We start from the raw sequence: 220,067 nt of genomic DNA, 5'->3' as shown, positions 1-220,067 counted from the left end.
TCGGGGCGCACCGCCAAGAAGCTCTACTGGGCGCTGGTGGTCGGCGTGCCGCGGATCGAGGATGGCTGGATCGACCTGCCGATCGCCAAACAGCCGGGCACCGGCGGCGAGAAGATGCAGGTCGACGAGGCCGAGGGCCAGCCGGCGCGCACCCGCTACCGGGTGATCGAACAGGCAGGCAACCGCGCCGCCTGGGTCGAGCTGCAGCCGCATACCGGGCGCACGCACCAGCTGCGCGTGCACATGGCGGCGATCGGTCACCCGATCGTCGGCGACGGCAAATATGGCATGCAGGAATCCTTCCTGACCGGCGGGATCAGCCGCAAGATGCACCTGCACGCGCGGCGTATCCGCATCGATCATCCCGATGGCGGCAAGCTGGACGTGACCGCCGAACTGCCGCGCCACATTGCAGAATCGATGGCAACGCTGGGCTTCGACCTGTCGCTGGGCGACCAGCTCCCGATGGAGGACGCCCCACCCCCCAGCCGCGAGCAGCAGAAGATCTGGGCCAAGCAGCACGCCAAGACGGTGCGCAAGGAACGCAAGGGCGAACGGCGCGGGCGCGGCGGCGCAGCCTCGACCAGCTCCCGCAGCGGCCCCGCCGGGAAGCCCGCGGGCGGCAGCCGCAAGCCGGGTAGCGCGAGCCGGCCGACGGGCGGCAGGCCCAGCGGCGGCAAGCCCGGCGGCCGACCCGGGGGCTCGGGCGGCGGGCGCGGCGGACAGGGCTGATGCATCCCAACGCGGCCTTTCGCTGGGAAGACCGCGATGCGATGCGCGCCTTCGTCCGCGAGTCGGGCTTCGGCACGCTGTTCCTCGGCACGCCCGACGGGCCGCGCGCGGTTCAGGTGCCGGTGGTGTGGCTGGACGACACGACGCTGGGCATCCATGTCGCGCGGGGCAATGCGGTCACCCGGCACCTGGACGGCGCCACCGCGCTGTTCACCGTGCTGGGCCCCGACGCCTATATCAGCCCCGACTGGTACGACACCGGCCCCGACGAGGTGCCGACCTGGAACTATGTCGCGGTCGAGCTGGAAGGCCGCATGGCGCGGATGGACCGTGACGCGCTGATCGCGCAGGTCGATGCGCTGAGCCACGAGTTCGAGGCAAGGCTGGCGCCCAAGCCCGAATGGACCCGCGCCAAGACCGACCCGAAGCGGATCGACGCGATGCTGAACGCGATCGTCGGCTTCCGCATGGAGGTGCTGGACTGGCGCGGCACCCGCAAGCTGGGCCAGAACAAGCGCGAAGCCGCCCGCCTGGCCGCCGCCGATGCGCTGGCGGTACAAGGCGGCACGGCGATGGCGCAGCGGATGCGTGACGCGGGTTGAGGGGCGGTCCTGCCTTGGCTCTGCCAGTCCCCCTGGGAGGTGGCAGCAACCTTTCGCAAACGCGCGTCGAAGCGCAGGTGGTGAAGCCGAACGGCGCCTTCGCCAGACTTTCTCGCCGGAGATCGGTCCGTTCCGGCGAAAGATGTTTAGCGCCCGATTGATCCGCGGCAGCTCCCTCGCCAGACACGGAACGACCGAGGGGATACATGCTTCAATATTCTATCGCCGCCACGATCGCGATCACCGCGCTATCCACACCTTCTTCCGCCCAGGAACGAGTTGGCAACTGGGGAGTCGTGAAAGGAAGTAACGGATGCGCGCTGATAAACGGTCGGTCCGAAACGGGACTGACGATTCTGGGCGTCAATCGTGCTTCCGATCTCGGTTTTATCAGCGTGATGGACGATCGGTTTGCGTCCATTCGCGAGGGTCAGTACTATGAAGTGACGGTGACCTTCAGAAGCCGCACGGGCGAGATCGCCTGGTCCTTGCCAAACATCACCGCCACTGGCCTCAGAAAGGAAGGCTCGAACGGCGAAGCCGGCGTGGTTGGATTTGCCATCTATGTCGGCGGTGACGAATTATACGAGGCAATTTCCGCAAGTTCGAACATCGCGATCGAGCGTCAAGGCAAATCGGTCCTCAGGCTAGACTATCGCGACGGCCCGGCGCTCGCCGCCTTCCTGAGATCGTGCAGGCAAGAATAGGGAGCCGCCAGATGAAGATAACACAAGAGCCCAAGCTTGACCGCGGCGTCGCGCCCCAGCGCTGCGCCGCGCTCGATGCTACGGGCATTCACCTCTAGCCTCGTCGCGGATTTCATTTGTCGGCTGAGCGCACCTCGCGAAGTCGATCCGTTTCGGCGACGACCGCTATGGCCGTGGATTGATCCTGAAGAAGAACCGGGCCAGACACGGAACAGAAGGGGGACGTATGTTGGCATTTGTGATCGCTGCGGCGATAGCTGCGGCCGCGCGCGTTGGAGTGGAAGTGCAGACGCCAACGGTTCCGGGCTGGACGCTGACCTTCGACGAAGTATGCATGGCTAAACAGGTCTATGGCCCTGGGGCGATGATTGTCTTTGTCTATGAGCCCAAGGGCAAAATTGCCGGCCTTACCGTCGTCGATGCGAAGTTCGCGTCGATTGTCGAAGGGCGCGAATATCGTCTCTCGGTCGACTTTCTCCACGGATCGAATGCCCAGACCCAGCGCTGGCGTGACGTGCCGGCGATTGGCACCAGGATCAAGAGCAAGCCGGCATTCATGATTATGTCCCCCGGCGACAAGATGCTGGACGCTCTCTCCGGTAGCCTGGGCCTCGTGATCCAGCGCAATGGCAAGATGGCGCTGATGCACGCCTATGCGGGAAGTGAGGAGGTCGCGGGCTTTCTGCGGCGTTGCCCCCAAATCTATGGCGGAGGCTCAAGGTGAGGTGCACGACGCCGTCGCGCCACAGCGCCAGGGTCCGCGCTGTTTCAACAGTGATCGTCGCGATGGTGAGCTTCGCGCAGACTGCGTGCGCTCAACAAGCCCAACAGAATCATCAGGTCGAGCAGGAACCGCTCGACACGGGGGCCTGGGAGTTGCGCACGTCTCGGGACGGATGCTGGGCAACGCTGACCAACGAGGATGGCGCGACGCTGGAAATGTCGTGGAAGCAGGGCCGATCCTGGCTTGCGGTCATGGTACGTGACGCCAAGTTCAAGTCGATCGTCGACGGGCAGACCTATCAGGTCGAACAGCGGTTTCGACCTGCCGGCGAGACTGAAGACATTCGCACCTCACTGGAGGTGGACGGAGCGATCAAGGACGGCGAGCCGGGCTTTGTCCTGGTGACCAATGCCGAGCCCTATCTGGGCGCCATCGCGATGGCCGACAGACTGGCCTATTATCGCAACGATCGGCTGCTTGCCGCCTTCGATCTGAAGCGAAATCCGAATCTCGCTCCGGCGTTCGACATGTGCCAGCAAATCTATGAGCCCTGATCGCGGACCGGTTTCCAGCTCCTGCTGCCTCACAGGCCGGCTGGCGCCCATGTCGCGAGTGGCCCGAAGGTCCTGTACCCAAGCGAAAAGGAAACCGTCATGCTGATCGCCGCACTTGTTTCGACAGTGCTCGCGGTGTCGGGGCCCATGCAGAAGGGCAGTTTCGGCAATTGGAGCGTCGGTCCCGCGGACGGCGCCTGTATCCTCGCCACGTCCTTCGGCGAAGGCGGCGATTTCGCGATTTTCCATGACGCGAAGAAGGGGACGGTGCTGGTGCTGGTGGCGGACCCGGTCTTCCGGTCGATCGTCGATCGCAAGAGTTACCCGCTCACCATCAACCTCTTCCGGGGCAACACGCGCGATCCCGAATGGGGAAGCATCACCGGTCACGGCGTAGTGAACGACGGCCATCGCGGTTTCGCCTTTCGCGCCGATGCGGCGTTTCTGGACAGCCTGGTAAAGGCGTCACGGCTGCAATTCACCCGCGGCACGACTAGCGTTGCCGATATTCCGCTCGACAAGGATATCAAGCCTGCCGTCGCGTATCTCGAGCGCTGTGCAAGGATCCGGGCGGGTCTGCCGGGCGGCCCCTTGGACTGACGCGCCCGCCCTCAGTCCAAGGGACCTCGTTGCCGCGACCATGACCCCGGCCTAAAGCCCGCGCATGAATCGGCTCGCGATCTTCGACTGCGACGGCACGCTTGCGGACAGCCAGGTCAATATCTGCCGCGCGATGGAGGAATGTTTCGTCGGCGCCCGGCTGGAGCCGCCGCCGCGCGCGGCGATCCGGCGGATCGTGGGGCTCAGCCTGGTGCCGGCGATCGCGCTGTTGCTGCCCGAGGGCGAGGCGGCGCTGCACGAGGCGATGGCGGAGGATTACAAGCGCGCCTTTCGAGCGATGCGGCAGGACGGGCGGCTCGACCCCGAACCGCTGTTCGACGGCATCGCCGAGGCGATCGACGCGCTGGACGCGGCCGGCTGGCTGCTGGGCGTGGCGACCGGCAAGTCCGATCGGGGCCTGAACCTGCTGCTCGCCCACCACGGAATCGACCGGCGCTTCGTGACGCTGCAGACCGCCGACCGCCACCCGTCCAAGCCGCATCCCTCGATGATCGAGGCGGCAATGGCCGAGGCGGGCGCTTCGCCGGAGACGACGGTGATGATCGGCGACACCAGTTTCGACATGGCGATGGGCCGCGCCGCCGGCACGCACGCCCTGGGTGTTGCATGGGGCTACCACACCGCGCATGATCTGGTCGAGGCGGGCGCGCATCACGTCGTCGAGTCCGCGCACGCCCTGCCGGGGCATCTGGAGGCGTTATGACCATGACCGAAGCCGACGCGCTGGCGCGCAAGCGTTACTATCTGATCGCAGGGGTGAATCTGCTGGGTGCGGCCGGTGCCTTTTTCGGGCTGGTGCTGGCGGGCCGATCGACCGACTGGTACGGCCAGGTGCTTGGCGGCGCGATCGTGCTGTCGGCATTGTACGTCATGGCGGTCGTGCCCCGCGCGATGGCCCGCAGATGGAAGAGTCCTCCCGAGGCATGAAGCGGTTCTGGAAGCAGGTCGATATCGACAATCGCGGCATCGCGCTGGACGGGCGCCCGGTGCGGACACCCGGCCGGACCCCGCTGGTGCTGCCGACCGAGACCCTGGCCGAGGCCGTGGCCGAGGAATGGCGCGCGGTGGGCGAGACGATCGACCCGCGCGCGATGCCGCTGACCGGACTTTCGAACGCCGCGATCGACCGGATCGCCCCTGATCGCGAGCGCTTCGCCGCCGGCCTCGCCGCCTATGGCGAGAGCGACCTGCTCTATTACCGCGCCGACATGCCCGAGCCGCTGGTCGAACGCCAGATCGCGCACTGGGACCCGCTGCTCGACTGGGCGCGCGGCCGCTATGACGTGCATTTCGAGACCGCGACGGGCGTCATGCACAAGGCCCAGCCCGAAGCGACGGTTGCGCGCCTGTCCGACGCGGTCGCCGCACTCGACCCCTTCCGCCTCGCCGGCCTGTCTCCCCTCGTCACCGTCAGCGGATCGCTGGTCGCGGCCCTCGCCCTGCTGGAAGGCGCTGCCGACCCCGAAACGATATGGACCGCGGCGCAAGTCGACGAGGCGTGGCAGGCCGAGATGTGGGGCGAGGACGAACTTTTGACGAAGGCGCGCGATGCGAAGCGCTCCGACTTCGATGCGGGCGTGCGGTTCCTGAGCCTGCTCGGCTGAATCCGGCCCTCACCCGGCAGACGCGTTGAACCGAGCGCTCACCGCAGCCGCCAGCGCTCGAGTTGTTCCAGCACATCCGCCGCGATCTGCTCGGCGGTGAAGCCGGTCAGGTTGCGGTAGCGGGTGCCGTCGCCGGCCTGACCTGCCATCATCCAACTGAGGCTGCGGCGGCCCTCGGGCGCATCCAGCGCGGTATAGGCGGGCAAGGGACGCGAGCGCGGCGCCAGGCGATAGACGAAGGGCTGAGCCTCGCCGAGGCGGATCGTCAGCGTCGCACCGTCGTCGTCGCGGTCGACGCTCGCATTGGTCAGCCCCTCCTCGCGCATCGCGTCATGGACCGACTGGAGCGCCGGCACGCCGAAGCGCTCGATCTGTTTGGCGATATCGGCGCGGGTGGCGGGCACCAGCAGCCGCTTGATCCGCTCGGCGATCGACGGCCCCTCCTCCTGCGACAGGGTCTCGCCTTCCAGATCGGCCTTGGTCTGGCGCAGCAGCCCATAGGCGAGCAGCAGCATGATGAAGCAGAAGGGCAAGGCCGCCAGCAGGGTCGCGGCCTGAAGCGCGCCCAGCCCGCCCGCCAGCAACAGCGCGGTGGCAGTCACCGCCAGCAGGATGCACCAGTAGATGCGCTGCCAGCGCGGCGTATCCTCTTTCCCACCCGAGGCAAGCGTATCGATCACGAGCGCGCCCGAATCCGCCGAGGTGACGAAGAACACGCCGACGAGCAGGATGGCCAGTGCCGAGGTAAAGCCGGCGCCGGGCAGATAGGCGAGGAACTTGAACAGCGCGGTCGACAGGTCGGCCTGCACCGCGCGGGCGATGTCGCCCGCGGCCACGCCCAGGTCGAGCGAGATCGCGGTGTTGCCGAACACCGTCATCCACAGAAAGGTGAAGGCAGTCGGCACGAACAGAACGCCGATCACGAACTCGCGCACCGTACGCCCGCGCGAGATGCGGGCGATGAACATGCCGACGAAGGGCGACCAGGCGATCCACCAGGCCCAGTAGAACAAGGTCCAGTTGGCCATCCACGCCCGCGGTTCATAGGCGTAGAGGGTGAAGGTGCGCTTCACGAAATGATCGAGATACAGTCCGAAATTCTGGATCAGCGCGCGCAGCAGGAACAGCGTGGGGCCCGAGAACAGGACGAACAGCATCAGTAGGATGGCGAGGACCAGGTTCAGCTCGGACAGACGACGAATGCCGCGATCGGCGCCGCTGAGCACCGACAGGGTCGCCGCGCCCATCACCACGGCGATCACGATCACCTTCAGCGTGTTGGTGTCGGCGAGGCCGTAGTTCCAGGCGAGTCCGGCGGTCATCTGCGACACGCCGAAGCCGAGCGAGGTGGCGACGCCGAACACCGTGCCGCAGATCGCGAAAATGTCGATCGCATCGCCCAGCGGGCCGTTGATCCGCTTGCCCAGGATCGGCGACAGGCCCGACCGCATCGTCAGCGGCAATCCCTTGCGATAGGTGAAATAGGCGAGGCTGAGCCCGACCAGCGCATAGATCGCCCAGGCGTGGACGCCATAATGGTGGAAGGTGATCGCCATCGCCTCGCGCGCAGCCAGGATGGTGCCGCTCTCGACGTCGGGCGGCGAGATATAATGCTGGATCGGCTCGGCCACCGCGAAATACATCAGCCCGATGCCCATTCCCGCGGCGAACAGCATCGCCAGCCACGACACATAGGGGAAATCGGGCTCGGCATCGTCGGGGCCCAGCTTCAGCTTGCCCGCCGGGCCGAAGCCAAGGATCAGCACGATGACCAGGAACGCCGCGACCGAGGCGACGTAGAACCAGCCGAACGTGTCGATCGTCCAGCTCTGCGCCGCGTGGAACGCGACATCCGCCGTGCCCGGCATGGCGATCGTGCCGATCATCAACAGGGCGACGACCGCCGAGGCGCCCCAGAACACCCGCGGCTTCATGCTGCTCTTGATCATGCTGCGTCGGGCTCCGGGCGGGTTGGCGGCGGTGAGAAACGCCGGACCCCGCCCAGCGGTTTCATGCCGCTGGCGTATCGACCTTGGCAACTACCGGCTTCGGCAGCGCCCAGGCGAGCACCGCCCCCGCCGCGATCCACGACGCGACGTCGCTGATCCACAGATAGATGAAATATCCCAGTGGCATATGGTTGAAGACCGGCTGACCGAGATCCGAATAGGCCGTCGCCGCGATCGCGATCACCGCGACCAGCTTCAGCCGGCCAGCAAAACTCAGCTGGTGAGCCACCATCCGCAGTGCGATGCCCGCGATCAGCGTGCAGACGATCGCGAGCACCAGCCCGCCGATCAGCGCGCCGCCGTCGGGATTGGCGAAGCCGCTGGTGTTGAAGAACACCATCGCGGTCGGCCCCTGACCGTAAAGCTGGGTGCCGAGCGGTGTGCCGGGCCAAGGAATCGGATAGGCGCCGGTTCCCGTCGGGCCGAGATGCTGGCTGAGCGCCGCCTGCAGCGCCTGGGTCGTCGCGTCGCTGGAGCCTTTCAGCGCCAGCCAGCTGAGCGGGGTTCCCCAGAAGACGAAGCCGACGAGCCACATTGCGACGCCGCCGAGCACACTGCCGAGAATGAGTCTGGGCATGGAATACCTCCCTGTTGGCCGGCCGCGCCGGCCCGAGAGGTTATTTGTTGAGCCCGCGAATGAATCCGATCAAGCCCGTCTGTCGCGACCGCTTGAGCCGTTCGGCCTTCAGGATGGTGTGGACGCAGTCGAAACATTCTTCGACATCGTCATTGACCAGGACATAGTCATAGCCGTCCCAGTGGCTGACCTCGGCATTGGCGCGGGCCATGCGGCGGTCGATCACCTCGATCGAGTCGGTGCCGCGATTGGTCAGCCGCTCGTGCAGGATCTTCATCGACGGAGGCAGGATGAAGACCCGCACAACGTCGCCGCCCATCAGCTGGAACAGCTGCTGCGCGCCCTGCCAGTCGATGTCGAACAGAACGTCGCGGCCCGAGCGCAGCATCGCGTCGACCGGCGCCTTGGGCGTGCCATAGCGCTGGTCGAACACATGCGCCCATTCCAGGAACTCGCGATTGTCGACCATCGACTTGAACGTGTCGGTGTCGGTGAAGTGATAATCCACCCCATCCTTCTCACCCGGGCGGATCGCGCGGGTGGTGTAGGACACCGACATGTCGAGATCGTCATCGGCCGCCAGCAGCTTGCGCGCGATGGTCGACTTGCCCGCGCCAGAAGGCGACGACAGGACGAACAATACGCCACGTCGACGGAAACCATGCGGATCTTCGGGGTGCTCGGCCATGCGCGCTAGTGGCGGAGGAGTCGGTCGCGCGTCAAGCGCGGCGACTCCCCTATTGCCACATCAGCGGTAGCGCGCACTCCGCTTGCGGCCCGACACCAGCCGCCAGAGTCCGATCACGCCCAGCATGACCCAACCGAGCGGCCCCATGCGGGTCACGACCCGCTGAGCCGTGGCGCCAAGGATGGCGCCCTTCACACTGCCGCCGCCGCCACGTCGCGCCATGCGGCTGCCGATCACGGCGCCCAGAATATTGCGGAGCATCTCGTCCCTCCAGATTGTCTTGGAGGATCAACGGCATATAGGCCGCTGCGGTTCCGCGGGTCACGCGTCGCACGGCGAGCATCGCCCCGACTTGCCCTCATTCCGCCGGCTGAACCGCCTCATCGCCGCCGAAGCGGCTCGTCAGGTAGCGCACGAGCAGATAGCCGCCGCCGATCACCGCGGCCGCCGGGATCACGCGCTTGGCGGTTTCGTACACCGCGACGCCCGCGATCGCGCCGAGCGTTCCGCCCTCGCCGTCACGCTGGTCGATCCTGCTGCCGATCCAGCCTGCGATTGCCTTGCCGATCATGATAGTCTCCGCTTGGATGTCGCGGGATAAATCGCGGGAGCGCGCGCGAAGTTCCCCTGCATGCCGTTTGGCCGCCATGGTGGCAGTTTGCCGTGCCTCAATCATGTGGCCGAGGGGAAGCCTCACGTAGGGGCTTGTTGCGCTTCAATATAAAGCCCCGCGCGGTTGATACTGGCGCTTCGGCCGGCGCAGCCCTGTATGCAGCAGCAAGTTTCTTGCCAATGCTCATGAGGCGGGGTATCTATTTCTTTGTGAACTGGCTCCGGCGACTCTCTAGCTTCTTGACGTTTGGGGCGATATTTTGCGCCACATTCGTTATAAGTGGCTGGCAGATGGGCCATATGTCAAACTGGACATATGCAGCAGCAATTTCCTTCACCATACTGATGCTGGGATCGCACCTCGTTGACCGCTACCTGATCGCGCAGTTTTGGGAGCGGGTTGAGCGACTGGAGCACGCATCCGGAAATTCACCAGAACGCTGACGGGTTTTTCCCGGACGGGGCCGCAAGCTGAAGACACGTAGCCGACTTCCGGCATAGCGCTTCAGCGCAGACGCGAGCGCTGGCGCGCCAGTGACCACGCCCTCTCAGCCATACGGCGGCCGCACTGCAGGCGTCGGCACCTTAACTGGCATAACGGTTATGCAAAGGCCGTCCGCCGGTTCCCCAAAGCGAAACCGGCGGCCGGCGCTTGCCTTACTTCCCGACCATCGTCTCCGGACGAACCAGCCGGTCGAAGGTCGGCTCGTCGACCAGGCCGAGCTCAAGCCCGGCTTCCTTCAGCGTCTGGCCCTTCTCATGGGCGTATTTCGCGATTTTGGCGGCATTGTCATAGCCGATCTCGGGCGCCAGCGCGGTGACGAGCATCAGCGAGCGGTCGACCAGGTCCTTGATCTGGCGTTCGTTCGCCTTCAGCCCGTCGACGGTACGGTCGGCGAAGCTGATCATGCCGGTCGACATCAGGTCTATCGAGCGCAGCACGTTCGAGCCGATCAGCGGCTTGAACACGTTCAGCTCCATATGGCCCTGCATGCCGCCGACGGTGACCGCGACATGGTTGCCGATCACCTGGCCGGCGACCATCGTCAGCATCTCGCACTGGGTCGGGTTGACCTTGCCCGGCATGATCGAGCTGCCCGGCTCGTTCGCGGGCAGTTCCAGCTCGCCCAGGCCCGAACGCGGGCCCGAACCCAGCAGGCGGATATCGTTGGCGATCTTGGTCAGCGACACGGCCAGCGTGTTCAGCGTGCCCGACAGGTTGACCAGCTGGTCCTTGGTGCCCAGCGATTCGAACTTGTTCGGTGCAGTGACGAAGGGCAGGCCGGTGATGTTCGCGATCTCGGCCGCAACATCCTCGGCATAGTTGGGCGGCGAGTTCAGCCCGGTGCCGACCGCGGTGCCGCCCAGCGCCAGCTTGAAGATGTCGAGATCGAGCACGCTGGCGAAGCGCGCGCGCGCCGAGGCGAGCATCGCGGCATAGCCCGAGAATTCCTGGCCCAGCGTCAGCGGGGTCGCATCCTGGAGATGGGTGCGGCCGATCTTGACGATATGATCCCAGCCCTTGGCCTTGGCATCCAGCGCGGCGAACAGCCGGTCGAGCGCCGGATAGAGCTTCAGCGTGACACCGCGCGCCGCCGCGATATGCAGCGCGGTGGGGAAGCTGTCGTTCGACGACTGCGCCATGTTGACGTGGTCGTTCGGGTGGACGGGCGACTTGCCGCCGCGCTTGCCGGTCAGGATCTCGTTGGCGCGCCCGGCGATCACCTCGTTGACGTTCATGTTCGTCTGGGTGCCCGAGCCGGTCTGCCAGATGACCAACGGGAACTGGTCGTCCAGCTTGCCGTCGATCACTTCCTGCGCGACCTGGTCGATGACCTTGGCGATCTCGGGATCGAGGCCGTGCTTGACGTTCACCCGCGCCGCAGCCTGCTTCACGATCGCCTGGGCGTGGACGATGCCGATCGGCATGCGCTCCTGCGCGCCGAACGGGAAATTCTCGATAGAACGCTGGGTCTGCGCCGCCCAATAGGCGTCGGCAGGCACTTCGATCGCGCCGATCGAGTCGGTTTCGGTACGGGTCTCGGTCACATCATCCTCCGCGGGAACAGTCGCAGGCGCTCTAGAACCGCAGGGCGCCTTTCGCCAACCCCGCTTTTGCTGCCGGATATCGTCTCGAATGTTACGTTTTGTGAACGGATATTGTCGCCCCCGCCGCTGACCGCCATCTCGCCGAGGCCGGCGATGTGCCGGCGACGTCACCGGCCAATATAGGCCGGGACAGCCGCAGGAGACGTAAGAATGGCCAATCTGTTTGTGGCCGGGCTCGCGCTCGGCATGATCGCGGTGCCGCCCATGGCCGGGCAGTTCGAACACCGTGTCCGCATCGACCATGCCAGCGGGCCGGTCGACGCCCATTACCGCTCGACCGTGAAGGTCGCGACGAAGCAGGTCGGTACCGCGTCCGGTCCCGGCAAGATGTCGACGCTTGCCTGTACCTGGCGCGCCGACGTCACCGTGGAGCGCGAGGCGCGCAATGCCTCGGGCTCGGTCATGCGCCGCTCGATCGAGCGCGACGGCGTGATCGAAGGCCGCCGCGCCGGCTGGTGCAGCACGCACCGCGATTCGATCGACGCAGAGGTCGCCCGGCACGGCGAAACGCTGCGCGGGCATCTGGTCGAAGTTGCCCGGGACGACCATAAGGTCCTCAACGGGGAACTGGACGGATTGCCGAGGTCGACAGGTTGATGAATCGAAGTGTGTTTGCAGTGCTGGCAGGGATCGTGGCGGGTGCCGCGGCCCTGCCGGCCCATGCCCAGTTGGTGACGGGCGGGGTCGAAATCACGAATGACGAAAGCCGCCGCGGCCTGAGCTGGAGCGAGGGTCGCGTGTCGACCTCCGCCGATGCCGCGGTCGACGTGATCGGTATCGTCGACGGGTCCGCGCGCCTCACGATGCTGCGCGGATCGGACCGGCATGGCGGTGCCGACGGGGTGCTCGACCTGGAGGCCGGCACCGGCCTGGGCGCCGGCCCGGTACGGTTCCGCGTCCACGGCACCGGCCATGTGTTCGTCAATGCGGTCGAGCGAATGGACTATCTGGAGCTGGGCGGCAGCGGCAGCTTCACGCTGGGCCCGGTCGAGGTCGATGCCGGGCTGATCTACGCCCCTGACCAGGCGTCGATCGGCGGCGACAATCTCTATCTGAACATGGGCGCGCGGGCGGGTATTCCGACCACCCCGCTGACCGTGTCGGCACGCGTCGGCCGCACCAGCGGCAGCACCGACGACCCCCGCCTCGCCGCCCGGCTGCGTCCGGCGGGCAATTATGCCGATTGGCGGCTGGGCGTCGAATATGTCGCCGCGCCGCTGACGCTGGGGGTCGATTATGTCGGCACCGATATCGACCGGTCGCAGGCGATCGCCTCGCCTTATTCGGACTTCCGCCACACCGGCGACCGCCTGATCGCACGGGCGCGGATCTCGTTCTAGATCAGGGGCTTCCCTCGCGGGAAGGGAGGGAAGCCGATAGCGGGATGTGTCAGTCTCCTTCTCCCCCTGTGGGAGAAGAGTGTCGGGTCGGTCATGCCCCCGGCATGACCTGAACAGCGCGGGGCGCTGTCCACCCGGCACTGGGCCCGAGTGGGAAGGATGAGGGGCATCTACGAAAATAGTAAAGCGGGCGCCTGAAACATCCCCCTCACCCTTCCGCAGCCTGCGGCTGCTCCTTCCCTCTCCCACAGGGGGAGAGGGAATTGAGGAAGAACCCTATCTGAAGCAAAAATCCGCGGCCTGCCGCACCGCCCGCCTCACTTCTTGCGCTTGAAGTCCACCGCGACGACGTTCGATCCGTCCTCGACCGGGGTGACGGTCGGGCCGTCATTCTCGGCCTCGTCATGCGGGTCGGGACCCTCGGGGCCTTCCTGCGCCTGGAAGCGAAGTTCGAAATGTACCGCGGGATCCTGGAAGCCGGTGATCGCCGAGAAGGGGATCGTCAGCGTCGAGGGCACCTGATTGAAGCTCAGCCCGACCGAGAATTTCTGGTCGTCGACGCGCAGGTCCCAGAAGCGATGCTGGAGGACGATCGTCATCTCGTCCGGGAATCGCTCGATCAGCCGCTGCGGGATGTCGACGCCGGGCGCGTGCGTGCGGAAGGTGATGTAGAAATGGTGGCTGCCGGGCAACGCCTGGGTCTGGGCGACGGTGCCGAGCACGCGCCCCACCACCGCGCGCAGGGCTTCCTGCACGATCTCGTCATAGGGAATCAGGCTGTCGGGCACGCTACCAGTCATGCCCCTTGGGTAGCGGCTCGATTTGACGGGTCAAGCGAAGCATGCACGTGCCAAGGATAGGTTGATTTGCTTCGACGCCCGGCGGCGCTATGGGGGCGCCATGCGTACCGCCACGATCAGCCGCAAGACGAGCGAAACCTCGATCGCCGTGACCGTCAATCTGGACGGCAGCGGCGAGTATCGCATCTCCACCGGGATCGGCTTTTTCGACCATATGCTCGAGCAATTGAGCCGCCATTCGCTGATCGACCTGGACGTCAAGACGGTCGGCGACCTGCATATCGACCAGCATCATACGGTCGAGGATACCGGGCTGGCGATCGGCGAGGCGGTTGCCCGCGCGCTGGGCGACAAGAAGGGTATTCGCCGCTACGCCGACGCGCTCTCGCCGATGGACGAGACGCTGACGCGCGTCGCAATCGACATTTCGGGCCGCCCTTATCTGGTGTGGAAGACCGAGTTCACCCAGAAGAAGCTGGGCGAGATGGACACCGAGATGGTCGAGCACTGGTTCCACAGCTTCGCGCAGAGCGCCGGCATCACGCTGCATGTCGAGACGTTGTACGGCACCAACAACCATCATATCGCCGAGGCGGCGTTCAAGGGACTGGCCCGCGCGCTGCGCCAGGCGGTCGAGATCGACCCGCGCAAGGCGGATGCGATCCCGAGCACCAAGGGAATATTGTGATGATCGTCGCGATCCTGACCTATACCGTTCCCCTGGCCGAGGTGGACGCGCACCGGCCTGCGCATATCGACTGGCTGAAGGAACAATATGCCGCGGGCGTCATGCTCGCCTCGGGCCGGCAGACCCCGCCCCAGGGCGGCGTGCTGATGCTGGCAGGCACGCGCGCGGAGGCCGAGGCGCTGCTGGCGCAGGATCCGTTCGCAATCCACGGCGTCGCCCATTACCAGCTCGTCGAGTTCGCCCCGACCATGACCGCGCCCGGGCTGGAAGCGCTCGCGCGGTGAGCGTCGCGCTGATCGATTACGGCGCGGGCAATCTTCGGTCGGTCCACAACGCGCTGAACGCGGCGGGTGCCGCGCGTGTCGAGGTGACCGCCGATCCCGAGGCCGTGCTGCGCGCCGACCGGATCGTGCTGCCCGGCGTCGGTGCCTATGGCGCGTGCGCCGCGGGGCTGCGCGCGATCCCCGGCATGGTCGAGGCGCTGGACCAGCGCGTGCGGCGCGACGCGGTACCATTTCTGGGGGTGTGCGTCGGCATGCAGCTGATGGCCGATCGCGGCGAGGAGATGGGCACGCATGCCGGCCTCGGCTGGATCGCCGGCACCGTCCGCGCCCTGCCCGCATCGCCGCAGCTGCGCGTGCCGCATATGGGCTGGAACGATGTGGTGCCGACCCGGCCCCATCCGCTGATCGAGCCGGGCGAGGCCTATTTCCTGCACAGCTTCGCGTTCGACGGCGAGGATGTGCTGGCGACGACCGACCATGGCGGCCCTGTGACCGCCGCGATCGGCCGCGACACCTGTCTGGGCGTCCAGTTTCACCCCGAAAAAAGCCAGCGCTACGGCCTCGCGCTGATCGAAAGGTTCCTCGCATGGCGTCCGTGACTTCTCAGATCCTCCCCGGCACGGAGCGCGAGGATGGATTGCTCCCAGCAATCCAAGATCGTGCCGGTGGCACGATCGACCACGCGCTGGGGACCGACGCGAAGCGGCGGTGGAGGGGGCCCCCCACAAACGCTTCGCCTGCCTCGGGCCCCCTCCACCATCCTGCGGATGGTCCCCCTCCCCGTTCCGGGGAGGATCTGGCATGAGCCTGATCGTCTTCCCCGCAATCGACCTCAAGGGCGGGCAGGTCGTCCGGCTGGCCGAGGGCGATATGGACCGCGCGACCGTCTATGGCGACGATCCCGCGGCACAGGCGGCAGCGTTCATGGCGGCGGGTGCGCAGTGGCTGCACGTCGTCGACCTGGACGGCGCCTTTGCCGGAGAGTCGGTCAACGGGGCCGCGGTGGCGGGCATTCTCCAGGCGTTTGCCGGCAAGGTCCAGCTGGGCGGCGGCATCCGCTCGGCCGAGTCGGTGTCGCATTGGCTCGATCTGGGCGTCGAACGGGTCGTGATCGGCACCGCGGCGCTGGAGAATCCCGACCTGGTCCGCCAGGCGGCGCGCGACAATCCCGGGCGGATCGTGGTCGCGGTCGATGCGCGCGACGGCATGGTCGCGACGCGCGGCTGGGCCGATGTCTCCGACGTGTCGGTGGTCGAGCTGGCGAAGCGGTTCGAGGATGCCGGCGTTGCCGCCCTCCTGTTTACCGATGTCGGTCGCGACGGGCTGCTCAAGGGCTGCAATGTCGAGGCGACGGTGGCACTGGCGCGCGCGGTATCGATCCCGGTCATCGCCAGCGGCGGCGTCACCGACCTGGGCGACATCCACGCGCTGCGCGCTCACGTTGCCGACGGCATCGAAGGCGTGATCACCGGCCGCGCGCTGTACGACGGCCGCCTGGCGCTGGGCGAGGCACTGGAAGCCGCCGCATGATGGCAGCCAACAAAATCCTCCCCGGAACGGGGAGGGGGACCATCCGCAGGATGGTGGAGGGGGCCCGAGGCAAGCGAGCCGTTCGTGGAGGGCCCCCTCCACCGTCGCTTCGCGCCGGTCCCCCTCCCCGTTCCGGGGAGGAATTATGACCGTTCGCGCGCGCGTCATCCCCTGCCTCGACGTTGCCGGGGGGCGGGTCGTGAAGGGGGTGAACTTTGTCGACCTCAAGGACGCCGGCGATCCGGTCGAACAGGCGCGCGCCTATGACGCCGCCGGCGCGGACGAACTCTGCTTCCTCGACATCGGCGCCAGCCACGAAGGCCGCGACACGATCGTCGACGTGGTGCGGCGCACCGCCGAGGTGTGCTTCATGCCGCTGACCGTCGGCGGCGGCGTGCGCAGCGTCGGGGATGCGCGCACGCTGTTGCTGGCCGGCGCGGACAAGGTCGCGGTCAATTCTGCGGCGGTCGCCCGGCCGGAAGTCGTTGCCGAGATCGCCGACCGGATGGGCAGCCAGTGCGTCGTCGCCTCGGTCGATGCCCGCCGGGTCGAGGGGGGCTGGGAAGTCTTCACCCATGGCGGCCGCCGCGCGACCGGGATCGACGCGGTCGAGCATGCGCTGAACCTCGCGCGGCTGGGCGCGGGCGAGCTGCTCGTCACCTCGATGGACCGCGACGGCACGCGCGACGGTTATGACCTCGAGCTGATCCGCACCATCGCCGACCAGGTGACGGTTCCGGTGGTCGCCTCGGGCGGCGTCGGCGGATTGCAGCACCTCGTCGAGGGCATTCGCGACGGCCATGCCTCGGCGGTGCTGGCGGCCTCGATCTTCCACTTTGGCGAAGCGAGCATCGCCGACGCGCATGCCGCACTGGCGGCTGCAGGGATTGCGGTTCGCAGCTGAGCCGTCAGGTCGACGCGCAGGATTGACTTGCGCGTCGCCCTCGGACAGCCGGGGGCAATGGACATGCTCGACCGCCTCGAACAGGTGATCCGCGACCGCCGCCAGGGCGATCCGGCCACTTCCTATGTCGCCAAGCTGACCGCACGCGCGACGGCTATGACCTCGATCTGATCCGCACCATCGCCGATCAGGTTACGGTGCCTGTGGTCGCATCGGGCGGCGTCGGCGGGCTGCAGCATCTGGTCGAGGGCATTCGCGACGGCCATGCCTCGGCGGTGCTGGCGGCCTCGATCTTCCATTTCGGCGAAGCGAGCATCGCCGACGCGCATGCCGCACTGGCGGCGGCGGGGATCGCGGTTCGCAGCTAAGCCTGAGGCTGACGCACAGGATTGACTTGGGCGCCGCCCTCGGACAGCCGGGGGACATGGACATGCTCGACCGCCTCGAACAGGTGATCCGCGACCGCCGCGAGGGCGATCCGGCCACTTCCTATGTCGCCAAGCTGACCGCACGCGGCCGCGCCAAGATCGCGCAAAAGGTCGGCGAGGAGGCGACCGAGACGGTGATCGCCGCGATCCGCGACGACCGCGCCGAGCTGACCGGCGAGGCGGCCGACCTGATCTTTCACCTGCTGGTGCTGCTGGCCGATGCCGGGGTGACGCTGGACGAGGTACGCGCCGAGCTTGCGCGTCGCGAGGGCGTGTCGGGGATCGACGAGAAGGCGGCGCGGCCGCGCGTCTAGCCGGACTGCCCCTACACAATGCTGCAAATGCCCCCTTCCCCGGAGCTCCGAGGGAGGAGAGAACTACCGGCTCCCCTCCCTGGAAGGAGGCAATCGCATTTGCATTTTGCGAGCGGGTGAATCGGCAATTTCCGTGTTCCGGCGAAGGCCGGAACGCAGTTGGAAAGCCTCCCGGCTTTGGAGAAACTCGCCTTCGCTACAACTGGGTTCCGGCCTTCGCCGGAACACAATGCGCTCATCCGATCAAATGCGATAACCCCTGCTTCCAGGGAGGGGATGTCGCTCCATGCCCCTTCCCACCTCCAACGCCGCTGCGCTAAGCCTCCAGAAAAGGAGCCGCCATGCCGATCGACGCCACCCTCCCCTATGATCCGGACAATATCTTCGCGAAGATCCTGCGCGACGAGATCCCGTCGAAGCGGGTCTATGAAGACGAGTTCGCGATCGCCTTCCACGACATCAATCCGCAGGCGCCGCAGCACATCCTGGTGATCCCGCGCGGGCCCTATGTCTCGTGGGACGATTTTTCGGCGCGGGGCAGCGATGCCGAGATTGCCGGCTTCGTCCGCGCGGTCGGCGCGGTGGCGCGTGAGGCGGGAATGGTCGAGCCGGGCTATCGGCTGCTTGCCAATGTCGGCGTGGACGGCGGACAGGAAGTGCCACATCTTCACGTGCATGTGTTCGCGGGCCGGAGGCTGGGGCCGATGCTGGCCCGCTAACGGCCGAAAACCGCGGCGAACTGCGGTTACACGCGTTACAAAATCGTTGCGCCTCCCCGATTTGCGACTAGGCTCCCGGCCTTCAACCAAACGGGGCGGCGCCCGAGCGCCGCGAAGGGGACCCTTTCATGATCTTCGGGCGCGTAAAGCCACTCGATGCCATCCTGGCCACAGCCGAAAAGAAATCGCTTCATCGATCACTGGGCGCGTTCCAGCTGACCATGCTGGGCGTAGGCGCGGTCATCGGTACCGGCATCTTCGTTCTCACCGCCGAGGCCGCGCAGAAGGCGGGCCCGGGCATGATGATCTCGTTCATCATCGCCGGCCTGGTCTGCGCCTTCGCCGCGCTCTGCTATGCCGAGATGGCGTCGATGGTCCCGGTTTCGGGCTCCGCCTATACCTATAGCTATGCGGTCATGGGTGAGCTGATCGCCTGGATGGTGGGATGGGCTCTCATCCTCGAATATGCCGTCGCCGCGGGCGCGGTGTCGGTCGGGTGGTCCGGCTATGTCGTCGGCCTGATCGAACACACGTTCGCGATCGACATCCCCGACACATTGGTGCTCGGGCCGTTCGACGGCGGGCTGATCAACCTGCCGGCGATGGCGATCGCGGGCCTGGTCACCTGGCTGCTGGTCATCGGCACCAAGGAGAGCGCCACCATCAACGCCATCCTGGTGGCAGTGAAGGTAACCGCGCTCACACTGTTCATCGTGCTGGCGATCCCGGTGATGAACAGCGAGCAATTCTCGCCCTTCGCCCCGACCGGCTTCGTCGGCATCTCGATGGCGGCAGCGTCGATCTTCTTCGCCTATGTCGGTTTCGACGCGGTCTCGACCGCGGCCGAGGAAACCAAGAACCCGCAGCGCAACATGCCGATCGGCCTGATCGGCAGCCTGGCGATCTGCACCGTCTTCTACATCCTGGTCGCCGCCGGCGTCATCGGCGCCCCCGGCCTGTCGAGCCAGCCGGTCGTGAGCGCAGCGGGTGCGGTGCTCGAACCCGGCAGCCGCGAGCTTGCCGCCCAGTGCGCCGCGCGCGCGGCAGAGGGCTTCAAGGACGTGGTCTGCTCGAAGGAAGCGCTGGCGTTCACCCTGCGTGAAATCGGCTGGCCGCAGATCGGCAACCTGCTCGGCCTGGCGGCCGGCCTGGCGCTGCCTTCGGTCATCCTGATGATGATGTTCGGCCAGACCCGCATCTTCTTCGTGATGAGCCGCGACGGCCTGCTCCCGCAGTCCTTCTCGAAGATCCACCCGAAGTTCAACACGCCGCACGTGATCACGATCATCACCGGCGTCGCGGTGGCATTGTTCGCCGCCTTCTTCCCGGTGGGTCAGTTGGCCAATATCTCGAACTCGGGCACGCTGTTCGCCTTCGCCGCGGTGGCGATCGCGGTGATGGTGATCCGCCGCCAGGATCCGACCCGTCACCGCCCATTCCGCACCCCTGCGGTGTTCGTGACGGCCCCGATCGCGATCGTCGGCTGCATCTATCTGTTCGTCAGCCTGGATCACAAGAGCATCATCCTGTTCCTGATCTGGGCGGCGATCGGCCTGCTGGTTTATTTCGGCTACAGCCGCAATCGCAGCCATGTCGGCCGCGGGATCGTCGACGTGCCGGAAACGGACGCAGACACCCCGCCCCAGCCGGTCCCGCCGCTGCCGGGCGCACCGACCCCAGGCGGCAAGCAGGCCTAAGGTCCGCACCGTCCGCAAGGGCAACACGAAGAGGCCGGGGTTCACGCCCCGGCCTTTTTCGTTGGAGACTGGTCCAAGCCCCCGCTACTTGCCGTCCCGTCAAGAACTTATTGACGGAACGCTCGTCAATGTAGTATTGACGATTCGTCAAGAATATATTGACGGGGATCAGCATGAATATCGAGCTGCAGCAGGACATCAGACACAAGACGTCGGCACTGGTTCTAGACTGGGCGGCGCACCGTCAACCGCCGTTCACCGGCGAGACGGCGGAAGGGTTCACCGAAGCCATCACCGTCGCCCATCTGGTCGCCGATGAAGCCAAGCTCAGTCTACACCGCTGGATCGATGCAGCGCGCAGGACCGGCATCAGCTGGGCAGAGATCGGAAATGCGCTCGGCATCTCCAAACAGGCAGCACAGCAGCGCTTCAGCGTTGGCGGAACTGGCGCGGCGTTGCTCCAACCGGGCGGGGCACTCATATTCCGTCGCGCCAGATACAGCGCTGTAGGCGAGATGAATATTCTTCGCGAAGAAGGGCTAAGAGGTAGCGAGTTGATTGCAACCGAGAACAACGCGCTCGTCTTTCGGCCGACGAGCGAAATCTGGGAATATCGCAGGCGGATTGGCTTCGGATCGATGCGCAAGGCGATGGTGTCCGAAGGGTGGACACTCGTCTCGACCTGGCCTCCGCTCTCCTACTTCAAGCGACGGGTCGTGGCGGTATAGTGGGAGTCGCGCCTCGGCTCTTCTCGTCGGGGCACCATGCCGACCGGTCCCGACCGATACGAGGCCTGGCAGCCGCCCAACCGAGGGACGTTTCGCCGCCGCGGCGTAACCCCCGCTTCACCGATTAAGGGAACGTCGCCGGCGGAAATCTCGTGCACGGCGAGGCGTTGGGACCGTGAAAAGCAACCGCCAGGGCCCTACCCGATCACGCTGCACCGCTACGAAGTCTTCGCCGACTATTTCCAATTCTATCTGCGCGATGCCGAGGTGCAGGCCGATCCGCCGACCGACTATGTCGAGGCCGACCTGGTGCTGATGGTCAAGGCAGTGCCACATCTGCTGGTGATCCAGCCCGTCCGTAACATGGATGTGCCGGTCGAGATCGAGGTGCTGGACCCGTTACCGAAGCGGATCGAGGAAGGCTGGGACCAGATCGTCGAGGCCAGCCTGGAACTGCCCTCCGGCCGGCTGGAGGTGATGGAATGCGCCACCGGGTCGGTCGACACGATCGACCTCCCGCCCGACACCTATCGCCTACGCGTGCATTTCGGCGGGCTCGATACGCTGAGCGAGGATGGGCTGGACGGCGACGATCGCTACCGCATCGCGCTCTGGCCGGCTCCGGCAGCGCCCATCAAATGCCTGATGCGGCGCAATCGCTGAATCGATTCGTTCAGCTCTGTGCCGCCAGATAGGCGCGGCACATCCGCTTCACCTCCCCACGCAGCAGGTCGATTGCGCCCGGGTCCAGGTTGCGCTCGAACGCATTGCGGATCGTTCCGAAGATCACCGTCACCAGGGTGAGCGCGACGCCGGGCATGTCGCGTGCTTCCAGATCGGGCGCGCTCGCCAGCATCGCCGCGGTCGCGGCATCCACCCGCCCGGCAAAGGCGTCGATCAACGCTTCATTGTCCAGTTCGACCGCGGTCCGGTACAGCGCCCGAGTCACGTCCGCCCGTTCGGTCTTGGCGGCCCAGTAAGTATCGATCAGCGCATCGAGCATCACTGCCACCGGCGCACCCTGGCGCGCTTGGCAAAGCGCCTCGATCCGGTCGGCCAGCGCCTCCAGATAGCGGGCGTTCAGTGCATAGAGCAGCGCCTGCTTGTGCGGGAAATACTGGTACATGCTGCCGACCGACACGCCGGCGCGCTGCGCGACGCGGGTGGTAGTCAGCCGCTGCGGACCATCCGCCACCAAAAGCTGAATGGTCGCCTCGAAAATCGCCTCCAGCGTCGCCGCCGCGCGCGCCTGACGCGGGGTTTTCCGGGGTTTCAGATGGCGCGGCGCGAGGTCGGACATAAGCGAATTCCCGAACTGAAGGATGCTTCATATCTTTGGCGACATCGTCCGAAAAGTGAAGGAGATCCTCATGTCCAACGACACCCGCATTGCCCTCGTCACCGGCGCCAACAAGGGGATCGGCCGCGAGATCGCCCGTCAGCTCGGCCAGGCCGGCATCCACGTCCTGTGCGGCGCGCGCGACGCGGATCGCGGCCGCGCCGCGGCCGACGCACTGGCCGCCGACGGCCTGTCGGTCGAGCCGGTAGAGATCGACCTGACCGCCCCGGCGACCATTGCCGCCGCGGCGGAGACGATTGCCGTCCGGCACGACCGGCTCGACATCCTGGTCAACAATGCCGGCATCGTCGATCCGCAAGACGGTCCGCCCAGCGCCGCGGCCCCGGAGGCGGTCCGCCATATCCTGGAGACCAACTTCATCGGCACGCTGGCGGTGACGCAAGCGATGCTCCCCCTGCTGCGCCGCTCCACCGCCGGCCGGATCGTCAATCTGTCGAGCGCGCTCGGCTCGCTGACGCTGAATGGCGATCCGGCCTCGCCCTATTACTCGGCGCGGCTCATCGGCTACAACGCGTCCAAGGCGGCGCTCAACATGCTCACGGTCCAGCTGGCCGAGGAACTGCGCGGGACGGGCATTGTCGTCAATTCGGTCAGCCCGGGCTATGTCCAGACCGATCTGACCGGCCATAACGGTTTCATGACACCCGAACAGGGCGCCCGGCTGCCCGTGGCATACGCGCTCGGCGGCGCGGAGAGCGGACGCTTTGTCGAGCCGGACGGTGTCACGCCCTGGTGACCATGGCGGCGACGGTGATCGTCTTGCAATCGCTCTTCCGCTGCAGGACACGCTCGGTAGGAGACTGACGACCTGATCGACAGAAGCCGGGCCGGTCCCTGATCCAGGAGGAACACATGCTGTCACCCGTCGCCCTCACCGCCGCGTTCGATCGGGTGACCGACTATTGGTCCCCCAAGGTAATCGGCCGGGTCAACGACCAGCTGCTCAAGGTCGCAAAGCTGAAGGGCGAATTCGTCTGGCACGCGCATCACGGCCAGGACGAGCTGTTCTACATCGTCCGCGGGTCGCTCCGCATCGAGTTCGAGGACGGTCCGGTCGATCTGAACCAGGGCGATTTCCTTACCGTGCCAAGCGGCGTGCGACACAATCCGGTCGCCGCCGAGGAATGCTGGGTGCTGCTGATCGAGCCGGAATCGACCAAGCATACCGGCGACGAGGTGACGCCGCTCACCCGCAGTCTCAACGAGCAACTCAGCTAGGGCCGGGCAAGTGGCTTCTGCCCGTGCTCCGCGCGGCAGCGGCCGGCGCCGCCGCGCTTGGCATTTCCCTCGCGCCTTCAGCCGCCGATGATGCGCAGCGACCTGCTGTTCGGCGAAACGGAAAGCGGCGGCTGCGTTCGTCTTGCGCTCCCGGCTGTTGCGGACGGGCCTTGGACGCTGCAACCAGCGGGAGAGCGGTCTTGGGTGAGACAATGATGGCTGCGCTGGTGTTCGGTATCCTCATCGCTGCGATGGTGATCGACAATCTAGGCGCTGTTGACAAAGTTAGGCAACCACCTGCGGATAGCGGCAAGATTGAGGAAACTGGCGAACGACAGCGCGGTTTTGTCGTAGCGGGTGGCGATGCGGCGTTGATACTTGAGGTGGCCGAACATGCGCTCGATGCGGTTACGGTCTCGGTATCGACGGAAGTCGCAGGCGATGTGTTCGCGCCGGTTGGCCTTTGGCGGGATGATCGGCAGGATGCCGCGCATCAACAGGTTCGCCCGGACCGCATCGCCGTCATACCCTTTATCGGCCAGCAGCGCCTTGGGCTTGTCGACAGGCAACGCCATGAGGTCATCGACAGCGCTATAATCCGATGCCTCCCCGCCAGTCAGGATGAAGCCAAGAGGGCGTCCCTGATTGTCACAACGGGCGTGGACTTTGCACGTAAAGCCGCCGCGTGATCGACCAAAAGCCTCCTTATGAGTCCCCCTTTAGCGCCCGCTGCCGAAACATGGCCGCGAACCGTGGTGCTGTCGATCATGTGCTGCCAGTCGTCGGTCAGCCCGAACTCGACCAGCGTGGCCAGCATCGCATCCCAGACGCCTTGTTCCGCCCAACGCCGGAACCGCACATAGACCGAGTTCCACTTGCCGTAGCGCTCGTGCATGTCGCGCCAGGGGCAGCCAACCCGCAACACATGCAGCATCCCGTTTAGAAATCGCCGATTGTCATGGGCAGGGCGCGCCTTTCGGCCTCGCTCGGACGGCAGCAGCCCTTCGAGCACCGACCATTCCTCGTCCGTCAGATCGCCACGCGCCATCGCCGCCCCCTGCAAAGAGCAGCCTTGAATCAGAGATCAGGTCGTTTGGGAATCCACTTTGTCAACACGACCTAAGCGTTCGGCTCGTGATCCGGCTGCTCGTTAAGCTGGCGGATCGTCTGCCTCCATACCGGCCGGGCGGGCGCTACCGCTCCCAATTGGATCCCGAGAAATACGCTTCGCTTCGAAGGCCCCTAAAGCGCAGCTGAGTCAAAGTTGCCAAGCGGTCGGCCCGCGCGGCTGGCGCGTTCGTGCCTTACATGCGCTTGGCGCGACGGGAGCTCAGCGCGAGCTTGGCGATCAACTCGTCGGGGATCGGCCTGTCAGCCGAAAAGGTCACCCCGGTCTTGGTCGCCTTGAGCTTCAACGACGCGATCTCGTCGGCATGCTCGGCAATCGCGCGTGGATCGACGTAAAGCCCCGCATTGTCTGCTGAATGCGGCATAGCCGGCGACGATCGCGCCCTCGACCCGCAAGCCGGGCATATCATGGCTGATGACTTCCTCGGCGTCGGGCAGTGCATGCGCCAGCTGCGCGCGCAGCTTGCCCAGCAGGGCCCGGAACTGCTCCGGCGCCGCGGCGATATAGGCATCATGGTCCGTTAACTTTGTCATAACGACAGCATGGTGTTTCGGACGCCTCGGGGCAATGACGCGAACGTCGTTTGCGGTTATACTGTACAGCATTATGATCGAGTCATGATGAGAACCGCCTTCAGAGCATTCCTCTGGTCGATCATCTTTCTGACGATTGCTGCGCCGGTGGGCTATGTAGTGGCGCCCGGCTGGGCACGCACCAATGCGCCCGTTGCTCAGCCGCTTTCCTCGGGCGGCCTGCTGATCAACCTCTACGCCGCCGGGGACTTTCAGACGAGTCGTGGAAGGTGGCCGATCACCTACTCCACCATCTATTCCGACGTCGGACCGATAAGAGGTTACATTCGCGGTCGCACTGACGGTTCTCGCGCTTACGACTACCGGATCACCCTGACATCACGAGACGGTGTTACGACACAGGTCGGATGCAATCCCGCCCGTGACGATGTCTGTGTATTTCGCGCCGATCTCGGCAGGAGCGACCTGACAAAAGGACTGACCGTGTCGGTCAGCGACGCCGGGACCAGCAAGACGGTGGTGCAGCCACACACCATCATGTTCACCCGCAAGTCCAGCTATTCGCTCGCGCTCTGGGACACGCTGATGGGCGTTTGAACAGGGCGCCTTTCTGTGCCGACTGCCGAGTCAAGCGGGCCCGCATAGCGCCAAAGATCGGGAGACACCACGCTCCTGGAGCAAGCGGCATCGCCTCCCGCGATCCCTCTCTGCGCCTCCGCGTCTCTGCGCGAACCAATTTCCCGGCATCCTCGGCGACACGCTTGAACCCGCCCCACCCCTCGGCCAGTCTCGCGCGATGAGCCTGCGCCACGCCCATGATTTCATCGCCCGTGCGGCAAGCGATCCCACGCTCGCCGCCGCGATCGAGGGGTTCGGGTTCGATGTGACGCTGGACGACATCGCGGCCATTGCCGCGACGCGCGGCCTCGATTGCACGCCCGACGAGATCCGCCGCGCGCATCGCCAGTCGCGTGCACTGGCGGCCGTCGCGCGGGGTCAGGCGCGCCCGGGCTGAAGCGGGAAGGGTTCGGGGGCAGGCAGCTTCGCCTCCAGCGCGGCGGCGAGCGCCATGTAATTGCCCTCCTCGACCAGGAAGTTGCGAAAGAAGCTTTCGGGCTTGTTGAGGAAGATCGGCAGGACGAAGCGGCGCAGCCGGTCGAGGTCGCGCCCGATCTCGCGGTGGACGCGGCGCGAATGGTCGAGGCCGTCGGGATCGGTCGAGGTGCCCGCCAGCTTCTCGGCGATCACCGCCGCCGCGATCGCGCCGCTGGCCAGCGCGAAGCGGATGCCCTCGCCCAGGATCGGCTCGACCAGGCTGGCGGCATCGCCGACCAGGCAGGCGCGCCGGGTCGAGATCGGCACCGGGCCGTCATAGATCGGGATCGGATGGCCGCGGCGTACCTCGCCGCGCACCGCGCCGGGCGGCAGTGCCTGTTCCAGATAGGTGTCGAGCAGCCCCGGCAGTCCGGTGGCGCGGGTCCAGCTGCCGACGCCGCACGACAGATAGCCTTTCTTGGGGAAGATCCAGCCATAGCCGCCGGGCACCACGCCGAAGTTGAAGCTCATCCGCTTCCCCTCCAGCGCCCAGGCTTCCTCGCTCGGCTCGATATGCGCATCGATCGCCAGCGCCGGGCGCGTCCGCCGGCCCAGCCCCAGCGCCGCCGCGGTCCGCCCCGCCGCACCGTCGCCGCCGACCAGGTAGCGCGCGCGCACCGTCTCGCCGCCGCGCAGCGTCACGGTCACGCCGTCCGCCTCCTCGGTCACCGCCTCGACGCCGCAATCGTCACGCAGCTCGATGTTCGATCCGCCCGCCGCCAGCGCGCGTTCGAGGATGTGGAGATCGAACGTCCGCCGGTCGATCATCCAGGCGCCATAGCCAAAGTCGCGCTCGACCACCGTGCCGAAGTCGAGCTGCCACAGCGACTGGTCGACATGCGCCTCGACCAGATGGCTGAAGTCCCAGCCGAGCAGTGCCTTGACCGGGCCGACGGTCAGCGCGCCGCCGCACGCCTTGTCGCGCGGCAGCTTGCGCTTCTCGATCACGAGCAGCTTCGCGCCCGCCTCGGCCAGGCGCAGCGCGGCCAGCGCGCCGCCCGGTCCCGTTCCCACCACGATCGCGTCAAGCATGGCCGCTCCCCTGCAGCATCGGCGCGAGCGCCAGATAGGCCTTGGCCGGGAGCATGCGCCCGCCGGCCAGGTTCAGTTTCACATGATTGACGAAGCCCGCAAGGTGCGACGCACCGCCGCGCGCCAGATCGGCGGCGATCATCGCATCGGGCCAATCGGCGCGGGCGTCGATCGGCGTGATCGTCACCGGCCACTCGGTGAGCGCGGCGACCCGTGGCACTTCGGCCAGCCCCGCCACGACCAGCCGATCGAGCAGCGCCGCACGGGCGGCAGCGCCGGCCGCGGTCTGGGCGGGGATCACTTCGATCCCGCATTCGGGCACCGGTCCAGGCGCGAAGCCCAGCACCAGCCGCGTCGCGTCACAGTGCAATTCGGGCCAGGCAAGCAGGTCGAGCAACCGTGCCGGGTCGCCGGGCCAGCCGATCTCGCGCAGCAGCTGCGCCACCGGCCCCGGCGCGACGTCGCGGATCATGCAGCGCAGCTGCGCGTCGCGCGACAGCATCGCGCCGACCAGCCGCCCGCCGGTCATCCCCAGCGCCTCCGCCCGGTCCAGCGTGTCGATCAGCCGCGACCAGGCCTCGGCAGCATGGGGCGCAACGGCCATGACGAAGCGCTCGCCGGCATCGCGGTCTGCCAGCGCGCCGCGATCGAACGCGGCGAAGACCGCCGGCGCGGCGATCCAGCCATCGGGGCCGTCGTCATGTTCCAGCCCGATCTCGACGATCGACGGCTCGGTTGCCCAGCTTGCGGCAAACCCGGCCAGCCGCGCCCAGGCGGGATCGGCACCTGCCAGCGCCGCACGCTGCCGGGCGAGCGCGCTAAGCGCAGCCGTGCCGCCATGCGCGGCGAAGAAATGCTGCGACACATCGATCGCGCGATCGTCACCGGCGAGCCGGCATTCGAAATAGAGCTGCACCCCCGGTGCCAGCCAATCGGCCGCTCGCCGCAACGCACCTGCCCCCGCCTCGTCGAGCAGCGCCAGCGGAAAATGGGCGATGGCAAGCTCGATCAGCTGCGCGGCAAAGCGGCTCATGCGAACAGGCGCGGGATCAGCGCCGCCGCGACCTGGGGCAGCGCGTCGAGCCGGTCCGGCAGGGTCAGCGTGCGCACCGGCACGCGCATCGCCACGCCCGCCAGCCAGGCAAGCTCGCGCCGCCGCCCCTCGCGTCCCGGCGCCAGCATGCCGTGCAGATTCGCCGCAAGCTCGGCCAGCCGCTCGGCCACCGGCATCTCCGCGATCGCCGGTTCGGACAGGGCCGGGTCTCGCGGCAGCACGCGGTAGATGGCGTCGAGCCGCACCGGGCGATCCTCGAACAGCGCCGGATCATGGACGCCAACCTTGGCCATCTCGGTCGTGGTCGGGAACAAGATGCCAGTATCGCCGCTCAGCCCGAGCTGTTCCGCGCTGTCGGGCCACAGGCGCAGCCGCGCGCGGCCTGGCTGCACCATCAGCGCATCGCCGTCGCGGGCCAGCGCGACCATGTCGTCGGTGACCAGCCGGCATCCCTGGCGCACCAGCGCCCAGGCGAGGCTCGACTTGCCGACGCCCGACGCCCCCATCAGCGCGATGGCCCGGTCGCCATGCGCCAGCGCGGTGGCATGGAGGCAGGTACAGCCCGCCAGCCGCATCGCCCGGCCCAGGATCGGCCCCTCGATCAGATTGGCGACCTCGGCCGCGTCGGGATGGATCGTCTCGACGACGATTTCGGCGCCGTCCTCGCGGATCGCGACATCGGCGACGTTACCGCGATAGTCATAGCGGATCCGGTGCCAGCGGCGGTCGGCGGAGCGGTAATAGTGAATCGTCGCCCAGTCGGGCACGACCTCGCTGGAATGGTCGTCCAGCCACGCGTCTGCCAGCGCGGCGGCAATGCCGCGCGTCACGCGAATCTCGGGCGCCCCGATCGGCGCCACTTCCGGCAGTCCGGTCAGCGGCAGCTCGCTGGCAATCCCGGCAACGCCGAGGCGATAATGGTTCATGGTGCCGATAAAACAACGGCCGGCGGGGCCCGTTCCGGGCGCCGCGCCGGCCGATTCGCGCATCGTGCGCGGGATGACGGGTTCAGCTGGTATAGGTGCCCGGGCCGTCCGAATCGTTCACCGACTGGCCGAAATTGGCGGTCTTGGTCATGCCGCGGATCGTGCCATGCTCGGTAAGAACCGGCTTGCGATACGGAGCCTTGGTCGCCGTAATCTTGGTCATTCACAATCCCCTGTTGCCGGTCTCGCCTCTGGGCTGCCCTTCAACAACTATCGTTAAGTCGTTTTACTTGCTCGATCAAGCGCCTCAAGCGCGCCAGACTGTCCCGCCCGGCCCCAGGTCCGCGCCCAGCCAGGCGGCAAGGCCGGCGGGGAGCATGACCTGCGACGAATAACGATGCGGCGGCAACGTCTCGAGCGAGGCCAGAATCGCGGCCAGCCGCAGCCGATCGACATAGCCGTCCAGCACATCAGCCTGCGCCAGCGGCTCCAGCCACGGCTCCAGCCCGCGCCGCGCCGCCTCCCAGCTGCCGTTGACGCCGAACACCGTCTTGGGACGCGCGACGATCTCGGGAGGCAACAGCCCCTGCGCGCGGCGGCGCAGAATCGCCTTGTCGAACTGCCACGGCATCGGCGGCACCCGCATCGCCGCCTCGATCAACCGAACGTCGAACATCGGCTGGCGCACGCGCAGCTTCAGGCCGGTCGATTCGGGATGCGCCGCGACCAGCAGCTCGGTCCAGAAGGGGTGGTTGGCCATCCCCTCGCGCGGATCGCCAAGCTGGCTGGCGCACAGGTCGCGCCACCGCTCTTCCATGTGTTCCTCGGCGATCAGGCCGGGATCGATCATTCCCGCGATCGGCCGTGTCCCGGAGGCGCGCAGCCGCGCCAGCACCGACTTGAACGGCGGGCGGCGGCGATGATGGTGCCAGAAGCGGATCGTCTCGCGCATCAATCGGGCATAGCGCCGCTGCCGCGCCAGCGTGACCCAGTGCGTCACGCCGCCACCGACGATCGCGTCGCCGCCCATGCCGAGCAGGAGCACGCGGATGTCGCGATCCACCAGTTCCTCGCCGACCAGGTGGAACGAGCTGGTCCGCAACTCCATCCGCGGCTCGGGCGGCGCGCGGAACACGCCGCGCGGCGGGTCGGTATAGATGCGCTCGACCGATACCGGGTTGAACGGGATACCGAGATGCTCGGCACAGCGCTGCGCCAGCGGCCGCTCGCGATCGGGCATCAGCCAGTCGCTGCCATAGGACCAGGCATGGATCTCGCTGCGCCCCGCCCCTTCGCGCTTGGCCGCCGCGGCGATCATCGTCGAATCCATGCCACCCGACAGGGTCGTGGCGACACGCGGGCTGCGCAGCCGGTCGCGCACGGCGGCATCGAACACCGCGCCGAACCCCTCGGTCAGATCGTCGGGTGACAGCCGTTCGGCCTCGGCAAAATCGGCCTCGGGCAGTTGCCAGTAACGGCGCAGGCGTATCGCGCCCTCCTCGACCGTCATGCAATGCGCGGGGGGCAGCCGACGGATCGCGCGGTAGCTGCCCTCGTCACGGTCCAGCGCATAGCCGAGCAGCAGATAGTCGCCGATCGCACGACGATTGAGCGACCGGTCGAGCCCCGGATGCGCCAGCAGAGCCGGCACCGCATTGGCGAACAGGAAGGTCTCACCGACCCGGGCATAATAGAAGGGAACCGACCCGAACTGGTCGCGCGCGCAGAATAGCCGCCGCGTGCGCGTATCCGAGATCGCGAAGGCGAAGTCGCCGATCAGCCGCTCGACGCACGCCTCGCCCCAGACGTGCCAGGCGTGGAGGATCAGGTGGCTGTCGGGCGCGTCCAGCCGTGCCTCGCGCCCCGCGGCGCGCAGTGCCTCGATCAGCGCCTCCCGTCCGTCGATGCGGGCGTCCGCCACAAGATGCACCGCGCCGTCGAAGCTGAGCGGCTGGCGGTCGGCGACTTCCTCCTCGGTCGTCGCCAGCAGCGCATGCGCCAGGAACACGCCCGCGCCCTGCCAGCTGTCGCGGCGATCGGGGCCCATGCGCGCAATAGCCGCCGCCATCTTCTGCGACAGCGCGGGGTCGATCGGCGCGCCACGCGCCGCGACAAGGCCGGTAAAGCCAGTCATGCGGTCAGATTGGACAGATGCCAGAGCGGGCGATAGTCGGAGGTGAGCGTCGGCGCCTCGTTGACCGCTCGCCCCTCCAGCTCGACCCAGGCATGGGCATCGAAGGGCTGCGCCACCCCCACGCCCAGCACCAGATCGGCCGCCACCCGGCGGCGGCGCAGCACGGCCGCCAACAACAGCGCGCGCGGCAGGCAGCGGGGGCCCGCCGGCATCGTCTCGCCCACCCGCGCGATCATCCGCGCCTGACGCTGCGCCAGTTCCACCGGTAGCACGCTGACCTCGCGCGCCCGCGGCAGCCGATCGGCCAGCGTCCAGGCGACGCGCGCCGCCCGGCGCAGGCCCAGCAGCCGGATCAGCAGCGCCGATCCCGCCAGCGCGACCGCGACCGGCGTGGCGCGCGCGGCATCGACCAGCGCGGCCATGAGGCGATCAGTAGGAGAGGGTCACGAGGCCGCGGGCATCGAGGTCCTCGACCAGTTCGACCAGGTCGGCGCGGATCGTCTCGACCGGGGCATCATATTCGCCGGCCAGCGTCTCCGCCGCCGCCGCGACGCTGCTCGCCTCGCCCAGCACTTCCCACATGCGCGTGCCGATCTCGTCCAGCCCATAATAGGTTTCGGTGTTCAGATTCAGCAGCGCCGAATTGCCCGTGACTTCCTGGAACAGGATATGTTCGGGCACTTCGATCCGCGCCGCCAGGATCGTTTCTTCCTCGACTGCCATTGATGCCCCCTTCGACAAGTGATTAAGGGAGCTATAGAAACTCGGCACCGGTCGGGCAACCGGCGCAGCGGAGGGGCAGGATGGATACAGGCATGGGACAGGAACCGGCGACCGCGGGCGACCGGCTGGACCTGTGCATGGTCATCCCGCCGTTCGACCAGATCAAGATTCCACTGCTGGGCCCGGCGCTGCTGGCGGCGGCAGTTCGCCAGCGCGGCATCGGCGTGCGTACCGTCTTCGGCAGCATCATGCTGGCGGCGCGCGTCGGCTATGAACCGTACAAGGGCGTCGCGCGCTACTATCTCGATTCGATCATCGGCGAACGGGTGTTCCGCGACCAGGCCTGGCCGGCGGACATGGTCCCCACGCTGCCGCCCCTGCCCCCGATCCACGGCAAGGCCGCCGAGATCGTCGACCATATCCTGCCCCAGGTCGCGCCGTTCATGGACGAGTTCCTGGCGGCGGTGCTAGTGTACCGCCCGCGGATCGTCGCCATCGCCAACACCTTCGAACAGGTCATGGCGAGTGCCGCGATCGCCCGCCGGGTGAAGGAAGCCGCGCCTGACACGCTGGTGGTGATGGGCGGCGCCAACATCGCGATGCCGATGGGCGCTGCCTATGCCTCGGTCTTTCCCTGGGTCGATCATTTCTTCGCCGGCGAGGCGGACAGCGAATTCCCCGACTTCTGCGAACGCTATCTGCGCACCGGCGAGCGGCCCGAGGCGCGGGTGATCGAATGCGGGCCGAACGACAATATCGGCGAGATGCCGGTGCCCGAATTCGACGATTTCCTGACCGCGCTGGAGGCGGAGAAGGCGGCGGGCCGGCTGCCGCCGCATTTGCCCGAGGGGCTGCCGCTGGAAAGCTCGCGCGGCTGCTGGTGGGGCATGAAGAACCACTGCACCTTTTGCGGCCTGAACGGCACCGGCATGGATTTCCGCACCAAGGCGCCCGACCGGATGCTGGACGAGATCCGCGAGCTGATCGACCGCTACGACCCGCCCTATCTCTCGTTCACCGACAACATCATGCCGCTGTCCTATTTCAAGACGGTGCTGCCCGAACTGGCCAGCTGGGAGAAGAAGCCCGGCCTGTTCTACGAGGTGAAGGCGAACCTCAAATACGACCAGCTCGAGCTGATGGCGCGCGCCGGGCTGGTGCAGATCCAGCCGGGCATCGAATCGCTGTCGACCAATGTCCTCAAGCTGATGCGCAAGGGCATTTCGGGCATTCAGAATCTCAGCCTGCTGCGCGATGCGACCTCGCTCGACCTCTATGTCCTGTGGAACCTGCTCTACGGCTTCCCGGGCGAGGAAGTGTCCGACTATGCGCCGCTCGCCGACCTGTTCGCGCGGATCGAGCATTTCCGCCCGCCCGGCTATTGCGTTCCGATCGTCATCGACCGGTTCAGCCCGCACCACGGTGACCCCGAAGGCTTCGGCATCGGCTCGTACAAGCCCTATGACGGCTTCGCCGCGCTGTTCCCCGACGGATCGCCGCTGATGGAGCTCGGCTATCATTTCGTCGGCCAGCACAGCACCGCCTTCATGTCCGACGGCGAGTCGCTGGAACGGCTGCACGATGCCTATGACCGCTGGACCGAGGCCTGGACCCGGCGCCCGCCGATCGTCTCGGCGCTGGCGATGGGGCCTGGCGCGCCGGTGGTGATCGCCGACACCCGCCGCATCGCCAAGGCGCGGATGACCCCGCTGACGCCCGACCAGGACGCGGCGCTGCGCTATTTCGAAACGCCGCGGAAGGTCGGCCAGGCCGATCCCGACCGGGCGACCCACCTGCCCACGCTGCTCGAACGCGACTTCATCGTCGAGCATGAGGGCTTCCACATCAGCATCGTGACGCGACCGCCGGCCAATGCGGCGCGACGTACGAACAGCAACTGGGTTCCGGTCGCGGCATGAGCAGCGAGGAGAAGGTCCAGCCGCGCGTGGGCTGCGGCGCGGCCATCCTGCGCGACGGGCAGTTGCTGCTGGTCCGCCGCCTGCGCCCGCCCGAGGCGGACCATTGGGGCCTGCCGGGCGGCAAGGTCGATCCGTTCGAAACGGTGCCCGAAGCGGTCGAACGCGAGATTGCCGAGGAACTCGGCATCACGATCCGCGCCGACCGGCTGCTGTGCGTGGTCGACCTGATCGACCGTCAGGCGGGCTTCCACTGGGTGTCGCCAGTGTACCGCGTCGACACGTTTGAGGGTGAGCCAAGGGTTCTCGAGCCGCAGGCACTCGGCGGCATGGGCTGGTTCGCCCTCGACGCCCTGCCCCAGCCGCTCACCGCCTCGGTGCGCGCCGCGGCGGCGGCGATCGGCGAAACATAAGCCAGATCAGCATCGTGACGCGGCCGCCGGCCAACATGGCCCGGCGCGCCAACAGCAAATGGGTTCCGGTCGCGGCATGAGCAGCGAGGAGCAAGTCCAGCCCCGCGTCGGCTGCGGCGCGGCCATCCTGCGCGACGGGCAGTTGCTGCTGGTCCGCCGCCTGCGCCCGCCCGAGGCGGACCATTGGGGCCTGCCGGGCGGCAAGGTCGATCCGTTCGAAACGGTGCCCGAAGCGGTCGAACGCGAGATTGCCGAGGAACTCGGCATCACGATCCGCGCCGACCGGCTGCTGTGCGTGGTCGACCTGATCGACCGTCAGGCGGGCTTCCACTGGGTGTCGCCAGTGTACCGCGTCGACACGTTCGAGGGTGAGCCAAGGGTTCTCGAGCTGCAGGCACTCGGCGGCATGGGCTGGTTCGCCCTCGACGCCCTGCCCCAGCCGCTCACCGCCTCGGTGCGCGCCGCGGCGGCGGCGATCGGCGAAACATAAGCCAGTCGATACAGGCGAGCGAAGCGAAAGCGTCTTGTGGACCGTCTATTACTGCGGCGGTGCGGGTTCGACACTGATTGCGATTAGCACCATGTCAGAACCACAGTAATTCTCGATCCGCTGTCCCAACGTGCTGTCGCTGAAGTACGCATCAGCCCTCATCAGTCTTCCGATTACCCGTACCCGTTTCCCCTCAAACCGACGCGCTGCAGAACGGAAGTCAGCAACCCGGGCGAAAGTGCCGCTCGTACAGGTCTGATCCAGTGTCCGGCCAATATCCTCCTTACGAGGATACAACAGAAATTCACCTCTGAAACTGATCCAGCCGATCAGCGCATCTCCAGTATAGGGTGTTGATGCGGGTGAATGTCGGGCACCTGCGCAACCGCAGAACAGGAGCGCCGACCCCAGTATAATTGCGAGTTTCTTCACCGACATATGACCCCCATTCCCACAGCCACATCACCGCCTCCGCGATTCAGCAAGATCTTGAACGCAGCCGGGTTGAAGCGCTCACCCCAGACTCCATCGAGCAATTCGATATCTAGTTGGAGACCTGGCCGAACGACCCATACGCCAACGCTTGATATTCCATAATTGGGGATCCCAAGCCGCTTTGGCGTAACTCCGTCTCTTGTTCCAGGATACGGAAAATGCTGGCTGCCTGCCCCCGCGCGATCTTGATGGGTATGGATTACAGCATCGTAGCCGGGATCGGGCGCCCGAGCGGGGACATATTCGTCATACTCCGTTCTATCGGGACATCGGCGAGTACCCACAAATTTTGTCGGAACATGGTCGAAACGACCATCTGGATAGTGGAAGAACATTTGCTCAGTAGGCCGATTATATCGGAGCCTAACGCCTGCAAGTTGGCCGGCACAGCTTCCATTTACAACATCTACATCCAAGCGCGTCCGAGCCATGGCAATGCCTACGATAGAATAAATGATTCTTATCAAACGCCTAAATCGTAACTCCGCTCCACAATTACTCGGTATTGGATTAATAACTTTTCTTGGCGTTGATGATCGGTGACCGTATCTCGGACAAGGATGCGCGACCTGATGATTGAACGCAAAGTCGAAACCCGCATTCCCATTTGCGCGACTCAATCAACCCGACCTGTGAGTTTTCACCATACTTTGATCAGGCGCAACGGGTTGATCCCGCGCTGTCGAGACTGGGCAGGAATCACCTGCCCAGCCGGTCGATCAGCCAGTGCGCGACCAGGGCGTCGAGCGCGGGCGACATGAAGCTGGTCTTGCCGTCCTTGTCCGGGCGGCCCAGCCCGTGATCGGCGCCCGGTACACCGACCACCAGCGCGTCGGGATTGTCCCGCAACAGGTTCTGCGCATCGATCAGGTGGGCTGCGGGCGCCAGGATCGGGTCGTCCGAGCCGAGCACGATCAGGATCGGGACGCGGATCTTGGCCAGCGCCTCGCCGGTGCCGGCCTGGTACATCGACAGCAGCAGCGGCGTGTCGATCACCGCGATCGCGCCCTGCGCCTGCTCGGGCGCAAACCCGCCGCCGACGAATGCCGCGACCAGCTTCTCGCGCAGCGCCGCCACCTCGGCGTCCGGTGCCCCACGGGCGCGGGCGTCCATCCACTGCGCGGCCGCGCCGGCGATGGCATCGATCGCGGGGGGCGCCATGCCGCCGCGCGACAGGCTGGCGCGCAGCCCGTCGATGAACATCTTGCCCTTCGGCCCGACCGGTCCGGACAGCATCACCACCCCGGCGATCTTAGGATCGCGCAGCGCGATCTCGGGCGCGGCGGCGGCGCCGTGGCTCATCCCCATCAGCATGATCCGGTCGCCATCGACCTCGGGCCGGCCGCGCAGCCAGGCGATCGCCGCCTCGGCATCGCGCTCGGTCAGCGGCAGCCGCTCGTCATAGCTGCCGGTCGACTGGCCGAGCCCGCGCTTGTCATAGATCAGCACGCCCACCCCTGCGGCGAGCAGCCGGTTGCGGATCCCGTCGAAGCCGCCGCGGGTCCAGCGACCATGCCCCTGCAGCACGACCATCACTGGCACCCGCGACGTGCCGCGCTGCGGCGGCAATTCTAGCGTGCCCGCGATGGTCACGCCGGGCTCCGACCGGAAACTGGCCTCGACCGCGACCCGGTCGGGCGAGCGGGCGTTCGCGACCGGGACGCCAAGCATGATCGAGAGGAGCGCCAGAAGCCGCAGTGCCATACCGGTCATCATCACCCTCCCCGAGCCATTTGCCCGAGGATCGCCGATCGACTGACCCCACGTCAATCGCCACGCACATCCTGTACGACCGTAAAACAAGGGGGCCGGGGCTTTCGCCCCGCCCCCCTTTGGTCGCCCAGAACTTTCCTGCGCTCAGCCGAGCGTGCGTTCGACCAGCGCCTTGAGGTCCGCTTCGGGACGGGCGCCATAATGCTGGATGATTTCGGCCGCGCAGATCGCGCCCAGGCGCAGCGACGCCTCGACGTCGAGACCCTTGGCCTGGCCGTGGAGGAAGCCCGCGGCGAACAGGTCGCCGGCACCGGTGGTGTCGACGACCTTCTCGATCGGCTCGGCCGGAACCGCGAAGCGCTCGCCGCCGGCTAGCGCGATCGCGCCCTGTTCCGAACGGGTCACGACCAGCAGCGGCACCTTGCCCGAGATCGACGCGATCGCATCCTCGAAGTCGCCGCAGTCGCACAATGCGAGCAGCTCGCTCTCGTTGGCGAAGAGGATGTCGATCAGCCCGTGGGCGATCAGCTGGCGGAAGTCGTCGCCGTGGCGCGAGATGCAGAACACGTCGGACAGGGTGAAGGCGACCTTGCGGCCCGCCTCGCGAGCGACGTCGATCGCCTTGCGCATCGCGGCGCGCGGCTCTTCGGGATCCCACAGATAGCCTTCGAGATACAGGATCGCGCCCGAACGGATCAGGTCGAGATCGAGCGCCGATGCCGGCAGGAACTGCGACGCGCCCAGGAAGGTGTTCATCGTGCGCTGGCCGTCCGGCGTCACGAAGATCAGGCAGCGCGCGGTGGTCGGCTCGCCCGAGCGGACCGCGGTGCCGAACTCGACGCCCGCCGCCCGGATGTCGTGCGCGAACACCTGGCCCAGCTGGTCGTCGGCGACCTGGCCGATAAAGCCGGCCTTGCCGCCCATCGCGGCGATGCCGGCGACGGTGTTGGCGGCCGAGCCGCCCGAGATTTCGCGGCCCGGGCCCATCTTGGCATAGAGCGCGTCTGCGTCGGCGGGCGAGAAGACCAGCTGCATCGAGCCCTTGGTCATGCCCTCGGCGACGATGAACTCGTCATCGGCCTGGGAGAGGATGTCGACGATGGCATTGCCGATCGCGACGACGTCATAGGTGGGCTGGCTCACGGAAGCTCCAAATCAGTTGCGTCGCCCCACTAGGGACAGGCAAAGGGAATCGCAATGATCCACGCCCTGGTCCTTTCCTTCGGACAATTGCTCGATCCCCGGGTCGTCCGCGTGTTTCTCAAGTCGATCGCGCTGACGCTGGTGCTGTTCGCGCTGCTGGGGGTCGGACTGTGGTGGGGGCTGCACGCGGCCGCGGAGCGCTGGGGCAGCTGGCTGGCGACCAGCACGGTCACCGCGGCGCTGGCCGATGTGCTGGCGGTGCTGATCCTGGTGTTCGCCTGGTGGCTGGCGTTTCGCGCGATCGCCATCGCGGTGATCGGGATCTTCGCCGACGAAGTGGTCGAGGCGGTCGAAGCGAAACACTATCCCGCCGCCCATGCCAGCGCGCGCGCGGTGCCGCTGGGCCGATCGGTGGCGATGGGCGTGCGGTCGATCCTGCGCCTGATCGGCATCAACCTGCTGCTCATGCCGCTCTATATCCTGTTGCTGGTGACCGGGGTGGGCACCGCGATCGCCTTCTTCCTGGTCAATAGCTGGCTGCTGGGGCGAGACCTGGGCGACATGGTCGCCGCGCGCCATGTGCCGTACGACCAGCTGCCGGCCTGGCGCAGCCGCACGCGCACCCGTCGCTTCGCGCTGGGCGCGGTGGGAACCGGCGTCATGCTGGTGCCGTTGCTCAACCTGATTGGACCGATCCTGGGCGCCGCGATGGCGACCCATGCCTATCATCTGGGGAAGAATGCATGAAAGCGAGCCTGCGCCTGTTCACCGCGGTGCTGACGCTGGCGGCACTGTCCGCCTGCGTCCCCGCGTCCGACAAGCCGGTCCGCGTCGCCCGCCCCGGTCCGCCGCCCCCGCCCCCACCGCCCAGCGCCATGGCCGCCGGGCTAGGCAAGGTGATGGGCCAGACCGGGCCGCGGCTGATCGCGACACTCGGCAAGCCGAGCATCGACTTTACCGAAGGCACCGGGCGCAAGCTGCAGTTCGCCGGCCCGATCTGCGTCCTCGACGCCTATCTCTATCCCCGCGGCCGCGGCGAGCCCGTGGTCACTCATGTCGACGCCCGCCAGCGCGACGGCAAGCCGATCGACCAGGCGAGCTGCGTGGCGGCTTTGTCGAAGCGGTAGAGGCAGGGGTCGGCTTGCGGTCGCTTCCCTGCGGGCGGGGGGCCTAGCCCGAGCGCAGCAACCCCACCGCCGCGTCGCGTTCGAACAGATACAGCGCCACCCGCGCTGCCTGGCCGCGCTCGCCCTTCAGGCCGCCGTCGCGGTCGATCAGAAGCCGCGCGTCGCCATGCGCCGAGGCGATCAGTTCCGCCATCATCTCGGGCGTCGCCAGGCGGAACTGCATCTCGCCCGACTGGCGCGTGCCGAGCAGTTCGCCCGCGCCGCGCAGGCGCAGATCCTCCTCGGCGATGCGGAAGCCGTCATTGCTCTCGCGCATCAGCGCCAGCCGCGCACGCGACGTCTCACTCAGCGTATTGCCGCGCAGCAGGACGCAGACCGACCGCCCCCCGCCCCGCCCGACGCGGCCGCGCAGCTGGTGGAGCTGGGCGAGGCCGAACCGGTCGGCATGCTCGATCACGATCAGCGTCGCATTGGGCACGTCGACGCCGACCTCGATCACCGTCGTCGCGACGAGCACGCCGAGTTCGCCCGACGAGAAGCGCGCCATCACCGCGTCCTTTTCCGGCCCCTTCATCCGGCCATGGACCAGCCCGACCCGGTCGCCGAAGCGCTGGCGCAGCGTCTCCGCCCGCGCCTCCGCGGCGGCCATGTCGCTCTTCTCGCTCTCCTCGACCAGAGGGCAGACCCAATAGGCCTGACCGCCGTTCGACAAATGCCGCGCCAACCCGTCGACCACCTCCCCCAGCCGGTCCTCGGAAATGACGCGCGTCTCGATCGGCTGGCGGCCGGGCGGCATCTCGTCGAGCCGGCTGACGTCCATCTCGCCATAATTGGCCAGTGTCAGCGTGCGCGGGATCGGCGTCGCGGTCATCACCAGCAGGTGCGGCGGCTGGTCCGCCTTGGCCTGGAGCATCATCCGCTGGGCAACGCCGAAGCGATGCTGTTCGTCGACGACAACCAGGCCGAGATCGCGGTAGCTGACCGCATCCTGGAAGATCGCATGGGTGCCGATCAGGATGTCGATCGACCCGTCGGCAAGGCCCATCAGCGTCGCCTCGCGCGCCTTGCCCTTGTCGCGGCCGGTCAGGATCGCGACGTTGACGCCGATGCCCGTCAGCAGCCGGCTGAGCGTCTCGTAATGCTGGCGCGCCAGGATCTCGGTCGGCGCCAGCAGCGCGCCCTGCGCCCCCGATTCGACCGCGATCAGCAGCGCCATCACCGCCACCAAAGTCTTGCCCGCGCCGACATCGCCCTGAAGCAGGCGGAGCATCGGCCGTTGCTGTTCCATGTCGCCCTCGATCTCGCGGATCGTGCGCGACTGGGCGCCGGTCGGGGCATAGGGAAGCTTGAGCGCGTCGCGCAGCCGGCCGTCGCCCTTCAGCGGCCGGCCGCGCTTCGCCCGGGCCTCGCCCCGGACCAGCAGCAGGGCCAGCTGGGTCGCGAACACCTCGTCATAGGCAAGTCGCTCGCGCGCCTTGGCATCGGCCGGGTCCGCATGGATCCGCTCCAGCGCGGCGCGCCAGTCGGGCCAGTCGTGCCGCGCCTTCAGGCTCGGTTCGATCCATTCGGGCAGTTCGGGCGCACGCTGAATCGCCTGCTCGGCGAAATTGGCCAGTCGGCGCGAGGTGATCCCTTCGGAACAGGGATAGATCGCCTCGCGCATCGCCAGCCCCTCCGCCTCTTCGGGCGGCAGGGCATGGTCGGGGTGGACGATCTGCAGTTCCTGGCCATAGGTCTCGAGCTTGCCCGAGACCCAGCGCGGCTCGTTCAGCGGCAACAGCTTCTTCACCCAGCCCGATCCGCCGCCGAAATAGACCAGGGTCACGTAATTGCCGTGCGCGTCGACCGCATGGACCCGCGCCGGCGCCCGCGCACTGCCGCCCATCTTGTAGCTGACCGGGGTCAGTCGGATCGCGATGACCCGCCCGGCATCGGCCGCCATCAGCTCGTCGCGCGGCAGCCGGTCGACCCAGCCGGTCGGCAGGTGGAAGGCGACATCGACCACCCGCGCCAGGCCCAGCCGGTCGAGCGGCTTGGCAAGCTGGGGACCGATGCCCTTCAGCGAGGTGACTTCGGCAAACAGGGGATTGAGGAGATCGGGCCGCATCGTCCCGACAGGTAGGCGAAGCGGGGCCCTTGCGAAAGCCGGCTGCACTGGCGTTTCGCCTTCTGTTCCCCTATCTGCACCGGTGAACCCAGCCGACCGCGCCCCGATGCGCCGCCGGCCAATCGTCGTTGAGGACCATGGACCGCGAAACCCGCCTGAAACGTCTCCGCTTCCGCGCCTGGCACCGCGGCGTGAAGGAAGCCGACCTGATGATCGGCGGCTTTTTCGACGCGCATCACGCCGGGTGGAACGATGCCGAGATCGACCTGTTCGAGACGCTGCTGGAGGAACAGGATGTCGACATCATGGCCTGGGCAATGGGCACCCAGCCCGTCCCGCCGGAATATCAGGGCGCGATCATGCAGGCGCTGAAGACGCTGAACTACGTGCCGATTGCGGAGTGATTTTTCCTCCCCCGGATGCTGCGCATCGCGGTCCCCCTCCCCCGGAGCCGCAGGCTCCTGGGGAGGAGATGAAGGCGAAATCCGCCCCCCTCATCGAGGCGTGAAGAAAGACCCAGATGCCCGACCTGAAGACGATCCTCTCCGCCTCCACCCCGCTGACCCTGGCGGGTGCGCCTGCCGGGTTCGTGCCCTGGATGCTGGCGGATCTCGCGCGCGCCGGGGGCACTGCCGTCCTCATCGCGTCGGACGAGGCGGCGATGCGCGCCGTGGCGTCGACGGCGCCCTTCTTCGCGCCCGAGCTCGAGGTCGTCACCTATCCGGCCTGGGACTGCCTGCCCTATGACCGCGCCAGCCCGACGCTGCGCGTCATGTCCGAGCGGCTGGCGGCGCTCCAGGCGCTGCAGATCAGGGCAAAGGGTCCGCGGCTGCTGGTCACCACGGTCAACGCCGCGACGCAGCGCGCGCTCACCCGGTTCCGCATCCGCCAGCTCGTCGCCCGGCTCGCGCCCGGCGAACGCATCTCGCTCGACAAGCTGGCGACGCTGCTCACCGGCAACGGCTATATCCGGGTCGACACGGTCAACGATCATGGCGAGTTCGCGGTGCGCGGCGGGCTGGTCGACCTGTTCCCCTCGGGCGCCGAACAGGCGCTGCGGCTCGACTTTTTCGGCGACGAGATCGAGAGCGTCCGCACCTTCGATCCCGCCGACCAGCGCACCACCGGCCGGGTCGACGGCTTCACCCTGCTGCCCGCCAGCGAGGCGCTGCTCGACGAAGAGACGATCAAGCGCTTCCGCACCCGCTATCGCGAGAAGTTCGGCGCCACCGCGACCGGCGATCCGCTGTACCAGGCGATCAGCGACGGGCGCCGGCTGGCGGGCATGGAACATTGGCTGCCGCTGTTCGAGGAGCGGCTGGAGACGCTGTTCGACCATCTGCCCGACGACGCGGTGATCGTCGCCGAGTCGGGCGTCCCCGCCGCCGCCGAACAGCGGTTTGAGGGTATCGCCGATTATCAGGCCAATCGCCTGCGCGCCCAGTCGAGCGACCCGGGCAGCTATCGCCCGCTCGATCCCGACGCGCTGTACCTCACGCCGGCGCAGTGGGCCGCCGCCCAGGCCGACGCCGCGGTCCATACCGCCACCGCCTTCCACGAGCCCGAGTCGAAGACCGTGCTCGATTTCCAGGTCGACGGCCCGCGCGATTTCACGCCCGAGAGGACCGCCGGCACCAATGTCTATGAGGCGGTGGTCGATCACCTCGCCCGGCTGCGCAAGGACAAGCGCGCGCCGGTCCTCGCCAGCTATTCGAACGGCGCGCGCGACCGGTTGAAGGGGCTGCTGGAAGATCACGGCCTGATCGGCGCACGGCCGGCGGACAGCTGGCAAGAGGCGCTGGGCATTGCCGACAAGGGCATCGCGCTGATCGTGCTGCCGCTCGACCATGGCTTCACCGCGCCCGACGTCGCGGTGCTGACCGAACAGGACATGCTCGGCGATCGGCTGATCCGCCGGTCGAAGCGGCGCAAGAATACCGACGCCTTCCTCCAGGAACTGGCGACGCTGTCGCCCGGCGACCTGGTCGTCCATGTCGATCACGGCATCGGGCGGTACGAGGGGCTGACGCAGATCCCGGTGCAGAAGGCGCCGCACGATTGCGTCGCGCTGACCTATTCGGGCGGCGACAAGCTCTACGTTCCGGTCGAGAATCTCGAAGTCCTCAGCCGCTACGGCTCGGGCGAGGAAGGCGCGTCGCTCGACAAACTGGGCGGAGAGGCGTGGCAGCGGCGCAAGTCGCGGATGAAGGAGCGGATCCGCGAGATTGCGGGCGAGCTGATCGCGACCGCCGCCAAGCGCGCGCTGCGTCCCGCCGAAGTCGCCGAGCCCGATCATGGCGGCTATCCCGCCTTCGTCGATCGCTTCCCCTATGAGGAAACCGACGATCAGGATCGCGCGATCGGCGACGTGCTCGGCGATCTCGCCGCCGGCCGGCCGATGGACCGGCTGGTGGTCGGCGATGTCGGCTTCGGCAAGACCGAGGTCGCGCTGCGCGCGGCCTTCGTCGCGGCAATGGCGGGGATGCAGGTCGCGGTGGTGTGTCCCACCACCCTGCTCGCGCGCCAGCATTACCAGAATTTCAAGGCGCGCTTCGAAGGCTTCCCGATCGAGATCGGCCGCCTGTCGCGCCTCGTTCCCGCCGCCGAAGCGAAGGCGACCAGGGAGGGCCTGGCAAGCGGCCAGATCGACGTGATCGTCGGCACCCATGCCGTCCTGTCGAAGAGCATCGAGTTCAAGCGACTGGGCCTGGTCGTCGTCGACGAGGAACAGCGGTTCGGCGTGACGCACAAGGAGCGGCTGAAGGCGCTGAAGGCCGATGTCCATGTGCTGACGCTGACCGCCACGCCGATCCCGCGCACGCTGCAGATGGCGATGTCGGGGCTGCGCGAGCTGTCGGTGATCCAGACCCCGCCGGTCGATCGCCTGGCGGTACGGACCTATGTCATGCCCTGGGATCCGGTGGTGCTGCGCGAGGCGCTGCTGCGCGAACATTATCGCGGCGGACAGACCTATTTCGTCACCCCGCGCATCGCCGACCTCCCCGAGATCGAGGAATTCCTGAGCAAGGAAGTCCCCGAGGTCCGCTATGTCGTCGCGCACGGCCAGATGGCCCCGACCGAGGTCGAGGAGCGCATGTCCGCCTTCTACGACAAGAAGTTCGAGGTGCTGGTCTCGACCACCATCGTCGAGAGCGGGCTCGACATCCCCAGCGCCAACACGATGATCGTCAACCGCGCCGACAAGTTCGGCCTGGCACAGCTCTATCAGCTGCGCGGCCGGGTCGGCCGGGCCAAGACGCGCGCCTATGCCTATATGACCACCCCGGCGCAGCGGCTGATGACCGAGGCTGCCGACAAGAGGCTGAAGGTGCTGTCGGATCTCGAATCGCTGGGGGCGGGCTTCCAGCTGGCCAGCCACGATCTCGACATTCGCGGCGCCGGCAACATGCTGGGCGACGAGCAGTCCGGGCACATCAAGGAAGTCGGCTTCGAACTCTACCAGTCGATGCTGGAGGAAGCGATCCTCGACGCACGCGCCGGCGGCCTGCGCGACGAGCGGCCGCGCGACCTGAGCCCGCAGATCACCGTCGATGCGCCGATCATGATCCCCGAGGATTATGTCCCCGATCTCGACCTGCGCATGGGCCTGTATCGCCGCCTGAACGAGGTGGAGGACAAGGCCGGGATCGAGAGCTTCGCGGTCGAGCTGATCGACCGGTTCGGCAAGCTGCCCGAGGCGACCGACAATCTGATCCAGCTGATGGAGGCCAAGCTGAACGCCAAGGCCGCCTGCATCGCCAAGCTGGACGTCGGGCCGAAGGGCGCGCTGGTCAGCTTCCACAACGACAAGTTCCCCAATATCGAGGGGCTGCTGGCCTATGTCGACAAGCTGGACGGTACCGCACGGCTGCGCCCCGACATGAAGCTGGTCATTACCCGCGCCTGGGCAACGCCCAAGGCGCGGCTGAACGGCGCGCTGCAGCTGTCGCGCGGACTGGCGCGGGCGGCGGGATAACGGAGTGCGACCCGTGAGGATTGCGGCGGCGCCATAGCGGGTTTAGGAAACACGGTATGGAAGTGGCAAGTCTGGAGCGGCGGCGCCGCCTCATGGATATGCTCGGCCAGCTGGCGCAGGTCGACTCGATCGATGCGCTGGTGATGGCGCTTCGCGGGTCGGCGCGCGCGATGGGCAATGCCGACGGGATCACCGTCGTGCGCCGCGTCGGCAATCGCGTGGCCTATGTCGCCGAGGACGCAGCCTCGCCTTTATGGACCGGACACGACTTTCCCATCGAGAGCTGTATTTCCGGTATCGCGATGACCGAGAATCGCCCGATCATCATCGGCGACATCTACGCCGACGATCGCGTGCCGATCGAGGCCTATCGCTCGACTTTCGTGAAGAGCATGGCGATGTTCCCGATCGGCGTCGGCGAGCCGCGCATGGCGATGGGCGCCTATTGGTCCAGTGCCGGGCCGATCGATCCCGAGGCGATCGCATTGCTGGGCAATCTGGCCCGCGCCGCCAGCCCGGTGTTCGACCGCGTCGAGCGCAACCAGATGGGCGCGGCCGGCTGATCCGCCGGGTCGATCGCGTTCAGCGGACCGGTGCGTCCAGTTCGGCTTCCTGCTCCTCGGCCAGTTCCTCGGCGGTGAAGCTTTCGCGCGTCATCACGAAGCCGCCGCTATTGTAGCGGTCGATCTGCCAGCGCCCGCTCACTTCGGTCCCATCGCCGTCGATCATGCCCGAATAGAATACGGCGTGGTCGAAGCCGCCGCTGCCGTCATATTGCTTGACGAAGCCCACCGCCGCGCCATCGCGCGTGCCTGAAACAGACGCCCGCCGGATGTCGACGATGCCATTGGGGTCCCGCTCGCTGACGCTGCCATCGACCGCACCGCCCTGCTCGTTCAGCAACGCGATGAAGCCGTTGTCCTCGTACGTCCCGGTGTAGCGGCCGTACCAGACACCGGTCAGGTCGCGCTTGTCGCTCACGAGCTGTGGTCCGCGACGATCCGCCAGTCGCTGCCCTCGCGGCGGAACACGAGGCTGGTCATGCCGGTCAGCTTCTTGCCCGCGCCGTCGACCAGCGTCCACCGCGCGATCAGCAGCGCATGGTCGCTGCCCAGCATCCGGAAGTCGTCGAAGCTGAAGGACAGGCGGCTTGCCTTTGCCCCGCGCTTTGGCCCGAACTGGTCGACATAGCTCGCCAGATAGCGCTTGCGCACATCCGCCTTGCCGCGGGCGATTCCCTTTTCGGTAGTGAAGCTGGTTGCCGGATCGTCCGAATAGATCGCCAGGAACCGGTCGATATCGCCGGCGTCCCATCCCGCCGCGCTGTCCGCCATCGCGATCTCGATCGCGGCGCGAGGCCCAAGCGCACCCTGCTGTGCCGCAGCCGGCATCGCCAGCATCAGCGCAATCATCCAGACCAGCCAGCGAGCCATTCCGATTTCCTTCCCCCTGTCACGCATTGGCAGCACCCCCGACCAGCCGCACCAGCGCCTGGCTGTCGATCGGCCCCGAGCAAAGATAGCCCTGGAAATACTGGCAGCCTTCCTTCGCCAGCAGATCGAGCTGCTCCGCTGTTTCCACCCCTTCGGCGATCACGCTGAGCCCCAGCGAGCGCGCCATGTCGATCACGCCGCGCACCACGATCCGGTCGCGTGCCGTGCCGGCGATGTCCAGGCTCAACCGCTTGTCGATCTTGAGATAGTCGAGCGGGAGCGCCTTGAGATAGGCGAGGCTCGAATAGCCGGTGCCGAAATCGTCGATCGCGACCCGGCAGCCGGCGGTGCGCAGCCGCGACAGCAAGCGCGACGCCTCGCCCAGATCGGCCATGATCCCGCTCTCGGTGATCTCGATCGTCAGCCGCGCGGGCGGGAATCCGCTCATGTCGACGCGGCCCAGCAGCGCATCGGCAAAGCCGGGTCGCGCGAGATCGGAAGCGCTGACATTGATCGACAACCGGGTGCGCGACAGGTTGAGCGGCCAGCGCGCGGCTTCATCCAGCGCGCTGCGCTGCAGATGGTCGCTGACCGCGCTGGTCAGTCCCGCATGCTCGGCGGCGGCGAACAGCTGCTCGGCACCCACCTCGCCCAGCTCGCGGCTGCGCCAGCGCGCCAGCGCCTCGACGCCAACGATCGCGCCCGTGGCGATCGATACTTGCGGCTGGAACAGCACGCCGATCTCGCTGCGGTCGATCGCCCGGCGCAGCGCGGCGGCCAGCTCGTCGAGCGGCTGTCCGGCCAGCACATGCGAGGCGCCGCCATCGACCAAGGTCTCGCTGGCGCGCCGCAGCAGACGGGCGGCGGTATCGCCCTCGCCGCTGGCGGCATGGGCCATCCGCGTGCCCAGCGCCAGGAATGCGCCATCGACCACGAACGGGCGGGCAAGCGCGGCCTCGATCCGGCGCGCAGCCGCGTCCAGTCGGTCGGCATCGGCGTCGTCGCTGGCGACGAGGAATTCCGCGCCGCCCAGTCGTGCGACGACGACATTGCGGCCCAGCATTTCGCGCGCGACGTCCGACAGGCGGCGCGAGACCGCGCGCAGCACCGCGTCGCCCGCCGCGCGCCCATAGGCAGTGTTCACCGTCTCGAACCGGGTCAACCCGATCAGCAGGACCGCAACCGATCCGCCTTCGGCCAGCCGGCGGTCGATCCAGCGCCGCGCGCCGGGGCCGTCGCGCGTCCCGCTCAGCGCCTCGCGCACCACCACCCCGGCATCGGGAAGTTCGCCCAGCCGCTCGACCAGCCCGCTCAGCCGACCGGTTACGGGATCGCGCTGGAGGTGCTGGACCACCCGGCTCCCGTCCTTGAGGGCATGGGCGAAGGCAGTGCTGGGCGTCGCGGCGTCAAGCCGGCGCAGCGCCGCCCGGCCGAGCGCGCGGTCGCGCGGGTCAATCATCCGCAGCAGCGCGCGCAGCCGCGGAGTCTCCTCCACCCCAAGCAGCGCGGCCAGCGCCGGCGTCAGCAGCAGCGAGCGCCGGTCGCCATCCTGCTGCCAGCCCAGCAGCTCGGCCGCTTCGCCGGTACCGCCGACTCCGCCGGCCAGCCGCTCGACATGGCGCAGCGCAAAGCGGATCGCCTGGGAAATCGCCGCGGTCGACATCGGGCTGCTGAGGAAATGAGTCGCGCCGGCGTCGTAGAACTGGCGCATATGGACGGTGTCGCTCTGCGACACGAGGATCAGCATCGCCGCGCCATTGGTCTCGACGACATGGCCCAGCGCCTTGGCCGCGATGAGGCCGTCGCTCAGCGCGCCGCGCGCGTCGATCACCGCCACCGCAGCGCCGCTGGTCAGGAACCGGCTCTCCACCCCTTCGGCACGCCGGGCGGCGACGATCCGCCAGCCGACACCGGCCGCGGCGGCCGCGAGCTCGTCCCGCTGATTGAACGAGAGCACGAATACAGGTGCATCGGCGGGGGGAGTCGCGGGATCGATATCGTTCACACGGGGCGTTCTAGCCTGATCGGATTGGACTTGTCTCTCCCAACCGCCTAACTCCGGCAAGATGAGTTGCGCATCCGCCCTGATCGACCGTCACGGCCGTGCGATCCGCTATCTGCGCATCTCGGTCACCGATCGCTGCGATCTTCGTTGCCGCTATTGCATGGCGGAGGAGATGCAGTTCCTTCCGCGCGCCGCCGTGCTGAGCCTGGAAGAGATCGCGATCATCGCCGAGCGGTTCATCGCCGGCGGGGTCACCAAGATTCGCCTGACCGGCGGCGAGCCGCTGGTCCGCCGCGACATGATCGAGCTGGTTCGCCGGCTGGGCGCGCGGATCGGCGACGGGCTGGACGAACTGACCCTCACGACCAATGGCACGCGCCTGGCGCAGCATGCCCAGGCGCTGGCCGAGGCCGGCGTGCGGCGGGTGAATGTCAGCATCGACAGCCGCGATCCCGACACCTTCCGCCACATCACCCGACACGGCGACGTGTCGCAGGTGCTGGCGGGGATTGCGGCGGCACAGGCGGCCGGGCTGCGCGTGAAGCTCAACATGGTCGCGCTCAAGGGGCTGAACGATGCCGAGTTCGCGCCGATGCTCGCCTGGGCGGTCGAGCGCGACATGGACCTGACGCTGATCGAGACGATGCCGCTCGGCCAGATCGACGAGGATCGCGCCGACCGTTTCGTTCCGCTGGGCACGGTGCTGGCGCAGCTTCAGGCGGAGTTCCCGCTGGTGCGCGATTCGCACGATTCGGGCGGCCCTGCACGCTATTGGCGGGTCGAGGGCACCGGCACACGGCTGGGCCTGATCTCGCCGCTAACCGCCAATTTCTGCGCCACCTGCAACCGGGTCCGGCTGTCGACCGACGGCAAGCTGCACATGTGCCTGGGGCATGAGGATTCGGTAGACCTCAAGGCAGCGCTGCGCGAGGGCGGGCTTGCCGAGGTCGATGCGCGCATCGCCGAGGCGCTGGGCGCCAAGCCCGAACGACATGACTTCCGCATCGAACGCGGCGCCGCCCCCGCCGTCTCCCGCCATATGAGCGTCACCGGCGGATGACGCGCTGCGCCCTGGTCACATCGCCGACTCCCCCCGCCCAGGCGGCCCAGGAAGAACTGCGCGCCGCCTATGACTGGGTTCCGGTCGAGGACGCCGAGACGATCGTCGCGCTGGGCGGTGATGGCTTCATGCTCCAGACGCTGCACCAGATGCTCGAGTCGCACCGGATCGTGCCGGTGTTCGGCATGAATCTGGGCACGATCGGCTTCCTGATGAACGAATGGCGGCTGGACGGACTGCACGACCGTCTGGCCCGCGCCAAGCCGTTCAAGGTCACCCCGCTGCGGATGAGCGCGACCACCATCCATGGCGAGCGGTTCGAGCTGCCCGCGATCAACGAGGTCTCGTTTCTGCGCGAGACCCGCCAGACCGCAAAGCTGGAAGTGACGGTCAACGACCGCGTCGTGCTGCCCGAACTGGTGTGCGACGGCCTGCTGGTCGCGACGCCGGCCGGTTCGACCGCCTACAACCTGTCGGTCCAGGGGCCGATCCTGCCGCTGGGATCGGGGATGCTGGCAATGACTCCGATCAGCCCGTTCCGCCCGCGACGCTGGAGCGGCGCGATCCTGCCCGAAAAGGCGCGAATCGGCGTCCGCGTGCTGGAGGCGGACAAGCGCCCGGTCAGCGCCGTCGGCGACCAGCGCGAAGTGCGCGAGGTCGCCCATGTCGAGATCGCGATCGACCCGGTCCGCGACCTGACGCTGTTGTTCGACCCCGAACATGCCCTCGACGATCGCATCACCATGGAACAATTCGTCGCTTGAGCGACTTGCATCCCTCGAAAGCAGCGCTATAGAGCGCCCTCCGGCTATTCCCTGATAGCTCAGCGGTAGAGCTCTCGACTGTTAATCGAGCGGCCGTAGGTTCGAATCCTACTCAGGGAGCCAGCCGGCGAAATGCGCAGGTGCCAGGCGGCACGCATCGTTCCCTGATAGCTCAGCGGTAGAGCTCTCGACTGTTAATCGAGCGGCCGTAGGTTCGAATCCTACTCAGGGAGCCAGCCCTTCCCGTCACCCCGGACCATAGCCGGGGACGACCTTCAGGAGCCTCCATGCGCCAGACCTCGACCCGTCTCACCATCGCTACCCGCGGCCAGGGGCTGCACGAGATCACCCGCGAGGTGGTTCGCTGGACCGATGCGCAAGGCATGGATGAGGGACTGCTGACGGTCTTCTGCCGCCACACCTCGGCGTCGCTGCTGATCCAGGAAAATGCCGCGCCGGAAGTGCGCATCGATCTGGAGGCCTGGGTCGCGCGGCTGGCGCCCGAGGGACCGCACTATGCCCATGACGACGAGGGGCCGGACGACATGCCGGCGCATCTGCGCGCGGTGCTGACCGGCGTCCAGCTCTCGGTGCCGCTGATTGGCGGCGCACTGATGCTCGGGACGTGGCAGGGCATCTATCTGTTCGAGCATCGCCACCGCCCGCATCGGCGGGAGGTGGCCCTGCATCTGTTGGGCGAGTAAGCGGCCCGCCCTATGGCGCGGCGCCGCGTCAGGCGCCTTGCGAGGCGGATGTCCCGGCCGGCGGACGCGTGGCATGCATCGCCGCGCGTAGCTGTTTGCGGATGCCCGATCCCGCCAGGTGAAGGTCCACCCCGGCATGTTTCTCGGCTACCAGGATCTTGCGGATATCGGTCAGGGTGCGGCACCTGCCCTGATGGGCAAGCTCGAAGGCGCGTTCAACGGTTCCCATCGCGCCGCTCAAATCCACAATGTCGGCGAAGTACGGCCAGCCATGGCCGCCGCGCGCCGCTCATATTCTTCGGCAAGGCGAAAATGCGCCAGTGCGGCGGTGTTGTCCTCGCAGCAATTGCCCACGTCACGCTCGCGCTGCGCGCGTCGCATGTAATAGGCCAGGTCTTCTCGATCAGACATAAGGGCCTCCGAAAAAGCCCGCCCCGCGCCTGATGTTCTACGCAATCCTACGTAGCGATGATCTAACACTTGTAAGCTTGGCGATCGGCTCATCGCAATAATCGGGGTCCGAGCGCGAAGAAAGCTGACCTATATCAATAAATTAGGGCGTACACGCAATTCCCCTCCCAGGAAGGGGAGAGCGGCGGCCGCTTCTTCAACCCGCGCGCATCGGGGCCAGCGGGGTGACGTTGAGCTGGATGTAGACCGGGTCGAAATCGGCATATTCGGTCAGCCGGTCCCAGCTGAGGATCTCGACCACGCCGCGCTTCAGCCGCACCAGATCGTTCGCTTCGAGCACGCGCAACGTGCGGTTCACATGCACCGCGGTCAGCCCCAGCATGTCGGCCAGATGATGCTGCGTCGCCGGAAAGTCGAACGACATGCGCTCGGCCACCTCGCCGAGGCGGTAGCGATAGGCCATCTCGCAATAGAGATGCGCCAGCCGCACACTGGCGCTCCGGCGCCCGACATTCACCACCCATTCGGACAGGATCGCCGCGTCGATCACGCATTCGCGCCATAGCGCCTGGGCGATCGCCGGATAGCGTGCCGCGAGGTCGCGAATCGCCCCGTGCGGAATCTTCACCACCGTCGTCGTCGTCAGCGCCTGAAGCGCCGATGTTGCCGACGGCGAGACGACCGAATGGAGATCGGCCATGTCGCCCGGGATATGCAGCGCGGTGATCTGGCGATTGCCCTCGCGCCCCTGGCCGAAGCGACCCGCCAGCCCGTGGACGATCAGGCAGGCATTATCGACATGCTCGCCCAGCTCGACGAAATCCATATGCGCCGGAATCTGCTCAGCCCGCACCGGCAGCGACAGGATGGCATCCTGCTCCTCCGCGGTCAGCACCGACCGCCGTCGGACCTTTTCAAGAAACTGACCGAGGGAGTTGTGGGATCGCGTCATCGTCGCTCGTCTGGCGTGTCAGGCTCTGGTCGCTCATTCGACAATCCGACGCGCAAAAATATAACCAATGATAATAACGAGGATAACACTCGTTTGTTTCTGTGCCACGTCCGGTCGACCTCGCAAATATTCACGAAATCGGTCCCGACCGGCAACCTATCGCCATCCGCTGCATTGAGGCGCGATGCCCCGATATTTCTTCGACCTTCTCGATGAGATCGTGGCGATCGACGACGAAGGCGCCGACCTGCCCGATCTCGAAGCCGCCCTCGCCCGCGCGCGCGAGGAAGTTCGGATCCTGGCCGGCGAGTCGGTCATCATCCATGGACAGCTGGTGCTGGGCGACTGCCTGCGCGTGCGCGACGAAAGCGGGACGACGCTCGCCACCTTGTGCTTCGGCGATGTCATCCGCATCCGCGACAAGCGCTGACGCTAGAGCCGAGTGAAGGCGAAGCGGTCGCGGATATGCTCGTTGAAATAGACGCCTTTCGACCGCGCCTCGCGCATCCCGCTGGCAAGCCGCTCGGGCACGTCATGATAGCGATAGTGGCGACCGCTGACGAAGCGGATATCGAGCGCCTGCTGGCCCTCGTCATAGCTCCAGTCGCGGATAACGCTCGACGGCATCGGCGACCAACGCCTTGCCGCCGCCCGCGTTGCCTGCGATGTTGACGCGATGAGCGATCTCGACGGCTTCATCGCCGGCCTGCCCAAGGCCGAGCTCCATATCCATATCGAGGGCAGCCTGGAGCCAGAACAGATGTTCGAATTCGCTCGGCGCAACGACGTCGCGATCCCCTTCGCCTCGGTCGAGGAAGTGCGGGCGGCCTATCAATTCTCGAACCTTCAGGACTTTCTCGACATCTATTATGCGGGCGCCGACGTGCTGCGCACCGAGGCCGATTTCCGCGACCTGGCGCTTGCCTATTTCGACCGGGCGGCGGCGGACGGCGTCGTCCATGCCGAGATCTTCTTCGATCCCCAGACGCATACCCATCGCGGCGTTCCGTTCGGCGTGGTCGCCAATGGCCTGCTGGCCGGCATGGACGAGGCACAGCGCAAGCACGGCCTGACCTCGAAGCTGATCCTGTGCTTCCTGCGCCATCTCGACGAGGCGGACGCCTTCCGCACGCTGGAACAGGCGCAACCCTGGCTCGACCGGATCGACGGCGTGGGCCTCGATTCGTCCGAGATGGGCCACCCGCCCGCCAAGTTCGAACGGGTCTTCGCCGCAGCAGGCGCGATGGGGCTGAAGCGCGTCGCCCATGCCGGAGAGGAAGGGCCGCCCGCCTATGTGCATGAGGCGCTCGACCTGCTGCAGGTCGACCGGCTCGACCATGGCAATCGCGCGCTGGAGGATCCGGCGCTGGTCGCGCGGCTTGCGCGCCGCGGCATGACCCTGACCGTTTGCCCGCTGTCGAACGTCAAGCTGTGCAACGTTGCCTCGGTCGACGTCCATCCGATCGACCGGATGCTGAAGCTCGGCCTGCGCGCCACCGTCAATTCGGACGATCCGGCTTATTTCGGCGGCTATATCGGCGAGAATTACCGCGCGATCGCGCAAGGCCGCGGGCTGGACCGCGACCAGCTTGCCACGCTGGCGCGCAACAGCTTTCTCGGCTCCTTCCTCGACGACGATGCGGTTGCGGAGCACCTGGCGCGGCTGGACGCCTATCTCGAGGCGGCATGATGGACATCGTCTTCACCCCCTTCACCCATGCCGAGATGGTCGCGGGGATCCAGGCGATCGCCGACACCGCCGACGCACAGGAATGGCGCCCGTCGCTGCTGGTCGGCGTGGGACGCGGCGGGCTGACGCCGGCAGTCTATCTGTCGCACCGCATGGGGCTTCAGCTCGTGTCGATCGACCACAGCGCCAAGATCGCGCAGTTCGGCGACGAGCTGGTGTCGGTGCTCGCCCGGCGCTCGCGCGACGGCGACCGGCTGTTGTTCGTCGAGGACATCAACGATAGCGGCCGCACGATCGGCGAGATCCGCAGCGCGCTGGCGTCGCACGGCGCCGATCTCGCCCTGGTCCGCTTCGCCGTGCTGCTCGACAATATCCGCTCGGCGCAGCGGGTCGACTATCGCTTCCGCGAGATCGACCGGGCGGTGACCAAGGACTGGTTCGTGTTCCCCTGGGAAGCGATGGCGCCGGATTCGGCGCTGGCGGCGGACGCGATGGAGGTGCCCGCGCGCATCGCGTGAGACTTTCGTTCAGCAACGGTCAATCGCTGATGTGCAACGGTTCGGCGTGAGGGCCGCTGGAAACAAAGACAGGTCGGCGCGTTCGAGCCGAAGAGGATCGGAGAAAGATAAGATGTCCGGGAAAATCGTGAAACACCCGCGAGTTAGGGCGCTGACCGCGCTCCTGGCCGCCGGGATCGCCGTCGCCGCCTGCGCGACTCCGACCCCGTATCAGCCTGCCACCGGTTCGGGAGCCTATCGCACCGGCTTCTCGGACCAGCAGGTCGAGAATGACCGCTTCATGGTCCGCTTCGCCGGCAACAGCCTGACCAGCCGCGAGACGGTCGAGCGCTATCTGTTGTTCCGCGCCGCCGAATTGACGCTCCAGAACGGCTTCGACAATTTCACCCTCGTCACCCGCGATACCGAGACGCGGACGACCACGACGGTCGATCGCAGCTGGGGTGCAGGCCCGTGGGGCGGCTGGCGTCCCTATTGGCGCTGGTATCGCCCGCGCTTCGGCTGGCGCGCCTGGGATCCGTGGTTCGACGATCCCTTCATGAACGATTTCGACGTCCGCACGATCAATCAATATGAAGCGACCGCCGAGATCATCGTCGGCCGCGGACCGAAGCCGGACAATGTCCGCTCGTTCAACGCCCGCGAGGTGGTCGAGCGGCTGGGCCCCACGATCGAATACCCCAAGACGCGCAACTGAGCGCGCGCCCAAGGGTCGCACAGGAAAGGGCGGCGGTGCTATCGCACCGCCGCCCTTTTTCCTTGCCTCGGCTGCCGGGGCGGGGGGCGGGTACCCGATACCGGGTGCCCGCCTCCCCTGCCCTCAGGCGCCGGTCGCGCCGGTCAGCGCACCGTGGCAATGCTTGTACTTGCGGCCCGACCCGCACGGGCACGGCGCGTTGCGGCTGACGCGGCCTTCCCATTCCGACGGATCCATCCCGCCCAGATCCTCCATCTGCGGCTGCGGAATGCCGAGTGGCGGCAGGCCCGAACCGATCAGCCCTGCACTGGCCGCATCCCAGTCTGCACTATTGTCCTCGCCGGTCAGCGGATCGATGTGGCTGGTCAGGAAATCGGGCAGTTCGGGCAGCGCCGGCGGCGCCTGGAAGGTGAACTGGGCATAGGCCAGCGTGCGCGTCACATCCTCGCGGATGTTGCTCAGCATCCGCTCGAACATCGCGAACGCTTCCTGCTTATACTCGTTGAGCGGCGTCTTCTGAGCGTAGGCGCGCAGGTGGACGACCTGGCGCAGCGCGTCGAGCAGCGCCAGATGCTCCTTCCAGTGATGGTCGAGATTCTGCAGCAGGATCGACTTCTCGATCTGCGCCCAAGTCTCGGGTTCCAGATCGGCCGACTTGTCCGCGACCAGCTTGGCGGCAGCCTCCTGGATGCGCTCCTCGACGATCTCGGGCTCGATGCCTTCCTCGCGCGCCCATTCCTCGATCGGCAGCTCGAGGTTCAGCACGTCGGCGACCCGCTGGGTCATGCCGGCAATGTCCCACTGCTCGGGATAGCTTTCCGGCGGGCAGGCATCGGCGACGATCGAATTGACCGTCTCGGTCCGCATGTCCTCGACCACGTCGCCGACCGTGTCGGCGTCCATGATGTCGGCGCGCTGCTCGTAGATGACCTTGCGCTGATCGTTCATGACGTCGTCATATTCGACGACCTGCTTGCGGATGTCGTAGTTGCGCGCCTCGACCTTCTTCTGCGCGGTCTCGATCGCCTTGGTCAGCCACTTAGACCCGATCGCCTCGCCATCCTCGATGTTCGAGCGCATCATGCGCGAGAACAAGGTGTTCGACCCGAAGATGCGCAGCAGGTCGTCGTCCAGGCTCAGGTAGAAACGGCTGAGGCCCGGATCGCCCTGGCGGCCCGAGCGGCCGCGCAGCTGGTTGTCGATGCGGCGGCTCTCATGCCGCTCGGTGCCCAGCACGAACAGGCCGCCGGCGGCCTTGACCTGCTCCTTCTCGGCCGCGACCTCGGCCTTGATCTTCTCGATCGCGGCGTCGCGCTCCGGCCCCTCGGGCATGTCGGCCAGTTCGGCCTCGACGCGGAATTCCCAGTTGCCGCCCAGCTGGATGTCGGTGCCGCGACCGGCCATGTTCGTCGCGATGGTCACCGCGCCCAGCCGGCCCGCCTGCGCCACGATATGCGCCTCCATCTCGTGGAAGCGGGCGTTCAGCACCTCGTGCGGGACCTTTTCTTCCTTCAGGAAGGCCGACAGCTTCTCCGACTTCTCGATCGAGACGGTACCGACCAGCACCGGCTGCCCCTTGGCCGAATGCTCGCGGATGCGCTTGGCGATCGCGCGGAACTTCTCTTCGGTCGTCTTGTAGAACTCGTCCTCCTCGTCGATCCGCTGCACCGGCAGGTTCGTCGGGATGGTGACGACGTTCATCTTGTAGATGTCGAAGAATTCGGGCGCTTCGGTCGAGGCGGTACCGGTCATGCCGCCCAGCTTGGGATACATGCGGAAATAATTCTGGAAGGTGATCGAGGCGAGCGTCTGGTTCTCCGGCTCGATCGCCACACCTTCCTTGGCCTCGACCGCCTGGTGCAGGCCGTCCGACCAGCGGCGGCCATCCATCATGCGGCCGGTAAACTCGTCGATGATGACGACCTTGCCGTCCTTGACGATATAGTCGATGTCGCGCTTGAACATCACGTTCGCGCGCAGCGACTGGTTCAGGTGGTGGACCACCTGGGTGTTCTCGAAATCATAGAGATTCTCGCCGATCAGCAGGCCCGCGGCCTCCAGCAGGCGCTCCGCACGCTCGGTGCCGTCCTCGGTCAGGACGATGCTGCGCTGCTTCTCGTCCTTCTCGTAATCGTCGGGCGTCAGCTGCTTCACGATCGCATCGACGCCCATGTACAGCTCGGACTTGTCGTCGGTCGGGCCCGAGATGATCAGCGGGGTGCGGGCTTCGTCGATCAGGATCGAGTCCACCTCGTCGACGATCGCGAAATTATACGGCCGCTGCACCATCGATGCGCGGTCGTACTTCATATTGTCGCGCAGATAGTCGAAGCCGAACTCGTTGTTCGTGCCGTAAGTGATGTCCGCGGCATATGCGGCGCGACGCTCCTCGTCCGACAGGTTCGGCACGATCACGCCGACGCTCAGGCCCAGGAAGCGATAGACCTGGCCCATCCACTCTGCGTCGCGGCTGGCCAGATAGTCGTTCACCGTCACGACGTGCACGCCCTTGCCGGGCAGCGCGTTGAGATAGGTGGCGAGCGTCGCGACCAGGGTCTTGCCCTCGCCGGTGCGCATCTCGGTGATCTCGCCGCGGTGGAGGACGATGCCGCCGATCATCTGCACATCATAGTGACGCTGGCCGAGCGCGCGGCGGGCCGCCTCGCGTACGGTGGCGAACGCCTCTGGCAGCAGCGAGTCGAGCGTCTCGCCCTTCTCCAGCAACTCACGGAACTTGACCGTCTGGTTGGCCAGCTCCTGATCGGACAATGCCTGCAGCGTCGGCTCGAACGCATTGATCTTGGCGACGATGGGGTGGAGCGAACGGACGTAACGCTCGTTCGAGGAGCCGAAAAGGGACTTGGCAAAGGCGCCGAACATCGAAATTCCTGTCGTATATGGGTTCTGGGCAGGCGGACCCGAAACGACCGGCCTGCGAAAAGGGTGCCGTCACCGGCACGCGAAGGGAAAAAGGCCCGCGCGCGGCGCAGGCCCGGACCTTATTCGAGGCGACGCTCGAAAATCTGTTCCACCGCGCGCAGCGGTGCGGCAGCGACGCGCGGCCAGCGGGTCGGCGCAGGGCGCGATGCGCGCGCCGGAAGTACCGATGCATGGACGACCTGCCGCGCCGGCTGGACCGCCGCCTGAGCGGCCTGAGCTGCGCGCATGACCGCGACTCCCTGCACCTGCTGCGCAGTGCCGGCCTGCGTCCCGGACGATCCGGTCAGGCTGGCGAAGAACGCAGTCAGGAGAAGGAGAAGTTCCAAACCGATAGGGCCCCAGATGCGCGCACGAACGCGCAGGAACTGGCGACATAGTGTCTGCAGGCCCGTTCGCCAATCCGGAATCTATGCTTTCCGCCCTGACCGACCGTGGCTGGCGGCTGCCTGTCCTCAGGTGATGATTTCGCCGGGACGCGGTTTGAACGGCTCGGGCTGGGTCGGCCTGGGTTTGGCGGCCGGCGCGTCGAGACGCTGGCGCAGAACGATCCGGGTCAGCGTGACCTGCCGGCCCTGCGCACCTGCGCCGGCACCTGCGCTTGCGCCATAATCCAGGCTCGGATCGCATCCGCCGTCCAGCATGTGGAAGCTGTCCGTTCCCTTGTTCTCCTCGATCGTGCAGCGGGTGATCTCGCCCGCGGGATCGACGGTGTAGCGGATGCGCGAGGTGAACAGGACGTCGCGCCCGGCCGTGTCGCCCATGTCGATCGCCTGACCGCCATCGATCGTGTGGAGCTCGCGCACCTCGATCGCGGCGGGCTGCGCCCCGCCGAGCAGCGCGGTCCGCCCCTCGGGAACCAGGAAGCGCACCGCCAGGCAATAATCGGCCTGGGTCGCCGGGCCCGACGCCTGCATCGAACAGCTCGGCACCGCGCCCGAGGGAGCGACCACCATCCGCGTCGCCCGCGCCCAGCTGCCGAGCATGGCCGGCGCGCTGGGCATCCGCCAGGTGAACTTGCTCTGCCACACCGATGCGACCTTGCGCCCGCGCACCGCGGCGGGGGTGAAGCGTGCGCGCTGCTTCAGCAAGCCGCAGCTCTGCGCGTCCAGCAGCGCCCAGCCGCTCGATGCAGTGACCTCGCACCCCGTCACGCCGCCGCTTTCGTCGACCGCCAGCCGCACGGCGGAAGTGCCCTGCATGTTGGCGCGGCGCGCTGCCGCCGGATAGTCGGCGGGCGTCACCCAGGTCGCCGGATCGTCGACCGGTCGCGGAGCCGGGTCGGTCGCCGCCCCGGCGGCAGTTGCCGCATGAACCGCCAGTGCCAGCATCATCGTCGCCATCGCTCGTCCTTCGCCTGATACTCGCCGTCGCCCCCCTGCCCGCGCCATTTTCGCAAAGCCGCGCGCGCGATGCAACGCCCCCGAAAATGCCGATCGCCGCGCCCGGCAGGAACCGGACGCGGCGACCTGAAGACCCTGCCGTCAGGCGAGGCTTAGAGCTTGAAGCGCGCGCCCAGCAGGATGGTGCGGCCGAAATGATTATACTCGTAATTCCGGTTGGCATCGACGTCGGTGTAGCGATCGCGATACGCGTCGGTCAGGTTGTTGCCTTCCACCGACAGCTCGATCTGCGGCGTCAGCTTGTACCGGATCGACGCATCGACATTGGTGATCGAGTTATAGCCTTCGAAGACGTTACCAGTGCCGCTGTTCGCGTCGACATAAGGTCCGCGATAGCTGACCGAGACGCGCGCCGAGAACTTGCTGTCCTCGTAATAGACCGTGCCGTTGAAGGCTCGCTTCGACAGGCCGAACAATGTGCTGTCGCGCGTCACATTGATCAGCGGACCGAAGGCGCAGGCCGCCGCGGGGTTGGTCGCCGACGGCACGCACGGCGTCACCGCCGGCCCCTGGGTCGTGTAGGTCGCGCTGGAGTCGACAAAGGTCGCGTTGGCGATGATGCCCAGGTTGCTGAGGAAGCCCGGCAGGAACTTCAGCGGCGCCTGAAGCGCGATTTCCGCGCCCTCCAGCGATGCGCCGGTCCCGTTGACCGTGGTCGTGATCGTCCAGATTGGCAGCGCCAGCTGGCCCTGATTGAGGAAGGCGGGCGACGAGGTGTTCAGCACCGACGCCGGCAGCCCGGTCTCCAGGAAAGTCGCCTCGGTCCGGGTCGACGCGACCGGGAAGCTGGCGATATCCTTCTTGAACAGAGCGACCGAGAACAGCGACTGCGGCGCGAAATACCATTCGACGGCGAAGTCATAGGCAGTCGCGCGGAACGGATCGAGGTTCGGGTTGCCGAAGTTGATCCGGTAGTTGAACCCATCGGCCGAACCGCCCGGGGTCAGGTTGCCGAGCGACGGACGCGTCATCACATCGGCGACGGCGGCGCGGATGATGATGTTGTCGGTCGGGAACAGCGCGAGGTTCACGGCAGGCAGCCAGTCCTCATAGTCACGCTTGAAGGTGACGGTCGCAGCACCGTTGATGCCCGTCGACTCCTGATCGGTCCGGGCATAGCGGACGCCCGCGTTCAGGGCATAACGCAGGCCGAGCAGCTCGCCCTTGGCGTCGAACTGGAGATAGCCGCCCTTCACTTCCTCGACGACGTTGCGGTTGTTGCCAACGTCCAGCGCCAGCGCGCGGTCATAGAGTTTGGTGAATGCGGTCGCCGCCTCGAGGTTCGGAACCAGCCACTGGTTGGTGTTGCCCGACGGCTGGCCGGCATCGCCCAGCGTGAACAGCTCGGACAGCGCCGGTGTAACCTGGAAGCCATAGATCGCATTCGGGCCGAAGGCAGAGCTGGCCGAGCAGGTGATCTGGCGCAGCACCAGGTCGAGCCCGCCATTGCCGCATACCGCGGTGTCGCGCTGATAGGCCTTGGTATCGAAACCGAAGCGACGATAGACGCCGCCGACCTTGACGGTGAAGCCTTCGGTCACGTCCCATTCGGTGCGCAGGTTGACCGTGGTGAAGTCGTTGGTGACGGTCGACGGACGGTCGCGGATTTCGGCGAGCTGGAAGTTCGACGGATCGGTAACGCTGGTCCCGAACTGCAGCAGCGGGCTGCGGCTGTTGGTATAGTCGAACTTGAACCCCTGGGCATCGCGATCGTCGAACACGACCGTGGTCTCGACCGGGATGTCCGCGGTCGACTTGGAATAGCCGCCCGCCAGGGTGAAGCGGAACTTGTCGCCCAGATCCTGATCCCAGGACCCGCCGATCTGGTAGAATTCGGTGTGCGATTCACGCCAGTAATGCTCGGTACGGACCCAGGCGTCGTTCAGCGTTGCCGACACCATGTTGTTGTTCGAGTCATAGACGGGGTTGATGACGTTGACCGACCGCTCGTTCGACCGCAGCAGGACTTCGCCCCACTTCTCCTCGCGGATTTCGCTGAAACGCGAGTAGAGCGCGTCGACCGACAGCTTGGTCGCATCGCTCGGCGCCCACTGGACGCTGCCGGTCAGGCCCAGTCGCTCGCGATCGTGGCGAACCTCGCCGTAGCGTGGGATGCGCGGGTGGAAGGACAGCGCCGCCTTGTCGCATGCGGCACTCGGGCGGTAGTTGCCACCGGTGTTCGCCACCGGATTGCCGCCGCTATTGGCGGAATAGAAGCAGGGCGTTCCGTCGACCGAATCGAACCGAGCCTGCGCCCAGCGGACCGTATTGTTGCCCAGCTCGAGATTGTCGGTCTTCTGATAGGCGGCCGACACCGCGACGCCGAAGGTGCCGTCCGGCGACTTCCACGACAACAGGCCGGCCGCGCGCGGGCCCCAGTTCTTCGACAGGTCGTTGTAGCTCGCCTGACCCGAAGCGACGAGCGTCAGGCCGTACTTGCCTGCCAGCGGATTGCCGGTGTTGAGGTCGACGACCGCGCCCAGCGAGCCTTCGTCGAGCGACGCCTCGGCGGTCTTGTGGACGACGATGGAGCTGAACAGCTCGGATGCGAACACGTTGAAGTCGAACGCGCGGTCGCGGTTGGCGCTGGCCCCGTCGGTGGAGGTCGCGACGGTTTCCAGCCCGTTCAGGCGGACGCGGGTGAACTGCGCACCCAGGCCGCGAACGGTGATCGCGCGGCCTTCGCCTGCGTCGCGCTGGATCGAGATGCCGGGAATGCGCTGAAGCGACTCGGCGAGGTTCTGGTCGGGAAACTTGGCAATGTCCTCGGCGACGATCGCATCGACCGACGACACCGAGTCGCGCTTCACATTGAGCGCGGCGTCGAGCGAGGCGCGGAAACCGGTAACGACGATCTCTTCGCCGGCCTCCTGCTCGGTGACGGGAGCTTCCGCATCCTGCGCATGGGCCGCGGTCGCGATCGCCAGCGTGGACGCGGCAGCCGTCAGCGCCAGAACGGTGCGCAGCTGCGGACGAAATACGAGACGCATCAAGAAACCTCCCCTTCGAACGGCCCGTGGGGCCTGTGCCATGCGACCGCCCCATATGACTTGGGGTCGATCTCCGATGTCCCGCAGGCGGGTTACCGGTGTCATGCGGAATTGGAACCAAAACCGAGTGCTGTCAAGGCGCGCCGATCCCCGGTCTTCGGGGGATTACGAGCGTGTGGCTTTGGCGCATCGCTTGGCCGGAACGCTCAAGATCGTCTCTCTCCTCGCTGCAGGGGACAATAGGTTATGGGGTAAAGCCGGGAAGCCCTGCAGCGCCTCCCACCATCTGGAAATCACAAAATATAATTTCCAATCAGCATCTTAAACCATTTTCACCACAAGGTTTGCGGGGTCGCCGCGGCTCCGCTATTGCCAATGACACCGGTCCCCCATACACAGCCGGCATGGGTAAAGAAGAACCGGGGGTTGGAGAGGCGCTGAAGATCGCGCAGGCTTTCGTGGCTGCGCGTCGGGATGCTCAAGGGCTGCCCGAATATCCCGGCGCCGTTCCCGAGACGCTCGCACAGGGCTATGCCGTGCAGCACAATGCCATCACGCTGTGGGGCGAGCCGGTCGCCGGCTGGAAGGTTGGGCGCATCCCGCCTCCGGCAGACGCCCGCCTGGGCGCCAACCGACTCGTCGGCGCGATCTTCCCGGGCGCGATAGTACCTGCCGAGCCGGTTCAGGCGATGCCGATCTTCGCCGAGGGTTTCGGTGCGGCCGAGGCCGAGTTCCTGCTGCGCATCGGCAGCGCGCCCGATCCGTCCAAGACCAGCTTCACGATCGAGGAAGCGATGGCGCATATCGATGCGGTCCATGTCGGGATCGAGATTGCCAGCTCGCCCTTCCCCGGCATCAACGCGCTGGGACCGACGGTCACCGTGACCGATTTCGGCAATAATAACGGCCTGATCATCGGCGCCCCGGTTCCGGACTGGCAGAGCCGCGCGTTCGAGGACTGGACGATCCGCCTCGACATCGACGGCGTCGAACAGGGGCGTGCCAAGGCACGCGACATGCTCGACGGTCCGTTCGGCGCCGCCGCCTTCCTGTTCGGCTGGGCCGCCGCCAACGACGTCGCGCTGACGCCGGACCAGTGGATCTCGTCGGGCGCGGTCACCGGCGTGCACCAGATCGGCGTGGGCCAGGCGAGCACAGCCTGGTTCGGTGACGATCTCCAGCTGTCGTGCACCATCGTCGCGGCGACGCCGACGCGCTGACCCCGGCGGGGGGAGCGGAGCCCTTGCATTGCGCGGACCTGCATGCGACCGCGCGGACATGAGCAGCACCCGTTCCCCCCTCGCCCCCGCCGGCTTTCCCGCCCTTCCCCCGATCGCCGGGGTCACCCCACGCGTCTCGCGCGCGCGCTACAAGAGCTGGGATCGCTGCGACCTCACCTTCGTGACGCTGGCGCCAGGAACCTCGGTCGCGGGCGTGCTGACCAAGAGCCGCTGCCCCTCGCCCGAGGTCGAATGGTGCCGCGACGCGATTCCCCTTGGCCAGGCGCGTGCGCTGGTGGTCAATGCCGGCAACTCCAACGCCTTTACCGGCAATCGCGGTCGCGCCGCGGTCGAGGCGATCGCCGCGCGCGTCGCCGGGCATCTCGGCTGTCTGCCGTCCGACGTGATGGTCGCCTCGACCGGCGTGATCGGCGTGCCACTGCCGATCGACAAGGCGGAGGCGGGTCTCGATGCCGCCTTCACCGCCGAACCCTGTAGCTGGGAAGCCGCCGCGGCCACCATCATGACGACCGATACCTTCGCCAAGGCGGCGGTGTCCGATGTGGTGATCGACGGCAAGCGCGTCAGTCTGGTCGGCATCATCAAGGGATCGGGCATGATCGCGCCCGACATGGCGACGATGCTCGGCTTCATCTTCACCGACGCCGCGGTCGATCCGGTGTTCCTGCAAAAGGCGCTGAGCGAGGCGAATCGGCGCAGCTTCTCGTGCATCACCGTCGATGGCGATACCTCGACCAGCGACACGATCCTCGCCTTCGCCACCGGCCAGTCGGGCACCAGCCGGATCGAGAATGAGGACAGCCCCGGCGCCGACGCCTTCCGCTCCGCGCTGGACGATCTGTGCACCCGCCTGGCGCAACTGGTCGTGCGCGACGGAGAGGGCGCGTCGAAGTTCATCACCATCGACGTCGAGGGCGCCGAATCGGACGACAGCGCGCACCGCATCGCCATGTCGATCGCAAACTCGCCGCTGGTGAAGACCGCCATCGCCGGCGAGGACGCCAATTGGGGCCGGGTCGTGATGGCGGTGGGCAAGGCAGGCGAACCCGCCGAACGCGACCGGCTGTCGATTCGCTTCGGCCCGACCCAGGTCGCGGTCAACGGCCTGGCGGTCGAGGGTTATGACGAGGCGCCGGTGTCGGCGCATCTGAAGGGCCAGGAGATCGAGATCGGCGTCGACCTCGGCCTGGGCGAAGGTCGCGCCACGGTTTGGACCTGCGACCTGACCCATGGCTATATCGAGATCAACGCCGACTATCGCAGCTGATCGCGGCGAACTGACTTCATTAATTCGACAAGCCGGACCGGTGGCCAGATCGGCCCCGTTCCGGCTTTACGTCATCGGACCGATTACAGCCCGCGCTCGATCCAGGCCTTGATCTGGCTCTTGGGCATTGCGCCCGGCTGGGTCTGGGCGACCGCGCCGTCCTTGAACAGGATCAGCGTCGGGAAGCCGCGCACGCCATATTTGGTGGCGACGTCCAGATGTTCGTCGGCGTCGATCTTCACGATCGAGACGCGGTCGGACATCTCGTCGGCCAGTTCCTCGAGTGCCGGGGCGATCATCTTGCACGGGCCGCACCAGGTGGTGAAGAAATCGACGACGACCGGCTTGTCTGAATTCAGGACGTCGGCCTCGAATGCGGCCTCGCTGGTGACCTTGGTACCCATAAAATCTCCTATTGCAGTCCGGTATCTATGAATGCTGCGCCGCCGGCTCAAGCGCGCGAGGTCAAGCTTTGCTCCGTCCCCTGCAAGCGCGGCTTGTGTTGTTCCAACAGTTCGGGCGGCAGGACATGCAGCACCGGCCCCGCCGTGTAGAGCAACGCCGCCTCGATCGTGCGACCGGGGAAGATGACGCCCAGCGCCGCGGCATAGGCCGACATCTGGCGCAGGTGATAGGCGGGAACGTCGGCGAGCGTCGCGGGCGCACGGCGGCCCGTCTTGAAATCGACGATGCGGACGCGGTCGGGCGTCACGACCAGCCGATCGACCGTGCCCGACACGACGACGGTGTCCACCACCGCGGCGACCGGTGCCTCGGCCAGCGCATCGGGCCCGAACAGCTCGGCGAATCGCGCATCCTCGGTCACGGCCAGCGCGCTTCGCACCAGCTCGGCGCGCGCCGCAGGATCGGTAACGCCGCCCGCACGCGCCAGCCATCGCTCCGCCGCCTCGACCCGCTCGCTGGCGGGGATCGCAGGAAGCCGCTCGAACAGCGCATGGAGCAGCCGCCCGCGCTCGGCGGCGGCGCGCATCGCCGGGTTGGGCGGCGGGTCGGCCACCAGATCGTCGCCCAGCGACGACGGCGCCAGTGGCCGCGGCGGCCGCGCTTCCTCGGGCGCGGGCCGGGTCGCCCAGTCGGGTAGCGCCGGCCGCACGGCCGCAGCCGCCTCCCCCTCGCCCGCCGGTCGCGCGGGTCCGGTCGCGCGGACGCCGCGAAACTCGCGCTCGCCCTCACCCTCGATGCCCAGCGCCGAGAAGGCACGCGCGGATGCTGCGTACCAGCTATGCTCGGGCGGCACGCCCTTGGCCATCGGCCCCAGCGCGCCCGCGATCACCAGCCGCTCCTCGGCGCGCGTGGCGGCGACGTAGAACAGCCGCCAATGCTCCTGCAATTCGCGCGCATCGACCCGCGCGATCGCGTCCTGCAGCGGCCCACCGCGTTCCTCGGCGCGCGGGCGGAAGATCGGGATCGGCGCGCTTTCGTGATCGCCGAACTGCCACAGCAGGAAATCGCGCGGCGACTTGGTCGGATCGACCGTCGCATCGGCAAGGATGACCAGCGGCGCCTGAAGCCCTTTCGCGCCGTGCGCGGTCATCACCCGGACCGCGCCATGCGCCTGCTCGGCCTCGCGCTTGATCTCGACATCGCCGCGATCGAACCAGTCGAGGAAGCGTTGCAGCGACGGCGTGGCGACACTCTCGAAATTGAGCGCCGCGTTCAGCAGCTCGTCGATCGGATCGCGCGCTTCCTCGCCCAGCCGCTTCAGCAGCTTGCGCCTGCCCTGCATGGGGCCGGAGAGGATTTCCTCGAGGAATCGATAGGGCGTCGCCAGATCGGCGCGGCGTAGCAGGTCCTGCAGCGGCGCCAGCCGCTCGTCGGACTGGGTCGCGCGCAGGTGCCGCCACAGCCCGCCGCGCTCGCGCACCGCGGCCTGCATCAGCTCCTCCTGGCTCCAGCCGATCAGCGGCGAAACGAGCAGCGAGGCGAGCGACAGATCGTCCTCAGGCTGGAGCGCGAAGCGGATCGCCGCGAGCAGGTCCTGCACCGCCAGCGGGGCGTTGAGCCGCAGCCGGTCGACGCCCGCCACCGGCACACCCTCGGCATAGAGCCGCGCGACGATCAGCGATGCGAGCTCGCCGCGGCGCTTGACGAGGATCATCACATCCTCGGGCCTCAGCGTGCGCCCCTTGCTCTCCAGCATCAGCGTCCCGACCCAGGACTTGATCGCGCGGGCGATCTGCCGAGCGAGCGCGCGGGTGGCGTCGTCGACCCAGCCCTCCTCGCCCTCGGCGTCGCTCGTCCCCTCCTGCGTGGCCGGCCACAGGGTCACGGTGCCGGGACCGCTGACCTTGCTGGCATGGCGCTCGATCAGGCTATGCTCGCCCAGCGCATCGCCGGGCAGCGCCTCGATCGCGGCATCGACGAATTCGAGCACCGGCCAGGTCGAGCGGAAGCTGGAGGTCAGCGACAGCGTGTCCAGCGGCTGGGCGAACGGTCCCTCGGCGGGATCGTATCGATCGGGGTCCAGCGCAGCCTCGGCCAGCCGCTCGAATCTTCGGTGCGCCAGCGCGAAGAAGAAGGGATCGGTGCCCTGAAAGCCGAAGATCGCCTGCTTGTAGTCGCCGACGGTGAACAGCGTGCGCACGCCCTCGCCGCGCGTCGTCTCGCCGGCGAAGAACTCGTCCGCCATCGCCGCGACGATCGTCCACTGCTTCCAGTTGGTATCCTGCGCCTCATCGATCAGGACATGTTCGGTCACCTGGTCGAGCTTGAAGCGGACCCAGTCGCCCATGCCGGGCTGGCCCAGCAGCTCGACCGTCAGGCGGATCAGGTCGTCGAAATCGACTGCGCCCGCGCGGCGCTTCGCCTCCGAATAGCGCCGGGCATAGAGCCGCCCCGCCGAGAGCCCCCGCGCGAGGATATCGGCATAGCCCGCCCGCGCGCGCATCGAGACCAGATCGGCACAGGCATCTCCGAGCGCCAGCGCCATATCTTCATAATCAGGGTCGGCATCGGCCAGCTTCGCCGACACCTTTTTCGGCTCGCCCTTCTGGGTGCGGAACAGCCCGACCAGCGCGCCCAGCGTCGCCACGCGCTCGGCGGGCGAGGCGTCGAGCCAGGCTTGGGCCACCGCCGCCTGCGCCAGGCCGGTCGCGGTGCCCCAGGCGCGATTGGCATCGGCGATGCGGCCGAGCGAGGCGGTGTCGAACTCGGAGTCCGAGCACCACTCGGCCAGATGCGCCTCGATGTCCCCGTCTGGCAGCCCCAGCGTCCGGCGCAGCCACGGGCCGATCTCGGTCGGCAGTCGGTCGAGCGCGTCGCCCGAGCGGGCGCACATCCTGAGGAAATTCTCCGCCCCGCCCTCGCCCAGCCTGAGGCTCAGCGCGCCGACATCGGCGACCAGCGCTTCAGGCGCATCGACCAGCATCTCCGCCAGCGCCTCGCGCGCCAGCGCCGATTCCTCGCGGTCGTCGAGCGGGCGGAAACCGGGCACCAGCCCCGCCTCGACCGGGAAGGCGGCGAGCAGACTCTGGCAGAAGCTGTGGATCGTCTGGATGCGGATCCCGCCACCGGGCGCGTCGAGCACCTTGGCGAACAGCCGGCGCGCCGCGGCACGCTGTTCGGGTCCGGACCGCTCGCCCAGCGCCTCCAGATCGTCGAACAGCTCGTCATCGGTCGCACGCACCCAGCGGGCAAGCCGCCCGGTGATCCGCGCTGCCATCTCCGCCGCGCCCGCCTTGGTGAAGGTCAGGCACAGGATCGCACCCGGATCGGTCCCGCGCAGCAACAGGCGGAACACGCGCGCGGCCAGCACCTGCGTCTTGCCCGTGCCGGCCGAGGCGGACAGCCAGATATGCCGCCGCGGATCGCTCGCGGCGCTCTGGTCGCCGGTGAGCGGCGGCAGCTTGCGGAGATCAGCGGACATGGTGAGCTTCCGGAGCGTGGTGCGCACATCCCCTCTCCTCCCCAGGAGCCTGCGGCTCCGGGGGAGGGGGACCGCGCCCGTAGGGCGTGGTGGAGGGGGCTCCAACAGCTGTGGCGGCCCCCCTCCACCATGCTTCGCATGGCCCCCCTCCGCCGGATGCGCAGCATCCGCGGGAGGAAAAGGAAAGCGACGCCTTTTGGGGCGCCCAGCCCTCAATCACGGCCATACCATTCGTCGAGCCGCATCAGCTGGTCATAGTCCGCGTATGGCGCATATTCCGGGACCTTCTTCGCGGTGAACGGCTCGTCGCCGGTCAGCCAGGCAGCAGCGGCGCCGGCGAAATTGTCGGCGGCGATCGCGACGAAGTCGGCGGTGGGGATGCGGTCGCGCTTGCCCTCGGGATCGACCGGCGTCGCGATGCGGCCGAAGCTGCCCTGATATTTGGCGAGCGACCAATATTCGAAGCAGCTCGCCTTGCCCGAAATCCCCTCGAACCCGCCGCGCTCGGCGATCAGGCCGAGCAGGCCGAGCTGCAGGCTGTAGCCCGCGCGGACCGCCTTGGCGCTGGGCGGCTGGCCGGTCTTGTAGTCGACGATGCCCAGCGTGCCGTCGGACATCCGGTCGACCCGGTCGAAGGTGCCGCTGAGCCGCACCCCGGCAATGTCGATCGTGCCGCGCTGCTCGACCGCCAGCACGCGGCGTCCCGCCTCGGCCTTGGCGGCGATTTCGCCCGCGATCCAGTGGATCGCCTCCATCAGCCGCGGCTGCCACAGCGCGCGCATCATCGGGTGGGTACGCTCGTCGGCCAGCATCGCCTCGGCGCGCGGACGCAGCCGGGCGGGGTCGCACTGATCCTGCCTGAACCATTGTTCGAGCACCGCATGGACCGCGGTCCCGCGCCACGCGGCACTGGGATCGGCATCGACCGTGTCGAGCGGCATCAGCCGCAGCATGCGCCGGGCGTAGAAGGCATAGGGATCGGCCTTCAGGCGGTCGACCTCGGTCACGCTGATCGCCTTGGGCCGCTGCGACGCGGGCGGCGCCGGCTCGGGCCTGCGCGCCGGCTCGGGCGCGCCGGGATCGTCGAGCGCTCGCAGCCAGCCGGCGATGTCGGTCGCGCGGTCGATCTGGTCGCCGACCAGCGCCAGGATGCGCAGCCAGAATCGCGAGGCGATCGTCGGCGCCGAGGCGTCGCGGCGCGCGCGGGTCAGCAGCACCTGCGGCGCGCCCAGCGCTCCGGCAAGGTCGTGCGCCGACAGGCCGATCCGCCGCTCCAGCCCCGGCAGTTCGAGGTCCGCGCGGATCCGCGGTGCCAGCCATGGATCGGGCGCGGGAAGGCCCGGCCAGACGCCCTCGTTCAGCCCGGCAAGGATCATCAGGTCGGCGGTCTGCAGCCGCGCCTCGATCAGGCCGAGGATCGACAGCCGCGGATGGCCGCCCTGGGGCGGGCGCACTGCCTCCTCGTCCATCAGCGTGCGCAGCATCGGCGCCAGGCTGGCGGGATCGGCACGCGGGGGGCCGGCGGCGGCCTCACGCTCGAGCGCGTCGAACAGGCTGGCGGCGGCGCGGCCCTCGGCGCGACCCCATAAAGTATCGCCGCCCAGCGCCTGTGCCGCCTCACGCAGTGCGGACAGCAGCGCCGCCACCGGCTGCGGCCCGGCAGCAAAGACGCGCTCCAGCGGCTCCAGCACTGCCCTAGCCTCGGGCCACCAGCGCGCGGCGGCGGCGCGGACGGTGCCGTCGCGCCCGTCCTGCTCGGCGAGATAGCGGTCGACCCCGTCCAGCCCGGGCGCCGGCCGCGGGCCGCGCAGGGCGAGGTCCAGCGCGCGCACGCCCTCCAGCCAGGGCAGCCGGTCGTCGGGGCGGACCAGCGGATGCTTGAGCAGGCCGAGCAAAGGCAGCGGCGCAAAGCCCTGCGCCGCCGCCTCAGCAAGCGCCAATAGCAGCGTGCCGGGCGGCAGCACGGAGAGCGGCTGCCCCGCCGAATCGTCGACATTGATGCCCCAGCGCGCGCAATGCGCGGCGACGCGGCGCGCGAGCGCGCGGTCGGGCGTCACCAGCGCGGCGGTCCGCCCCGGCGTCTCCAGCACCTCGCGCAGGGCAAGCGCGATCGCCTGCGCCTCCTCCGCCGGTGTCGCGACTTCGAGCAGGCGGACGCCGTCGAGCCTGCGGTCGCCCTTGGCCAGCGCGGTCCATTGATGGGTCAGCTCGGGCGGTTGCATCGCCGAGGCGATGGCGCGCGACCGGGCAGGCGCGGCGTCATGCTCGCTGCGCCCGCGCCAGTCGTCGAACTCGGCACGCCGCACGCGCATCCGGTCGAGCAGCAGCTTGAGATGGAATTGCGGGTGCGTCTCGATCGATCGCCGACGCCGTCCCGTGATCGGGTCGGCAGGAAACGGCCCGAGCGACTCCCATTCCTCCTCGCCGATCGCGGTGGCGAGGCCGGGCAGCACGACCATGCCGTGCGGCAGTTCGGCGACGGTCCGCATCAGCCGGGCGATGGCGGGCGCGGCGGTGGTGATGCCCGCAGCACAGACGAACCCGGTCGGCGGGCGATCACGCCAGCGCTTCGCCACCCGGTCGATCAACTGCGTCCGGCGCGCGGCAAGGTCGATCAGGCCGAGCCGTTCGAGTTCCTGGGGCCAGCGCGCCAGCACCATTTCGAACAGCCGCAGCGAGCGTTCCCAGTGCGCGGTCAGATCGCCGACATCGAGCTCGCGCAGCCGGCGCGGCTCGACTTCCTCGATCAGCAGCTGGTCGAGCGTGCGGGCCAGATCGCCGGCCAGCCGCACCGCCTCCGCGGCATCGATCCCCGGCTGCGACTCGCCGATCAGCCGGGCGAGGATCATGCGCCGCTGGAGTGGATCGACCGCGCGCGGCACCGGCGCGCTGTCGTCGGCAAGGTCGAACACCGCCTCGTCCAGCTCGGGATCGCCGACCGCGACCAGCCGCGGCAGCAGCAGCCCGCCCTCGCTGGCACGAACGAAGGCGTCGGAAATGGCGCGCTTGGCGCGGTTGTTGGGCAGCAGCACCAGCCCGCGCGCCAGCTTCATCGGATCGCCGCCGAAGCGCCGGATCAGCCCGGCCGCCAGCGCGTCGGCAAAGGCGCGGTGCGGCGGGATGGTGAAGAGATGAAGGCGCTGCGACATGGGACCCGCCGGACGATGCCACGCGATTGGCCTCGCGTCATCCGACCTTGCCGGAAATGCTGTGGACGGCCGCCGTCAGGCGACCGCCATCACCGCCTCGGTCTCGCCGATCGCCTCGGGCGTACCGACCTCGAACCACAGGCCCTGATGCACCACGCCCCAGGCCCGCCCCGCCTCGATCGCGCGGTTCCAGAACAGGTTGGTCGAGAACGGCCCCTCCGGCCAGTCGCGCAGCACGCGCGGCGAGAGAATTTGTACGCCCGTATAGACGAACGGCGCCAGCCGGCCCGGCTTGCGCCGATCGACGATGCGCCCGCGCGGGTCGAGGCGGAAATCGCCCTGCCCGGCATGGCCGTTGGCGCGCGACAGCGGCACCATCAGCAGCAGCGCATCCATCCGGTCATCGTCCCAGGCGGCGGCGAGCTGGCGGATCGCGTCGATCGGGCCGTCGACCCACAGATTGTCGCTGTTGACGCACAGGAACGGCCTGTCGCCCAGCAGCTCGCGTGCCTTGACCAGCCCACCGCCGGTCTCGAGCAACTGCTCCCGCTCGTCGGAGATCAGCACCTCCATGTCCTTCACCCGCGCCTTCAGATGCGCCTCGACCTGTTCGGCCAGGTAATGGACGTTGACGACCGCGCGCTTCACCCCGGCGCCGCGGAGGTGATCGAAGACATGGTCGATCATCGCCCGGCCGCCGACCTGGACCAGCGGCTTGGGACGCGTCGCGGTCAACGGACGCATCCGCTTGCCGAGACCCGCGGCCATGACCATCGCCGTCTCCGGAACCGCGACCGGCGGCTGCGGGCGGATCGCCAGGGTCTTCTTGCCCTTCACCGGCTCGCTGCTCATGCGCCGAGGATCGCCATCGGATCGCCGCGCTTTTCGGCGGGGATATTGGCGTCGAACCAGTCGGCCACCGGCCTCAGCGCCGGATGCGCCAGGTCGCGCTCGAGATAGCGCCACACGCGCGGGCACAGCCCGGCATAGCGCGGCTTGCCGTCGCGCTGCCACAGCCGGGTGAAGATGCCGACGATCTTGGCGTTCCGCTGCGCGCCCAGCACGTGATAGGCGATGTCGAACGCATCGCCCACGCCGGTGTGGCGCCGATAATAATCGAGCATCTGGGTCTCGAGCACCGGATCGACGTCGCGCCGCGCATCCTGCAGCAGCGAGACCAGGTCATAGGCCGGATGGCCGGCGAGCGCGTCCTGGAAATCGAGCAGTCCCAAGGTCTCGCTGCCCTCGATCAGCATGATGTTCTCGGCATGATAGTCGCGCAGCACCGTGACCGGCGCATGACCGTCGAGCAGCGGCGCCAGCACCGCATCCCAGGCATCGACATAGCCTTGCGGATCGACCTCGAGCCCCAGCGCCGGGCAGTACCATTCGGTCAGCAGCCCGACCTCGCGCTGATATTCCTTCAGATCATAGGGGCGGACATCGGCCGCGTCATGCTGGCTAAGGCGGACCAGCAGGTCGATCGCCGCCTCGTACAGGCGCAGCTCGCTTTCGGGTGCGGCGTCGACCGTCTCGCGCATCCGGGCGTCGCCGAAATCCTGGAGCAGCACCAGGCCCTCTGCCAGGTCCTCGTGCAGGATCTCGGGGGCGGCGAAGCCGCGATCGGTCAGCCAGCGCGCGATGTTGATGAACGGCCGTGGGTCCTCGTGCGGCGGCGGCGCGTCCATCAGGATCGCCGAGCGCTCATGCTCGACCACGCGGAAATAGCGGCGGAACGAGGCGTCGCCGGCAAGCGGCAGGATCTGCGCCTCGCCCCATCCGGCGTCGACGAGAAAGGCAGGCGCCGCGGCGGGCGGATTCATGTCAGGGGCCATCGCGACCCCCAAGCCGCCGGCACCCGCGCTGTCAAGCGGCGCGCGCCGTCCGCAGCCACATCCACGGTGAGCCACAGCGCATCGCGCCACCAGCTATCGGGCAACCGCTCCGGCCATTCGACGATCAGCAGCGAGTCCGCCCGGGCATCGTCGAGTCCCAGCTCCTCCGCCTCGGACGGATCCTCGATCCGATAGAGGTCGACATGCAGCACCGGCAGCCGGACCTCGGGCGGGTCATAGGGCTGGACGATCGCGAAGCTGGGTGACGGTGCCTCTTCCTGAAGCCCCAATTCGGACAGCAGCCCGCGGGCGATGCTGGTCTTGCCGGCGCCAAGCTGCCCCGACAGGGCGATCACGTCACCGGCCTGAACGACCGCCGCCAGCCGCCGCCCCAGGTCGAGCGAGGCGTCGAGATCGGGCAGGATCATGCCTCGGGCTCGCTGTCGCCCTGGCTGAGCCGCGCGATCACCGCGAGCGCCAGGCACACGCCGGCAAAGCCGAGCAGCGGCATGGCGGCGGCGCGCACCAGCCCGCTGACCAGCAGCATCGCGCCGACCGCGGAGAACAGGCCCCAGAGCAGGTTCATCTTGAGCGCCATGCGCGACCGGCGCCGCGACCAGGATTCCCAGAAAAAGGCCAATGTCGCGAGCGTGAACAGTCCGCCGACAAACAGGTGCAGCCCCGGCGGTCCCAGGCCGAGCAGCCCGAGGACCGCCGCAAAGCCCCCGACGCGCAGCGAAATCTCGGCCGGCGACAATTCGCTACGAGGCGGACCGGCACTCATTTGCGCGGCAACTCGACAGTCACAAGCGTTCCCTCTCCCGGTTCGGACAATAGTGCGATCTTGCCGCCATGCGCCTCGACGAACTGCTTGGCCAGCGGCAGGCCGAGGCGCAGGGCGCGCTCGCCATTCCGCGAAATGCCCGAATGGGCGAAGCGATCGAATGCCCGCGCCTGCGCCTCGGCGGTCATGCCCGGACCGTCGTCGGACACGATGATCCGCGAGACGCGCTCATTGCCGTCGAGATGCAGCAGCACCCTGCCCTCTTCCGGCGTGCCGCCGATGGCGTGGCGCAGCAGATGCTCGATCACCTGGCGGATGCGGCGCGGATCGCCAACGATGTTGCCCGAGCTGTCGGTCAGTTCCACCGCCAGGTCGATCCGCCTGGCGTCGGCCGCGGGCGCGACGAGCTCGACCGCCTCGCGCGCGACCGCCGCCATTTCGACCGGCTCGCGCTGGAGCGGGGTGCCTTCGCGTCCCGTCAGGTCGAGCACATCGTCGACCAGCGTGCCCAGCCGGTCGACCGATTCGAGGATCGCCGCGACATAATCCTGGCCATTGGCGCTGAGCTGCCCGGCAAAGCCGCCCTGCAGCATCTCGGTAAAGCCCTTGATCGAGGTCAGTGGGGTGCGCAGCTCATAGCTCATATTGGCGACGAACGCGGTCTTGACCCGGTCGGCCGCCTCCAGCGCCTCGTTGCGGTCACGCAGCGCGCGCTCGACGCGGTGGCGGTCGCTGGTGTCGAGCATCGTCAACAGCGCATTGCCGTCGGGCAGCGGCACTGCGGTGACATCGAACCAGCGGCCATCGGCGAGTTGCAGCGTGCTTCCCCGCTGCTGACGGTCGCGCGCGGCGGAGCGGATCAGGTCGCCGATGACCTCCGCCTGTTGCGGCCGCACCAACCGTGGCGCGATGACCTTGGCGATGGTCGCGATCTGCGGTCGCCCGTCGAAAATCCCCTCCTCGTCCCACAAGGCGCTGAACTTGCGGTTCCACAATTGCAGCCGGCCCTTGCCGAATACGGCAACCGCCTCCGACAGGCTGTCGAGCGTCGCGGTCCGGACCGCCTGCATCTCGCCATGCTCGCGCTGCAACTCGAGCTGCTGGGTGCGGTCCTCGAATACCAGGATCAGCCCCCCCTCGGGCAGCGGCTGGGCGACGACGCGCAGGTGGATCGATCCGACCGTCCAGGTCTCCTCCACCGCGTCGGGCGCGGTGAACCAGTCGCGGCGCTCCGCCTTCCATGCGGGGAAGTCGCGCATCTCCGGCAGGCGCTTGGCCTCGCGCATCCGTTCGAGCACGCGGTCGAACTCGGGGCGGTCGGCCAGCCATTCGGGCTTCATCGCGAACATGCGGCGGAAGGGCTGGTTGACGAACACCAGGCTGTGGTCGGGCGCGAACTGGGCGACCGCGGCGCTCATCCGGTCGAGCATCGCGCGCTGTGCCGCGCTGAACCGCTTCAGGCCACCACGCAGCTGTTCGAGCTCCTCGATATCGAGGGCGAAGCCGGCGACGCCGCCGGTCGGAAGCGGCACATCGTGGAGGCGCAGCATGCGGCGGGCGCCGCCCATCGTGGCGGGCATTGCCGCGATCTGCGGTTCCCCGGTGTCGCGGGCGATGGCGGCATTGGCGAGCGGGCCACCGAGCCCGCCGCCCTCGACCAGCTCCAGCCCGCGCTCGACCGCATCCTCGGCATCCGCCGCCTCGACCGCGTTGACGTAAGCGGTGTTGACCATCAGCAGCCGCAGATCGGGGCCGCGATACCACATCGGCATCGGCGCCGCCTCGATCAGCCCGGTGAGCGCATCGAACGCAGCGCGCAGGCGGCTGCCATCGCGCTGCAGGCGGCTGATCTCCTCCTGGCTTTCGGTGGTGTCGAGAAACCACAGCACCACGCCGCCCGGCGCGCCGACCGCATCGGCGGCACGGTCGCCGATCACGAGCAGCGCGCGCTCCGATCCGCGCGCGCGCACCGACAGGCTGAAGGGCCGAGCCGCCTTCTGCGCCGCGGTGATCTGATCGTTGAGCGCGGCGGCGTCATCGGCCTCCAGCGCGTCGGACACATCGCTGATGTCGGCGGGCACGTCCGCCCGGCCCAGCCAGTCGGCCAACCGCCGCGGCAGCTCGACCCGACCATCGGCACGCACGATCATCGCCTGAGCGGGCGAGGAGGACACCATCGCCGATAGGCGCCGGTTCTGCTCGTGAATCTCCCGCCCCTGCGCCCGCGCCCTCAAGCCAGCGGCGAGCGCGACGACGGCGCCCAGCACCAGCAACGCAAGCGCAGCCCCGGCAATCACCGCCGAGGAGGTCGAAATCTCGATCATGGAAGCCGCCGCCGGATCATGCGGCTTCCCTTATGCCAGCCGCATGGAAAACGGGAAGCGGGGGCAAAGAAAAAGCCTTCGCAGGCGCGCAATGCCGATCAACATCGTCCGCTGCCGGATCGCGAAACGCGAGAAAACCGGGTGAGGCGCCTAGTTGTGCGGGGGCGCGTCGTAACTGTTCGCCACGTCGCCGAGTGCTTCCCTCAAAGGTTCCAGCCATGGTTCGTAGTTGCGCCATGTATCGAAACCGTGCCGATTGACCGGCTGACGGACCTGTTCCGAACTCGGGGTATGGACGGCGCGATCGGTTTCGTGAAAGCGCAGGCAAGCCTCGTCGAACGGCAGGCCGAGATAGTCGAGCAGGCGACGAACCTCGCCCTCCAGATCGTCGACGAGCTTTTCATGGATCACGCGATGAACCAGACCGGGCGTGGCCCGATCGAAATGCGCCATCATCCGCACATAATCGCCATAGAAGCGGCCGATATGGTTCAGATCATAGGCGAAGTTGATCCCCCAATTATAATGCTGGGCGAAGTTAGCGAAGCCATTGGCCATCGGGTGCCGGCGCACATCGACGATCCTGGCATTGGGCAGGATGAGGTGGATCAGGCCGGTGAACACCCAGTTGCTCGGCATCTTGTCGGTAAAGAAGGGCCGATCGGTGCGACGATGGCGGCGGGTCGCGTCGATATAGTGCCGCCCAAGGTCCCGTAATTTCGAGGCACTGAGGCCGTCGATCCGGTTGAGATAGCTCCCCGCGGGCTCGCCCGGGGCGAGATCGAGCGCGATCCGCTCCAGATCGTACAGCTCCTCGGTCCCCTCGATCATCGGATGACTCGCCAGAATCTGCTCGATCAGCGTCGATCCCGAGCGGGGCATCGAGACGATGAAGATCGGGTCGGCGGCCGGATAGCCCTGGCCCGAACGGGCAGCAAAGAAATCGGGCGTGAAGCGCCGGATCGCGCTGTCGACGTTACGGGTCACCTTGCCGGGATCATGCGGCACCTGGTCCAGCCGCAGCCGATTGCCCTGCCGGTAATGATCGAACGACGCTTCATAATCCTTCAGATCGCCCAGCGCCTTTCCAAGCGCGAAATGCAAATGAAGGCGATCGTCCGAATTCTCCGCTGTCTCCAGCGCCGCGCGCATCGCGACGGTGTCTTCGCGCGTCAGCTTGACCGACTTCAGATTGGCGAGCCCCCACCAGGCGATTCCGCTCGACGGGTTGGCGGCGACCGAGTTGCGATAGGCCTGGATCGCGTCCTCGATGCGCCCCTGCGTCTTGGCAAGATGGGCGTAGTTCATCCAGCCGCGCCCATCGCCGGGATGGGCGCGCAACATCCGCCTGAAGACGGTATCGGCTTCGTCGAGGCGACGAAGCTGGACGAGCAGTCCGGCCTTGAAGGCCAGCGCCATCAGATGCTTGAGGTCGCGCGTCAGCGCGGCGTCGAGTTCGGCCAGCGCCTCATCGTGGCGGCCGGTGAGGTTGAGCAGCTTCGCCAGCGACACGCGTGCCTCGGCATAAGCCGGCGCCAGCAGGATGGCGCGGCGGTAGAGATTCTCCGCCTCCTTCACCGCCTCGCACCGCTCTGCGATCGTGCCGAGCAGCAGCGCGCCGCCCGCATCGTCGGGATTTTCACGCAGCCAAGGACGGAGAGCCTGCTCCGCCTCCTCGACCCGCCCGTCATCCAGCAGTCGCTGCGCGCCGACCATCGTCGGATGCGCCAGCGCGATGCGGATCGCGTCCAGTTCGACCTTCTCCGCCTCGGTCTCGTTCCCCATTGCGCGCAGCGCGCGCGCCAGCAGGCGGCGCGCGGCGCTGATGTCGGGATAGTGACGAACCGCCGACCGCGCCGCAGCCACGGCCCCCGCCGGATCGGATGACAGGCGGTCCCGGATGTCCTGCAGCATCAGCGCGGGATCGACGGCCCGGGACGGGATGCGGGACGGCTTCATACTCACTCCAGCCTTGAAACTGCGGACCAGGATAGCATGGCGGCCGCGACCCGCCATGCCATCGGCCCCATAAAAAACGGGCCGGATGGAGGATTCCCCATCCGGCCCGCGAGCGGCTCCGATCGGATCGATCAGAAGCTGCGCGTGACGTTCATGAAGAGCGTGCGACCCAGCAGGTCGTAATTGCTCGAGTTGAAGTAGTTGCCGACGCGGGTGAACTGCCCATCGGTGGTCGGGAACGAGCTGATCCCCGGCGGAAGCGCGTTGAACAGGTTGTTCACGCCCAGCGTGACCTGGCCCACCTTGTCCCAGCGGAACTGGACCGACGCGCCATGTTCCCAATAGGTTTCTGCGCGCAGATCGGCGACGATCACGCCCAGGAACGGTGCAGGCGACAGCTCCGGATCGACCGAACCGTTCGAGTCCTGCGGTCCGACATATTTCACGCCGTAGCGGAAGGTCACGTCGTCGGACGGAAGCGTGTAGCGCAGCTCACCGCTGGCAACCCACTTCGGACCCGCACCCGCACCCTGGACGCCCAGTGTGCCTGCATAGTCGTCGATGGGATCATCCGCGAACAGCTGGAACTTCTGGTGCATCATCCAGGTCGCCTGACCGCGTGCAACGAAGCGGCCGCCGAAGAGCTCGCTATTGTAGCGCAGATCGAAGTCGATCCCCTCGGCGCTCTGCTGAGCGACGTTGAGATAGGGATTGAGGAACGAGTCCAGGTTACCGCGCTGCGCCGAGCTGGAAGGCAGGCGCGGATCGATCAGGTCGCAATAGCGGTTGTTCGGGAAATCGTCGGCCTCATAGCACCGGCTGAGGACCAGCGATCCCAGCGTGGTGACTTCGTCGGTGACCTTCACGTTGAAATAGTCGACCGCCAGCGAGATGTCGGCGATGGACTTGGGCACGGTGAGAACGCCGCCCAGGCCCCACGAGGTCGAATGTTCGGCCTGCAGATTGCCGGCGCCGCCGCGGGTGGTGACCTGCGGACCGGAGCTTGCAATGAAGCTCGTCGCATCGGCGCCCAGGATCGGGGTCAGCGCAGCGAGGCAGTTCTTATACACGTTCGACGACGTCGGCAGGTCGCCGAAGCCGCTGCAGGGGTCGGCGCCCGGGCCATAGAAGCCGGTCTGGTCGGCGACATACTGCTCATACAGATTCGGCGCACGGAACGACGTGCCGTAATTGGCGCGGAAGCGCAGGAACGAGGTCGGCGCCCACTGACCGTTGATGTGATAGGTCGTGTCCGACCCATAGGAACGGTAGTGGGTGTAGCGCGCCGATCCGCTCAGCTCGAGGCTGTAGAAGAAGGGCTTTTCCTTCAGCAGCGGGATGTTGATTTCGCCATAGACTTCGTCGACCAAATCGCTGCCGCGCGTACGGCCTGCCGAGCTGTAGTTGTACAGATTGTTGGTCAGCGCGGTTTCCGACGGAATATCGTCGATATGGTCGTAACGATGCTCGTACCCGATTGCCGCCCGGACCGGGCCGGCGGGCAGGTTGAACAGCGTGCCGTCGACGCCGACCGAGATGGTCTGCTGGACGAACTTGGTCGTGCCCACCTGATCGTCGAACAGATAGTCGAACACGTTCGAGGGAATCCGGCCGTTCAGCAGCACCTCGGGGCTGTACATGTTGAACGGAACGCAGGTTGCCCCGGCCAGGATCGCGCCGCTGCTGCTGACGTTCGAGGCGCACGTGTAGCGGTTGCCCGCGCCTGCCTGGCCCGGGACCGCAACGGTCACTAGGCTGTCGGGCGTGCCTGCAGGTGCGAGCACCGTCTGCAGCGCGTTGTTCAGCTTGCGAACGTCGATCTGCTCGATGCTGTTGCGCGAGTCGGTTCGCGAATACTGGAAGTTCACGTCATAGCGCCAGTCACCGATGCCGGTGGAGCCGCGCAGACCCGCATTGGCGCGCATGAAGTCGACGCGCTGGCGGCTGGTCGTCGTGCGATCGGGCACGATGAACGGGGTGAAGATGTTATAGCCGGCGGCAGCAAATGAGTTCGGGAAGAACGGGCTGACCGGATAGCCGAAATCCGACACCGGCGTGCCCTCATAGCTGCCGCCGAAGATCTCATTGCTGGACGAAAGGCGCTCGTCACCGGTGTTGTAGTTGAACTGATAGGTCGAATCCTGCTCCGACTTGCGACGGGTGAACAGCGCTTCGCCGTAGATTTCGGCGTCGCCGATCATGCCCAGTTCATAGGCGCCGTTGACATAGGCGGTGTAGGTGCGAACCGGCGAGATGATGTGGTCGCGCAACTGGGTCTGGCTGGGTCCGACGCGGTCGAGGCCGTTGACCGCCAGCGGCGAGTTGATGTCACCGTTGCGGAAGGTCAGGCGGCTCGCAGGAAGACCATTGAAGCTCTGCGCGATGCCATAGCCGCTCGCGATGCCGACGCCCCCACCGGTGGTGTAGGGGAAGCACTGGAGCTGCCCGGTGGCCGGATCGCGCTGGCCGATCTCCTGGCCCTGGGCGTTGAAGAACAGGTCGCGCGGGCACGAGAATTCTTCGCGGTCCTGGACCCGCATGCCGGTGAGTTCGCGATACTCGACCGAGGCCGTGATGTGGCCGCGGTCGAACACCTTGCCGGCGGTCGCCGACAGGCGATAGCTGCGGCCGCCGCCGCCATGCTGGATCGGCTGGTCGGTGAACGCGTCGAGCGTCAGCCCGTTGAACTTGGTGTCGGTGATCACGTTGACCACGCCCGCGATCGCGTCCGAACCATAGACCGACGACGCGCCTTCGCGCAGCACTTCGATCCGCTGGACCATCGCGGTCGGCAGGGTGTTGAGGTCGGCCGCGACGAGCTGCGGCCCAACGCCGGCCGGTGCCAGACGGCGACCGTTGAGCAGGACAAGGGTACGCGACGCACTAAGGCCGCGCAGGCCGACCGTGCTGGCCGCCGGGCCGCCCTCGGAAACGAAGCCGAGGAACGAGCCGTTGATCTGCGAGGTGCCGGAGGTCACCGCCGAGCTCTGCAGGATTTCACCGGTCGAGCGTGCACCGGCGAGGACGCTGTCCTCACGGGTGATGACGTTCACCTGCGACGGCGTGTTGAAATTGTCGCGACGGATGCGCGAACCGGTCACCACGATCTCGCTGGGCTCCGACGTGGTGGTCGGCGTGTCCTGCGGCGCGACGACCGCGGGGTCGTCCTGCGTGCTGGTGACGGTCTGTGCTGCCGCCGGCAGCGCGTGCATCATCGCGATGGCCGCGACCGACGCACTGAGGGTCAGGCCGGTCCGCGACCGGCCATTCGAATGGCGCATACTGGTACTCCCCTGTTGCAATCCCTGTCAGGTCACACCGAACTATTTCTGATTTTTGTCCGATTGTGAACAGTGGATACTCCGGAACCGGACACTGGTTGCATTGCGCAATTTTTGTTCGGGAGGTGTGCTTTTCACATCACAGAAAAAGCCGCGCCTCCGTTGGGAGACGCGGCTTTTTCAGTTCCGCAACAATGGCGACGGGCGCCTCAGTAGCGGTAATGATCCGGCTTGAACGGACCCTCGACCGGCACGCCGATATAGGCGGCCTGCTTGTCGCTCAGCTTCGACAGCTTCACGCCCAGCTTTTCGAGGTGCAGCGCCGCGACCTTCTCGTCGAGGTGCTTGGGCAGGACATAGACCTTGTTGTCATACTGCTCGCCCTTGGTGAACAGCTCGATCTGCGCCAGCACCTGGTTGGTGAAGGACGACGACATCACGAACGACGGGTGGCCGGTCGCGCAGCCCAGGTTCACCAGGCGGCCCTTGGCCAGCACGATGATCTGCTTGCCGTCGGGGAACTTCACCAGGTCGGTGCCCGGCTTCACTTCGGTCCACTCGTAGTTGGACAGGGCGGCGATCTGGATCTCGCTGTCGAAGTGGCCGATGTTGCACACGATCGACATCGGCTTCATCGCCTTCATGTGATCGGCGGTGATGACGTCGGCGTTGCCGGTGGCGGTCACGAAGATGTCGGCGCGCTCGACGCCCTCTTCCATCGTGATGACCTCATAGCCTTCCATCGCCGCCTGCAGCGCGCAGATCGGGTCGACTTCGGTGACCAGCACGCGCGCGCCGCCGTTGCGCAGCGATGCGGCCGAGCCCTTGCCCACGTCGCCGAAGCCGGCGACCAGCGCGACCTTGCCGGCCAGCATCACGTCGGTGGCGCGACGGATCGCGTCGACCAGCGATTCCTTGCAACCATAGAGATTGTCGAACTTCGACTTGGTGACGCTGTCGTTGACGTTGATCGCCGGGAAGGGCAGCTCGCCCTTCTTCGCGATCTCGTACAGGCGGTGGACGCCGGTGGTGGTCTCTTCCGAGACACCCTTCAGGTTCTTGACGGTCTGGGTCAGATAGCCCGGCTTCGCGGCGATGAACGCCTTGAGCGCGCGCTGGAACTCGACTTCCTCGTCATTCTCGGGCTCGGGCAGGGTCGCGCCCGCCTCGAGCTTCGCGCCCCACAGCGCGAACATCGTCGCGTCGCCGCCATCGTCGAGGATGATGTTGGCGGTCTGACCCTCGGTCTCGCGATCCCAGGTGAAGATGTCGCCGACATAGTCCCAATAATCGGCCAGGCTCTCGCCCTTGATCGCGAACACCGGGATGCCGGCGGCGGCGATGGCGGCCGCTGCGTGATCCTGGGTCGAGAAGATGTTGCAGGTCGCCCAGCGCACATCGGCGCCCAGCGCGACCAGCGTCTCGATCAGCACCGCGGTCTGGATCGTCATGTGGAGCGAGCCGGTGATGCGCGCGCCCTTCAGCGGCTGCGACGCGCCGAACTCCTCGCGCAGCGACATCAGGCCGGGCATTTCGGTCTCGGCGATCGCGATCTCGGCGCGGCCGAAATCGGCGAGCGCAATATCCTTGATCACATAGTCGGGTTTGTCGACGACGGTAGCCACTGGGGTTTCTCCAACTCAGGAATTCGGGCGGCGCACGAAAGTGCCAGCCGCAATGCGGCGCGCCATAGCCGCTTAGATGGGCAGTCGCAATCCAAATATAAAGATATCTTTATATCAGGTGGCAACGACGCGACGAGGCGAGCCGGCCTTTCGCCGATCAACGCTGGCGCGGCGCGCAGTAGCTCCACTCGATCGGGTCGATCGCGATCGGGGCCGAAGAGACGTTGGTCAGGCGGATCGCCAGCCGGTTCTCCGCCGCGAGATAGCCGTTCCACACCAGCCCCGGCGGCGGGACCTGGCCCGGCGCGGGATTGACGATCGCGAAATGCTGGGTCGCGCTCAGGCCCGGCGCGTCTACCGTCTCGATCGCCGTCGCGCCGGGTGCCAGCCGCTGCGGCCCGGTGCGCACGATCCCGGTCTTCAGACCGGCAAAGGTCGTCCCGTCGGCAAATCCGAGCGGCGTGAGGAAAGTGATCGGCGCGTTCGACCATTCCATGACGCCGCCATTGGCGCCGCGGATGCCGCGGATATGGAGCATGTCGGGAAGCTGCCCCCCTTCCCACTTCTCCGGATCGGTCAGCAGCTTCCACGCTTCCTCGGCGCATTCCTCGAAGCGGAAGGAGACGCTGCTCGAGCTCTTGCCCTCGACCGCGGCACCCATGCCGTTGCCGCGCGAATGGAAGAACCAGCGCCCCTTGGGGTTCGGGCCCTTGCCGCTCGGCTCGGGCAGGTCGCCCAGCCAGGCGAAGCCGCGCATCACGATCTCGCAGTCCGCCGATCCGCTGGCATCGACCAGCGCCGAGCGATAGCTGCGCACGACCCGCTCGATCGTGACCTTGCCGGTCGCGCGGATGCGGAAGGCGAGCGTCTGGTTCGGCGCCTCGCAGTGGAACATGTCGATATGGAACTGCTTGCAGACCGGCGATCGCTGATAGTCGAACACGACGTCGGTGCCCGATCCGCCGCCTTCGGAAATGCAGCCGTTCAGCCGGACCGCGTCGCTGCCGAAGATGGCGAAGGCGGATTGCTGGTCGTTATGGCCGAATACCCGGCAATTCTCGAATACGCTGACATTGCTGGCCGAGTTGGTCTCGATCGCCCCGGGCCACAAGGCGCCGTGATCGGATCCGGCTCCCGTCTGGAGCACCGCCGCGCGCTTCATGCAGGCGCCATATTGATTGTCGCGCCACGCGCTGGCGAGGCAGAAGGTGCCGATCGAGCCATATTCGAGATTGGCGAACAGGCAGTTGCGCACGACATTGGTATAGGTCGCGCCCAGGTGCAGCCCGACCTGGCCGGCCAGGAAATTGCCGCGAAACTCCAGGTGATGGATGTCGTAATGCGACCGGCCGATGACAATCATCGCGTCACGCTGGTCCTTGGGCATCCGGCTGAGGATCGTGATCGGCTGGGTGGTGCGCAGCATCGCCCCGCCGCCATCGATGTCGATCGCGACGAATGCGCGCACCGTCGGCAGGGTGAGCGGCGACTGGACGAGATAGCGGGCACCCAGGAAGCGGATCGGCGAGGGCATGTCGCGTACCGTCACGCAATCGAACATCGCCTGGATCGCCGCGCTGTCGTCGACCCGGCCGTCGCCCTTCGCCCCGAACTGGAACGGGTTCAGCTCGAGCTCGGCCAGCTCCCACCAGGCGCCATCGGCCGAGCGCAGCTTGCCCTGATGCACCGGTTCGGCCGCGACGCGCAGGTACGCCGCCCCGCCCCGGTCGCCGGCGCGGGCATAGCCGGCGCAGTTCAGCGCGGTGACGCCCGCCGGAATGCGCCTGGCCGATGCGGCGCGCCGGCTCGCAACCGCCAGCACCTCTCCGTCCCCGTCACCCTCACCCGGATCGCCGGCGGCGCGAACGGGAGCGGCAACCGCCGAGGCGCCCAGAGCGGCTACGGCAAGGAGCGAACGGCGACTGGTCTCGGTCATGCGCCTTGCCTAGGCCCGCCGCGCATCCCCCTCAACCGGTTCGCGACAGAAGGTGGCACCAGACCTGCCGACGCTGCCGAAAGCCGAGCGACTCATAGAGGCCGATCGCGCCGGCATTATCGGCATAGCTGTGGAGGAACGGCGTCTCGCCGCGATCGAGGATCGCCTGCGCCATCCGGCGGAGCAGCGCGCCGGCATAGCCCCGGCCGCGATGATCCGGATGGGTGCATACGCCGCTGACCTCGGTGAAGCCGGGCATCCGCATCCGCTCCCCCGCCATCGCCACCAGCCGGCCGTCCAGCTTTACCCCGATGAACCCGCCCAGCCGGTGGGTGCGGCGGTTATACGGTCCGGGCTGGGTCAGGCGGGCAAGCGCGAACATCGCCTCGGCATCGGCATCGCCCAGCTCGACGATCTCGAATCCGGGCTGCGGCGCCGCGGTCAGGCTATCCGCGACCATCTGGGCGAGCAGCGCCTCGCGCTCGACCCGGCTGCCCGGCAGCGGCGGCAAATGCTCGGCCTCGACGCGCCACAGAACGCCCGTGTCCGGCAACAGGCGGCGCATCGCATCCAGGCTTTCGGGCGACTGGTCGCGCGATGCCACGAACAGGCCATAGTCGTCGGCAAGCCTCAGCGCGCGGTCATCGCCCTCGGCCAATGCAGCCCAACCGCTGGTCAGCGCGTTCCAGACGGGACGGTCGAGGATATGGGTCATGCATCCCGCGCTAGCGCGGGGTGCGGCCCGAAGGCCAGCCCCGGAACGGAGATGGAATGGTCATGCTGCTGATTTCGATGCTGATGCTGGGCTTGACGGGTGCCGGTCCGCGCTATGACCTGGATTGCCACCGCTGGACGAAGAGTGGCGACGAGATCATCGTCACCCGCAAGTGCGCCGCGAAGGCGGCGGACGGCACGATTAAGGTCGACCGCGCGGTGCTGAAGGATCTGCGTTACGATCCGCGCACCGGACTTGCCGAGGTGGGGACCGATGGCTGGTATTATGTCCGGCGCGACGGCCGGTCGGCACCGGTGATGACCTGGGACAATATGGCCGACCCGTTTCAGAGCGGCCTGGCAAGGTCGCAGCGCGGCGGCAAGATCGGTTATATCGATACAAGCCTGAGGCTGGCCATCCCCGCGCAGTTCGACGGCGCGCTTCCATTCCGCGACGGCCGCGCGACGGTGTGTTTCGGTTGTACGGTCGTACAGGATGGCGAACATGCCCGGTACGAGGGCGGCCGCTGGACCTGTATCGACACCAAGGGGCGCGAGCAGCCGCCCACCGCGATGCTGAACAGCGGCTATCCCAATTGCAGCTGACCGCGACGCTGGCGCCCCGCGCGCCAGCCTGCCAGAAAGCGGCATGCCGACCGCTCTCGTCTATATCCTTGCCGCGCTTGCCGAGATCGGCGGCTGCTTCGCCTTCTGGGCGTGGCTGAGGCTGGGCAAGTCGCCGCTGTGGATCGCGCCCGGGCTGGTCTCGCTCGCGCTGTTCGCCTGGCTGCTGACGCTGGTGCCGACCGACGCTGCGGGGCGCGCCTATGCCGCCTATGGCGGGGTCTATATCGCGATGTCGCTGCTGTGGCTGTGGGCGGTCGAGGGCGCGCGGCCCGATCGCTGGGACCTGGGCGGGGTCGCGCTGTGCCTTGCGGGGGCGGCGATCATCCTGCTGGCGCCGCATCGCGGCTGACCACGAACTCGCCGCGATCGCGCTGGCATCCTTCGATCATCGCGCTATCGTGCCCGCCCCCGACCGGCGCCCCAAGACGCGCCGGCATTGTTTCGCCTGAAGGAGCCCCCCGATGTCCCAGCCGTCCGTACCCACTTCCGGTCTCGAACTGCGCTCGACGATCACTTCCGACGGCCAGCTGAAGCTCGACCTGACCGAGGTTCCGATCCGCCCGCTCGAATCGGGCGAAGTGCTGGTCCGGATCGAGGCCGCGCCGATCAACCCGTCCGACCTGTTCCTGCTGACCGGCCCGGCCGACCTGTCGAGCGCGACGGGGGGTGGCAGCGTCGATCGCCCGACCCTGACCGCCACGGTCGCGCCGCAGCGGCTGGCCGCGGTTACTGCGCGGCTCGACCAGTCGATGCCGGTCGGAAACGAGGGCGCCGGCACGGTGATCGCCGCGGGTGACGGCGGCGAGGCGCTGCTCGGCAAGCGGGTGGCGGTGATCGGCGGCGCGATGTGGGCCGAATATCGCATCGCCCGGCTGCAGGAATGCCTGCTCCTGCCCGACGACACGACCCCGGCCGAGGGTGCGTCCGCCTTCGTCAATCCGCTGACCGCGCTCGCGATGGTCGAGACGCTGCGCGCCGAAGGCCATGCCGCGCTGGTTCATACCGCGGCCGCGTCGAACCTCGGCCAGATGCTCAACCGCGTGTGCATCGCCGACGGCGTCAAGCTGGTGAACATCGTGCGCAGCGATGCCCAGGCCGCGATCCTGCGCGACATCGGCGCCACCTATATTCTCGACAGCACCAAGGACGATTTCGACGCGAAGCTGGTCGATGCGTTGGCCGAGACCGGCGCGACGCTGGCGTTCGACGCGATCGGCGGCGGCACGCTGGCCAACCGCATCCTGCGCGCGATGGAAGTCGCCGAGCAGCGCAAGATGGATGCCTATAACCGCTATGGGTCTAACACCCACAAGCAGGTCTATATCTATGGCGCGCTCGACCTGGGCCCGACGCATCTCGACCGCAATTACGGCTTCGCCTGGGGCGTGGGCGGATTCCTGCTGACCCCGTTCCTGCAAAAGGCAGGCGCGGAGACCGCCAAGCGGATGCGCGACCGGGTGCGCGCGGAGATCAAGACGACCTTCGCCAGCCGCTACACCGCGACGATCTCGCTGCGCGACGCGCTCGATCCGACCACGCTGCTCGCCTATTCGCGCAAGGCGACCGGCGAGAAGTTCCTGATCGATCCCACGCGGTGAGGCGAACGATGCTGCCTGTCGCGGTTGCCGCCCTTCCCTGCCCCGGCTATCGAGCCTGCCCATGAAGCTCATCATCGGCAACAAGGCCTATTCGTCCTGGTCGCTGCGCGGCTGGCTCGCCTGCAGGCAGTCGGGAATCGCGTTCGAGGAAGTGGTCGTCCCGCTCTACGACCAGAATTGGGACAAGCGCCGCGAGGGGGACGAATTCGCCCCCTCGTCGGGCAAGGTTCCGATCCTGTGGGACGGCGATGCCGTGGTGTGGGACAGCCTGGCGATCATCGAGCATCTGAACGAGAAGACCGGCAACAGCCGCTTCTGGCCGACGGATCCGGCGGCGCGCGCGATGGCGCGGTCGATGGCGGCGGAGATGCACTCCAGCTTCGCCGCGCTGCGCCGCAAGCACAGCATGAACATCCGCCAGAGCTATCCGGCGAAGCAACCCGATCCCGACGTGCTGCAGGATATCGGCCGGATCATGGAGCTGTGGGCGCAGGCGCGTGCCCGTTATGGCGGCGAGGGCGACTTCCTGTTCGGCGATTTCGGCGCGGCGGACATCATGTTCGCGCCGGTCGTCACCCGCTTCATCACCTATTCGCTGCCCGTCGCCCGCTTCGCCCCCGCCTATATGAATGCGGTGATCCAGCACCCCTTCATGCAGGACTGGATCGCCGGCGCGCAGGAAGAGGATTGGGTGATCGAGAAATTCGAGATGGAACCGACCGACTGACGGTACGGCAGCGCATTCAGAACGCGCTGCCGTCCTTCCGGCGAAAGCCGGTCCCCTCGAACAGGTGCATGTCGATATCGGGATAGTGGCAGTCGGTCGCGCTCGGCCGGCCGATCGCCACGAAGACACAGTCGGCGGTGCTGCGGTTCTGGAGCACATGACCGTTGCCGTCATTCTTGCGGAACGCGGCGATGTCGCCGGCCCGCATCACCGTTTCCCCATCCTCGTCGACCAGCACCGCCTCTCCGGCGATCATGACGACCAGCTCGTCCTCACCCTCGTGCCAGTGGCGCTGCGACGACCAGGCGCCGGGTTTCAGCGTGACATGGCTTGCCCCGAAATCCTCGATGCCGGTCGCGGGCGCCAGACGGCGGTACCAGCGCCCCTGAACCGGCGCGGCATGTTCGGGCGGATAACCGGTGGCATTGGTCTGCGGGACCGAATCGAGGTCCAGCTTCGGCATGTCAGGCGGCGCACCGGCCGGCGATCGCGGTCAGCTCGCCCAGATGCATGTCGGCCGCAGCCTTGACGTCCGCCGGGGTCGCCGCCTTCGCATGGCGCTTGCGGATCGCGGCGTTGCGCGTCCGGTCCGCCTCCAGATCGCGGGCAATCCGTCCGCGGGCGTCATTGTCATAGCGCGGCGCGCGCCCCTTGGACGTCGCCTTCGCATCCTCGTCGAGCAAGGCAAGCGCGTTGGTGACGACCTTGTCGAGCCGATCGGCGACCGCGCGGCAGACACCGGGCGCCGGTGGCGGCTCGGCCGGCGCCGCCTGCTTGCCCTGTTGAACGGGGGCCGTCGCCAGTGCGAGGGCCAGGCTGAACAGCATTCGATCGATCTCCACTGCCCGCCGATACGCGCGGGATTGTAACATGGGCCGCGCATCTGCAATGCGGGGCGGCCCAGGAGGATATCTTGCCCGATCCGATCCAACTTACCAAGGCGCTGATTGCCGCCGAAAGCGTGACCCCGGCGACCGGCACGGTGTTCGACGTCCTCGAACAGGCACTGCTGCCGCTGGGCTTTCGCGTCGAGCGATTCCTGGAAGGCGAAGCACCCGACGGCCCGGTCGAGAATCTGCTCGCGGTGCGCGGCAGCGGCGGGCCGCATTTTGCCTTTGCCGGCCATCTCGACGTGGTGCCGCCCGGCCAGGGTTGGACGAGCAATCCGTTCGGGCCCGAGCTGCGCGACGGTCTGCTCTATGGCCGCGGCGCGGTCGACATGAAGGGATCGATCGCCGCCTTCGTCGCCGCAGTCGCGGGGCATGACGCGCCCGGCACGATCAGCCTGGTCATCACCGGCGACGAGGAAGGCCCCGCCACCTATGGCACGCCGACGCTGATCGAGCATATGCGCGCCCGCGACCTGATCCCCGATCTGTGCCTGGTCGGCGAGCCGAGCTCGGCACAGCGGCTGGGCGACACGATCAAGATCGGGCGCCGCGGATCGACGGTGATCTGGATCGATGTGCCCGGGCGCCAGGGCCATGTCGCCTATCCGCACCTTGCCGACAATCCGATCCCGCGGCTGGTCCGCGCGCTCAAGGAGATCGACGACATCGTGCTCGACGAGGGGACCGACTGGTTCCAGCCGTCGAACATCGAGCCGACCGACATGACGGTGGGCAATCCGGCGGGCAATGTCATTCCCGGCCATGCCAGCGCGCGACTGAGCATCCGCTTCAACGACCTCCACCGCGGCGCCGACCTGGTCGAGCGCGTCCGCGAGATCGTGCTGCGCCACGCGCCGAGCGCGGTCGTCAAGGGAACCGTCTATGGCGAGGCGTTCCTGACCGAACCCGGCGCTTTCTCCCAGCTGATCCAGGATTCGGCGGAGGCGATGCTGGGCATCCGGCCCGAATTGTCGACCTCGGGCGGAACGTCGGATGCGCGCTTCCTGTCGAAACTCTGCCCCGTGGTCGAGTTCGGCCTGATCAACGCGACGATGCACAAGCTGGACGAGGCAGTCGCGATCGAGGATCTGGAAGCGCTGACGCGCACCTATGCCGAGATCCTGAGGCGCGTCTTCGCCTAGAGGCAGGGCGCATCGGCCTTTCGAGTGGGTCTATTCACACCAGCTGAAGTAGTTGCACGTTCGGCGGGCTGGAAGATCTCGCCGAGCCTACCGATCAACCTCCACAGACGCTGACGGTACGTTCGCCCGCCTAGCGCAGCATGGCCTTGAGGGGAGAAGGCCTTTTCAATGCGATCAAAGTCGGGGCTGTCAGTTCTCGATTTACCGCATCGTGGAAACTCGTGCATTCTTCAGATCTTGAAAATCAAAGGTTCATCATCAGCATTCCTTTAAGGATTTGGCCTAACGGCGATTTATGCACTACGGGGGGAAATCGGTGAAAGTTGCGCATATGCTGGCGGTGGGGCTCGCGCTCTGCAGTTGCTCGCCAGCACCTTCACCGGCTGCTCGATATGATGAGCTGATCAAGTGCGAAATGGTAGTGTTGGTCGTAGCGAACTTTCATCCATCTCTCGGAGATGAAGATCGCGCGGCGCTGCGCACGAAGCTGAACGACCTGAGCAAGTCCGTATTGTCTGAAGCCGCTTCGCTCAAGAAGACGGCGCAGGAAGTAGGGGTCGATCAACGGCGCATCCTCGATACGCTTCGAGGGCGTGTCCAAAGCTCCGCAGCAGATGCGGAAGCGGAAGCGATGGTCAAGGAAGCGACGGCCTGTAACGGCTAGGCAGTCGGTTGACCTTGGCTGGCCTCCATCTCGGACGCGGACGGCCCGCCCCGTGATCGCCGCAGCCCGTGGTATAGGGCCTGCCTTCTACACATCACAGGGGCGACGCTGTCAGAGCCGCTCGGTTGTGACAGCAGAACGGTTGGCGGCTTTGGGCCCATCTCGTTCCAAGCCGGTTCGAAATGACACTTTTCTCTGACGATCACGATAGACGGGCGACATCGAGCATGGAGTGTTGAGCTAGCAGCTCGAACAAGGATGGCGGCCATCAATATTCAACGTGCCTGCGTCCATGAACGATCATCTCATGACCGAGGACTCACTAGAGCGCTTTTTCAACGCGGAAATCTAGGCGCTGTTGACAAAGTTAGGCAACCACCTGCGGATAGCGGCAAGATTGAGGAAACTGGCGAACGACAGCGCGGTTTTGTCGTAGCGGGTGGCGATGCGGCGTTGATGCTTGAGGTGGCCGAACATGCGCTCGATGCGGTGACGGTCTCGGTATCGACGGAAGTCGCAGGCGATGTGTTCGCGCCGGTTGGCCTTTGGCGGGATGATCGGCAGGATGCCGCGCATCAACAGGTTCGCCCGGACCGCATCGCCGTCATACCCTTTATCGGCCAGCAGCGCCTTGGGCTTGTCGACAGGCAACGCCATGAGGTCATCGACAGCGCTATAATCCGATGCCTCCCCGCCAGTCAGGATGAAGCCAAGAGGGCGTCCCTGATTGTCACAACGGGCGTGGACTTTGCACGTAAAGCCGCCGCGTGATCGACCAAAAGCCTCCTTATGAGTCCCCCTTTAGCGCCCGCTGCCGAAACATGGCCGCGAACCGTGGTGCTGTCGATCATGTGCTGCCAGTCGTCGGTCAGCCCGAACTCGACCAGCGTGGCCAGCATCGCATCCCAGACGCCTTGTTCCGCCCAACGCCGGAACCGCACATAGACCGAGTTCCACTTGCCGTAGCGCTCGTGCATGTCGCGCCAGGGGCAGCCAACCCGCAGTACATGCAGCATCCCGTTTAGAAATCGCCGATTGTCATGGGCAGGGCGCGCCTTTCGGCCTCGCTCGGACGGCAGCAGCCCTTCGAGCACCGACCATTCCTCGTCCGTCAGATCGCCACGCGCCATCGCCGCCCCCTGCAAAGAGCAGCCTTGAATCAGAGATCAGGTCGTTTGGGAATCCACTTTGTCAACACGACCTAGGTCATTATTTGGAGGCAAAGCTATAAAGCGATGCATCAAAATGGCCTGGCCGTTTCAAGCGGTCAAATGCTGCATGTCTGCGACCGGTCCTCTCACGACGTGAAGATATAGGTGTCACGACCGGACGGTTGTGCACCGTTGAGGTTTGCCGCGTTCTATTAGATTAGAAGGCGCCGCCAGGCGGGCGCGGTCGGCGCAGGACGATGTAGAGGGCGCCATTGCCGCCGTGGCGCGGATGCGCGCCGCGCACGGCGGCGATGCGGTCGTGGAAGCGCGATCCAGCGAGCCAGTCGCCGACCGCCGCCCGGATCGCGCCGCGGCGATGCGGGCGCTCCGATTCGGGTCCGGGCGGGTTGCCGGTGATCAGCAGCAGGACGCGGTCGCCCCTGCCCAGCGCAATCTCCAGCCCGCGATCGAGCCGGTCATAGGCGGAGGCGAGGCTATGGCCGTGCAGGTCGACCGAGCTTTCGGGCGACACGAGACCGCGCGACAGGCGGCGATCCCAGGACGCGTCGAGCGTCGCCGATGCCGCCGGGACGCGCGCGGGCTTTGGCGGGACGACGGGAGGGGGCGCAGCCTTTGGCAACGGCAGCTTCCTGGCCTTGGCTGGCTTGGGCAGCGGCGGTCCGGTCTCGATCGGCGCGGGCGGCGCATGGGTCGCCACCGGGCGCGGCGGCGTCATCGGCCGGACGCTGGCGATCACCTTGCGCCACAGCGCCGCTTCCTCGGGCGCGAGCTTGCGCCCGTTTCGGCTCACCTCACTGGCCGCAGTTGAGGCGGGCCAGCGTGCCGACCGGCAGCAACAGCCACGCGGTGCCGCGCGAATTCATGCCGCCCGCGATCGCGCGGGCCTCATCGCCGGCGCCCCAGAAGGTGTCGAAGCGGTTCGATCCCTTGATCGCGCCGCCCGTATCCTGCGCTACCCACAGGCCGGTCGCCTCGGCACGGTCCATCGACAGGAACACCGGCGCGCCCAGCGGCGTGAAGGCAGGATCGGTGGCGACGCTGGCAAGGCCGGTGACCGGCAGGCCCATCGCGCCCAGCGGTCCGGCACCCTTCAGCTCCTGGAAGAACACGAAGCTCTTATTCTCGTTCATGATCGCGCGTCCCTCCTCGGGATTGGCGCGAAGCCAGGCCATGATGCCCTGCATCGACGCCTGGCCGGGGGCGAGCAGGTTGCGGTCGCGCATCAGCTTGCCAATGCCGGTATAGTCGCGGCCATTCTGGCCAGCGAAGCCGATCCGCATCACCCCGCCATCGGGCAGGCGCAGACGGCCCGAGCCCTGGACCTCGAGGAAGAACATCTCGACCGGGTCGGCTGCCCAGGCGATGATCGGCGCAGTGTCGCGGATCGCACCAGCCTCGATCTGCGCGCGTTCATAATAGGGGACGAAGGTCTTGCCCTCGACCCGGCCGCGGATCTTGCGGCCCTTCAACGAGTCGGCGAACTGGCCCAGATCGACTTCGGACAGGTCGCTGGGCTTGGCATAGACCGGGACGTCATAGCCGGGCCGGCGGTCGCGCGATCCGGCGATCTCGGGCTCGTAATAGCCGGTCGCGTGCGCCTTGCCGTCGCCGACCTGCACGGCTTCGAAATAGGTCTTGAAAAAGCTCAGCGAATCGCCGGTCCAGCCCTTCGCCGCGGCGCAGCTCTCGGCCCAGTCGGTCCCGCGCGTCAGCCCGGAGGCATCGGTGCGCTTCTGCAGCGCGTTACAGCTGATGCGATAGGCAGCAAGCGCGCGCTCGGCGCCGGCGAAGGTGATCGGCAGGTCGGCAACCGGCGGACCGGCGAGCACGCCGGCCTGGATGCCGGTCTTCGCGGTGGCCGGCGGGGTTGCCGGCGCAGGGGTCATCGGAGTCGCGGGAACCGGCTGATAGACGGGCGGATCAACGCGCGGCGGCGCGGGCGTTCCGGGCGTCACCGGCGCGCCGGGGCTGCCGATCCCGCTTGCCGAACAGCCGCTGAGCAGCACCACCGCCAGGGTGGCCCCGATTGCACGCATTCCCGACCCCCCTCGTCTTCGCCGATCAGGCGTCGTCGGTCTCGACCAGCTTCCAGTTGGGGTCTTCGCTGCGCAGGCTGCGCGCAAAGGTCCAGACCTCGTGCGTCTCGACCGCGTCGGTCAGGGAGCCGGCAATCACATTGCCGTCGCTGTCGCGGGTGACCGACGCGATATCGGCATCGAAGCGGACGGCGATCCGCGCCACGCGATTCTCGACCGCGGCGGCGACGATCGCGGCACGCTCGATCGAGACCAGGCGATTCTCGAGCACATGGCCCGCGGCCGCCCGCTCGGCGATCGCGGCGGAAAAGCCCTCGCGGACCTCGTCATCGACCAACCAGCCCAGCGTTTCCTCGTCGCCCTTCCAATAGGCTTCGAGGATCATGCGATAGGCTGCCTTCGATCCTTCGAGGAACTGGGCGACATCGAAGCTCGAATCGGCAGCGATCACGGAGCGCAGACCCGCTTCGGCACCCTGATCGATATTGCGGCTGCCGGGCTCGCGCACTTCGGGCACCGCCTCGACCGTCTGGCGCATCGGCGGGATCGGCGCGCGGTCCTCCGCAGCCTTGGGCAAGGGCTGTTCGTGCCCGGTACGCTTGCCGAGCACTGCGTACAGGCGCAGCGCCAAGAAAGCCGCCACACACGCGAACAGAATGATTGAAGTCACCTTGCCTCCGAAAAGCTCGTTACCCGTTACATAGGCGCAAGCGCCCCGTCTTTCAAATCGGCGCCGTGCCATCCACCCACGGGCCCGTTGAACTGCTGCGACGCCCCTGCTAGGCGCGGCGCTCGCATCAACGCGCGGCGTGCGCGAAACTATCCGGACGAAAAGGGAAATATCTGATGGCCGAGCCCGAATTTGGCGAGCCCGTTGCAAATGGCGAAGACACGGCACCCGCAGTCGGCGTCCTGTCGCAATATGTGAAGGACCTCTCGTTCGAGAATCCCAACGCTCCGGCCATCTATCAGGTCCAGTCGCCCAACCCGGCGGTCGATATCCAGTTCAATATTGGCCAGGGCCAGGTCGGCGAGGAAGTCTATGAGGTCGTCCTCAAGATCGATGCACGCTGCAGCTTCGGCGATCAGGTCGCCTATGTCGTCGACCTGAGCTTCGCTGGCCTGTTCGGCCTGCGCAACATCCCGGCCGACCAGGTCGACCCGTTCCTGCTGGGCGAAGCGCCCCGCATCCTGTTCCCCTTCGCCCGCCGCGTGCTGGCCGACGCCGTCCGCGACGGCGGCTTCCCGCCGCTGATGCTCGAGCCGATCGATTTCGGCGGCCTGTATCTGCAGCGCCTCGAGCAGCAGGCTGCCCTGGCAGCCCAGGAAACCGCCGGAGAGGCCTGAGCCTTCCGGTTGCGGGGACGGTGGCGCGTGCGTTCGCCGTCCCTCGTTCCGAACTCCCCATGACGAGAGCCGCATGAACCTTGCGAAAACCCTGGGTTCGGTCGGTGGGCTGACCCTCGTCAGCCGTGTCCTCGCGCTGGTGCGCGACTCGCTCCAGGCGACCTTTGTCGGCGCAGGCTTCGCATCGGACGCCTTCCTCGTCGCCTTCCGCCTGCCCAACATGTTCCGCGCGCTGTTCGCCGAAGGGGCGTTCTCGGCCGCGTTCATCCCGATGTTCAACAAGCGGGTGGCCGAGGGTGGCGGCCCATCGGCGGGCTATCTCTTTGCCGAACGCGCGCTGTCGGTGCTGTTCCCGATCCTGGTCGTCTTCACCGTCGTGATGCTGATCGCCGCCTGGCCGGTCACCTGGGCATTGTCGGGCGGGTTCAACGATCCCACGCCCGAACAATTCGCCTTCGCCGTCACCCTGTCGCGGATCACCATTCCCTATCTCGCGCTGATCAGCCTGGTGTCGCTGCTGGGCGGGATCCTCAACTCGCTCAACCGCTTCTGGGTCAATGCCGCCGCGCCGATCCTGCTCAACGTGGCGATGATCGCGGGCCTGCTCTTCTTTCACGGCGCCGATCCGTACGAGACCGCGCGGGTCCAGGCGATCTCGGTTACCGCGGGCGGCGTGTTGCAGCTTGCCTGGCTGGTGTTCGCCTGCCGCAGTGCGGGCGTGCGGCTGCGGCTGCGCATGCCCAAGGTCGACGACGATGTCCGTCACCTGATGAAGCTGATGCTCCCCGCCGCGCTGGGCGCCGGCGCGACGCAGATCAATCTGCTGGTCTCGACCGCGCTCGCCGGATCGATGCTCGAAGCAGGGTCGATCTCGTACATCTATTATGCCGACCGGCTGAATCAGCTGCCGCTCGGCCTGATCGGCATCGGCCTCGGCACCATCCTGCTGCCGACGCTGTCGCGCCTGCTGGCGAGCGGCAAGCAGGACGAGGCGATGGAAACGCAGAATCGCGGGATCGAGCTGGCGCTATTCCTGACACTGCCGGCGATGGCGGCGCTGATGATCTCGGCCGAGCCGATCATCCGCGGCCTGTTCCAGCACGGCGCCTTCACCGCCGAGGACACGGTGAAATGCGCCTGGGCGCTCGCCGCCTTCTCGATCGGCCTGCCTGCCTATGTCCTCGTGAAGGTGCTGACGCCCGGCTATTATGCGCGCGAGGATACGAAGACGCCGGTGCGCTATGCGACGATCTCGATCGGCGTGAACCTGGTCGGCAATCTGATCCTGATCCCCTGGATCGGCCATGTCGGCCCGCCGCTCGCCACCGCGCTCGCCGCGCTGGTCAATGTCGCCTTGCTCTATGCCACGCTGCGCAAGCGCGGGCATTTCGCCGCGGACAGCCGCCTGGTCCGCCGCCTGCCGCGGCTGGCGCTGGCGGCGGTGCTGATGGGCGCCGCGCTGTTCGGGCTCGACCGGCTGCTCGATCCCTATCTGACCGGCACCTTCCTCATCCGCTCGCTCGCGCTCGGCGTGCTTGTCGCGGGCGGCACGGCAATCTACGGCATCGCCTGCTTCGTGACGCGCGCCTTCACGATCGGCGACCTCAAGTCGCTGATGCGCAAGCGCGGGGCCAAGGCCTAGTTCAACCAGGAAAACTTCATGCGCATCCTTTCGGGCATTCAGACCACCGGCAATCTGCACCTCGGCAATTATCTGGGGGCGATCAAGCAGTGGGTCGCGATGCAGGACGAGATGGAAGCGCAGGGCAGCGAGTGCCTGTTCTTCCTGGCCGATCTCCACGCGCTGACGGGTACCGTCACGCCGCAGGAGCTGGCCAATTCGACGATCGAGATGGCGGCGACCCTGCTGGCCGCCGGAATCGACGACCGCTCGATCCTGTTCAACCAGGCGCGCGTTCCCGCCCATGCGGAATTGTGCTGGATCCTGCAGGGGACCGCGCGGATGGGCTGGCTGAACCGCATGACGCAGTGGAAGGACAAGGCGGGAAAGAATCGCGACGGCGCCAGCGTCGGGCTGTTCACCTATCCGGTGCTGCAGGCGGCCGATATCCTGGTCTATCAGGCGACGCATGTTCCGGTGGGCGAGGACCAGAAGCAGCATCTGGAGCTGACCCGCGACGTGGCGACCAAGTTCAACCAGGATTTCGGCGTCGAGCTGTTCCCCCTGCCCGAGCCGCTGATCAGCAAGGCGGCGCCGCGGATCATGAGCCTGCGCGACGGCGGGGCGAAGATGTCCAAGTCCGACCCGTCCGACCTGTCGCGGATCAACCTGATCGACAGCGACGACACGATCGTCGCCAAGCTTCGCAAGGCGAAGACCGATGCCGAGCCGTTGCCCGACTCGTTCGACGCGCTGGCCGAGCGGGCCGAGGCGCGCAACCTGGTCACGATCTTCGCCGCGCTGTCCGATCGCACGCCGCAGTCGGTGGTCGAGGAATTTGCCGGCCAGGGCTTCGGCGCGTTCAAGCCGGCGCTGGCCGACCTGGCGGTGTCGATCCTGAGCCCGATCCGCACGCGGCTGGTCGAGTTGTTGAACGATCGTACAGCAGTGGGTGCCGAGCTCGCCAAGGGTGCGGCCAAGGCGCAGGCGCTGGCGGCGCCGACGCTGAGGGCGGCGCAGCAGGCAGTGGGGCTGCAGGTCTGATGCGCGGCGCGGCACTTGCCCTGGCGGCGGCGTTCGCTGCGATCGCCTCTCCGGTGGCGGCGCAGGATGGCGCTGCCCCCTCGGAAGCAGCGCGGCCGGACGCTCGGCGGGCGGTGCTGATCTTCACCCGGACGGCCGCCTTTCGCCATGACAGCATCCCGGACGCGGTCCGCGCGCTGACCCAGCTTGCCGAAAAGCGCGGCTGGCGGGCGGTGGCGTCCGAGGACAGCGCGGTCTTCACCCCCGAATCGCTGGCGCAGTTCGACGTCATCGTGTTCGCAAGCGCCACCGGCGACCTGCTGTCGGCCGATCAGCGCAAGGCGTTCGAGGCCTGGCTGGCGGCGGGGCATGGCTTTGTCGCGCTGCACGGCGCCGGCGACGGCAGCCATCCCGACTGGTATTCGCGGATGATCGGCACCGGTGCCTATACCGGGCATCCCGGCGGCGCCGACCAGTTCCAGACCGGCGACCTGATCCTGCTCGACCGCAGCCACCCGGCGACCCGACACTTGCCGCGGCGCTGGCGCTGGACCGAGGAATATTATGCCTATGCCAGCCCGCCGCGCGCCGACGCGCATATCCTGGCGCGGCTGGACGAGACCGGCATGCGGTTCGAGCCGAAGCAGGTGATGGGCGACAGGCATGCGCTGATCTGGTGGCGGTGCGAGGGGCGCGGACGGATCTTCTATTCCGCGCTCGGCCATCGCCCCGAAACCTGGCGCGACCCGGCGCATGTGCGGATGCTCGACGGGGCGATCGCCTGGGCAGGCCGCAAGGCTGGCAAGGGGTGCGATACACGCTGATCCAGGTCCAACCGTCCGGACGACGACGTGAGTCGGGGTTCGGCAGCGACCCAGTTCACGCCTCAAATTCCCGGCATTCCAGCGAGATGTCCGTCAATATGGACACGATCCAGGAAGACAATGCGCCAGGAATCACGTGTACTGTCCGGTATCGCGGGGGGGATATCGGAGGACAGCATGCGCCGTAAACTCAGCTTTTCACTAGCACTTGCCGCAGCGATCAGCGGCCAGACCTTGTTCACCCAGTCCGTCCAGGCCCAGGACCTGTTCTGCTCACGCAGCTCGGATGCGGCCTGCTCGACCTATGCGAGCGCCGGCTTTGCCAGCTATGCGGACTGCATCAACTTTCACGTCGAATATTGCGCGGCCATCGCCGAGGGCGGCGGGTGCTATTACGACCCGAGGCAGGGCTACACGATCTGCTTCTGAGTCCTAGATGGCGCCGGTCCTCCTGACGAGGACCGGCGGCCAGGCTCAGGCGTTTTCGAGCTGGCGCATCAGGGTGCGGACCGCGCTGTCGATTTCCATGTCCTTGCCGCGCAGATCCTCGATCCGGCGGACGGCGTGGATCACGGTCGAATGGTCGCGATTGCCGAACTTCCGGCCGATCTCGGGCAGCGAGCGGGTGGTGAGCCGCTTGGCCAGATACATGGCGATCTGACGCGGACGGGCGATCGCCACGGCGCGGCGCTCGGAGATCAGGTCGATCTGCTTGACCTCGAAATGGCTCGACACCGCGCGCTGGATCTCGTCGATCGTGATCCGGCGCTGCGTGGCGCGAAGCACCTCGCCCAGCGTCTGGGTCGCGAAGTCGATCGTGATCGGCTCGGCATTCAGCTGGGCATAGGCGACGAGGCGGTTCAGCGCGCCTTCCAGCTCGCGAACGTTCGAGGTGATGCGGGCGGCGAGCAACTCGACGACGTCGGCCGGCATCGCAACCTGCGGCATGTCCTTCAGCTTCGCCATCAGGATCGCACGGCGCAGGTCGAGCTGCGGCTGCTGGATGTCGGCGACCAAGCCCGAGCCCAGGCGGCTGACCAGCCGCGGCTCGAAACCCTCGAGCGCCTGGGGCGCGCGGTCGGCGGCAACCACCAGCCGCTTGCCGGCGCCCATGAACTCGTTGACCGTGTGGAAGAACTCTTCCTGGGTCGCGTCCTTGCCGCCGATGAACTGAAGATCGTCGATCATCAGCAGGTCGACCGAGCGCAGCCGGGTCTTGAACGCGTGGGTGTCGCGAGCGCGTAGCGCCTGAACGAATTCGAACATGAAGCGCTCGGCCGGCATATAGATCGCCGTGGCGCCCGGGTTCGCCGCCAGGAAGGCCTGGCCGATCGCGTTCATCAGGTGGGTCTTGCCCTGCCCGGTGCCCGAATGAAGATAGAGCGGGCTGAACAGCGGATTGCCCGCGCCGGCCAGCGTCAGCGAGGCGTTGAACGCGACGCGATTCGTAGTGTCGACGACGAAGCGATCGAAGCTGAAGCGCGGATCGAAGGCCGGGCGCTCGCCGACCGCGACCGGCGCTGCGGCCAGCACCGGAGCCTCGGCGGTCAGGACGCGCTTGGCCTGCTCCTCGATCGCCTCGACGGTGACGCTGACCACGTCGGGCAGCACCGCGCGGAATTCGAGCAGGAGACGCTCACCATAATGGTTGCGCACCCACTGCGCCATGAAGGCGGACGGCAGGCCCAGGCGGACGATCTCGGCCGTGCTCTCGTCGACCAGTTCGACCGGCTTCAGCCACTGGTCGAACAGCCGCTGGCCGGCCGAGCGGCGCAGATTGGCGCGGACATGGGCCCAGGCCTTCGCAACCGCGATGGTGTCGTTCGTTTCCAAGGCTCGCACTTCCGCCATTTGTTTCGCCACCCCTCCTGACCGCGGAGCATCTTGCCCCCTCCGCGTTCGATCCGTTGCGGGCACAAGCAATCCCATTGCCGGAATCACTTCCGACGTGGGATGCTCGAAACTCGCTATGACCCCGGTGCAGTACGCCGCCGGGAGGGTCGTTCTAGGCGGCTTTTTTTGAGTCGCACAAGGCCGCGGCCTGTAAAGATTCTGAAATAGATCGCTTGACTCGCCGAACCCTAGGAAATCCGTCCAACTATTTAATAAGCACTTGAATCGTAACGATTATATACGATCATCTGCGCATTATGGCAGGTTAGTGACAGACCGAATCGCGGTGTTTCCGTGACTTAGCGAGGATCGCTGCGATTCGCGGCCGAAGTAGCTGCAAGAAGACGCAAAAAACCCGCCGGGCGCGCGCCCGACGGGTATTTTGTTACGGTAAAGTGACGCTTAAGCGAGCGCTTGGACGCGCTTGTTCAGGCGCGAATACTTCCGCGAAGCCGTGTTCTTGTGGAACACGCCCTTGGCAACGCCGCGGGCCAGTTCGGGCTGGACGATGGCGAGCGCGGCGGTCGCCGCAGCCTTGTCGCCGGCGTCCAGGGCGCTCTCGACCTTCTTCACATAGGTCCGGATGCGGCTGACACGCGCACCGTTGATCTCTGCGCGGCGGTCGTTACGCCGGATACGCTTCTTCGCTTGCGGCGTATTCGCCATGCCGTCTGGTTCCTGCTCTATCTAAGAAAGGCACGGACCAAGCCCATGCCGGGAAAGGCGAGCCCCTTAGCGTCTGAGACGATTCGGGTCAACCATCTGCGTCGCTACTTCTGGCACCTGGGGCAACAGAAGGTCGAACGCCCGCCGTCCACGCGCCTTTCCACCTTTCCGCCGCAACCGCAAGCCTGGCCCTCTCGCCCATATACCTGCCAGTCCTTGGCGAAATAGCCGAGTTCGCCGTCGGGGCGGGCATAGTCGCGCAGCGTCGATCCGCCGGCGCGGATCGCCGCCTCCAGCACCCCTCGCACCGCGTCGACCAGCTTCGCCAGTCGCGCCTTGCTCACCTGTCCCGCCGGCCGGGTCGGCGCGATCCGCGCCATGTACAGCGCCTCGCACACATAGATGTTGCCCAGCCCGGCGACGAGTCGCTGGTCGAGCAGCAGCTGCTTGATCGGGGCGATGCGCCCCTCGAACCGCGCCGCGAGATGCGCGGCGGTGAAGTCGGGACCCAGCGGCTCCGGCCCCAGCGCCAGAAAGGGTGGCCATTCGCCCAGTCGGTCGGTCGGCACCAGATCGACCGAGCCGAAGCGGCGCGGGTCGTTGAGCGCCAGCCGGTGGTGTGCGGTCTCGAGGATCAGGTGATCATGCGCCTGCGCATCGGCGGGATCGATTCGCCAGCGGCCCGACATGCCGAGATGGAAGATCATCGTGTCGCCGCGATCAGTCGCGATCAGCCCATATTTGGCGCGCCGCCCCAGGCCGGTGACGCGCGCACCGGTCAGCCGCTGGCCGAGTCCCTCGGGAAAGGGACGGCGCAGGTCGGCGCGATTGAGGATGACGCGGACGATCTGCTCGCCCTCCAGCACGGGGGCGAGACCGCGGACGGTCGTCTCGACTTCGGGAAGTTCGGGCATTGCCGCGCGGATATAGGTGCGTGGACAGCTTTCCGTCACCCCGGCGGCTCAATTGGCTTTGCACCCCTGCCCCGCCTCGCTAGAGCAGCGCCATGTCCGACACCGTCTCCTTCGGCTACGAAGACGTCGCCCCCGAGGAAAAGACCGCACGCGTTCGCGGCGTCTTTTCCAATGTCGCCTCCAAATACGACCTCATGAACGACGCGATGTCGGGCGGTCTGCACCGGTTGTGGAAGGATCGCTTCGTGCGCCGCGTGAAGCCGCGCAAGGGCGAGCATATCCTCGACATGGCCGGCGGCACCGGCGACATCGCCTTTCGCATGGTCGACAGCGAGGCGCACATCACCGTCGCCGACATCAACCCGGAAATGCTGGCGGTCGGCATGGAGCGCGCCGCCAAGCGCGGGCTGGACGGGCTGGTGTGGACCGAGGCCAATGCCGAGACGCTGCAGTTCCCGGACCGGTTCTTCGATGCCTATACGATCGCGTTCGGCATCCGCAACGTGACCGACATTCCCAAGGCGCTGCGCGAGGCGCACCGCGTGCTCAAGCGCGGCGGCCGCTTCTTCTGCCTAGAATTCTCGACCACCCAGTGGCCGGGATTCGGCGAGGTCTATGACGCCTATTCGCACCATCTGGTGCCCAAGCTGGGCCAGGCGCTGGCCGGCGATGCCGACAGCTATCGCTATCTGATCGAATCAATCCGCCGCTTCCCGCCGATGCCCGAGTTCGAGCGGATGATCGGCGAGGCCGGTTTCGTGCAGACGAAGGTCGAGCCGCTGCTGGGCGGTCTGGTCGCGATCCACAGCGGCTGGAAGATTTGATGTCCTCCCTCTCTTCTCCCCTCCCGCTTGCGGGAGGGGTCGGGGGAGGGCCTGTCCTGTCCCCCTTGGGTTACACGCCCTCCCCTAGCCCCTCCTGCAAGCGGGAGGGGAATTGATGACCGCACCGGCAATCCATCTCTGGCGCCTGCTCAAATGGGGCAGGATCGTCGCGCGGCATGGCGCGCTGCGCGGGATCGAGCGCGACCCGAACACGCCGCGCCCGGTGCGCCGCCTCGCGCGCATCGCGCGGTTCGGCGCGCGCATCCCGAAAGTGCCGCATTATGCCGATGCCTTTCAAGAGATCGGCCCGCCCGCGATCAAGCTGGGCCAGACGCTGGCGACCCGCCCCGACCTGGTCGGCGAGGAAGCCGCGCTCGACCTGATGCGGCTGCAGGATGCGCTGCCCCCGGTTCCGTTCGAGACGATTCGCGAACGCATCCACGCCAGCCTGGGCCGGCCGCTTGAAACCTTGTTCTCCGAGATCGAGGAGCAGCCGATCGGCGCCGCGTCGATCGCGCAGGTGCACCGCGCGGTGACGACCGATGGGCGGCGGGTCGCGATCAAGGTGTTGCGTCCGGGAATCGAGACCGAATTCGCCAAGGCGATCGATACCTATGAATGGGCGGCCGCGCAGGTCGAGGCGATGGGCGGCGAAGCGGCACGACTGCGCCCGCGGCTGATCATCGAGACGTTCAAGCGCTGGACCGCGCGCGAACTGGACCTGCGCCGCGAGGGTGCCTCGGCCTCCGAGCTGGCCGAGAACATGACCGCCGAGCCGGATTATTATATCCCGCAGATCGACTGGCAGCGCACCACCGGCAAGGTGCTGACGCTGGAGTGGATCGACGGGATCAAGCTGCGCGACCGCGAGGCGCTGGTCGCCGCCGGCCACGACATGCATGCGCTGGCGGAGCGGCTGATCCGCGCCTTCCTGCGCCAGGCGATTTCCGACGGCTTCTTCCATGCCGACATGCACCAGGGCAATTTGTTCGCCCTGCCCGACGGCCGCATCGCCGCGATCGATTTCGGCATCATGGGCCGGATCGACCGCCGCGCCCGCGTGTGGCTGGCGGAAATCCTCTACGGCCTGATCACCGGCAATTATCGCCGCGTCGCCGAGATCCACTTCGAGGCGGGCTATGTGCCGCCGCATCACAATGTCGCCGAGTTCGCCACGGCGCTGCGCGCGGTCGGCGAGCCGATGCGCGGCCTGCCGGTGAAGGAGATGTCGGTCGGGTCGATGCTCGACGGGCTGTTCAACATCACCCGCGACTTCGACATGCAGACCCAGCCGCATCTGCTGTTGCTGCAAAAGACGATGGTGATGGTCGAGGGCGTCGCGCGCACGCTCGATCCCGACATCAACCTGTGGGAATCGGCGGCACCGTTCATCCGCGAATGGATCCGCACCGAGCTCGGCCCCGAGGCGAAGGTCGCCGACCGGCTGATCGAGGATTTCCAGACGCTGGCCCGCCTGCCCCAGCTGATCCGCAACATCGAGGCGCGCTATCCCACGCCGGGCGGCGCGCCGCCCGCGCCACCGCTGCGCGAGATCGAGCGGATCCGCGTGATCGGCGGCTGGCGCTATATGGCAGTGGCGATCCTGAGCGCGGCGATGACTGCGGCGGTAACCGTCTGGGCACTGGGGTAACCGGGTAGAGCGGCGGGCCTTGCGCGGCCCGCCGATATCCGCATTGTGACGCCTCCAGAACGGGAGGTTCTTCAATGTTGCGTCCGCTGCTCGCGCTTTCCCTTTGCTCGGTCGCGCTTCCCGCGCTCGCCCAGTCCGCGCCGCCCGCCGCCCCGCCCGCCGCGACCGCGCCGGCGGGCCCCAATCGTTTGTTCACCGGACAGGATCTGTTCGACCTCGAGATCGCGACCGATCCGCAGATCAGCCCGGATGGATCGAAGATCGTCTATGTCCGGCGATCGAACGACATCATGACCGATCGCGCGCGGTCGACGCTGTGGCTGATCGACGTTGCAAGCGGCGCGCAGGAGCCGCTGGTCGCAGGCCCCGGCAATCATATGAGCCCGCGCTGGTCGCCCGACGGCAAGCGCCTGGCCTATGTCTCGACCGCCGAGGGCGGCGGCGCGCAGCTTCATGTCCGCTGGATGGATCGCGGCGAGACCGCGCGCATCACCGGCCTGCCCGATTCGCCCGGCAGCATCGCCTGGCCCCCCGACGGGCGTCGGATCGCCTATATCCTGACGGTTCCCGGCGACGGGATGAAGCTGGGCAAGCCGCTGGCCAAGCCCGAGGGCGCCAAATGGGCCGAGCCGCTGGAGGTGATCGACAAGGTCAATTACCGCAATGACGGCGGCGGCTATGTGAAGCCGGGCTTCGACCATATCTTTATCGTGTCCGCCGATGGCGGCGCGCCGCGCCAGCTGACCTTTGGCGACATGCACGATGCCGGACCGCTGGCCTGGACACCCGACGGCAACTCGATCCTGTTCAGCACGATCCGCGGCAAGGATTGGGAGCGCAGCTTCAACTCCGAAGTGTACAGCCTCGACATCGCCAGCGGCGCGATCCGCCCGCTGACGACGCGCGACGGCCCGGACGGTGCGCCGGTCATCTCGCCCGATGGCAGCCGCATCGCCTATCTCGGCTTCGACGATGCGCGGCGCAGCTACGAGAATACCGAACTCTATGTGATGAACCGCGACGGCAGCGGCGCCCGGTCGCTGACGCCGGGCGCGGACGTCAGCATCGACAGCGCGCTATGGGCGGCGGATGGCCGGTCGCTGCTGGTCAGCTATGAGAAGTCGGGCATCGCCCGGGTCGCGCGCGTTTCGCTCGACGGCAAGCTGACCCAGCTGCCGCTGGAACTGGCTCCTGCCCAGCTCGACCGTCCCTATGCCGGGGGCAGCTTCACCGTCGCGCGCAACGGCGCGATCGCCTTTACCGGCGGCAGCGCGCTGCGCCCCGCCGATGTGCATGTGACCAGCGGCGGCAATGATCGCCGCCTGACCCGGCTGAACGAGGAGACCTTAAGCGCCAAATCGCTCGGCCAGGTGCGACGCATCACCGCCAAGGCGCCCGACGGCCGCGAAATCGAATCCTGGCTGACGACCCCGCCCGGCTATGTCGCCGGTTCGCGGGTGCCGCTGATCCTGGAAATCCATGGCGGTCCGCACACCGCCTATGGCCCCTGGTTCGCGACCGACAATCAGCTCTATGCCGGCGCGGGCTATGCCGTGCTGTCGGTCAATCCGCGCGGATCGACCTCCTATGGCGAGGAATTCGCCAATCTGATCAACAAGAATTATCCCGGCCCCGATTATGACGACCTGATCGCGTCGGTCGACGCGGTGATCGCGCAGGGCGTGGCCGATCCCGACAATCTGTTCGTGACCGGCGGATCGGGCGGCGGCGTGCTGACGACCTGGATCGTCGGCAAGACCAACCGCTTCAAGGCGGCGGCAGCACAGAAGCCGGTGATCAACTGGATCAGCGAGGCGCTGACGATGGACAATACCGTCTTCACTTCGCGCTACTGGTTCAGCAAGCTGCCCTGGGAAGACCCGATGTCCTATTGGCAGCGCTCGCCGCTGAGCGTGGTCGGATCGATCTCGACCCCGACCTTGGTGGTGGTGGGCAGCGAGGATTACCGCACCCCGGTGAGCGAGAGCGAGCAGCTCTATGCCGCGCTGCAGATCCGGGGCGTGCCCACAGCCCTGGTGAAGGTACCCGGCGCCAGCCATGGCGGCATCGCCGCGCGCCCGTCGCAATCGGCGGCGAAGGCGGGGGCGATCCTGGCCTGGTTCGACAAATATCGGGCGAAGCCGGGCAGCGGTCAGTGAGGTGCTGATGGCAGGGTTGGCCGAGCAGCGCCCTGCTCGGCCTCCCCCAACCAGACCGGCGTCTCACCCCGCGCCGATCGCCCTTGGCCGGCCGTCGCGGTCGACCGACACCATGGTGAACTCGGCCGACGCTGCGCGGCGGCGGTCGGCGGTCACCAGGGTTTCGGCCCAGAGCTCGACGCCGATCCGGACCGAGCTGCGCCCGGTCATCCGCACCACCGCCTGAAGCTCGACCATCTCGCCGGCGCGGATCGGCGCGACGAAGTCGATCCGGTCGGATGCCGCCATCACCATTACCGCGCGCGCATGGCGGGTGGCGGCGAGGAAGGCGGCCTTGCCCATCATCTTCAGCGCGTCGCCGCCATAGAGCGTGCCATAATGGTTGGTCTGGGGCGGGAAGACGATGTCGACATAGCGCAGCACGCCACCGCCCCCGGCATCGGGGGCGACCCCGGTCCCGATCGGCGGGATCGGGCCGCGATCCGCCACCAGGGTGAAGCGTCCGCGCGTGCAGAGCCGGCGCTCGCCGCTGACCGGCGCCTCGGCGGTCAGTTCGACCTCGACATCGAGCGAGCGGGTGCCGACCCGGACCACCCGCCCGACCGCCTCGATCATCTCGCCGACCCGGCCGGGTGCCGCGAAATCGATCCTTTCGGACGAGGCGGTGACGAACGACGCGCGGCCATGGCGCGAGGCCGCGAGAAACGCGACCTTGTCCATGTGCGCGAGCGCCATGCCGCCGAACAGCGTGCCGTGATGGTTGGCGTCGCCCGGAAAGATCATGTCGATCATCCGGACGACGCCCCCGGCGGCCTGTGCGACCGCCACGCTCAGGCCGCGACCATCGCTTCGGCGCGCAGCGTCCGTGCCGCCGCCACCATCGCCTCGATCGCCGGACGAACCTCGTCCCATTTGCGCGTCTTCAGCCCGCAATCGGGGTTCACCCAAAGCTGAGACCGGTCGAGATGCCGCTGGGCCAGGCGCATCAGCTCGACCATCTCCCCCTCGCCCGGCACGCGCGGTGCATGGATGTCGTACACGCCCGGCCCGATCGCGGCCGGGTAGCGATAGCGGGCAAAGCCTTCGAGCAGCTCCATCTGCGAGCGCGCCGTCTCGATCGAGATCACATCGGCGTCCATCGCCCCGATCGCGGGGAGGATGTCGTTGAATTCCGAATAGCACATATGGGTGTGGATCTGGGTCGCGTCGTCGACGCCCGCGGCCGAGATGCGGAAACAGTCTACCGCCCAATCGAGATAGGCCTGCCAATCACGCCGGCGCAGCGGCAGCCCCTCGCGCAGGGCAGCCTCGTCGATCTGGATCGCCCGCGCGCCTGCCGCCTCCAGGTCGAGTACCTCGTCGCGAATGGCCAGCGCGATCTGGCGGCACGACGCCTCGCGCGGCTGGTCGTCGCGCACGAAGCTCCAGTTGAGGATGGTAACCGGCCCCGTCAGCATGCCCTTGACCGGCCGGTCGGTCAGCGACTGGGCATAGCGCCACCAGTCGACCGTCATCGGCTGCGGCCGCGAGACGTCGCCATAGAGGATCGGCGGACGGACGCAGCGCGAGCCATAGCTCTGCACCCAGCCGCTGACGGTGAAGGCGAAACCCGACAGCCGCTCGCCGAAATATTGCACCATGTCGTTCCGCTCGAACTCGCCATGGACGAGCATGTCGAGTCCGACCTCCTCCTGCCAGCGGATCGCGCGCGCCGTCTCGTCGCGCAGGAACGCGTCATAGCCCGCCGAATCCAGTTCGCCGCGGTTGAAGCGCGCGCGGGCGCCGCGGACCGCCTCGGTCTGGGGGAAGGATCCGATGGTGGTGGTGGGAAAGTCGGGCAGGTCGAGGACCGCCGCCTGTGCCGCAGCGCGAGTGGCGACATCACCGTGGCGCTCACGGAATCCCGACGTCACCGCGGACATGCGCGCGGTGACCGTCACATCATGGATCAGCGGCGAGGTGCGCCGCGCGGTCGCCGCCCGGCGCGACTCGGCCAGCGCCCCTGCAACGCTCGCCGCGCCTTCGTTGAGCGCGCGCTTCAGGATCGCCAGTTCCTCGACTTTCTGCACCGCAAAGGCCAGCCACTGGACCAGTTCCGGGTCGAGCCTGCGCTCCAGCGCGAGATCGACGGGCACGTGCAGCAGCGAGCAGGACGGGGCCAGCACCAGATCGCGAACCGCGGCGATCGGCTCGATCCGCGCCAGCAGCGCGTCGAGATCGGCGCGCCAGACATTGCGCCCGTCGATCACGCCCAGCGACAGCAACAGGTCCTTCGGTGCCGCCTTCAGCAGCGCATCGATCTGTCCCGGCGCGCGGACCAGGTCGACATGGAGCCCCGCGACGGGAAGCGCCGCGGCAAAGCCGAGATTATCGTCGAGCCCGCCGAAATAGGTCGTCAGCATCAGCTTGACGCCCGGCCGGGCGAGCCGGGCATAGGCCCGCGTCAGCGCGCGTCGCTGGACATCGGACAGGTCGGTGACCAGGATCGGTTCGTCGATCTGGACCCACTGCGCCCCCGCCTGGCCGAGATGGCCGAGGATCACCGCATAGAGGCTGACCACCTCGTCGAGATAGTCGAACGGATCGACCCCGCGCCCCTTGGCCAGGCTGAGCCAGGTGACGGGGCCCAGCAGCACCGGCCGGGTCTCGAACCCCTGCGCCCGCGCCTCGCGATAGTCCTCGACCAGCTTCAGCCGGTTGAGCGCCAGCTTCTGTCCCGGCACCAGTTCGGGAACCATGTAATGATAGTTGGTGTCGAACCATTTGGTCATCTCGCACGCGGTCAGGCTGGTCTGGTCGGCACCGTCCGTCGCGTGGTGATGGCCGCAGCCGGCCGCGGTCGCACCGGTCGTGCCCCGCGCCATCGCGAAATAGGTGGCAAGATCCGCCTCGCCATCGCCCGTGCGATAGCGTTCGGGGATCGCGCCCAGCATCACGCTGGTGTCGAGCACATGGTCGTAGAGCGAGAAGTCGCCCGAGGGCAGCCAGTCGACGCCCAGCGCCTGTTGCCGCGCCCAGGCGGCGGTGCGCAGGCCGGCGGCGGCATCGAGCAGATCGGCTTCGCTGCTCCTGCCCGACCAGAAAGTCTCGAGCGCGGTCTTCAGTTCGCGGCGCGGGCCGATGCGCGGAAAGCCCAGAGTGGCAATGGAAACGGTCATGATCTTCAACCCCGAAGCATGGGGCGGAGACCCGGTACCGGACACAGGCAGGCAGGGACGGACAGAGCCCGGCCACGGCGCGCAAGCGGCCAGACCGGGCACCCCGCCGGTGGACGTTATCGCGTCGAAGGCAGGTCTCCTGGCTTGCGGGTCAGCGCGGACGGTCTGGCCTTCCCGGCGGGCGAACCCGCCAGTGACACGTGATGACCGCCGCTCGCCGCTTACAGTTGCGGGGGCAGCGCCGGATTTTTACCGGCTTCCCGTCTTAGCTCCGGCGCGGCGATACCGGCCGGAGAACCTCGACGCCCCAAGCATCGCCAAGTGCCGCGCGCACGTCAAGGCTCATATAAAGAATTCTTTATATGAGCCCGAAACGCGTCGTTCAGCCCGCCACGCTCTTCGCGATCGTCTCCGCGAATGGCGTCGTCGGACGACCGATCAGGCGCGACAGCGTCCCGCTCTCGTCGAACAATCCGCCGTTCGCCGCCGCCGCATCCGAATTGGCGATCATGTCGGCCACCGGCTCGGGCAGCCCGGCCTGGACCAGCGCACCGCGATAATCACCTTCGGACAGGTTCACATAGGGGACCTCGCGCCCCGCCTGGCGCGACAGCTCGGCCGCGAACTCGGCGAGCGTGAAGCCATGATCGCCCGCCAGTTCATGGACGACATCCGCTTCCTCGGCATCGCCGATCAGCGCGGCCGCGGCCGCCACGGCATAATCCTCTCGCGCGGCGGCCGAAATCCGGCCCTCGCCCGCGGCGCCCAGAAAGCCGCCATGCTCAAGGGCGGGCGGGATCGAGGCGGCATAATTTTCGGTATACCAGCCGTTGCGCAACAGGGTGGTGGGGATGCCACTGGCGCGCAGTAGTTCCTCGGTCTCGCGATGCTCGTCGGCCAGGCCGAGCGTCGACCGGTCTGCATGGAGCAGGCTGGTATAGGCGATCCGCTTCACCCCGGCGCGCTTCGCCGCGTCGATGACATTGGCATGCTGCGGCACCCGCGCGCCGACGGCGTTGGACGAAATCAGCAGCAGCCGATCCGCACCGGCCAGCGCCGTATCGAGCGTTTCGGGCTTCTCATAGTCGCCCGCCCGTATCTCGACGCCCTCGGGAAACAGGCCGGCGGCCTTGTCGGGACTGCGCACCACCGCGACCACTGCGGCCGGCCCGACGCGCCGGACGAGGTCGGCGACGACGAACTGGCCGAGCTGGCCGGTGGCGGCGGTCACGAAATAGCGGGTCTGTTCGGCAGTCATGGGAAAGCTCCGGTCTCGTTAATCGACATGGTCTCAGATAGAGACTAAATCGGGATCCGAAAGACGGCACGTCGCCGTCACCTGGTTACTGCGGAGAGACCATGGACGCGACCGAGACGCTGGCCGCACGATTCGACGAATGGCAGCAGTTCGAGTTCGACAGCGCGCGCTGCACCGTGCGCGGGCTGCTCGACCGGATCGGCGATCGCTGGTCGATGCTGCTGCTCTGCGCGCTGGCCGGGGAGCCGCGCCGGTTCAGCGCACTGGCCCGGCTGGTGCCCGACATCTCGAAGCGCATGCTGACCCAGACGCTGCGCGTCCTGGAAACCGACGGCTTGGTCCACCGGGACGTCCAGCCGACCGTGCCGCCCAGCGTCACCTATTCGCTCACCCCGCTCGGACGCAGCTTCACCGTCCCCTTGCTCGGCCTGATCGACTGGGCCGAGGCACATTTGCCGCAGGTGATGGAAGCCCGCGAGCGGATGAAGGCGGCGTGAGCGGCACGGCTTCCGTAGCGCATCGCGGCCCCTCGACACCCCCTCCCCGGCGCGTGTAGGTCCGCGGGCATGTCGCGATCGGCACCTCTCTGGCTGTCTGCCCCCACCCGCTTCGCCGCGCTGACCCGCGGCCAGTCATGGGTGGCGATCCTGGTCGTTTTCGCCGTGCTGGCGCTCACGCTCACCGCGCTGAACGTCCCGACGCCCGAGGCGCTGGATGCGGCGACCGGGGGCGAGCGGCATCAGACCGACCTGATGCTGTATGAGTCGATCGCGGCGGGGGTGCGCGGCGGCGGGGATTATTATGCGGTTGCGGCCGATGCGATGCGCGCGGGCGGCTATCCGCTGAAGCCGTTCCTGACGATGCGGATGCCGGGGCTGGCCAGCGTTCTGGCCGCACTGCCGCTCTGGGCCGCGCCGCTGCTGCAATTGCTGCTCGTGCTGTGCGTCGCGGCGACCTGGATGCTGCGGCTGCGCCTCGCGCTGGGGCGCAGCCTGCCGATGCTGGTGGGCGGGATATTGCTGGCCGGATCGATGCTAGCCTTCATCCAGCCGGGGCTGATCAGCTTTCACGAGATCTGGGCGGGGCTGCTGGTCGCCTGGTCGCTGGGGCTGCGGCGGCCGGGGCGCTGGGTCGAGCCCGCGGCAATCGCGCTGGCGGCGATGCTGATCCGCGAGACTGCGGCGCTTTATGCGCTGATCATGCTGGTCTTCGCGTGGCGCGATGGCGAACGGCGCGAGGCGCTTGGCTGGGGCATCGCACTGGCGCTGTTCGGGGTGGCGCTGGCGGTCCATGCCTGGGCAGTGACCGGTCTGGCCGGGCCGCTGGATGCGCGGTCGCCGGGCTGGCTCGGGCTGGAAGGCGTCGGGCTGTTCGTCAAGTCGGTGGTGCTGGGCACCGGCCTGCAACTCGTGCCGCTTTGGCTGGGCGCGGTGCTGGTCGGTGCCGCGGCGATCGGCTGGGCGTCGTGGCGCGACCCGCTGGGCGCGCGGATGATCGCGGTCATTGCCGCCTATGGTGCGGTGATTGCGATCTTCGCGCGGGTGGACACCTTCTATTGGGGGCTGATGGTGGCGCCGGTCTTCCTGCTGGGGCTGATCTTCCTGCCCGATGCGCTGCGCGATCTGGGACTCCAGGCGGCCGAGAAGCGGCGGATCACGGTCACGCGGGTGGCACGATGAGTGCCATGGCTGCTGGCTCCATGACCCTGGCGCACGGTCGGGGCAGCTCTTGGCTTCGCGCCTGGCTGCTCGGCGCGCTGCTGCCCTTTGCGATCGCCGCGCCCATCGCGGTCGTGGTGCGAGACGTGGTGACCTATGCGCTCGATCGTGGCCGGTGGCCGTCACCCGATGCGGCGTGGCTGACGGAAGTCGCCGCGCTGGTTCTTCTCGTCGCATTGGTCGCGCTCGCGGTACAGGGGATCGTGGTCGCGATCATGGCACTGGCCGAACGAAACGGCCCGAAGGCGGCGCCGGTGTGGCTGCTGGCGGGGGTGATCGCCACCACACCGCTGGTGCTGTACATGCTGTGGCCGAACCAGCCGGTGCATAAGCTGCAGGTCCTTGCCGTCTATGGGCTGGGCATGATCGGCGCCGCGGCGGGCCGGCGGATCCGGCACGGAAAGGAAAGCGAATGAGCGGGCGCGTCCTCCTGATCGTGGGCGGCGGCATTGCCGCCTACAAGGCGTGCGAGCTGGTTCGATCGCTGCGCAAGTCGGGCATTGCGGTGAAGTGCGTGCTGACCGAGGGCGGCACCCATTTCGTGACGCCGATGACGCTGGCCGCGCTGAGCGAGGCGCAGGTCTATACGACCTTGTGGGACCTGAAGGATGAGGCGGAGATGGGGCATATCCAGCTCAGCCGCGAGGCGGACCTCGTCGTCGTCGCCCCCGCGACCGCGGACCTGATGGCGAAGATGGCGGCTGGGATCGCCGACGATCTGGCGACGACGCTGCTGCTTGCCACCGACAAGCCGGTGCTGGCCGCGCCAGCGATGAACGTGCGCATGTGGCAGCACGCCGCGACACGCCGCAATGTCGCCCAACTCCGGGCCGACGGGGTGACGGTGATGGAACCCGATGAAGGCCCGATGGCTTGCGGCGAATATGGCCCGGGCCGCCTGCCCGAGCCGGAGGCGATCGTCGCCGCGATCCGACAGGCGCTGGACGCGGGGTCGGCGCCCCGCCGTCTGGCCGGACGCCATGTCCTGGTGACGGCGGGCCCGACGCATGAGCCGATCGACCCGGTACGCTATATCGCCAATCGCTCGTCGGGACGGCAGGGCTTCGCGATTGCCGAGGCGCTGGCCGAACTCGGCGCGCGGGTGACATTGGTTTCGGGGCCGGTCGCCCTCCCCACGCCTGCCGGGGTGCAGCGCGTCGATGTCGAGACCGCGCGCGAGATGGCGGAGGCGGTCGAGGCCACGCTTCCGGTTGATGCTGCCGTGATGGTTGCAGCAGTCGCCGATTGGGGGGTCGACGCTGCCGTGCAGAAGATCAAGAAGGGCGAGGGCGGGCTGCCGCCCCTGGCGCTGCGCGAAAATCCGGACATTCTCGCCACGCTCGCCCGGGGTCCGCGCCGGCCCAAGCTGGTCGTCGGCTTTGCAGCCGAGACCGAAAAGGTGGTAGAACATGCCACGGCGAAACGCGCCCGAAAGGGTGCCGACTGGATTGTCGCGAACGATGTATCGGGGGATGTCATGGGAGGCGATGCGAACACGGTTCACCTGGTCACGCCCGAGGGGGTGGACCATTGGGAGAAACTGCCCAAGCGCGAGGTCGCGCGGCGGCTGGCGGATCGGATCGCCGATGCGCTCTAGTCTGATCCTGCTCCCGCTGCTGATGGCGGGCTGCGCCTCGATGCCCGCGGCACGCGATGTCGCCGCCGCACCGCCCGAGCCCAAGCTGCATGTCGAGCGGTTCGGCGAGACCCGACCGGCCGAAGTGCGGACGCTGGTCGTGGTGATTCACGGCGATGCGGTGCCGGGATCGCGCGCCGACGAATATGCCTTTGCCGACGCCGCCGCACGCGCCATCCCGCGCAGCGCAGCGGTCGCGATCCTGCGCCCGGGCTATGACGATGCCAAGGGTAGCCGTTCGATCGGCGACCGCGGATCGGCCACCGGCGACAATTTTGCGGGCGAACAACTCAACGCGGTGGCCGATACGGTGCAGGCGCTGCGGCGCCGCTACCCCGCGGCGCGCGTGCTGGTGGTCGGCGACGCCGGCGGCGCGGCGATCGCCGCGAACCTGGCGGGCCTGCGCCCGGGCATCTTCGACGGCATGGTGCTGGTCGGATGCCCCTGCACCCTGCCCGAATGGCGCGCACACATGGCCAAGGCGACGACCAATCCGGCATGGAAACAGCCGGTGGCGAGCCTCGACCCGCTGAAGACCGCGGGCGGCGTTCGCCCGCCGCTGCGCGCCGCGGTGCTGGTGGGTGAGAAGGACCGGGTCACGCCGATCAAATTCTCGCGCGCCTATGTCGAGGCGCTGAGCCTGCGGGGCATCGCCACCGACTATCGCATCGTGCCGGGCAAGGGCCATGATCTGCTCGGCGATCCCGAAGTTCTTTCGGCGACATCGCGGCTGGCCGCGTCGCTGGGTGGAAATTCCTGAATGGCGCTGATTTCGATTGAGGTTCAACGCCTGTCCCATGGCGAGGGCCTGCCCCTGCCCGGCTACGCGACGACCGGAGCGGCGGGAATGGACGTGGTTGCGGCCGAGGCGGTGGTGATCGCTCCCGGCGCGCGACACGCGGTCGCGACCGGCTTCGCGATGGCGATCCCCGAGGGCTACGAGGTTCAGGTGCGCCCGCGCTCGGGACTGGCGCTGAAGCACGGCGTGACTTGCCTCAACACGCCGGGCACGATCGACAGCGACTATCGCGGCGAAGTGAAGGTGATCCTGGCCAATCTGGGCGACCAGCCGTTCGAGATCGCGCGCGGCGACCGCATCGCGCAACTGGTGCCCGCGCCGGTGCAGCGCGCCACGCTGGCGCTGGTCGACGCGCTGGATGCAACCGAACGCGGCAGCGGGGGTTTCGGATCGACCGGCCGATGATCGTTACGGCAAGTCTAGCACTCGCCCTGTTCGCACAGGACGCCAATATCGACTGGGCGGCACTGCCCGGTCTGCCCTATCGCGCGCCCCCGGTGGTTACCCCCGGCATGAACGAATTCGCCGCGCGCGAAGCGGTCACCCGCAAATGCCCGCTGCCCGATACGGTGGGGCCGAACCAGACCATCTCGGTCGACATCGCGGTGCTGGTCGATGCGGAAGGCGACATTCGCACCGTCGTGCCCAAGGCGATCGACTGCGCCACGGTCGAGCAATTCGCGGCAGGACTGGCGGCGGGCTTTGCGCGCGGCAACCTGCTGCCCCGAGCCGGCGCCGCGAGCGAGCAATGGTACCGGACGACGGTGACGTTCAGCTGGCGCAAGTGACCCTCAGCGACGCCGAGCTGGAGCGTTATGCGCGGCATATCGTCCTGCGCGACATCGGCGGCGGCGGCCAGATCCGGCTTCGCCAGAGCCACGCGCTGCTGATCGGCGCGGGCGGGATCGGGTCGCCGGCGATCCAGTACCTGGCGGCGGCCGGGGTCGGCCGCATCACCGTGGTCGACGACGATGTCGTCTCGCTGTCCAACCTTCAGCGCCAGACGCTGTATGCGACCGGCGAGACCGGACAGGCCAAGGTCGATGCCGCCGCCGAAGCGGTCGCGCGGCTGAATCCGGGCGTTATTTTTTCGGGCATTCGGGAGCGGATCGATGCCGCGGGAGCCGGGCGCGTACTGGCCGAGACGAAGCCGGACGTGGTGCTCGACGGGTCGGACAATTTCGCGACGCGGCTGGCGGTCGCCGATGCTGCGCACGGGTTGCGCATCCCGCTGGTGTCCGCCGCAGTCGCCGAGTTCGAGGGGCAGTTGGGGACGTTTCGCGGCTGGGAAGCGGACAAGCCCTGCTATCGCTGCTTCGTCGGACAGGATCCGGAACGCGCCGAAGTCAGCTGTTCGGAACAAGGCGTGCTCGGCGCGCTGACCGGCGTGATGGGCAGCCTGGCGGCGCTGGAGGTCATCCGCGCGCTTGCCCCGTTCGGCGAGGATAGTGCGGGCAAACTGCTGCTTGTCGATGCGCTCGCGCTCCGCTTTCGCACCTTGCGCCTGCCCAAGGATCCGGGGTGCCCCAGCTGCGCGGGCTGACGATCATCGTCGCAACGGGTGACGGGCAGCGCTTTCGCGCGGCGCTGACCCTAGCGGCGGCCAATGCCGCGCTGGGCGGGCGGACGCGGGTCTATCTGCACGAGACGGCGGTGCAGCTCATCGCGACCGACGAGCCACTGCTCACGACCGCGCTGGAAATCGGGGCGACGCTGATCGTCTGCCAGACCGGGCTGGCAGCATCGGGACTGGATGCGCGCGACCTGCCGTCAGGAGTCGAGACTGGTGGATTGGTGGCGCTCCTGGCCGATCTGGGTGAGGATCGGCTGACGACGCTCTGACGTTCAAGTCGGATCAATAGCCGCTCATCCGCAGCAGGTCGGCAAGCGCCGTGTCGGATTGCGCTTCGATCGCCAGCATCGCCGCATAGGGATCGCCCGACAGACCGAGAACCGCTGCAAAGGCAGGCTCGGTCTTGAGCCCCCCGCGCCGCGCCGCCATCACCGCAGCCCGGAAACGATCCCCGCCGAGCGCCAGCAACCGGCGCTCGACCAGGAAATGGCGCCAGCCCGGCTGGGCGACGACCGGTTCGGGACTGGCGAACAGCTCGAAATCCCAGCCTCGATCATGGAAGCGGGCGACGACCGGCCGGCCGCCGCTTCGCCACTGGTGCATGGCGAAGCCTTTGCAGTCGGCGAAGGCGGACCAGACGTAGCGGCAGAACGCTTCGGCATCCGGCGCATGGCACAGGATGTCGATATCGCTGTCCGGCAGGTCCAGACCGAGCGGCGGCGTGCCCGCGACATGCGGGTCGAACGCCGCCAGCGCAGCCAGCACCCCGCTGTCCGCCAGGGCGTCGCTGTAGCCGGGGCGGGTCACGCCATCCGCCGTCGCCGCAGACTCAACCGAGCGCCTTGCTCGCAAACTCGCGCACCGCCGGGCCGATATCCTCGCGTTGCAGCGCGACGGCGAGATTGGCCTGGATGAAGCCCGCCTTGTCGCCGCAGTCATAGCGGGTGCCGGCGAAGGTCACGCCGTGGAACGGCTGGCTCTCGATCATCTGCGCCATCGCATCGGTCAGCTGGATCTCGCCGCCCGCACCCTTGCCCTGCCCTTCGAGCACGCGCATCACCTCGGGCTGAAGGATATATCGGCCGATCACCGACAGGTTAGACGGCGCGGTACCCGGCGCAGGCTTCTCGACCAGGCCCTTCACCTCGGTCAGCGCGCCATCGGCTGCGCCCGGGGTGATGATGCCATAACGATGCGTCTGGTCGTCGGGAACGATCTCGGCACAGATCAGGTTGCCGCCCACCTTGTTATAGGCATCGACCATCTGCTTCAGGCAGCCCGGCTGGCCCAGCATGAAATCGTCGGCAAGCAGCACCGCAAAGGGCTCGTCGCCGACGATGTCGCGCGCACACCAGACCGCATGGCCAAGACCCATCGGCTCCTGCTGGCGGACATAGGCGATCGAGCCGGGCTTGAGACGCGTCGCGTCGAGCACGTCGAGCGACTTGCCGCGCGACGTCATCGTCGTCTCCAGCTCATAGGCGATGTCGAAATGGTCCTCGATCGCGCTCTTGCCGCGACCGGTCACGAAGATCATCTGCTCGATCCCCGCCTCGATCGCTTCGTCCACGGCATATTGGATCAGCGGCCGGTCGACGACGGGAAGCATCTCCTTAGGCATGGCCTTGGTCGCGGGAAGGAAACGCGTGCCGAGCCCGCCCACGGGGAATACGGCCTTGCGAAGCGGCTTGAACGACATGAGCTTCTCCTGACGCGCGATGACCATGTCGCCAAGCGACGTGATCGACGGCATTTTGCTGAATGAGTAAAGGCGCGAGCGCGAAACCGCTCAGGCGAGAGTCCCGCGCAATTCGACGGTGGTGGCAGACACGGTCAGCGTGCCGTTGGTCCCAGCCTGAAGCGCGGCCACCGCCTGGGTGCCAGTGACGAGGGCAGCCTGCGCTTCCGGAATGATGCCGACGGTTCCCGCAACGACGGTGCTTGCTCCGGTTCCGATCAACACTTGACGGCGGTCCATGACGTCATCCCCCTGCTTCGCTGGTCCGTGACCATATAGAATATACGCGGCAGTGCACCAACACTGATCTTGCCGATTGGACAATGCTGAAACAATCCAGAAACATTTCCTTGTTTCTAAACCGTTTCGGTATCGCAACAAATCGATTTCATTTGCAATCTGGCGCCTCCGGCGTAGGTAATTATACTAGGTGCGTAACGAGGGGGTGGCTCCATGGCCGGGTTCGACATTCTCAACATCATCGGCGACGACTGGAACGATGCGAACTCGCTGTTCGGAGGCATCAAGCTCTCGGTGGTGGACAAGGGATCCTTCTCGACCTCGCGCTTCCTCGAATTCGCGCTGAACGGCGCTCCGATCTACCGCGTGCTCAAGAGCGGGGAGACGGTGATCAGCACCGCATCGGGCACGTCGCTGGGCGGCATCGCGCTGCGCGGTGGCGCCGGTGAGATGGCGCTGACATCGCAGATCCATCCCGCAACCGGCGCGCCTGCCGATGTGCTGCGCTATTATTGGGAGGGCACGCCGGGCCAGGTCTCGGTGATCCGCGGCATGGGAACCGACCGCCTGTCGATCGAGAGCAGCGGCGCGATGGTCCATATCGCCCAGAATAGCCGCTACGAATTCGAAGGCTATGGCGCACCGCGCCTGTCGTTCGTCGGCTACGAGGCCGGCTCTGCGATCGGCAAGACGGTCGACTTCAACAATCTGGGTCAGACGCCGACGCGCGCAAATCCCGTGGTATCGGTTTCGACCAGCAGCATGGATGCGGACCCGCTGCACATCGGTACCTATAACGGCCAGAGCTGGACAACGACCGCACGATTCCGCGCCAACGGGCAGTTGAACACGCCCGGGGTCATCGCATTGGCGCCAACCGGTTCGCCCCGCGGATTCGCTGCGCAGAACGCATCGGAAAGCGTCGCCCGCTTCTTCTTCGGAATCGACGCCTTCGATACGGCGTTCATCGGCGCAGGCCCGGGCGTATCCTCGCTCGACAGCTACATCTTCCGCGCGGGCACGAACATGTGGAGCTATGGCGGCAAGACGGCGGCCTTCCCCGCAATCAAGCGCGCAGGCACGGCGCTGCAGGCGAAACTGGCGACCGACACCGATTTCGCACCGCTCCAGGGCAAGCTGACGACCCACAATGTCGCTGCGACCGGCACCATCACGCCGAACCGCACCCTCACTCTCTATGACGCTGCCGGAGTCGCCTACAAGGTGCCCTGCGTCGCTGCCTGAACGGACGACCTGTCATGACTGCCAAGATCCTGCTGGAACTCGACGACACCGAGTTCCGCACCATGCTCGCCCTGCTCGACATTGCGGTGCGCGCCAATGGCCTGCGCGCCGCCAAGGACGCGATGCCGCTGACCGCCAAGATGGAAGCCGCCTATCTGGCCGCCCATCCCGAAGCCGCCGAGGCGGTGGAGTAAGCCGTTGACATCGTTCGCGCCCGGGTGAACAGCCGGGCGCGAGCGCGCTTCCCGGCGCCGCAAGAGGATTGGCGCGGACATGTGCGGCATCAACGGTATTTTCGCGTGGCATGACGGCGCGCCCGCGGTCGACCGCGCGGAACTCGCGCGCACGCGCGACCGGATGGCGGCGCGCGGCCCCGACGGCACCGGCGAATGGCTGTCACCCGACGGACGGGTCGGCCTGGGCCACCGCCGCCTGGCGATCATCGACCTCTCCGATGCCGGGCTGCAGCCCATGGCGAGCGGCGACGGACGGCTGACGCTCGTCTTCAACGGCGAAATCTACAATTACCGCGCACTTCGCGCCGAACTCGAAGCGGCGGGGGTCCACTTTGCGAGCGAGTCGGACAGCGAGGTCATCTTGCAGCTCTACGCCCGCGAAGGCGCGGCGATGGTCTCGCGGTTGCGCGGCATGTTCGCGATCGCGATCTGGAACGCGGAGACGCGCGAGATGCTGTTCGCGCGCGATCCGATGGGGATCAAGCCGCTCTACTGGCATGACGATGGCCACACGATCCGCTTCGCCAGCCAGGTCAAGGCGCTGATCGCGGGCGGCGCGATCCCGGGTGGGATCGAACCGGCCGCACTGACGGGCTTCTATCTGTGGGGCAGTGTTCCCGAGCCCTGGACGATCCGCGAGGGCGTCTTCGCCCTTCCCCCCGGCCACACGATGCGGGTCAGTGCGTCCGGCGTCGAGGCGCCGAAGCGCTATCACTCAGTCGCCGGCGCGTGGCGCAATGCGGAGCGATCGGGCGAGACGGTCGGGGACGAGGCTATCGCCGCCGCCCTTGCCGACAGCGTCGCGCATCATCTGGTCGCTGACGTGCCCGTCGGCTGCTTCCTGTCTGCCGGTGTCGACTCCGGCGCCCTGCTCGGCCTGATGCGCGATGCCGGTGCGCAGAATGTCCAGACGGTGACGCTCGGCTTCGACGAGTTCCAGGGTCGCCATGACGACGAGGTCAGCCTGGCGGCGCAGGTCGCGCGCCATTACGGCATGCCGCATACCGTGCGCACCGTGGGAGAGGCCGAGTTCCAGGAGGACCTGCCCAAGATCCTCGATGCGATGGACCAGCCCTCGATCGACGGCGTCAACAGCTGGTTCGTCAGCAAGGCGGCACGCGAGCTGGGGTTGAAGGTCGCGGTCTCGGGACTTGGCGGGGACGAGCAATTCGGCGGCTACCCCTCTTTCCGCGACCTGCCCGCCTGGACCCGCCGATTCGGTATGGCCCGACCGTTCGGCGCGATCGCCCGCAGTCTGCTGACCGGTATCGGGACACAGCGGCTCGGCCTCAATCCCAAGGCGGCGGGCATGCTGGAATATGGCGGCAGCTGGGCCGGCGCCTATCTGCTGCGCCGGGGCATCTTCATGCCCTGGGAACTCGAAGCGATGATGGACCGCGACACGCTGCGCACCGGCCTCGCCCGGCTCGGGCCCGATTTCGGCGTGGGCACTGCGTTCGACGTCACGCCGGACAGCGATTTCGGCAAGGTCGCGGCGATGGAAGCCTCGCTCTATATGCGCAACCAATTGCTGCGCGACACCGACTGGGCAAGCATGGCGCACGGCCTCGAGGTACGCGTGCCGCTGGTCGACGCGGTGCTGCTCGACCGGGTCGGTCCGGCGATGGTCGGCCCCGATGCCGAGGCCGGCAAGGGCGCGCTCGCCCGGGCGCCGAAGCTTCCCCTGCCCGATTTCATCGTCAACCGGCCCAAGACCGGGTTCGGCACGCCGGTGGGCAGCTGGGCGCGCAAGATGATCGCCGGCACCAGCGCGCCGCCGCTGGTGAGCGGTGCGAAAACGCCATGGGCGCGCCGCTGGGCTTTCCATGTGGCGTCGCAACAGGCATGGAGCGGCCCGAACAAGGCCTCGAACCTAGCGAGCGTATGAACCCAATATGTTGATATTGGCTACCCTTCACAAGCTCCGCCGCCGCCTAAGCGTCAATGGAGGCGGGGATCTACAAAATCAGAGCGATTACTGGAAGAACGTCGCGATGCTCGCCACTGGGAGTTCTGCATCGCAGCTGATCGGCATCGTTTCAATGGTAATGATTGCACGACTTTACGACCCTTCCGAATTCGGCATCTTCGCTGTATTCACTGCCTACTCCGGAATGCTCGCACTGGTCGCCACGGCGAAATACGATGCCGCAGTATTTATGGCGCGCCGTCCTCGTGAGGCAGCCGACCTGACAATGCTCGGTATCGCGATCTCCGGGATCGCAGGTCTTTTCATCTTGCTGCTGACGCCAGCGCTCACGCCTCTGCTAGTCAGTGAAACGGCGCAACCCACTGCGTTCATGGTCCTCATGGCGGTCGCGACCGCTAGCGGCGGCGCGATGGCAGCAATTATGGCTTGGGCAATGCAGGTTAAGGCGTTCAAAATCGTGACCCAAGGCCGGGTGGCGCAATCGATACTCGTCGCCGTACTAGGTGTTGGTCTCGGGTTACTGAACTGGGGCGCAATCGGGTTAATCATAGCACTGGTCGCCGGGCAGATTATCATCTGCTCGTTTCTTGTCTGGCACCTTGGTTTCTTGGCTCAGGCCCGCCAATTTCGTTGGCGCGCGGCACGCGTGCGAGCCCTACGCAACATTCGTTTTCCCCAATACCTGCTGCTTAGTGAGCTGTTGAACTTTGTGGGAAACAATGTGATCTCTTTCGTATCCCCCGCGCTGTTTGGCGTTGCACAGCTTGGGCAATACAATATCAGCCAGCGTGTATCCGCGGCGCCGATCACGGTGATCGGCACAGCGATGTCGGGGGTTTTCCGAAGCGCTGTCAGTCCGCAGCATCTGAGCGACAAACACCATATCCGTAAATTGTTCCGGCTGACCTTTGTGCGACTGTGCGCGATTGGTGGGGGGCTCACGCTTCCCCTGCTGCTTGCCGGTCCAAAAATATTCGAAATTCTACTTGGACAAAAATGGTCGGTCGCTGGCCACTATGTGCAAATTCTGTCGCCTCTAATCTTTATCCGGTTCGTCGCAAGTCCGCTTAGCGCGGTACTGCTTCTAACTAATCACCAGCGTCTAGATGCAATTCTGCAAACTCTTTTTGTGATAGCTGCAGCCATGGCCGTCATAGCAGGGGCTTGGACAAGTAGCTTCTTATTGATGCTGATTACTCTTACAATTCTGCAGACTATAATTTACTGCATTTACCTAGTCATCTCCTACAAACTTGTGATGGAAATGAGCCCCGCATGAATATCGAAAAAGATTATTACGAAAATCCCGACTTCTGGGCGGACGATATCTTCGCTGGTGATAGTGAACGATTTCGTGGGGTTCTCGATTTGATTCCGGACGACGCGCGTACGCTCCTTGATGTCGGCTGTGGAAACGGAGCTTTCCTCCATTTCGTGCTGGACAGCGGGCGCACTTTCGACCGGCTGCACGGCGCGGACCGTTCGCAAACGGCCCTGTCACGGGTCCGGACGGACAAGACTCTCGCCTCTATCGAGAATCTGGCTTTCCGCGACCGGGCCTTCGATGCGGTGACCTGTCTTGAGGTAATAGAGCACCTGCCACACGGGATCTACGATCAGGGACTTGCCAATCTGTGCAGAATCGCGGGAAAATATGTCGTGATTGGAGTGCCGTTCGACGAGGATATTGAGGCCGATTTAGTACGGTGCCCCTCCTGCACCGGCCGATTTAATCCAGACTATCATCTCCGCCGTTATTCGGAAGACTCGCTCAACGACCTGTTGCTTCCGTATGGTTTCCAATCCGCAGGCAGGCTGTTGTTCGGGGCGATGGCCAGATATCTTTTCGTGACGGGCTGGCTTCAGCGACGCAACCGTGCGCGGCGAAATGGAAATCCTTTTCATACCGCGATCCCCTGCCCGATGTGCGGTTTCAGTCTGCCACCACGAATAGACAGTTCCGCGATCGCTTCGCCAGCCCCGAGCGCCGCTCCTGCTGCAAGGGAAGTGTTGGGGGTGTTGGCTAAGAAAATATTGCGCACCGGCCCCAGCTATGGCGGTATTGCAATGGTTTACCGGCGATCCGCATGACGGTCATCGTCGACTATGACGCCGGCAATATCGGATCGGTCGCCAACATCTGCAAAAAGGCGGGCGGCAAGACCGAGATCTCGTCCAATCCCGATCGCATCGCGGCGGCCGGCAAGCTGATCCTGCCCGGCGTCGGCCATTTTGGCCGGGCGATGGCGCGACTGAACGACAGCGGCATTCGCGCCGCACTCGATGCCGCGCACGATCGCGGCGTGCCGATCCTGGGCATCTGCCTCGGCATGCAATTGCTGTCGAAGCATAGCGAGGAAGGCGATACCGAGGGGCTCGGCTGGGTCGATGCCGTCACCCGTCGCTTCGACCTGCCCGCCCCGCTCAAGGTCCCGCACATGGGCTGGAACGAGGTCGCGTTCACCCGGCCCGACCTGCTGACCCAGGGGATGGAGGACGAGGCGCGCTTCTACTTCGTCCACAGCTATTATGTGGAGGCGCTGTCGGAATCGGCGGTGCTCGGGCGCACCGACTATGGCGGCCCGTTCGTCTCGGTCGTGCAGCAGGGCAATGTCTGGGGCTTCCAGTGCCATCCGGAGAAGAGCCATCGCTATGGCCTCGCGGTGGTCCGCAACTTCCTCGACAAGGTTCCCGCGCTGTGAAGGGCGCCCTGCCCCGCGTCATCCCCGCCCTGCTGCTGCGCGGCGAGGGACTGGTGAAGACCGTGCGCTTCCGCTACGCCAAATATGTCGGCGATCCGATCAACGCCGTGCGCCTGTTCAACGACCTGGAAGTCGACGAGCTGATCTTCCTCGACATCGACGCGACGGCGAAGGGCCGCGAGCCCGCCTATGACCATATCGCCGAGATCGCGAGCGAGGCGTTCATGCCGATCTGCTATGGCGGCGGCGTCAATCATTTCGATCAGGCGGCCCGGCTGTTCAAGTCCGGCGTCGAGAAGATTGCGCTGACGACCGCGCTGGTCGAGAAGCCCGAACTGGTTCGCCAGATCGCCGACACGTTCGGCGAACAATCGGTCGTCGCCGGGATCGACGTGCGCAAGGACTGGCTCGGCCGTCAGCGCGCCATGATCCGCTCGGGCGGCAGGAAATCCTCCTATGATCCCGTCACGCTCGCGCGGCGTGCCGCGGAGCTGGGCGCCGGCGAGATCATGCTGACCTCGATCGACCGCGAGGGCGGCTATCAGGGCTATGATCTCGAGCTGGTCCGAGCAGTGAGCTCGGCCGTGCCGGTCCCGGTCATCGCCCATGGCGGCGCCGGCGACCTGACCCATCTGCGCCAGGCGGTGGATGCCGGCGCATCCGCCGTCGCGGCAGGCAGCCTGTTCATCTACAAGGGCCCGCATCGCGCGGTGCTGGTCAACTATCCGAAGCAGGCACGATTGCGCGAGTTGCTCGGCGTCCCTAGGTCCGGATGATGTCGAGCCTGAGTTACCGCGTGTGCACGCGATGCGTGATGGACACGACCGATCCCGACATCGTGTTCGACGATCAGGGCGTGTGCAACCATTGCCACGACCATCTGCGCGACATCGCGACGCAGGTCGTGCCGGGCGATGCCGGCCGGCGCAAGCTGGAGGCGATCGCCGAGACCCTGAAGCGGGCACATCATGGCAAGCCCTATGACTGCATCATCGGCGTCTCGGGCGGCGTGGATTCGAGCTATGTCGCCTGGCTGGTCAGGGATCTCGGCCTGCGTCCGCTTGCGGTGCATCTCGACAATGGCTGGAACTCGGTCATCGCAGTCAGCAACATCGCGAACCAGATCGAGGCGCTGGACATCGACCTCTATACCCATGTCATCGACTGGGCCGAATATAAGGACATCCAGCGCGCGTTCCTGAAGGCGTCGCTGCCCGATGTGGAAGTGCCGACCGACCACGCGATCAACTCGATCATGTTCAAGGTGGCCGAGAAGTTCGGGATCAGCACGGTGCTGCGCGGCGGCAATGTCGTGACAGAGAGTCACCATCCGCCCCGCTGGTCGCAGGGACATATGGACTATGGCTATATTTCCGACGTGCACCGCAAGTTCGGCAGCGGGAAGGTGAAGACCTATCCGCACCTGAACTTCGTCCAGTTCCTCCAGCTGTACCGCGGCGGCTTCGTCGAGACGATCGACCTGCTCAACTATGCCGATTACTCGCGCGAGAAGGCGCTGGCGCGGATCGAGAGCGACCTGGGCTGGCGCGACTATGGCGGCAAACACCATGAAAGCATCTTCACCCGCTGGTTCCAGGGCGTGTACCTTCCGCGCAAGTTCGATTTCGACAAGCGCAAGATGCACCTGTCGAGCCTGATCTCGACCGACCAGATCACCCGCGACCAGGCGCGCGCGAAGCTCCAGCAGCCGACCTATGACGAGGCGTTGCAGGACGAGGATTGCGATTTCGTCGCCAAGAAGCTGGGTTTCACCCGCGCCGAGCTCGACGCGATCATGGCGGCGCCGGCTGCGCATTTCGAGGATTTCGACAGCTGGACGAAACGCCTCGACGGCCCGATGTTCGCCCTGGCGAAGCGCGCCGTCAGGATGGTCCGACGGACGCCGGCCTGACCGATCAGGCCAGCGCCGCGTCGTAGATTTCGCGCAGTCTCTCGCTGTGCCGCTGCGGGTTGTGCATCGTCGCGATCCGCTCCAGCGCAACCTTGCCCTTGGTCGCGATCGATGCCGGGTCGGCCAGGATCGCCACGCGGTACAGCGCGTGCGTGGGATAGCGGAACAGATTGTCGGTCCGCACCCGCTCCACATCCGGCGCGGGCGACCCGATGATGTTGCGGACATTGGCATATTCGCGCTGCGCCCAGCCGACCTTCAACGGCCGCACCATCGGCACCCGGGCATGCGGTTCGTGGCTCACTTTTCTATCCCCAGATGTCGGAACGGCTTAGAAACATCGCCGCCGCTGCGCAACGCTGGCGGTCGCGCGGGATCGTCGATATAGGCGCCGCAAAGGGATTCGAGCCAGATGCGTAGCGAAGACGAGGCACCGCTCAGGATCGCCTATTTCACCGAATGGGATCCCCATGACGAGACCGGCGTGCTGCGCAAGCTGACCGGTCAAGTCGCGCAGTGGAAAAGCCAGGGCGCCGAGGCACGGATCTTCAGCCTCTCGATGCGCCAGGATGCCCGGCCGGCCCTGGATTTCGAGGAGCATGGCGAGGTGATCGGCCGCGTCCATCGCCGCTCGCTGGAAGCCTATCCGTTCGCGCGCCTGGGCTATGTCAACAAGGCGCTCAGCGTCGGCCGGGTCGTCGCCGCGTTGCGGCGCTTTCGCCCGGACGTCATCTATTATCGCCAGCATGGCCCCTGGTATCCGGGGCTCGGCCGCATCCTGTCGGTCGCGCCGACCGTCATCGAGATCAACAGCGACGAGCGGGCGGAACGTGACCTCTGGGGGCCGGCCTTCGCCGCCCTCCACCGCGCGACACAGGGCCGCATCCTGGGGGCGGTGTCGGGTTTCGTGGCCGTCACCGACGAGATCGCCTCGGCCTATCGCGACCGCGGCAAGCCGATCGAGATCATCCCCAACGGATTCTGGGGCGCCGCTGCGCCGCTGCCGCCCGCGACCAACGCCGCGCCCGCCTATGTGTTCGTCGGATCCCCGCTCAACGGCGGCGGAAGCTGGCATGGTGCCGACAAGATCGTGACGCTGGCCAGGGCGCTGCCGGACAGCAGCTTTCACATCGTCGGCCTTGGCGCCGAGGACTTTCCCGGTGAAGCGGTTCCGCCCAATCTGATCCTCCATGGCTATCGCACCGGCGACGCGCTGACCGCGATCCTGGCGCAGAGCGATGTCGGGATCGGCACACTGGCGCTCTACCGCAAGGGAATGGACGAAGCCTGTCCGCTCAAGGTCCGCGACTATCTGATGCGCGGGCTGCCGGTCATCCTGGGCTACGGCGAGGCGGAGGCGCGCTTGAACGACGCACCCTACACGCTGCCGATCGGCAATACCCCGGACAATGTCGAGGCGAGTATCGACGCGATCGCCCGGTTCGGTCAGGCGTGGCATGGCCGCCGCATAGCCGAGGATCTCGACTTCCTGTCGGGCCAGTCGAAGGAACGGCAGCGACTCCACTTCCTCTCGGAGGTGCGGAAGGCGAGCGCTCGTGGACGCTGAGGCCCGCGGCAAGCAGCATATCCTGTACGTGACCGACGGATTCGCGCCGTTCGTCGTGGGGGGGATGCAAAGCTATTCGCGCCGGCAGCTCGAACTGCTGGCGGCGTCGGGCTATCGCCTCACCTCGATCTCGACCCGGGACCGCGAGCCTCCGTCCGGGCTGGCGTGGGAGAATATCTCCCTGCCCTGGCCGCGCCGAACGCTGATCGACCGCATGAACCCGTGGCGCTACGTCACCGACTTGCGCCGGTTCAGCGCCGGCGTTGCGGAGATCGCGGACCGGCTGAAGCCCGATCTGATCTATTCGGAGGGACCGATGGTCGACGCGCTGCTCCGGCGTCCGGCACGGCCCGCGCCGATCATCTTCCATCCCCATGCGCTGGACGTCTTCCAGAATCAGGGATCGCGGATTGCCGACCTCAAGGCATGGCCGCTTCAGGGGCTGATCGCGGATCACGCGCGCCGCGCGGACGTCACCATCTCGCTCAGCAAGGCGGGCCGGATCATGCAGATCCTGCGCGAGCGGATCGGCGTGCCGGATGACAGGATCGCGGCGATCCACAATGCCGCCGACATTTCCGGGCTGGGGACATCGCGCTCGGCGCCTGGCGGATCGAAGCGCCTCCTGTTCGTCGGCCGCGACGATCCGCGCAAGGCGCTGCCGATTCTGATCCAGGCATTCGCCGGACTGGGCGATGCGGTCCTCGATCTGGTCGGCATCGAACCCGGGCCGAGCTATGATATTCCCGGCGTCGTGGCGCACGGCGTCGTTCGTGACGCCGGCCGGCTTCGTCAATTCTACGAGGCGGCGGACTTTCTGGTGCTGCCCAGCCATGTCGAGGGCATGCCGACCGTCATCCTGGAGGGGTTCGCCACCGGTCTCCCCGCGATCGTGACCGATGTCGGCGCGAATGCCGATCTGGTCCGCCCCGGCGAAACCGGCTTTCTCGTCCCGGCGGGTGACGTTGATGCGCTGGCCCGGGCGATGCGCGACGCGCTGGACCTGCCCGCGGCATCCTATGCACGGCTTTCCGCCAACGCGCTGGACAGCGTGCGCGGACCATTCTCTGCAACTGCGGCGCGGGATCGGCTACTCGATCTGTTGGATGCGGCGATCAAAGCAGGTAAGGACCGCTGATGTCGGAAGGTCCCCGTCTTTTTTATCTCGACGATATCCCCACGCCCTATCGTCTGGGGGTGCAGAAACGCGTCGCCGACGAGTGGCCGGGAACGTTTCAGCTCGCCTTCTGCGCGGAGTCCGAACCGGGACGCGACTGGGAGCTCGATTTCGCGCCCCTGACGCCGATATTCCTGGAAGGGAAGCAATGGCGCCCGGCGCGCCAGGTGAACCCCTTCTCGATCAAGTGGAACCCCGGCGTCATTGCCACGCTCGAGGCGTTCAGGCCTGACGTCGTCATCCTGTCGGGCTATGTCCACCCGACCATGTGGCGCGCGGCGCGGTGGTGCCGCAGCCGCGGCATCCCCTATGCGATCAGCTGCGAGACGAGCGCGCGCAGTTCCGTGACTTCAGGCTGGCGCTGGTTCGCCAAACGCGCAGTCGCCGGCTGGATGGTGCGCGGCATGGCATTCGGCCTTCCGGTCGGACGTGAAGCCGGCGCCTATCTGGCGCGATTCGGCCCCAGCAGCGCGCCGATGCAGTTCTTCCCAAACACGCCCGACACCAGCCGCATCGTGGCCGAAGCCGCCGCCCTGGCGCGGAAAAATGGCGAGCCTGCGCTTCGTGCGTCGCTGGGACTGCCGGCCGACGCGGCAATCTTCCTGTTCGTCGGTCGGTTGATCGGCGCCAAGCGCCCGGCAGATGCGATCGCGGCGTTCAAGAAGGCACGCGGCGATGCCGATGCCGTGCTGGTCATGGTGGGTGACGGGGACCTGATGGCCTCGCTTCGCGAAGCCGCCGGAGACGATCCCGCGATCCGGTTCACCGGCTGGCTCAAGGATCCTGCGACCATCGCGCGCCTGATGTCGGTCGCGACCGCGATGATCCTTCCTTCGGCGCACGAGCCCTGGGGCGCAGTGGTCAATGAGTCGATGGCCGCGGGCACCCCGGTCATTTCGTCCGATCAGGTGGGCGCATCGACCGAGCTGATCGAGGACGGCGTGAACGGATTTCTGGTCCCGGTCGGGGACATTTCGGGCTATGCTGCCGCCATGTCGCGGCTCCTGCAGGATCCGGAACTTGCCCGGGCCATGGGCGCCGGCGCGCGTGAACAGGCGATGAGCCAGGGCGAAGGCTTCGCTGCCGGCAACCTGATCGCCGGGGCGCTGACCGCAGCCGGCGTGACACCGGTCGATCGCGCCGCCCTGTCCCCGGAGCCCGCGCATGCAGCCTGACGCAACGACCGCGCCCAAGCCGGTCCATGTAATCGGCTCGGGCGCCAGGATGCCTTGGCCGCTGATGGTGGGGATCGGCTCGATGCTGGTCGTCTTCATCCTCGCCACGACCTATAATTCCCCGCTGTCGCGGGCCGCGAGCGCGCTCAAATGGGCGACGCTCCCGCTGGTGATCATGACGGTTTCCGCCACGCTGTATCGGCGACCGATGCCTGCGATCCCCCGCTTCATGGCGATCGTCGTCATCGGGGCCCTTGCAGCCGGGTTCGCCAGCCTGTGGGGCGCGGCGGATCGGCTGGACAGCATGATGTCGCTGGCCGTCGTCCTGATCGTGATCCTGTGCGGTTATCTCAGTTCCGCCGCGATTGTGGCAACGGACAGCCGGCGGGCCTTTTTCGACCTGGTGGCGATGGTCTGCCGCGTGGTCGTGGTGCTCGGCACGCTCTTCTACCTCGCGCGGATCAATCTCGGTCGCGGGGCAGGATTTGCCGGCTGGGTCGACAATCCCAATACGCTCGCCTCTTTCCTGGCACCCGGACTCGTGGTGCTCATCGCGGGATGCATCGAACGACGGCCCGGATGGAAAATCTGGTACCTTCCCTTCGCCGTCCTGGGCACGGCCCTGTTGTGGGTGACGGGCGCGCGCGCCAGCCTCGTGTGGTTCGTCATGTCGCTGGGCGCGTTCTTCTTCTATCGCCGCGGGCCGGGCGTGAACGCGATGATCGCGGTGATCCTGGCGCTGATCCTGCTGATCTGGTGGGAACAGATTTCGGCCTCCGTCAGCGACTTCCTTCAGCTCAACGCCAATCCCTATCTGCAGACGGCGCCGGGTCCGCTGAGCGGCCGCGAGGAAGTGTGGCGGATCGGCTGGGACCTGTTCAAGCAGCGGCCCTTCCTTGGCTATGGCATGGGCTCGTCGACCGAGCTGCTGAACCTGGCCTCCTACAAGTTCGTCCGTCACCAGGGGCTGCACTTCCACTCCTCGTACATCATGGTGCTGGTCGAGACCGGGCTGTTGGGGCTGATTCCCTTCGTCCTGCTGCTGGTCCACACGCTCATCCGCGGCTTCGGCGACGCGCGGCGGACACAGATGCTGCCTCGTGAATCCTGGCCCACCGCGTCGCTGCCGATCGTCATCCTGTTCGGTGCGCTGGGCCACGCAACCTTCGAATCCTGGATCATGGCCGCCGGTAACGTGAACACGCCGCTCTTCTGGATCCTGGCCTGGATGGTCCACCATCAAGCGCAGATTCCCGTCCGCGCCGTCCGGATCGTCGAAGCGCCGGCAGCGCCCAGCGCTGCGCCTCCGGCAGGAATGCTGGCCGCGCGATGAAACTCTTCCTGACGGGGGCGAGCTTCGACCCGAGCTTTGGCGGCCCGGCCTATTCGGTCCCGGCCCTCGGCGCCGCACTGGCGCGGATCGGCATCACCGTCGGCCTTTGGGCGCCCGACGGCACCGCGCTGACCTCGCCGACGGTGCCGCAGCGCGACGGGCTGATGCCGCTGGGCGGCGACCTTCAGGCGGCGATCGGCCGGCTGGGCCGCGCCGACCTGATCCACGACAATGGCATGTGGCTGCCGCATCACCATGCGATCGCGCGGCTCGCCCGGGCGCGCAGCATTCCCCGGGTGGTCAGCCTGAGGGGCATGCTCGAACCCTGGGCGATCAATCATCGCAAGTGGAAGAAGAAGCTCGCCTGGGCGCTGTATCAGGCGCGCGACCTGCGATCGGCGACATTGCTCCATGCGACTGCCGACATCGAGGCGGACAATGCCCGCGCGCTCGGCCTGAGCGGAAGCTGCTGCGTCGTGCCCAATGGCGTCGACCTGCCCGACCACTCGGCCGCCGACCATCTGGAGCCCGGCCCGCGCGACCTGCGCACCGCGCTGTTCGTCAGCCGGGTCCACCCGAAAAAGGGCCTGCCGATGCTGGTGCGCGCCTGGCACCGGCTGGCGCCCAAGGGCTGGCAACTGGTGATCGCGGGGCCGGACGAGGACGATCATGCGTCCGAGGTGCAGGCGCTGGTCGATACGCTGGGCGTCGGCGACCATGTCCGGCTGATCGGCCCGATCTACGGCCCGGAGAAGGACGCGCTGTTCCAGACCGCCGACCTGTTCGTCCTGCCGACCTATAGCGAGAATTTCGGCATCGCCATCGCAGAGGCGCTGGCCTATGAAATCCCGGTCCTGACGACCCGCGGCGCGCCCTGGGAGGTTCTGGAAACCCACCGCTGCGGCTGGTGGGTCGATCCGACCGAGGATGCGGTGTTCGCCGGCCTGCGCAGCGCGATCGGATTGTCCGACGATGCGCGGCGCGAGATGGGGCGCAGGGGATCGGCCATGGTTGCGGAGCAGTTCGATTGGGGCGGCATCGCGATGCAGTTTCAGCGCCACTATACGGCAGTGCTGGGCTGAATGCCCCTGTCTCCGCCCTCGCCATCCGACCAGCCGGTCCCCGATCTCGGTCGCTATTCCGCCCCGCAGTTCGCGCGCGGCCGCCCGGCGCTGGTCGAAGCCGTATGGATAGCGGTCCAGGCTCTGTTCGTGTCCTCCTGGCTTCCCGGCAGCGCGCACCGGGTGATGCTGCTCAAGCTGTTCGGCGCGCGGATCGGCACCGGGGTCGTGGTGAAGCCCGGCGTACGGGTCAAATTCCCGTGGCGGCTGACCATCGGCAACAACAGCTGGGTCGGCGAGCGCGCCTGGATCGACAATCTGGCTGACGTCACCATCGGCGCCAATTGCTGCGTCTCGCAGGACGCCTATCTGTGCACCGGAAGCCATGACTGGACGTCGCCCGGCTTCGACCTGATCACCCGCCCGATCACGCTCGAGCCCGGCGCCTGGGTCGCCGCACGCGCGGTCGTCGGCCCCGGCGTGACCCTGGGCCGCGGCGCCGTGCTCGGCCTCGGCAGCAGCGCCAGCCGCGATCTCGACCCCTGGACCATCTATGCGGGCGTCCCCGCAGCACCGGTCCGTACCCGTACCCTCTCCAGAGACTAAGGATTGCCCCTCTCCATGCTCGAACGGCTTCTCGACCGGGTTGAACAGCGCGATTTCACCATCGGCATCATCGGCCTCGGCTATGTCGGGCTGCCGCTCGCACTGACCGCCGTCAGCAAGGGCTTTCGCGTGCTCGGCTTCGATGTCGAGCAAAGCCGCGTCGATCAGATCATGAGCGGCGGCACCGTCATCAAGCATATTCCGGGCGAGAAATTCGCCGCACCGATCGCCGACGGGACCTTCGAGGCGACGGCCGAACTCGGCCGCCTGGGCGAGCCGGACGCGATCCTGATCGCAGTCCCCACCCCGCTCGACAAGCATCAGGAGCCCGACCTCACCTATGTCGAGAACTCGACCCGCTCGATCGCCGCGGTGCTGCGTGCCGGCCAGTTGGTGGTGCTCGAGTCGACGACCTGGCCGGGCACCACGCGCGAGGTGATGCAGCCTATCCTGGAGGCCGGCGGCCTGAAGGCAGGCAGCGACTTCTTCCTCGCCTTCTCGCCCGAGCGCGAGGATCCGGGCAATCCGGACTTTACCAACTCGATCATCCCCAAGGTGGTCGGCGCCGACGATCCGGCGTCGCTGCAGCTCGCGACGAAGGTCTATGACAATCTGGTCAGTCAGACGGTGCCGGTGACATCGGCGGCGACCGCAGAGGCGGTCAAGCTGACCGAGAACATCTTCCGCTCGGTCAACATCGCGCTCGTCAACGAGCTGAAGATGATCTTCGACAAGATGGACATCAATGTCTGGGAGGTGATCGACGCCGCCAAGTCGAAGCCGTTCGGCTATATGGCCTTCTACCCCGGCCCCGGCCTGGGCGGGCATTGCATCCCGATCGATCCCTTCTACCTGACCTGGAAGGCGCGCGAGTTCGAGAGCCCGACGCGCTTCATCGAGCTTGCCGGCCAGATCAACACCTCGATGCCGCGCTATGTCATCGACCGTCTTGCCGAAGCGCTGGACCGCCAGACCGGACGCGGCCTGAACGGCGCGCGCATCCTGCTGATCGGGATGGCGTACAAGAAGAATGTCGATGACATGCGCGAAAGCCCCGCGCTCAAGCTGACGGAGCTGCTCGAGCATCGCGGCAGCCAGGTCGACTATCACGATCCCCACATCCCCGAGATTCCGATGACACGCGACCATCCCGAGTTCGCCGGGCGCAAGTCGGTCGACATCACGGCGGAGACTGTTGCGGCCTATGACGTGGTGCTCGTCGCGACCGACCATGACGATGTCGACTGGGAGCTGGTCGTCGATCATGCCAAGCTGGTGGTCGACACGCGCAACATATGCCGTACCGCAGACACTGTCGCGCGCGCATGAGCAATAGCCAGATGCAGGAGCGGGCCGATCATCCTGGCGTGCTGATCCACGAGAGCAGCTATGTCGACGCACCGGTACGGATCGGCGCGGGGACGAAGATCTGGCATTTCAGCCATGTCCTGCCCAACACCGTGATCGGCGAGAATTGCAGCCTGGGCCAGAATGTCGTGGCCGGGCCCGATGTGACCATCGGCAATGACTGCAAGATCCAGAACAATGTCTCGCTCTACAAGGGGGTAACGCTGGAGGACGGCGTGTTCTGCGGCCCCAGTTGCGTGTTCACCAATGTCAACAATCCGCGCGCCGAGATCAAGCGGATGGACGAGGCGCGCGATACGCGGGTCAAGCGCGGCGCGTCGATCGGCGCCAATGCGACGATCGTGTGCGGCCATACGCTCGGCGAATATTGCTTCATCGCCGCCGGGGCGGTGGTGACCGGCGACGTGCCGGCGCATGCGCTGATGGCGGGCGTCCCCGCCCGCCGGATCGGCTGGATGAGCCGCGCCGGCGCGCGGCTGGGTGCGGACCTGGTCTGCCCCATTGACGGATCCACCTATCGGGAGGGCGACCATGGCCTCGAACTTCTCGCCTGAAGCGCCGATCGATTTCATCGACCTGGCCGCGCAACAGGCGCGCCTGCGCCCGCAGATCGACGCGGCGATCACGCGCGTGCTCGACCATGGTCAATATATCATGGGTCCGGAAATCGCCGAGTTCGAGGCTGCGCTGGCCGACTTCACCGGGGCCAAGCACGTCATTTCCTGCGCCAGTGGCACCGACGCGCTGCTGATCGGGATGATGGCGCTGGGGCTCAAGCCCGGCGACGCGGTGCTTTGCCCCGGCTTCACCTACACCGCGACACCGGAAGCCATCGCACTGCTCGGCGCGACGCCGATCTTCATCGATGTTGACGCCGACAACTTTAATCTCGATCCGGCAGGCATCGCCGCCGGACTCGCGTTGGCCGAGGCGCGCGGGCTGAACCCGGTCGGCCTGATCGCGGTCGACCTGTTCGGACTGCCGGCAAACTATGACGCGATCCGCGCAGCCGCCGGCGACCTGTGGATCATGGCCGACGCCGCCCAATCGCTCGGCGCGCAGACACCGGCCGGCAAGGTCGGCACCTTCGGCACGATCACCGCGACCAGCTTCTTCCCGGCCAAGCCGCTCGGCTGCTACGGGGATGGCGGGGCGATCCTGACCGACGATGCGGGCCTTGCCGCGATCTGCCAGTCGATCCGGCTGCATGGCCGCTCGACCGTCGACAAGTACGATATCGAGCGGATCGGCGTGAACGGTCGCCTCGACACGCTCCAGGCGGCAATCCTGCTCCAGAAGCTGACCGTGTTCGATGAGGAGATCGCGCTGCGCCAGCAGGTCGCCGCGCGCTACAACGCGGCCTTCGCCGATCTGGTGGCGGTGCCGCCGATCAGCGACGGCATCACCTCGGTCTGGGCGCAATATACGCTCAAGGTCCCGGCGGAGCGCCGCTCGGCGATCATGGCCGACCTCAAGGCGCACGGCGTGCCGACCGCGGTCTATTATCCGCGGCCGCTGCATCACCAGGGCGCCTATCGCGACTATCCGGTAACGGGTAACGGCCTGCCCACTTCGGAGGCGCTGTCCGCGACGGTCATGAGCCTGCCGATGCACCCCTATCTGACTGCCGAGCAGCAGGACTATATCATCGAGCGCGTCCGTAACGCGCTTCAGAACGAAGGATCGTGACGTGAGCCTGGCCAATATCCAGAAGAAGAAGATCCTCGTCACGGGCGGCGCCGGCTTCATCGGCAGCCATCTGTGCGAGCGGCTGCTGGCCGCGGGCAACGACGTGCTGTGCATCGACAATTTCTTTACCGGCCAGAAGGCCAATGTCGCCCATCTGCTGACCAATCCGCATTTCGAGATCCAGCGGCACGACGTGACCTTCCCGCTCTATGTGGAAGTCGACGAGATCTACAACCTCGCCTGCCCGGCCTCGCCGGTCCATTATCAGCATGATCCGGTGCAGACGACCAAGACTTCGGTGCACGGCGCAATCAACATGCTGGGCCTCGCCAAGCGGGTCGGTGCCAAGATCTTCCAGGCGTCCACCAGCGAAGTCTATGGCGATCCGAGCGTCCATCCCCAGCCCGAGGAATATTGGGGCAATGTGAACCCGATCGGGTTCCGCTCCTGCTATGACGAGGGCAAGCGCTGCGCGGAGACGCTGTTCTTCGACTATCACCGCCAGCACGGGACGCGGATCAAGGTCGGCCGCATCTTCAACACCTATGGCCCGAACATGCACCCCAATGACGGGCGCGTGGTGTCCAACTTCATCGTCCAGGCGCTGATGGGTCAGCCGATCACCATCTATGGCGACGGCAAGCAGACGCGCAGCTTCTGCTATGTCGACGATCTGGTCGAGGCGTTCATCCGGCTGATGGGCACCGACGACAGCGTCACCGGGCCGATCAACCTGGGCAATCCGGGCGAGTTCACGATGATCGAGCTGGCCGAGGCGGTGATCCGCCTGACCGGATCGCGCTCGGAACTGGTGCACAAGCCCCTGCCCTCCGACGATCCGCGCCAGCGCAAGCCGGACATCGCCAAGGCGAAGGAAGTCCTCGACTGGGAACCGCGCATTCCGCTCGAGCAGGGTCTGACGGCGACGATCGCCTATTTCGACCGGGTGCTCACCGATGCCGGCGTCATCAAGGGTGCTGCGGCCTGAACCCGACCGGGCCCGCACGCGCGGGCCCGGTCATGGCGGAAACGCTTAGAAAACAGCCGGAGGGGTCTGGTCCTTCAGGCGACCGGGCGTAATCCTGATCTCGGCGATGCTGGCCAGGGAAGGGCCGGTCGCGTTCAGCGCCGAGAATTCCACATCGACCCAGTAATAGCGGCAATTGCTGTCGGCCGGGATCGCGAAGGGGCGCTCGACATCGCCCGTGACCGGCACGTCGAGCCGCACCGGGTTGGTCGCCCTTTCTTCAGCGCATGTTAGGTGCACCACGACTTCGCTACCGCGGGTCAGGCTGGCTTGGCCGAGCTTCGCGAACAGGATGTAGCTGCCCGGCTGAAGCGAGACCAGCTGGCGTGCGGCGGTGGCCGACGCACCTGCAATCGCGTTGATCTCCAGGGTTCCGCGTCCTTCATCGATGGCAGCGCCGACCCGGCCGTCGCTCTTGAGTTCCCAGTCGAGCGGCGGAAGGCTGGGCAAGGCGTCGAAGCTGCCGTTGCGGAGCAGATTGCCGCTGTCGTCATGCATGTCCGGCAGGTTCCTGGCATAGCTCATCGCCAGATCGAGCCGTTTGGCGCCGATAAATGCTTGCATCAGCAAGGAATCGGTCGCTCCCAGCGGTTCGCCCGCCTTCAGCAGGCGCGAGCGCAGCACCTGCGCATTGGACAGCGCCGCCGGATTGCCTGCCACCGCCTGCCAGAAATTGACGCGCCAGGCGGGCCGGCTGTGGAGCAGCGTGTACAGGACATTCACCGTCTCGGCATTGCCGAGCGCCTGGGCGAAAGCCGGCATGTAGCGACCGCTCAACTCGGGCCGGACCTTCAGCGCCTCGTCGAGGAGCGTGAGCACCTTCCGGTCGCGACCCGCGGTACCGTAATGGTTGATCAGCCACGCATTGGCGACCAGCTGGCGCTTGTCGAGTTCATTGGCGCGCATGATCAGCCTGGTCGCGGCATCGCCGTCGCCCTGCTGCGCCCGGTCGAGGCCTGCGATCGTCAGCGCGGTCGTGGCGAGCGGCTCGCGCCGCAGCGCCGCCTTCGCATCGTCGCGCTGCGACGCGGTAATCCGCACCCGCTGCAGTGGCGTATCGCCCGCGATCGAAGCCTGAGCGGCGCGCGCCTCATAGGCGAAGCCGTTGCTGACCGGTAAGCTCAGCGCCGCTGAAGGGCGCAGTGTCTTCGTCACCGCTGCAGCGGAGTTCAGACCCAGCCATAGGGCGGTGACGCCCGCGACGCCCCAGATCAGCCAGTGGCGCGACCGCGACTCACTCGTCATCCCGTTCATCAGGCCTTGGCGTCCTCAGTCTCGGCGCGCTTGCGGCCATAGCCATAGCCATAGCCATAACCATAGCCATAGCCGTAGCTGTTGTTGCGGTTGTCGAGCTTGGTCACGACCGCGCCGAACACCTTCGCACCCGGTAGTTCGAGTCGGCGAAGTGCGCCGCGCACCATGCGCAACTTGCCGACGTTCGATTCGACAACGAACAGGATGCCGTCGACCGTCCGGCTGAGCAGTGGCGCGTCAGCCAGGCCGAGCACCGGCGGCGCGTCGATGATGACGTGACGATAGCGCTGGCGCAGCGTCGCCAGCATGTCCTTGAAGCGATCGGACGACAGGAGCTCCGCCGCGTTGGGCGGGGTCGGCCCGGCCGGGATCATCGCGAAGCCCTCGCCCCTCGGCTCCTGCAGCACGTCGCCGATCTCGTTCGCGCCGGACAGATAGTTGCTGAGTCCCGGACGCTCGTCGAGCGCGACGAGGTCGTCGAGCCGCGTGTTGCGCATGTCCGCGTCGATCAGCACCACCGATGCGCCGGTCTCGGCGAACAGCCGCGACAGGGCGTAGGCGGACAGGCTCTTGCCCTCGTTCGGGCGCGAGCTGGTCAGCATCAGCACGCCCGGTGCGCCGTGATCGGTCAGGAAGGACAGGTTCGTGCGGACCGCCAGATAGCTTTCGTAGAGCTGCGTTTTCTTGTTCTGCAACTCTTCCGCGACATCCTTGTCCTCGACCTTCGGGATCGTTCCCAGCAGCGGGAGGCCCAGCTCGCGCTGGACATCCGCCGGATCGCGCAAGCTCTGGTCGATCTCCTCGGCCAGCACCACCACGCCCACTGCCAGCACCAGGCCGATCAGCAGCGACACCAGCAGCGTCTTATTCAGGTTCGGCTCGCTCGGGCCGCCCGGCACTTCGGCCGCGTCGACGATCGCCACGTTGTTCGACCCGACACCGGCGACGCCGATCTCCTTGTAGCGCTGCAACAGGCCGTCATACAGCGTGCGGTTGGTATCCACCTCGCGCTGCAGGATCTGATACTCGATCAGATTGGTTCGCTGGGTGTTGAAGTTCTTCGTCAGGTTCGCGACCTGCTCGCGGAACTGCGCTTCCTTCGACTGGGCGGCCCGCAGCGCGGCTTCGGCGTCCGAACGCGAGCGGCCACCTTCCTGCGCGATCGCCTTGTCGAGGCCCATGATCTCGGTGCGGAGCGCTTCGGCTTCCGGATATCCCGGCTCGAACTTGGTCAGCAGCGCGGAATAGCGTGCCGACAACTCCGCCCGCTTCTGCCGCAGGCTGGCGATCGTGCCCTGGCTCGCCGAATTGGGACTGACCGACGCGGCGCGGACGGCGCTCTCGGCCGCCACGCGCTCGGCAACGGCTGCGTTCAACGCGGTGTTGAGGCTGCTCAGATCGTCGGTGACCAGCGTGCGCTCGCCGCCACCGCCGCCCTTTTCGGTGCTGCCCGACGAGAAGCTGACGATTCCCTTGCCCGACGCATAGGCGACCAGTTCGCGCTCCGACGCCTCGAGACGGCTGCGAAGCTGCGCCAGTCGCTGCTCGAGGAAGCCGCGCGCGTCCGCCGTGGTGGCGAAGCGGCGGTCGAGGTTCGACTGGATATATTCCGCCGCCCAGCTGTTCGCGACCTTGGAGGACAGCTCGGCGCTCGGGCTCTTGAACGTGATGTCGACCAGCGCGGAGGCGCCGATCGGCTCGACGGTGATGTTGTCGAGCAGAATGCTCGCCGCCTGGTCCAGCCGCTTCCCCTGCTCCTGCGCGCTGCGCGTGCGCGGCGCGGCGGCGCTCGGCTCCTCTCCGCCATACATGGCGAAGAACTTGTCGTCATTCTGCAGGCCGAGCACGCGTGCGACGCGCTCGGCCAGCGACCGCGCCTTCAGCAAATTATACTGGGTTTCGTAGAATTGCAGGTCGCGGCTGCGATCTTCCATTTCCAGGCCGCCGACATTGACGACCTTTGCCTGCGACCGCTGGATCTCGATCCGCGCCGTGGCGAGATATTGTGGCGTCGCCATCAGATAGACGATCACACCGACCGTCATGCTGGCCAGCAGCACCGCCAGGATCAGCAGCCGGCGGTTGAGCATCGCCCGCCAGTAGCGCTCGAGCGCCGACACCGCGCGCTCGTCGAGTCGCTGGCCCGTCGGCTTGTCGACCGCTCCCGGCGTCACGACGCTGGTCGCCGACGGATCGAACGGGGCCTCTTCATAGGTAAGGTTCGTGTTCATGGCGTTCGAGGACCTTACAGCGACTGGACGGCGACGATGATCGGCGCGGTCAGGACCGGCACGACCGACAGGAAATCGCGGAACATGCGGCGTTCCTTCGAATCGCCGACGATGATGATGTCGTTTCCATAGACTTCGGGATCGGGATAGGCGCCGCGGCGGATCGCGCCGAGATTGTACAGGCCGACATAACGCTGGCCCTGGACGGTGCGGAACACGACGATATCGTCCATCCGCGCATATTCGCCGACGCCGCCGGCAACAGCGATCGCGCGCATCAGCGTCTGGCGACCGACGACCGGGAAGCTGCCCGGACGATTGACCTGGCCATCGACGGTCAGCGACTGGCTGACCATCTGCGTCACGTTCACCGTGACCTGCGGGTCCTTCACATAGCTGCGCAGCTTTCGCGCGACCTCCTCGCCGATCTGGCGCGGCGTCAGTCCGGCGGCCTGGACCTCACCTGCCAGGGGGTAGGAGAAGGTGCCGCTCGCATCGACCGCAACGGTGCGCTTCAGATCCGGCACGCCGTAGACATCGACCTCGATCGTGTCGAACGCGCCGACCACATAGGGCTGGCCGGAAACGAACCGGTCGCCCGATGTCGGTGCCGGCAGATCGGACAGCTGGGCCACCTGCAATCCGGGGGCACCGCCGATGGGCTTCACCTTGCCGGCGCATCCCGAAACGGCAAGCGCCACCAGGCATGCCGTCACCGCGACCATGCTCGATCGATTCTTCATAACCTTGTCCTTCACCCCCAACGGGTCAGATTTCAGTGCCGGCCACGCCGCGACGAGGATCGCGATCGCGCCGCCAGAGGCAGGGGCGGATCGGCGACGAGCGTCACGAGCAGCACGGCGTACACCATCAGCGATGGAACACGCAGCGGATAATCGAAGACGCTGGCGATCAGCATCAGGCCGAGGACCAGCGTCGCCGTCGCGACCAGCAGCACCGTGCCGGGGCGAGCCTCACGCTCACGCCACACCGCGATCATGCGGCGCACCATCCACACCGCAAAGGCGAGGAAGATCAGGATCGCGGGGAGCCCGCCCTCGATCACCCACTGCGCCCAGTCATCGTGCGCGTTGTTGACATAGGTCGTGCGCAGCCAGTCGCTCGCCTCATATTGGCGATAGCCATGTTCGAAGGCGCCAAAGCCGGTGCCGAACAGCCAGTGATCGTTCGCCATTGCCGAGATCTGCGGAAAGATCTGGACGCGCAACTCGTCGCCCGCCGAAAGCTGGACGAGGCGGTCGAACGAGGTCGAGCGGGTGCCGAGATAGGCGACGACGGCCAGCGCGATGACGACCGCAGCCGCGCTGGGCAACCAAACGCGCCAGCCGGTCAGCTCGCCATGATGGCTCTCGCGCCGGTCGCCGCGGGGGGTCGCGAACCACAGGGCAATGGCCACGCCGGCCGCCAGCATCCCGATCAACAGGCCGGCGCGCGATCCCGAGAACAGTGTCACGAACACCGAAAGCAGCAGCGCGGCACCGACGAGCAACGGTCCGACCTCGCCCTTGGTGCGCTCGGCGCGCAAGCGGCGATCGGCGAAGTACCAGCCGATCAGCACCAGCATCGTCGCTTCGAACGCGGCATGGTGATTGCGGTTCGCGAACAGGCCTACCGGGGTGCCGAGATTGGTCTTGGCATAGAGATAGAGCGCACCGGCGCCTCCGGTGCCGATCTGGGCGATGCCGACCGCGGCGCTGACGGCGGCGATCGCGATGAAGATCAGCGGGATGCGGCGCCGAGCCTGGTCGTCCTGCACTGCGTACAGCAGCAGCGCCGCCACGGGCACGATGAGCGACCCAAGCGCGTTCACCGTCTTGGACGGGGACAGCGAAATCGGCCGCCACACATCGCCCAGGCCGAGCAGCTGGTCGGTTGCAGCGATCGCGGCGCGGCCGGGCAGCGCGCTCCACAGGCCAACCGGCAGCGGCAGCAGCTGGATCACCATCCACAGCGCCAGCAGCCCGATCAGGATCAGCGGAAAGCGAACCCGGGCGATCTGGCCCGGCATGGCGACGCTAACGGCATAGGCTGCGATCAACGCGCAGGCCGGGCGGAGAATCGGAAGCGAGGCGATATCGTCGCGCGATCCGCCACCCATCAGGAAAACGAGCGCCAGAAACCCGATGAAAACCAGGAAAGCCACCGGCATGTCGCCAATCGTCCGGCCAACCCGAAAGGGCGCCGCCCGTGAGGATCGACCCCGGGTCAACCCAACTCCCGCCAATCCTCGCAACGCATATTCCCTTTTACAGCCTGGGCGATTCGGCTCGCTTACCGCGATGTCCGCGCCATGGCTGGGGGCGGTATAGGTGGCACCAACGCCTTCCGCAACTGCCCCTCCCGAGCCATTTCAATGCCATGCCGGACCGATAATCCCGCTTGGCGCATTCGCCGCCATCTGGCAGGTGCGCAAGCCGTCGAGACTAAGGGCAATCCATGATGAGCAGCACGCGCCGTGTGGCGTTGATTACCGGCATCACTGGCCAGGACGGTGCCTATCTGGCGCGGTTGCTGCTGGACAAGGGCTATGAGGTTCACGGGGTGAAGCGGCGCTCGTCGTCGTTCAACACCGGGCGGATCGAGGACATCTATCAGGATCCGCATGTCGAGGATCCGCGTCTGACGCTCCACTACGGCGATCTGACCGACAGCACCAACCTGATCCGCATCATCCAGGAGACGCGCCCCGACGAGATCTACAATCTCGCCGCGCAGAGCCATGTCCAGGTGAGCTTCGAGACGCCCGAATATACCGCGAATGCCGACGGCATCGGCACGCTGCGCATCCTCGAGGCGATCCGCATCCTCGGGCTGGAGAAGACGACCCGCTTCTATCAGGCGTCGACCTCGGAGCTGTACGGCAAGGTGCAGGAAGTCCCGCAGAGCGAGACCACGCCCTTCTATCCGCGTTCACCCTACGCCGTCGCCAAGATGTATGCCTATTGGATCGTGGTGAACTACCGCGAGGCCTACGGCATCCATGCCTCGAACGGCATCCTGTTCAACCATGAGAGCCCGCTGCGCGGCGAGACCTTCGTCACGCGCAAGATCACCCGCGCGGTCGCCGCGATCAAGCTGGGCAAGCAGGAGCGGCTGTATCTGGGCAACATGGACGCCAAGCGCGACTGGGGCCATGCAAAGGAATATGTCGAGGGCATGTGGCGGATGCTGCAGCAGGATGAGCCGGACGATTATGTGCTGGCGACCGGCGAGACGGTCCCGGTGCGCCAGTTCGTCGAATGGGCGTTCGACGAGGTCGACATCCGGATCGAGTGGCGCGGCGAAGGCGTCGATGAAAAGGGCTATGACGCCGCCACGGGCACCTGCCTGGTCGAGGTCGATCCGCGCTATTTCCGCCCGACCGAGGTCGACCTGCTGATCGGCGATCCGACCAAGGCGCGCGAGAAGCTCGGCTGGAGCCACAAGACCAGCGCCGAGGAACTGGCGCGCGAGATGGTGCAGGCCGATCTGGTCGTCATGGCCGATGGCCCGATCGGACGGTCGAACGGATGAGCTACGATCTGGCCGGCAAGCGGGTGTTCGTCGCGGGGCATCGCGGCATGGTGGGCGGCGCGCTGGTGCGCCGGCTGGCAAGCGAGGGCTGCGAGGTCATTACCGCTGGCCGCGGCGAGCTCGACCTGATCGACCAGCGCCAGACCTTCGAGTGGATGGCGCAGCGAAAGCCCGATGCGGTGTTCATGGCAGCCGCCAAGGTCGGCGGCATCATGGCCAATTCGACCTATCCGGCGCAATTCCTCTACAATAACCTCGTGATGCAGGCGAACATCGCCGAGGCGGCGCGCCAGTCGGGGGTCGAGAAGCTGATGCTGCTGGGATCGAGCTGCATCTATCCCAAGATGGCGCCGCAGCCGATCCAGGAAGATGCGCTGCTGACGGGTCCGCTCGAGCCGACCAACCAATGGTATGCGATCGCCAAGATCGCGGGCATCATGCTGGGCGAGAGCTATCGCCAGGAATATGGCTGCGACTTCATCTCGGCCATGCCGACCAACCTGTACGGCATCGGCGACAATTTCGACCTGGAGACCAGCCATGTCGTGCCGGCGCTGATCCGCAAGGCACATGAGGCCAAGCTGTCGGGGGCGGAGCAGCTGGTGATGTGGGGCACCGGCACCCCGCGCCGCGAATTCCTGTTCGCCGACGACTGCGCCGATGCGCTGGTCTTCCTGATGCGAACCTACTCGGGCGCGCAGCACGTCAATGTCGGCAGCGGCGAGGATCTCGAAATCCGCGAGCTGACCCGGCTGGTGTGCGAGGTCGTCGGGTTCAAGGGCGAGATCGTCGCCGACCCGTCAAAGCCCGACGGCACCCCGCGCAAGCTGATGGCCGCCGACACGCTGCGCGGCCTGGGCTGGACGCCGAGCACCGCGCTGCGCGACGGGCTGGCACGGACCTATCAATGGTTCCTGGACAATCGCGCCTGATCAGCGGCGGATCAGTTCCAGCACCTTCATCAGATAGCGCGAGTTGATCATCAGCGCGTTCGACGGCACCCCGTTCTCGCGACAGGCGCGCAGCATCTCGCGGTTGATCGTCTGCCGGGCCGATCCGCCGGCCGTGCTGACGCCACCGACCTGCATCTTCACGAACACGTCGCGCAGGTAGGAATAGCTGAGTCCGTGCTTGAGAAAGGCGCGGACGATGAACTCGAAGTCCGCCGCGATCCGGTAGTCGGTGCGATACCGGCCGACCCGGTCATAGGCTTCGCGCGTCAGCACCATCGCCGGATGCGCAGGCATCCACCCCCAGCGAATCCGCGACGGCCGGAACATGCCGCTATTGTAGCGACGGATCGACACATCAGGCGCTCCCGGCCGGAAAAAGCTGACATCGCCAAGCACGGCGTCCGCGCCGCTGGCATCGAAGCGGGCGGCAATGCGCGAGAGAATGCGGGGATCGGCATAGCGATCATCGGCGTTGAGCAGCGCTATCGCATCGCCGCTGGCGCGGGCGATCCCCTTGTTCATCGCATCGTAAATGCCCTTGTCGGGTTCCGATACGAAGACATCGCCTGGGCGCACGATCCCGGCAACGCGCTCGGGCGTTCCGTCCGTCGATCCGCCATCGATGATGACATGTTCGACCTCGGCAAAATCCTGCGCCTGGACCGAGCGGATCGCCTCCATCAGGATCGGGCCCGGATTGTAGCAGACGGTGACGACGGAGAGTTTCTGGATCGGCATGGCCGCGCCCTTAGCAAAGCTGCAGGCGGACGGTTAGCGCAGATTGGCCGGCGATCCTGCGCTTGCCGAATCAGGCTGGATCATAAGCGCAACTCGGGACGTTTACCGCACCGCAGCGTAACTCTTCCCGCGACGCCCGCTTGGCGTTATAGGGCCGCGAAAGCAGCGTCATGTTCAGTAAGCTCTTCAAGAAAGCGGCCGCCAGCGCATCCCGGGACGAGCCGAACGGCTCGGTGCCGCCGGGGCAGCGGCTCTATGCCATCGGCGACATTCACGGGCGGCTCGACCTGCTCGACTCGCTGCTGACGCGAATCGAGGCAGACGACCGCACGCGCGGCGCCTCGCAAACGACGCTTTTGTTTCTGGGTGACCTGATCGATCGGGGCCCCGACTCCGCGCAGGTGGTCGAGCGCCTGATAGAGGTGAAGGAACGCTATCCCGAGACCCGCTTCCTGCTAGGCAATCACGAGGAAGTCTTCCTTCAGGCGCTTCGCGGCGGAGCGAATGGCAGTGTCGGTGCACTGCGCTATTTCCTGCGCATCGGCGGCGACGCAACGGTGCTCAGCTATGGCGTGAGCGACAGCGAGTTTCGCGACAGCACGTTCGAGGAACTGTTCGACCTGGTTCGGGACAAGGTGCCGCAACGCCATCTCGACTTCCTCGAAAGCTTCGAGGACATGATCGTCATCGGCGATTATGCCTTTGTCCATGCCGGGGTACGACCCGAATTGCCGCTGGCGCGCCAGAAGATCAGCGACCTGCGCTGGATCCGCGACGACTTCCTGACCTATCGCGGGCCGCTCGAGAAGATTGTGGTTCATGGGCACAGCATCGCGAACGATGTCGAGCTTCGGCCGAATCGGATCGGCCTCGACACCGGCGCCTTCGCCAGCGGGGTTCTGACCGCGATGGGATTCGAGGGCTCGGACCGTTGGCTGATCCAGACCAATGGACAGATGCCGGCCTGAGGCAGCCGCCCGCCCGCGCCTCCCATGCGATCCAAATCGGACCGGACTATTGCACGGCAGCAACAGGTTTGCTGCGAATGCGTCAGAAACTCCGCCTTTCGCTTGCGACTCTACGGTAAATCACCTAGGCCGACTCCAGCGGAAGGAACTTGTCGCTGACTCGGAAGTTTCGTGGCGGTCCATACTCCAGCGATCACGGCTAACGCCTTTTGATGGTTCGGGATATGGGGTGGACACCGACGAAGCGATGGGATATCCCCGCGCTCGTTAAGTCGGGCAGCAGGCTTAGAGGGAGAATTAGAAGTGAAATTCAAGGGCCTTGTTTCGATCGCAGCGGCTTTGTCGCTTGCAGCGGTCTCGTCGGCGGCCGTTGCGCAGTCGGCTCCCCAGCCCGCTAGCGAAGACGTTCGTGGTGACAGCGAAGTCAGCGGTTCGACCGCTCTCGTCGGCGTCCTCGCGCTCGCAGCCATCATTGGCGGCGTCGCAATCGGTCTGTCGGGCGACTCGGAGCCGACCAGCCCGTAATCGTCTACCTACGTCGGTTTCGAAGAAGCCGGGCGGCTGTCGCCCGGCTTTTTTATTGCGCGCAATGCGGGGCTGTGCCTGATGAGGCACCATGACGCTCCGCTTTAACCGATCGGCTGCCCTCGCACTGACGCTGGGCAGCGCGGGACCCATTGCCGCATCCCCCGTGGTGGCCGAGCACATAGCATCAGTGCATCAAGCATCGCCGGTGGCGGCCAGCAGCCTGCGCCCGGACGACCTCCGGATCGCGACGATCGGCTATCGCCTGGCCACTGCCAGACCAGAGCTCTGCCCCCGTCTCGCCCCTGTCTCTGGCCTGCTCCTTCATCACCTTGGCGACTATACCCCCGCGGATCGGCCTGCATTGATCGAGGGCGGGCTGGATCGTGGCCCCGGCATCCTCTCGGTCGTCGCCGACAGCCCCGCGGCACATGCGGGACTACAGGCCGGCGACATCCTGCTGGCAGTCAATGGCGAGCCACTGGAATCGCCTGTGTCCATCGCCGCGATTGCGGACGTGAAGGCGCGCAGGGCAGCCATCGAGGCAAGCGAGGGGAAGCTGCTGCAGATGCTCGAGCGCGGCACCGCCAGCCTGACCCTGCTGCGAGGCGGCACGACGATCGAGCGCATGCTCACCCCGGTACAGGGCTGCCTGCTTCGCATCCGCCTTGCCGTCTCGAACCAGCGCCAGGCGGTCGCCAATGGCGACTATGTCATCGTCGCAACCGGCTTGCTCGCCCTCGCCCGTAACGACGACGAGCTGGCCTTCGTGATCGGCCACGAAATGGGTCATGTCCAGTTGCGCCATCGCGACCTGCTTCAGGCGGCCCGCATTCCCCGCAACGGCGCGCTTCGCGGGTTCGGGAAGAATGGCGAACTTGTCCAGCGCACCGAGGCAGAGGCTGACGCCTTTGGCGGAAGGCTGGCAATCGCTGCCGGCTATGACCTGAGCCGCGGCGCCGAAATTCTAGCCCGGCTGGATCCCGCCATCACCCTCTTCGGGCTGTTCCGCACGCATGCCGATCCGCAAGTCCGGATCCGTGACCTCCGGGCGATGGCAGCGTCGCAGGGAACACTACGCCCGACCCGATGACCGGGCGGGCCGGGCTCAGCGCGAGCCGAAGCCGGTCAGGATCGTGCCGATGGTCCGCATCGTGATCAGCAGGTCGAGCCATGCCGAGAAATGCTTGATATAGTAGAAGTCGTAGTGAAGCTTGATGTGCACGTCGTCGAGCTCGGCGACATGGCCCTGGTTCACCTGGGCCCAGCCGGTAATCCCTGGCCGAACGATGTGGCGATAGACGTAGAAGGGCAGCTCGCGTTCGTACCAGTTCGCCAGCTGGATCGCCTCGGGCCGGGGGCCGATCAGGCTCATCTCGCCGATCAGCACGTTCCACAACTGCGGCAGTTCGTCGATCCGGCTGCGGCGCAGGAAACGGCCCGCGCGAGTGATGCGCGCGTCGTGCGCCTGGGTGATGGCATCGCGCTGAGCCTCGGCCTCCGAACAGGCGGGGCGCACTTCCATCGTCCGGAACTTGAGCACCTTGAACGGCTTGTGCCGGTATCCCATCCGCTCCTGAATGAAGAGCGCCGGCCCCTTGGAATCCAGCCGGATCCAGGCGGCGATCAACAGCAGCGGGAGCGCCAGGATCGGCAGTGCGATCAGCGCGACGAGGATATCGACTGCGCGCTTGATCTTGCGATAGGCCAGGTTGGGGAGCAGTGACCCGAAGCTGTTCTCGGACAGATGCTCGATCTCGACGCGGCCGGTCAGCGACTCGCGGAGCTGCTTGGAGTGATAGACGATCCGGCCGGACAACGCGGCGGAGGCGAGCATGCGCTCCCATTCCGGGCTCAGGTCATGGCGAAGATCGGCGACGATCGCACCATGCGGATCGTAGTCGGGAACCTCAGGCCGGTTCAACACGATCCAGTCGACCCCTTGGGTGTCGGTGGCGATATCGGTCTTGCCGAACGGCACCAGATAGAATTGCCTGCGGGCATATTTCTGGGACAGATGCGCTGCCAGGAACCCGAATACGGTCGAGGCGGCAAAGCCCGTCAGCATCATCGCGCCGCTATAGGACAGGCGCCCGAACAGCATGATCGCCACGGCCAGGCCGAAGGTGACCGAATAGGCCGGGATGATATAGGCGAACCCGCGTGTGCCGGGGAACGAGGTGACGCGCCGGTAGAAGAACAGCGCGATGGTCGCGGCGAGCAGCGACATGATCGCGCTGTTGACGATCGTCGCCTCGGCGAGGTTCTGAAGCGGCTGGAGCGCGACATAGATGAAGGGCGCGCCGAGCGATGCGACGACGATGCCGAGCAGCTGGAACGACAGCGATTCGAGATATCGGCGTGCTACCGGCTGCGGCTGACCGCGCGTCATCAGCATCCTGACGGCCCTTCTTGTTTCGACAGCGCGACAGGCGCCCGCTTCATCTGGACCCGCAACCTGCGTTGTGCAGTTGCGAACCCGATACGCTCTCAAATCGCGTAGGGCAATGGCGACAGGGTACGAACCACGCCGAAATCGACTGTTTTAGCTGCACTTACCTGAAGCAAATGCCAGTTTCTGACAGGTAGATGTCACGATCGCGTCAAACAGGACCGCCCGCGCATCAGTCAGATCAAACACGGCACCGCCTCAGGCCCGAAGGCTGGCGGCGCGCGCGACTCAGTGAGCGTGACCGTCGCCCTGCGGCGCAGCCTCGGGACCCGCGGGGGCGCCGGGAGCGCCACCCTGCATCTGCTGGCGCATCATCATCTGCTGGACGTCCTCGGGCGACAGGACCCGATCGACCGTTACCTTGAAGATGAGCAGCGAATTGGGGGGAAGCCGCGTAGGATCTGGCGTATTCTCGCCATAGGCCAGCTTGGCCGGGATCCACAGGCGATACTCGCCGCCCGCCTTCATCAGCTTCAGGCCTTCATAGAAGCCCGGGATCGATCTACCCTCCAGGACCGGGAAGGGAACCGGCTGCTGGCTCTTGTCGAAGGTCTTGCCGTTGCGGAATGTGCCTTCATAGTTGAGGATCACGGCGCCACCGTCCTGCCCTGCAGGGCCGGTGCCTTCCTTGATCACTTCATATTGAAGGCCGGACGCAGTCTGCTTCACGCCCGGATTGTCGCGGTTCGCGGCGAGGAATTCCTCGTTGGTCATGTTCTTGATGACCACGTCGCGGGTGCCGACCCAGGCAAGCGCCCCGGCAAGGGCGAAGGCAACCAGGACTCCGAGCAGGAGCCAGAGCTTCACGCTCTTCTTGACGGGCTGCAGCGGCACGGCAGTCACGGACATCGACGGAATCCTCGAACGACGGAACCGCCGGTAATCCTAACGACGGCAGAAAAAAGCCATCCCGCGCAGGCACTGTCCGCGCGGGATGACCGAATCAGGACTTAACGGGCGCCGTCGCGCTCCATGCGCTTGCGCTCGAGCTTGCGCGCACGGCGGACCGCCGCTGCACGCTCGCGAGCACGCTTCTCGCTGGGCTTCTCGTAATGACGGCGCAGCTTCATCTCGCGATAGACGCCCTCGCGCTGCAGCTTCTTCTTGAGCGCGCGCAGCGCCTGGTCAACATTGTTGTCGCGGACGATGATTTGCATAAGGCCGTCAGTGCTCCAATAAATCTTCAATAGATAAGGGATCGCCGGAGCGCATGACTCGCGACGTTGATGGCGCCGGTAGCAGGGAGAGTCGCGAGTTTCAAGCGATTCACGCGATCGGCGCGACCGGCCGCGCCCGGACAGCGTGACCCGAAAGCCACAGCGCGGCCATATTTCATCACATTGCAGCGCTGCAACCCGGCGGATAGGCTGAGCCACCATCAGGACCGGATGACCGCCCTCGCCATTGCCATGCCCCATGAGCCGCGCCTCCTGATCGTCGACGACGACCCCGGCATCCGGGAACTGACCGCAGCCTTCCTGTCCGCTCATGGCTATGTCGTCGATACCGCCGGCGACGGCGCCCAGATGCGCGAAGCCATGTCGGAACGGGACTATGCGCTGATCGTGCTGGACGTGATGATGCCGGGCGAGGACGGGCTGACCATCCTGCGCGGTCTGGATCCGGTCAATCGCCCGGCTGTCATCATCCTGTCGGTGATCGGCGAGGAGGTCGATCGCATCGTCGGGCTCGAGATGGGCGCCGACGACTATCTGGCCAAGCCCGCAAATCCGCGCGAGTTGCTCGCCCGCATCCGCTCCGTGCTTCGGCGCGCGAACCGCGAACCCGGCGCTCCCGCAGCCGAGTCGATGCGCAGCGTGATGCGCTTCGCGGGATGGCGACTCGACGCGGTCGGCAGGCAGCTGGTCGACCCCGACGATATCGTGATCAACCTGTCCGACGGCGAATTCCGCCTGTTGCTGGCACTGGTCGAGAATCCTCGGCGGGTGCTGACCCGCGACACGCTGCTCGACCTCTCGCGCGGACTGAATGCCGAGCATTTCGACCGCGCGATCGACGTCCAGATGAGCCGGTTGCGCAAGAAGCTAGCGCGACCTGGTAATGACGACCTGATCCGCACGATCCGCAACGAAGGCTATATGTTCGTGGCCGAGGTGACCCGCCGATGACCCGCGCCGGGGGGCGCCGCCCGCGATCGATCGTCGGTCCGATCGTGCTCCTGGTGGTCGCCGCGGTCGCGGTGGCGTCGCTGGTCCAGTTCGCGATCATGTTCAGCGGCCCCCCGCCCTTCCCGCGCCCCGTGCTGATCGAGGACGTCGCGGCAGGGCTGAAACAAGGCCGCCCGCCCGAGCGGATGCGCGCCGGCCGGTTCACGGTCGTGCCGGGAGCCCCCGGGCCCGACACGCCGAAGGGCTTCCCGAGCGAGGAGCGCGATGCGGCGATCGCCAGCGCCCTGGGCGTGCCGGCGTCCCAGATCGACGGGCGGTACCAGCGCGTCCAGGCTCCCGGACGAGATGCGCTGTGGGGCGATTTCGCAGTCACCTGGAACAGGCCCGGCGGCGTCCGCACAGCAGTCTCCGCCCCCCGGCCGATCCTGTCGGCATGGCACAGACTCACCCTCGGTTCGACCCTCGCCGTGCTCGGCTTGCTTACGCTGGGTGCATGGCTCGTCGCGCGCGCCATATCCCGCCCGATCCGCAAGCTCGCGGCAGTCGCCGGATCGATGCGGCTCGGTACGCGCAGCCCGATTCCGCGCGAGGGGCCACGCGAGGTGCGCGAGCTTGCCGCCGCGCTCGACACGATGCAGTCGCGCATCCTGGAGCAGGCGGAAAGCCGCACGACGATGCTGGCGGCGATCGCTCACGACATGGGCACGCCGATCACGCGCCTGGCCTTCTGGGTGGAGCAACTGCCCGATCACGCCCGCGAGCGCGCGGTAGCGGATATCGACGAGATCCGGTCGATGCTGGCCACCGTGCTGCGCTTCGCGCGCGACCAGCGGATCGACACGAGCGAGCGCGTCGATCTGGGCAGCCTGATCGAAAGCCTGGTCGACGACATGGCGATGGCCGGCGCACCGGTCGGCATCGAGCCCGGTCCGCGGGCCATCGTCCGCGGCGACTCCCAATCGCTGCGCCGGGTGGTCGCCAATCTGGTCGAGAATGGGGTGCGTTATGGCGGCTCGGCGACGGTCGGATGGCAGGTCGCGGACGGTCAAGCGGTAATCCGGATCGAGGATGAGGGACCAGGTTTTGCCGACGGGTCAGACGCGCTGTTCGCGCCGTTCGTGCGGGGCGAAGCCTCGCGCAATCGCGCAACCGGCGGCACCGGGCTGGGGCTCGCCATCGCCCGGTCACTCGCCGAGGCGCATGGCGGCAGCGTCGCGCTGGGCAACCGCGAGCAGGGCGGCGCACGGGTGATTGTCCGAATCCCGCTCGAACGCTGAGCGCGCTCTCGCCAGCGGAAACATCGTGAAACAGTTTCGCGACACGGCGAAATTCCCCGATGCATTTCGGCCGCCAGACGGTGCTCAGCAACGAAAGCGGAAAGCGGCAGATGGATCTACACGACCCCGGACTTGCACAGGACCTGAAGGCATTTGCCGCCCTGGCGAGCCGCCGGCGGGCGCTTGGCTGGTTCGCAGGCACGGGCACCGCGATGTTGCTGTCGGGCTGCGACGGCGGCACGGAGGCCAGCACCGGGACCATCGTCACCGCAACGCCTACGCCCACGCCGACGCCGACCCCGACGGCGACCGCGACGCCCGTCACCTCGAGCTGCGTCGCCGACCCTGCGGAAACCAACGGCCCCTACCCTGCCGACGGAACCAACACCTCCAGCGGCGCGACCAGCAACGTCCTGACCGCGAGCGGCGTGGTGCGAAGCGACATCCGGTCGAGCTTCGTCGGCAGTTCGACCGCGACGGCGCCGGGCGTCCAGCTCACGCTGACGCTGAGCGTCGTGGACGTGAACGCTGCCTGCGCCGCGCTGGCCGGGTTCGCCGTCTATATCTGGCACTGCGACCGCGACGGCAAATACTCGCTGTACGACCTGCCGGCCGAAAGCTGGCTGCGCGGGGTCGGCGTGACCGACAGCAACGGCCAGGTGACCTTCACCACCATCTTCCCCGGCTGCTATTCGGGACGTTGGCCGCACATCCATTTCGAGGTCTTTTCCAGCCTCTCATCTGCGACCGGGGGACGCTACGCCACGCTGGTGTCGCAATTGGCCATGCCATCTACGGCGTGTGCAACCGTCTATGCGGGGGCGAGCGGGTATAGCAGCAGCGCAACCAATCTGGCCGGGGTGACGATCCCGAGCGACAATGTGTTCGGGGACAACAGCGCGGCACAGATCGCGCAGCAGACGCCAACGCTCAGCGGATCCGTCGCCGAGGGCTATACCGGAACCGCCATTATCGGAATTGCGCGATGACGCGCTGAACGCATTGCCGCGTCCCGCCGTGCCGGGACGTGGGGCGCATCGGCTCGCGGCCTTCTCCCCCTCGTTGGGGCCGCGAACGAGGCGCTGGGGAGGGTCCGCTTCGTCAATTCTGTGCCCCCTTGGACCGAAGCAGGCTCTCCCCCTTTTCCTTTCCCGAGGCGCGGGCATGCAGGCCATCGATGCCACCGCGGCTATCCGGCCAGCCGCCCGCTGATATAAGGGCCCGCAATGGCGCCCTCCCCCGATCATCCGAGCCCCGAATTCCGCTTCGTGTGCGCCGCCTGCCGCTGGCCGCGGGTGACGCGCGATCCCGCAGTGCAGGCGGCCGCTTCGGTACCGCTCGACTGGCCCCGCGTCGCGCAGATCGTCAACCGTCACCGGGTGTGGGGACTGGTGGCGGACGCGGTGCGCAGCGCCCGGATCGCACCGCCGCTGGAGATCGACCGCCTGTTCGCCGAGCGCGGCGGTCAGATCGCGCGGCGGAACCTGGGCGCCACCGCCGAGACCCGCCGGCTCGGCCGGATGTTGGACGCAGCCGGGATCGACTGGATCACCTTCAAGGGCCTGCCCATGGCGATCCAGGCCTATGGCACGCTCAGCGTGAAATCGGCCAACGACATCGACATCCTGGTCGGCCGCAAGGACATCGCCCGCACCGCCGAACTGCTGCGCGACGCGGGCTATATCCGCTTCAGCCCCGGCCCCGAAGTGGCGGACGACCAGGTCGCCGCCTGGATGGAATTTTCCAAGGAGACCGGATGGCGGCATCCCGGCTCCGGGCTGATCGTCGAACTGCACGGCCGGCTTCTGCAGAACCCTGCGCTATTGCCCGATGCTGTACTCGAGTCGCCGCGCAAGCAGATGACGATCGCGCCGGGCATCGTCGTGCCGACGCTGGGCGACGAACTGCTGTTCCCCTATCTGTTCGCGCACGGCGCCCATCATGGCTGGTTCCGCCTGAAATGGCTGGCGGACATGGCGGCGTTGCTGGGCAATGACGCTGCCGGCCCCGAGGCGCGCTATCGCGACGCGCAGCGTCATGGCGTGGGCCGCTGCGCCGCCCAGGGCCTGGTGCTGATGCACGAATGGCTGGGCCTCGACCTGTCGCCGGAGTTCGCCGCCGAGTTGCGACGCGACCGCGCACATCGCCGGCTGGTCCGCGTCGCCAAGAATTGCCTGGCAGGCGAGTTCGAGGCGACCGAACATGCGAGCCCGACTGCCCGGACGATGCTGCCGGTGCTGATGTCGGGGCTGATGCTGCGCCCTGAGATCGGCTACAAGCTGAGCGAACTGGGATCGCTGGCGGCCAATCCGGCCGACCGTGCGACGGGACGGCTGCCCAAGGGGCTGGGGTTCCTCTACCCCGTGCTGGGCGGCGTGCGATGGAGCGGGCGGATGCTGGGGCTGAAGGCATGATCGAGGCGCGGCGGGTCAAATCGATCTTGGGCGGCTCGGCCGGCAATCTGGTCGAATGGTATGACTGGTATGCCTATGCCGCCTTCACGCTATATTTCGCCCCGCACTTCTTTCCCAAGGGCGACCAGACCACCCAGTTGCTGAACACCGCCGCGGTGTTCGCGGTCGGCTTCCTGATGCGGCCGATCGGCGGTTGGCTGATGGGCATTTACGGCGACCGCCATGGCCGCAAGGCGGGGCTGACGCTGTCGGTCACGTTGATGTGCGCCGGATCGATGATCATTGCGCTGACGCCCGGTTACGAGACGATCGGGGTGGCGGCACCGACCCTGCTGGTGATCGCGCGGCTGATGCAGGGCCTGTCGGTCGGCGGCGAATATGGCGCGAGCGCGACCTATCTGTCCGAGATGGCGGGCAAGAACCATCGCGGCTTCTTCTCCAGTTTCCAATATGTGACGCTGATCTCGGGCCAGCTCGTCGCGCTGCTCGTGCTGCTGGTGCTGCAGAATGTGATGAGCGAGGCCGCGCTCGATTCCTGGGGCTGGCGGATCCCCTTCGCGATCGGCGGCGTACTCGCGGTGATCGTCTTCTGGCTGCGTCGCGGCCTGGCCGAGACCGAGAGTTTCGAGCGCAAGGGCAAGGCAAGGTCGAGCTTCGGCGCACTGATCACCCAGCATCCGCGCGAGGCGGCATTGGTCATGCTGCTGACCGCGGGCGGCACGCTCGCCTTCTATGCCTATTCGATCTATCTCCAGAAATTCCTGGTCAACACCTCTGGCTTCGACCGCGCGACCGCGTCGCAGATCAACGCAGCGGCATTGTTCGCGTTCATGCTGATCCAGCCGCTGGGCGGCGCCCTTTCCGACCGGATCGGGCGCAAGCCGCTGATGGTCGGCTTCGGCGTGCTGGGGGTGCTGGCGACCTATCCGATCTTCGTCACGCTCGAGACGGTGGATGACCCGATGATCGCCTTCGCGCTGATGCTGGGCGCGCTGGTCATCGTCACCGGCTACACCTCGATCAATGCAGTGGTGAAGGCCGAGATGTTCCCCGCGCATATCCGCACGCTGGGCGTCGCCCTGCCCTACGCCGTCGCCAATGCGATCTTCGGCGGCACCGCCGAATATGTCGCGCTGCAGTTCAAGGACTGGGGCTGGGAACGCGGCTTCTACTGGTACGTCACCGCGATGATCGGCGTGTCGTTGATCACCTATCTGCGGATGCGCGACACCCGTAAACACTCGCAGATCCTGGAGGACTGAGCGGCCCCGCGCGTCAGGCGATCAGCCCGCTGCCCTTTGCCGCGAGCACCCGGCCGATCGAGTCGAACAGCGCGTCCATCGCCACCGGCTTGAACAGCACGTCATCGGCACCCGCGACCATGCAGCGTTCGCGCAGATCGGCGCCGGTGTCGGCGGTGACGACGATCACCGGCAGTTGGCCTTTTTCGTCGTCTCGGGCCCGGATGTGGCGGATCGCCTCGATCCCGTCCATCCCCGGCATGCGCAGGTCCATCAGGACGACGTCGAACTGCTCATATTCGATCCGCGCCAGTCCTTCCTCGGCGATCGAGGCTTCCGCCATCGTCGCGCCGGCCACGTCGAGCATGTCCTTCACGACCCGGCGATTCATCGGATCGTCCTCGATGAAGAGGATATTCATTCACGGTGCCCCTTTGGGGTCTGACAGTTTGATGCGACCTTCATTCGCGGCCCGCTATCGTCTCAAGCCGCCCGCGAAACAAGCTTTCCCGCCCGCAGGCGACAGGAATTTTCACCCTCCGATGCCACGATCGCCGCGATCAGATCCGGCCCGGACACAGGTTTTTCAATGACTTGATCAACATTGCTATTGCGAACCAGAATCTCCAGCTCTGATGTTGGCCTCGCCCAGAGCACCACGACACGGGCTTCCGCGACCGACGCTGCGGCTGTCATCGATGCCAGTGCCGCGGGAACATCGCCGGTGCCGGCTTTCAGGATCGCCTCGTCGATCAGCAGATGCGTCGCGCCGCCTTCCCCCAGAGCTGCGATCGCCTCATCGGCGGTCGTCAGGAAGCGGACGGCGCCGAACCGCGGCTGGAGCACCGCACGCAGCAACGCCCGGGCGATCGGGTTGCGATCCAGCACCAGTACCGTGCCGCCCCCTGTGTCGGGCGCGGGAGTCGACGGAGCCTCGGCCAGCGCCAGCGGAAGATCGACGGTGAAGACCGACCCGGCGCCGTCGCCGTCATCGACACGGATGTCGCCGCCCAGCGCGCGAGCAAGATTGCGGCAGATGGTAAGGCCCAATCCGGTGCCCCCGAAGCGGCGGGTCGTCCCAGAATCCGCCTGACGGAAAGACTCGAAAATCTCCTCTCGCTTTCCCGCGGGAATGCCGATCCCGGTGTCGGCGACGATGATGTGCAGGCGCGCGTCTCCGCCCTCGCCCTTGGCCAGCACACGCAGCGACACCCCGCCCCGCTCGGTAAACTTGATGGCGTTCGAGAGCAGGTTGAAGATCACCTGCCGCAGGCGTGACGCGTCGCTCTCGATCCACTGTGGTGCAGCGTCGACGTCGAGATCGAAGGACAGCCCCTTGGCGCGCGCCTGCTCCGCCCAGATCCTGGTCACGTCGCGGCACATCGCGGCCAGGTCCATCGGGGCCGCCTCGATCGACAGATTCCCGGTCTCCATCTTCGCGACATCCAGGATGTCGTCGACCAGGCTGCGCATGGTCATTCCGGCGTCGTGCACGACCCCGATCCGCTCGCGCGTCTGCCCCGCCACGCTTGCGTCGCGCAGCATGACCTGCGTCATGCCGAGGATTCCGTTCAGCGGCGTGCGGATCTCGTGGCTGGTCGTCGCCAGAAACTCGGTCTTTGCCTTGAGCGCCTTCTCCAGCGCCTCGTTGGTCTGGTTCAGCACGATATTGGCAGCGCGAACCTGATTACGGCTGCGACGGATGGACAGCAGCGCGACCGCCAGCGTGATCAGGAGCACCAGCGCGCCGACACCGATCGACAGGAACAGGGTGCGCTGGAACTCGGCCGCACGGGTCGCCTGATCGGCGCGCAGCGTCGCGATCTGCGTTTCCTTGTTGGCGTAGTTGAACTGGGCAGCGGCAAGCGCAGTGCTCGCGTTCGTGGCAACCGTGGCGGCCTCGTCGGTCAGCCGGCGCAGCGCCTCGAGGTGACGCAGCGATTGCCGCATCTCGCCGTTTTCGCGGTAGATCTGATAGGCATAGAGGTGGGCCGTCCTGAAATCCCCGGTGGTCCGGGTCACGTCGACCCCGGCGAAGCGCTGGCGGATCAGGCGGGCGGCCCGCGCATGATCGCCGCGCATATAGGCGAGCCGCGCCGCGGTCACGAGCAGCGTGCCTCGGACGCTCTGGCCATCCGCCCCCCGGACCAGGGCGAAGCCGCGGGCAAGCGTCGTGCGGGCCTCATCTAGCCGACCGGCCTCGACCTGGTTGCGCGCGATATTGCCGAGGATTCGCGCCTCGAGCGGCTGGTTGCCCTGCGCGCGCGCGATCGTGAGCGCGCGCTCATATTCGCGCTGCGCCTCGTCATAGCGGTCGAGTTCGATCAGGACGTTGCCACGACTGTTGTGCAACGTCAGCGACAGTGCCGGGTCGCCTGAATAGAGCTCGGCCGCCCAGCGATAATAGCGCTCGGCGCTCGCATGATCATTGGCGGCGAGGTACAGGCCCGCGATATAATGATAGGCGAGCGCCTGGCTGCGCGCTTCCTTAAGCGCCTCGAAGATGCGGAAGGCGCGCTGGTAGCTGGCGAGCGCCTGCGCAGCCCGGCCGTCGTCCATCTGCAGCGATCCTAGCGACAGCAGCAGGTCTCCGCGCAGCTTGATCGGTTCCGGGATCGACGCGATGTCGGTCAGCGTCTGGGCAATGATCGGACGGGCCAGCACGATCTGGTTCAGCCGAAGATAGGCCTCGCTGGTCAGCCAGCGTGCGGTGGCGATCGCAAGCGTGCGCTCGCGACCTTCCGGGAGCCGGCGCGCCAGCATCTCGGCCGAAGCGGCAAGCCGCAATCCCTGCGCCGGGTTAGCGACCATGGTCGACCGAGCACGGTCCAGAGTGATTTCGACCGGGGCGCGCGGCGATACCATCTGGGCGACTGCAGGGGCAGTCGACGCCAGCGCGACGCTCAGTGCCAGCGCGGCAAAAAGGGATCGGATGGCCCGCATCTCGTCACTCCTGACAGATGGGGATTAAGACAGGCCTAATGACCGGGTAAGGATTTACGGCTCAGGCGCGCTTCCAGAAGCTCTCCGGGCGCACGAAGGTCGGGCTGCCATACGCCCCTTCAAAGAGGGAATTGTCTTCCAGGAACTTGCTGAATGCGTCGAAGCCGAGCGGGCGCGAGATGAGGAATCCCTGCACCATGTCGCACCCCATCACCGTGAGGAGAGCGAGCGCAGACGGGGTCTCGACCCCTTCCGCGACGACTTCCATTTCGAGTGCGTGCGCCAGATCGATCGTCGAGCGGACGATCAGGGGATCGCGATTGCTGCTGGTCAACTGCATCACGAACATCTTGTCGATCTTCAGCTCCTTCGCGGGGAGCTTTTTCAGATAAGCAAGCGACGACAGTCCGGCACCGTAATCGTCGATCGCCAGGGTGACCCCGATATCGGCGAAGCGCTGGAGATGGCGGATCGCGCTGTCCGGATCGCGGATCACCGCGGTCTCGGTAATTTCGAAACCGATGCGCGCGGCGCCGTCGCCGACGATACCGCATGCGGCCTCGACAAAGTCGGTATCGGCGAGGAGCAGCCCGGAAATATTGATGAACAGCGTCAGGTCATGCCCTTCGGCGGACAGGCGTTTCTGGTCGGCTATGACCTGTCGCAGGGTCCATAGGGTCAGCGCCGCGATCTCGCCCGCCTGCTCCGCAACCGCAATGAAGTCCCCCGGCAGGATCAGGCCCCGCTCGGGATGCTGCCACCGCACCAGAGCCTCGGCGCTGGCGATCTCGCGGCGGCGGACATGGACCTTGGGCTGATATTGCAGGAAGATCTGCCCGTCCGCCATTGCCGCGGGCAGTTCGCGCATCAGGGTCAACCGGTCGAACGCGAGATCGAGCCGCGCCAGGTCGAGCACGACCGTGCGCCGTTCGGCAAGCGCCTGCTCCAGCGCCGATTCAGCCGCCTCGGCCAGTCGCACCTCGTCGCAGTCGATCGCCGGGCGGACCGCCAGACCGATGCCCAGATCGACCTTGTACGCCTCGCCGTCCAGGATCAGCGGTTGCTGGAACCGCCGGCGAACGGCATCGACATGATCGGCCGCGGTCTGCAGGCTCTCGCGCTCGAAGCTCAATTCGACGGTCGCGCGCCCGGCGATAGCGATCCGCATGTCGGGGAACAGGTCGGCGATTCGCTCGGCAACGTCGCGAATCAGAGCGTCCGTGCGCGGCCTCCCGAGGTGACGGCGCAGCGTCGCGAAATTCTCGATCTGGCAAAGCGCGAGCGCCCTGCTGAACCGTTCGGCGGCATAGCGGGCCGGAAACTCGGGCGGCACGCCATCGGTCGATTGCGCAGCGGGTCGCTGTCCGTCCGAAGGCGGAAATGCGTCGTTGGCGGACGCGGGGGGCTCGCACGATGCCGACATCTCGGCGCCCGGATAGTCCGGGAGTCGTGAAAGAAGGCTTAAACGCGCCGCAATGACGTCATCGGCTCGTCGCGCAACGGCCGTTGCTCCGATTGCCTGATGGTTAAAATCTTATTAACGATCCCGGTGCGCGCTCTGCGCACGATGGGAGAATCACCGTGACCTTCTTGTTCAACCTGCTTTTCCGCGACGGTGCCGGCGGCGATCAGATTCGCCCGCTGTAAGACGAGATCAGTCTTCCGGACCGGCAGCGCCACGCTCGTACAGCGATCGTGCCGAAGGCTGGTCCGGACGCGTTCAGAGCCGCGGGCGCGCCTGCGGCTTTTTAATTCCAGGTCTGAAGCGGTTACGGTCGTCGCTTTTCCGGGTGAGCCGACAGAATAAGCTCGCCACGCAACTGCCATGATCTTGTCTTAGGCTCTCGATAGGGTAGATGCTGAGCCGTCTGCTCGACAAAACTCATCACAATGTAGGGGGATTTGCATTGCGTATCGCGATGATCGGCACCGGCTATGTCGGACTCGTTTCGGGAGCCTGCTTTTCCGATTTCGGACATGAAGTCGTCTGCGTCGACAAGGATGCGCGCAAGATCGAGCTGCTGCATCAGAATGTGATGCCGATCTACGAGCCCGGCCTCGCCGAACTCGTCGCATCGAACGTGAAGGCTGGCCGCCTGTCATTCACCACCGATCTCGCCGAAGGGGTAAAGGACGCGGACGCCGTGTTCATCGCCGTCGGCACGCCCAGCCGCCGCGGCGACGGTCACGCCGACCTCTCCTATGTCTTCGCCGCCGCCGAGGAAATCGCGCACGCGCTGACCAAGCCGAGCGTCATCGTCACCAAGTCGACCGTCCCGGTCGGCACGGGAGACGAGGTCGAGCGCATCATCGCGAAGATCGCCCCGCAAAGCGGCGCCAAGGTCGTTTCCAATCCGGAATTCCTGCGCGAAGGCGCCGCGATCGAGGACTTCAAACGTCCCGACCGCGTGGTCGTCGGCACCGACGACGAGGACGCGCGCGAGGTCATGCGCGCCATCTATCGTCCGCTGTCGCTCAACCAGAACGCCCCCGTCCTGTTCGTCGGCCGCCGCACGTCCGAGCTGATCAAATACGCCGCCAACGCCTTCCTGGCGGTGAAGATCACCTTCATCAACGAGATTGCGGACCTGTGCGAACAGGTCGGTGCGAACGTCCAGGAAGTGTCGCGCGGCATCGGCATGGACAACCGCATCGGCTCGAAGTTCCTCCATGCCGGTCCCGGCTATGGCGGCTCGTGCTTCCCTAAGGACACGCTGGCGCTGATGAAGACCGCCGACGACAATGATACGCCGCTGCGTATCGTCGAGGCGACCGTCCAGGTGAACGACGCCCGCAAGCGCGCCATGGGTCGCAAGGTCATCAAGGCGATGGGCGGCGACGTGCGCGGCAAGACCGTCGCGATCCTCGGCCTGACCTTCAAGCCCAACACCGACGATATGCGCGACGCCCCCAGCCTCGCCGTGATCCAGGCGCTGCAGGACGCGGGCGCGACGGTGAAGGCCTATGATCCCGAAGGCGTGGAACAGGCCAGCAAGATGCTGACCAATGTCGAGTTCACCGACAGCCCCTATGTCGCAGCCGACGGCGCCGACGCGCTCGTGATCGTCACCGAATGGGACGAGTTCCGCGCGCTCGATTTGGGCCGCATGGCGAAGATCCTGAAGGCGCCGCTGCTCGTCGATCTGCGCAACATCTATCCGATCGAGGAAGCCAAGCGCGCCGGCCTGACCCTCGTCGGGATCGGCCGCGGCGCGGCGTAATCGGGATCGGCCGGGACCGGATGGCGCCCGCCGCCATCCGATCCCCGACTCCCCTGCTACCGCGTCCCGAGCCGCTGCCCATCATAGCGCGACGCGCGGATCGGGGCCCACCAGTCGCGATTTGCGAGATACCAGTCGACCGTCGCCGCCAGACCGGTTTCGAACCGCTCGACTTGTGACCATCGCAGCTCGCGCTCGATCTTGCCGGAATCGATCGCATAGCGACGGTCGTGCCCCGGCCGGTCGCCGACGAACTCGATCAGGTCGCGGTGTCCGCGCTCTCCGGTGCGGTCGTCGATCAGCGCACAGATCGCCTCGACTACCTGCAGATTGGATCGCTCGGCACGCCCGCCGACCAGATAGGTCTCTCCGACCGCTCCCCTGTCGGCGATCAGAAGCAGCGCGCGGGCGTGATCCTCGACGTGCAGCCAGTCGCGGACATTCGAACCGTCACTATAGACGGGCAGTCGCCGGCCCTCGATCGCATTGAGGATCGTGAGCGGAATCAGCTTCTCCGGAAATTGCCACGGCCCGTAATTGTTCGAGCAGTTCGAGAGCAGCACCGGCAGACCATGGGTGCGTCCCCAGGCGCGCACGAAATGGTCGCTGGCTGCCTTCGACGCCGAATAGGGCGAAGAGGGGTCGTATCCGCTCGCTTCGGTGAAGACGCTGCCATCGAAGGGCAGATCGCCAAAGACCTCGTCGGTCGAAATGTGATGGAAGCGGAAATTGCGCGCGCCGCCCTCGCCCCGCCAATAATCGAGCGCGACCTCGAGCAGGCGCACGGTGCCGACGACGTTCGTCTCGATAAAGGCGGCCGGACTGTCGATCGATCGGTCGACATGCGTTTCCGCCGCCAGGTGCATGATCGTCTCGACCCGCTCCTCGCGCAACAGCTGCGCAACCAGCGCCGCATCGGCGATATCGCCATGCACGAAGCGATAGTGCGGCGATCCGTCCAGCATCGCGACCGCGGCCGGATTGCCGGCATAGGTCAGCGAATCGAGATTGATCACCCGCCGACCCTGCGCGACGAGCAGCCGGCAGACAGCCGACCCGATAAAGCCCGCGCCCCCGGTGACCAGGATCGCGTCAGCCACGCCGAGCCTCCTTGCGCCCCGACATCTTCGCTATGGCCGGAGGCTTCCACGGCCTTCTCTTGGAGTCATCGCGCTTCTCGGCGCGCGGGCGTCTGCAGACGATCATCGTACCCATCTACACGCACCGCAAGAACTGCCCAATCGCCAGCGTCGCATGGCGCGAGAGCCGTGGGCGGGGCCGCTCGCACCGTCCGCCCGGCGCATCGCTCACGGGAAATCGCGAAGGTGGCGACAGCCGGTTGCAGCGGCCCTCGCCCCCGCCTAAAGCCGGCCCGCGAGCGAGGGACAAACATGAAGAATTTCGCGTTGATCGGTGCAGCGGGCTATATCGCGCCGCGCCACATGACGGCCGTGCGGGACACCGGCAACCGCATCGCCGTTGCCTATGACGTCAACGACAGCGTCGGTATCATCGACAGCTATTTCCCCGATGCGGACTTCTTCACCGAGTTCGAGCGGTTCGACCGGCACATCTACAACCTCACCCGCGGCCCCGCCGGCCAGGCGATCGACTATATGTCGATCTGCTCGCCCAATTATCTTCACGACGCGCATTGCCGCTTCGCGATGCGCAGCGGCGCCGACGCGATCTGCGAGAAGCCGATCGTCCTGAACCCGTGGAATCTCGACGGCCTGCTCGAGATGGAGCAGGCGACCGGCCAGCGCGTCCACACCATCCTTCAGCTGCGCCTGCATCCGGCGATCGTCGCGCTGCGCGAAAAGGTGCTGGCCGGCCCGCGCGACACCAAGCATGAGGTCGACCTGACCTACATCACCTCGCGCGGCCACTGGTACATGCAGTCGTGGAAGGCTGACGTCTCCAAGTCGGGCGGCATCGCTACCAATATCGGCGTCCATTTCTTCGACATGCTGCACTTCATCTTCGGCGATCTGCAGTCGAACGAGGTCCATTGGCACGACGCCGCCCATGCCGCGGGCTATCTCGAATATGAGCATGCCCGGGTCCGCTGGTTCATGTCGATCGATATCGACGACGTTCCCGCCGAGGCGCGCAACCGCGGTCAGCGCACCTGGCGATCGATCACCGTCGATGGCGACGAGATCGAGTTCTCGGGCGGCTTCACCGACCTGCACACCCGGTCCTACGAGGAAATCCTCGCCGGCCGCAGCTTCGGTCTCGAGACCAACCGGACCGCAGTCGAGGCGGTGGCGAATATCCGAAGCGCTGCGGTTGTCCCGAACGCGTCGGTCGAACACCCCTTCGTCGCCCGGCTGCGCTGAGCAGTCCCCTAAATTAAAATGGTCGCATCAATTTGCGGCCAGCCTAGACACTTAGATCTCGACCGGGGTGTCATTAATTGTTCACCCCGGCGTTCTTGACGCCGGGGTGAACAGCCGAAACTGGTATCACCAGGGCATGTCGGGAGACACGCCGCATCCGCTCTGGCCCGCCCAGATCATGCAGATGGGCCCTTCGTACCACATCCAGACACGATTGGCAGGATCGCTCGGCGCATCGCCCGGGTCAGGGCAATTGTTGTTGGTCTGCGTATCGAAACACTGATTGGGAGTTGCATAACCCAGTTGAGCGTAGCTCTGCACACAATATTGAGCGACGCTCTTGCAGGTTTCGGGACTTAGCTGATCGTCCGCTCGCGCGGTCGAGGCGAGAGCAAACATTGACAGGATAGCCAGATTTGCCTTCAGCGCTATTCGAGACATTCTCACTCCTTCCTCGTTGAGACGTCGAATTAGGGTAGAACGCGCGTCTCGGAGTCAACATGAATTGATTCCAAATCCGAATGAAACTCTATGAACATCAAGCTGTTGGCACACGATGCTGAGACCTGTAGAATTTAGCGAAGCTGACATTCGGCGCCCCATGGATAGAATATGCTTCACGCTCTTCTCATCGCGATGACGTCGCATCACGAACACCCACCCGCCCCGACAAGTCCGGTCGCGATCGTCTCTCTGGTCGCCCACGACAACGGCATGACCTGTACGCGTGACGGCCGCTGGTGCGTATCGCTGGTCCCCGTCGAGGATGGCGCGCGTCCCGTCGTTCGCGCCGGCGGCGGCCGTGCTGCCACAACCGCCGATCGCAAGGGCGAGGACGGGACATCCTCGGTCTGGCCCCGGCTCGTCATCCTCGGCGACGGTCGCTTCTTGGCCGGTGTCCAGACCGACTTTAGCACCGGCTATTCGGGCGGGGGCGGCAACGCGACCCAGGTCCAGCTCTATGAGGTCGTCCTCGGCAAGCCGGGCGGCCGCGCCGTTCTCGATCAACCGATCCGCGCCTCGCTGATCATTCGTGCCTGCTTCAGCGAGAAGGACAGCGCGAAGCGCCTGGATGCCTGCCACGACGAATATGGCTTCTCCGCGCGGATCGGGATCGTCCCGGGCAGCACCGGGCGGCTGCCGATCCTTTCCTACACCACCAGCGCCTGGGCCTTTCCGCGCGGCGCCTCGCGCTCCAGCGACTCCACCACTCGCCCGCCGCTGCGCAAGCGCGATCTCGTCCGCGAGGCCGATCCGAAATGCAGCTTCACCCGGCGCTTCACCTATGACACGGCAACGGGCAGCTATCGTCCCGACCAGCCCCTGCCGGCCTGCGGCGACTATACCGAGCTCTGATCCACCCCGACGGTTCAGCCCGCCGGCAGGATCTTCTTCCAGCGTGCATCGAGCTGGGTCTGGCCGGACCCGCTCTTGATCCGCGACACCAGCGACAGGCCGCGCAGCGTCACCGTGTGACCGCTCAGGAACTTGCCCGAAATCGAATAGCCGATGTCGTAAAGCGCGACATCTTCATGCGGCTCGCCATTCACCACGAAGCGGGTGGTGATCACCACCGGCAGCCGCTCGTCGCCCCGGCTGTCGTCCGGCAGCTTGGCCGCGTTGCGTGCCTTTTGCAGCGCGCTCTCGAACCACGACGCCTCGATGCGGGGCTCCCCGGTCGTCTCGGCGGCCGACACCTCCAACGCGGAGGGAAACAGGATCTTCTGGCTCTGAACCGACTGGTCCTCCGACGCCGGTTTCAGCTCGAGCGCCCGCTTGCCGCTCTCGCTGGCCGTCAGGACGAGCGTTGCCGCCTTGGCCGAGGCACGCTGCGCATCCGCCTCCTTGATCGCCTTTGTCTCGCCGCGCTCCGCCCAGTTGTTGTACAGCGTCAGGCCGGAGATGATGACCGCCACCACCGCCAGGATCTCGCCCAGCGTGATCCAGCGCCGCCGGATGGCTGCGGACTCGGCCGCATCGGCCCGGGCCTGGGCATTGGACTCGGGCGATCCGGTGTCGCCGCCGGGAGCTGAAGGGGGAGTCGTCACGCCGGCGGTTCCATCACCTGAAGCGATGGCCGTCAAGCGATAGCGATCCGCGACCGGCTGGACTCTCGCGCACCGTTTGATTGCGTGCCTGCGTAGTTCCACGGACTCAACCGCAAGGCCCATGCAGAATAGGGTGAAGACGGGCTCGTTTTCTCCCTTTACGGGCCCAGCGCGCGGACAGTGCGCACGCCGCTTCCCTTCGCCCGGGGAGCGGCAGCAGGGGCAAGCCGGAGTCGCACTCGATCCCCGCGGCTTCGGCTTGTACCCGTCAACAGGATAGGTTGTTGATTCGTCGCAACTTCCGGCTAGGCTCCGCGCGAATGTCAGTGCCGGGGACCCCAATCGAACCATTGCCGACGGGCGAGGATGAGTTCCGCCTGATCGCGGACAGCGCACCGGTCGCGGTATGGGTCACCCGACTCAATCGCCAGCGTAGCTTCGTCAACCGCGCCTATGTCGACTTTGTCGGCGTTCCGTACGAAGAGGCCCTGACTTTCGACTGGCGCAACATCATTCATCCCGACGATGCAGCCCGACTGCTGCAGGAATCGATCGCGGGCGAGGCCAGCCTGCAAACCTTCTCGCTCGTCGGCCGCTATCGACGCGCCGACGGCAGCTGGCGCTGGCTTCACTCCACCTCATCCCCGCGCTGGGATGCCGAGGGACGCCATATCGGCTTCATTGGCACCGCGCACGACGTCACCGAAGCCAAGGAAGCCGAACTCGCGCTGCGCGACCGCGAGGCCCAATTGTCCGCCTATATCAGCCAGTCGACCGCAGGCTTCGCGCAGGTCGATCTCGACGGGCGCTTTACGCTGGTCAACGACCGTTTCTGCGAGATCATCGGCTTCAGCCGCGACGCACTGATGGGTCGCACGATGCTGTCGATCACCCATCCGGACGACGTCGCTCGCAACACCCGACTGTTCGAGCGCGCGGTAGCCGACGGCACGCCATATACCCATGAAAAGCGCTATATCCGCAGGGATGGCGGGATCGTCTGGGTCAACAATACCGTCTCGGTCATTCGCCGGCCGGACGGCGAACCGTTCGGTGTGCTCGCGGTCGTACTCGACGTCACCCAGCGCCGCGCGCACGAGGAGGCGCTGCGCAAGGGCGAGGAAACGCTCCGCCTCGCGGTCGAGGGCGCCGGCATGGCGATCTGGGAGCTCGATCTGTCGACCATGCAGGGGCAATGGTCGACCAACCGGTTCGACCTGCTCGGCCTGCCGCGCACGCCCGACCTGAGCGGCACGGTAGAGGACTGGATCGACCGGATCGTAGTCGAGGACCGCGCCACCGCGCGCAACGCGCTCCAGCGCTGCATCGAGACCGGCGAGCGCTATACGATCGAATATCGCATCCGCCGCGCCGATACCGGTGAGGAACGCTGGCTGCGCAGCCATGGCAGCCGCGTCGACTATGGCGACGACCGTCCCAGCCGGTTTGTCGGCATCTCGTTCGACGTGACCGAGCGCAAGCATGCCGAGGAGGAACTGCGCGAGAGCGAGCAGCGATTCCGCACCATCTTCGAGGAGGCCAACGACTTCCTCATCACGACCACACTCGACAATCGAATCACCAGTGTGAACCCCGCCGTTCTCTCTGCGCTCGGCTATTCGCTCGACGAAGTGCTCGGCCGCTCGATCGGCGATTTCATGACGCCCGACCAGTTCGAGATCAGCATGGATGCGTTCGACCGCAAGCTGCGCCTTGGCGGCTCGACGCGACTGACGCTCAGGGTGCGCGCGAAGAATGGCGAGGAGCGGATCTGGGAGATCAACTCGCGCCTGACAATGGACGATCAGGGCCGACCCGAGGCGCTGCACGCGATCGGGCGCGACATGACCGAGGCCAAGCGTGCGGAGGCGCATCAGCGGCTGCTGATCGACGAGCTCAACCACCGGGTGAAGAACACCCTCGCCATCGTCCAGGGCATCGTCCAGCAGACGTTCAAGGCGGACGCCGATCCGGTGCTGGCGCGCGCCGCGTTCGAGGGTCGGCTCGCCGCGCTGTCCGAGGCGCACAACCTGCTGACGCGCGAGCATTGGGGCCCGGTATCGATCGCGCGCATCATCCATGACGCCGCCGCGCCGCATGGCGGGGAAAGCGGCCGGTTCGAGCTGGAGGGCCCCGACCTCACCATCGCGCCCAAGACCGCGATCAGCCTTGCGCTCGCGATCCACGAGCTTGCGACCAATGCCGTGAAGCACGGCGCGCTGTCTGTGCCGGAAGGGCGGATCGGCATCAGCTGGACCACAAGCGACGGCCCCGATCCGCGGCTTCGTCTGACCTGGACCGAACGCGATGGCCCCGCAGTTTCCACGCCGAAGGGACGCGGTTTCGGCACCCGCATGATCGAGCGCGGCCTTGCCGCCGAACTTGGTGGGAAGGTGTCGATCGACTTCGCACCCACGGGCCTTGTCTGCACCGTCGATGCGCCGCTGCCGGAGCGCGAGTCATGACCGCACTCGAGGGGCTCCGCGTCCTGGTGGTCGAGGACGAGCCGATCGTCGCCATGTGCCTCGAGGATATTCTCGAGGCGCTTGGCTGCGTGACGATCGGTCCGGCCGCGCGCCTGGCCGAGGGACTGGAACTGGCGCAGGCAGGCGGCCTCGACGCCGCGATCCTCGACATCAATCTGGGCAGCGAGCGCAGCACCGCGATCGCCGCACTGCTGCGCGACCTCGCCGTCCCTTTCGCCTTTGCCAGCGGCTATGGTGCCGTGCCCGAGGGGTTCGAAAGCCAGGCGCTGATCGAGAAACCCTATCGCGGCCACGATATCGAGGCGGCACTTGCCCAACTGATCGGGTGACCGCCCCGGCGGTGCGGCTCAGGCAGCGACCGCGCCCGCCACGTCATTGGCCTGCTGCAGTGCCGCCGACACCGCCGCGTCGCGAACCTCCTCGCCCAGCGCCAGCCCTTCGGCGATCACGAATTCGGGATGGGTTATGCCGATGAAGGCGAGCACGCCGCGCAGATAGGTCTCGGCATGTTCCAGCGGCGCGGCCGGACTGCCGGGCGTGTAGATGCCACCGCGGGCAAGCGCGACGATCACCCGCTTTCCGCCGGCCAGTCCTTCCGGACCGCCCTCCCCGTAGCGAAAGGTCCGCCCCGGAATCAGGATCCGGTCGATCCAGGCCTTCAGCTGGGTCGGGATGGTGAAATTATACAGGCCGGTGCCGATCACGACGATATCGGCATCCACGAACTCGCTGGCGATCGCGTCCGCCTCGCCGCCGGCCAGGTCACCCGGCAGCAGGTGTCCGATCGGATCGGCGACCAGGTCGCGGCGGATCAGGGTCAGGTCGGGCCGGTCGGACAACAGACGCTCGACAATGGCTGCGGAAATGGCGCGGCTGGCAGAACGATCGCCCTGGATGCCGGCATCGATATGGAGAAGCTTCATTGGTTCACCCGGTCAATATTGTTGACCAGGACCATCTATGAGACCACCTAGAGTCCGCCAAGAACGCATATTTTCAGGACCAGGTCATATGAATGTGCCCAGCCAGCCGATGACGGCACATGTCGATTGTCGCGGGGTCAGCGAGATCCTCGGCAGGATCGGCGACAAATGGACCGTGCTCGTGGTCATGTCGCTGAACGAACAGCCGCGCCGCTTCAACGACATCAAGCGCCGCGTCGGCGGCATCTCGCAACAGATGCTGACCCGCACGCTCAAGATGCTGGAACGCGACGGCATGGTCGCCCGCGACGTGCGCGACACCACTCCGCCCCAGGTCGAATATCGGTTGACCGAACTGGGCCGCTCGCTCGCCGATCCTGTCAATCAGCTTGGCGCCTGGGCCAATGCGAACCTGGCCGCGATCAACGGCAACCGCACCAAATACGACATGCGCAACGCCGAGGCCGGCTGAGCGCGCGGGCGCTACGGCCTGCCTGTCCCCCGCGCTGCCGGATCATTGCCGGCGTCAACGTCCCGCATCGGCTCTGGTCTGATAAATACGCTCTTGCGGGCGGCGGGCCGATCTATAGGGTCGCGCCGAAATCAATTTCCGGGGAGCGGACGATGGCGAAGCAAATGGCCTGGCGGCGGGTGGCATGGGTTGCGGGACTTGCGGGCGCGCTGATCGCGACCTCCGTCGCCTCTGCCCAGGACGCGGTTCCCGCACCCGATCCCAATACGATCCGCCCGTCGCAGGATCCCAACCGGACCGCCAACGGGCTGGCCAGGACGCCCCCCATGGGATGGAACAGCTGGAACAAGTTCGGCTGCAACATCAACGAGAAGATCGTCCGCGACGTCGCCGATGCGATGGTCCGGACGGGCATGCGCAATGCCGGCTACAGCTATGTCGTGATCGACGATTGCTGGCACGGCGTGCGCGATGCCAATGGCTTCATCACCGCCGACCCGGTCAAGTTCCCTTCGGGCATCAAGGCGCTGGCCGACTATGTCCATTCGCGCGGGCTGAAGTTCGGTATCTATTCGGACGCGGGGCGCAAGACCTGCGGCGGCCGTCCGGGCAGCCAGGGACATGAGTTTCAGGACGCGCTGACCTATGCGCGCTGGGGCGTCGACTATCTCAAATATGACTGGTGCAACACCGGCACCCGCAACGCCGAGGAAGCCTATGCGCTGATGTCCGACGCGCTGCGCTCGACCGGCCGCGACATCGTCTTCTCGCTGTGCGAATGGGGCAACAACCAGCCCTGGCTGTGGGGCAGCAAGATCGGCAATCTGTGGCGCATCTCGGGCGACATTACCGACAAGTGGGAGGGCAAATACGGCCATAGCTGGGGGATGCTCAACATCCTCGACATGGCCGAGCCGCTCTGGCCCTATGCCGGCCCCGGCCACTGGAACGACCCCGACATGCTCGAGGTCGGCAATGGCGGGATGAGCGATGCGCAATATCGCTCGCACTTCTCGCTGTGGGCGCTGATGGCCGCCCCGCTGATCGCGGGCAACGACATCGCCAATATGGATGAGGCGACCCGCAACATCCTGCTCAACCGCGAGATCATCGCGGTCAACCAGGACGCGCTGGGCGTCCAGGGCCGCCGCGTCTCGCGCGACGGCAACCGCGAGGTCTGGGTCAAGCCGCTCAGCGGCGGCGGCCGCGCCGTCATCCTGTTCAACCGCGGTGACGCCGAAGAGGCCATCGCGGTCGACTGGGAAGCGCTCGGCTACCCCGCGAGCCTGAAGGCCCGCATCCGCGACCTGTGGCAGCACCGCGACCTGAAGCCCGCGGCCGGCCGCTTCTCCGCGACCGTGCCGGCGCACGGGGTGGTGATGGTGAAGGTCCAGCCCTGATCCGGCGAACCTGACAATGGGGCGCCGCTCGCCGGCCGGCGCCCCCTCGCCTTCAGTGGCTGCGATAGGGTCCGAACACCGCCTTCACCCGCATGGTCTCGTCGGTGTCGTCGAGGACGAAGACGCGAAAGCTCGCCCCGCCCGGCGCGACGCGAATGACGACATGCCCCTGGGTGCTCGCGGCCTTGTCGATGCCGTAGGTAGTCCTGAAGGTCGCCGGCGACACGTTGGTGATGAAGATGTCGCGCTTGCCGGGCCAGATCGCGGTCGAGGTGAAGCGGGCAAAGCTGTTCACCGCCGGATGCCCTTCCGCCCGCGAGTCGATCACGATGACCTGCGGGCTCAGCGCGCGCAGGAAGGGCGCACTATTGGCATCCCAGCTGCCGTGATGATTGGCCTTCATCGCATCGACCGCGCCCGTCGCGACGCCGACCGCGGTCTCGACGTTCATCGGGTCCTCGCCCGGCGCGACCGCCTCCTCGCCCTTTACCGACAGGTCGCCGCCGCTGAAATAGTCGAATGCGCCATAGCTCAGGCGGAAGGCGATGCTCAGCTTGTTCTCGTCCGGGTAGCGATCGGGCTTGATGGAGGCCAGCGGCGGGATCAGGCCGCGCGTCGCATTGCCGCGGCCGGTCCAGACCACGCCGTTGGCGGCGATGTTGCGGATCGTCACCCCCGGATAGTCGCCCGGGCGGTGCAGCATCCTGATCTGATCGCTGCGGCCCGGCTCGAACCGCTCGACGCGCAGCCCGCGATTGGCGGACTGCCATTGAAGGAATTTGCGATAGTTGCGCATGTTGCGACCCGGGATAGGCGCCGGATAGGCATAGTCGGGCCAACCGCGGTCGAGGATGGTCCCGATCGGTACATGCTCGGCGACTTCGGTGATCCCGCTCAACTGATAGCCGCCCTGACGCGCCATCGGCGACCCCTCGACCACGGTGCCCATATGATCGCCGTGGAAATGCGAGATCATCGCATAATCGATCCGCTGCGCGCCCTGCGGCAGCACGCGCCGGACATAGCGCGCGACCCACTCGCCCGGGGCCCGCGTCGCGTCCGGCCGTGTCGGCAGCGTGAACGGCGCCTTCTCGTTCGTCTTGCCGCTGGCATCGACCAGCATGCTGGTGCCGTCGGGGAGGATCAGCAGCGACGCCTCGCCGCGACCGGTATTGATATGATGGATGTCGAGCTCGCCCGGCTGCCACTGGGGCAGCGGCTGGCCGACCACGACCGCGTCGCTGGCCGCATCCGACGTGGGAACGGCGGGTGCCGAGCCGGCGGGAATGGCTGCCGCCACGAGCGCAAAGGCGCCAGCGGAAAGCGAAGCTGCACGGCATAGCGCGCGGCGTCGACGGATAAGGACGGCTTTGGTCATGGCCGGATCCGCTTGCGCGCTCCCTTTTCCTGCCTGGGCATGGTCTGGTTTCCATCGGGGATCGGCGGCGGAGGCAAGGTCGTCGCCGCATCGCGTGCCTGGCTGAGCAGGCCGCCGGTGCCCGGCAGCAGCGGCACCCGCCCGGCCGGTTCACCGAAGCGCAGGGCCGCGGTCAGGTCGCCAAAGGTCCGGCGGCGCCAGTCGGAGATATTGGGCTCGCGCACGCCGGTGACGCGCTCGAGCAATTGCAGGACCGAAGTGTGGTCGAACGGATGGCTGCACACCCAGCCACCCGCGGTCCAGGGCGAGACCAGGATGCACGGCACGCGAAAGCCGCCGCCGATCGGTACCCCGTCGACGAACTCGCCCGGCGTGCCCGCCGGCGGCACCGGCGGCGCGACATGGTCGAACAGGCCGTCATTCTCGTCATAGTTCAGGATGAAGAGCGTCTTGGCCCACACGTCCGGATTGGCGGCCAGCGCGTCCAGCTTGCCCGCGATGAAGGCTGCGCCCGCCGCCGGCATCGACTCGGCGGGATGTTCGTTCGACTCCGCGCCGGGATAGATCCAGGACACGACCGGCAGCCGGTCGTGGATCGCATCATATTCGAACAGCCCTTCCTCGGCCTCGGGCATGCCCTTGACCGCCAGCGGCGAGCCGGCCGGCGCCTCGAGGAACTGGCCGAAATATTTGAACATGTTGTGGGCGCGTTTGCCCGGCGCGCCATGCTGGTAGATGCGCCAGCTGACCCCCGCCTCTTCCAGCCGCTCGGCATAGGTCTTCCACCGGAAGCCGCCCGGCGGCATCCTGTTGCGGGTAACCGGGCCGCCCCCCGTCCCCGCGGTGTCGATCATGCCCGTCAGATAATAGAGGCGGTTCGGCCAGGTCGGGCCCATCACCGACGAATGATAGGCGTCGCAGATGGTGAAGGCCTCGGCGAGCGCGAAGTGGAACGGGATGTCCTGCCGCTTGAAATAGCCCATGGTGTACGGACCCTTGGCGCCATCGGCCGCGCGGTGCGCCGGCAGCCACTGGTCCATCCGCCCGCCATTCCACGCCTGATGCTGCACCGACCAGGCATGGCTGGTCGACGGCAACCGCTGCGCCGCACTGGTGAAGCTGTCGAGGTGGAACGGCATCATATGGCCCGCCGGATTGTCCGGATCGGGCTGATGGAACACCGACTTTCCGCTCGCGAGCGTCAGCGCATCGGGATCGTCGAATCCCCGCACGCCTGACAGGGTGCCGAAATAATGGTCGAACGAGCGGTTCTCCATCATCAGCATCACCACATGCCGGATGTCGCGGATCGTCCCCGTCCGCCGTGGCGGCTGGGCCATCAGCTTCTGGACATTGGGCGGCATCAATGCCGTCGCCGCGGTCACCGAGGCGAGTTGCGCCGCGCTCACGACCAGCCGGCGGCGGGTGAAGGTGGATCGGGTGGTCACGAGCGATACTCCGTCGCCATTCGGGTCGGGGTTACAGGCGCGCGCGCAGGCCGATCGTGGCGGTGCGCCCGTTCATCACGTAGATCGCGCTGTGGTTGCCAATTCCCGCGGCCGCCGCGGCCGGGAACGCACTGCTCGGGACCTTCACATTATAGGGGGCGTTCAGCACGTTGTTCAGCGTGAAATAGGTCTCGAGACCGCGGGTCAGCTTGAACCTGCCCGATATCGTCATGTCGGTGCGCGCCTGGAACCAGGTCGGCGTGTCCGAGCGGTATTTGTCGTCGTTCCACAGCAGGTTGACGGCCAGCCGCACCGGCCCCTTGTCATAGGTCAGCGCCGCCGAGCCGATATTGGTGCCGACCCGCGGGATCGGGCGGTTGGGCTCATTGTGCATGAAAGCGCCGCGGATCGAGAGGCCGTCGAACGGCGCCGGCAGCCAGGTGAAGCTGTGCTGCAGCGACGCTTCCACGCCCTTGATCGTGGTCACGTCCTCCTGCGTGTAGGTCGAGAAGGCATAGCCGGCATAGATCGGGTCCGCGGCATAGGGAGCCAGCGCCGGGAGGTTCGCCGCCTCGGCAGCGCTATATTCCTTCTCGACCGCCAGACCCTTGATCCGGTTATAGTAGAAGCCGACGTTGAACAGCCCGACCCCGCGGAAATAATGCGACAGCCGGACCGACGCATTGTCGGACGTCGCCGGGGTCAGGCTGGGGTTCGGGACCGTCAGCAGCGGTCCTGCCGTCGTGCTTCCGGTCAGGCTTTCGGAAGGCGAGGTGCCGGCGGCATTGACGCCCGGGCGAAGCACCGTCCGGCTATAGCCCGCCTGGAGGTCGATGCTGCGACCGAAGGTGTAGCGCAGCGAGGCACTGGGGAAGAGGTTGAAATAATCGCCCTTCACCTGCTGCACGCCGTCACTGAACTGATAGTCGACGCACGGGAGCGTGGTGGCGATGCCGGTCGATGCGGTGATCGCACAATTGGCGGTCGCCCCCGCCGGACGGTAGCCCAGCACCTGCGCGCGCGGCAGCGACTGGTAGACGAAGGCGGTGTTGTCGGTCCATTCGCCGCGAAGCCCGGCGCGCAGCATCAGCTTCGGCGTCGGCTCGATCGTGGCCATCACATAGGCCGCCTTGATCTTCTCGTCGAAGCGGGTGCTGCCGGTATAGTTGGCCGTCGCGTAATTGGCGGCGGTCAGCGTCTGGGTCCACTCGCTGGGGTTGTCGCGGTACATGCGGTACAGCTGCGCGAGGTCGACCTGGGGAATATAGCCCGAACCGCTCAGCGATGTGATCGAGAAACCCGACTTGTCCCAGATGGCGGTCTGGTAGGGATTGGCCACCTGCGCGATGAACTGGGCGTTGGTCAGCGGGCCGGCATAGGCGTAGTTGTACACCGCATTGTTGCCGAAGTCATAATAGGTATCGGTGTACTTGAAGCCCGCCTTCAGGCTGAACGGCATCTCGCCCAGCTGAGAGTCGATGCGGGCATTCAGCCCCGCGGACTTGGACGTCAGCTTGCCATAGGCGCCGCTGGTCACCGTGATCGCGGGCCGGCCGGTGCCGATGCTGTACGAAGCGGGATCGGACCAGTCCGGGCCGTTCAACTGGTTGATCGCCCAGTCGGTATAGGCCAGGTCCGCGCTTCCCTTCACCGCCTGGAAATTGCCGGTCGAGGTCAGCGTCGGACCCGATGCGATCTGCCCCGCCCTGGGCGAGTCGTAATAGGAATGCGTGTCCGAATAGGCGAAATAGCCGTCGAGATGCAGCCTGCCGCGGTTCCAGGTGAAGCTGGGCGCCAGGATGTTGCCGTTGTTGACCTTGTACTGGGTCGCCGCCGCCGAGCTGATCGTCGTCGCGGTCGCCGCACGGTTGGTGCGGAAGGCGGTGAGTGCGTCGAGCGCGCTCGCGGGCTGGCCGTTGAGGTTCAGCAGGCCGGTACCGCCGGTGCTGGTATCGGCGGTGACCGTCACCGTGCTCTGATGCTGATAGACGTCGCCGCGATAGGCGATCGCGATCAGCGACAGGTTGAGCTGGTCGTTCGCCTTGAAGTCGAGCACCAGCGAGCCCGTGCGGCGGGTCGTCTGGCGCGCGCCGAGCAGCCCCTCCATCGCGTAGAATTCGAGCGGATAGGGCGCACGCGCCGACCGGCTGTAATTCCGGCTCATCGTGACCTGTTCGCGCTCGATATACTGGTCGTTCAGGCCCAGGGAGAAGGTGACGCCCAGCCGCTTGTCGAAGAAGCTGTTCGAGTAGAGCAGCGAGGCGTTGGGCAGGAAGCGGCGCTTGCCAAAACCGAACGGCTGCTCGGGCCCGGTCGCCTCATATTTGTCCCACATATTCTCGTGAGTGAAGCCTTCGACCGTCAGGACGAACACGCCCTTCTTGCGGTCATAGGCGCGCTTGGTGCGCAGATCGATGATCCCGGCGGGTGCGTCGGCATTCTGGTCCGCGCCGGTGGTCTTGTAGGTCGTCACCGAGTCGATCGCCGACAGCGAGATCGCCTCGAAGCTGAAGATGCGCGCCGCGGCGGCCGAGCTGGCATAGCCGGACGGGGCGTTCGAATTGGCCGATACGATATCCATGCCGTTCAGCTGGGTGCGGGTGAACTCGGCGGGCAGCCCGCGCAGATAGGCATAGACGGCCGATCCATTGGTGCCGTCGACATCGACGCCCGGCATGTATTTCAGGAACTCGGCGGGGTTGCCGCCGGCAATGTCGCCATAGGCCTCGGTCGACAACACGTCCGCGATCTGCAGCTCGTTGCGCTGCGCCATTACCTCTGCGGCGCCGGCATAGCGGATCGCGCTGACGACGATCTCGTCGGCTCCCGCCGCCTGCCCATCGCGTCCCTCCAGCAGCAGCTCGACATCGAGCCGAGCGGTGGCGTCAGCCGCGATCACGACGTCGTGCGTCTGGCTGAGATAGCCCGCAAAGCGGATGGTGACCCGCGCCGGCCCGGCCGGCAGATCCGGCAGGCTGTACGTCCCGCCCTCGCCTGCCACGGCGGTGCGCAGCTCGCCTTGGGCGGTCTCGACCTCGATGACGGCATCGCGCAGATAGACGGAGGTGGTCGGATCGATCACCCGCCCGGTCAGCGTGCCCTTCTCACCCGCAGGCACCTCCTGGCGCTGGCCGGTCTCGTCGGCCGCCCTGGCCTGGGCAAGCGGCGCCGCGATGGCGAGAACCGAGCAGGCACACAGGATCGATCGGCCGAGCAGGCCGGCACGCGTACGAAATTTCATAATGTCCCCCGAGAGTTGCGACCGAAATTCTGTTCTTCGGGGGCGCATTGGACCGACTTTGTGACTCGGTCGTGCGTGCTCGATGACAGGGGCATGAAAGTCGCGCGGCGCGACGATGACAATCTGGCGACGCGGCGAAGCCCCCCTTCCCACAACGGGTGCAGCCTGCCATCCCCCTCGCATGACCGCTTACCTGAACGCGTGGCGTGCGCTTCCGCCCCTGCAGCTCGCCATGCTCATCGTCCTGGCGCTGGCGGTTGTGCTGGCGAATGTGGATCAGCCCTATCCTCAGATCGCACCGCTCCAGCATATTCCGACCGCGCTGCTGATCCTCGCCGCGCCGCCGCTTCTTGCGCGCTGGCCGCTGTCGAACGCGGCGGTCGGCGCGTTGCTGGTCTTCTGGCTGCTGCACACGCTGGGCGGGCGTTACACCTATTCGAACGTGCCCTATGACAGCTGGGCGCATGCGCTGACCGGCCATACGATCAGCGAGGCGCTGGGCATGTCGCGCAACGGCTATGACCGGCTGGTCCATCTCGCCTTCGGCCTGTGCTGGGTACCGCCCTATGCCGAGGCGATGCAACGGCATGCTGGCATGGGCCGGCGCAACAGCGCCTGGACCGCGATCCTGTTCGTCGGTGCGGCGAGCGCCTTTTACGAAGTGTTCGAATGGCTGCTGACGATGCTCGTCGCGCCCGAACTGGCGGACGATTACAACGGCCAGCAGGGTGACGTCTGGGATGCGCAGAAGGACATGGCGATCGCCATGGCCGGCGCGGTGATCGCCGCCCTGTGGCCCCGGCGGTCCGCGATCAGATCGGCAGCTCGCTCGTCGACTTGATCTCGGACAGCGCCACCGTCGAATTGATTTCCTGCACCCCCGGCAGGCGGCTCAACTGGTCGAAGAAGAACCGCTCATAGGCATCGATGTCCTTGGCGACGATGCGCAGCATGAAGTCCATCGACCCCATCAGCACATAGGCATCGAGCACTTCGGGAAAGCCGCGGATCGCCTCGCTGAACTCGTCGAGATTGGCGCGGCCATGCGCGTTCAGCTTCACCTGCGCGAAGATCTGGGCATTCAGCCCGACCTTGCGCCGGTCGACCAGCGCCACCCGGCGGCGGATGATGCCCTCGCGCTCCAGCCGGTCGATGCGCCGCCAGCAGGGGGAGGCGGACAGGCCCACCCGCTCGGCAAGCTGCGCGGTCGTCAGGCTCGCATCCGCCTGGAGCTCGCGGAGGATCTTTCGCTCATAGGGGTCGAGGTCGATCATAATGACCCGGTTTGATCGATATCTCGGTAAATGTCACCAGATTCCAGTCGGACCCGACCGACCTTAGGTCAGACTTTCTCGTCCGCTTCGACCAGATTGCCGGCCATCAAGGAGACGTCTGATGGTCGATGCACGATTTGCCATGCCGGTGGAGCAACTGGTTCAGCTGGAGGACCGCGAGTCCGGCCTGTCGGGTGTCATCGCAATCCACTCGACCGCGCTGGGGCCGGCGGCCGGCGGCTGCCGCTTCTGGCGCTACCCCGATGCAGAGGCGGCCGCCGCCGATGCGGTGCGGCTGGCGGAGGGGATGAGCTACAAGAATGCGATGGCCGGACTGCCGTTCGGCGGCGGCAAGGCGGTGCTTCGCCTGCCCGAGGGGCCGTTCGATCGCGACGCGCTGTTCCGCGCATTTGGTCGCGCGGTGCGGGCGCGCGACGGACGTTATGTGACCGCGGAGGATGTCGGCACCCGCGTGCGCGACATGGAGGTGATCGCGGACGAGACGCGCCATGTCGCCGGGCGGACTGCGCGGCCTGGCCTCGCGGGAGGTGACCCGTCCCCCTGGACCGCGCTGGGCGTGTTCGAGGCGATGACCGTCGCCGCGCGGCGCAGCCTGGGCGCCGACCTGTCGGAGTTGACCGTCGCGGTGCAGGGAACGGGCAATGTCGGCGGCATCCTGTGCCGGATGCTGGCGGATGCCGGCGCGCGGCTGGTGCTGGCCGATGTCGATCCGGAACGGCGCGAGCGGCTGGCGGCGATCCACGGCGCGCGGGTGGTCGACGTGGCCGAGATCGCGACGGCCGAGGCCGATATCTTCGCCCCCTGCGCGCTGGGCGGCGCGCTGGATGCCGCAACGGTCGCGGCGATGCCGGCGAGGCTCGTCTGCGGTGCGGCGAACAACCAGCTGGCGACACCCGAGGTCGCGGCGCTGCTCGTCGATCGCGGCATCACCTATGTTCCCGATTATGTCGCCAATGCCGGGGGCATCATCAACGTATCGGCCGAGTATCTCGGCGAGAGCTCGCTGGACGTCGAGGCGCGCGTCATGGCGATCGGACCGCGCGTCGCGACGATCCTCGACCAGGCGGACCGCGAAGGCGTCTCCCCCGCGCTGGTCGCCGACCGCATGGCGCGCGAGATCATCGCATCGGCCAAGAGGCTGGCGGCATAGATGACCGCCACCCTCCACATCCGCGCGGCAGCCGATCCTCAGACGCTGCCGCGCGTGATCGGCCTGTTCTCGCAACGCTGGATGGTGCCCAGTGACCTCGTCGCTCGTCGCGACGGCGACCTGCTCGACATCCACTGTGCAGTGCCGGACCTTACCGGCCCGATGCTCGAGATCGTCGCGGCGAAGCTGCGCGAGTTCGTGCTGGTGCATGAGGTGACGCTGGTGCCCGCGATAACGCGCCATCTCGTACCAGAGGCGGCCTGATTGGGGCACGCCCTCCAAACACTCACTACGCCACCTTGACACGGTGCGAGGTTCATCCCGCCTTCAACCTATGGCTCAAGCCATTGTGAGGGCTCGACTGACTCGGCACACACGACGAAATAGGGCTGGCTCAACCGGCGCATTTCGACGCCGGTCAGAGCTAACTTGTCTTCTTCTCCGCGAAATATTTGAGGATGAACCTGACGAAATCGGCGGTGAAAATCGCGATGAAGATTCCGAATGTCGACGACAGGCCGGAGTCACGCAGCGGGTCAGCCAAGAATACCAAAAATCCGATTGCCAAGCCGGCCGCTATGGAAATGATCGTTCGCATCCGCCTTCCGCCCGCCACCTGTGCGCCAAACCCTATCCTTCTCTGTGGATCCGGTCGAGCGCCTTTGCAGGAGCCTGGTGATCACTCCACCGTGACGGACTTGGCCAGGTTGCGCGGCTGGTCGACGTCGGTGCCCTTGGCGACCGCGACGTGATAGGCCAGCAGCTGGACCGGCACCGCGTAGACGAGCGGTGCGATCAGCGGGTGGACCTTGGGCATGGTGATCGTCGCGATACAGCCCTCGCCGGCCGCCTGGACGCCGTCATAGTCGCTGATCAGCACGACCTTGCCGCCCCGCGCCTGGACTTCCTGCATGTTCGAGACGGTCTTCTCGAACAGCGGGCCCGAGGGGGCGATCACGATCACCGGCACGGCGTCGTCGATCAGCGCGATCGGCCCATGCTTCATCTCGCCGGCGGCATAGCCCTCGGCATGGATGTAGCTGATTTCCTTCAGCTTCAGCGCGCCTTCCAGTGCCAGCGGATAGTCGGTGCCGCGGCCGAGATAGAGAACATCGCGCGCCGCGGCGATCGTGCCGGCCATCGCCTGGATCGACTCGTCATAGGCAAGTGCGCCGTTCAGCGCCGCGGGCGCCTCGGCCAGATGCCGGACGATCGCCTTTTCCTCGGCGTCGGACAGCTTGCCCTTTGCGCGGGCGAGATTGGCGGCAAGCGCGGCGAGTACGGCCAGCTGGCAGGTGAATGCCTTGGTCGAGGCGACGCCGATCTCCGGGCCGGCATGCGTCGGCAGCAGCAGGTCGGCCTCGCGCGCCATCGAGCTGGTCGGGACGTTGACCACGGCCGCGATCTTCTGCCCTTCCGACCGGGCGTGGCGTAGCGCGGCGAGCGTGTCGGCGGTCTCGCCCGACTGGCTGATGACGATCATCAGCCCGCCCTCTTCCATCACCGGCGCGCGGTAACGGAACTCCGACGCGACATCGAGGTCGACGGGCACGCGGGCGAACTGCTCGAACCAGTATTTGGCGACCATGCCGGCATAGAAGCTGGTGCCGCAGGCGACGATCGTCACCCGTTTGATCCCCGCCAGGTCGAAATCGGGGATCGGCAGCGTGACCCGCTCCTCCATCCGCTGGAGATAGCCGCGCAGCGTCTGGGCGACGACGATCGGCTGCTCGTAAATCTCCTTGACCATATAATGGCGGTGATTGCCCTTGGAGATCAGCTCGCCGGTGACGCCGGAGATGGTGACGGGGCGCTCGACGGGATTATTGTCCTTGTCGAAGATCTCGGCGCCGTCGCGGGTGATGACGACCCAGTCGCCTTCCTCGAGATAGGCGATGCGCTGGGTCAGCGGGGCGAGCGCCAGCGCGTCCGAGCCCAGATAGGTCTCGCCATCGCCATAGCCGACGACCAGCGGCGAGCCGAGGCGCGCGCCGACCAGCAGATCGGGATATTGGCGGAACAGGATCGCCAGCGCGAAGGCGCCGTGGAGCCGTGGCAGGATCTCGCGCACCGCGTCGGCGGGCGCCAGGCCGGCCTCGACCTTCTCGCTGACCAGATGGGCGACGACCTCGGTATCGGTCTCGCTCTCGAACACCCGCCCGCGTGTGATCAATTCGTCGCGCAGTGCCTTGAAATTCTCGATGATGCCGTTGTGGACCAGCGCCAGCTCGCTCGTTGCGTGCGGATGGGCATTGTTGGTCGTCGGGCCGCCATGCGTCGCCCAGCGGGTATGGGCGATGCCGGTGGTGCCGGGCAGCGGGTTGGCGGCCAGTTCCTTGCCCAGATTGACCAGCTTGCCCGAGGCGCGGCGCCGCTCGATCCGGCCGTCATGGTCGGTGGCGATGCCGGCCGAGTCATAGCCGCGATATTCGAGCCGCTTCAGCCCGTCATACAGCCGCTCCGCAACATCTTCCTTGCCGACGATTCCGACGATTCCGCACATGGTCTTCTGCCTCCGCCCTCCGAAGCGGAGGGGTGATGATTGCCCTGCCCCTCCGTAGCTGGAGAGGTAACGTTACTTGGCGGCTTTCTGCTCCGCCTTCTTCGCCGCGCGCAATTCCCGGAATTTCCGGGCCCAGCCGGGCTTCACCTCCTGCGCCGCGCGGGTGATGCCCAGCGCGTTGCCTTCCACATCGCGCGTCACCACCGATCCGGCGGCGACGATCGCGCCGTCGCCGATCGTCACCGGTGCGACCAGCGCGCTGTTGCTTCCTACAAAGGCGCCGTTGCCGATTGCTGTCCGCGACTTGAAGAAACCGTCATAATTGCAGGTGATCGTGCCGGCGCCGATATTCGCGCCGGCGCCGACGGTCGCGTCGCCCAGATAGGTCAGATGGTTGGCCTTGGCACCCGGGCCCATCACGGTGTTCTTGGTCTCGACGAAATTGCCGATCTTGGCGCCCTGTTCCAGCCGCGTGCCTGGGCGCAGCCGGGCATAGGGGCCGATCTGTGCACCGGACAGGATTTCGGCGCCCTCGATATGGCTGAAGGCGTGGATCGTCACCCGATCCGCGACGCGAACACCCGGCCCGAAGAACACGTTCGGCTCGATCAGAACGTCGCGGCCGACCTCCGTGTCATGGGCGAACCACACCGTCTCGGGCGCGATCAGCGTGGCGCCCTCGGCCATGGCGCGGTCGCGGCGCGCGCGCTGCCACACCAGTTCGGCGCCGGCCAGTTCGGCGCGGCTGTTGACGCCCATCACCTCGGCCTCGCTCGCCTCGATTACCACCGGGCGCTCGCCGTCCTGGATCGTCAGCATGACGATGTCGGGTAGATAATATTCGCCCGCAGCATTGTCGTTGCCCACTCGCTCCAGCAGCGGCCAGAGATCGGCGGTGCGGACCGCCATCACGCCCGAGTTGCACAGCCGTTCGGCGCGCTGGCGCTCGTTTGCGTCCTTATATTCGACCATTGCGAGGATGCGGCCGTCGCCCTCGGCCATGATCCGGCCATAGGCGCCCGGATCCTCGGGGCGGAAGCCGAGCACCGCGACCCGCGGATGATCCTTGGCCTGAAGCCGCTCGACGAGGCGGGTGATGGTGCTCGTGCCGAGAAAGGGCACGTCGCCGAAGCAGATCACCGCGATCCCGTCAAACCCCTCCAGCGCCGCCCTGGCCTGGAGCGTGGCGTGCGCGGTGCCCAGCTGATCCTCCTGCACCGCGATGCGCGCGCCCAGCGGGACCACCGTCGCCTCGACCTGCTCGCGCAGGCTGCCGACCACGACCACGCGCTCGCTCACCCCGGCGGCGTCGAGACTGTCGATCAGGTGCAGCAGCATCGGCCGCCCCGCGATCGGGTGGAGCACCTTGTGAAGGTCGGATTTCATCCGCGTGCCCTTGCCAGCAGCGAGGATGATGGCGGCGATCGGTGCAGTCATGAAACACTCCTGTCGCCCCGCCCCTGCCACGAAGCAGTTGCCATTTCCATAGGCGGGCGGCAGGCCCGGCGGGTCATGGCAAATTTCCCCTTCGACATCGTCGGATTCGATCTGGACGGCACCCTGCTGGATACCAGCGCGGACCTGGCCGCGGCTACCAATCATGCGCTGGCGCTGGCGGGGCGGCCGTTGCTGGAGGCCGAGGCGGTGAAGGCGATGATCGGGCGCGGTGCGAAGGCGATGCTCGAACAGGGACTGGAGGCGTCGGGCGGGTTCGACCAGGCGGTGATGGACCGGGTCTATCCCGAGCTGCTGCGCTATTACGAGGCCAATATCGCGGTCGGATCCGTGCCGTTTCCGGGGATGCTAGAGGCGCTCGACGCGCTGGCGGCGCGCGGCGTGATGCTGGGGATCGTGACCAACAAGTTCGAGCAACTTGCGGTCAAGCTCCTTGACAGCCTTGGACTTTCCAGCCGGTTCGCGGCGATCATCGGCGGCGATACGATGGGCCGCGGCAACGCCAAGCCATCGGCGCTGCCGATCCAGGAGATGATCCGCCGGTGCGGCGGCGGGCGAGCGGCGTTCGTCGGCGATTCGATCTATGACATGCTGGCCTCGAAGAATGCCGGCATCCCCAGCATCGCGGTGAGTTTCGGGTTCCTGATGCAGCCGGTCGAGGAGCTTCAGGCGGATGCGGTGATCGATCGATTCGGCGAGCTCGAAGCGGTGCTCGAGGCGGTCGGCCTGCGCGCACAACCGTAGGAAGCTTCCCAGGCCAAGATATATCTTCGCCAAAGCGTCCGAAACGGGGCAAGTCGACCCGCCCGGTGCATTCCCAATCGTCAAGCGCGTGCGACCGCGCTAAGGGCGTCAGTCCATGCGCTCCTCCTCCGGTCTTCGCACGCTGATGGCGCTGGTGGTCGCGGGTCTCGCCGCGCTGGCCAGCTTCGTCCTGAATCATGACGCGCAGGCTGCGCTGCTGGTGCTGGTGTGCGGCGTCGCGGCGGTGCTGATCGCCAGCGGGCAGAGCGAGCCGCACGTGATCGCCGCCGCCGTCCCGCCGGAAAGCCGCGAGCCGTCGATCGCGGACGCGATGGAGGCGATCGCCGAGCCGGTGCTGGTCGTCGCCGCCAACCGCGTGCTGTCGGCCAATCAGTCGGCGCGCGCGCTGCTGGGCCAGCATATCCTGGGCGAGGACATCCGGCTGGCGATCCGCCATCCCGCCGCGGCCGAACGGCTGCTCAATCCGGCACAGGCGATGCCGGGCGCGCCGGTCCATCTGGTTGGGCTGGGCACGCGCGAGCAGCGCTGGGAAATGCGGGTCCACGACCTGGGCACGCGGCGCATCGTGCACCTGATCGACCGGACCGGCAGCTATACCGCCGAGCGGATGCGCGTCGATTTCGTCGCCAATGCCAGCCACGAGCTGCGCACCCCCCTCGCCTCGCTGCTCGGCTATATCGAGACGCTGCAGGACGAGGCGGGCGAGGACCCCGCGATCCGCGGCCGCTTCCTCAAGATCATGAACGACGAGGCGCGGCGGATGCAGCGCCTGATCGAGGACCTGATCTCGCTGTCGCGGATCGAAGCGGACAAATATCGCAAACCCGAACAGACGGTCGAGCTGAAGGCGCTGGTCGAGGAAGTGCGGCTGGAGCTGCTGGGCGGCGGCAGCCCGCGTGCCGCGGACCTGGAATTCGACCTGGGCGCTGTGCCGCCGGTACTGGGCGACCGGGTGCAACTGTCGCAGCTGCTGCACAACATCATCGGCAATGCGATGAAATATGGGCGCGAGGCGACTCCGGTCCGCTTCCATCTGGGCCAGCGCCCCGACGGCATGGTCGAGATGAGCGTCGCCGATGAGGGCGAAGGCATTCCGACCGAGCATATCCCGCGCCTGACCGAGCGCTTCTACCGCGTCGATTCCGGACGCAGCCGGGCGATGGGCGGCACCGGGCTGGGGCTGGCGATCGTCAAGCATGTCGTCGAACGGCATCGCGGACGCCTCGATATCGCCAGCATCGTCGGCAAGGGGACGACGGTCACGATCCTGCTGCCCGGCCTTCCCGGATCGCCCGCGCCGGAGACCGTGTCATAAAGGCGTAACCGTATTGAAAGAAAGGCGGACGCGACGGGGCCGATTCTCACCCACCCGCCCCGGGGAGATCTCTCATTCTTCGCAGGATCACGCTTCTGGCGGTTGCCACGCTTGCCCTGCAGGGCTGCGACGGCGGGTCCGCGCGCGAGATCCGCGTGGTGGGATCCTCGACGGTGTTCCCCTTCACCACCGCGGTGGCCGAGGCGTTCGTCAACCAGGACAGCACGCGCAAGCCGCCGGTGGTCGAGTCGATCGGTACCGGCGCGGGGATGAAGCGCTTCTGCGACGGCGCGGGCTGGGAATATCCCGACATCGTCAATGCGTCGCGCCGGATGAAGAAATCCGAGTTCGACCTGTGCACGAAGAACGGCGTGGGCGATGTGCTGGAGGTCCAGGTCGGCGTCGACGGCGTCGCGCTGGCCGAAGCCAATAACGGTCCCAAGCTCGCGCTGAGCAAGCGCGACGTCTATCTGGCGTTGGCGGCCGCGCCGAATGGCCAGCCCAACCGCACGCGATTCTGGCGCGACGTGAACCCGGCGCTGCCCGCCATCCCGATCCAGGTCATGGGCCCGCCCTCAACCAGCGGCACGCGCGACGCGCTGGTCGAATTGATCATGGAGCCGGGCTGTGCCGAGGCGCAGCCCCAGGCCAAGGCGCTGAAGGCCGCCAAGGACACCGCCCCCTACGACAAATTGTGCAAGCGGATCCGCGACGACGGCGCCTATATCGACAAGGGCGAGAACGACAATCTGATCGTCCAGGGCCTGGCGCAGAATCCCAACGCGATCGGCGTGTTCGGCTATTCCTATCTCGAAGAGAATATCGAGCGGTTGCACGGCGTGCCGATCGAGGGGGTCGCGCCCAGCTATCAGGCGATCGCGGAGGGCCGCTATCCCGGCGCGCGGCCGCTCTACATCTATGTCAAGAAGCGCCACCTGCGCGCGGTGCCGGGGCTGGCCGATTTCGTCCGCCTCTATTCGACGATGTGGAACCCGGACGGCAAGCTGGTGCGCCGCGGCCTGATCGCCGCGCCCGAGGCGGTTCGCGCCCGGTCGATCCAGATCATCGACCAGGGCGCTGCCCTGACCGCCGACGGCCTGCATTGAGGCGATCGAGATGAGCGCATTCGCCCTGATCCTCCTGATCGCCGGCCTGGGCCTGATCGCCTGGCTGACCGCGCGTGCGCGCGCCGGCCGGTTCGACCGCGGCGGCCTGAAGCGGCTCCACTCGCTGCCCGGCCAGCATGGCTGGTATGTCGCGATGTGGACGGTGCTGCCCGCCTTGCTGTTCATCACCGTGTGGAGTTCGGTCAGCCCGGGGCTGGTCAAGCAGGCGGTGCTGCAGGATCCGGCGGCGGCGCAACTGCCGCAGTTCGATTTCGAGCGCGACGCGTTGCTGTCCGAGGCGCGCCGCGTCGCCGAGCATCCCGAGAGCAAGGCGTTCGACCCCGTCGCGCAGCAGCTTGCCCCGGCAATGCGCGCGGCGCGCAGCCGCTATGCCTGGATGGGGTCGCTGGCGGCGATCCTGCTCGCCTTTGCCGGCGGCGCCTATGCCTTTACGCGCATCCGTCCCGATTTCCGGGCGCGCTCGCGGGTCGAGCGGATCGTGATGATCCTGCTGCTGATCGCGTCGCTGATCGCGATCCTGACGACGCTGGGCATCTTCGTCTCGCTGCTGTGGGAATCGCTGATCTTCTTCCAGAAAGTCCCGCCCTGGGAGTTCCTGTTCGGCACGCACTGGAGCCCGCAGGTCATCGACGCCAATGATCCCGGCGCATCGCTGGGCGCGGTGCCTTTGTTCTGGGGCACCTTCTTCATCGGCGCGGTGATCGCGATGATCGTCGCCATCCCGTTCGGGCTGATGAGCGCGATCTACCTCACGCAATATGCCGCACCGCGCGTACGCCGCTGGATGAAGCCGATCCTGGAGATCCTCGCGGGCGTGCCGACCGTGGTCTATGGCTATTTCGCCGCGCTGACCGTGGCCCCTGCGGTGCGCGACCTCGCGGTGATGCTGGGCATGCCCTTCGCCTCGGCCGAAAGCGCGCTGGCTGCCGGCCTGGTCATGGGGGTGATGATCATCCCGTTCGTGTCGTCGATGGCGGACGATTCGATTGCGGCGGTGCCGAATTCGATGCGCGACGGCAGCCTGGCGATGGGTGCCACCACCAGCGAGACGATCACCCGCGTGCTGATCCCCGCCGCACTGCCCGGCGTGGTCGCCGGCGTGCTGCTCGCCGTCAGCCGCGCGATCGGCGAGACGATGATCGTGGTGATGGCCGCCAGCGGCGCGGCCAACATCACGCTAAACCCGTTCGAGAGCGCGACCACGGTCACCAAGCAGATCGTCGATCTGCTGACCGGCGAATCCGAGTTCGACAGCCCGAAGACGCTGGCCGCCTTCGCGCTGGGCCTGACGCTGTTCGTCATCACCCTGCTCCTCAACATCGTCGCGCTGCGCGTCGTGAAGAAGTATCGCGAAGCCTATGAATAGCGCGCTCGATCCGACGCCCACGGACTGGAAGGCCGAGGCGATGCAGAAGCGGATCCGCCGCCGCTATGCGCGCGAGCGGCGTTTCAAGGCGATGGGCCTGGCCGCGGTCGTGCTGTCGGCCGCGTTCCTCGCATTCCTGCTGGTCACCATGGCCGCGAATGGCGCGCGCGGCTTCTGGCGCAGCGAAGTGCCGGTGACGATCGACTTCGCCGCGCTCGAGCTGCCGGTCGACCGCGCGCAGCTGCGGACCCCCGGCGCCGACCTGGCGCTGTCCGGCGCGGAGCTGGAAAACTCCGTGTCGGGCGCGGCATCGACCCAATATGGCGGCGACGCGCCGATCTCCGACAGCGCGTGGCTGAAGGTGCGCGACGCGATCAAGGCCGACCCCGACCTGCTGGGCCGCAAGCAGACCTTCTGGCTGCCGGCATCGCCGGGGATCGAGATGGGTCTGCGCGGCGAAGGCAATGCGGCACAGAACGGGGCGGCGGCGAAGCTGAAGGCCGCGGACAAGGTGCGCACCAGCTTCAACATCGACTTCCTGACCAGCAGCAACTCGATCGATCCGACCGCGGTTGGCATCTGGGGCGCGCTGAAGGGGTCGCTGCTGACGATGCTCGTCACCTTCCTGATCGCCTTCCCCGTCGGGGTGCTGTCGGCGATCTATCTTGAGGAATATGCGCCGCGGAATCGCTGGACCGACCTGATCGAGGTGTCGATCAACAATCTGGCGGCGGTGCCCTCGATCATCTTCGGCCTGTTGGGGCTGGCGGTGTTCCTGGGGAGCTGGAGCCTGTTCGGCTATCAGGTCGGGCCGCTGCTGCCGCGATCGGCGGCGCTGGTCGGCGGGCTGACGCTGGCTTTGATGATCATGCCGGTCATCGTCATCGCCAGCCGCAACGCGATCAAGGCGGTGCCGCCGTCGATTCGCGACGCGGCGCTGGGCATCGGCGCCAGCCGGGTGCAGGTGGTGTTCCACCATGTCCTGCCGCTGGCGATGCCGGGCATCCTGACCGGCACGATCATCGGCATGGCGCGTGCGCTGGGCGAGACCGCGCCGCTGCTGCTGATCGGCATGCGCGCCTTCATCGTCCAGCCGCCCCAGGGCCTGTCCGACCCGGCGACGGTGCTGCCGGTTCAGATCTTCCTGTGGTCCGACGAGGTCAGCCGCGCGTTCGTCGAGAAGACCAGCGCGGCGATCATCGTGCTGCTCGTGTTCCTGCTCGCCATGAACGGGCTCGCCATCTATCTTCGCAACAAGTTCGAGACCCGCTGGTGATGACCGACACGGCCCCCTTCCCTCATGCCACCGCCGCGTCCGGTGCCGCCGGCGAGCCCAAGATGTCGGCGCGCGGCGTCAACGTCTTCTATGGCGCCAACCAGGCGATCCGCGACGTGTCGATCGACATCGACATGGACAAGGTGACCGCGTTCATCGGCCCGTCGGGCTGCGGCAAGTCGACCTTCCTGCGCACGCTGAACCGGATGAACGACACCGTCGCCTCGGCCCGGGTCGAGGGCGACATCCGGCTGGACGGCGAGGACATCTATTCCCCCGCGATGGACGTGGTCCAGCTGCGCGCGCGGGTGGGCATGGTGTTCCAGAAGCCCAATCCCTTCCCCAAGTCGATCTACGAGAATGTCGCCTATGGCCCGCGGATCCACGGGCTGGCCGGATCGAAGGGCGAGATGGACGTCATCGTCGAGCGCTCGCTGAAGCGCGCCGGCCTGTGGGACGAGGTCAAGGACCGGCTGAGCGACAGCGGCACCGCGCTGTCGGGCGGACAGCAGCAGCGGCTGTGCATCGCCCGCGCGATCGCGGTCGATCCCGAGGTGATCCTGATGGACGAGCCCTGTTCGGCGCTCGACCCGATCGCCACCGCGAAGATCGAGGAGCTGATCCACGAGTTTCGTGGCAAATATGCGATGGTGATCGTCACCCACAACATGCAGCAGGCGGCCCGCGTGTCGCAGCGCACCGCCTTCTTCCATCTGGGCCAGCTGGTCGAATATGGCGTCACCGACGACATCTTCACCGCGCCGAAGATGGATCGGACCAAGGACTATATCACCGGAAGGTACGGCTAATGGCGAGCGGCCCCGAGCATACCGTCAAGGCGTTCGACCAGGACATCGGCCAGATCCGCGCGCTGATCTCGCAGATGGGCGGACTGGCGGAACAGGCGATCACCGAGGCGATGATCGCGCTCCAGCGCGGCGACCTGGCGCTGGCGCGCCAGGTGCGCGAGCGCGACAGGCAGATCGACGCGATCGAGGCAGAGGTCGAGAAGCTGGCGGTGCGGGTGATCGCGCTGCGCGCGCCGATGGCCGACGATCTGCGCGACGTGGTCGCCGCGCTGAAGATCGGCGGCGTGGTCGAGCGGATCGGCGATTATGCCAAGAACATCGCCAAGCGCGTGCCGATGATCCATGCCGAGGGCGAGGAGCGGATCGAGGCGATCTCGATCCTGCCGTCGATGGCGCAGATCGCCAGCGACATGGTGCATGACGTGCTCGACGCCTTTTCCGCGCGCGACGCGGCTATGGCCGAGCAGGTGTGCGCCCGCGATACCGCGCTCGACGATTTCTACGATTCGATCTTCCGCACGCTGGTGACCTTCATGGTCGAGAATCCGCGGACGATCAGCCAGGTCGCGCACCTGCTGTTCGTGGCCAAGAATATCGAACGGATCGGCGACCATGCGACCAATGTCGCGGAGATGGTCTATTTCGCTGCGACCGGAAGCTACCTCGCCGACCGCGAGGCCGGCGACACCGGCGCCAACTGAGAGGGCGAGAACGATGGCACGTGCACGGATGCTGCTGGTCGAGGACGATGCCGCGCTGGCCGAACTGGTCTCCTTCCACTTCAAGCGGGAGGATTTCGACGTGAAGCACACCCCCGATGGCGAAGAAGCGCTGCTGCTGGCCAAGGAAGCGACGCCCGACATCGTGCTGCTCGACTGGATGGTCGAGGGGATTTCGGGGATCGAGGTGTGCCGCCGCCTGCGCCGCATGCCCGAGACCGCGAACGTGCCGATCATCATGCTGACCGCGCGCGGCGAAGAGGAAGACCGGGTCCGCGGGCTGGAGACGGGCGCCGACGATTATGTCACAAAGCCCTTCTCGCCGCGCGAGCTGGTCGCGCGCGTCGGCGCGGTGCTGCGCCGCGTGCGCCCGGCGCTGGCCGGCGAGGCGCTGATCTATGCCGATATCGAGATGGACACGGTCGGCCACAAGGTCCGCCGCGGCGGCGAGGTCGTCCCGCTGGGCCCGACCGAGTTCCGCCTGCTGAAGCATTTCCTCGAGCATCCCGGCTGGGTCTTCTCGCGCGAGCGGCTGCTCGACGCGGTGTGGGGCCATGACAGCGACATCGAGAGCCGCACCGTCGACGTCCATATCCGCCGCCTGCGCAAGGCGATCAACCTGGGCGACAAGCCGGACATCATCCGCACGGTGCGCTCGGCGGGGTATGCGCTGGACGCGGGGAATTGAGGGCGGGCTGAGGGTAGTTCGAGGGCCAGCGAATGCGTGAGGCAGGATCTCTCGAGTATTTTCGGGCACGCTGGCCAGATCCGATCGTTCCCGAGGGCGAACCGGAATGGCTTCTCTACGAGATCAGCCGCGACCAGGATGCCGTGCTGAGATCCGTCGACCTCTACGCAGATGGCCGGATCACGCGAAACAGCATCGAGATCGAACAACGCCATGGGGACCATTGCCCATCTCTCATCGATCAATCGCTGGACGAAGGATTTGGCGGCGTTGATCGAATCCCGATCGAGCGGGCGGAGTTCGAGAAATTGTGGGCGCTGGGGATCGACAAACCATTCTGGTTTACGCGTTAGCCGCTGCACGGTCGGCGATTCCCCAACTGTGCGACCCCCAGTCGCCAACCCGTTATGCTGAGTGTCGCACAATCTCGCGCCCGGGATGTGCCGACCGGTGGATGCCGGCACTTCAGCCGGCGTGACGGGGTGGTTGGGGCGGACCGGTGGCACTCGCGTTTCCTCCCTCGCATAGCGGGGAAGGGAACCATGCGTAGCATGGTGGAGGGGGCGGTGAGGCTGGGCGTCGCGCCTGATCGATAGCGCACCGCAATACCCCCTCCACCACGCCCTTCGGGCGCGGTCCCCCTCCCCCGGAGCTGCGCTCCGAGGGAGGAGATTGACGGGTCGCCCTGCGCGTTACGTCCCCATTACCAACTCGTAATCATCGCATCCGGACCTTTTCCGCAGACTCCTGCGTTGCGGCATCCGAGCTCCCAAGCTCCATGTATGACAGGAGATTTCGATGAAGCTGTTCATCCTGGCAACAGCCGCTGCGATGACGTTCGGCGCGGGTAGCGCCATGGCGCAGACTGCCGATCAGGCCGCGCCGCCGGCCCCCAGCTCGGCGGAGACCGGTGCGCAGAGCGAGACGCCGCGCGGCGGCTATGCGCCGACGACCCCGTTGTTCAGCTCGCCGCCGCCGGCGGGTGCGAAGATCCAGTTCGTGCCCAGCACGATGACGCCGACCCAGGCGTTCCCGCCGCCGGCGCCGCTTGCCAATTACCCGATCTGCAAGAAGGGCCAGTACGACCAGTGCCGCCAGCGCGGCGGCCGCTGAACACCCGCAGACCGGAAGGGGACCGGGGTGGCCATGATGCACCCGGTTCCCCTTTTTCCATACCCGTTCTACGAAGCGCTCCGACACAGATGACGGGAGAGCGCTTTCCATGACTATTTCGTTCGAGGGTCGCGTCGCGATCGTGACCGGTGCGGGCGGCGGCCTGGGCCGGGCCTATGCACTGGAGCTGGCGAAGCGCGGCGCGAAGGTCGTGGTCAACGACCTGGGCGGATCGCGCGACGGTACCGGACATTCGGACGCCGCGCTGAAGGTGGTCGAGGAGATCGAGGCCGCGGGCGGCGAGGCACTGTCCAATGGCGGCAGCGTCACCGAATATGACCAGATGGTCGCGATGGTCGAGCAGGCCAAGGCGCGCTGGGGCCGGGTCGACATCCTGATCAACAATGCCGGAGTGCTGCGCGACAAGAGCTTCGCGAAGATGGCGCCCGAGGATTTCGACTTTGTGGTAAAGGTCCATCTGATCGGATCGGCCAACTGCACCAAGGCGGTGTGGGAAACGATGCGCGAGCAGAATTACGGCCGCATCCTGATGACCGCGTCGTCGACCGGGCTGTACGGCAATTTCGGCCAGGCCAATTACGGCGCGGCGAAGCTGGGCCTCGCCGGGTTGACCAAGACTTTGTACCTCGAGGGCGCCAAGAACAACATCAAGGTCAACACGCTGGCCCCGACTGCGGGCACGCGCATGACCGAGGACATCTTCCCCGCCGAGGCGTTCAAGGCCTTCTCGCCCGAGACGGTGGCGCCGGCGGCATTGTACCTGGTGTCGGAGGACGCCCCGACCAACGCGATCCTGGGTGCCGGTGCAGGCGTGTTCCAGGCGGCCTATGTCACGCTGACCCAGGGCGTCCACCTGGCCGGCGACGCGCTGAGCCCCGAGGGGATCGCGGCGCACTGGGCCGAGATCACCGACCGGACTGGCGAGATCGTGCCCAAGTCGGGCGCCGAACAGGCCATGTCGATCATGGCCAAGCTGCAGGGCTGAAAGGCTTTTTTGAAAGAATCGCGAAAGAGCGATTTTCGAAGCGGCACCGGCCCGCTCCCCCACCCGACCACCCATAGAATAGTGCCGTTGGTTGGTCGGGTGGAGGAGCGGTCCGGCGCGACAGGCGCATTCTCTGACGATCTCTGAACACAATCCCCGGTCCGCAGGTGTATTGCCATAGCAATACGGTGGTGTCATACTCCAATACAACACAGGAGGAGGACCCATGTATAGCGAAAGCGATCTTGCAGGCGCGGTGGCGGCGGGGGCACTCACCCCCCAGGCTGCCGAGGCCCTGCGCAACCATGTCGCTGCGGTGCGATCGACGCCAACGGTCGACGAGGAGCATTTCCGGCTGCTGACCGGGTTCAACGACATCTTCGTCGCGATCGCCGCCGGGCTGATCCTGGTCGCGGTTGGCTTCATCGGGTCGTACATCGCCGGCAAGGTGATGGGCGGGATCGCCAACGAGCCGGCCGATATCGGCGCGATGCTGAGCGCCGGCGGCTTTGCGGTGGCGATCACCAGCTGGCTGCTGGGCGAGTATTTCACGCGCCAGCGGCGCATGGCCCTGCCCAGCATCCTGATGCTGATCGGCTTTGCCGGCGGACTGTTTGCCGGGTTCGGCGGGCTGCTGGGCGGCAACCTTCCCTGGTATGCCGAGAAGCTGGGCATCGATTTTGCCGACGAGCTGGCGATAAGCCGGCTGGTGGGGACGATCGGCATCGTCGTCGGGATGCTGACCGCCGCCGGGACCTGGATCCACTGGCGCCGGTTCATGGTGCCGATCACCATCGCGGTCGGCGCGGTCGCGCTGGTGGCCGTCGCGGTCGGCGCGATCATGGCGTTCGTGCCGGGATCGGACGAGTGGCTGAACGCGATCCTGCTGGTCGCCGGGCTGGCGGTGTTCGCAGTGGCGATGCGCTGGGACATGTCCGACCGCGAGCGCCGCACGCGCCGGTCGGACGTCGCCTTCTGGCTGCACCTGGCGGCGGCGCCGCTGATCGCGCATCCGGTGTTCCACATGCTGGGCGTGTTCGACGGCGACATCAGCCCGGCGATGGCGGGCGTGGTGCTGGCGCTGTACGTCGTCTTCGCCTTCGTGGCGCTGGCAGTCGATCGCCGCGCGCTGCTCGTCTCCAGCCTCGTTTATGTGCTGTGGGCGATGTACGCGCTGTTCGAGCTGACCGGCGCGGTGGAGCTGAGCGCGGCGCTGACCGGGCTGGTGATCGGATCGGCGCTGCTGATGCTGTCGGCCTTCTGGCAGCCGATGCGCGGCCGGGTGGTCAGCCTGCTGGGCGGCCTGCGCGAGAGCCTGCCGCCGACGCAGCAGGTAGCGATGGCGTGAGGGAATGGCGGCGGGGGTTGGAGTGCCCCCGCCGCTGTTTGTTGTGGGTTGCAATGTGGGGTTTAGGGTCTGGCGGGAGCCGAAGCCGACCCACCCCTAACCCCTCCCTTTCAGGGCGGGGAATTGCGTTGAGGCAAGGTGCGGCGGGCTCCCCTCCCTGGAAGGGAGGGGCGGAGGGTGGGTCGGTCTGGGGTGGCCGCTTACGCCCCTCAGTCGAACTGGACCTTGCCCCTGCCCGCCTTTACCTGCGAGCGGCCCTTTTTCTCGTCGACGCGGCGGGCCTTGGCGGCCTTGCTGGGCTTGGTCTTGACGCGCCGGGCCTGGCGTTCATGCGCCTTGGCGATCAGTTCGGTCAGGCGTTCGCGGGCGTCGGCGCGGTTGGCGTCCTGGGTGCGGAACTTGCGGGCGGTGATGACCAGTTCGCCGTTCGAGGTCAGCTTGCTGCCGGCCAGCACCTTGAGCTGCTGATAGGCATAGGGCGGCAGGCCGAGGCGGAAGACGTCGACGCGCAGCTGGACCGCGGTTGCGACCTTGTTGACATTCTGTCCGCCGGGGCCGGATGCGGCGAGGAATTTCTCCTCAACGATCGCGGCTTCGAGGTCAGCCACGCTTGCCGAAGCCGGCATTGTGGAAGCGCACCGGAAGCGGCGCCTCGGCATGGACGTCGGGCTTGCCCTCGCGCGGGATGGTCAGGCCGGCGGCGTGGAGCATGACCGCGGGGCCGCCGGTGCCATAGACCGGGTCGCCCATGATCGGCAGGCCCAGCCCCTCGGCGGCGTGGACGCGGATCTGATGCGTGCGGCCGGTTTCGGGGTAGAAGGCGACCAGCGCGCGGCCGTCGTTGCGGCCGGTGCCGGTCTCGATGATCTTCCACCGGGTGCGCGCAGCCTTGCCATTGGGATCACCGCGCATCCGCCAGCCGGCCTCCGCGGTCGACGTCTTGGCGAGCGGAATGTCGATCAGGCCGTTCGCCTCTTCGGGCACGCCGTCGAGGATCGCGACATAGCGTTTCGTCACCGCGCCCGCCTCGAACGCCTGCTGGAAACGCTTGTGCGCCTTGGGATTGCGGGCGAGCAGCAGGCAGCCGCTGGTGTCGCGGTCGAGCCGGTGGACGGGAAGCGGCAGGCGCTGGAAGCCGAAGGTCAGCTGGCCCAGCATGTCCTCGAGGCTTTCGGATCCGTCGCGCGGGCGATCGACCGGCAACCCCGCGGGCTTGTCGAGAATGATCGCTTCGCCATCGATGAACAACACACGGTCCTGGAACATGGCGTCCCCCTAGCACCCCGTGCCCGGTTGCGGGAGGGGGTGCGGCGCGCCCCGAACGAAGAAGGCCGCCGCTCCAGCGGGGGGAGGAGCGGCGGCCCGGTCGCATCCCCGGGGGGAGCGGGGATGCGAGCGTTCAGTTACGCGGTCAGCTTGGCCGCGACCTCGGCGATGCGGCGGCCCTGGTAGCGGGCGCCGTCCAGGTCGATCGCGGTCGGCTGGCGGCTGCCGTCGCCGCCGGCGACCGTGGTGGCACCATAGGGAGCGCCGCCGACGATCTCGCTGTTGTCCATCTGGCCGGCATGGCCATAGTCGAGGCCGACGATCGTCAGGCCGAAGTGCAGCAGGTTGGTGATGATCGAGAACAGGGTCGTCTCCTGGCCGCCATGCTGGCTGGCGGTCGAGGTGAACGCGCCCGCCACCTTGCCGTGCAGCGCTCCGGTCGCCCACAGGCCGCCGGCGGTGTCGAAGAAGGCGGCCATCTGGCTGCTCATCCGGCCGAAGCGGGTCGGAGATCCGACGATGATCGCGTCATATTCCTTCAGCACTTCGGGGCCGGAAATCACCGCATGCGGGCTCTCGGTCTTGAAGTGCGCGGCCTTCACGATGGCTTCGGGCGCCGTCTCGGGAACGCGCAGGATGTCGACCTGGGCGCCGGTCTGGCGCGCGCCTTCGGCAACGGCCTCGGCCATGGTCTCGATATGGCCGTAGGAGGAATAATAGAGGACGAGGACCTTGGTCATTGCGATGTTCCTTCTTCAGGCAAGAGGTTCAGGGGAGGATCTGTCCCGGGAGGTGACAGGGAGGGTCGGACAGCCCCTCCCCCGGCCCTCCCCCGCGCAAACGGGGGAGGAAATGGGTTATTGCGAGTCGACGAGGACGATCTCGGCATCGTCGAGCGCGGTGATGGTCACGGTCTGGCCGCCCGACAGCGCCGCGCCGTCGCGGGCGTCGAACGTCTGACCATCGATCTCGATCCGGCCGACCGCAGGGACGAGATAGGCGTGACGTCCCTCGCCGACATTGTGCTCCAGTCGCTCGCCCGCCTTCAGCGTCGCGCCGAGGACGCGGGCATCGGCCCGGATCGGCAGCGCGTCGCGGTCCTCGGCAAAGCCCGAGGCGAGCGTGACGAACCGGCCGGAGCGGTCGCCCTTGGGAAAGGGCTTGGCGCCCCAGCTAGGCTGGCCGCCAGTACCGCGCGGCTCGATCCAGATCTGGAAGAGCGTCGTCGTCTCCGGCTCGAGATTATATTCGGCATGGCGGACGCCGGTCCCGGCACTCATCACCTGGACGTCGCCGGCACCGGTGCGACCCTTGTTGCCCATCGAATCCTGATGGGTGATCGCGCCGGTGCGAACATAGGTGATGATCTCCATGTCGCGATGCGGATGGGCAGGAAAGCCACTGTTCGCGGCGATCTCGTCGTCATTCCACACCCGGATCGCGCCCCAGCCCATGCGGGCAGGGTCATAATAATTGGCGAAACTGAAATGATGGCGGGCGTTGAGCCATCCATGATCGGCATGACCCAGGCTCTCGAACGAGCGTTTCTCGATCATTGCATGTGTCCTTGTAAGCATCTTGGCTCTCAAGATAGGCAGGGCGATCGCACCGTAAATGGAAACGTTGGAAACTGATCGTTTCCTTTGGTAAAGCGTGGTCAAGAGGAGGACGCGCGCGTGAAACTTCCCGATTTCGAGGCTTGGGCGGTGTTCGCATCGGTGGTCGAGCACCGGTCGTTCAGTGGCGCGGCGGATGCGCTGGGCGTGTCGAAGGCGACCGTGTCCAAGGCGATCAGCCGGCTGGAGGCACGGCTGGGCACCACGCTGTTCCATCGCACGTCGCGGCGATTGACGCTGACCGACAGCGGGCGCGGGCTGGCCGAGCGGGCGCAGCGCATCCTGAGCGAAGGTACCGAGGCGGAGGAAGCCGCGCTGGACGCAGCCAAGGCGCCGGCAGGCACGGTGCGGATCGCGGCGTCGGTCACCTTCGGCGCGAAGATCGTGGCGCCGGTGCTGGCCGATTTCATGAAGCTGTATCCCGATATCCGCATCGACCTGACGCTGTCGGACGCGTTCATCGACATTGTCGGCGACGGGATCGACGTGGCGGTGCGGATCGCCGAGCTGCCCGACAGCTCGCTGCGCGCGCGGCGGGTGGCGCCGGTATCGATTCATGTCGTCGGCGCGCCGTCCTATTTCGAGAAACATGGCCGGCCGATGCACCCGGCCGATCTCGCGACGCATGCCTGCTTCGCCTATACCCATGCGAGCAATCCCGACACCTGGCGGTTCCGCCGGGCGGGCGGCGAGGAAGCGGCGGTGCGGATCGACGGACCGCTGCGCTCTGACAGCGGCGACGCGATGCTGCCGGCGCTGTGCGCGGGGCTCGGCATCGCGATCCTGCCCGACTTCATCGTCGGCGACGACCTGGCCGCGGGCCGGCTCGAATCGGTGCTGGACGACTGGTCGCTCGGCGCCGGTGCGCTGCACCTCGTGACGCCGCCCGGCACGCTGCGCCCCGCGCGGGTGGAGGCGGTGATCGACTATCTCGCCGAGCGGCTGCGCGCCAGTTGCGGTCCGGGCGGGGGAGCCTCGGCGGCGCAGGCGGGCTGAGCGCGGCCGCTACGGTATTTTCCCGGACTCGTTGCGAATGATGATGACTCGTTAAGGCTGGTTAGCAGGTTGTTAACTTTTCGCCTGCAGACGGGATAAGGTTAACGGAGTTGGTCGGGGTCATGCCGCAGTTTCCGCGGCGCGCGATCCCGGCGCAGGGGGGGACTGGCGATGCGCGTATTGCTGATCGAGGACGAGCCGAGCACGGCGAAGGCGATCGACCTGATGCTCTCGACCGAGGGCTTCAATGTCTACACCACCGACCTGGGCGAAGAGGGTTTGGACCTCGGCAAGCTGTATGATTACGACATCATCCTGCTCGACCTGAACCTGCCCGACATGCATGGTTACGAGGTGCTGAAGAAGCTGCGCGTGGCGCGCGTGTCGACGCCGGTGCTGATCCTGTCGGGGATCAACGAGATGGACACCAAGGTGCGCTCGTTCGGATTCGGCGCTGACGATTACGTCACCAAGCCGTTCCACCGCGAGGAGCTGGTGGCGCGCATCCATGCAGTGATCCGCCGGTCCAAGGGACACAGCCAGTCGGTGATCCGCACCGGCAAGCTGGCGGTCAATCTGGACGCCAAGACGGTCGAGGTCGATGGCGCGCGCGTGCACCTGACCGGCAAGGAATATGCGATGCTCGAGCTGCTGTCGCTGCGCAAGGGCACGACGCTGACCAAGGAAATGTTCCTCAACCATCTCTATGGCGGGATGGACGAGCCCGAGCTGAAGATCATCGACGTGTTCATCTGCAAGCTGCGCAAGAAGCTGAGCATGGCGACCGACGGCGAGAATTATATCGAGACGGTGTGGGGCCGCGGCTATGTGCTTCGCGACGATGAGGAAGCGCTCGAGGTTGCTGCCGTGGCTTGAGGGCTCAGGGGGTTGAGAGATTTGGGGTCGCGGTGTTTCCGCGGCCCTTTTTCTTTTCCCTCTCCCCCTTGGGAGAGGGAGGGAGCCGGCGTAGCCGGCGGAAGGGTGAGGGAGACCAAAGCCCCTCCTTCTTGAGGTTCCCCCTCATCCTTCCCACTCGCTTCGCGAGCGGGCCCAGTGTCGGGTGAACAGCGCCCCGCGCTGTTCAGGTCATGCCGGGGGCATGACCGACCCGACACTCTTCTCCCAAGGGGAGAAGGAGCTATTTGCGCGCGCGCCTCAGTTTAGCATTCCGCTCCGCCGCGGCGACCAGGGCGTGGAGGTCGGCTCGGCTGACGTCGAAGGGTTCGCCGAGCTGTTCGAGCGCTGCGTCGATATCCTCGGGGTCGACGCCGACATTGGCGGGCGGCGGGGCGCGGTGGGGGTAGCTGTGGCCCGAGACGCGGTGGAAGATCAGCCCGAGCACCACGAGCACCACCGCATTCAGGCCGAACGGTACCAGCGCGAGGGCATAGCCATGAGCGAGGACCTCGGGTCCTGCAATCACCGGGACCAGCGCGCTGCCGCCGCCCGGCGCGTGGAGGCAGCGCAGTGCCGACATCGCCAGGATCGACCCGCCGACCGCGAGCCCCGCGGCAAAGGCGGTGTGGCCGAAGGTGCGCGCGGCGAACACGCCGACCAGGGTCGAGACGACCGTGCCGACGATTGCGGCATAGGGCTGCGCCAGCGGGCTGCTGGGCACGGCGAAGATCAGGACCGCCGAGGCGCCGATCGGTGCGCCGAGCAGGATCACCGAGGCGGGGTCGCCTGCGACGAACGAGCAGATCCAGCCCGTCAGCCCGATGCCGAGAAACGCGCCGCACGACGCCACCAGCCGGTCGCGCCAGTTGGAGCCGGCAAGCCGGAAGCCGCGCCACCCCGCCATCGGTTTTACTTTTTCGGCATCCAGACGCGCTCGCCATTCACCCAGGTTTCGAGCACGCGGGTGCCGCGCAACTCGCTGGGCGACGCCAGCAGCGGATCGCGGTCGAGGATGATGAAGTCGGCGCGCATGCCGGGCGCCAGCCGTCCGATCTTCTTTTCGGCAAACCCGGCATAGGCGGCCCAGATGCTGAACCCGGCCCAGGCCTGTTCGCGGGTCACGATCTCTTCGGGACGCCAGCCGCCAAAGGGTTGCATGTCGGCATCCAGGCGGGTGAAGGCGGCGGCCCAGCCGGCGAACGGGTTGGGGCTCTCGACCGGGAAGTCCGATCCGAAGGACAGCTTGGCGCCATTCTGGAGCAGCGAGCGCCAGGCATAGGCGCCCTTCAACCGGTCGGGACCCAGCCGCGCCTCGGCCATCGTCCGGTCCGAGGTCTGGTGGGTCGGCTGCATCGAGGCGATCACGCCCAGCTTGCCGAAGCGCGGCAGGTCGGCGGGGTCGATCACCTGGGCATGTTCGATCCGCCAGCGGCGATCGTCACCCTTGTAGCTGTCGGCCACGACCTCGATCGCGTTCAGCGCCTGGTTGTTGGCGCGGTCGCCGATCGCGTGGATCGCGAGCTGGAAATTGTCCATCGTGCCGCGGCTCATCAGGTTGAGCAGCTGGTCGTCGGACAGGAAGCCCAGGCCCTTCTGGCCCGGGGCATCGGCATAATCGGCCTTGAGCCAGGCGCCGCGGCTGCCCAGCGCGCCGTCGAGATACAGCTTGATCCCGCCCATGCGCAGCTTGTCGCTGTACAGCCAGGGGGTCGGCCCCTGCCCCGCCACCGCCAGCGCGGTGTCGACGCCGCCGGCATAGCTGATGATGCGAAACTTCATCAGGTTGAGGTCGCCCATCCGCCGATAGGTCAGCCAGTCGTCGACGGTGGTGCCCATGTCGGTGGTGGCGGTGACGCCGACCGACAGCAATGCCTCCTGCGCGGCGAGGAAGGCGGCGTTGCGCTCGCGCGGCGTCGGATTGGGCACCGCCTTCTGGATCAGCGCGCTGGCGGCGTCGATGAACACGCCGGTGGGATCGCCCTTGGCATCGCGCTCGACCCGGCCGCCGACCGGGTCCTTCGACGATGGGGACACGCCCGCCATCGTCATCGCGCGGGTATTCGCCCAGCCGGCATGGCCGTCGACGCGCTCCAGCCACACCGGGCGGTCGGACACGACCCGGTCGAGATCGGCGGCAGTCGGGAAGCGGCCCAGGCCCCAGCGTTCCTGGTTCCAGCCGCGGCCGATGATCCACTTGGCCGGATTGGCGGCGGCATAGTCGCCGATCTTCTTCAGCGCCTCGTCCAGGCTGCGCGTGCCCGACAGGTCGAGCTGCAGCGCCTGGAAGCCGAGGCCCATGACATGGCCGTGCCCGTCGATCAGCCCGGGCATCAGCAACCGGCCTCCCATGTCGAGCTTCCATTCGGGCTTTTTGGGGCGGCGCTGCTTGGGCGTCAGCAGCGCGGTGACGATCCCGTCGCGGTTGAACATGATCCCGTTGAACCGGACGATCTCGCCCTTTTCGTCCAGGGTGATGCCGTTGACATTGTCGACCAGGCCATCGGCATGGGCGACGGGCGCGATCAGGATCGCGGCGGCCGCGAGCATCTGGGGGATCAGCTTCATGGGCGTGGGCATAAGCCGTGTTCCCCCGCTGCGCCAGATGTCCTAAGGCGCACCCCTATGGCTACTCAAACCGCATCCACCGCCCCGGCGCTGCCGGTCTCCCTCGACGATGTCGTGGCGGCGCGGATGCGAATTAGGGATTCGATCGTCGCGACCCCGACGCTGGTCAGCCGGACGCTGTCCGACCTGACCGGCGCGACCGTGTATCTCAAGTTCGAAAACCTTCAGTTCACCGCCGCGTACAAGGAGCGCGGCGCACTCAACACCCTGCTCCAGCTTCCCGCCAACACCAGCGGCGTGATCGCCGCATCCGCCGGCAACCATGCCCAGGGCCTGTCCTATCACGCCACGCGGCTGGGCATCCCGTCGACGATCGTGATGCCGAAGAACACGCCGATCGTGAAGGTGACCCAGACCCAGGGCCACGGTGCGACCGTGATCCTGGAAGGCGAGACGTTCGACGCCGCCTATGCCCATGCCCGCAAGCTGGAGGCCGAACAGGGCCTGACCTTCGTCCATCCGTTCGACGATCCGCGGATCATCGCCGGCCAGGGCACGGTCGCGCTGGAAATGCTGGAGGCGGTGCCCGATCTCGAAGCTTTGGTCGTGCCGATCGGCGGCGGCGGCCTGATCTCGGGCATGGCGACCGTCGCCAAGGCGCAGGCGCATCCGATCGAGGTGATCGGGGTGCAGGCCGAGCTGTATCCGTCGATGTACAACCAGATCAACGGGACCGAGATGCCCTGCGCCGGCGACACGCTGGCCGAGGGCATCGCGGTCAAGGTGCCGGGCGGCATCACCCGCGAGATCGTTGCGGCGCTGACCGACGACATCGTGCTGGTCGGCGAGCGCCGGCTGGAGGAAGCCGTCAGCCTGTTGCTGCAGATCGAGAAGACGGTGGTCGAGGGCGCCGGCGCCGCCGGCCTGGCCGCTCTGCTGTCCGAGCCCGAGCGGTTCCGTGGCAAGAAGGTCGGCATCGTGCTGTGCGGCGGCAATATCGACACGCGCCTGCTGGCGAACGTGCTGCTGCGCGACCTGGCGCGGTCGGGCCGGCTGGCGCGGCTGCGCATCCGCTTGCAGGACCGGCCCGGCGCGCTGTTCCATGTCGCGCGGATCTTCCACGAGCAGGGCGTGAACATCATCGAGGTGTATCACCAGCGCATCTTCACCACCCTGCCCGCCAAGGGGCTGATCACCGATATCGAGTGCGAGACCCGCGACCGCGCGCATCTCGAACGGCTGATGACCGCGCTGCGCCGCGCGCAATATGAAGTGAGCCAGACCGAGTTGGCATAAATACTGGTGCCGCGGCGCGGGTGAGCGCATCGCGGCACCAGTTCCACCGGACATCGGACGAAGCGAATCGCACGCGCGACGGGCCGAGTCGCGGGGCGATTCCGGCTGCTTATCCCTTGCCCTACAATCACATCCGCGATCCCGCCGCCACGCGGCAACGGCACGCTTTGCCCGGGCTCGTTTCGCTTCCGATGAAGCGTTAACTTTCTTTGTTGGTGAATCGCCTTTTCATCATCTTTTTTCGCTCGCATAGTGCGCCATACGGACCGCGACCCGACGGTCACGCGTTCAAGAGGGCGAACCGGCGGTGACTGCACTTTCCCGTTTTCCACGGTTTTTCGTGACCAGCCCGTCCCCCTGCCCGTATCTTCCGGGAAAGCAGGAACGGAAGATCTTCACCGAGCTGTCGGGACCGCATGCGAACGAGCTCAACGACGCGCTGGGCCGGATCGGGTTTCGCCGCAGCCAGTCGGTCGCCTATCGCCCGAGCTGCGCGGGCTGCACCGCCTGCGTGTCGGTCCGCGTCATCGCCGATCAGTTCAAGCCGAACGCCAGCCAGCGCAAGCTGATCCGGCGGCATTCAGACCTGGAAGTGACCGCGTGCAAGCCCTGGGCGACCGAGGAGCAATATGAGCTGCTCCACAATTATCTGAGCGCGCGCCATCCCGGCGGCGGCATGGCGGCGATGGACGAGGGCGACTATGCCGACATGGTCGAGCAATCGCCGGTCAGCTCCTATGTCGTCGAATATCGCGAGCCCGCGCGCGACGGCCGGCGCGGCCGCCTGGTCGGCGCCTGCATCACCGACCAGCAGGCCGACGGGCTGTCGATGATCTACAGCTATTTCGTCGCCGACGACGACAGCCGCCCGGGCCTGGGCAACTTCATCATCATGGATCATATCCGCCGCGCCAGCGCGGCACGCCTGCCCTATGTCTATCTCGGCTATTGGGTGAAGGGCAGCGAGCGGATGGCGTACAAGACCCGCTATCGCCCGCTGGAAATGCTGGGGCCGAATGGCTGGTCGGCCTATCGGGACAGCGACGAAACGGTGTCGATGCCGCTTCCGGCGAAGATGCACGAGCTGGCCTGAGCGCCTGACTCAGGGGCGCGGTGCCCCCGCCTCCGCCGATGCATCATCCCCGTCGTAGTGGCGCGATCAGCGCTTAGCGCGGTCGCGCGTCAGGTCGGCGATGACGGGGAAATGGTCGGATGGGTAGTGCGGGCCGTCATGGGTGGTCAGAACCTGCGCGTCGCGGGCGATAAAGCCTCTGGTCATGATATAGTCGATCCGCTGCTGGGGCGTGCCAGTGAAATCGTGGAACGTGCCAGTCGGGCCCTGCCGGGACGGGGCGGTGTCCCAGGCGTCGGTCAGGACCGCGGCGAGCCGGCGATGCGCCGCGCTGTCGGGCGCGGCGTTGAAATCGCCGGTGAGGATCACCGGTAGCCCCTGGGCAAGTGCGGGCAGCCGCGCGGCGATCAGATCGGCCGAGCGCCGGCGGGCCTCCTCGTCCTCGTCGTCGCGGTTGGCGAAATGGGTGTCGATCATCAGGAAGCGAAATCGCCGCTGGGCCAGCGTCTCGAACACGCCCCAATTGACCATCCGGGGCAGCGTCGCACCCCAGCCGAGACTGGCCGGCGTGGCGGGGGTCGGCGACAACCAGAAGTCGCCATGACTTATCAAGCGGAGCCGGTCGGTGCGGTAGAAAATCCCCATATGCTCGTTCGCATGGCCACCGAATCGATCGCGCCCGAACCAGCGATAGCGGGGAAGTGCGCGGACGATATCGTCCCCTTGCGACTGGAATAGTTCCTGCGTGCCGATCAGGTCGGGATGCGCCTGGCGAACGGTGCGCACGAACAGATCGCGGCGATGCTGCCAGAGATTGGGGCCGTCGTCAGGATCGGGATAGCGGACGTTGAAGGTCATGACCCGCAATTCCCGCGTCCCGGCAGGCGCGGCGCCGATGAGCGCAAGCGTCGATAGGGACGCGATCGCAGCCAACCATGATTGAGGCATGGGGGAGCCTTTCCTGATGGGTCGCGGGGCCCATCGCCCGAAGTTCGGACCCGCCGATGACGACAGGTCATGCGAGCCCCGCTCACGACCGTCAATCGACCGGAAATGGATGATCGATGATGGTTTTATGTGGGTTACATTTCATGCGCAGTCACATACCCACAGAACATCATCATGATGCCGCCGCGTCACAAAATATAAACATCGGCACCCTAATCCCGCTCGCAGACGGTTTCCGACATCGCAACGACCCTGTGAGGGATGATGAACGCTACTCCTATGGCGCGCGTCGGCGCGCGCCCGCTTCCCGTCGTCAAGGCTCTGGCGATCGGCACCGCCCATGTCGCGATTGCTGTCGCCGCACTGGCGAGCGCCGGTGCGGCCCAGGCGAGCACCGATGCGCCGGCCCCGCCGCCAGTCAGCACGGCCGATACCGACCCGCCGGGCGGCGGAAAGAACGATCAGGTGATCGTCGTCACCGGACGGCGGTGGAAAAAGGCGGAGACCGCAACCACCAGCGTCCTGTCGAGCACCGATCTTCAGCGCCATCCCAATGTCAGCATCGTCGACGCGGTGGCGCGACTGCCGGGCATTTCGGTCGCGCCGACCGACTTCTTCGGATCGCCGTCGTCGGGAAATCATGGCGGGGTGGACGGCGCGGCGCGAGGCGGCGCGAGCTTCGTCTATGTCCGCGGCCTGAGCGGATCCTATAACGTCAACCTGATCAACGGATCGAACGCCGCGCAAGGCATGCCTTATTCGCGCGAAGTCGAGCTGGACCTGTTGCCGCCGGTCGGACTTGCGGCGGTGGTCGTCAGCAAGACGTCGACCGCGGACATGGACGGCGACGCCATCGGCGGAACGATCGATTTCCGCACGCCCACTGCTTTCGACTTCGACAGGAAGACCCGCGTCGGGCTCTATCTGCAGGGCGGGCTGAGCCAGTATGGCATCAATTATGGCACGCCGGCCGGTAGCGTCATGGCGCAAGCCGAGCTGTCGCACCGCTTCGGTAGCGACGAACGGTTCGGCGTCTATGCCACCAGCTATTATGGCAGGCGCCATTTCGCCTCGACCATGGTCGACTTCCAGGCGGGACAATGGGAGTTCGCGGTCTCGCAGGGCGAGCAGGGCAGCAATCCCGACGGCTTTGCCAAGAAGGACAATCTGCTGCTGACCAGCACCAACGCCCAATTCAGCGAGGGGCAGCAGACCCGCTATGGCGGTGCGATGGGGCTCGACTGGCACCTGGGCACGACCACCTTGTATGCGCGCGGCACCTATGCGGTGTCGGACGTCGAGCAGAATATCTATCAGAAGAGCATCCAGGCCGACGGCTATTCGGCGGCGACCCTGCGGCCCGACGGACTGTATCAGAATGGCGAGCGGGACGGCGAATATCATGGCTGGTTCGAGACCGCGCCGTCGCAATCGACCCTCGCCTCAGCCGTTCTGGGAGGCACGACCGACATCGACCGCCTGACGCTGAGCTATAGCGGATTCTGGAGCTGGGGGAACAGCGCCGCGCCCGATCATGCCGAGGTCACCTATCGGACCTCCGCCGACAATCAGCTCAACGGACCCTTCGCGGTCAGCTACCGCGGCGGCTATCCCCTGCCCCTGCTGAGCGCGGCGCAGCTGGCGCGGCTCAACGACAACAGCCTGTTCACGGTCCAACAGGATAGCGGCGAGTTCACCGATTCGCGCAGCACCGCCGCCAAGGTCGGCGGACGGTTCGACCTGAGCTATGCGATCGGATCATGGCTGGACGCGCTGTCCGTCGGGATCAAGATGGTCCACAGCACCCGCGACAGCGCCTCGCGCGACTACAGCAATCTCAACTTCCTGCCCGCCGGCCAGCCCTGGACCGCAAGCCCGTTCAACCTTGACGAGGTGGGCGCGATCGACCGGCGTCATTATCCCTATAGTTTCCTGCGCGGGGATGGCGGCGCATTGACCGATGCGGCGCGGGCGGCGGCAGGACAGATCACCCTGTCGGATGACGATGCGAACAAGAATAGGCTGTCGGGCCATGAGGACGTGCTGGCCGGCTATTTCCTGGCGAAGCTGATGTTCGGCGACCTGCACATCCAGCCCGGCATACGGTTCGAACATACCTCCATCGGCAATCGCTTCTGGAATTCGGTCGAGTCGAGCGGGGGCGCCACCGGCGGCGTCGCCGCAGGGTTCCAGTCGAGCCGATCGCGCTACGACATCCTGTTGCCGAGCGTTCATGCCGATTACCGGCCGAATGCGGACAGCGCGCTGCGCGGCGCGATCTGGCGCAGCTATACCCGACCGCCCTTCTTCCAGCTTGCCGGCGGCAGCCAGACGACGGTCAACTCGGATGGATCGGTCAGCGTCACCGAGGGCAATCCCGACCTGGAGGCCGTGCGGTCGTGGAATTTCGACGCCAGCATCGAGCATCAGCATCGCGGGTTCAGCGCGTCGGTCGCGGGATATTACAAGGCGCTCAGCGACTATCTGTACGACCGCGGCACGAGTTTTCGGGCGCAGCAGATCGCGCAGAGCGGCGTGGCATCGATCTTCAAACCGGTGAATGGCGGCACCGCGGGGCTGTACGGCGTCGAGATTTCGGCACGCTATCAACTGGTCGACCTGCCCGGATGGGAGGCGGGCCTTGGCCTGTCGGGGAATGTCACCTTCCAGCATAGCTGGGCGCATCTCGACGATCCGTCGACCGACGCGACGCAGCAGATGCAGGGCGCCCCGAACCGGCTGGCGAACGCCGCGATCTTCTATGACAAGGGGCCGCTCTATGCGAACCTGTCCTGGCGCTACAACGGCGCGCTGGTCGCGGCATATCGCTTCGGCGCCTTTGGCGGCAAGCAGCTGAACGATACGCAGCGCGCCACCAGCAGCGTGGACGCGACGATCAGCTATGCGCTGAAGCGCGACATGCGGATCATCCTGGCGGCGTCGAACCTGTTCGACAGCGTGAGCTATTACCGCACCGTCGGCCCCGAAAGCGATCAGGTGCCGCAGATCGTGCGGTGGGGCCGGACCTGCAGCCTGACCCTGACCGCGAGCTTCTGATCCCGACCCGACACCGCAAGGACTTGGTCATGCGTGCATCTTCCTGGCTCATCTTTTTCGCACTTGCCGGTCTGACCGCGACCGCCCTCGCCGCCGAGGTCGAGCAACCCGCCGAGGGCAAGGAACCTGCTTACTATCTGGCGGGCAATTCGTTCGACATCCTGACGGTGCTGCCGCCACCGCCGCACGAGGGCAGCCCGCGGGGAATCGCCGACCGGCAGGTCTTTCGGCAGACCCGGGCACTGAAGGGCACGCCGCGCTGGACGCTGGCGACGAACGACGTCGCGCTGGCGCCGGCGGACCTGATGCGCGATTTCAGCTGTGCCGTCGGGATCTCGCTCACGCCCGAGACCGCGCCGATGACCGCGACGCTGCTGACGCGCGCGTCATCGGATACGGCGCGGATGACGGGCATCGCCAAGACCCGGTACAAGCGGCAGCGCCCCTATCTGATCGACCGCGGACCGATCTGTCAGCCTGAAAGCGAGCTGAAGGGCAGCTACGACTATCCGTCGGGCCATACGACCGCCGGCTGGACCTGGGCGATGCTGCTTGCCGAGATCGTGCCCGATCGGGCGGCGGAGATCCTGGCCCGCGGCCGCGCCTATGGCGAAAGCCGGATCGTCTGCGGGGTCCACAGCGCCAGCGCGGTGGAGGCCGGTCGGCTGTCGGCAAGCGGGACGCTGGCGGCGATCGCCGAGCAGCGCGGGTTTCGCCGCGATCTGAGCGCGGCGCGGCGCGAGATGGATGCGCTGCGCGCCGCCGGATCGACGCCGCGGCCGGATGCCCGGCAATGCGCCGCCGAACGGTCGCTGATCGCCCAACCGGTCTACTGACCCTCCATTATCCGCAAAATGATCGCACGAACCGGTCAATTGCCTCGATCCGCGTCCCCGCCCCACCTATAGCGGCCCGATCGTCGGGAGGGTGGCATGCAGAAGCGGTCGAAGCGCCAGCGTGAAATCGTATCGCTGATGCGTTCGGGGCCGAGCGTCAGCGTCGCCGGACTGGCGAACGAGCTCGGCGTTTCGGACGAGACCATTCGCCGCGAGCTTCGCGTGCTGGAAGACGGCGGGGTCATCGTTCGCGAACATGGCGGCGCCCGGCTGGCCACCCGGGTGGATGAAGGGCCACTGGACCAGCGGATGGAGGAACATGCCGATGCCAAGCGGAAGATCGCGCGCGCGGCCGCCGCGCTGATCGACGATGGCGCGATCTTGTTCATCGATGGCTGAACCACCTCCTGCCATCGCGCAGCAGCCGGCGCATGCGGGTCAGTCCTGGCCGCCGATCTCGTCGACATGGAGGTCGACGTCGAGCGCCTCTTCGCCTTGGCCGATGCGGGTGCCGGCGATCGAGGCGGCAGCGGTGGCGTCGAGGCCGACGGCCACGCGGACATAGCTTGCGTCTGGGCTGAGGCCGGTCGCGGGGTCGAAGCCGACCCAGCCGAGATCGTCGATATGCGCCTCTGCCCAGGCATGCGGAGCGCCATGCGCCTCGCCGTCGCTGCGATAGCCCGAGACGTAGCGGGCCGGGATGTGCAGGTGGCGGGCGGCGGCGACCATCATCTGGGCGACGTCGCGCGAAGTCGCGCGGCTGGCGGTGAAGGCCTCGGCGGCGGTGATGCCGGTGTCGGTGGTGTCGGGCGTGCACGGGAAGCGGGCATGCAGCGCGGCGTTGAGCGCGTGGAGGCGACCGAGCGGCGAGTCCGCGGGGGCGGCCTCGGCGAACTCGGCGAGCGAGACGCTGGCCAGGGTCCGCGGGGTCGAGCGGAGGAACAGCATCGGCGGCAGCGGTTCGGCACCGCCGCGAACCACGCCCGTCGCCTCGGTCGTCAGCACCTCTCCGGTGACGGTGATCTCGAGCGATTCGATCGGCCCTTCGGCGTAGAGCATCGTCACGATGTTGCCATAGCCGTCGACGCCGCGGCGCAGCCGGGCATCGACATCGACGTCGATCCGCCAGTTCACGACCGTCTGATATTCGGTGTCGCACGGGGTGACGCGCAGCAGCTGGACGATGCGCGCCTGCGGCTTCGAGAAGCGATACTGGCTGCGGTGGTCGATCGCGATCCGCATCAGACGAACCGGAACTGGCGGGCGATGGCGGCGTCGAGCATCGCATTCTCCCGGATCAGGGCGCCGAGATATTCGTGCAGCCCGCTGACGATGACTTCGGAGGTTCGCGTCTTCTGGGCGCGCGAGAGGCGTGCGCGCGCCATGCGGTCGGCCTCGCCCTGAAGCCCGGTGCGCTTGGCGAGCTGGCTCAGCAGGTCGACGACCTCCTCGAAACAGGCGGCCAGGCTGCGCGGCAATTCGGGACGGCTCAGCAGCAGGTCGATGACGTTCGCCGGGCTCAGGCTGTCATTGTAGAGCCAGCGATAGGCATTCACCGCCGAGACGGTCTGAAGGATCGTCGTCCATTGATCGCGATCGACCGCACCGCCGACCTTCTCCCCCTCGGGCAGCAGGATGTGATATTTCACGTCGAGCAGGCGGGCGGTATTGTCCGAACGCTCGACCGCCGATCCGAGCTGGATCAGCAGCGTCGCCTCGTTGCGCATCATCCGATGGATGGAGCCTTCGAACCCGCGCATCTCGGCCTTGACCGCTTCGACCAGGTTCAGCGTCTGGGTGGCGCCGCCGGTCGTCGCGCGGTTCTGAAACAGCAGCCAGGCGCGGTTGATCGACGTCCAGGCTTCGCGGGTCAATGCAGTGCGGACGGCGCGCGCGTTCATCCGCGCCATGTCGAGACAGCGGACGATCGAGCCGGGATGGCTGGTGTCGAGCGTGAGGAACCGGGCGACCTGCACCTGGGTCATCGCCTGGCCCGTCGCGGCGAAGGCCTCGTCGGTATAGCTGACGATCAGCGCGCTCTGCCAGGCGGCCTCGCCAGCGGGGCGAGCGGACAGCGCGTCAAGGCGGATCGTCGCCTCGACGAGGCGCGCGAGGAAGTCGGCGCGCTCGAGATAGCGGCCCAGCCAGTAAAGCGCCGACGCGGTGCGGGAGAGCATCAGCATGCGCGGGCTCCCACGGCTCCAGTTCCTCTCCCGGAGGGAGAGGGTAACCATGCGCAGCATGGTGGAGAGGGGGTCACCCCAAACGAAACCCGCGCGGTTTGGAGACTCCCTCTCCACCGCTTCGCGGTTCCCCTCTCCCTCCGGGAGAGGATTTGGGTGGTGCGCATCACAGGCTTTGCTCCTGCGACTGGCGTTGGGATCGGCCGCTGCCGGCGTCGGGGAGCAGGACGAAGCTGTCCTTGGTGCCGCCGCCCTGGCTGGAATTGACCACCAGCGAGCCTTCGCGCAGCGCGACGCGGGTCAGGCCGCCGGGGACGACGCGGACCCCGTCGCTGCCGGTCAGGACGAAGGGGCGGAAATCGACATGGCGCGGCGCCAGTCCGGCCTCGACCACCGTCGGCACCGTGGACAGCGCCAGCGTCGGCTGGGCGATGTAGCGATGCGGCTCGGCGATCAGCGCGGCGCGGAACTCCTCGACCTGTGCCTTGGTGGCGGTCGGGCCGACCAGCATGCCGTAGCCGCCCGATCCGTCGACCAGCTTCACCACCAGTTCGGGGAGGTGATCGAGGACATATTTCAGCGCCTGCGGCTCGCGGCAGCGCCAGGTTTCGACATTGGGCAGCTTCGCCTCGCCGCCCGAATAGAAGCGGACGATCTCGGGCATGTAGCTGTAGATCGCCTTGTCGTCGGCGATGCCGTTGCCGGGCGCATTGATCAGCGCGACATTGCCGGCGCGGTAGGCGGCGATCAGCCCGGGGACGCCCAGCATCGAGTCCGGGCGGAAGGCGAGCGGATCGAGATAATCGTCGTCGATCCGGCGATAGATGACATCGACCCGGACGCGGCCGGCGATGGTGCGCATATAGACGATGTCGTCATCGACCACGAGGTCCGCCGCCTCGACCAGCTCCACGCCCATCGAGTCCGCCAGGAAGCTGTGCTCATAATAGGCCGAGTTGAAATGCCCCGGAGTCAGCACGACGCATACCGGCTTGGCATTGCCGCCGCCCGGCGCGACCGATCGCATCGTCTGGAGCAGCATGTCGGGATAGCTGTCGACCGGCGCGACGCGGAAATCGCGGAACAGTTCGGGGCACAGGCGGATCATCGCCTCGCGATTTTCGAGCATGTACGACACGCCGGAGGGGGTGCGGGCATTGTCCTCGAGCACGAAGAACTGGTCGGGACCGGTGCGGACCAGGTCGATGCCGCAGATATGCGCCCAGACGCCGTGCGGCGGGCGGATGCCGTCGACCTCGGGCCGGAACTGATCGTTGAGATAGACGAGTTCCTCCGGGATCACGCCTTCCTTCAGGATGCGGCGTTCGCCGTAGATATCCTCGAGAAACGCGTTGATCGCCTCGACCCGTTGTTCGAGCCCTTCGGACAGGCGCGTCCATTCGTCGTGGAGGAAGACGCGCGGGACGATATCGAACGGGATGATCCGTTCCGCCGCATCATTGTCGCCATAGACGGCGAAGGTGATGCCGAGCTGTCGGAAGGTCGCCTCGGCCGATTGCTGGCGGCGCTGGAGTTCGGACGCAGGCGTGTCGGCGATCCACTGCGACAGGGACGCGAATTCGGCACGCGGCGCCTCCGGCCCGCCATGCCCCCAGATTTCGTCGAACGCCCCGCCTGTCGCCATTCATCCCCCAAGCGCCGGTATGACCGATAGGTTCCATGCTGCAATGCTTTGCTGCGGCGCACAAGGGGCATCGGGTGGCAGGTGTGTTCGGGGGATGAGGTGGACGACGTTCTACTGATGGGTCGTGAGGCGGGCACATTCAGACTTTTCGCGCGGATCTATCGCAACTCCCGCGTTCCGGCGAAGGCCGGAACCCAGTTGCGAAAACCTGCCAGTTCTCGCGAAACTTCGCGATCACAGTAGCTGGGCTCCGCCCTTCGCCGGAGCACGGAGCGAGCCTGACCAATCGATTCCGTGCCGGGAAAGGATAGGCTCGTTTAGGGGTTAGCTCAGATCGAACCGCTACCCCGCATATTTGACCGAGCAACCATAGGGGCGCGTGTCGGGGACGGAGACGGGCTTGCCTGCCTTGAGCTCGCCGAGCGCGGCCAGGACGTGATTGCGGGCGGCGGGGATGTCCGCGGTGTCGGCGGTGGGCTTGTCGTCGATGCCGCCGCGATAGACGAGCCGGCCCGTCTTATCGATGATGTACATGTGCGGCGTTGTCTTCGCGCCGTACGCCTTGCCGACCAGGCCGAGCGGGTCGAGCAGATAATGGGCGGGCTTCGCCTTTTCGGCGGTCACGAAAGCCTGGGCCTGCCTGCCGTCCATATGGCCCTGCTGCCCGGCGGCGCCCGAATTGATCGTCAGCCACACGACGCCGTCGGCGGCAGCCGCGGCCTGGGTCTTCTGCATGTTGCCGCTGCTGTATTGCTTCTTCACGAAGGGGCAGCCGGGGTTGTTCCATTCGAGGACGACCGTCTTGCCCTTGAAGTCGTGCAGCCACACGATCTTCCCGCTGGCGTCGCGCGCACTGAAGTCGGTTGCGGGCGCGCCGATTGCGGGCTCGGCCGGACGCGCGACGGGAGCGGCAGCGGTGAGGGACAGGGTGGCGGCGGCCGCAGCCGCGCCGGCGAAGATCCACGTCTTCATCGCAGTCTCCTTCTCCTTCACCCCCCGGGTGATCATTTGCCCGCGGCCAGGTCCCCCAGCATCGACTGGGTCAGGATCTGCGGCAGGACCTGCGGCGCCGGCTGACCCGGCTTGTACCACAGATAGAGCGGCACGCCTGCACGGTTATGTTTTTCGATGAACCGGCCCAGCGTCGCATCGCCATCGGTCCAGTCGCCGACCAGCACCGCGACCTTGCCGTCGGCCAGTGCCTTGGCGGTCGCCTCGGTCTCGATCACCCCCTTCTCGTTGACCTTGCAGGTCAGGCACCAGTCGGCGGTGAAATAGGCGAAGACAGGGCGGCCCTGCGCGGTGAGTTCGGCAAGGCGGGCTTCGCTGAACGGTTCGGCGCCGGCCAGCGCCACCTTAGCGCCTGCAGTCGCCGTTGCCGGGCGGACGACTGCGACCGCTGCCAGCGCGACCAGCAGGAAGGGCAGTGCGATCCAGGCCGAGCGCCCCCTGGCCTGGCGCGCGCCGCCCCACCACAGGCCGAGCGCGAGCAGCAGCGCGGCGGCGAGGCCGAGGGTCATGCCGTCGACACCCGCCTGGCGCCCCAAGACCCAGGCGAGCGCGAGTGCGGTCAGGAACATCGGCACAGACAGGATGCGGCGGAACGTCTCCATCCACGCGCCGGGCCGGGGGAGCCTGCGCCGCAGCGCCGGCACGAAGCCGAGCAGCAGGAAGGGCAGCGCAATGCCCAACCCCAGCCCGCCGAAGATCGCCAGAGCCGCCGGCCAGGGCAGGATCAGCGCCGCCCCCAGCGCCGCGCCCATGAACGGGCCGGTGCACGGCGTCGCGACAAACGCGGCGAGCGCACCGGTCAGGAAGGCGCCGCCGGTGCCCCGTCCCGCCAGCCGGTTGATCGCGCTGGGCGCCAGCATCTCGAACAGGCCCGCCAGGTTGAGCGCGATTCCGGTGACGAGCAGCAGCAGGAACAGGATCACGCGCGGATCCTGAAGCTGGAACGCCCAGCCGAGCGTGGCGCCGCCAGCGCGCAGGGCAAGCAGCAGCCCGCCAAGCGCCAGGCAGACCAGCACCACGCCGGCAGTATAGGCAAGCGCCTCACCGCGAGGATTGCTGCCCTCCTCATTCGCCTTGGCC

At 66.8% G+C, this 220,067-nt stretch carries 216 protein-coding genes, 2 tRNA genes, 3 pseudogenes and 1 riboswitch (2 of these 222 only partly in view); of the genes and pseudogenes, 126 read left to right on the top strand and 95 right to left on the bottom strand.

The features are described from left to right. The 9 genes from ACZ1H8_RS16270 to ACZ1H8_RS16230 all read left to right on the top strand — a co-directional run. Positions 1–732, top strand: the 3' portion of a protein-coding gene (locus ACZ1H8_RS16270; RefSeq protein ID WP_465178225.1) for an RluA family pseudouridine synthase. Its footprint begins 528 nt before the window's first position; the window shows 732 of its 1,260 coding nt (coding positions 529–1,260); its start codon lies off the left edge, out of view; the stop codon is at positions 730–732. Further along, complete coding sequence (locus tag ACZ1H8_RS16265) at positions 732–1,334, top strand: FMN-binding negative transcriptional regulator (protein WP_465178224.1); 603 nt, start codon at positions 732–734, stop codon at positions 1,332–1,334. The genes ACZ1H8_RS16270 and ACZ1H8_RS16265 overlap by 1 nt, the downstream gene beginning before the upstream one ends. Positions 1,335–1,540: 206 nt before the next feature. After that, entirely contained in the window at positions 1,541–2,041 is a 501-nt protein-coding gene (locus ACZ1H8_RS16260) for a hypothetical protein (RefSeq protein ID WP_465178223.1), read from the top strand. A gap of 178 nt (positions 2,042–2,219) precedes the next feature. Continuing rightward, positions 2,220–2,765: a hypothetical protein gene (locus ACZ1H8_RS16255; protein ID WP_465178222.1), complete on the top strand. Its 546-nt coding sequence runs from the start codon at positions 2,220–2,222 to the stop codon at positions 2,763–2,765. 152 nt (positions 2,766–2,917) lie between these two features. Next, the gene (locus ACZ1H8_RS16250) at positions 2,918–3,319 is read left to right on the top strand and encodes a hypothetical protein (RefSeq protein ID WP_465178221.1); all 402 of its coding nucleotides are present in this window, start codon (positions 2,918–2,920) and stop codon (positions 3,317–3,319) included. Between the two features lie 99 nt (positions 3,320–3,418). Beyond that, positions 3,419–3,919 (top strand): hypothetical protein, encoded by a 501-nt coding sequence (locus ACZ1H8_RS16245; RefSeq protein WP_465178219.1) that lies wholly within the window; start codon positions 3,419–3,421, stop codon positions 3,917–3,919. Between the two features lie 64 nt (positions 3,920–3,983). Beyond that, a complete protein-coding gene (locus tag ACZ1H8_RS16240; RefSeq protein WP_465178218.1) occupies positions 3,984–4,643 on the top strand; it encodes an HAD-IA family hydrolase in 660 nt (219 codons plus the stop codon). Continuing rightward, entirely contained in the window at positions 4,640–4,867 is a 228-nt protein-coding gene (locus ACZ1H8_RS16235) for a hypothetical protein (RefSeq protein WP_465178217.1), read from the top strand. Before ACZ1H8_RS16240 ends, ACZ1H8_RS16235 begins: the two co-directional genes overlap by 4 nt. Next, positions 4,864–5,544 (top strand): ATP12 family chaperone protein, encoded by a 681-nt coding sequence (locus ACZ1H8_RS16230; protein ID WP_465178216.1) that lies wholly within the window; start codon positions 4,864–4,866, stop codon positions 5,542–5,544. Before ACZ1H8_RS16235 ends, ACZ1H8_RS16230 begins: the two co-directional genes overlap by 4 nt. A 38-nt stretch (positions 5,545–5,582) precedes the next feature. Here ACZ1H8_RS16230 and ACZ1H8_RS16225 read toward each other — a convergent pair whose 3' ends face one another. The 6 genes from ACZ1H8_RS16225 to fumC all read right to left on the bottom strand — a co-directional run bounded on the left by ACZ1H8_RS16225 (position 5,583) and on the right by fumC (position 11,479). Then, on the bottom strand, positions 5,583–7,493 hold the full coding sequence (locus tag ACZ1H8_RS16225; RefSeq protein ID WP_465178215.1) for a BCCT family transporter: 1,911 nt from the start codon (positions 7,491–7,493) through the stop codon (positions 5,583–5,585). Positions 7,494–7,554: 61 nt separating this feature from the next. Further along, positions 7,555–8,130: a hypothetical protein gene (locus ACZ1H8_RS16220; RefSeq protein WP_465178214.1), complete on the bottom strand. Its 576-nt coding sequence runs from the start codon at positions 8,128–8,130 to the stop codon at positions 7,555–7,557. 40 nt (positions 8,131–8,170) lie between these two features. Beyond that, positions 8,171–8,818, bottom strand: a complete 648-nt coding sequence (gmk, locus tag ACZ1H8_RS16215) for a guanylate kinase (protein WP_465178213.1) — start codon at positions 8,816–8,818, stop codon at positions 8,171–8,173. A 60-nt stretch (positions 8,819–8,878) separates the two neighbouring features. After that, complete coding sequence (locus ACZ1H8_RS16210) at positions 8,879–9,079, bottom strand: hypothetical protein (protein WP_465178212.1); 201 nt, start codon at positions 9,077–9,079, stop codon at positions 8,879–8,881. Positions 9,080–9,176: 97 nt separating this feature from the next. Continuing rightward, on the bottom strand, positions 9,177–9,389 hold the full coding sequence (locus tag ACZ1H8_RS16205) for a hypothetical protein (protein ID WP_465178211.1): 213 nt from the start codon (positions 9,387–9,389) through the stop codon (positions 9,177–9,179). A 698-nt stretch (positions 9,390–10,087) separates the two neighbouring features. Beyond that, the gene (gene fumC / locus ACZ1H8_RS16200) at positions 10,088–11,479 is read right to left on the bottom strand and encodes a class II fumarate hydratase (RefSeq protein ID WP_110153643.1); all 1,392 of its coding nucleotides are present in this window, start codon (positions 11,477–11,479) and stop codon (positions 10,088–10,090) included. Positions 11,480–11,689: 210 nt separating this feature from the next. Between fumC and ACZ1H8_RS16195 the strand changes: the two genes are divergently transcribed. Next, on the top strand, positions 11,690–12,136 hold the full coding sequence (locus ACZ1H8_RS16195) for a hypothetical protein (protein WP_465178210.1): 447 nt from the start codon (positions 11,690–11,692) through the stop codon (positions 12,134–12,136). Then, a complete protein-coding gene (locus ACZ1H8_RS16190) occupies positions 12,136–12,879 on the top strand; it encodes a TorF family putative porin (RefSeq protein ID WP_465178209.1) in 744 nt (247 codons plus the stop codon). Before ACZ1H8_RS16195 ends, ACZ1H8_RS16190 begins: the two co-directional genes overlap by 1 nt. A gap of 317 nt (positions 12,880–13,196) precedes the next feature. Here the strand turns inward: ACZ1H8_RS16190 and ACZ1H8_RS16185 are convergent, their stop codons facing one another. Next, the gene (locus ACZ1H8_RS16185) at positions 13,197–13,679 is read right to left on the bottom strand and encodes an SspB family protein (RefSeq protein WP_110153641.1); all 483 of its coding nucleotides are present in this window, start codon (positions 13,677–13,679) and stop codon (positions 13,197–13,199) included. Between the two features lie 100 nt (positions 13,680–13,779). Between ACZ1H8_RS16185 and hisB the strand changes: the two genes are divergently transcribed. The 12 genes and pseudogenes from hisB to ACZ1H8_RS16125 all read left to right on the top strand — a co-directional run bounded on the left by hisB (position 13,780) and on the right by ACZ1H8_RS16125 (position 21,634). Beyond that, positions 13,780–14,367 (top strand): imidazoleglycerol-phosphate dehydratase HisB, encoded by a 588-nt coding sequence (hisB, locus tag ACZ1H8_RS16180; RefSeq protein WP_465178207.1) that lies wholly within the window; start codon positions 13,780–13,782, stop codon positions 14,365–14,367. Next, positions 14,367–14,651 carry a YciI family protein gene (locus ACZ1H8_RS16175; RefSeq protein ID WP_110153639.1) on the top strand — a complete coding sequence of 95 codons (285 nt, stop codon included), beginning with the start codon at positions 14,367–14,369 and terminating at the stop codon, positions 14,649–14,651. The genes hisB and ACZ1H8_RS16175 overlap by 1 nt, the downstream gene beginning before the upstream one ends. After that, positions 14,648–15,250, top strand: coding sequence for an imidazole glycerol phosphate synthase subunit HisH (gene hisH, locus ACZ1H8_RS16170; protein ID WP_465178206.1), 603 nt, complete (start codon positions 14,648–14,650; stop codon positions 15,248–15,250). The genes ACZ1H8_RS16175 and hisH (ACZ1H8_RS16170) overlap by 4 nt, the downstream gene beginning before the upstream one ends. 202 nt (positions 15,251–15,452) lie before the next feature. Further along, positions 15,453–16,181, top strand: coding sequence for a 1-(5-phosphoribosyl)-5-[(5-phosphoribosylamino)methylideneamino]imidazole-4-carboxamide isomerase (gene hisA / locus ACZ1H8_RS16165; protein WP_465178205.1), 729 nt, complete (start codon positions 15,453–15,455; stop codon positions 16,179–16,181). Between the two features lie 145 nt (positions 16,182–16,326). Next, on the top strand, positions 16,327–17,085 hold the full coding sequence (gene hisF, locus ACZ1H8_RS16160) for an imidazole glycerol phosphate synthase subunit HisF (protein ID WP_465178203.1): 759 nt from the start codon (positions 16,327–16,329) through the stop codon (positions 17,083–17,085). Between the two features lie 57 nt (positions 17,086–17,142). Next, complete coding sequence (locus ACZ1H8_RS16155; protein WP_465178202.1) at positions 17,143–17,256, top strand: phosphoribosyl-ATP pyrophosphatase; 114 nt, start codon at positions 17,143–17,145, stop codon at positions 17,254–17,256. Further along, positions 17,235–17,453, top strand: a pseudogene (locus ACZ1H8_RS16150) (HisA/HisF-related TIM barrel protein); the annotation flags it as partial. The gene ACZ1H8_RS16155 and the pseudogene ACZ1H8_RS16150, both read left to right, overlap by 22 nt. Positions 17,454–17,509: 56 nt before the next feature. Further along, positions 17,510–17,827 carry a phosphoribosyl-ATP diphosphatase gene (locus tag ACZ1H8_RS16145; RefSeq protein WP_465178201.1) on the top strand — a complete coding sequence of 106 codons (318 nt, stop codon included), beginning with the start codon at positions 17,510–17,512 and terminating at the stop codon, positions 17,825–17,827. A 341-nt stretch (positions 17,828–18,168) separates the two neighbouring features. After that, complete coding sequence (locus tag ACZ1H8_RS16140; RefSeq protein WP_465178200.1) at positions 18,169–18,546, top strand: histidine triad nucleotide-binding protein; 378 nt, start codon at positions 18,169–18,171, stop codon at positions 18,544–18,546. 128 nt (positions 18,547–18,674) lie between these two features. Then, a complete protein-coding gene (locus ACZ1H8_RS16135; protein ID WP_465178199.1) occupies positions 18,675–20,243 on the top strand; it encodes an amino acid permease in 1,569 nt (522 codons plus the stop codon). A gap of 173 nt (positions 20,244–20,416) precedes the next feature. Continuing rightward, on the top strand, positions 20,417–20,971 hold the full coding sequence (locus ACZ1H8_RS16130) for a hypothetical protein (RefSeq protein WP_465178198.1): 555 nt from the start codon (positions 20,417–20,419) through the stop codon (positions 20,969–20,971). A gap of 36 nt (positions 20,972–21,007) precedes the next feature. Beyond that, positions 21,008–21,634: a hypothetical protein gene (locus ACZ1H8_RS16125; RefSeq protein ID WP_465178197.1), complete on the top strand. Its 627-nt coding sequence runs from the start codon at positions 21,008–21,010 to the stop codon at positions 21,632–21,634. 10 nt (positions 21,635–21,644) lie between these two features. Here the strand turns inward: ACZ1H8_RS16125 and ACZ1H8_RS16120 are convergent, their stop codons facing one another. Further along, a complete protein-coding gene (locus ACZ1H8_RS16120) occupies positions 21,645–22,271 on the bottom strand; it encodes a TetR/AcrR family transcriptional regulator (RefSeq protein ID WP_465178196.1) in 627 nt (208 codons plus the stop codon). 70 nt (positions 22,272–22,341) lie between these two features. Between ACZ1H8_RS16120 and ACZ1H8_RS16115 the strand changes: the two genes are divergently transcribed. Further along, positions 22,342–23,067, top strand: a complete 726-nt coding sequence (locus tag ACZ1H8_RS16115) for an SDR family NAD(P)-dependent oxidoreductase (RefSeq protein WP_465178195.1) — start codon at positions 22,342–22,344, stop codon at positions 23,065–23,067. A 116-nt stretch (positions 23,068–23,183) separates the two neighbouring features. Next, the gene (locus tag ACZ1H8_RS16110; protein WP_465178194.1) at positions 23,184–23,549 is read left to right on the top strand and encodes a cupin domain-containing protein; all 366 of its coding nucleotides are present in this window, start codon (positions 23,184–23,186) and stop codon (positions 23,547–23,549) included. A 266-nt stretch (positions 23,550–23,815) separates the two neighbouring features. Here the strand turns inward: ACZ1H8_RS16110 and ACZ1H8_RS16105 are convergent. Together ACZ1H8_RS16105 and ACZ1H8_RS16100 are read right to left on the bottom strand one after the other, a co-directional pair. Further along, positions 23,816–24,597, bottom strand: a pseudogene (locus tag ACZ1H8_RS16105) (IS5 family transposase). Between the two features lie 256 nt (positions 24,598–24,853). Beyond that, entirely contained in the window at positions 24,854–25,042 is a 189-nt protein-coding gene (locus ACZ1H8_RS16100) for a hypothetical protein (protein ID WP_465178193.1), read from the bottom strand. Between the two features lie 253 nt (positions 25,043–25,295). Here ACZ1H8_RS16100 and ACZ1H8_RS16095 point away from each other — a divergent pair, with 253 nt between their 5' ends. Both ACZ1H8_RS16095 and ACZ1H8_RS16090 read left to right on the top strand, forming a co-directional pair. Continuing rightward, the gene (locus tag ACZ1H8_RS16095) at positions 25,296–25,808 is read left to right on the top strand and encodes a hypothetical protein (RefSeq protein WP_465178192.1); all 513 of its coding nucleotides are present in this window, start codon (positions 25,296–25,298) and stop codon (positions 25,806–25,808) included. A gap of 199 nt (positions 25,809–26,007) precedes the next feature. Further along, positions 26,008–26,226 carry a Nif11-like leader peptide family RiPP precursor gene (locus ACZ1H8_RS16090; RefSeq protein WP_465178191.1) on the top strand — a complete coding sequence of 73 codons (219 nt, stop codon included), beginning with the start codon at positions 26,008–26,010 and terminating at the stop codon, positions 26,224–26,226. Here the strand turns inward: ACZ1H8_RS16090 and ACZ1H8_RS16085 are convergent. The 7 genes from ACZ1H8_RS16085 to ACZ1H8_RS16055 all read right to left on the bottom strand — a co-directional run bounded on the left by ACZ1H8_RS16085 (position 26,208) and on the right by ACZ1H8_RS16055 (position 32,175). Next, positions 26,208–27,338, bottom strand: coding sequence for a geranylgeranyl reductase family protein (locus ACZ1H8_RS16085; RefSeq protein WP_465178190.1), 1,131 nt, complete (start codon positions 27,336–27,338; stop codon positions 26,208–26,210). The genes ACZ1H8_RS16090 and ACZ1H8_RS16085 overlap by 19 nt on opposite strands. Continuing rightward, a complete protein-coding gene (locus ACZ1H8_RS16080; protein WP_465178189.1) occupies positions 27,331–28,371 on the bottom strand; it encodes a hypothetical protein in 1,041 nt (346 codons plus the stop codon). The genes ACZ1H8_RS16085 and ACZ1H8_RS16080 overlap by 8 nt, the downstream gene beginning before the upstream one ends. Then, positions 28,368–29,318, bottom strand: coding sequence for a hypothetical protein (locus ACZ1H8_RS16075; RefSeq protein ID WP_465178188.1), 951 nt, complete (start codon positions 29,316–29,318; stop codon positions 28,368–28,370). The genes ACZ1H8_RS16080 and ACZ1H8_RS16075 overlap by 4 nt, the downstream gene beginning before the upstream one ends. An 82-nt stretch (positions 29,319–29,400) precedes the next feature. After that, on the bottom strand, positions 29,401–29,541 hold the full coding sequence (locus ACZ1H8_RS16070) for a hypothetical protein (RefSeq protein ID WP_181402239.1): 141 nt from the start codon (positions 29,539–29,541) through the stop codon (positions 29,401–29,403). An 84-nt stretch (positions 29,542–29,625) separates the two neighbouring features. Then, complete coding sequence (locus ACZ1H8_RS16065; protein WP_465178186.1) at positions 29,626–31,452, bottom strand: asparagine synthetase B family protein; 1,827 nt, start codon at positions 31,450–31,452, stop codon at positions 29,626–29,628. Then, positions 31,449–31,874, bottom strand: a complete 426-nt coding sequence (locus ACZ1H8_RS16060) for a lasso peptide biosynthesis B2 protein (protein WP_465178185.1) — start codon at positions 31,872–31,874, stop codon at positions 31,449–31,451. The genes ACZ1H8_RS16065 and ACZ1H8_RS16060 overlap by 4 nt, the downstream gene beginning before the upstream one ends. 7 nt (positions 31,875–31,881) lie before the next feature. After that, positions 31,882–32,175 (bottom strand): PqqD family protein, encoded by a 294-nt coding sequence (locus tag ACZ1H8_RS16055; RefSeq protein ID WP_465178184.1) that lies wholly within the window; start codon positions 32,173–32,175, stop codon positions 31,882–31,884. A gap of 92 nt (positions 32,176–32,267) precedes the next feature. Here ACZ1H8_RS16055 and ACZ1H8_RS16050 point away from each other — a divergent pair, with 92 nt between their 5' ends. The 3 genes from ACZ1H8_RS16050 to ACZ1H8_RS16040 are packed head-to-tail and all read left to right on the top strand — an operon-like array spanning position 32,268 to position 34,994. Beyond that, on the top strand, positions 32,268–34,094 hold the full coding sequence (locus tag ACZ1H8_RS16050) for a RiPP maturation radical SAM C-methyltransferase (protein WP_465178183.1): 1,827 nt from the start codon (positions 32,268–32,270) through the stop codon (positions 34,092–34,094). After that, entirely contained in the window at positions 34,091–34,504 is a 414-nt protein-coding gene (locus ACZ1H8_RS16045) for an NUDIX hydrolase (protein WP_465178182.1), read from the top strand. The genes ACZ1H8_RS16050 and ACZ1H8_RS16045 overlap by 4 nt, the downstream gene beginning before the upstream one ends. Positions 34,505–34,562: 58 nt before the next feature. After that, complete coding sequence (locus tag ACZ1H8_RS16040) at positions 34,563–34,994, top strand: NUDIX hydrolase (protein ID WP_465178181.1); 432 nt, start codon at positions 34,563–34,565, stop codon at positions 34,992–34,994. A 1,194-nt stretch (positions 34,995–36,188) separates the two neighbouring features. Here the strand turns inward: ACZ1H8_RS16040 and ACZ1H8_RS16035 are convergent. Together ACZ1H8_RS16035 and ACZ1H8_RS16030 are read right to left on the bottom strand one after the other, a co-directional pair. Further along, entirely contained in the window at positions 36,189–37,205 is a 1,017-nt protein-coding gene (locus tag ACZ1H8_RS16035) for an alpha/beta hydrolase family protein (RefSeq protein ID WP_465178180.1), read from the bottom strand. Positions 37,206–37,346: 141 nt separating this feature from the next. Beyond that, positions 37,347–38,345, bottom strand: coding sequence for an adenosine kinase (locus tag ACZ1H8_RS16030; RefSeq protein ID WP_465178179.1), 999 nt, complete (start codon positions 38,343–38,345; stop codon positions 37,347–37,349). Positions 38,346–38,399: 54 nt separating this feature from the next. Here ACZ1H8_RS16030 and ACZ1H8_RS16025 point away from each other — a divergent pair, with 54 nt between their 5' ends. Together ACZ1H8_RS16025 and ACZ1H8_RS16020 are read left to right on the top strand one after the other, a co-directional pair. Further along, positions 38,400–39,092: an EI24 domain-containing protein gene (locus ACZ1H8_RS16025; RefSeq protein WP_465178178.1), complete on the top strand. Its 693-nt coding sequence runs from the start codon at positions 38,400–38,402 to the stop codon at positions 39,090–39,092. Next, complete coding sequence (locus ACZ1H8_RS16020; protein ID WP_465178177.1) at positions 39,089–39,472, top strand: hypothetical protein; 384 nt, start codon at positions 39,089–39,091, stop codon at positions 39,470–39,472. Before ACZ1H8_RS16025 ends, ACZ1H8_RS16020 begins: the two co-directional genes overlap by 4 nt. A gap of 43 nt (positions 39,473–39,515) precedes the next feature. Here the strand turns inward: ACZ1H8_RS16020 and recG are convergent, their stop codons facing one another. Beyond that, complete coding sequence (gene recG / locus ACZ1H8_RS16015) at positions 39,516–41,579, bottom strand: ATP-dependent DNA helicase RecG (protein ID WP_465178176.1); 2,064 nt, start codon at positions 41,577–41,579, stop codon at positions 39,516–39,518. A gap of 137 nt (positions 41,580–41,716) precedes the next feature. Between recG and ACZ1H8_RS16010 the strand changes: the two genes are divergently transcribed. The 3 genes from ACZ1H8_RS16010 (at position 41,717) to ACZ1H8_RS16000 (ending at position 46,118) form a co-directional block, all read left to right on the top strand. Further along, positions 41,717–41,983 (top strand): FAD assembly factor SdhE, encoded by a 267-nt coding sequence (locus ACZ1H8_RS16010; protein ID WP_110151995.1) that lies wholly within the window; start codon positions 41,717–41,719, stop codon positions 41,981–41,983. 116 nt (positions 41,984–42,099) lie between these two features. Beyond that, positions 42,100–45,555 carry a transcription-repair coupling factor gene (gene mfd, locus ACZ1H8_RS16005; protein WP_465178175.1) on the top strand — a complete coding sequence of 1,152 codons (3,456 nt, stop codon included), beginning with the start codon at positions 42,100–42,102 and terminating at the stop codon, positions 45,553–45,555. Positions 45,556–45,647: 92 nt separating this feature from the next. Next, positions 45,648–46,118, top strand: a complete 471-nt coding sequence (locus tag ACZ1H8_RS16000) for a GAF domain-containing protein (protein ID WP_465178174.1) — start codon at positions 45,648–45,650, stop codon at positions 46,116–46,118. A 19-nt stretch (positions 46,119–46,137) separates the two neighbouring features. On the opposite strand, the gene ACZ1H8_RS15995 is transcribed toward ACZ1H8_RS16000, so the two are convergent. The 3 genes from ACZ1H8_RS15995 to ACZ1H8_RS15985 are packed head-to-tail and all read right to left on the bottom strand — an operon-like array spanning position 46,138 to position 48,945. After that, complete coding sequence (locus ACZ1H8_RS15995) at positions 46,138–46,536, bottom strand: hypothetical protein (RefSeq protein WP_465178173.1); 399 nt, start codon at positions 46,534–46,536, stop codon at positions 46,138–46,140. Further along, the gene (locus tag ACZ1H8_RS15990) at positions 46,533–46,988 is read right to left on the bottom strand and encodes a YybH family protein (protein WP_465178172.1); all 456 of its coding nucleotides are present in this window, start codon (positions 46,986–46,988) and stop codon (positions 46,533–46,535) included. Before ACZ1H8_RS15990 ends, ACZ1H8_RS15995 begins: the two co-directional genes overlap by 4 nt. A 19-nt stretch (positions 46,989–47,007) precedes the next feature. Continuing rightward, positions 47,008–48,945 carry a putative bifunctional diguanylate cyclase/phosphodiesterase gene (locus tag ACZ1H8_RS15985; RefSeq protein ID WP_465178171.1) on the bottom strand — a complete coding sequence of 646 codons (1,938 nt, stop codon included), beginning with the start codon at positions 48,943–48,945 and terminating at the stop codon, positions 47,008–47,010. Positions 48,946–49,054: 109 nt separating this feature from the next. On the opposite strand from ACZ1H8_RS15985, the gene moaA reads away from it, so the two are divergent. The 5 genes from moaA (at position 49,055) to ACZ1H8_RS15960 (ending at position 51,521) form a co-directional block, all read left to right on the top strand. After that, positions 49,055–50,053 (top strand): GTP 3',8-cyclase MoaA, encoded by a 999-nt coding sequence (moaA, locus tag ACZ1H8_RS15980; protein ID WP_465178170.1) that lies wholly within the window; start codon positions 49,055–49,057, stop codon positions 50,051–50,053. After that, positions 50,050–50,817: an NAD kinase gene (locus ACZ1H8_RS15975; protein ID WP_465178169.1), complete on the top strand. Its 768-nt coding sequence runs from the start codon at positions 50,050–50,052 to the stop codon at positions 50,815–50,817. Before moaA ends, ACZ1H8_RS15975 begins: the two co-directional genes overlap by 4 nt. A gap of 48 nt (positions 50,818–50,865) precedes the next feature. Continuing rightward, positions 50,866–50,940 (top strand) — tRNA-Asn (locus tag ACZ1H8_RS15970). 38 nt (positions 50,941–50,978) lie between these two features. Then, a tRNA-Asn gene (locus ACZ1H8_RS15965) sits at positions 50,979–51,053 on the top strand. A 51-nt stretch (positions 51,054–51,104) separates the two neighbouring features. Beyond that, positions 51,105–51,521 (top strand): secondary thiamine-phosphate synthase enzyme YjbQ, encoded by a 417-nt coding sequence (locus ACZ1H8_RS15960; RefSeq protein ID WP_465178167.1) that lies wholly within the window; start codon positions 51,105–51,107, stop codon positions 51,519–51,521. Between the two features lie 28 nt (positions 51,522–51,549). Here the strand turns inward: ACZ1H8_RS15960 and ACZ1H8_RS15955 are convergent, their stop codons facing one another. The 3 genes from ACZ1H8_RS15955 to ACZ1H8_RS15945 all read right to left on the bottom strand — a co-directional run bounded on the left by ACZ1H8_RS15955 (position 51,550) and on the right by ACZ1H8_RS15945 (position 52,884). Continuing rightward, positions 51,550–51,750: a hypothetical protein gene (locus ACZ1H8_RS15955; RefSeq protein WP_465178166.1), complete on the bottom strand. Its 201-nt coding sequence runs from the start codon at positions 51,748–51,750 to the stop codon at positions 51,550–51,552. Positions 51,751–51,758: 8 nt separating this feature from the next. Next, the gene (locus tag ACZ1H8_RS15950; protein WP_465178165.1) at positions 51,759–51,932 is read right to left on the bottom strand and encodes a hypothetical protein; all 174 of its coding nucleotides are present in this window, start codon (positions 51,930–51,932) and stop codon (positions 51,759–51,761) included. Positions 51,933–52,128: 196 nt separating this feature from the next. Beyond that, a complete protein-coding gene (locus ACZ1H8_RS15945; protein ID WP_465178163.1) occupies positions 52,129–52,884 on the bottom strand; it encodes a Crp/Fnr family transcriptional regulator in 756 nt (251 codons plus the stop codon). Positions 52,885–53,068: 184 nt separating this feature from the next. Here ACZ1H8_RS15945 and ACZ1H8_RS15940 point away from each other — a divergent pair, with 184 nt between their 5' ends. Continuing rightward, positions 53,069–53,314 (top strand): DUF6894 family protein, encoded by a 246-nt coding sequence (locus tag ACZ1H8_RS15940; RefSeq protein ID WP_110151979.1) that lies wholly within the window; start codon positions 53,069–53,071, stop codon positions 53,312–53,314. Positions 53,315–53,316: 2 nt separating this feature from the next. Here the strand turns inward: ACZ1H8_RS15940 and ACZ1H8_RS15935 are convergent, their stop codons facing one another. Next, positions 53,317–53,511, bottom strand: coding sequence for a KTSC domain-containing protein (locus tag ACZ1H8_RS15935; protein WP_465178161.1), 195 nt, complete (start codon positions 53,509–53,511; stop codon positions 53,317–53,319). Positions 53,512–53,560: 49 nt separating this feature from the next. On the opposite strand from ACZ1H8_RS15935, the gene ACZ1H8_RS15930 reads away from it, so the two are divergent. The 3 genes from ACZ1H8_RS15930 to ACZ1H8_RS15920 all read left to right on the top strand — a co-directional run bounded on the left by ACZ1H8_RS15930 (position 53,561) and on the right by ACZ1H8_RS15920 (position 55,789). Next, a complete protein-coding gene (locus tag ACZ1H8_RS15930) occupies positions 53,561–54,574 on the top strand; it encodes an adenosine deaminase (protein ID WP_465178160.1) in 1,014 nt (337 codons plus the stop codon). Continuing rightward, the gene (locus ACZ1H8_RS15925) at positions 54,571–55,092 is read left to right on the top strand and encodes a phosphoribosyltransferase (protein WP_465178159.1); all 522 of its coding nucleotides are present in this window, start codon (positions 54,571–54,573) and stop codon (positions 55,090–55,092) included. The genes ACZ1H8_RS15930 and ACZ1H8_RS15925 overlap by 4 nt, the downstream gene beginning before the upstream one ends. A gap of 112 nt (positions 55,093–55,204) precedes the next feature. Beyond that, complete coding sequence (locus ACZ1H8_RS15920) at positions 55,205–55,789, top strand: CC0125/CC1285 family lipoprotein (RefSeq protein ID WP_465178157.1); 585 nt, start codon at positions 55,205–55,207, stop codon at positions 55,787–55,789. 123 nt (positions 55,790–55,912) lie between these two features. On the opposite strand, the gene secA is transcribed toward ACZ1H8_RS15920, so the two are convergent. The 4 genes from secA to ACZ1H8_RS15900 form a co-directional block, all read right to left on the bottom strand. After that, positions 55,913–58,669: a preprotein translocase subunit SecA gene (gene secA, locus ACZ1H8_RS15915; RefSeq protein WP_465178156.1), complete on the bottom strand. Its 2,757-nt coding sequence runs from the start codon at positions 58,667–58,669 to the stop codon at positions 55,913–55,915. A gap of 119 nt (positions 58,670–58,788) precedes the next feature. After that, positions 58,789–59,055, bottom strand: coding sequence for a hypothetical protein (locus ACZ1H8_RS15910; protein WP_465178155.1), 267 nt, complete (start codon positions 59,053–59,055; stop codon positions 58,789–58,791). Positions 59,056–59,181: 126 nt separating this feature from the next. Further along, positions 59,182–60,069, bottom strand: coding sequence for an energy transducer TonB (locus ACZ1H8_RS15905; RefSeq protein ID WP_465178154.1), 888 nt, complete (start codon positions 60,067–60,069; stop codon positions 59,182–59,184). A gap of 152 nt (positions 60,070–60,221) precedes the next feature. Beyond that, entirely contained in the window at positions 60,222–63,119 is a 2,898-nt protein-coding gene (locus tag ACZ1H8_RS15900; RefSeq protein ID WP_465178153.1) for a TonB-dependent receptor, read from the bottom strand. A gap of 404 nt (positions 63,120–63,523) precedes the next feature. On the opposite strand from ACZ1H8_RS15900, the gene ACZ1H8_RS15895 reads away from it, so the two are divergent. Next, a complete protein-coding gene (locus tag ACZ1H8_RS15895; RefSeq protein WP_465178152.1) occupies positions 63,524–64,339 on the top strand; it encodes a 2-keto-4-pentenoate hydratase in 816 nt (271 codons plus the stop codon). A gap of 58 nt (positions 64,340–64,397) precedes the next feature. Then, entirely contained in the window at positions 64,398–65,627 is a 1,230-nt protein-coding gene (gene argJ, locus ACZ1H8_RS15890; protein WP_465178151.1) for a bifunctional glutamate N-acetyltransferase/amino-acid acetyltransferase ArgJ, read from the top strand. 83 nt (positions 65,628–65,710) lie between these two features. Here the strand turns inward: argJ and trxA are convergent, their stop codons facing one another. The 13 genes from trxA to ACZ1H8_RS15825 all read right to left on the bottom strand — a co-directional run bounded on the left by trxA (position 65,711) and on the right by ACZ1H8_RS15825 (position 87,121). Next, positions 65,711–66,031: a thioredoxin gene (trxA, locus tag ACZ1H8_RS15885; protein ID WP_110152588.1), complete on the bottom strand. Its 321-nt coding sequence runs from the start codon at positions 66,029–66,031 to the stop codon at positions 65,711–65,713. A gap of 47 nt (positions 66,032–66,078) precedes the next feature. Continuing rightward, the gene (gene addA, locus ACZ1H8_RS15880; protein WP_465178150.1) at positions 66,079–69,513 is read right to left on the bottom strand and encodes a double-strand break repair helicase AddA; all 3,435 of its coding nucleotides are present in this window, start codon (positions 69,511–69,513) and stop codon (positions 66,079–66,081) included. A 212-nt stretch (positions 69,514–69,725) separates the two neighbouring features. Further along, positions 69,726–72,662, bottom strand: coding sequence for a double-strand break repair protein AddB (gene addB / locus ACZ1H8_RS15875; RefSeq protein WP_465178149.1), 2,937 nt, complete (start codon positions 72,660–72,662; stop codon positions 69,726–69,728). A 75-nt stretch (positions 72,663–72,737) separates the two neighbouring features. Further along, the gene (locus ACZ1H8_RS15870) at positions 72,738–73,514 is read right to left on the bottom strand and encodes a nucleotidyltransferase family protein (RefSeq protein ID WP_465178148.1); all 777 of its coding nucleotides are present in this window, start codon (positions 73,512–73,514) and stop codon (positions 72,738–72,740) included. Beyond that, complete coding sequence (locus ACZ1H8_RS15865; RefSeq protein WP_465181410.1) at positions 73,511–74,485, bottom strand: aminoglycoside phosphotransferase family protein; 975 nt, start codon at positions 74,483–74,485, stop codon at positions 73,511–73,513. The genes ACZ1H8_RS15870 and ACZ1H8_RS15865 overlap by 4 nt, the downstream gene beginning before the upstream one ends. Next, positions 74,482–74,925 (bottom strand): tRNA (adenosine(37)-N6)-threonylcarbamoyltransferase complex ATPase subunit type 1 TsaE, encoded by a 444-nt coding sequence (tsaE, locus tag ACZ1H8_RS15860; protein WP_465178147.1) that lies wholly within the window; start codon positions 74,923–74,925, stop codon positions 74,482–74,484. The genes ACZ1H8_RS15865 and tsaE overlap by 4 nt, the downstream gene beginning before the upstream one ends. Beyond that, on the bottom strand, positions 74,922–75,281 hold the full coding sequence (locus ACZ1H8_RS15855; protein WP_465178146.1) for a hypothetical protein: 360 nt from the start codon (positions 75,279–75,281) through the stop codon (positions 74,922–74,924). The genes tsaE and ACZ1H8_RS15855 overlap by 4 nt, the downstream gene beginning before the upstream one ends. After that, positions 75,278–77,605 (bottom strand): sensor histidine kinase, encoded by a 2,328-nt coding sequence (locus ACZ1H8_RS15850; protein ID WP_465178145.1) that lies wholly within the window; start codon positions 77,603–77,605, stop codon positions 75,278–75,280. The genes ACZ1H8_RS15855 and ACZ1H8_RS15850 overlap by 4 nt, the downstream gene beginning before the upstream one ends. 150 nt (positions 77,606–77,755) lie before the next feature. Further along, entirely contained in the window at positions 77,756–79,564 is a 1,809-nt protein-coding gene (locus ACZ1H8_RS15845) for a tetratricopeptide repeat-containing sulfotransferase family protein (RefSeq protein WP_465178144.1), read from the bottom strand. Between the two features lie 131 nt (positions 79,565–79,695). Beyond that, positions 79,696–82,845: a TonB-dependent receptor domain-containing protein gene (locus tag ACZ1H8_RS15840; protein WP_465178143.1), complete on the bottom strand. Its 3,150-nt coding sequence runs from the start codon at positions 82,843–82,845 to the stop codon at positions 79,696–79,698. A gap of 209 nt (positions 82,846–83,054) precedes the next feature. After that, a complete protein-coding gene (gene ahcY, locus ACZ1H8_RS15835; RefSeq protein WP_465178142.1) occupies positions 83,055–84,470 on the bottom strand; it encodes an adenosylhomocysteinase in 1,416 nt (471 codons plus the stop codon). Between the two features lie 157 nt (positions 84,471–84,627). Beyond that, entirely contained in the window at positions 84,628–86,406 is a 1,779-nt protein-coding gene (locus ACZ1H8_RS15830) for a right-handed parallel beta-helix repeat-containing protein (RefSeq protein ID WP_465178141.1), read from the bottom strand. A gap of 31 nt (positions 86,407–86,437) precedes the next feature. After that, entirely contained in the window at positions 86,438–87,121 is a 684-nt protein-coding gene (locus ACZ1H8_RS15825) for a GNAT family N-acetyltransferase (RefSeq protein WP_465178140.1), read from the bottom strand. A gap of 62 nt (positions 87,122–87,183) precedes the next feature. On the opposite strand from ACZ1H8_RS15825, the gene ACZ1H8_RS15820 reads away from it, so the two are divergent. From ACZ1H8_RS15820 to ACZ1H8_RS15805, 4 genes are all read left to right on the top strand, one after another. Next, entirely contained in the window at positions 87,184–87,726 is a 543-nt protein-coding gene (locus ACZ1H8_RS15820; RefSeq protein ID WP_465178139.1) for a WG repeat-containing protein, read from the top strand. Between the two features lie 43 nt (positions 87,727–87,769). Continuing rightward, positions 87,770–88,096: a YnfA family protein gene (locus ACZ1H8_RS15815; protein WP_465178138.1), complete on the top strand. Its 327-nt coding sequence runs from the start codon at positions 87,770–87,772 to the stop codon at positions 88,094–88,096. 112 nt (positions 88,097–88,208) lie between these two features. Continuing rightward, positions 88,209–89,345 (top strand): zinc-binding dehydrogenase, encoded by a 1,137-nt coding sequence (locus tag ACZ1H8_RS15810; protein ID WP_465178137.1) that lies wholly within the window; start codon positions 88,209–88,211, stop codon positions 89,343–89,345. A gap of 61 nt (positions 89,346–89,406) precedes the next feature. Continuing rightward, a complete protein-coding gene (locus tag ACZ1H8_RS15805) occupies positions 89,407–90,072 on the top strand; it encodes a glutathione S-transferase family protein (protein ID WP_465178136.1) in 666 nt (221 codons plus the stop codon). A gap of 16 nt (positions 90,073–90,088) precedes the next feature. Here the strand turns inward: ACZ1H8_RS15805 and ACZ1H8_RS15800 are convergent, their stop codons facing one another. Continuing rightward, complete coding sequence (locus ACZ1H8_RS15800) at positions 90,089–90,535, bottom strand: cupin domain-containing protein (RefSeq protein ID WP_465178135.1); 447 nt, start codon at positions 90,533–90,535, stop codon at positions 90,089–90,091. A 1-nt stretch (position 90,536) separates the two neighbouring features. Next, positions 90,537–90,899 carry a hypothetical protein gene (locus tag ACZ1H8_RS15795; protein WP_465178133.1) on the bottom strand — a complete coding sequence of 121 codons (363 nt, stop codon included), beginning with the start codon at positions 90,897–90,899 and terminating at the stop codon, positions 90,537–90,539. A gap of 86 nt (positions 90,900–90,985) precedes the next feature. Here ACZ1H8_RS15795 and dapE point away from each other — a divergent pair, with 86 nt between their 5' ends. Both dapE and ACZ1H8_RS15785 read left to right on the top strand, forming a co-directional pair. Beyond that, complete coding sequence (gene dapE, locus ACZ1H8_RS15790) at positions 90,986–92,104, top strand: succinyl-diaminopimelate desuccinylase (protein ID WP_465178132.1); 1,119 nt, start codon at positions 90,986–90,988, stop codon at positions 92,102–92,104. Between the two features lie 316 nt (positions 92,105–92,420). Next, positions 92,421–92,768: a hypothetical protein gene (locus tag ACZ1H8_RS15785; protein WP_465178131.1), complete on the top strand. Its 348-nt coding sequence runs from the start codon at positions 92,421–92,423 to the stop codon at positions 92,766–92,768. Between the two features lie 348 nt (positions 92,769–93,116). Here the strand turns inward: ACZ1H8_RS15785 and ACZ1H8_RS15780 are convergent. From ACZ1H8_RS15780 to ACZ1H8_RS15765, 4 genes and pseudogenes are all read right to left on the bottom strand, one after another. Further along, positions 93,117–93,898, bottom strand: a pseudogene (locus tag ACZ1H8_RS15780) (IS5 family transposase). Between the two features lie 238 nt (positions 93,899–94,136). Continuing rightward, the gene (locus ACZ1H8_RS15775; RefSeq protein WP_465178130.1) at positions 94,137–94,730 is read right to left on the bottom strand and encodes a Smr/MutS family protein; all 594 of its coding nucleotides are present in this window, start codon (positions 94,728–94,730) and stop codon (positions 94,137–94,139) included. Position 94,731: 1 nt separating this feature from the next. Then, positions 94,732–95,976 (bottom strand): murein transglycosylase A, encoded by a 1,245-nt coding sequence (gene mltA / locus ACZ1H8_RS15770; protein ID WP_465178129.1) that lies wholly within the window; start codon positions 95,974–95,976, stop codon positions 94,732–94,734. Between the two features lie 25 nt (positions 95,977–96,001). After that, entirely contained in the window at positions 96,002–96,646 is a 645-nt protein-coding gene (locus tag ACZ1H8_RS15765; protein WP_465178128.1) for a Tim44/TimA family putative adaptor protein, read from the bottom strand. Positions 96,647–96,822: 176 nt separating this feature from the next. Between ACZ1H8_RS15765 and secB the strand changes: the two genes are divergently transcribed. The 5 genes from secB (at position 96,823) to ACZ1H8_RS15740 (ending at position 101,220) form a co-directional block, all read left to right on the top strand. After that, positions 96,823–97,323 carry a protein-export chaperone SecB gene (gene secB / locus ACZ1H8_RS15760; protein WP_465178127.1) on the top strand — a complete coding sequence of 167 codons (501 nt, stop codon included), beginning with the start codon at positions 96,823–96,825 and terminating at the stop codon, positions 97,321–97,323. A gap of 73 nt (positions 97,324–97,396) precedes the next feature. Further along, positions 97,397–98,965: a murein biosynthesis integral membrane protein MurJ gene (gene murJ / locus ACZ1H8_RS15755; RefSeq protein WP_465178126.1), complete on the top strand. Its 1,569-nt coding sequence runs from the start codon at positions 97,397–97,399 to the stop codon at positions 98,963–98,965. An 18-nt stretch (positions 98,966–98,983) separates the two neighbouring features. Next, complete coding sequence (trpS, locus tag ACZ1H8_RS15750; RefSeq protein WP_465178125.1) at positions 98,984–99,988, top strand: tryptophan--tRNA ligase; 1,005 nt, start codon at positions 98,984–98,986, stop codon at positions 99,986–99,988. Beyond that, on the top strand, positions 99,988–100,791 hold the full coding sequence (locus ACZ1H8_RS15745; RefSeq protein ID WP_465178124.1) for a ThuA domain-containing protein: 804 nt from the start codon (positions 99,988–99,990) through the stop codon (positions 100,789–100,791). Before trpS ends, ACZ1H8_RS15745 begins: the two co-directional genes overlap by 1 nt. Positions 100,792–100,968: 177 nt before the next feature. Beyond that, positions 100,969–101,220 carry a hypothetical protein gene (locus tag ACZ1H8_RS15740; RefSeq protein ID WP_465178123.1) on the top strand — a complete coding sequence of 84 codons (252 nt, stop codon included), beginning with the start codon at positions 100,969–100,971 and terminating at the stop codon, positions 101,218–101,220. 45 nt (positions 101,221–101,265) lie between these two features. On the opposite strand, the gene dnaA is transcribed toward ACZ1H8_RS15740, so the two are convergent. From dnaA to mutM, 3 genes are all read right to left on the bottom strand, one after another. Then, positions 101,266–102,642 carry a chromosomal replication initiator protein DnaA gene (dnaA, locus tag ACZ1H8_RS15735; RefSeq protein ID WP_465178121.1) on the bottom strand — a complete coding sequence of 459 codons (1,377 nt, stop codon included), beginning with the start codon at positions 102,640–102,642 and terminating at the stop codon, positions 101,266–101,268. A 444-nt stretch (positions 102,643–103,086) separates the two neighbouring features. After that, positions 103,087–103,350 (bottom strand): 30S ribosomal protein S20, encoded by a 264-nt coding sequence (gene rpsT, locus ACZ1H8_RS15730; RefSeq protein ID WP_346246574.1) that lies wholly within the window; start codon positions 103,348–103,350, stop codon positions 103,087–103,089. A 104-nt stretch (positions 103,351–103,454) separates the two neighbouring features. Beyond that, positions 103,455–104,264 (bottom strand): bifunctional DNA-formamidopyrimidine glycosylase/DNA-(apurinic or apyrimidinic site) lyase, encoded by an 810-nt coding sequence (mutM, locus tag ACZ1H8_RS15725; RefSeq protein WP_465181409.1) that lies wholly within the window; start codon positions 104,262–104,264, stop codon positions 103,455–103,457. Between the two features lie 92 nt (positions 104,265–104,356). Here mutM and ACZ1H8_RS15720 point away from each other — a divergent pair, with 92 nt between their 5' ends. From ACZ1H8_RS15720 to ACZ1H8_RS15710, 3 genes are all read left to right on the top strand, one after another. After that, a complete protein-coding gene (locus ACZ1H8_RS15720; protein WP_465178120.1) occupies positions 104,357–105,088 on the top strand; it encodes a class I SAM-dependent methyltransferase in 732 nt (243 codons plus the stop codon). Between the two features lie 115 nt (positions 105,089–105,203). Continuing rightward, positions 105,204–106,739 (top strand): 2-polyprenylphenol 6-hydroxylase, encoded by a 1,536-nt coding sequence (gene ubiB, locus ACZ1H8_RS15715; RefSeq protein ID WP_465178119.1) that lies wholly within the window; start codon positions 105,204–105,206, stop codon positions 106,737–106,739. Between the two features lie 74 nt (positions 106,740–106,813). After that, positions 106,814–108,898: a S9 family peptidase gene (locus ACZ1H8_RS15710; RefSeq protein WP_465178118.1), complete on the top strand. Its 2,085-nt coding sequence runs from the start codon at positions 106,814–106,816 to the stop codon at positions 108,896–108,898. 63 nt (positions 108,899–108,961) lie between these two features. Here ACZ1H8_RS15710 and ACZ1H8_RS15705 read toward each other — a convergent pair whose 3' ends face one another. From ACZ1H8_RS15705 to ACZ1H8_RS15695, 3 genes are all read right to left on the bottom strand, one after another. Further along, the gene (locus ACZ1H8_RS15705) at positions 108,962–109,726 is read right to left on the bottom strand and encodes an acyl-CoA thioesterase (RefSeq protein ID WP_465178117.1); all 765 of its coding nucleotides are present in this window, start codon (positions 109,724–109,726) and stop codon (positions 108,962–108,964) included. 2 nt (positions 109,727–109,728) lie between these two features. Then, positions 109,729–112,056 carry a 5-methyltetrahydropteroyltriglutamate--homocysteine S-methyltransferase gene (gene metE / locus ACZ1H8_RS15700; RefSeq protein ID WP_465178116.1) on the bottom strand — a complete coding sequence of 776 codons (2,328 nt, stop codon included), beginning with the start codon at positions 112,054–112,056 and terminating at the stop codon, positions 109,729–109,731. 112 nt (positions 112,057–112,168) lie between these two features. After that, a riboswitch (cobalamin riboswitch) is annotated at positions 112,169–112,372 on the bottom strand. Positions 112,373–112,438: 66 nt separating this feature from the next. Continuing rightward, positions 112,439–113,314, bottom strand: a complete 876-nt coding sequence (locus tag ACZ1H8_RS15695) for an SDR family oxidoreductase (protein WP_465178115.1) — start codon at positions 113,312–113,314, stop codon at positions 112,439–112,441. A gap of 101 nt (positions 113,315–113,415) precedes the next feature. Here ACZ1H8_RS15695 and ACZ1H8_RS15690 point away from each other — a divergent pair, with 101 nt between their 5' ends. The 9 genes from ACZ1H8_RS15690 to ACZ1H8_RS15650 all read left to right on the top strand — a co-directional run bounded on the left by ACZ1H8_RS15690 (position 113,416) and on the right by ACZ1H8_RS15650 (position 119,309). Continuing rightward, positions 113,416–113,811 carry a winged helix-turn-helix transcriptional regulator gene (locus tag ACZ1H8_RS15690; protein WP_465178114.1) on the top strand — a complete coding sequence of 132 codons (396 nt, stop codon included), beginning with the start codon at positions 113,416–113,418 and terminating at the stop codon, positions 113,809–113,811. Positions 113,812–113,880: 69 nt separating this feature from the next. Then, a complete protein-coding gene (locus ACZ1H8_RS15685; RefSeq protein WP_465178113.1) occupies positions 113,881–114,993 on the top strand; it encodes a hypothetical protein in 1,113 nt (370 codons plus the stop codon). 5 nt (positions 114,994–114,998) lie between these two features. Next, the gene (locus tag ACZ1H8_RS15680) at positions 114,999–115,448 is read left to right on the top strand and encodes a hypothetical protein (RefSeq protein WP_465178112.1); all 450 of its coding nucleotides are present in this window, start codon (positions 114,999–115,001) and stop codon (positions 115,446–115,448) included. Continuing rightward, positions 115,445–116,629, top strand: coding sequence for a bifunctional phosphopantothenoylcysteine decarboxylase/phosphopantothenate--cysteine ligase CoaBC (gene coaBC, locus ACZ1H8_RS15675; protein WP_465178110.1), 1,185 nt, complete (start codon positions 115,445–115,447; stop codon positions 116,627–116,629). The genes ACZ1H8_RS15680 and coaBC overlap by 4 nt, the downstream gene beginning before the upstream one ends. Further along, positions 116,619–117,428, top strand: coding sequence for an alpha/beta hydrolase family protein (locus ACZ1H8_RS15670; RefSeq protein WP_465178109.1), 810 nt, complete (start codon positions 116,619–116,621; stop codon positions 117,426–117,428). The genes coaBC and ACZ1H8_RS15670 overlap by 11 nt, the downstream gene beginning before the upstream one ends. Next, on the top strand, positions 117,429–117,872 hold the full coding sequence (dut, locus tag ACZ1H8_RS15665) for a dUTP diphosphatase (protein ID WP_110153687.1): 444 nt from the start codon (positions 117,429–117,431) through the stop codon (positions 117,870–117,872). After that, positions 117,869–118,255 (top strand): hypothetical protein, encoded by a 387-nt coding sequence (locus tag ACZ1H8_RS15660; RefSeq protein ID WP_465178108.1) that lies wholly within the window; start codon positions 117,869–117,871, stop codon positions 118,253–118,255. The genes dut and ACZ1H8_RS15660 overlap by 4 nt, the downstream gene beginning before the upstream one ends. Next, the gene (locus tag ACZ1H8_RS15655) at positions 118,252–119,010 is read left to right on the top strand and encodes a HesA/MoeB/ThiF family protein (RefSeq protein ID WP_465178107.1); all 759 of its coding nucleotides are present in this window, start codon (positions 118,252–118,254) and stop codon (positions 119,008–119,010) included. Before ACZ1H8_RS15660 ends, ACZ1H8_RS15655 begins: the two co-directional genes overlap by 4 nt. Continuing rightward, positions 118,989–119,309 (top strand): hypothetical protein, encoded by a 321-nt coding sequence (locus ACZ1H8_RS15650; protein ID WP_465178106.1) that lies wholly within the window; start codon positions 118,989–118,991, stop codon positions 119,307–119,309. Before ACZ1H8_RS15655 ends, ACZ1H8_RS15650 begins: the two co-directional genes overlap by 22 nt. Before the next feature lie 13 nt (positions 119,310–119,322). On the opposite strand, the gene ACZ1H8_RS15645 is transcribed toward ACZ1H8_RS15650, so the two are convergent. From ACZ1H8_RS15645 to ACZ1H8_RS15635, 3 genes are all read right to left on the bottom strand, one after another. Continuing rightward, positions 119,323–119,847 carry a DUF4269 domain-containing protein gene (locus tag ACZ1H8_RS15645; RefSeq protein WP_465178105.1) on the bottom strand — a complete coding sequence of 175 codons (525 nt, stop codon included), beginning with the start codon at positions 119,845–119,847 and terminating at the stop codon, positions 119,323–119,325. 22 nt (positions 119,848–119,869) lie between these two features. Further along, positions 119,870–120,739 (bottom strand): UTP--glucose-1-phosphate uridylyltransferase GalU, encoded by an 870-nt coding sequence (galU, locus tag ACZ1H8_RS15640; RefSeq protein WP_465181408.1) that lies wholly within the window; start codon positions 120,737–120,739, stop codon positions 119,870–119,872. 90 nt (positions 120,740–120,829) lie between these two features. Further along, entirely contained in the window at positions 120,830–121,018 is a 189-nt protein-coding gene (locus tag ACZ1H8_RS15635; RefSeq protein WP_465178104.1) for a hypothetical protein, read from the bottom strand. A gap of 213 nt (positions 121,019–121,231) precedes the next feature. Between ACZ1H8_RS15635 and ACZ1H8_RS15630 the strand changes: the two genes are divergently transcribed. From ACZ1H8_RS15630 to ACZ1H8_RS15595, 8 genes are all read left to right on the top strand, one after another. Next, positions 121,232–122,263, top strand: a complete 1,032-nt coding sequence (locus ACZ1H8_RS15630) for a hypothetical protein (protein WP_465178103.1) — start codon at positions 121,232–121,234, stop codon at positions 122,261–122,263. 14 nt (positions 122,264–122,277) lie between these two features. After that, entirely contained in the window at positions 122,278–122,457 is a 180-nt protein-coding gene (locus ACZ1H8_RS15625; protein ID WP_110153693.1) for a hypothetical protein, read from the top strand. Positions 122,458–122,536: 79 nt separating this feature from the next. Then, positions 122,537–124,387: an asparagine synthase (glutamine-hydrolyzing) gene (gene asnB, locus ACZ1H8_RS15620; protein ID WP_465178102.1), complete on the top strand. Its 1,851-nt coding sequence runs from the start codon at positions 122,537–122,539 to the stop codon at positions 124,385–124,387. A 7-nt stretch (positions 124,388–124,394) separates the two neighbouring features. Further along, positions 124,395–125,708, top strand: a complete 1,314-nt coding sequence (locus ACZ1H8_RS15615) for an oligosaccharide flippase family protein (RefSeq protein ID WP_465178100.1) — start codon at positions 124,395–124,397, stop codon at positions 125,706–125,708. Continuing rightward, positions 125,705–126,520, top strand: a complete 816-nt coding sequence (locus tag ACZ1H8_RS15610) for a class I SAM-dependent methyltransferase (protein ID WP_465178099.1) — start codon at positions 125,705–125,707, stop codon at positions 126,518–126,520. The genes ACZ1H8_RS15615 and ACZ1H8_RS15610 overlap by 4 nt, the downstream gene beginning before the upstream one ends. After that, positions 126,517–127,131 (top strand): imidazole glycerol phosphate synthase subunit HisH, encoded by a 615-nt coding sequence (gene hisH / locus ACZ1H8_RS15605; protein ID WP_465178098.1) that lies wholly within the window; start codon positions 126,517–126,519, stop codon positions 127,129–127,131. Before ACZ1H8_RS15610 ends, hisH (ACZ1H8_RS15605) begins: the two co-directional genes overlap by 4 nt. After that, on the top strand, positions 127,128–127,907 hold the full coding sequence (locus ACZ1H8_RS15600) for an AglZ/HisF2 family acetamidino modification protein (RefSeq protein WP_465178097.1): 780 nt from the start codon (positions 127,128–127,130) through the stop codon (positions 127,905–127,907). The genes hisH (ACZ1H8_RS15605) and ACZ1H8_RS15600 overlap by 4 nt, the downstream gene beginning before the upstream one ends. A 38-nt stretch (positions 127,908–127,945) precedes the next feature. Then, positions 127,946–129,043 (top strand): N-acetyl sugar amidotransferase, encoded by a 1,098-nt coding sequence (locus ACZ1H8_RS15595; RefSeq protein ID WP_465178096.1) that lies wholly within the window; start codon positions 127,946–127,948, stop codon positions 129,041–129,043. Between the two features lie 4 nt (positions 129,044–129,047). Here the strand turns inward: ACZ1H8_RS15595 and ACZ1H8_RS15590 are convergent, their stop codons facing one another. Then, complete coding sequence (locus ACZ1H8_RS15590) at positions 129,048–129,347, bottom strand: hypothetical protein (RefSeq protein WP_465178095.1); 300 nt, start codon at positions 129,345–129,347, stop codon at positions 129,048–129,050. Between the two features lie 108 nt (positions 129,348–129,455). Between ACZ1H8_RS15590 and ACZ1H8_RS15585 the strand changes: the two genes are divergently transcribed. From ACZ1H8_RS15585 to ACZ1H8_RS15540, 10 genes are read left to right on the top strand one after another with little or no spacing between them, the layout of a single operon-like run. After that, complete coding sequence (locus tag ACZ1H8_RS15585) at positions 129,456–130,610, top strand: glycosyltransferase (RefSeq protein ID WP_465178094.1); 1,155 nt, start codon at positions 129,456–129,458, stop codon at positions 130,608–130,610. Beyond that, positions 130,600–131,748, top strand: a complete 1,149-nt coding sequence (locus ACZ1H8_RS15580; protein ID WP_465178093.1) for a glycosyltransferase family 4 protein — start codon at positions 130,600–130,602, stop codon at positions 131,746–131,748. Before ACZ1H8_RS15585 ends, ACZ1H8_RS15580 begins: the two co-directional genes overlap by 11 nt. Beyond that, complete coding sequence (locus tag ACZ1H8_RS15575; RefSeq protein WP_465178092.1) at positions 131,748–132,962, top strand: glycosyltransferase family 4 protein; 1,215 nt, start codon at positions 131,748–131,750, stop codon at positions 132,960–132,962. Before ACZ1H8_RS15580 ends, ACZ1H8_RS15575 begins: the two co-directional genes overlap by 1 nt. Then, positions 132,952–134,295 (top strand): O-antigen ligase family protein, encoded by a 1,344-nt coding sequence (locus ACZ1H8_RS15570; RefSeq protein WP_465178091.1) that lies wholly within the window; start codon positions 132,952–132,954, stop codon positions 134,293–134,295. Before ACZ1H8_RS15575 ends, ACZ1H8_RS15570 begins: the two co-directional genes overlap by 11 nt. Then, positions 134,292–135,377 carry a glycosyltransferase gene (locus ACZ1H8_RS15565; RefSeq protein WP_465178090.1) on the top strand — a complete coding sequence of 362 codons (1,086 nt, stop codon included), beginning with the start codon at positions 134,292–134,294 and terminating at the stop codon, positions 135,375–135,377. The genes ACZ1H8_RS15570 and ACZ1H8_RS15565 overlap by 4 nt, the downstream gene beginning before the upstream one ends. After that, complete coding sequence (locus tag ACZ1H8_RS15560; RefSeq protein WP_465178089.1) at positions 135,378–135,962, top strand: WcaF family extracellular polysaccharide biosynthesis acetyltransferase; 585 nt, start codon at positions 135,378–135,380, stop codon at positions 135,960–135,962. Between the two features lie 15 nt (positions 135,963–135,977). After that, positions 135,978–137,291, top strand: a complete 1,314-nt coding sequence (locus ACZ1H8_RS15555) for a nucleotide sugar dehydrogenase (protein WP_465178088.1) — start codon at positions 135,978–135,980, stop codon at positions 137,289–137,291. Next, a complete protein-coding gene (locus ACZ1H8_RS15550) occupies positions 137,288–137,884 on the top strand; it encodes an acyltransferase (RefSeq protein WP_465178087.1) in 597 nt (198 codons plus the stop codon). The genes ACZ1H8_RS15555 and ACZ1H8_RS15550 overlap by 4 nt, the downstream gene beginning before the upstream one ends. Beyond that, positions 137,862–139,019, top strand: coding sequence for a DegT/DnrJ/EryC1/StrS family aminotransferase (locus ACZ1H8_RS15545; protein WP_465178086.1), 1,158 nt, complete (start codon positions 137,862–137,864; stop codon positions 139,017–139,019). Before ACZ1H8_RS15550 ends, ACZ1H8_RS15545 begins: the two co-directional genes overlap by 23 nt. Position 139,020: 1 nt before the next feature. Further along, entirely contained in the window at positions 139,021–140,007 is a 987-nt protein-coding gene (locus ACZ1H8_RS15540) for a UDP-glucuronic acid decarboxylase family protein (RefSeq protein WP_465178085.1), read from the top strand. 45 nt (positions 140,008–140,052) lie between these two features. Here the strand turns inward: ACZ1H8_RS15540 and ACZ1H8_RS15535 are convergent, their stop codons facing one another. From ACZ1H8_RS15535 to ACZ1H8_RS15520, 4 genes are read right to left on the bottom strand one after another with little or no spacing between them, the layout of a single operon-like run. After that, positions 140,053–141,291 carry a hypothetical protein gene (locus ACZ1H8_RS15535; protein ID WP_465178084.1) on the bottom strand — a complete coding sequence of 413 codons (1,239 nt, stop codon included), beginning with the start codon at positions 141,289–141,291 and terminating at the stop codon, positions 140,053–140,055. 8 nt (positions 141,292–141,299) lie between these two features. Further along, the gene (locus ACZ1H8_RS15530; protein WP_465178083.1) at positions 141,300–143,531 is read right to left on the bottom strand and encodes a GumC family protein; all 2,232 of its coding nucleotides are present in this window, start codon (positions 143,529–143,531) and stop codon (positions 141,300–141,302) included. Between the two features lie 14 nt (positions 143,532–143,545). Continuing rightward, positions 143,546–144,274, bottom strand: coding sequence for a polysaccharide biosynthesis/export family protein (locus ACZ1H8_RS15525; protein ID WP_465178082.1), 729 nt, complete (start codon positions 144,272–144,274; stop codon positions 143,546–143,548). A gap of 32 nt (positions 144,275–144,306) precedes the next feature. Continuing rightward, positions 144,307–145,695: an O-antigen ligase family protein gene (locus ACZ1H8_RS15520; RefSeq protein ID WP_465178081.1), complete on the bottom strand. Its 1,389-nt coding sequence runs from the start codon at positions 145,693–145,695 to the stop codon at positions 144,307–144,309. A 293-nt stretch (positions 145,696–145,988) separates the two neighbouring features. Here ACZ1H8_RS15520 and gmd point away from each other — a divergent pair, with 293 nt between their 5' ends. Together gmd and fcl are read left to right on the top strand one after the other, a co-directional pair. After that, the gene (gmd, locus tag ACZ1H8_RS15515; protein WP_465178080.1) at positions 145,989–147,065 is read left to right on the top strand and encodes a GDP-mannose 4,6-dehydratase; all 1,077 of its coding nucleotides are present in this window, start codon (positions 145,989–145,991) and stop codon (positions 147,063–147,065) included. Further along, entirely contained in the window at positions 147,062–147,997 is a 936-nt protein-coding gene (gene fcl / locus ACZ1H8_RS15510) for a GDP-L-fucose synthase (protein WP_465178079.1), read from the top strand. Before gmd ends, fcl begins: the two co-directional genes overlap by 4 nt. Here fcl and ACZ1H8_RS15505 read toward each other — a convergent pair whose 3' ends face one another. Beyond that, positions 147,998–148,756, bottom strand: coding sequence for a glycosyltransferase family 2 protein (locus ACZ1H8_RS15505; protein ID WP_465178078.1), 759 nt, complete (start codon positions 148,754–148,756; stop codon positions 147,998–148,000). Positions 148,757–148,926: 170 nt separating this feature from the next. Here ACZ1H8_RS15505 and ACZ1H8_RS15500 point away from each other — a divergent pair, with 170 nt between their 5' ends. From ACZ1H8_RS15500 to ACZ1H8_RS15490, 3 genes are all read left to right on the top strand, one after another. After that, positions 148,927–149,724: a metallophosphoesterase family protein gene (locus ACZ1H8_RS15500; protein WP_465178077.1), complete on the top strand. Its 798-nt coding sequence runs from the start codon at positions 148,927–148,929 to the stop codon at positions 149,722–149,724. A gap of 303 nt (positions 149,725–150,027) precedes the next feature. Next, the gene (locus ACZ1H8_RS15495) at positions 150,028–150,249 is read left to right on the top strand and encodes a hypothetical protein (protein WP_465178076.1); all 222 of its coding nucleotides are present in this window, start codon (positions 150,028–150,030) and stop codon (positions 150,247–150,249) included. Positions 150,250–150,439: 190 nt separating this feature from the next. Next, on the top strand, positions 150,440–151,342 hold the full coding sequence (locus ACZ1H8_RS15490; protein ID WP_465178075.1) for a M48 family metalloprotease: 903 nt from the start codon (positions 150,440–150,442) through the stop codon (positions 151,340–151,342). A gap of 15 nt (positions 151,343–151,357) precedes the next feature. On the opposite strand, the gene ACZ1H8_RS15485 is transcribed toward ACZ1H8_RS15490, so the two are convergent. The 3 genes from ACZ1H8_RS15485 to rpsU form a co-directional block, all read right to left on the bottom strand. Further along, on the bottom strand, positions 151,358–152,647 hold the full coding sequence (locus tag ACZ1H8_RS15485) for a sugar transferase (protein WP_465178074.1): 1,290 nt from the start codon (positions 152,645–152,647) through the stop codon (positions 151,358–151,360). Between the two features lie 282 nt (positions 152,648–152,929). After that, positions 152,930–153,550 carry an FKBP-type peptidyl-prolyl cis-trans isomerase gene (locus tag ACZ1H8_RS15480; RefSeq protein WP_465178073.1) on the bottom strand — a complete coding sequence of 207 codons (621 nt, stop codon included), beginning with the start codon at positions 153,548–153,550 and terminating at the stop codon, positions 152,930–152,932. 101 nt (positions 153,551–153,651) lie between these two features. Next, positions 153,652–153,858, bottom strand: coding sequence for a 30S ribosomal protein S21 (gene rpsU / locus ACZ1H8_RS15475; RefSeq protein ID WP_010162663.1), 207 nt, complete (start codon positions 153,856–153,858; stop codon positions 153,652–153,654). 231 nt (positions 153,859–154,089) lie between these two features. Between rpsU and ACZ1H8_RS15470 the strand changes: the two genes are divergently transcribed. From ACZ1H8_RS15470 to ACZ1H8_RS15450, 5 genes are all read left to right on the top strand, one after another. Further along, positions 154,090–154,830, top strand: a complete 741-nt coding sequence (locus ACZ1H8_RS15470; RefSeq protein ID WP_465178072.1) for a response regulator — start codon at positions 154,090–154,092, stop codon at positions 154,828–154,830. Next, the gene (locus tag ACZ1H8_RS15465) at positions 154,827–156,107 is read left to right on the top strand and encodes a HAMP domain-containing sensor histidine kinase (protein WP_465178071.1); all 1,281 of its coding nucleotides are present in this window, start codon (positions 154,827–154,829) and stop codon (positions 156,105–156,107) included. The genes ACZ1H8_RS15470 and ACZ1H8_RS15465 overlap by 4 nt, the downstream gene beginning before the upstream one ends. A gap of 59 nt (positions 156,108–156,166) precedes the next feature. Continuing rightward, complete coding sequence (locus ACZ1H8_RS15460; RefSeq protein ID WP_465178070.1) at positions 156,167–157,096, top strand: dioxygenase family protein; 930 nt, start codon at positions 156,167–156,169, stop codon at positions 157,094–157,096. A gap of 237 nt (positions 157,097–157,333) precedes the next feature. Next, positions 157,334–158,521, top strand: a complete 1,188-nt coding sequence (locus ACZ1H8_RS15455; protein WP_465178069.1) for a nucleotidyltransferase domain-containing protein — start codon at positions 157,334–157,336, stop codon at positions 158,519–158,521. Next, positions 158,518–159,783 carry an MFS transporter gene (locus ACZ1H8_RS15450; RefSeq protein WP_465178068.1) on the top strand — a complete coding sequence of 422 codons (1,266 nt, stop codon included), beginning with the start codon at positions 158,518–158,520 and terminating at the stop codon, positions 159,781–159,783. The genes ACZ1H8_RS15455 and ACZ1H8_RS15450 overlap by 4 nt, the downstream gene beginning before the upstream one ends. 13 nt (positions 159,784–159,796) lie before the next feature. Here ACZ1H8_RS15450 and ACZ1H8_RS15445 read toward each other — a convergent pair whose 3' ends face one another. From ACZ1H8_RS15445 to ACZ1H8_RS15430, 4 genes are all read right to left on the bottom strand, one after another. Further along, on the bottom strand, positions 159,797–160,183 hold the full coding sequence (locus tag ACZ1H8_RS15445; protein WP_465178067.1) for a response regulator: 387 nt from the start codon (positions 160,181–160,183) through the stop codon (positions 159,797–159,799). Positions 160,184–160,245: 62 nt separating this feature from the next. Next, positions 160,246–162,705, bottom strand: coding sequence for a sensor histidine kinase (locus ACZ1H8_RS15440; RefSeq protein WP_465178066.1), 2,460 nt, complete (start codon positions 162,703–162,705; stop codon positions 160,246–160,248). Between the two features lie 61 nt (positions 162,706–162,766). Next, positions 162,767–164,128, bottom strand: coding sequence for an EAL domain-containing protein (locus ACZ1H8_RS15435; RefSeq protein ID WP_465178065.1), 1,362 nt, complete (start codon positions 164,126–164,128; stop codon positions 162,767–162,769). Positions 164,129–164,166: 38 nt separating this feature from the next. After that, complete coding sequence (locus tag ACZ1H8_RS15430; RefSeq protein ID WP_465178064.1) at positions 164,167–164,385, bottom strand: hypothetical protein; 219 nt, start codon at positions 164,383–164,385, stop codon at positions 164,167–164,169. A 227-nt stretch (positions 164,386–164,612) separates the two neighbouring features. On the opposite strand from ACZ1H8_RS15430, the gene ACZ1H8_RS15425 reads away from it, so the two are divergent. Continuing rightward, positions 164,613–165,926, top strand: a complete 1,314-nt coding sequence (locus ACZ1H8_RS15425; protein WP_465178063.1) for a UDP-glucose dehydrogenase family protein — start codon at positions 164,613–164,615, stop codon at positions 165,924–165,926. A 56-nt stretch (positions 165,927–165,982) separates the two neighbouring features. Here the strand turns inward: ACZ1H8_RS15425 and rfbB are convergent, their stop codons facing one another. Beyond that, the gene (gene rfbB / locus ACZ1H8_RS15420; RefSeq protein WP_465178062.1) at positions 165,983–167,026 is read right to left on the bottom strand and encodes a dTDP-glucose 4,6-dehydratase; all 1,044 of its coding nucleotides are present in this window, start codon (positions 167,024–167,026) and stop codon (positions 165,983–165,985) included. 291 nt (positions 167,027–167,317) lie between these two features. On the opposite strand from rfbB, the gene ACZ1H8_RS15415 reads away from it, so the two are divergent. Beyond that, entirely contained in the window at positions 167,318–168,268 is a 951-nt protein-coding gene (locus tag ACZ1H8_RS15415; RefSeq protein ID WP_465178061.1) for a Gfo/Idh/MocA family oxidoreductase, read from the top strand. 126 nt (positions 168,269–168,394) lie between these two features. Here ACZ1H8_RS15415 and ACZ1H8_RS15410 read toward each other — a convergent pair whose 3' ends face one another. After that, the gene (locus tag ACZ1H8_RS15410; protein WP_465178060.1) at positions 168,395–168,709 is read right to left on the bottom strand and encodes a hypothetical protein; all 315 of its coding nucleotides are present in this window, start codon (positions 168,707–168,709) and stop codon (positions 168,395–168,397) included. 273 nt (positions 168,710–168,982) lie between these two features. On the opposite strand from ACZ1H8_RS15410, the gene ACZ1H8_RS15405 reads away from it, so the two are divergent. Continuing rightward, positions 168,983–169,624, top strand: coding sequence for a hypothetical protein (locus ACZ1H8_RS15405; protein ID WP_465178059.1), 642 nt, complete (start codon positions 168,983–168,985; stop codon positions 169,622–169,624). A 14-nt stretch (positions 169,625–169,638) separates the two neighbouring features. Here ACZ1H8_RS15405 and ACZ1H8_RS15400 read toward each other — a convergent pair whose 3' ends face one another. After that, positions 169,639–170,316: a hypothetical protein gene (locus ACZ1H8_RS15400; protein WP_465178058.1), complete on the bottom strand. Its 678-nt coding sequence runs from the start codon at positions 170,314–170,316 to the stop codon at positions 169,639–169,641. A gap of 320 nt (positions 170,317–170,636) precedes the next feature. Between ACZ1H8_RS15400 and ACZ1H8_RS15395 the strand changes: the two genes are divergently transcribed. Together ACZ1H8_RS15395 and ACZ1H8_RS15390 are read left to right on the top strand one after the other, a co-directional pair. Further along, a complete protein-coding gene (locus tag ACZ1H8_RS15395) occupies positions 170,637–172,781 on the top strand; it encodes a PAS domain-containing sensor histidine kinase (RefSeq protein WP_465178057.1) in 2,145 nt (714 codons plus the stop codon). Continuing rightward, positions 172,778–173,131: a response regulator gene (locus tag ACZ1H8_RS15390; protein ID WP_465178056.1), complete on the top strand. Its 354-nt coding sequence runs from the start codon at positions 172,778–172,780 to the stop codon at positions 173,129–173,131. Before ACZ1H8_RS15395 ends, ACZ1H8_RS15390 begins: the two co-directional genes overlap by 4 nt. 18 nt (positions 173,132–173,149) lie before the next feature. On the opposite strand, the gene ACZ1H8_RS15385 is transcribed toward ACZ1H8_RS15390, so the two are convergent. Further along, complete coding sequence (locus tag ACZ1H8_RS15385) at positions 173,150–173,725, bottom strand: FMN-dependent NADH-azoreductase (RefSeq protein WP_465178055.1); 576 nt, start codon at positions 173,723–173,725, stop codon at positions 173,150–173,152. An 88-nt stretch (positions 173,726–173,813) separates the two neighbouring features. On the opposite strand from ACZ1H8_RS15385, the gene ACZ1H8_RS15380 reads away from it, so the two are divergent. Beyond that, a complete protein-coding gene (locus ACZ1H8_RS15380; protein ID WP_465178054.1) occupies positions 173,814–174,197 on the top strand; it encodes a winged helix-turn-helix transcriptional regulator in 384 nt (127 codons plus the stop codon). 152 nt (positions 174,198–174,349) lie between these two features. After that, on the top strand, positions 174,350–175,597 hold the full coding sequence (locus ACZ1H8_RS15375; protein ID WP_465178053.1) for a glycoside hydrolase family 27 protein: 1,248 nt from the start codon (positions 174,350–174,352) through the stop codon (positions 175,595–175,597). A 52-nt stretch (positions 175,598–175,649) separates the two neighbouring features. Here the strand turns inward: ACZ1H8_RS15375 and ACZ1H8_RS15370 are convergent, their stop codons facing one another. The 3 genes from ACZ1H8_RS15370 to ACZ1H8_RS15360 all read right to left on the bottom strand — a co-directional run bounded on the left by ACZ1H8_RS15370 (position 175,650) and on the right by ACZ1H8_RS15360 (position 181,664). Further along, positions 175,650–176,897, bottom strand: coding sequence for a ComEC/Rec2 family competence protein (locus ACZ1H8_RS15370; RefSeq protein ID WP_465178052.1), 1,248 nt, complete (start codon positions 176,895–176,897; stop codon positions 175,650–175,652). A 74-nt stretch (positions 176,898–176,971) separates the two neighbouring features. Beyond that, positions 176,972–178,423 carry an alkaline phosphatase family protein gene (locus tag ACZ1H8_RS15365; RefSeq protein ID WP_465178051.1) on the bottom strand — a complete coding sequence of 484 codons (1,452 nt, stop codon included), beginning with the start codon at positions 178,421–178,423 and terminating at the stop codon, positions 176,972–176,974. Positions 178,424–178,454: 31 nt separating this feature from the next. Further along, complete coding sequence (locus ACZ1H8_RS15360) at positions 178,455–181,664, bottom strand: TonB-dependent receptor (protein WP_465178050.1); 3,210 nt, start codon at positions 181,662–181,664, stop codon at positions 178,455–178,457. 181 nt (positions 181,665–181,845) lie between these two features. Here ACZ1H8_RS15360 and ACZ1H8_RS15355 point away from each other — a divergent pair, with 181 nt between their 5' ends. Continuing rightward, on the top strand, positions 181,846–182,505 hold the full coding sequence (locus ACZ1H8_RS15355; RefSeq protein WP_465178049.1) for a DUF2238 domain-containing protein: 660 nt from the start codon (positions 181,846–181,848) through the stop codon (positions 182,503–182,505). On the opposite strand, the gene ACZ1H8_RS15350 is transcribed toward ACZ1H8_RS15355, so the two are convergent. Continuing rightward, positions 182,477–182,938, bottom strand: a complete 462-nt coding sequence (locus tag ACZ1H8_RS15350; RefSeq protein WP_465178048.1) for an Lrp/AsnC family transcriptional regulator — start codon at positions 182,936–182,938, stop codon at positions 182,477–182,479. The two genes, ACZ1H8_RS15355 and ACZ1H8_RS15350, sit on opposite strands and share 29 nt — an antisense overlap. A gap of 121 nt (positions 182,939–183,059) precedes the next feature. Between ACZ1H8_RS15350 and ACZ1H8_RS15345 the strand changes: the two genes are divergently transcribed. After that, complete coding sequence (locus tag ACZ1H8_RS15345) at positions 183,060–184,109, top strand: Glu/Leu/Phe/Val family dehydrogenase (RefSeq protein ID WP_465178047.1); 1,050 nt, start codon at positions 183,060–183,062, stop codon at positions 184,107–184,109. Continuing rightward, entirely contained in the window at positions 184,110–184,373 is a 264-nt protein-coding gene (locus ACZ1H8_RS15340; RefSeq protein WP_465178046.1) for a hypothetical protein, read from the top strand. A 160-nt stretch (positions 184,374–184,533) separates the two neighbouring features. Here ACZ1H8_RS15340 and ACZ1H8_RS15335 read toward each other — a convergent pair whose 3' ends face one another. The 3 genes from ACZ1H8_RS15335 to glmU all read right to left on the bottom strand — a co-directional run bounded on the left by ACZ1H8_RS15335 (position 184,534) and on the right by glmU (position 188,049). Then, positions 184,534–184,707 (bottom strand): hypothetical protein, encoded by a 174-nt coding sequence (locus ACZ1H8_RS15335; RefSeq protein ID WP_465178045.1) that lies wholly within the window; start codon positions 184,705–184,707, stop codon positions 184,534–184,536. 81 nt (positions 184,708–184,788) lie between these two features. Further along, entirely contained in the window at positions 184,789–186,612 is a 1,824-nt protein-coding gene (gene glmS / locus ACZ1H8_RS15330; protein WP_465178044.1) for a glutamine--fructose-6-phosphate transaminase (isomerizing), read from the bottom strand. Positions 186,613–186,684: 72 nt separating this feature from the next. After that, on the bottom strand, positions 186,685–188,049 hold the full coding sequence (gene glmU / locus ACZ1H8_RS15325) for a bifunctional UDP-N-acetylglucosamine diphosphorylase/glucosamine-1-phosphate N-acetyltransferase GlmU (protein ID WP_465178043.1): 1,365 nt from the start codon (positions 188,047–188,049) through the stop codon (positions 186,685–186,687). A gap of 75 nt (positions 188,050–188,124) precedes the next feature. Between glmU and ACZ1H8_RS15320 the strand changes: the two genes are divergently transcribed. The 12 genes from ACZ1H8_RS15320 (at position 188,125) to ACZ1H8_RS15265 (ending at position 199,599) form a co-directional block, all read left to right on the top strand. Next, positions 188,125–188,811 (top strand): HAD-IA family hydrolase, encoded by a 687-nt coding sequence (locus ACZ1H8_RS15320; protein ID WP_465178041.1) that lies wholly within the window; start codon positions 188,125–188,127, stop codon positions 188,809–188,811. Positions 188,812–188,926: 115 nt separating this feature from the next. Continuing rightward, positions 188,927–190,147: an ATP-binding protein gene (locus ACZ1H8_RS15315; RefSeq protein ID WP_465178040.1), complete on the top strand. Its 1,221-nt coding sequence runs from the start codon at positions 188,927–188,929 to the stop codon at positions 190,145–190,147. A gap of 74 nt (positions 190,148–190,221) precedes the next feature. Next, on the top strand, positions 190,222–191,253 hold the full coding sequence (locus ACZ1H8_RS15310) for a substrate-binding domain-containing protein (protein ID WP_465181407.1): 1,032 nt from the start codon (positions 190,222–190,224) through the stop codon (positions 191,251–191,253). A 10-nt stretch (positions 191,254–191,263) separates the two neighbouring features. Next, positions 191,264–192,640, top strand: coding sequence for a phosphate ABC transporter permease subunit PstC (gene pstC, locus ACZ1H8_RS15305; protein WP_465178039.1), 1,377 nt, complete (start codon positions 191,264–191,266; stop codon positions 192,638–192,640). Further along, complete coding sequence (gene pstA, locus ACZ1H8_RS15300) at positions 192,633–193,916, top strand: phosphate ABC transporter permease PstA (RefSeq protein WP_465178038.1); 1,284 nt, start codon at positions 192,633–192,635, stop codon at positions 193,914–193,916. The genes pstC and pstA overlap by 8 nt, the downstream gene beginning before the upstream one ends. After that, positions 193,916–194,725, top strand: coding sequence for a phosphate ABC transporter ATP-binding protein PstB (pstB, locus tag ACZ1H8_RS15295; RefSeq protein ID WP_110153749.1), 810 nt, complete (start codon positions 193,916–193,918; stop codon positions 194,723–194,725). The genes pstA and pstB overlap by 1 nt, the downstream gene beginning before the upstream one ends. Further along, positions 194,725–195,426 (top strand): phosphate signaling complex protein PhoU, encoded by a 702-nt coding sequence (phoU, locus tag ACZ1H8_RS15290; RefSeq protein ID WP_465178037.1) that lies wholly within the window; start codon positions 194,725–194,727, stop codon positions 195,424–195,426. Before pstB ends, phoU begins: the two co-directional genes overlap by 1 nt. A gap of 13 nt (positions 195,427–195,439) precedes the next feature. After that, on the top strand, positions 195,440–196,132 hold the full coding sequence (gene phoB, locus ACZ1H8_RS15285; RefSeq protein WP_465178036.1) for a phosphate regulon transcriptional regulator PhoB: 693 nt from the start codon (positions 195,440–195,442) through the stop codon (positions 196,130–196,132). Positions 196,133–196,164: 32 nt separating this feature from the next. Next, positions 196,165–196,485: a hypothetical protein gene (locus ACZ1H8_RS15280; protein ID WP_465178035.1), complete on the top strand. Its 321-nt coding sequence runs from the start codon at positions 196,165–196,167 to the stop codon at positions 196,483–196,485. A gap of 445 nt (positions 196,486–196,930) precedes the next feature. After that, the gene (locus ACZ1H8_RS15275) at positions 196,931–197,245 is read left to right on the top strand and encodes a hypothetical protein (RefSeq protein WP_465178034.1); all 315 of its coding nucleotides are present in this window, start codon (positions 196,931–196,933) and stop codon (positions 197,243–197,245) included. 109 nt (positions 197,246–197,354) lie between these two features. Next, positions 197,355–198,251: an SDR family NAD(P)-dependent oxidoreductase gene (locus tag ACZ1H8_RS15270; protein ID WP_465178033.1), complete on the top strand. Its 897-nt coding sequence runs from the start codon at positions 197,355–197,357 to the stop codon at positions 198,249–198,251. Positions 198,252–198,477: 226 nt separating this feature from the next. Next, entirely contained in the window at positions 198,478–199,599 is a 1,122-nt protein-coding gene (locus ACZ1H8_RS15265) for a hypothetical protein (protein ID WP_465178032.1), read from the top strand. A 209-nt stretch (positions 199,600–199,808) separates the two neighbouring features. Here ACZ1H8_RS15265 and arfB read toward each other — a convergent pair whose 3' ends face one another. The 4 genes from arfB to ACZ1H8_RS15245 form a co-directional block, all read right to left on the bottom strand. Further along, positions 199,809–200,225: an alternative ribosome rescue aminoacyl-tRNA hydrolase ArfB gene (gene arfB, locus ACZ1H8_RS15260; RefSeq protein ID WP_181401775.1), complete on the bottom strand. Its 417-nt coding sequence runs from the start codon at positions 200,223–200,225 to the stop codon at positions 199,809–199,811. Further along, positions 200,200–200,865, bottom strand: a complete 666-nt coding sequence (locus ACZ1H8_RS15255; protein WP_465178031.1) for an RluA family pseudouridine synthase — start codon at positions 200,863–200,865, stop codon at positions 200,200–200,202. Before ACZ1H8_RS15255 ends, arfB begins: the two co-directional genes overlap by 26 nt. Before the next feature lie 137 nt (positions 200,866–201,002). Next, positions 201,003–201,605: an NAD(P)H:quinone oxidoreductase gene (gene wrbA, locus ACZ1H8_RS15250; RefSeq protein ID WP_465178030.1), complete on the bottom strand. Its 603-nt coding sequence runs from the start codon at positions 201,603–201,605 to the stop codon at positions 201,003–201,005. Between the two features lie 117 nt (positions 201,606–201,722). Further along, on the bottom strand, positions 201,723–202,421 hold the full coding sequence (locus ACZ1H8_RS15245) for a pirin family protein (RefSeq protein ID WP_465178029.1): 699 nt from the start codon (positions 202,419–202,421) through the stop codon (positions 201,723–201,725). Between the two features lie 120 nt (positions 202,422–202,541). On the opposite strand from ACZ1H8_RS15245, the gene ACZ1H8_RS15240 reads away from it, so the two are divergent. Further along, complete coding sequence (locus ACZ1H8_RS15240; protein ID WP_110149367.1) at positions 202,542–203,477, top strand: LysR family transcriptional regulator; 936 nt, start codon at positions 202,542–202,544, stop codon at positions 203,475–203,477. A gap of 171 nt (positions 203,478–203,648) precedes the next feature. Further along, positions 203,649–204,353, top strand: coding sequence for a response regulator transcription factor CtrA (gene ctrA / locus ACZ1H8_RS15235; RefSeq protein WP_465178027.1), 705 nt, complete (start codon positions 203,649–203,651; stop codon positions 204,351–204,353). 262 nt (positions 204,354–204,615) lie between these two features. Here ctrA and ACZ1H8_RS15230 read toward each other — a convergent pair whose 3' ends face one another. Both ACZ1H8_RS15230 and ACZ1H8_RS15225 read right to left on the bottom strand, forming a co-directional pair. After that, positions 204,616–205,278 carry an HPP family protein gene (locus tag ACZ1H8_RS15230; protein ID WP_465178026.1) on the bottom strand — a complete coding sequence of 221 codons (663 nt, stop codon included), beginning with the start codon at positions 205,276–205,278 and terminating at the stop codon, positions 204,616–204,618. Between the two features lie 5 nt (positions 205,279–205,283). Continuing rightward, positions 205,284–206,939 carry an amidohydrolase gene (locus ACZ1H8_RS15225; protein ID WP_465178025.1) on the bottom strand — a complete coding sequence of 552 codons (1,656 nt, stop codon included), beginning with the start codon at positions 206,937–206,939 and terminating at the stop codon, positions 205,284–205,286. A 57-nt stretch (positions 206,940–206,996) separates the two neighbouring features. Between ACZ1H8_RS15225 and ACZ1H8_RS15220 the strand changes: the two genes are divergently transcribed. Continuing rightward, entirely contained in the window at positions 206,997–208,235 is a 1,239-nt protein-coding gene (locus tag ACZ1H8_RS15220) for a threonine ammonia-lyase (RefSeq protein WP_465178024.1), read from the top strand. A gap of 307 nt (positions 208,236–208,542) precedes the next feature. Continuing rightward, positions 208,543–209,328: an arginyltransferase gene (locus ACZ1H8_RS15215; protein ID WP_465178023.1), complete on the top strand. Its 786-nt coding sequence runs from the start codon at positions 208,543–208,545 to the stop codon at positions 209,326–209,328. 66 nt (positions 209,329–209,394) lie between these two features. Here the strand turns inward: ACZ1H8_RS15215 and ACZ1H8_RS15210 are convergent, their stop codons facing one another. Then, positions 209,395–210,165, bottom strand: a complete 771-nt coding sequence (locus tag ACZ1H8_RS15210; RefSeq protein WP_465178022.1) for an endonuclease/exonuclease/phosphatase family protein — start codon at positions 210,163–210,165, stop codon at positions 209,395–209,397. Between the two features lie 354 nt (positions 210,166–210,519). On the opposite strand from ACZ1H8_RS15210, the gene ACZ1H8_RS15205 reads away from it, so the two are divergent. The 3 genes from ACZ1H8_RS15205 to ACZ1H8_RS15195 all read left to right on the top strand — a co-directional run bounded on the left by ACZ1H8_RS15205 (position 210,520) and on the right by ACZ1H8_RS15195 (position 214,547). Continuing rightward, complete coding sequence (locus tag ACZ1H8_RS15205) at positions 210,520–213,312, top strand: TonB-dependent receptor (protein ID WP_465178021.1); 2,793 nt, start codon at positions 210,520–210,522, stop codon at positions 213,310–213,312. A gap of 29 nt (positions 213,313–213,341) precedes the next feature. Continuing rightward, entirely contained in the window at positions 213,342–214,148 is an 807-nt protein-coding gene (locus ACZ1H8_RS15200) for an acid phosphatase (protein ID WP_465178020.1), read from the top strand. 96 nt (positions 214,149–214,244) lie between these two features. Continuing rightward, the gene (locus ACZ1H8_RS15195) at positions 214,245–214,547 is read left to right on the top strand and encodes a DeoR family transcriptional regulator (RefSeq protein ID WP_465178019.1); all 303 of its coding nucleotides are present in this window, start codon (positions 214,245–214,247) and stop codon (positions 214,545–214,547) included. Positions 214,548–214,586: 39 nt separating this feature from the next. Here the strand turns inward: ACZ1H8_RS15195 and ACZ1H8_RS15190 are convergent, their stop codons facing one another. The 5 genes from ACZ1H8_RS15190 to ACZ1H8_RS15170 all read right to left on the bottom strand — a co-directional run. Then, on the bottom strand, positions 214,587–215,390 hold the full coding sequence (locus ACZ1H8_RS15190) for a transglutaminase family protein (protein ID WP_465178018.1): 804 nt from the start codon (positions 215,388–215,390) through the stop codon (positions 214,587–214,589). After that, a complete protein-coding gene (locus ACZ1H8_RS15185) occupies positions 215,390–216,325 on the bottom strand; it encodes an alpha-E domain-containing protein (protein WP_465181406.1) in 936 nt (311 codons plus the stop codon). Before ACZ1H8_RS15185 ends, ACZ1H8_RS15190 begins: the two co-directional genes overlap by 1 nt. Positions 216,326–216,497: 172 nt before the next feature. Continuing rightward, on the bottom strand, positions 216,498–217,976 hold the full coding sequence (locus ACZ1H8_RS15180; protein ID WP_465178017.1) for a circularly permuted type 2 ATP-grasp protein: 1,479 nt from the start codon (positions 217,974–217,976) through the stop codon (positions 216,498–216,500). 342 nt (positions 217,977–218,318) lie between these two features. Then, positions 218,319–218,948, bottom strand: a complete 630-nt coding sequence (locus tag ACZ1H8_RS15175; RefSeq protein ID WP_465178016.1) for a thioredoxin family protein — start codon at positions 218,946–218,948, stop codon at positions 218,319–218,321. 32 nt (positions 218,949–218,980) lie between these two features. Further along, on the bottom strand, positions 218,981–220,067 hold the 3' portion of the coding sequence (locus ACZ1H8_RS15170) for a protein-disulfide reductase DsbD family protein (protein WP_465178015.1). 959 nt of this gene lie beyond the right edge of the window; only the last 1,087 of its 2,046 coding nucleotides appear in the window; its start codon lies off the right edge, out of view — the gene reads right to left on this strand; its stop codon occupies positions 218,981–218,983.

The sequence above is a fragment of the Sphingomonas sp. BL-S-25 genome (assembly GCF_055521555.1).
This window is presented reverse-complemented; position numbering and strand designations above follow the sequence as displayed.

What these genes read in the sequence shown, in the direction of transcription:
- ACZ1H8_RS15275 (WP_465178034.1), top strand. Translation starts at nt 196,931, where the DNA reads ATGAAGCTGTTCATCCTGGCAACAGCCGCTGCGATGACGTTCGGCGCG.
- ACZ1H8_RS15565 (WP_465178090.1), top strand. Translation starts at nt 134,292, where the DNA reads ATGAAACTCTTCCTGACGGGGGCGAGCTTCGACCCGAGCTTTGGCGGC.
- ACZ1H8_RS16115 (WP_465178195.1), top strand. Translation starts at nt 22,342, where the DNA reads ATGTCCAACGACACCCGCATTGCCCTCGTCACCGGCGCCAACAAGGGG.
- glmS (WP_465178044.1), bottom strand. Translation starts at nt 186,612, where the DNA reads ATGTGCGGAATCGTCGGAATCGTCGGCAAGGAAGATGTTGCGGAGCGG.
- ACZ1H8_RS16035 (WP_465178180.1), bottom strand. Translation starts at nt 37,205, where the DNA reads ATGATGACCGGTATGGCACTGCGGCTTCTGGCGCTCCTCTCGATCATG.
- ACZ1H8_RS16010 (WP_110151995.1), top strand. Translation starts at nt 41,717, where the DNA reads ATGGACCGCGAAACCCGCCTGAAACGTCTCCGCTTCCGCGCCTGGCAC.
- ACZ1H8_RS16125 (WP_465178197.1), top strand. Translation starts at nt 21,008, where the DNA reads ATGCCGACCGGTCCCGACCGATACGAGGCCTGGCAGCCGCCCAACCGA.
- ACZ1H8_RS15810 (WP_465178137.1), top strand. Translation starts at nt 88,209, where the DNA reads ATGTCCCAGCCGTCCGTACCCACTTCCGGTCTCGAACTGCGCTCGACG.
- ACZ1H8_RS15435 (WP_465178065.1), bottom strand. Translation starts at nt 164,128, where the DNA reads ATGTCGGCATCGTGCGAGCCCCCCGCGTCCGCCAACGACGCATTTCCG.
- ACZ1H8_RS15280 (WP_465178035.1), top strand. Translation starts at nt 196,165, where the DNA reads ATGCGTGAGGCAGGATCTCTCGAGTATTTTCGGGCACGCTGGCCAGAT.
- ctrA (WP_465178027.1), top strand. Translation starts at nt 203,649, where the DNA reads ATGCGCGTATTGCTGATCGAGGACGAGCCGAGCACGGCGAAGGCGATC.
- ACZ1H8_RS16045 (WP_465178182.1), top strand. Translation starts at nt 34,091, where the DNA reads ATGAGCAGCGAGGAGAAGGTCCAGCCGCGCGTGGGCTGCGGCGCGGCC.
- ACZ1H8_RS15530 (WP_465178083.1), bottom strand. Translation starts at nt 143,531, where the DNA reads ATGAACACGAACCTTACCTATGAAGAGGCCCCGTTCGATCCGTCGGCG.
- ACZ1H8_RS15355 (WP_465178049.1), top strand. Translation starts at nt 181,846, where the DNA reads ATGACCGCTTACCTGAACGCGTGGCGTGCGCTTCCGCCCCTGCAGCTC.
- ACZ1H8_RS15695 (WP_465178115.1), bottom strand. Translation starts at nt 113,314, where the DNA reads ATGACTGCCGAACAGACCCGCTATTTCGTGACCGCCGCCACCGGCCAG.
- ACZ1H8_RS15825 (WP_465178140.1), bottom strand. Translation starts at nt 87,121, where the DNA reads ATGACCCATATCCTCGACCGTCCCGTCTGGAACGCGCTGACCAGCGGT.
- ACZ1H8_RS15720 (WP_465178120.1), top strand. Translation starts at nt 104,357, where the DNA reads ATGTCCGACACCGTCTCCTTCGGCTACGAAGACGTCGCCCCCGAGGAA.
- ACZ1H8_RS16230 (WP_465178216.1), top strand. Translation starts at nt 4,864, where the DNA reads ATGAAGCGGTTCTGGAAGCAGGTCGATATCGACAATCGCGGCATCGCG.
- ACZ1H8_RS15630 (WP_465178103.1), top strand. Translation starts at nt 121,232, where the DNA reads ATGGCCGGGTTCGACATTCTCAACATCATCGGCGACGACTGGAACGAT.
- ACZ1H8_RS15360 (WP_465178050.1), bottom strand. Translation starts at nt 181,664, where the DNA reads ATGAAATTTCGTACGCGTGCCGGCCTGCTCGGCCGATCGATCCTGTGT.
- argJ (WP_465178151.1), top strand. Translation starts at nt 64,398, where the DNA reads ATGAGCAGCACCCGTTCCCCCCTCGCCCCCGCCGGCTTTCCCGCCCTT.
- ACZ1H8_RS16205 (WP_465178211.1), bottom strand. Translation starts at nt 9,389, where the DNA reads ATGATCGGCAAGGCAATCGCAGGCTGGATCGGCAGCAGGATCGACCAG.
- phoB (WP_465178036.1), top strand. Translation starts at nt 195,440, where the DNA reads ATGGCACGTGCACGGATGCTGCTGGTCGAGGACGATGCCGCGCTGGCC.
- ACZ1H8_RS15865 (WP_465181410.1), bottom strand. Translation starts at nt 74,485, where the DNA reads ATGAATCCGCCCGCCGCGGCGCCTGCCTTTCTCGTCGACGCCGGATGG.
- ACZ1H8_RS15465 (WP_465178071.1), top strand. Translation starts at nt 154,827, where the DNA reads ATGACCCGCGCCGGGGGGCGCCGCCCGCGATCGATCGTCGGTCCGATC.
- ACZ1H8_RS15950 (WP_465178165.1), bottom strand. Translation starts at nt 51,932, where the DNA reads ATGTCTGATCGAGAAGACCTGGCCTATTACATGCGACGCGCGCAGCGC.
- wrbA (WP_465178030.1), bottom strand. Translation starts at nt 201,605, where the DNA reads ATGACCAAGGTCCTCGTCCTCTATTATTCCTCCTACGGCCATATCGAG.
- ACZ1H8_RS15445 (WP_465178067.1), bottom strand. Translation starts at nt 160,183, where the DNA reads ATGAATATCCTCTTCATCGAGGACGATCCGATGAATCGCCGGGTCGTG.
- ACZ1H8_RS15745 (WP_465178124.1), top strand. Translation starts at nt 99,988, where the DNA reads ATGCGCGGCGCGGCACTTGCCCTGGCGGCGGCGTTCGCTGCGATCGCC.
- ACZ1H8_RS15685 (WP_465178113.1), top strand. Translation starts at nt 113,881, where the DNA reads ATGTCGCGATCGGCACCTCTCTGGCTGTCTGCCCCCACCCGCTTCGCC.
- ACZ1H8_RS16140 (WP_465178200.1), top strand. Translation starts at nt 18,169, where the DNA reads ATGCCGATCGACGCCACCCTCCCCTATGATCCGGACAATATCTTCGCG.
- rpsU (WP_010162663.1), bottom strand. Translation starts at nt 153,858, where the DNA reads ATGCAAATCATCGTCCGCGACAACAATGTTGACCAGGCGCTGCGCGCG.
- ACZ1H8_RS15185 (WP_465181406.1), bottom strand. Translation starts at nt 216,325, where the DNA reads ATGCTCTCCCGCACCGCGTCGGCGCTTTACTGGCTGGGCCGCTATCTC.
- ACZ1H8_RS15340 (WP_465178046.1), top strand. Translation starts at nt 184,110, where the DNA reads ATGACCGCCACCCTCCACATCCGCGCGGCAGCCGATCCTCAGACGCTG.
- ACZ1H8_RS15795 (WP_465178133.1), bottom strand. Translation starts at nt 90,899, where the DNA reads ATGCTGTTCAGCCTGGCCCTCGCACTGGCGACGGCCCCCGTTCAACAG.
- ACZ1H8_RS15625 (WP_110153693.1), top strand. Translation starts at nt 122,278, where the DNA reads ATGACTGCCAAGATCCTGCTGGAACTCGACGACACCGAGTTCCGCACC.
- ACZ1H8_RS15175 (WP_465178016.1), bottom strand. Translation starts at nt 218,948, where the DNA reads ATGAAGACGTGGATCTTCGCCGGCGCGGCTGCGGCCGCCGCCACCCTG.
- hisF (WP_465178203.1), top strand. Translation starts at nt 16,327, where the DNA reads ATGACCGTTCGCGCGCGCGTCATCCCCTGCCTCGACGTTGCCGGGGGG.
- ACZ1H8_RS15935 (WP_465178161.1), bottom strand. Translation starts at nt 53,511, where the DNA reads ATGCCGTCGAGCGTTATCCGCGACTGGAGCTATGACGAGGGCCAGCAG.
- dnaA (WP_465178121.1), bottom strand. Translation starts at nt 102,642, where the DNA reads ATGGCGGAAGTGCGAGCCTTGGAAACGAACGACACCATCGCGGTTGCG.
- ACZ1H8_RS15345 (WP_465178047.1), top strand. Translation starts at nt 183,060, where the DNA reads ATGGTCGATGCACGATTTGCCATGCCGGTGGAGCAACTGGTTCAGCTG.
- coaBC (WP_465178110.1), top strand. Translation starts at nt 115,445, where the DNA reads ATGAGCGGGCGCGTCCTCCTGATCGTGGGCGGCGGCATTGCCGCCTAC.
- mutM (WP_465181409.1), bottom strand. Translation starts at nt 104,264, where the DNA reads ATGCCCGAACTTCCCGAAGTCGAGACGACCGTCCGCGGTCTCGCCCCC.
- ACZ1H8_RS15615 (WP_465178100.1), top strand. Translation starts at nt 124,395, where the DNA reads ATGTTGATATTGGCTACCCTTCACAAGCTCCGCCGCCGCCTAAGCGTC.
- ACZ1H8_RS16095 (WP_465178192.1), top strand. Translation starts at nt 25,296, where the DNA reads ATGATGAGAACCGCCTTCAGAGCATTCCTCTGGTCGATCATCTTTCTG.
- pstC (WP_465178039.1), top strand. Translation starts at nt 191,264, where the DNA reads ATGAGCGCATTCGCCCTGATCCTCCTGATCGCCGGCCTGGGCCTGATC.
- ACZ1H8_RS15710 (WP_465178118.1), top strand. Translation starts at nt 106,814, where the DNA reads ATGTTGCGTCCGCTGCTCGCGCTTTCCCTTTGCTCGGTCGCGCTTCCC.
- rpsT (WP_346246574.1), bottom strand. Translation starts at nt 103,350, where the DNA reads ATGGCGAATACGCCGCAAGCGAAGAAGCGTATCCGGCGTAACGACCGC.
- ACZ1H8_RS16155 (WP_465178202.1), top strand. Translation starts at nt 17,143, where the DNA reads ATGGACATGCTCGACCGCCTCGAACAGGTGATCCGCGACCGCCGCCAG.
- trpS (WP_465178125.1), top strand. Translation starts at nt 98,984, where the DNA reads ATGCGCATCCTTTCGGGCATTCAGACCACCGGCAATCTGCACCTCGGC.
- tsaE (WP_465178147.1), bottom strand. Translation starts at nt 74,925, where the DNA reads ATGATCCTGCCCGATCTCGACGCCTCGCTCGACCTGGGGCGGCGGCTG.
- ACZ1H8_RS15975 (WP_465178169.1), top strand. Translation starts at nt 50,050, where the DNA reads ATGACGCGCTGCGCCCTGGTCACATCGCCGACTCCCCCCGCCCAGGCG.
- ACZ1H8_RS15930 (WP_465178160.1), top strand. Translation starts at nt 53,561, where the DNA reads ATGAGCGATCTCGACGGCTTCATCGCCGGCCTGCCCAAGGCCGAGCTC.
- moaA (WP_465178170.1), top strand. Translation starts at nt 49,055, where the DNA reads ATGAGTTGCGCATCCGCCCTGATCGACCGTCACGGCCGTGCGATCCGC.
- ACZ1H8_RS15460 (WP_465178070.1), top strand. Translation starts at nt 156,167, where the DNA reads ATGCATTTCGGCCGCCAGACGGTGCTCAGCAACGAAAGCGGAAAGCGG.
- ACZ1H8_RS16135 (WP_465178199.1), top strand. Translation starts at nt 18,675, where the DNA reads ATGATCTTCGGGCGCGTAAAGCCACTCGATGCCATCCTGGCCACAGCC.
- ACZ1H8_RS15245 (WP_465178029.1), bottom strand. Translation starts at nt 202,421, where the DNA reads ATGATCGAGAAACGCTCGTTCGAGAGCCTGGGTCATGCCGATCATGGA.
- dut (WP_110153687.1), top strand. Translation starts at nt 117,429, where the DNA reads ATGGCGCTGATTTCGATTGAGGTTCAACGCCTGTCCCATGGCGAGGGC.
- ACZ1H8_RS16260 (WP_465178223.1), top strand. Translation starts at nt 1,541, where the DNA reads ATGCTTCAATATTCTATCGCCGCCACGATCGCGATCACCGCGCTATCC.
- ACZ1H8_RS16025 (WP_465178178.1), top strand. Translation starts at nt 38,400, where the DNA reads ATGATCCACGCCCTGGTCCTTTCCTTCGGACAATTGCTCGATCCCCGG.
- metE (WP_465178116.1), bottom strand. Translation starts at nt 112,056, where the DNA reads ATGACCGTTTCCATTGCCACTCTGGGCTTTCCGCGCATCGGCCCGCGC.
- ACZ1H8_RS15680 (WP_465178112.1), top strand. Translation starts at nt 114,999, where the DNA reads ATGGCTGCTGGCTCCATGACCCTGGCGCACGGTCGGGGCAGCTCTTGG.
- ACZ1H8_RS15315 (WP_465178040.1), top strand. Translation starts at nt 188,927, where the DNA reads ATGCGCTCCTCCTCCGGTCTTCGCACGCTGATGGCGCTGGTGGTCGCG.
- phoU (WP_465178037.1), top strand. Translation starts at nt 194,725, where the DNA reads ATGGCGAGCGGCCCCGAGCATACCGTCAAGGCGTTCGACCAGGACATC.
- ACZ1H8_RS15180 (WP_465178017.1), bottom strand. Translation starts at nt 217,976, where the DNA reads ATGGCGACAGGCGGGGCGTTCGACGAAATCTGGGGGCATGGCGGGCCG.
- ACZ1H8_RS15270 (WP_465178033.1), top strand. Translation starts at nt 197,355, where the DNA reads ATGACTATTTCGTTCGAGGGTCGCGTCGCGATCGTGACCGGTGCGGGC.
- asnB (WP_465178102.1), top strand. Translation starts at nt 122,537, where the DNA reads ATGTGCGGCATCAACGGTATTTTCGCGTGGCATGACGGCGCGCCCGCG.
- ACZ1H8_RS16000 (WP_465178174.1), top strand. Translation starts at nt 45,648, where the DNA reads ATGGATATGCTCGGCCAGCTGGCGCAGGTCGACTCGATCGATGCGCTG.
- ACZ1H8_RS15740 (WP_465178123.1), top strand. Translation starts at nt 100,969, where the DNA reads ATGCGCCGTAAACTCAGCTTTTCACTAGCACTTGCCGCAGCGATCAGC.
- ACZ1H8_RS15850 (WP_465178145.1), bottom strand. Translation starts at nt 77,605, where the DNA reads ATGATCGAGATTTCGACCTCCTCGGCGGTGATTGCCGGGGCTGCGCTT.
- ACZ1H8_RS15690 (WP_465178114.1), top strand. Translation starts at nt 113,416, where the DNA reads ATGGACGCGACCGAGACGCTGGCCGCACGATTCGACGAATGGCAGCAG.
- ACZ1H8_RS16085 (WP_465178190.1), bottom strand. Translation starts at nt 27,338, where the DNA reads ATGCTTGACGCGATCGTGGTGGGAACGGGACCGGGCGGCGCGCTGGCC.
- ACZ1H8_RS15225 (WP_465178025.1), bottom strand. Translation starts at nt 206,939, where the DNA reads ATGAAGCTGATCCCCCAGATGCTCGCGGCCGCCGCGATCCTGATCGCG.
- ACZ1H8_RS15500 (WP_465178077.1), top strand. Translation starts at nt 148,927, where the DNA reads ATGTTCAGTAAGCTCTTCAAGAAAGCGGCCGCCAGCGCATCCCGGGAC.
- murJ (WP_465178126.1), top strand. Translation starts at nt 97,397, where the DNA reads ATGAACCTTGCGAAAACCCTGGGTTCGGTCGGTGGGCTGACCCTCGTC.
- ACZ1H8_RS15525 (WP_465178082.1), bottom strand. Translation starts at nt 144,274, where the DNA reads ATGAAGAATCGATCGAGCATGGTCGCGGTGACGGCATGCCTGGTGGCG.
- pstB (WP_110153749.1), top strand. Translation starts at nt 193,916, where the DNA reads ATGACCGACACGGCCCCCTTCCCTCATGCCACCGCCGCGTCCGGTGCC.
- fcl (WP_465178079.1), top strand. Translation starts at nt 147,062, where the DNA reads ATGAGCTACGATCTGGCCGGCAAGCGGGTGTTCGTCGCGGGGCATCGC.
- ACZ1H8_RS15550 (WP_465178087.1), top strand. Translation starts at nt 137,288, where the DNA reads ATGAGCAATAGCCAGATGCAGGAGCGGGCCGATCATCCTGGCGTGCTG.
- ACZ1H8_RS15390 (WP_465178056.1), top strand. Translation starts at nt 172,778, where the DNA reads ATGACCGCACTCGAGGGGCTCCGCGTCCTGGTGGTCGAGGACGAGCCG.
- ACZ1H8_RS15845 (WP_465178144.1), bottom strand. Translation starts at nt 79,564, where the DNA reads ATGAAGCCGTCCCGCATCCCGTCCCGGGCCGTCGATCCCGCGCTGATG.
- ACZ1H8_RS16050 (WP_465178183.1), top strand. Translation starts at nt 32,268, where the DNA reads ATGGGACAGGAACCGGCGACCGCGGGCGACCGGCTGGACCTGTGCATG.
- ACZ1H8_RS16190 (WP_465178209.1), top strand. Translation starts at nt 12,136, where the DNA reads ATGAATCGAAGTGTGTTTGCAGTGCTGGCAGGGATCGTGGCGGGTGCC.
- ACZ1H8_RS15955 (WP_465178166.1), bottom strand. Translation starts at nt 51,750, where the DNA reads ATGGGAACCGTTGAACGCGCCTTCGAGCTTGCCCATCAGGGCAGGTGC.
- ACZ1H8_RS16240 (WP_465178218.1), top strand. Translation starts at nt 3,984, where the DNA reads ATGAATCGGCTCGCGATCTTCGACTGCGACGGCACGCTTGCGGACAGC.
- ACZ1H8_RS16090 (WP_465178191.1), top strand. Translation starts at nt 26,008, where the DNA reads ATGAGCCTGCGCCACGCCCATGATTTCATCGCCCGTGCGGCAAGCGAT.
- ACZ1H8_RS15210 (WP_465178022.1), bottom strand. Translation starts at nt 210,165, where the DNA reads ATGACCTTCAACGTCCGCTATCCCGATCCTGACGACGGCCCCAATCTC.
- ACZ1H8_RS16100 (WP_465178193.1), bottom strand. Translation starts at nt 25,042, where the DNA reads ATGCCGCATTCAGCAGACAATGCGGGGCTTTACGTCGATCCACGCGCG.
- ACZ1H8_RS15895 (WP_465178152.1), top strand. Translation starts at nt 63,524, where the DNA reads ATGGGTAAAGAAGAACCGGGGGTTGGAGAGGCGCTGAAGATCGCGCAG.
- ACZ1H8_RS15585 (WP_465178094.1), top strand. Translation starts at nt 129,456, where the DNA reads ATGCGTAGCGAAGACGAGGCACCGCTCAGGATCGCCTATTTCACCGAA.
- ACZ1H8_RS16060 (WP_465178185.1), bottom strand. Translation starts at nt 31,874, where the DNA reads ATGGCCGCGCTGGTCGATGCCGCGCGCGCCACGCCGGTCGCGGTCGCG.
- ACZ1H8_RS15595 (WP_465178096.1), top strand. Translation starts at nt 127,946, where the DNA reads ATGGACACGACCGATCCCGACATCGTGTTCGACGATCAGGGCGTGTGC.
- ACZ1H8_RS15535 (WP_465178084.1), bottom strand. Translation starts at nt 141,291, where the DNA reads ATGACGAGTGAGTCGCGGTCGCGCCACTGGCTGATCTGGGGCGTCGCG.
- ACZ1H8_RS15230 (WP_465178026.1), bottom strand. Translation starts at nt 205,278, where the DNA reads ATGGCGGGGTGGCGCGGCTTCCGGCTTGCCGGCTCCAACTGGCGCGAC.
- ACZ1H8_RS15195 (WP_465178019.1), top strand. Translation starts at nt 214,245, where the DNA reads ATGCAGAAGCGGTCGAAGCGCCAGCGTGAAATCGTATCGCTGATGCGT.
- ACZ1H8_RS15205 (WP_465178021.1), top strand. Translation starts at nt 210,520, where the DNA reads ATGAACGCTACTCCTATGGCGCGCGTCGGCGCGCGCCCGCTTCCCGTC.
- ACZ1H8_RS15350 (WP_465178048.1), bottom strand. Translation starts at nt 182,938, where the DNA reads ATGATCGACCTCGACCCCTATGAGCGAAAGATCCTCCGCGAGCTCCAG.
- ACZ1H8_RS16195 (WP_465178210.1), top strand. Translation starts at nt 11,690, where the DNA reads ATGGCCAATCTGTTTGTGGCCGGGCTCGCGCTCGGCATGATCGCGGTG.
- ACZ1H8_RS16225 (WP_465178215.1), bottom strand. Translation starts at nt 7,493, where the DNA reads ATGATCAAGAGCAGCATGAAGCCGCGGGTGTTCTGGGGCGCCTCGGCG.
- ACZ1H8_RS15815 (WP_465178138.1), top strand. Translation starts at nt 87,770, where the DNA reads ATGCCGACCGCTCTCGTCTATATCCTTGCCGCGCTTGCCGAGATCGGC.
- hisB (WP_465178207.1), top strand. Translation starts at nt 13,780, where the DNA reads ATGCGTACCGCCACGATCAGCCGCAAGACGAGCGAAACCTCGATCGCC.
- arfB (WP_181401775.1), bottom strand. Translation starts at nt 200,225, where the DNA reads ATGCCGGCTTCGGCAAGCGTGGCTGACCTCGAAGCCGCGATCGTTGAG.
- ACZ1H8_RS15415 (WP_465178061.1), top strand. Translation starts at nt 167,318, where the DNA reads ATGAAGAATTTCGCGTTGATCGGTGCAGCGGGCTATATCGCGCCGCGC.
- ACZ1H8_RS16145 (WP_465178201.1), top strand. Translation starts at nt 17,510, where the DNA reads ATGGACATGCTCGACCGCCTCGAACAGGTGATCCGCGACCGCCGCGAG.
- ACZ1H8_RS15830 (WP_465178141.1), bottom strand. Translation starts at nt 86,406, where the DNA reads ATGACCGAGACCAGTCGCCGTTCGCTCCTTGCCGTAGCCGCTCTGGGC.
- glmU (WP_465178043.1), bottom strand. Translation starts at nt 188,049, where the DNA reads ATGACTGCACCGATCGCCGCCATCATCCTCGCTGCTGGCAAGGGCACG.
- ACZ1H8_RS16080 (WP_465178189.1), bottom strand. Translation starts at nt 28,371, where the DNA reads ATGAGCCGCTTTGCCGCGCAGCTGATCGAGCTTGCCATCGCCCATTTT.
- gmd (WP_465178080.1), top strand. Translation starts at nt 145,989, where the DNA reads ATGATGAGCAGCACGCGCCGTGTGGCGTTGATTACCGGCATCACTGGC.
- galU (WP_465181408.1), bottom strand. Translation starts at nt 120,739, where the DNA reads ATGTCGTTCAAGCCGCTTCGCAAGGCCGTATTCCCCGTGGGCGGGCTC.
- secB (WP_465178127.1), top strand. Translation starts at nt 96,823, where the DNA reads ATGGCCGAGCCCGAATTTGGCGAGCCCGTTGCAAATGGCGAAGACACG.
- ACZ1H8_RS15395 (WP_465178057.1), top strand. Translation starts at nt 170,637, where the DNA reads ATGTCAGTGCCGGGGACCCCAATCGAACCATTGCCGACGGGCGAGGAT.
- ACZ1H8_RS15575 (WP_465178092.1), top strand. Translation starts at nt 131,748, where the DNA reads ATGTCGGAAGGTCCCCGTCTTTTTTATCTCGACGATATCCCCACGCCC.
- ACZ1H8_RS15610 (WP_465178099.1), top strand. Translation starts at nt 125,705, where the DNA reads ATGAATATCGAAAAAGATTATTACGAAAATCCCGACTTCTGGGCGGAC.
- ACZ1H8_RS15375 (WP_465178053.1), top strand. Translation starts at nt 174,350, where the DNA reads ATGGCGAAGCAAATGGCCTGGCGGCGGGTGGCATGGGTTGCGGGACTT.
- pstA (WP_465178038.1), top strand. Translation starts at nt 192,633, where the DNA reads ATGAATAGCGCGCTCGATCCGACGCCCACGGACTGGAAGGCCGAGGCG.
- gmk (WP_465178213.1), bottom strand. Translation starts at nt 8,818, where the DNA reads ATGGCCGAGCACCCCGAAGATCCGCATGGTTTCCGTCGACGTGGCGTA.
- ACZ1H8_RS15385 (WP_465178055.1), bottom strand. Translation starts at nt 173,725, where the DNA reads ATGAAGCTTCTCCATATCGATGCCGGCATCCAGGGCGATCGTTCTGCC.
- recG (WP_465178176.1), bottom strand. Translation starts at nt 41,579, where the DNA reads ATGCGGCCCGATCTCCTCAATCCCCTGTTTGCCGAAGTCACCTCGCTG.
- ACZ1H8_RS15900 (WP_465178153.1), bottom strand. Translation starts at nt 63,119, where the DNA reads ATGCGTCTCGTATTTCGTCCGCAGCTGCGCACCGTTCTGGCGCTGACG.
- ACZ1H8_RS16220 (WP_465178214.1), bottom strand. Translation starts at nt 8,130, where the DNA reads ATGCCCAGACTCATTCTCGGCAGTGTGCTCGGCGGCGTCGCAATGTGG.
- ACZ1H8_RS16245 (WP_465178219.1), top strand. Translation starts at nt 3,419, where the DNA reads ATGCTGATCGCCGCACTTGTTTCGACAGTGCTCGCGGTGTCGGGGCCC.
- ACZ1H8_RS15820 (WP_465178139.1), top strand. Translation starts at nt 87,184, where the DNA reads ATGCTGCTGATTTCGATGCTGATGCTGGGCTTGACGGGTGCCGGTCCG.
- ACZ1H8_RS16040 (WP_465178181.1), top strand. Translation starts at nt 34,563, where the DNA reads ATGGGTTCCGGTCGCGGCATGAGCAGCGAGGAGCAAGTCCAGCCCCGC.
- ACZ1H8_RS16120 (WP_465178196.1), bottom strand. Translation starts at nt 22,271, where the DNA reads ATGTCCGACCTCGCGCCGCGCCATCTGAAACCCCGGAAAACCCCGCGT.
- ACZ1H8_RS15450 (WP_465178068.1), top strand. Translation starts at nt 158,518, where the DNA reads ATGATCGAGGCGCGGCGGGTCAAATCGATCTTGGGCGGCTCGGCCGGC.
- ACZ1H8_RS15380 (WP_465178054.1), top strand. Translation starts at nt 173,814, where the DNA reads ATGAATGTGCCCAGCCAGCCGATGACGGCACATGTCGATTGTCGCGGG.
- ACZ1H8_RS16070 (WP_181402239.1), bottom strand. Translation starts at nt 29,541, where the DNA reads ATGACCAAGATTACGGCGACCAAGGCTCCGTATCGCAAGCCGGTTCTT.
- ACZ1H8_RS15255 (WP_465178031.1), bottom strand. Translation starts at nt 200,865, where the DNA reads ATGTTCCAGGACCGTGTGTTGTTCATCGATGGCGAAGCGATCATTCTC.
- mfd (WP_465178175.1), top strand. Translation starts at nt 42,100, where the DNA reads ATGCCCGACCTGAAGACGATCCTCTCCGCCTCCACCCCGCTGACCCTG.
- ACZ1H8_RS15905 (WP_465178154.1), bottom strand. Translation starts at nt 60,069, where the DNA reads ATGGCGACGATGATGCTGGCACTGGCGGTTCATGCGGCAACTGCCGCC.
- ACZ1H8_RS15800 (WP_465178135.1), bottom strand. Translation starts at nt 90,535, where the DNA reads ATGCCGAAGCTGGACCTCGATTCGGTCCCGCAGACCAATGCCACCGGT.
- hisA (WP_465178205.1), top strand. Translation starts at nt 15,453, where the DNA reads ATGAGCCTGATCGTCTTCCCCGCAATCGACCTCAAGGGCGGGCAGGTC.
- ACZ1H8_RS15480 (WP_465178073.1), bottom strand. Translation starts at nt 153,550, where the DNA reads ATGTCCGTGACTGCCGTGCCGCTGCAGCCCGTCAAGAAGAGCGTGAAG.
- ACZ1H8_RS15945 (WP_465178163.1), bottom strand. Translation starts at nt 52,884, where the DNA reads ATGACGCGATCCCACAACTCCCTCGGTCAGTTTCTTGAAAAGGTCCGA.
- ACZ1H8_RS16265 (WP_465178224.1), top strand. Translation starts at nt 732, where the DNA reads ATGCATCCCAACGCGGCCTTTCGCTGGGAAGACCGCGATGCGATGCGC.
- ACZ1H8_RS15410 (WP_465178060.1), bottom strand. Translation starts at nt 168,709, where the DNA reads ATGTCTCGAATAGCGCTGAAGGCAAATCTGGCTATCCTGTCAATGTTT.
- ACZ1H8_RS15455 (WP_465178069.1), top strand. Translation starts at nt 157,334, where the DNA reads ATGGCGCCCTCCCCCGATCATCCGAGCCCCGAATTCCGCTTCGTGTGC.
- ACZ1H8_RS15960 (WP_465178167.1), top strand. Translation starts at nt 51,105, where the DNA reads ATGCGCCAGACCTCGACCCGTCTCACCATCGCTACCCGCGGCCAGGGG.
- ACZ1H8_RS15925 (WP_465178159.1), top strand. Translation starts at nt 54,571, where the DNA reads ATGATGGACATCGTCTTCACCCCCTTCACCCATGCCGAGATGGTCGCG.
- addA (WP_465178150.1), bottom strand. Translation starts at nt 69,513, where the DNA reads ATGTCCGCTGATCTCCGCAAGCTGCCGCCGCTCACCGGCGACCAGAGC.
- ACZ1H8_RS15670 (WP_465178109.1), top strand. Translation starts at nt 116,619, where the DNA reads ATGCGCTCTAGTCTGATCCTGCTCCCGCTGCTGATGGCGGGCTGCGCC.
- ACZ1H8_RS15920 (WP_465178157.1), top strand. Translation starts at nt 55,205, where the DNA reads ATGTCCGGGAAAATCGTGAAACACCCGCGAGTTAGGGCGCTGACCGCG.
- ACZ1H8_RS15555 (WP_465178088.1), top strand. Translation starts at nt 135,978, where the DNA reads ATGCTCGAACGGCTTCTCGACCGGGTTGAACAGCGCGATTTCACCATC.
- ACZ1H8_RS15805 (WP_465178136.1), top strand. Translation starts at nt 89,407, where the DNA reads ATGAAGCTCATCATCGGCAACAAGGCCTATTCGTCCTGGTCGCTGCGC.
- addB (WP_465178149.1), bottom strand. Translation starts at nt 72,662, where the DNA reads ATGTCGCAGCGCCTTCATCTCTTCACCATCCCGCCGCACCGCGCCTTT.
- ACZ1H8_RS15505 (WP_465178078.1), bottom strand. Translation starts at nt 148,756, where the DNA reads ATGCCGATCCAGAAACTCTCCGTCGTCACCGTCTGCTACAATCCGGGC.
- ACZ1H8_RS16110 (WP_465178194.1), top strand. Translation starts at nt 23,184, where the DNA reads ATGCTGTCACCCGTCGCCCTCACCGCCGCGTTCGATCGGGTGACCGAC.
- ACZ1H8_RS15320 (WP_465178041.1), top strand. Translation starts at nt 188,125, where the DNA reads ATGGCAAATTTCCCCTTCGACATCGTCGGATTCGATCTGGACGGCACC.
- ACZ1H8_RS16020 (WP_465178177.1), top strand. Translation starts at nt 39,089, where the DNA reads ATGAAAGCGAGCCTGCGCCTGTTCACCGCGGTGCTGACGCTGGCGGCA.
- ACZ1H8_RS15200 (WP_465178020.1), top strand. Translation starts at nt 213,342, where the DNA reads ATGCGTGCATCTTCCTGGCTCATCTTTTTCGCACTTGCCGGTCTGACC.
- hisH (WP_465178098.1), top strand. Translation starts at nt 126,517, where the DNA reads ATGACGGTCATCGTCGACTATGACGCCGGCAATATCGGATCGGTCGCC.
- ACZ1H8_RS15440 (WP_465178066.1), bottom strand. Translation starts at nt 162,705, where the DNA reads ATGCGGGCCATCCGATCCCTTTTTGCCGCGCTGGCACTGAGCGTCGCG.
- ACZ1H8_RS15560 (WP_465178089.1), top strand. Translation starts at nt 135,378, where the DNA reads ATGCCCCTGTCTCCGCCCTCGCCATCCGACCAGCCGGTCCCCGATCTC.
- ACZ1H8_RS16130 (WP_465178198.1), top strand. Translation starts at nt 20,417, where the DNA reads ATGAATATCGAGCTGCAGCAGGACATCAGACACAAGACGTCGGCACTG.
- ACZ1H8_RS15840 (WP_465178143.1), bottom strand. Translation starts at nt 82,845, where the DNA reads ATGCGCCATTCGAATGGCCGGTCGCGGACCGGCCTGACCCTCAGTGCG.
- ACZ1H8_RS15855 (WP_465178146.1), bottom strand. Translation starts at nt 75,281, where the DNA reads ATGAGTGCCGGTCCGCCTCGTAGCGAATTGTCGCCGGCCGAGATTTCG.
- ACZ1H8_RS15335 (WP_465178045.1), bottom strand. Translation starts at nt 184,707, where the DNA reads ATGCGAACGATCATTTCCATAGCGGCCGGCTTGGCAATCGGATTTTTG.
- secA (WP_465178156.1), bottom strand. Translation starts at nt 58,669, where the DNA reads ATGTTCGGCGCCTTTGCCAAGTCCCTTTTCGGCTCCTCGAACGAGCGT.
- ACZ1H8_RS15190 (WP_465178018.1), bottom strand. Translation starts at nt 215,390, where the DNA reads ATGCGGATCGCGATCGACCACCGCAGCCAGTATCGCTTCTCGAAGCCG.
- ACZ1H8_RS16055 (WP_465178184.1), bottom strand. Translation starts at nt 32,175, where the DNA reads ATGGCAGTCGAGGAAGAAACGATCCTGGCGGCGCGGATCGAAGTGCCC.
- ACZ1H8_RS15635 (WP_465178104.1), bottom strand. Translation starts at nt 121,018, where the DNA reads ATGGACCGCCGTCAAGTGTTGATCGGAACCGGAGCAAGCACCGTCGTT.
- mltA (WP_465178129.1), bottom strand. Translation starts at nt 95,976, where the DNA reads ATGCGTGCAATCGGGGCCACCCTGGCGGTGGTGCTGCTCAGCGGCTGT.
- ACZ1H8_RS15545 (WP_465178086.1), top strand. Translation starts at nt 137,862, where the DNA reads ATGGCCTCGAACTTCTCGCCTGAAGCGCCGATCGATTTCATCGACCTG.
- ACZ1H8_RS16075 (WP_465178188.1), bottom strand. Translation starts at nt 29,318, where the DNA reads ATGAACCATTATCGCCTCGGCGTTGCCGGGATTGCCAGCGAGCTGCCG.
- ACZ1H8_RS16065 (WP_465178186.1), bottom strand. Translation starts at nt 31,452, where the DNA reads ATGACTGGCTTTACCGGCCTTGTCGCGGCGCGTGGCGCGCCGATCGAC.
- ACZ1H8_RS15485 (WP_465178074.1), bottom strand. Translation starts at nt 152,647, where the DNA reads ATGCTGATGACGCGCGGTCAGCCGCAGCCGGTAGCACGCCGATATCTC.
- ubiB (WP_465178119.1), top strand. Translation starts at nt 105,204, where the DNA reads ATGACCGCACCGGCAATCCATCTCTGGCGCCTGCTCAAATGGGGCAGG.
- ACZ1H8_RS15265 (WP_465178032.1), top strand. Translation starts at nt 198,478, where the DNA reads ATGTATAGCGAAAGCGATCTTGCAGGCGCGGTGGCGGCGGGGGCACTC.
- ACZ1H8_RS15660 (WP_465178108.1), top strand. Translation starts at nt 117,869, where the DNA reads ATGATCGTTACGGCAAGTCTAGCACTCGCCCTGTTCGCACAGGACGCC.
- ACZ1H8_RS16235 (WP_465178217.1), top strand. Translation starts at nt 4,640, where the DNA reads ATGACCATGACCGAAGCCGACGCGCTGGCGCGCAAGCGTTACTATCTG.
- ACZ1H8_RS15870 (WP_465178148.1), bottom strand. Translation starts at nt 73,514, where the DNA reads ATGAGCAGCGAGCCGGTGAAGGGCAAGAAGACCCTGGCGATCCGCCCG.
- trxA (WP_110152588.1), bottom strand. Translation starts at nt 66,031, where the DNA reads ATGGGTACCAAGGTCACCAGCGAGGCCGCATTCGAGGCCGACGTCCTG.
- ACZ1H8_RS16210 (WP_465178212.1), bottom strand. Translation starts at nt 9,079, where the DNA reads ATGCTCCGCAATATTCTGGGCGCCGTGATCGGCAGCCGCATGGCGCGA.
- ACZ1H8_RS15405 (WP_465178059.1), top strand. Translation starts at nt 168,983, where the DNA reads ATGACCTGTACGCGTGACGGCCGCTGGTGCGTATCGCTGGTCCCCGTC.
- ACZ1H8_RS16175 (WP_110153639.1), top strand. Translation starts at nt 14,367, where the DNA reads ATGATCGTCGCGATCCTGACCTATACCGTTCCCCTGGCCGAGGTGGAC.
- ACZ1H8_RS15570 (WP_465178091.1), top strand. Translation starts at nt 132,952, where the DNA reads ATGCAGCCTGACGCAACGACCGCGCCCAAGCCGGTCCATGTAATCGGC.
- ACZ1H8_RS16185 (WP_110153641.1), bottom strand. Translation starts at nt 13,679, where the DNA reads ATGACTGGTAGCGTGCCCGACAGCCTGATTCCCTATGACGAGATCGTG.
- ACZ1H8_RS15940 (WP_110151979.1), top strand. Translation starts at nt 53,069, where the DNA reads ATGCCCCGATATTTCTTCGACCTTCTCGATGAGATCGTGGCGATCGAC.
- ACZ1H8_RS15220 (WP_465178024.1), top strand. Translation starts at nt 206,997, where the DNA reads ATGGCTACTCAAACCGCATCCACCGCCCCGGCGCTGCCGGTCTCCCTC.
- ACZ1H8_RS15470 (WP_465178072.1), top strand. Translation starts at nt 154,090, where the DNA reads ATGACCGCCCTCGCCATTGCCATGCCCCATGAGCCGCGCCTCCTGATC.
- ACZ1H8_RS15990 (WP_465178172.1), bottom strand. Translation starts at nt 46,988, where the DNA reads ATGGCTCGCTGGCTGGTCTGGATGATTGCGCTGATGCTGGCGATGCCG.